This is a genomic window from Microvirga sp. ACRRW, from assembly GCF_022346925.1.
GTDB lineage: Bacteria > Pseudomonadota > Alphaproteobacteria > Rhizobiales > Beijerinckiaceae > Microvirga.
Genome location: NZ_JAKRNJ010000006.1, coordinates 1 through 230686, shown reverse-complemented (window position 1 = coordinate 230686; position 230686 = coordinate 1). Strand labels below are relative to the sequence as shown.

Sequence of the window (230686 nt, the reverse complement as noted above, 5' to 3'; positions counted from 1 at the left end):
TGTCGAGCTCGGCATGGGTGAAGGTCTCGCTAAGGTTGGGGTCGTCGAGACGGCGCATCACGTGCCCGTTTCCGGTGCTGGAGAGCGGGATGCGAGCGGTGCCGTCGATGGTGATGCGGTCGTACCGGGTGAAGCGGCGCGGCGCGATCACGCGCTCGATGGCGGTGTCAGAGGTGAGGGCGGGAAAAGAGGTAGCGTTCGTCATGGGAAACACTCCTGGGTTAAGGATCAGCGGGATGCGACGGCTTGGACGAGGCTGTCGCGGGTGAGGCAGGTGGTACCGGTGAGCTTGAGGATGCCGTCGTCGATCAGGTTCACCACGGCCATGAACCCGAGGGCGTCATTGCGGGTGGCGGAGAGCAGCGCCGAGATCGGAGCCGCTCCGGTAAGGGTTTCGGCGAGCGGGCGGATCGACGCGATAGCCGCCTCGTTACGCAGGCGGCGGGCCCGTAGGATCAGGCGGGCGGTAGCCACCCGGTCGGGCGTGACGCTGTCGCTGGAGATCAGCACGAAGCGGTGGGCAAGTGTGCCTCTGTGTTGGGCACGGATCTGGCCGAGCACCCAACGGATGCGGCTGCTCTCGACCTTGCTGGCGGGCTTGATCGTGACCGCGGTCCGGGTCTCGTCCTCGTGATCGATTATGTAGTCGAGGTAGTGCTTGTGCGGCACACCCTTCCCGTCGCGGTAGGTCACAAGCACCTGATCGTGGATCGCGCGGATGTCTTTCCTGAAGGCTTGCACAAGACACAGGACCTTTTCCTCGAGCAGGCTCTCGAAGCGGACCTGGCGGTTCGCCGCGGTATCGAGGACGGCACCGCGGAAGGAGGCGATCGACTTGAGAGGAATCTTGCGCTCGGATTTGCTGGGCTCAGGCGGAACCCAGAGCTTGCCAGCGCGCCGGGACCAAGTTGGCTCAGGCAGGATGTCTGGGCGGCGGAAGGACTGGGGAAGGCGGGGTAGATTGGGCTTGCTCATGGCAAAGTTCTCCTGTGCTCCGGAACGGTTGTCCGAAGGGATGATGGTGGGATGTGATGGGCGCGGACTGCGCGGCTGCGTCAGATCAGGCCGCTATTCGGCGGGGAGCGCGTCCGCGTGTCGGGACAGAAGCATCCGCAATGGCATCGGCATTTCGCATGCCTGTGCCTTGAGGATCAGGCGCACATCTGCGGCCCGGGTGCGGGTGATAGACCAGGCTATCCGTTGCAGTCCGTGTGATGGAGCCACAGTCTGCGGCCGTGGGAGCTTGAGTTGAACCGACAACGGTAGCTCGATCGGCAATCTGCCTGATCAATGCGCGCAGACGTGATCTGTGGTTTGTAGAAGGATGCAAGTTTGGTTTCATGGAGCACCTGTAAATTCGAAAGGGTTCAGGTGACCGGACATCCATGAGGCACGAAAATTCGCCGGCTGACTTGCGATCCGCAAGCACGTGTGGCAGAGTGCCTTCATTGGATTATCTGATCCAAATTTGTCGCCGCTCCTGCCTCCAAGCTAAAAGCGGCGATCGAGAATTAAGGCGCATTAGATCCTCGCGGATTTGGTGCGCCTTTTTTGTTTACGGCCAGTGCATGGCAATTCTCCTGACATTTGGAATCAATGGGATCCCCAAAGATTGATTCCTCGAAATCCCGATCGATACAAGTAGTGATTCGGTTGATAGGCGTCATATCTGGTTAATAAATCGTTAACATGCAGAGCTTGATCTGTTGATTTTCTCCGTTGTTATGGGATGTCGTCCACATTTGTTGAATTCTTGAATGAATTCTTTGCTACAAATACTCAATCCTTTGGCGCGATTATTGACAGTAAGGATTCAATATTATTGCGCAGACGAAGAAATCCTTATTGTACAAGGGTCGCAAAGGTCATTCGATTGCTTTTCGTGATGTTCGGGTGAATCCTTTGCGTGTCTGCATCACGAGGCACTTAATCGCCTGGCTTGAAAGAATTCGCTCAGCCAGGAGCCTGTCGGTGACCGCATCAAGTGCGTCACTATTTTCTCGAAGCAAAGTTCGTGCGCGCTGGAGGAGCTGCCGAAGTTCCTTCTCAATGACTCTGCGCAAGCTCGAATCGAGCAGCAGTGCGTGCTCGGCGTTTTCCGGCTTTCCGATTGGCGCGAGTGTCTCGCCGAGTCCAGCAGCGCCATGGACAAGGAATAACAACCGGGTCGCGGTGGAAAGATCAGTCGTTGATCCCGTACTCGCCGCAGAGAAGCAGAGCTCCTCGGCAGCATAGCCCGAGAGAAGCATCGTAACCGCATCCTCAATTGAGGCTCGCGTCATCAAGCTTCCATCCGTGAGGAGCATTCTCGTATGCCCGTCGGCGGACCCGAGTCGGGTCAAGGAGGCATGGCTCACCATGTCCGGCATGAGAATGGTTGCGACGACGGCATGCCCAGCTTCATGAACCGCAATCACGCGATCCAATTCGGCGGAACGGCCTGAGGATGTCGGCGCCAGCGCCTCGGTCAAATCGCTGAGCCGCAGAGGTCGATCCGCCATCCGGGCGAGTGCGCGCGCCTTTTTCACGAGGCCCATCAGCTCGGCACCCGTTGCGCCTACGGCGAGTTGCGCGATCGGGCCAAGGTCGTGTTCGGAAAGATCCGCGCCGAGGTGCTGGCGCAAGATGCCGGCGATAGACGGTATGTCCGGGTGGTCAATCCTGATGACACGATCAAGGCGACCGGGCCGGAGCAAAGCTGGATCGAGCGCCTCAGCGTGATTTGTTGCCGAAACGATAATGAGCTTCTCGTTCTCAGCAGAGACTGCGGAGTCTAGCAGGGTGAGCATGTGGGTGACAACAGGGAGCCAAAAACTCTTTCCACGCTCATTCAGCCTAGCTCTGCTTGGCAAAGCGTCGATTTCATCGAGGAAGAGGATGGCGGGAGCCTTCTCACGTGCCTCGGCGAAGACTTTGTCGATCGCCCGCAAGACGCCATCGAGATAGCCTGAGCTTGTCGTGAACCAACTGGCGACGGAGGAGGCGACGAGTGGCAGGTTGGCTGATCGTGCGAGACTGCGCACGAAGCTCGTCTTGCCGAGTCCGGGTTCCGAGGTCAGCACAACCCGTGCTGAGAGAGCGGTAAAGGGAAGGCGGCCCTCGCGGAACGCTGCAAGGTCGTCAAGCAGTTCCAAGCCCCATGTTTTAGCCTCACCATAGCCGTAGAGATCTTGAAGATGCGGTGTGGAAGGATCCTGCCCATGCTTCGTCCGCAACGGTTGCCCAACAGGGAGCTGCTTCGAAGCGCGAACGGCTTGCAGGCGTCGGACAATTTCCGCGGGCTTGAGGCCGGGCCGAAATATCATCGCGATTTCATTGAAATCGAGGTCTTTGCAAAGGTCGTCGGTGAGATTGGACGACACTCTGATCGGTTCAGATTCTGAACTCAATGACCTCATGAGCTTGCGTATCGTTTTGGACGATGGTGGCGCGAGGGTGATCTCGACATCTGCGATTGTCGCCAATGCGGCATTGAGATTTATCTTTGCATCATCGCATAAAATGACGAAACAACGTCCCTCCGCCAGAGCACTAGCTGCCTGCATCTTGAACCAACGCAGATCCCTACCTCGTGCATTTTCGCCATCGAGGACGATCGGCGGCCGCGAGAAGGGGAGACAGCCTTTGAAAGCGTCCTCAACCGCATCAGCCCATGTGTCATCGGGCAGGTGGACGAGAATGACGAGGGCTTCCCGTTCAAGACGGGTTTTGAAACCGCGAGGGAGGGAGGGCTCCAAGCATGTGAGAGCGATGACTGTGCGGCGAGACTTGGGTGAATCTTTTGCAAGCTGCATCGGCGCGATGTTGCCGAGTTCGTCTGTAAACATGCTCATGAGCGACCTCCTACGGGAATCCCGGGGAGGGCCAATCGATAGAAGCGCGAGTAGGTCCGTGCCCAGCCCGCGGAGGGATCGATGGCAAAAAGCCCCGACGTGACGATCTGTGTCGTGCCAAGGAGCGGATGGTCTATTCCGAAACCCTGAAGGCAGATCTGAGGACGACTGGTGAATGACCAGTGTGTGAGGATCGGTGCGGTTGCAAGTTCATCCTCGGTAGGGCCGTGCCCATTCTGAATGGCAGCGATATCCGCTTTCAGATTATTAAGTTTTTCGAGCAGTGCTGTGGCGTTGCCGCCGAAATAGCCAGTCTTCATTATCGTTCTCCAGGCAAAAAGGTATGGTTGGCGCGCTATGTGCGCCGACGGATTCCGAGGCCATGAAGGTTCGTGCGATTAGGTGATGCGCCTAATGCGGCGAACAACGCTTTCTGGCGTCACGGGCTGTGACGTATCCACCGCTAAGAGCCCCTCGCAGGCGAGTGCCAGGATCGCATCGATTGGGTCTTCCGGTCCCCGCACGACATTGCTGAGATCGATCAACGATAGGCCGTCGCACGATTTCGAGAGCGCATGAAGAATGCGGACTCGATTGCCCGGGGACACGAGGGTTTTCCGACAGGCCCATACCATTCGCGCAATGGAGCAGCGCGGTTCAGCCAAAACCTGTTCTCTGGCGATAAGTACGGTCGGCAAATCATCGAGCGGACTTGGAAAGGCGTCCGACGGCTCTGGCGGTGTGTCGATGAAACCCACGATCAAGCGAGTACCGTCTCGCCGTGCGATGACGGCCGACCGGACTATCTCGGGTAGATTTTGGATCGGGACGGGGAGGGGCTCGATGAGAGTGACGCTTGAATCGAGCGTCAACTGCACAAGTGCGTCTCTTATAAACCGAGCTGTGTAGAGAATGGGCCGGGTCGTCTTGAATGAGATGAAGCCCGTACAGCCGGGAAGGGGAAAGTTGGCGGTATTGATGCTGGTAGCGGGAGAGGCAAGTATGGACATGACGCATACACTGATCGGCCCCTCCCAGCCCAGAGTGCTACACGAAGACCGCTGGAGGTGGCGGCCTCGAAGGCGCCGCAGCGCCTATGGTGGCTTGCACGATTTCAGGGTTCATAGCTGTCTTGGTCGGGTGAGCCGTTCGCTAGCTCTGTACTCTATAGAGGTCATCTTTGGCGCCGTGAGTCAAGTGCCACGGCATATCCATAGTGAGTAGGAAGATATCCATCAGCAGTCGCGACGCTTACCTATCGGTCATCTGCACAGTAGCTTTGGTCGTCGAAATTCTGACAGCGAGCCGCGAGCGTGTCCCCTTGCACAAATGAAGGAATCGACGTTCATTTAAAGGATTGAATCCTCATTAGAGCGGAAGCTGTTGGCTCAATGGCCGATAATTCGAATGTCTCGCCTCACAGAGCGCTTCTCGGGAGAAACGTGAAGGCGTTACGAACCATGCGGGGCCTCGGACAGGAAAGCCTTGCCATGCAGCTAGGAATGAGCCGCGCGTACCTGTCTTCGATCGAACGAGGTGAAAAGGCAGCGACAATCGATACGATTGCAAGACTTGCAGAAGGTCTCGACGTGACGATCGCTCGTTTGTTGGAGGAGGTTCCGACCGATGAAAAGGGCAAGCGGAAAGGGAAGAATTGACTACGCTTCCAGGCGGTTCGGTGTCTTTGTCGCCGAGCGTAGTATTCCTAACTAGCAATGCATTGACGTCAGGTTATTAAACTCTAGGGGAATTTTGAACGGTGTCTCTCGTCCGGCGCTAACCACTTTTCGATAAAGTCCAACGGATCTACACCCTCCATCATCTCCCTAGCGAGCGTCAGACGCTCCTCTAGGCGCTGCCGACGCTCGTTATTCGTACTCTTCAGGCGCTCTTCTGCATCGGCGAAGAAGCGCTCGACGATAACTGCTCTTCCCCACCTCTCGATAATTTCCGCAAGCTGTTGACGGCTATCGGTAAGAGCTTGAGCCGTCTTGCGGGCGTCCTCCTGTCTTTCATAGCGCTCCCACTGTTCTTCCCACTCTTTTTTCCTCTTCACCTCCGCCGCATCCTCGGCGTCCATGAGGCGTCGCAGATTGTTCTTGGAGGCCCTCAACGTCTCGACAATTCTTGGGATCAACGTGCCAAGCAACTGCTGCTCCGTTTCCTGCCAGCTGACAGACCAATCAACGCCTTTTTTTGGGGAGTAGGCAACGATCCGGAAGCGCCCGCAGGGTATATCCTGCTCTGTTGTCCAGGAGTGCGTCAGCTGCCAAGCTCTGGCCGAACGTATGAGGGCGATGTCCTCCCGATGGTAATCACCGTTGAAGTATCGCATGGTCACTCGCTCGGTCATCTCCGTGAGAGCGAGGCCAATTGGTACCGTGCCGATATAGAAGACAGTCGGTCGGTCCGGGGCCCAGATGTGTCCTGAGCTGTATCGGCCGTATCTGCGATCTTTTCGCTCCACCTCTTGCTCCCTAACATGGATGCGATGCAGATTCTCGGCAGCCTGAGCGATGTGAACCCGATATCCTTGCTCGGCGAGCGCCAGGTATAGGTCGTTAGCGATTGAGAGTGCGCGCAGCAACGCTGTTTCTGATGAAATCAGATCCGGCAGGATTCTCTTGTAAGGCCTGAGGAATTCGCCGTTTTCAACGTCCCGTGTTTTTCGAAAATGTTCTTCGACACCAAAAAGCACCGGGTGACGTGCCGGACGATGGGCTTTCGCGATGGGCCTTGTCTTGCGCGAGAAGCCTTCTTCTGGCGTTCGCTTTTTTCGCGGCTTAGCGACTGATGGTATTACTTCAATGGCTTCATCAGGCCCCTCTGGCAGTGGAGGTAGCTCTGCCGGAAGTCCGAGGGACTTGCGGGTCCAGTACCCCGATCCGGGGTAAGGAACCTGATAGCGTTTGCAGATAGCCGCCAGCGCCGTACCGGAAACTCCGAGCTCCGGTGCGACTTTACTGAGAGGTTGGTGGCAAACCCGGTTATAAAGCTCAAGGCGTGTCATCTGCATAACGAAAGGTCTCACCTCAATCATGACCTATATTGCACTGCCGGACCGCTCGGGATTCCAAACTTCGATATCGGTACAATTTTGCCGCCAACGGCATCCGATGATGCAGCTCCCGAGTATAGGTACAAACGCCTCCACTGGGTAGTTCGTAACATATTGATCTTACAGGTTTATGGAGCAGATCGACACAATCCTTCGTGGGCAACTCATCGAGAATCTGGTCCTGAATTTCCCATCCTCGCGGGGTACGGCAATTCAAGGCAACAAATCACTGAGATTGAACCCTTATTTGTATGCTCGCGATCGCAGTGAGGTTACGCATCGCAGGGAGTAAGCGGACCTACATAGGCAGCAGCGAACTTCTGCTTATGACCGCAATCTGACCTTCGCTGGCTAAGATCTTGAAGCATCACGCCAGTACAGACCTCGTAGGTGAAAGGGCAGTTCAATGCTCTAAGTCGGCGCTTGCGGCGTTGATTTCGATGATGTTGCGATCGGGATCGAGAATGTAGATTTGCGGGTATCCAACACGTATAGAGACACTGATGCCCATCGGATCATCAGGACCCGTGTCCTCGCGATACCCCTTGGCTCGGAGCGCTTCCAGAGCCTGTGCATAGCTGGCAACCCGAATGGCAAAGTGGATGTCGTTTGTATCCATCCCTTTCGGGCTCCGGAATGTTGCCTTAGGATCACCCACAACGAGGTGTAATTCCTGGCGATTATCCACTTGGAACCACGCCCCGGCCACAGGCAAGCTAGGTCGCGATATCTCTGTCAATCCGAGGACCTCCACGTAGAAGCGACGGGAGCGCTCCAGGTCGGCACATGGGAGAGCCACATGATGAAGGCCGTCAATCTCCAGGATCCTCTCCTGGCTGCATCCCCTGAGTGCACATTGAGCAAGTGCTGGAACGTCACCAGGCCACTATGATGAGGCTGAGATCATCGTGGCAACCCGTCTTGGGAGGTAGCGGTCGAGTTCGCAGTTCAGCTTGGGCGGGCTCGTCCGGCCTCAGCCGACATTCGTGAAGAGAAGGGGCAGTGGCGACTGACCTGTTGCAAACCTTAGTGCCAGTCATGTGCTGAGGGCGTTTGGATGAATTACGAGAGTTAACGGCCGAAAGAAGCGTCCTCTACCCGGTAACGGAGCCGGGCCATACTGCCATCCGACGTTTCTCTGATGAGATGGCGATGCGACTGGCGTCCAGCCGGCCGCTTATCTGGCTGTCCCAAATACTTGAAAATGCGCGGCACCCCGGCCAGCCCATTGATGACCGGATACATGAGATTGCAGATCTTACCGAGCAGTCCGGCTTTCAAGAACGTGCCATTGTACCGCCGCCCTCGAGGCGGAATGTCTTACGCCGAAACTTGCTGCATGCGCTTCAATGGCGCCGTGTCGGTCATGTCCATCCGGACGCGCGAATAGGTAGGAGACGCTATAGTCACTCAACTCGGCCAGGGAGGCATCCGTCACCAACTCTCCAAGGATCGTTACGATGTAGTCGCCGGCGGCATCGTCCCTGCCGTAGCGGAGCCGGTCACGCGGGTCGAGGCGTAACCAACCAAAATCGCAGTGAATAAGATCTGGAATCGTGTTCTCTGTGCCTCCCACCTTGCCCAGGATCAAGATCGCGTAGTGGAGTCGAGAGCATGGATTTGCCGGAACGAACCGTGGAGACAGCACTGGTCGAGCAAGTTACATCCGATGGGACTAGGAACCTGCTCTATTCTCTTTCGGCCCGGAAACTGCTGTCGATGGCTCCCGATGAGTGGGGACACATTCGCGACAGAGCATCCGAGCACAGGCTTGACCCTGTGCGGGGTCTAAGCATCAGGTGTCTCCAGTGCGGCGAACCGCTATTCATCGGCACACGGCGGCGCGGGGCTCGCAACTTGCCGCTCTTTTCCCATCATGCGAACGCCAAGGCCCCCTGCCTCTGGAATACCGGACAGCGCCTGTCGCCCGATCAGCTGCGGGCGCTGCAATATGATGGGCATCAGGAATCCGAACTGCACGCCCGCCTGTGCCGTGTCCTCGAGAGCGCAGCAAAGGCCGATCCGCGCTACATCGGTAGTGCGATCAATAACTATCGGAAACCGGAAACACACGGGCGGGGCCGCTATCCCGACGTACTCGTCCAATGGTCTCACCGTTCCGAGACAGCCTTCGAGGTTCAGCTTTCACGAACCCAGCAGCCCGAAGTTGCGGGGCGAGAGATCCATTACGGTGCGGAAGGGGTCAGCTTGATCTGGGTGCTGCACGGGCTCGATCTCGATGCCGATCAGTTGCCACAATCCTTCGAGGACATCATCCGTCGCCACAGGGGCAATGCATTCGTCATGGATCAAGCCGCACTTGAGGCTTCGAACGAGCTGGGTACTATCGTGTTGTCGTGCCATCTCAGGCGGAACGACGGCGGGTTTGAACCACCCAAGCTGGTGACTTTGGACGGGTTGACATACCCCGAGCACGGTCTACCGTTCCTGGAGGATAGGATCTCAGCGCCGCTGCTAGAGCGCTCCAAGGCAGTACGGAGACGCTGGCACAAGGTGCTCAGCCGATTTCCAGACGGAGAGTGGCGCCGGATGAGGCGCGTTCCAGATGGACTGAAAGGGGAAGTCGAGGACTGGAAACAACGCTACGGTCCTATGTCGACCTCCCGGGACGACGAGAGCGAATTCTTCCTGTGCGTTCTCGTTGCTTTTGCGCTTTCTATTGCCGCGCATGCGGCAAACCCTGGCACCCGGGTGAGCTACGTCACCAAGCCGGTGCCGACGGCGCATCTCATCAACCTGATCATGCAGCGCGAGAATTTGGGCATGCACCAATACGCCCTGATTATTCGGTATCTCATCGACAATACGCGTCTGAGCCAAGTACTCCCGAAATCCGTCGACGAGCATCTAGAGCGTGCGTTTGCGGTGATGGAAGGAAACCTGTGCCTGGCACACGAAGCGGAGTGGGCTGTCCTCGCTGACGTCATACCGGAGGTCTTTGATATGAGGATCAGGGAACAGATGACGTATCTGGGGTGCCTGCCAGATTGGGTCCGGCCGCTTGCGGACGATCCCGAAGTCTCCGAATTGCAGCAGGAGACCCCATAGTTTGAATGGTTTAAGAACCGCTTGCATTGGCCGCCATCGCCTCCAGTAGGAAGCATAGCGACCAAGAAGCGATCATTCTCTCTGGCCTAGGTTGCCTAAGGCGCGTGCCAACTCATGGTGGGGCCAAAAATCCTTCACATCGCGGTATCTGTCGTGACCCGTACCGGTTCCGTTCTCTGGTCGGAGATTCCGCAACATGCGATGAATGATTCAACAGTTCGGTAAGACTGCCTAGCGGCTCAGCCGCCGGTCGCAGGAGTTGAGGGGCACATGACTAGCTTTCCGCGGGGTTCTGAATGGCGGCGCTGGGATCTTCACGTCCATACTCCTGGTACGGCCCTCAACGATCAATTCGGGCCTAGAGGATGGGAAGCCTACCTGGAAGCGATAGAAGGCCAGACCGAAGTCAGGGTGATTGGGGTCACAGACTACCTGACCGTTGGGAACTACTCCGTCATGCGGCGCTACAAGGAGCAGGGTAGGCTCCGGAACATCGAACTCCTCGTGCCCAACATAGAATTTCGGCTTGCTCCGCAGACCACGAGCGGGCAGTCCCTCAATGCGCATTTGTTGATATCACCCGAAGAACCTGATCATGAGGATCGGATCGAACGCGCATTCCGCGCTCTGAGATTCCAGTTCAACGGAGAAAACTATTCTTGCACGCCCGATGACCTGGAGCGGCTCGGACGCCACTTCAATCCCCAGCTTGCCGAACGTCACACGGCATTCAAGGAAGGTGTAAACCAGTTCAAAATCGACGCCAGCTTATTCTTCGGTTGGCTCGATGCTGAGGAGTGGCTTCGGTCGAACTCGCTTTTGGTCATGGCAGGAGGCCGCGATGGACTCAGCGGTCTCCCATACAATGGGGGATGGGCCGCTGCGCGGATGCAGATTTCCAGCCGATGCCACGCAATCTTCACATCGAATGCAGGCGACCGTTCGTTCTGGTTAGGCGGGACCGGGAATGAGATAGACCTTGAAACCATGAGAAGGTGCAACGGACCAAAACCGTGCCTTCATGGCTCCGACGCACATGCGCTTGTGACGCTATTCGAACCCGACGGCCGTCGCTATTGCTGGATCAAAGCGGATCCGACCTTTGAAGGATTGAGACAGGTCCTGCACGAGCCGGCGGAGCGGGTCGTCATCGACGCAGAACATCCCGCCAGGCACATCGATTCCCAGGTCATCGATAGCATCTCAATCGAGAGCGATGGCAGCGGGGGGTGGTTCGAGCCGGCCGTCTTGCCACTCAATGCTGGCCTTGTCGCAATTATCGGAGCCCGAGGATCGGGCAAATCTGCTCTGGCTGAACTCGTCGCGTGTGCAACGGGAAGCTGGCAGGGCGACGAGGGAAAGTCCTTCCTTGAGAGGGCTGGCAACTACTTGGACGGGGTTAGCGTTCGCCTTCGGTGGCGTAACGGTGAGGAGACGGTTGTCTCGCCGTCCGATCCCGGGGGAGACGAGCGTGCTCGTTATCTCTCGCAACGATTTGTAGAACGGCTGTGCTCAGAGGATTACGACGGTCGTGAGCTTGTTGGTGAAATCGAGAGGGTCATCTTCAATTTCACTCCGGTAGGAGATCGATTCGGCTCATCCTCGTTTTCCAGTCTACGAGATCGTCTCACGGCCTCCTTGCGCAATGAGCGAAGCCGGTTGCGTGGGGACATGGCGCGCCTCATTGACGAACTCGTACAACTCAAGGTGCGCCATGACACACTCCCCTCCAAGCGCGAGGAGCTTGCCGGCTGCCAAAAGCGGCGGGACGATTTGAGGGCGGAGGTGGTAAGCATCGCCACAGGCGATGCGGCCGCGTTCGCGGAGGATCTGGCCGCCCGGGAACAAGAGCTGTCGCAGCTTCAGGCTCAAGCGGCTGGCATTCGCGAAAAGCTTCTGACTGCCGATGATCTCATGGTCCGTATCGAAGCTTTCAAAGCCGACGCGGAGGGATTCTTCGGCGAGATCGAGTCGATGTTGGATACCCTTGGTATCCTTGGGCTCGAACGGGAGGCCTTCCGCCCGCGGTTTGGTCCCACAGTCGATGTAGCAATCGAACGGCATCGTGAGGCTCTTCAGACAGATTGGAATACAGTCCAGGGGGATGACTTCGCTTACCCAGGAACCATACGCGGTGCACAACGGCTGCTAGACGAGGTCAAGCGTCGTGCTTCCGAAGACCGCGTCCTGCGGGATAGGATCCAAGCGCTTCAAGCGCAGATCACGAGAGAAGAGGAGCACGCTGCACGCTTGGGAGACGAAATCGCTCACGTCGAGGGCCCGGAGGCGAACCGCCGTTCGGCGATCCGGTCCGAAATGAAGGCCGCTTACGTCGCCTTCTTCGACACGTTGACGAGAGAGCAAGCGATCCTGGAGGACTTGTACGCGCCAGTGAGGACGGAGTTCGAGGAACTTAATGCGGCAGAACGTCCGATCGATTTCTCGATCCGGTGGCATACCAGCATCGACGATTGGCTTGAGAATTTCCACGCTCTAATCGATGGACGCCGGCACTCCGCTCTGCCGGTCTCATTGGACGAACTGGAGAAGTTCGCCAAGACAGAATTAGCTCCAGCGTGGTCAGGAGGAAACAGAATCGCCGTCGAGGCAGCGTTCGATGCGCTCGCTTCGATGTTCGATGTTGAGTCGAAGTCACCGTCGTACTTGAGGCCGTCGGTACAGCCCACGATGTTGCTCGAGTGGATGTTCGAATTGGATCATACATCGCTGCGCTATGGTCTGAAATACAACGGCACAGACTTAGAAAAGCTCTCACCCGGGACAAAGGGAATTGTCCTGCTTATCCTTTATCTTGTTATGGACCGGGATGACCGCCGCCCCTTAATTGTGGACCAGCCAGAGGAAAATCTCGATAACGACTCGATTTACAAGCTCCTCGTCCCTCATTTTCGGCACGCCAAGCGTGACCGTCAGATAATTCTCGTTACGCATAATCCCAACCTGGTCGTTAACACTGACGCCGAGCAGGTTGTGGTTGCCGACTGTCAGAAGCAAGCTGGCTTGCCCCGGATAAGGTATAGCTCCGGTGCTCTTGAAGATAATGGTCCGCAAGGGATTCGGGATAGGGTGTGCGCAATTCTTGAGGGTGGTGCAAGAGCCTTCCGGCAAAGAGAACGGAGGTACGATATCTCCGAACAACTATCCCGGTAACAGCTAACTGCTGAGGAAGCACTGCGTCTGATCCATAGCGGATGGCCCGCCGCTCTGCATTGGGACGACTCGCTTTTCCGTTTGATGCGATACTATTGACATTGGCCAGTAACCGGGCATATTTGCCCGGTAAAGGATGGCCTGTCATGTTCACCTATAGACCTGAGAAATTTGCCTCGCTCTACGCGTCCGAGTTAGGCCAGCGCATCTGGGCATTTCTAACGCGGCTCGAGAATGTCGCCCGCCTCGAAACGGCATCTGAACTGGGAAAGCCTGCAGTTGAGGGCATTGAGGAGCAACTCCTTGCGGAATTCCGCGAGGACGTGCTAGCCGACCGCGTGAAGCAGATGGTCGGCCATATGGTGCGGCAGATCCTTGAGCAGCGTGATTGGGTACTCGACCAGATCGACGTGAAAGTTCAGTCCGTGCCCTTCACCAAAGCGGCGAGATATCGCCGGTCCGACTGGTTCACCTTCCATGCCTTTCGCAACACAAGTGACCCGCGCGACGTCGTCATTACTGACCGGCGGCAGAATCCGACATTGCCGGCTGGCACACGCTGGACCTTCTATGCAACCTTCGCCAGCCCGTTGAAGGCGGCGGTGGCATTTGGCGTCCACGACATCAGGCAACTCCGCCAGGAGGTCCATTTGCATGGCTATCATCGCGTGCGGATCGAACGGGGGCTACGCCGGGCATGAGACGAGAAGACGATGAGCGACCTCTTTGACATTGATGGCGCCAATCTCGATCCTGCGTTCGAGAACCTGAAGGCTGCCGAGTTTCAGATTGAGCAGGAGCTTCGCGCCATGCTGCAAGAGATGTGGATGCGGTATGAGCCCTATGCCGATCCCGATTTCCGGCAGGGCTTTGCGCGTGACGTCGATGGCCGATTCTGGGAGATGTATCTTGGTTGCACACTGCTTGAGGCGGGCCGTACCTTGCTTCCCGTGGTCGAGCGCCAACGGCAGGGCGGTCAGCCGGATCTTTGCGTTCTTGAGGACGGTTACCGAATATGGATCGAGGCTATTACTCCGGACGAAGGCGCTTCAGGCCCAGACCAGATTGTACGACCTATACCGATCAATGAAGGCGGCGGTTTTGTTGGTGCGCCTATACGGCAGGCGCAGCTTCGGACTTCCGGCGCATTCTGGACCAAGGCGCAGAAGATTAGCGGCTACATCGAACAAGGTGTGATCGCGCCGGAAGACACCCGCATCATCGCGATCAGTGCCAGCCGATTCGGCGTCTATGTCTCGGAACGGCCCTTGCCCCTCATTATGACGACATTGTTTCCTATCGGCGATGCCTACGTCACCATCGATCGGGACACCGGAGACATTCTTGAAGAAGGCTTTCACCCAGCGCCCTTCATTCAGCGCGAGCGCAGTCCAATTCCGCGCACCGCCTTCGTCGACGAGCGCTTCGCCAATATATCAGGTGTGATCTGGTCGCGAATTGGCATCGGCAATCTGTCGCGCCAAGCCCGGCCAATCACCTATGTCCACAATCCGTTAGCGCAGATCGCGCTACCCAGGAACTGGGGCATCTGGGATCGCGAGTTCGTAACGACTTGGCTTGGCAATGAATGGGAAGCTAGCGATATCCTGGCCCAGGCGGACGCATCGCCATGACGACGCGCCGCCGCCGAATGATTTGCCATCAGCAGGGCAGGGAGGCTGGGTATGGCTGCCGTTGATGTGCAGCGGCAGATCACACCGATCAGCCAGCGGCAATTCGAGCTCTACACGCTCTCTCTCGAACGCGGACCCAACTTCGATCCTGTGCAAATCTTCCGCACCTATCAAGCCGGACGCGGTAGCGCGAGCGGCTGCATCCTTCTCGACCCGGAGCGCGGTATTTTCACCACGTTGGCCCTACGTCGGCGTATCGATCATCGCTGGACCGTTGTAGATGAAGGTGGCCCCTATCCTACTTCGAAAGTGGCGCTTGAGAACCTCAAAATCAGCATGTGCGGCGGCGATGCGCCTGAGCCGTTGCGGCCCGGTGCTAGACGCCGTCCGCTTTTGATGAAGCCTGGGCCACGCGGGACATCCCGGGAGTTCGAGTTGCTGACGAACACGATCAGCCATCTGCCGGCTCTGATGGCGATCGGTGAATGCTATCTCGCGCTTCCCAACCCAGACGCCAACTTTGTCTCTGATTTTCAGACGAGGAACTTTGCGTCACGGCTGTTCGAACTCTACCTTCTCGCCTGCTTTCGCGAGCAGGGCGCGCTCGTCCGTCAAGACCATGTCTCGCCTGATTTCTGGATTGAGAAGAATGGTGCCGAGTGCTGGATTGAGGCCGTGACTGCCAACTCTGAGACCCCACGAGCCGACCGGTTCAGTGATTGGGTACATGCGCCGGAGGACCATAACGAGCGTCTGACCGGGAGCCCCGCCGAGCGCTTCGCTAAGACACTGCGCGGCAAGCTCCAGCGCAACTACCATGAGCTCGACCATGTGAAAGATCGATCTTTTGCCCTTGCTATCGCCGACTTCCATGCGCCCGGCTCAATGATCTGGAGCCGGGAGGCTTTGCCTACTTACCTCTATGGCATGCGCGCTGATGTCGAGGAAGATGGCGGGCACCGCCGCGCGATCGGGACGCCGATCGCCAATCTAACGGGTAAGCACGAAATCCCGGCGGGCCTCTTTCGTGATCCTAACTTCGCTCATTTGTCGGCGGTTATCTTCAGCAATGCAGCGACACTTGCTAAGTTCAACCGCATGGGCTTCCTTGCCGGGTGGCGTCCTCGTGGCTTGACGATGATCCGGAGCGGCATCCTCTACGACCGAACTCCCGGCGCACTGGAGCCAATCCCATTCAAGCTGTCGGTTGACAGCCCGGAATATGAGGCGCTCTGGCCGCGGGGCGAGGCTTGGTGTCAGGAGCTGGAAGTGTTCCATAATCCGCTGGCCGCATACCCCATCCCGTTTGATCTCATCCCAGGCGCCACGCACTGGTTCGAGCGTGACGGCGATATCGAGTGCAGCACCATCTGGGCGAACTCTGTGCTCTCATCGGTCACACTTCTGCTTATGGAGCACGAATCCAGTACGAGGGGCGGGTAGTGAGGCGAAGGCGGCTGTTCATGACCAGCGTACCGGTTACGTGCCGAGCGCGGTTCCTGGACGATCTTCTCGTCAGCGAAAGTTGCGCGACGCCACCTTGATGACAGCGTCCTGTTCGTACTCTGCATTGGCAGCGTCCGGCCGTTCGAGAATGCCCTTTGCTCCGTTGCGAAGCAAACCACGTGTGCCGGCCTTTGCCTCGTCTCCTCGCCCGCTACGCAGACGCAATTCGGTGCCGCGATCCGCCACCGAGCGTAGGAGATCGGACAGGTCGAGAAAATGCTCGGCGATCAGGTGGGTCACTCAGCCCTCGCGTTGAAGCTGGCCGCGGCAGCCGATCATGCCCGACGACAGGGTCAGCCGGCGAGGCTTCTCGAAGACGGCGGACCAGATCACGAGATTGGCGACGTCGGTCTCGTCCTCGATGGTCATGAAGGTCATGCCCTTGGCGGAACCGGGCTTCTGACGGACGAGGACAAGGCCCGCCACCGTCACCTGCTACTCATCCCGATCCGATGGGCATCGGCATAGGGCCGGATCCGTTGCTCACAGTTTATCGTGCGGGAAGTCTACGGGGCTGGGGCTGATCGCTCAGGCCCCAATGCCGGATTTCTAGCCGGTCGCTAGAAGGCCCTCTGAAATCGTACGCTATTCCACGTGAGTAATCGAGACCAGGGCGGGACACTCGCAACCGAAAGTTAAAATAGCGATCTGCCACTTGACTGTAGGTTGAGCGCGGGTTAGTTGCCAGCTAAATAGTATTACAGCTTTTGGGAGGTCTCCAAGAGCATGTTTGGGTATGGCAAGGCGGTCGTGATGAGCATCGGGTCAGGAAGCAAAATAGATTCCGTATTAGCTCGGCGGAAGACGATGGCTTCGCCGCTCTCTGTAGGATTGGCCGGATACGGTTTAGCGGGACAATATCTGCACGCGCCGCTAATCCGTGCCGCCGGCATGACTATTCGTGCTGTCGTGTCGTCGCGGCGTGAGCAAATCGCTCACGATCTGCCTACTGTAGATGTGACGACGGACTTCCAAGATCTTTTGGTTCGGAACGACATAGACTTGGTCGTTTTAGCAACGCCGAACGAGCTGCACTTCCCACAGGCTATGGCGGCTCTCGAAGCAGGCAAGCATGTTGTTATTGATAAGCCGTTTTGCGTAACGACAAGCGAGGCTGATCGCTTAATCGAAGCTGCGGATCGCCGCAATTTGAAGCTTTCCTGCTATCACAATCGGCGATGGGATAGCGATTATCTGACGGTTCGAAAGCAGATTGAATCTGGTTCTCTCGGTGAGATCTTCTCGTTCCACGCACGGTGGGACCGATTCCGCATCGAAGTGCGAGATCGATGGCGTGAACAGCCAGGTCACGGAGCTGGTCTGCTTTACGATCTGGGCCCGCATCTTCTCGATCAGGCTGTCCAATTATTTGGAAGACCTGAATGGATCCAAGCTGACGTATTCATTCAGAGATCCGGTGGCGTCGTAGACGATGGCTTCGAGATCTGGATGGGAAAAGGTCCACTCAGAATATCGCTAGCCGCCAATTCGATCGTGGCAGATGGCGGATACCGCTATCGTGTGAATGGTCGAAAAGGATCGTTTCTGAAGCCAGGTCTCGATGTTCAGGAAGTCCATATCCGTCGCTCGATGGATCCTTCCGCCGAAGGTTTCGGGATAGAGCCCGAGAGCGGGTGGGGAATCCGCATAGATCCAAATGGCGGACGGACTTCTGTAACACCAGAGGCTGGCTCATGGCGAACGTTCTATTTGATGATGGCAGACGCCATCACGAACGGTGGGCCGCTTCCTGTTGAGCCAAGTTCCGCAAGAGAAATCGTCGAACTCATTGAGGCCGCTGTTTTAAGCGCCCGGCAAAGCTGTCGAGTGAGCTTACAATAGCGCATGAATTCACAGAAAATGGAGGGAAAGATGCAAACTTTGAGTCGGGCAGAGTACACAGATCTACTCGTATTGGCTGAGCCGCTAGCGTGTGTCATTCACGCATATAAGAGGCTTCCGCCATTTTTGAACCCGAGAACCATAACCATCTTCGGCGGTGGACCGATCGGCGTTTTACATGTCATCCAGGTTCGAAGCCGCTTCTGGAACGCGAATATTCAGGTAGTTGAGCCGGATCCGGCGCGGCGTATCCTGCTTGAACGCCTGTTGCCGTTCGTATCGCTTCACAGCTCTTCACAAACAATAGCGACTTCTGATCTCGCAGTTGTCGCGACTAGCGATCCGGAAGCCTCGATGGTATCCATCGAGACAGCAGGGAATGCAGGTACAGTGATCCTTTTCTCGGGGATCAACCACAAGAGCCGAGATGAGCTTCCCAATTGTGAAGGTCACGACCTCGAGACAATCCACCGAAACGAAGAAGTACGAACCGTTTCAAGGAACATTCGCCTGGTCGGATCCTCTGGATATCACCCTGGAGAGATTGGAGAGGCGTTGGCGCTCCTTGCGGCAAATCCGAGAATTTACAAGATCGTCCAAACCGGAATTGTTGAAGGTATCGATGGCGCATTGATCGATTCTAGCAGTACTAGCGTACCTGCCATTGTTCAGATGATCAAAGATAGAGAACTCTATCAAAGCCACTTGAAGGTCGTCTTCCGGCTGGATCATCCAGCTCAATCTGACCGCCGCGTGATAGCCGGCGCGAGCCGCGGATCTATTGAACTGTCTGAGTTTGATCCGATCCCTGTGCCTGCTCCCGGAACAGCTCGCGTGCGCATGAAGCGGTTCAGCGTTTGTGAAACAGATCGGCGCGTTCTGCGCGGAACAAAAAGCGCGGACTTACGCCCAGGACTAGTGCTTGGCCATGAGGGAGTTGGAATTGTGGAGGCTGTTGGCCCCAATGTTTCTCCCTCTTTGCTCGGCTCAATGTGCATTATATTGCCGCATTATTTCGAAAATTCCGACGAAATGGAGCTGAGGGGCATTGGCTATCTGTCGCGCAAGATGCAGCATCTCGGTATCCACGTTGATGGCGTATTCACAACTCAGGCAGATCTGCCTGTCAGTTGCCTATATCAAGTGAATACATTCGCAACGATACTCGCAGCGGACGCCCCCGATTATACTCAGATTAATGATGCGGGACACCGACGCTGGGTAGGCGCTAGCGTCGCTTAACATGGTCTCGAACGATCCTCTAATTAGAGCTTAGGAATAGCAGATGTCGTCATCAGCAGGCGCGCCGATTAATGCCGAGGATATAAGCCCAATCCTTGCACACAGTCTTATGGCCTCGTGTGCGCTTGCGTTTTTCATTTTCGGGCTGACTTCATCTATCATTGGGCCAACCATTAGTGATGTAGCCGCTGTGATTGGGGTGTCAGCGGCAACGGCTGGCATCCTTCGGTCCGGTCGCCAATTAGGCCAGTTTGCCGGCTTCCTCGCGCTTGGAGGGGCTGCTGACAAGCATGATCTACGTATCCTTGCTTTTGTTGGCGGCCTAACCATGGCTATCGGGCTTTCGATGGTGACATTCAATGGCTTTACGCTCGCGATCTTTTCAGCGGTGGTGTGGGGCATAGGTCACAGCGCCTACAACCTTGCGCCGCAAGTTGTGATCGGTCGGGTATATGCAGGACGTGCGCCTGCCATCATGACAGTGCTGCAGGGTGTTTATGGCCTGGGGGGCATGGTTGGCCCTTGGTTCGTCGAGTTGCTTCGTGGTCAAGGAATCCACTTCATCTACTTCATCAGTGCTTGCATGGTGGTTGTTGCTGGCGCGCTTTACTCCCTCACTACAAAGGATTTAGTACAGAATCGGCAGGCGCCCCGAAAAGCTAATGAAGGCCACGCTTCGCGGGCACTCAGCCTAACATTACTTCCATTTTTATGTGGCATCATGTTGAACAGCGGCGCGGTATTTACGGCTGCTGACTGGCTCTATAGCCACACTCAGAAGCTCACCAACTCCAGTACCCAACAAGCTGCACTTGTTACGTCGGCGTTCTGGTTCGCGATGACCGGGGGACGGTTCTTTCTAGGATTTATAACGGCAAGGTGTGGTGAGCGAGCGGTCATCCGTGGTTCGATCGTCATCTCGACAGTAGGAGCTGCCGCAATGGTTTTGCCATTCTCCTCGATTGAATTGATTTTCGTAAGCGCAGTACTGCTCGGCCTGGGCCTAGCAGCCGTCTATCCGATCCTCATCGCGTCCGCTTCCAATCTCTTTGCCAATAACAGAGGATCCGTCACTGGATATATGGCGGCGGCTGGTGCTTTCGGAGCAATCATAATGCCGGCCTTGCAGGGGTGGATTACATCTACAACCGATCTCGGAATGGCAGTTTTGCTGTTCTGTACACTCGCGACTGCAGCGACCCTTTGGTCAATACCAATTTCAACGCCGTCTCGTTGAGACGGGAATGTCAGACGGTCTCAAGACTTTGCGAAAAGCCGATCAGGTAGAAGCGCGGAGACTGTGGTAGTTCGAATATTTAGATGCGGAGCACCCATGATATGCGTCGCAGTCTATAATAAATCCGGGGCAGGTAAGATAAATGATAATCAATACAACTCTACTGGATGTCGACGAACTTGACTTCGATTTTGCTCCACGTGCTTGGGACTTCGAGAGTAAGTTCGCGGGCGAAATAGACGCTCACTGGCAGGGATTGCTAGCTCGTAATCCTGCGCAGTTTAACGGGCGTGTGCTGCTATTGGATAAACATCAGATTGTTGCGGAATCCGGAGAGAAGCGTGTTCTTCGCGGCACGTTCCTTGAGACGGACTATAAGTCGTTCTCAGCCTGGCGTGACTTTGGGTGGCCGGATCCGTCAATCCGCAATTGCTTTGCAATGGCGGCTCTAATATCGGATGACGGTGCATTCTTGCTCGGCGAGATGAGTACCGGAACCTCTCTCCCGGGTCGCATTCAGTTTCCAGCTGGAACGCCGGATCTCGCGGATGTCATGGGCTTAAAGGTGGACTTGGAGGCAAGCGCCTTTCGTGAGCTCCACGAAGAGACGACCTTATCGTCAAATGACGTTGTTCCGGCAGCAGGCTGGACGCTTGTGCTCGATGGACCTCGAATCGCATGTATGAAGCCGATGCGAGCCAAAGGTACAGCCGAGGAAATTGTTGCGAAGGTGACACGCGGATTGGCCCAACAGAGAGATCCCGAGTTGGTGCGCCTCCATATCGTACGGGACCATAAAGACCTTGATGAAGCGCGGATACCTGCATTCATGCTGTCTTACTTGCGCTCAGCGTTTTCGCTGGAACCGGAAATGCGCAGAGGTACCTGATAATGGATTCTAACGCTATGGATGGAGAATCAATCGTGTACCCGCGAGTGCGACCCATCCTTCTCCCGAACAGTGCTGACTTTGAGAGCCTGCCCCTGGTGAAGCCGACGGGCTTTCGTGAATATGATGCACGGTGGTGGTTTGGTTGCCATGGCTCCTCAAATGCGCCGGAGCTTAACCTAATGGGCGCTCAGGCCGTTGGAATTGGGATCGGTACACTGGCGCGCCGCCGAGGGGTGCCAATGGAAATTGTTACCGGGCATGATTTCCGGGGGTACTCGTCTGCGGTCAAGATGGCGCTCGTCTCGGGTCTGATGGCCGCCGGAATGAGGGTGCATGATATTGGTCTAGCGCTCTCGCCGATGGCCTATTTCGCTCAATTCAAGCTCGATTGCGCCTGCGTCGCGATGGTGACCGCTTCCCACAACGAGAATGGATGGACTGGCATTAAGATGGGTTTTGAGAGGCCTGTCACCTTCGGACCGGACGAAATGTCAGCGCTTAAAGAGATTGTGCTCTCGGGCGATTTTGATTTGGCGGGCGGTGGATCATATTATTTCCACGAGGACTTCGCGAGATACTACATTGATGAGCTGACCAGGCGACCTAAGATCAATCGCAAGCTCAAGGTTGTGGTGGCTTGTGGAAACGGTACAGCTGGCGCTTTTGCACCAGCCATTCTTCAAGCCCTTGGCTGTGAGGTGATCCCACTCGACACCCAGCTTGACCATTCCTTTCCCCGCTACAACCCCAACCCCGAAGACATGGCTATGCTTCATGCGATGGGAGAGGCAGTAGGGACTCATCGTGCGGATATTGCTTTTGGCTTCGACGGTGACGGCGACCGCTGTGGCGTTGTCGATAACGTGGGTCGTGAGCTATTTGCGGATAAGGTTGGCGTATTGCTTGCAAGGGATCTCGCAAAGATACATGGTCCTTCGCTATTTGTGGTTGATGTGAAGTCGACGGGTCTGTTCTCCAGCGATCCTGCATTGAAGCAGCTCGGAGCGGAAGTTGACTATTGGAAAACTGGCCATTCCTACATCAAGCGTCGTGTGCGTGACTTGAAGGCATTGGCCGGCTTTGAGAAGTCTGGTCACTTCTTCTTCAATGCGCCCATAGGGCGTGGGTATGACGATGGCCTCGTCACCGCAATTGCTGTGATGGATATGCTCGACCGAAATCCCGGTAAGACATTGGCAGATCTATATGAGGAAATGCCTCAAACCTGGAGCTCCCCTACGATGGCTCCTTATTGCCGGGATGAGGTCAAGTATGATGTGGTCGAACGGATTATGCGGCGCTTTACGACAATGAAGGAAATCGGGGAGATGGTTGCGGGGCAGCCAATCAGTGAGCTTCTTACTGTCAACGGAGTTCGTGTAACAACTTCGGACGGTACTTGGGGCCTTGTCCGAGCCTCTTCAAATAAACCTGAGCTGGTCGTAGTCATTGAGAGTCCCGTATCAAAATTGCGGATGCACGAGATGTTCAGCGCAATTGACAGTGTCATTCGCCAGAACCCGGAAGTCGGCGCCTATAATCAATCGATCTGATAGGTCGACCGACTTTCAGAGCCCAGCTAATCGGTTCTGTAGTCCTTCACGCGACATTGCCACATGACATTCATGCCAGTCTCCAATTGCTAGTTTGAACACGACGCTTGAAGCTAGAGGCTACAAGCTGAAGCTGCGGTTGGAGCGGTCGAGAAGAGCAGATGTGCTATTTACTTACACGACAGAGTCGTAGGTATATGTGATGAGTATCCCAAAAGCTTATTGTGAGGAGGTTGATGCGGTTGTTGAGATCACCGATGCCCATTACATTTGGTTGGAGAGGGGCGGGGCAGGGGATCTGCATTTCCGCTGTCCTCACGATGAATGTCGCCAGAATGGAAATCCCCGAATTTTTGGTGTGAACTACAAGAGGATTATGGGGATTGATCCAATCCATCGCCGCCCCCACTTCCGGTTTAGCAAGGACCCGCACTGGGATGGATGCCCATGGGTGATCTTCGATCAGGCTGTCCAAGAGATCGATGCTGATGAGAGCCTTCCAAGAGTAAATGGGCTACAGCGTAGCGAACTTATATCAGTGTTCGACCCGACGGTAGACGGGGATGCGGCCGATCACGATTGGACGGGACTTGAGGGGGTTCTAAGAGGTACCGTCGCTCAGGAGCGCCGCCAAGCGCTTGTAAGATTCATTCGGGAACGGCTTCCTGAAACATGCAATCTTGAAAAGGTTGTCCGTTGCTTCGAAGCAATGAGCGACGAGGAGTTGCGCGACACAAGATTGCGCTTAGCGGGGCTCAGTTTGACTTACAGGAGCGCGTTTACTTTCGCGATGTTCTGTACACCTCATCATCGCTACAATAGAATATATTACGGTCGAGCAAACGTACGAGCCTTCAGGAACGGTTACGCAATTCGGTTCTTGGCTCGCCCAAAGCTGGCTGATGGCACCGAGTGCAGGTTGTCAACTTTCATCACCTACGAGGCACTCAATGCCGCCAAGCGATGGAAGCTCCTCTCACTTGCTCTGAAGGCTGCTGCCGATTCAAAACAGACCTTACATCAATGCTATGTTTACGGAGACGTTCGCTTTCGACAGGTGGATGGAGGTGATCCCAATCAAATTGAGATTGCTCCAGGAAGTCTTCATTCAGTCGTGGTCACGCTGACTGAGAATGGCGCGTAACAGTTAAGAACTTGAATAATCAGGTGGCGCAAGGCGCAGAGAGACAAATAAATCCCGTCGATCCTGATGACAAAGTCTGCCTCTTCGCTACTCCAATGAGTTAGCTTGCTCTGAAGATGGGAAAGGTCGCTGAAGTCACTCAAGATCACGAGGATTAATACCGTTCCTGATGAGGTTATGAGTCTGATCTCGGCGGGCTCCCAATGCATATTGCCTATGGCAGACGCATATCCGAAGTGTAAGGCTCCTCGTGGCATCCTGATGTCCACCTTCATGTGGTCTCGGACATCGATAGGCCCTAGCGCTGTTTCCATAGCATTGAACAAAGGCATCAAGTCTGTCTCAAATATCGCATTTTTGATTGGTGTAACGGACGTTAAGGATGGAAGAATTGGGAAAGTGCTCTGCATTTTATTCACTTCCTCAGTAATTCAATTGAGACCTGCACATACGATCGCAAACGGAATGTGTCTTACGCGTCAACGGTAAAAGCATTGCAGACATTTTCTACCGGCGAAAGGCCGGGCCAGCGCAGTTCTTCTCCCAAGCTGAGTTAAATTTCAATTTTACTCGATCTATAAGATGCCAGGATATCCTTATTGGCATTTCGTAAGCCGTGATGGCTCAGATTTGTGCAGATCAAATTATGAGGTTGGTTTGCCGGAACTCCGCGAGGCAAGTGAAGCCTGAGCTACGTGAACGTCTATATAGCACCTTTAGTGGCAGAATGTTCTCAGAAAGTGCCTTCTAGAGTTGTCAAGAATTGTCCGAAATCGTTGCAGCGAGCGTAATCCTAGTTGATCCCTCGTCAGCGAAAGTTGCGTGATGCAATCCTGATGACAGCGTCATGGTAGAGCTCGGCCTGGTGAGCGTCCGGTCGTTCAAGATCGTCACGAGGCCCGTTGCGAACCCAATCCCGTGTGCCGGCCTTTGCCTCGTCACCACGTCCGCTCCGCAAACGGAACTCGCTGTCACGGTCTGCTACCGAGCGCAGAAGATCCGACAGATCGATGAAGTGCTCGGCGATCAGGTGGGTCACGTCGCCCTCGCGCTGGAGCCGGCCGCGGCAGCCGATCATGCCGGATGACAGGATCAGCCGGCGGTGCTTCTCGAAAACGGCGGACCAGATCACGAGGTTAGCGACGTCGGTCTCGTCCTCGATCGTCATGAAGGTCACGCCCTTGGCGGAGCCGGGCTTCTGACGGACGAGAACCAGGCCCGCCGCCGTCACCCGCTGTCCGTCCCGGACGTGCTGAAGATCGGCGCAGGATCGGATCCGGCGCCCGGTCAGCTCCTGGCGCAGAAAGGACACGGGATGCCGGCGTAGCGACAAGCCGATGGAACGATAATCCTCCACGACCTCGCGCCCCTCCGTCATTGGCACGAGATCCACTGAGGGCTCGATGATCTCGGGCCGAGTGGCACGATCCCGTTCGTTTGCTGCCGCAAACAAGGGCAGGACGCCGTCTGCCAAGCCTTCGATAGTCCAAAGTGCCTTACGGCGATCGTCACGGAGAGATCCGAAGGCGTCGCTCTCAGCGAGACGTTTAAGCGCTACTGCCGGAAGCCCGGCACGCCACTGGAGATCTTCAATGGAGGTGTAGGGCTGCTCCACCCGGGCAATCGGGATCATGGCAGCATCCGCATTGGAAAGACCGTGCACCATCCTCAGTCCGAGCCGGACTGCGAAGCGTCCCGGATTCCGGGTTGGCTCCAGAGTACAGTCCCAGCGCGAGTGGTTGACGTTGACGGGGCGTACCTCGATGCCATGAGCCTGAGCATCCCGCACCAACTGGGCGGGCGCGTAAAAGCCCATGGGCTGCGCGTTCAGGATAGCGCAGCAGAACACGTCTGGATGGTGGCACTTCAGCCAGGATGAGGCATAGGCGATCTTAGCGAAGCTCGCCGCATGGCTCTCCGGAAAGCCATAAGAGCCGAAGCCTTCGAGTTGCTTGAAGGTGCGCTCGGCAAAGTCGGCATCGTAGCCGCGCGCGGTCATGCCGGAGATCAGCTTGTCGCGGAACTTGGAGACGCCGGCTGTCAGCTTGAACGTTGCCATGGCACGCCTGAGCTGATCGGCTTCCGACGGTGTGAAGCCGGCGCACTCGATGGCGACGCGCATGGCCTGCTCCTGGAACAGCGGCACTCCGAGCGTCTTCTTCAGGACGCGCTCGAGTTCGGGGCGTGGATATTCCGGCGCCTCACGACCTTCGCGGCGGCGCAGGTACGGATGCACCATGTCGCCCTGGATCGGGCCAGGACGGACGATCGCGACCTGGATGACGATGTCATAAAAGGTCTTCGGCTTCATGCGCGGCAGCATCGCCATCTGGGCGCGGCTCTCGATCTGGAACGTGCCAACCGTATCGGCCTTCCGGATCATGGCGTAAGTGGCCTTGTCCTCGCCCGGGATCGTGGCGATGTCCATGTCCACGCCCTTGTGGTCGCGCAGGAGATCAAAGGCGCGGCGCATGCAGCCGAGCATGCCGAGCCCCAGCACATCGACCTTCATGAACTTGAGGGTGTCGATGTCGTTCTTGTCCCACTCGATGATCTGACGGTTTTCCATGGCCGCCGGCTCGATCGGCACGAGATCGTCGAGACGATCCTGGGTGAGCACGAAGCCTCCTGGATGCTGCGAGAGATGACGCGGGGCGCCAATCAGCTCGGAGGCCAGCTCCAGCGTCATGCGCAGGCGCGGATCGTCGAGATTGAGATTGAGCTCTTTCGCCTCTTTCTCGGTCACTCCGTCATTGCCCCAGCCCCAGACGAGGCTGGAGAGCCCAGCTGTCACATCCTCGGGCACGCCGAGCGCCTTGCCGACCTCCCGGACGGCACCTCTGGCCCGGTAGGTCGACACGACAGCTGTCAGTGCCGCGCGATGGCGGCCATAGGTATCGTAGATCCACTGGATCACTTCCTCACGGCGCTCGTGCTCGAAATCGACATCGATATCCGGCGGCTCACGCCGTTCCTGGGAGACGAAGCGCTCGAACAGCAGATCATGCTCGGTGGGGTTGATCGAGGTGATGCCGAGCACGAAACAGACGGCGGAGTTAGCCGCCGAGCCGCGTCCCTGGCACAGGATGCCGCGTGACCTGGCGAAGCTCACGATGGCATGGACCGTGAGGAAGTACGGCGCGTATCCCAAGTCTTCGATCAGATGCAGCTCATGCCGACAGGTTGTCGCGACCACATCGGGGATGCCGTCCGGGTAGCGCTTCTTCGCGCCCTCCCAGGTGAGCCGCTCCAGCTTCTCCTGTGCCGTCTCGCCGGCCTCTGTTTCGGATGGGTACTGGTAGCGCAGCTCATCGAGCGAGAACGTGCAGCGGTCCAAGACCTCTCGAACGCGCCGGAAGGCTTCCGGATGGCGCTCGAACAGGCGCTGCATCTCGGTTGGATCCTTGAGATAGCGATCAGCATGGCGCTCCAACCGATACCCAGCCTCGTCGATGGTGCAGCCTTCGCGAATGCAGGAGACGACATCCTGCAAGCGGCGGCGCTCCGGATGGTGGTAGAGCACGTCGCCCATAGCGATGGTCGGCACTCTCGCAGCTTGTGCCACCTGTTCGATGGCATGCAGCCGTAGATGCTCGTTGGGGGCAAAGCGCCGGATCAGCGCCATGTAGGCGCGGTTGCCGAAGGTCTGTTTCAGACGAGCAAGGTTGTAGGCAAGTTCATCATCCGCTTCATCACTCAACAGAACGGCCAGAAGACCCTCGTTCCACGCGACCACATCGTCCCATGTGAGATGGCATTGTCCTTTGCCGCCGCGGCTCTTGCCGATGCTGAGCAGCCGGCACAGACGTGAATAGGCGGCACGATCCGTCGGATAGACGAGAAGCGATGTGCCATCGGTGAGATCAAGCCGGCAGCCGACAACGAGGCGGATGCCCGTTTCGCGCGAGGCTTCATAAGCGCGCACGATGCCGGCGAGCGAGTTGCGGTCGGTGATGCCGAGCGCCGTGATGCCGAGAAGCTTGGCCTGCTCGAACAATTCCTGCGGACTCGAGGCGCCGCGCAGGAACGAGAAATGGGTCGTGACCTGAAGTTCAGCATACATTGTCAAAACAACCTTCCATCATGAAAAAAGACCATGCATCCACCAGCGCCCACCCTCGGCGGTCGGCGCATCGCGAAAGATCCAGAAGCGTCCGCCTTGCTCGGTCTCGACGCGGTAATAGTCCCGGGCGCTTGAGCCTTTGTCGCCGTTCCACCATTCCGGCGTGATGCGCTCAGGGCCGTCGGCCTTGGCGACCATGTGACGGACCCTGCGCCAGACGAAGAAGCGGGGAGGGTGATCGGGAAGAAGCGCCGTCGCGACCACGGATTCAGGAGGATCAAGCAGGCGCGTCGGCCGTGGCAGGGTCTCTGGCCAGACAGAGCCCGTCGGCGGTGCCAAGGCCGAGATTTTGCGCGCCATGCGCTCCGGCACGAGGCTCTGCACGGGTGCGAGACGGTAGACCTTTCTCATGCCGATGCGGACACCGAGACGGTCGACGAGACGACCGATATCCGCTTCACCCGTGTCGTCCTCGCCAAGGCCTCGCACCTGGACTTGTTTGTCCTGCAGCGGCTCAACCTTGCCGGCGACAAGGATGATCTCCTCGATGCCGAAGCCGGGATCGATCGTTTGCAGGCGCTCGTCGAAGAGCTTGGCGAGATGGGCCGTATCCCGGTTGGCTTGAGCCGTTCCGACGCGCAGGCAGGCGCTCTTCTGATCGACGCGTTGCACCAGGAGGTCGAGACGGCGCACGCCTTCTCCCCGGCGTTCCAGCTGCCGGCACAGATCCTTCGCCAGATGCTGCACCACACTCTTGAGATCCTCGATCCGGCCGATGGGCTCCGCGAAGGCCCGCGATGCCGTCGCCGTCTCCTTGGGGATCAGCGGTGTGATCGGCTCAAACGCATGACCCAGCGCTTGATCAAGACGGAGCGCCACATCCCGGCCGAAGCGTCGAACCAATGGTGCGCGGGGCATGGCGGCCAGCTGGCCGATGCGCTCGATGCCGAGCCGATGTAGGGGACTGAGTTTCTCGGCAGAAATCCGCAAAGCCCGGATCGACAAGGTTGCAATGGCGTCGACGGCGCGGCCCGTCGGCACGACACCACCCGCGCCGTAACGCGCAACGGCCCAGGCCGCGCCCGGAATATCGGCGACCGCCGCTTTGGCGCCGATGCCCTGGCGTGTCAGGCGGCTGATCAGATCCCGGAGCAGTTCTTCCTCGCTGCCGAACAGATGCGCTGCGCCGGCAATGTCGATCCAGAGTCCGTCTGGTGGATCGGGCGATACCACGGGCGAGTAGTTGATGGCCCAGCGCGCCAGCTCCCGCAGCGAGGCTTCGTCTTCGTCCGGCGTGGCATCGACGACGTGCAGGTTGGGAACGAGCGCCTGTGCCTGCGCGAGCGCCATGCCGACATGCAGGCCAATCCCTTGCGCAGCCGCGCAAGCCGCGCGCACGACCCGGCGCGAGCCGACGGTGTGCACGGTCACCAGAGGCTCATCGCGCGGCGGCTCGCTGGTGCGCCGCCTGATCCGATCGGTCGGCCAGGTCGGCAGGTAGAGCGAGACGACCCTTCGCATCGCAGGCCTCCAGAATCCAGGTACGGGGTTCGGCGCCACGGCAGCGCAGGAGTTCGACTTGCCAGCGTTCCCGTCCAAGGCCGGGCGCCGGCATGAGTTCGGATGGGGCAGGGGCAACCCGCCAGCGGGTCGTGGCTGCGGTGGGAATGGCGACCAGATCCTTCTCGGCGACGGTCCACCAGCGACGGATGATCAGGGCCATCACGCCGGACGCCTCGGCGGCGAGTTGCAGCCGCCGCGATGCCGTCAGTCCCATGCGCGTGACTTCGCCGACGACGGCGGCAAGTCCCTTCTCATGGAGGCCTTCCTCGACGAGGGGTAGGATGTCCCGGTCACGGGAGGCCTCAGCATAGATGACCCGGTCAGGATGGAGACCCGCCCGCAGCAGACCAGGGGCGAACAGATCGCGACGGGTCAGGCACCACAACACAGGTCCCTTGAGGCGGGCCGCGATCCCGGCGGTGAACAGGGTGGTGCTTCCCGCGAACTCGGAAGCCATCCCCGCCTCGATCATCTCGTGCAGAGCTCCGCGAGGCAGCCCGCCCATGGGAAGGTGGGAGTCGAGTTCGGGAAGCCTGAAGGGGAGAGGCTTTCCCTTGCCGTGCCCGCTTTCCAATCGCGCAATCCGCAGCCGTAAATCGGCAAGCCTGTCCCGTTGCCCGGCATGCATGATCCGCGCCAATTCAAGTTCGTGTTGAGGATGTTCCTATTATGTTCTCATTTGTCGCTGAGTCAAATACACGCAGAAGTGCCTGTGAATTTCGGGGGAAAAGCACGGATTCGATGATCACACGAAGTGTCATTTGCAGCTCTAAGTGAGTTATGCAATTTTGTTTCTCAACCTGAGGGTTTGCTTTTTCTATTGAGAACCAATGAAGCCATTCGATCCCGAACAGCGAGAGCTTATTCGTTCTCCTCTCGACAACGAGAATATCCTGAGCGGCCACTTCTGGGGTGAGTTGCGCGTCTTTCTTGCTGTTGCAAAGGCGAAGTCCTTCAACCGGGCCGCAGAAATCCTCAACACGAGTCCGCCGACCGTTGGACGTCAGGTTCGGCGACTACAGGACCTGATGGGGTCTCAGCTCTTTGTCCCGACAAAGAATGGGGTCAAGCTCACTGCGAAAGGGCAGGCGCTTGCACAGGCTCTCACTACACTCGATCATTCCCTGTTCGCTCTTAGCAATGATCTGAGGGCCGAGAACAAGGATGCCGAAGGCATTGTTCGAATTAGTATCACGGATGGACTGAATACCTTCTTCGTCGCGCCGGCAGTCTCCGGATTTGCCGACGAGTATCCAAAGATCCAACTCCACCTGAAGAGCCCGGCTAATGTCGTAAGCCTAAGAGACAATCAAACCGATATGATGATCGGCTTCAGTCCGATCGAAGGATCGGATGTCTTCGTGCAGAAGCTGGGGCACCTTCACTTCATTCCAATCGTTGCGAAATCCTACACTCAGCACTACGGTGTCCCAACGCGCTCGAATTTGCAGAATCATCTGTTCCTGCAATCTGAATTTTATATGGCCAAATCAGGCCTATGGGATTCTTGGAACCGGGCTGTCTCGCAAGGCCAGATCGCGCATTTCTGCGACAACTCGATGGCTTACGGAATGCTTGTCAAAGCGGGTCTCGGCATTGGGCTCCTTGGCAGCTATACACTCCTTGAGCCCAATGCCTTCCCGCTAGAATTGGATGTTAAGATCTCCGTACCCCTATACGCAATCGCGCTTACGGAACGTCTAAACTCGCGTCCGGTGCGCCTTGTTTTTGACTGGCTGAGCGAGATGTTTGGCCCGACGAACCCTTGGTTTCATCCGACTCTTCGCCTTGATCCGCCGCAGAGCAGGTTCGACGCCGGCATCAAGCTGCTCTTCAATCTGTGACCAATTTCTCTGGACATGGAGTTTGCTAATGCTCTCGGAGAGCGAGATGTAGGTGTTGCCTGCATCGTCAAAGAGTTCAGCGAGTTCGAGCGGCACGCCTTCTCCTTCGAAAAGCAGCCGTTGGAACATGGCTGTGTGCAGGGTCACGACCTGCTGAAGATGGGAGCGAAAGTAGTCCACGACTGTATCCATATCGGCATGGTCCAAGTCAGGAGGATTGAGATGAAGACTGGTGCTCATGTTTCCACCATCTCGAACTCGGATTGAGCATCCCAGTAGCCTTCCACACGGAAGAGAGTGGCTACATCGGAAGCAGGCGTGATGGCGTTTTGGGACGGAGTGAGTTCTTTGACGAGCTCGATGTAAGGCTCGTCGTGTCCCTCAAACAGAAGAGGCTCCTTGCCAGGTGCGGGCTTGAACCCCAGCATCCGTTGCCAGAGCACCGAATAAGGCGGCTTGGCATGCGTGATGACGCAGTCATAGCCTTTGCGGCTGATATGCTCGAAAATAAACTCGGCGCCGCGCTTGATGATGCGAGGGTTCCGCCAGGCCTTCCGAAAGCTGGTGCGCTCCATCTTGGCGAAATCCTTGAACCAACGAATCCTTGCGGTCCCAATCGGCTCATCCCCGGCATAGACGATGATGTGGGTCGCCTGATAATCATTGCCGTCATAGGTCTGACGGGCACTGACGCCGTGCTCCTCCATGAAGCAAATGGCCCGGATTGCCTGGGCGTGAAGGAGCTGCTCAGGCGTCGTGACGACTTCAACCCGGATAAGATTGTCTTGCTGGCCGGCTTTTGGATTAACCTGTTCCATGAAGTTTCCCCCTACACAAACTGACGGGCAGGAAACACGGCACTCCATAGGCTTTGAAGGTGCTATTGTGAGGGGCGGTATTTCACCAGTGTTACACCGGAGGGGAGATGACCGAACGTAATAGTAATACAACAATCAGCTTGGCTGATTTATGCCGGGACGCAGTGGAACGCTTTGGTGCTGATTGGCCGCGTATCCAGGCATATGTGGCCGAACAGATTGCCCTTATGCCCGGAGAAGAGCGGAAGCGGTTGACGGATGACGTCGACCGGATCCTATCGTTTTTTGCCCCGTCTCGCCCGAGTGTCCTGCAATAAGCAGGTGCGGATTGGTTTAATGAAGAAGTCGACGACCGATATCGATAGGCAAATAGGCAATAAAATTCGAGCTAGACGAATTGCACTGAATATAAGTCAGGAAAAGCTTTCAGATTCCCTTGGTCTTACCTTTCAGCAGGTCCAGAAATACGAAAAGGGAACAAACCGCGTGAGCGCCTCCAGGCTCCTGGAGATCAGTCAGATCCTAAAGGTCGATATTGATTATTTCTTCGCTGGCCTCGTCAGCGATGCAAATTTCGATAGTGGCGAGGACAAGGAGTTAGGGAGAGTCATCTCGACAACGGAGGGCGTTCGCCTGATTAGGGCCTTTGCTCAAGTCGAAGACATTCAGATCCAGCGCAAGATCGTGGACTTGGTGGAGATGATCCTGAAGATTAAAGGACTAGCAGATACCCGATTGAATTGAATGCATGCGAATGCCGGCAGGGCTCCAGAGGGCCATCTCATTGTAGTGCTCGAATGGTCATAAGCTGCGTGCTGATTTGATTAACTTGCAGTTGCTGCACAAATTGCTCCGCTGCTGCATTGGTCGCGGATCTTCCGCTTGCGAACTGTCCTTGTAATTTGCGTGCTGCTAGCTGTTTCGAGTTGAGCGGCTTCTCCGCGATCGCAAATGCGTACGTAAGCTTATCGATGTTGACCTCTGAGGCTGAAGCAAGCGGACCGGGGCCAACGAAATGGGTCAACGCCCAAGTAGGGCCAACTCCGCTTAGATTTTTCGTGACTGTGAAGTTCACAGAGCCTCCGAAAGCTCCTTTGTCTGACATCTTCGCAGTCGTCCTTCCGTAGTTAACGCCAAGAGCCATATCGACCACTTGCCTGATGCCGAGATCGCCAGCGAGATTGGTCTCAATGTCTTTGGAGCAGTCAGTCATGAGCCTCGTCGCGCTTCCCTTGCGGAATGCCTTTTCTCGATCATCCAGCTCTTGCCGCAGATCGAGGAGCGAATAGTAGAGTTTCTGTGAAAAATACTGCTCTCTGGATTTTTCAAATTTGGCGTTAGCATTGAATATGAAGGGTGCGCCCGTGCTGATATACGCCAGAGAAGGCGAGAGACCACCGGTGTCATTGACCGTCAAGTCGAGTTGAACCGCCACTTCGTATTGCCCCGTGAGAAGATCTGTTTCGTTAGGTGCGCCCGGCGTGACGAGGTTGGCCAGTTCGCATGTCACTCGGTCTACGATCGATTTGACCGTTGGACTTTCGGTCGAGGGATCTGTCGGCACATCGAATGACGGAACAACCGTCGCGCAGCCACCAAGAGAAAAGGGAACGAGCAAAAAAGAGGTTTTTAGGATGACATTGGTTCGGGCTGTGAGTTGGATGGCTAGCGCAGCGGCTGACAATTTACGCACGGTCTATCTCCGTAGAAGTGGGCTACGGCATCCTCATGGTACTTCCACGCTAATGCTCGGCATTCTCTATCGTTGGACGGTTCCGTGCTGCATCTCACTCCAAGACCAGGAATCCTCATCACGCAGCATCTCTCTGCGCCCACGCCCGATGAATATGGCTCCAGTCCGATCATTGGATCTGGCGCACTGTATTCCTCCCGCCAGGATTTGAGCCTATCGGAGATCTCTTTTTCGGTAAGCGGTCGAAACCAGCGATAGATGGTCCAATAAGCCCATCGCATTCGAGCCATAAGACCGCTCGGTGGAGGAGGTGCCTCTACGATGGGTGGTTCGATCCCCTTTGGGACTTCGTTGCCGCCAGTCATCTCGACCTCGCCTGCAATTACAAGGTGAGTGTCAAACCGTCAGACCTTAGCTGCAAGACCGCTACTACTTTTGCACGTTTAACAAATTTACAAGGCGGGGGAGATCAAGAGCGCCATACGTTTCCCTCAAGATCCATGTTTGGAGGCACATGTACTGACCACATGAGCGCGTAAGCTTGTGGAAATGCTGTTGAAGAGCCTTGGATATGTTGCCCTAAGCACTATTCAATGTGGCGAGCCAACATACCAACAGTTCTTACGAGGGATCTTCAATGGCAAAGGCTGCAACCAAGAAAGCTCCGGCGCGCAAAGCCGCATCGAAGACAGCGACGAAAACTGCTGCAAAGGCGGCCAAGAAGCCTGCCAAAGCCACAGCATCCAAGACAGCTACGAAGGCAGCCGCCAAGGTGCCAAAGAAGGCAGTGAAAACCGCTGCAACATCGAATGGCATCCTGACGCTGCGCAACATCGCCGACATCCTGTCAGAGATCCATGAGTTGCCGAAGCGTCAGGCGAACGAGATGCTGACGCAGGTGGTCGAAATCATCGCCAAGAGCCTGAAGAAGGGCGACAAAATTCGGCTGTCGGGCCTCGGCATCCTACAGGTGCGCAAGCGAGCGGCGCGTATGGGACGCAACCCTCAGACGGGTGAGCCTGTGAAGATCAAGGCGTCGAAGAAAATCGCCTTCCGGCCTGCCAAGGACCTCAAAGAATCTATCTAATCTCGTAAGTGGCATGGCTTTGCATAAACAATGCCATGCCACCATCCAAATAGATCTTTAGGTCAGCCATCAGGTGCCGCGGCCTGCCGCATTCAAACAGTCGAAGTGTCGGCCATCTGGCTTGGAGAGCTGAATTAGAGCAGAGTGCCCGAATGAAGCTAAATATTGCCTGCCTCAGCTTACTTCTCCTCGTTTCGCCTGCCACTGCCCAAAGTCTCTCGGGCCGCGCCGAGGTCATCGATGGCGACACCATCGCCATTGAGGGACGGTCATCCCGCATCCGCCTGTATGGCGTCGATGCTCCAGAAAGCCAGCAGACCTGTGAGAATGCATACGGGAAACGTTACCTGTGCGGTTCAAAGGCCGCGGAAGCGCTGGCCTCGATCATTGGTCGTAATGGCCGAGTGTCCTGCCATGAAGAGGATCGGGACCGCTATGGGCGCATCGTGGCTGTCTGCCGTGCCAACGGCAAGGAGCTAAACGCAGAGCTGGTCCGGGAGGGTTGGGCGCTTCAGTACACGCAGTATTCTGATGGCCGATACACCAAGGATGAAGCTGGAGCGGAAGCGTCACATCGTGGCCTGTGGGCGGGAAAGTTCGTCAAGCCGTGGGAATGGCGCAAGGGAGAGCGCTTGTCGTCCGAAGCCTCAACGGGCGCGGAACGAAAATGCGCGATCAAGGGCAACATATCAGGATCAGGCAAGGTCTATCACCTGCCAGGCAGCAGAAACTACGCGAAGACAGTCATCAACGAAGCCGACGGGGAACGTTGGTTCTGCACTGAAGAAGAAGCAAAAGCCGCCGGGTGGCGTGCTCCAAGAGGCTAGGGGCCTATCATGAGAACGAGACGCGCTGTGGTTCTGACCGCAATGATAATGGCTGGCTCGGTTCAAGCGGCGGGAGGCCTGCTGAACGAGCCGGCCAAACCCACCGTCGAACGGGTTAAAGATTTCGTCGTGGCTCAGCGTCGAAGCTGCAAAGCCGCCAGCTCATGTGAGGAGGCCGTCGAGATGTGGTGCGGTGGATACAGCCGGGCAGATGCTGATGACGACGGCATTCCCTGTGAGAACGTGTGCCGATCGAGGTCCCAGGTCGATTCCATCAAGCAGCGGATAGGCTGCTGAGGCCGCAGTGCTCGCACCTCACCAGAAGTACGAGATGCTATAGGCAATGATGCCCACCACTGCGACAACTGCGGCAGTCTTCCAGTGCTTCTGTATGTGCTGATGAAGGGTCATTGCGAGCTCTCAGTGGAACTCGCTCAAGGTCGCGCACCAAAGTGTGGTGGTCAAGGTTTGCCTTTGGTCTGCCCGCGAGAGGTGTCTTTGCGGTAGATCGACATCCTCTATCTGCATTTCTTAGCCTGCCGGCATATCGGTTGTGGTGACTAGTCGAGCCGCCAAAAACCAATGTAATGATTGCTTGAGGTGAGAAATAGTTAAGGCAACGTCCGGAACCGTTCGAAGGCTGTCATTCGTTGAGTATATGGCTCAACATCCCGTCGATAGATTTCTTGCCGAAGAAACGCCAACTCTGCCGTGTGCGCTTCGTCGGGAATCTCAATGAACCAGGATTTGGGGCGACCATCCGTGCCATCGTTCCAGCGATAGCCGCGCTTCTTCAGTGCATCTTTCATATCAAACGGGCTACCTTCCGCCCAAATGCGGATGACGGATCGTTCTGCCGATGTGAGCAGATGTGCCAATGGCGATCTGCCTTCAGCAGTCACCGGGGTTGCGAGAACCTCGAGAAGAGCGTGGCAATCCTCGACAGCGCGATGGCCCTGATGAAACCAGCCGCAATGGCTGAGTAGGTATCCGAGCTTTGAGCCCTCGAAACCTAGGTCTGCCCACGGAATCTCAACGTGCGAGCATGCCCAGGCTTTGTGGGAAAATTCTTGGGTTAAGCGCTCGCAAAAGGGCCGATCAAAGCGGGCATTGTGAGCGATGACGAGGTGGGCCGGCGCGATGAACTCACGAACTTCGTCAGCGTCTAGAGAATGGCCGGCCACCATCTCTGTCGTGATACCTGTGATCCGGGTGATCTCAGGGCTTATAGCGATCGACGGTTCCCGCAGTTTACTGAAGGTGCCGATGATGTCCCCGATACAGCCTTTGTCATCATAGACGAATGCGACCATGCCCAACTCGATGATTTCATCTTTGGTGTGGTCCAAGCCTGTTGTCTCGGTATCGACGATGACACCAATTCGTTCGTTCTCATTGAGGAGACGGGGAGGGGCGAGCGGGCGTGGCTTCAATCTGCGGAGAACCCGATACTCGCCTGTCGTCTCAAGAATTTGTGCCGCAGCTTCGAAGTCGTCAGCCTTCAGGCGTAGCGCCTTGCGCCTTTCGCTATGAGACGTATCCCCCAGTGGCGGGATACGGATCGCCTCGGAGCTCTGATCTCCCAGAAAAAGGTCTGCCTGCTCCTGCACTCTTCGATCTCCAGGCCCTCAATTCATGAACCCTAAGGTTCTTGAGATCGATTTTACCCACCTGCTCATCGCCAACAGGTTAACCCGAGAAGACAGGATCGGAACAATCTGGGGGCGGCTTAAAAGCCTGAGTTTTTCATCAGAAAACCTAGTGTGGCTCCTACCACGCTAGCGAGGATAATGCTGGCTAGCGCGAGGTTCCTCTGCCTTCTATGACGAGCCATGACAGCTTCATATTTGGCGTCATAGCTGTGCACTGGATAATCGTAGTCGTAGTCTTCAGTAGACATTTTATCCTACCGGGTCCTCTTGGATAGAGGTCTATTCTTAGCCGATGCAGGAATAGCGAAGCGATATCCATAAGCGACTTGCCCACAACGTGCGGGCCACCCACGTTAATAACGAGAAGCGGTGCCATGGTGAGTGGTGAGCCTTATGGTAGCAGATGATGATTGCATTCCCGCGATGCTCGCATCCGCGAGGCGTATGACAGGTTGGAGCTGGGAACGGCTGGCCCGATGCCTTGAATGTTCTGTTCAGGATCTCCACGAATGGCGATCAGGTGCGGTGCCCGAACAGGCGGCGGTCGATAGGCTATCGAACCTCCACGAAGCGCTCGCGTACATAGACACCGGGAGTGCAGAGACCAATCGATCTCTTCTAGATCGCAAGATACAGGGTGGGACCTCTGCTTCCGGCCTCCTCGACCAAGGAAGGTTTGAGGAAGTGAAATCCCTCCTTGGAAAAGGGCAGGGGCGGCGGGACATAGGCCATCTCGTACGTCAGGCGAACGAGATCATTCGAGGCGATCAGGGCCATTGGTACGACAGGCTCCTCTCGACAGGGGGCATTGAAGTTGTTGTTGAGCCGAAGGCCCCCGTGCGAAAGCGACGTGTCGGGGTGCGTCGAAACTGATCGATCAAAATAGGGTCGAGGGGACATAGAACTGGCCCCGCCTATCGCCCCACTTATGCCGCCTCCCAGGCACTGTTCAAAATCTGAGCTGCCAATGCTGAGGAGAATTAGAAAGGCTAGCCAATGCGGCTTGCGACGCAGACAATTCGCTAAAAGAGCTCACCTCACTCCCACTCGTCGTGATCCTGCATAGAGGATGGGCCGAGAGGTCTTGAAGGAGCTAAAACCCGTACAGCCGGGCATCGGGTATGTGGCGGCACTGGTGCTGGTAGCGGGAGAGGCAAGTATGGACATGACGCATACACTGATCGGCCCCTCCCAGCCCGGAGTGCTACACGAAGGCCGCTGGAGGTGGCGGCCTCGAAGGCGCGGCAGCGCCCATGGTGGCTTGCACGATTTCAGGGTTCATAGCTGTCTTGGTCGCGTGAGCCGTTCGCTAGCTCTGTACTCTATAGGGGGCAACTTTGCCGCTGGGAGTCAAGCTCCTGAATTTCTCGGTCTCTTCTACGCGAAGACTGGGTGCTCTGGTCCCATATTCATTCCATCCCAAAGCTGCACGAGCGGTCGCTTGATCTCGCACGTCATTTGCCTGTCAGTGCTCGGTCATGTCCAGTCCAGGAAAGTTGGAGGAACCGGGAGCGGCTTTGTGACGATGCCACACCTTGTGCCGAGCTTGCCCCTTGCACAAATGGTGGAATCGACGTTCAGTTGAAGGATTGAATCCTCAGGTGCGTGAAAGCCGTCGATCCAGTGGCCGATCATTCGAATGTGCTTCCCCATAGGGCGCTTCTCGGGCGGAACGTGAAGGAGTTGCGCGTACAGCTCGGCATCAGGTAGGAAGAGCTTGCCGCTCAGCTCGGGATGAGCCGCGCCTATCTGTCCTCCATCGAGCGAGGGCAGAAGGCTGCAACGATCGATACCCCCGCAAAACTTGCAGAAGGTCTCAGGGTGCCCATTACGCGATTTTTGGAGGGCGATAAGGCAATCAGGAGGAAGAAGCCTGCGATACGCCCTCAAGCATGATGCACTTAAGCCCTATCTCGGACCACAGTTCCAGCTTATAGGCATCAGACCTTGAGCGGGGCGACTGACAGAATTAGACTATGCTTCCAGAGCGCGAGGCGCCGATGGTCAGACTCAAATGACAGTTCAAGGCCCCAAATAAGCAGGGTCGACAGTAACGAAGGGCATTGGTTGTGATCGACGATCACTTGTCGTGCATGGGCGAGGCGAGCTACGAAAAACGGCTTATCGCGTACTTCGACGTGCTCGGGTGGAAAGACAAGATTGAACGAGCCGCGAGCAATCCGCATCGTCTTGCTCAGTTGCGCCTGGTGACCATTGCCCTTGGGGTTACCAAAGGTGCATTCGAAGAACTGGGCGGACAGCTTTCGTCGTTCTCCGATAATGTCGTCATATCGATCCCTCATGACTCCCAAGTCATCCAAGACTTTCTGGAGACGCTGTCCCGAATTCAGGTAGCACTTGCATTGTGGGGCTTCTTCATCAGAGGGGCTTTAACAATCGGGGATGTCTACCACGATACAAAGTCTGTCTTCGGTCCAGGGCTCGTCCGGGCATATGAATTGGAGTCAAAGATAGCGATTTACCCCCGCTTGCTGCTTGATCCTGAGGTGCCGGAACTGAATGCGATCAATTTCCCGGTTATGCCGGACAGAGAACTCCGCTTCCTAGATCCTTTCTATGACGGCTTTCTCGACACGATGCGGTGGCAGGGCGATCCGGCGGAGTTCAGGCAATTCCTTTCAGAGTACGGCGGACGGCCCGAGAGCCTTCCGTTCGACGCGCGAATGTCGTCGCGGGAAATCCTGATTTGCGTCCTCCATCATCTTGCAGCCGAACTTCGGTCTCTCGATGATCCAAAGCACCGAATAAAGCTCGAATGGCTGTTCGACCGAATTGCTCCACGTGTCCCCATCAACGACCGTGGCCGAAATTACCATCCTACTTAGGGCTTGTCGGCGGTAAAACAGGTAATCTGATGTTCAGGGAAGAACCTTGCTAACTCTCGACCCCGTCAACGCCTTAGCCTTAGAGGCGACAGCCAATGCCCTCATCGTGAATGCCTTGAAGTATGGCGCGCCTGTATTCAGTACTCCACCGCTCAGCGAGGTGAAAGCTGCCCATGCAACGGTGATTGCAGGCGCCTCACAGGTCGCCACAGCATGGGCGCCGATCTTGGCACCGCTCAATATCGAAGTAGCGTCGAGAGCCATTCTGATCCACGGCAGCCCGATCGTCGACTTTATGGATGTGATCACCGGGAAGTCAGAGCGACGTGAGCTCGGAGACCTACTTATTGTTGTTGACCTCATTCAAGCCGGCAACGTGGTGGACCGACGGGCTACTCTTACGCAGGCGAAGTTGGTTACCAAGACGGGACACATTTCCCTCGACCCAAGCGGAAAGGCTCAACGCAACCTGTACCTTAGGTGGCCTGTGTTCACGCTGCCGATGGGATATAAACCGCACCCGCGAAACCTGAATGACCCGAGCTGCCCCGGCGTAATGGCAGATGGTTGCCGCTTTGGCGGCATCGATCTGCATGGAGCGCAGCGTAATTGGTTCCAGGTCCCGACGGCACAGAGAATGAATTCTCGCCGAAAGCCGAGCCTCGGTACTTCGTTGATGCGTATGGCTTGTGGAGCTGCGGGGCGCCCAGCTGCGGCCGGCGGTAGGGATCCCTGGTCTGAACTTGTCGACGAACTTATGGATGTAACATTTGGCGTTACTTATCCAGCCAAGCGCGGCCAGCAAAGATTTTGGGAGACGATGTCTTTCAGAGCTCTCAGTCCTTCAATCAACTCTCACTTATTGAGGTCTTTTGCCTTCTTCGAAGATCGAGGAGTGCCGCCCGGTGACGTGATAGGTGACGACGAGGCGTCTGAGCCGCTTGGGATCAGCATCATTCACATTGAACTAGTGAAGGATGCTGATGAAGGTGGGTGAAGACAGATGCCCAGGCTGGCGTGACAGCTTGGATTCCGCAGGTCCGGTTGCACGGCAGCGACCTGGCTGCTTCGAGACGCGACGTCCTCGTCCAGAACACCACGGTCGAGCAGGCTCTCCATCAGTTCGACCTTTTCCATGACGGGATAGTTTCGCCAGACTTCCCTTCATGGCCTCAGGCGAGCCGCCGCCATGAAGGGAAATCAAGCAATACCACCCAGCTTCATGCGAAACTGTCAGATCCTCGATGAAGCACGCGACTTCGGCCCGCTGCTCGGCGGAGATGTACGGTCGGTCACCCATCACTGAAGCCATCGACCCTTCGTCTCGGGATTGTGGTCCTCGTCAGAGCCGGGGAGGGCGCCGATCAGACTGCCGGAAACGCAGCGGACTCGCAAGATTCAAGTGTCCGAGGAGGGTGGTCCTTCATGGCCTGCCCAAGACTTCCATGGAGAAGATTCAGAAGAATGTCCTGCGCGAGGCGGTTCGGTGCGACGAGATCGGTGACCTCCGTATCTCATAGGCGAGGGGACGGAGGCCCGGGGAGACCGTGTTCTCGGATCCCCGTCCACGGTCGATTGACCTCGTTGAAGGTAAATGGGTGTATGGCTAGCTTCGTGACACAATAGCAGACTGAAGTTAGATTCCATGGAAGACGTGTTCATATCATTCCGTCGCGGTTTCCCATTCGATGAGGTCGCCGAAATCGGGAAGTCTATTGAAGATGCGAAGATCTTCGTTCCTGGGTACATTCCTCCAGAAGTAGGCCTCATGGATCTGCGCGGATTCATGTATACCCAGGAATACGAGCAGTATGACGTGGTGATCTTACCGGACCGAAATCTGGTCTCGCGCATGGCTCGGGCGCAGAGGGACGGCATGGGGGGCGCCCCTGACCAACCTATGAAGAATGCCGTCAATGTGCTGGCATTCGCGAAAGCCATGGACATGCTCATGGAACCATCGATTGCCTTTCATGAGCTCGCCCACCATGGCGGCAGTGATCTGGCGTATGAAGAGCTGGCCTGGTTCCGTACCGCCGACAACCACGACACCTGGGAATGGATCGAGGCTGCGTTGGGGCGCCGGAGCAGTTTTTCGGCGAGCCCACAACGACACCTTGGCGAAGACGCGAAAAGGGATCTGAGTTACCCGCTTAACCGCTGGAGACGAAATTACATCGTCGCTTTGAAAATCGCCGAGCTCGAACTCAAACCCCTTCCTCATATCGAGAAAGCCCTGCAACTGCTTCATTGGCTGTACCAGGACTTCTTACTGGCAGGACCTGCTGCGCTCTTCGCATCTCTATATTTCTCGCCAAACGGAAGCCGTAAAAGGCTCATAAAATACCTCCGTTCCCCCGACCGTGATCGCGCTATAGAGGGAGCCAAGAACGCAGCATGGGATATCACGTATCTGAGCGATTTCGCCGAGCGGGTCCTTAAAAGTGAGCAGGAACGGCGGCGATACATTTTCGCAACGTCCGATAAGAGCTTGGCGCGGGTTGCACCGCTTCTTGTCAACGATTTGTACGATCTCGACGGTGACGCCGGACTAGCCGCAGCTTTGGGGGCGTGGTGGCCGCAAGGCGAAGCCAAGCGCATCGTCTCCACTCTGATCGATTACATGAGTCGCTCCGATGCACCGGATCGTCACAATAACCAGCCTGCGCCCGCTGATTTCATCGACAGGTTGACTGAGTGTGGCGAGGAGTGCCTTCGGTCGTCGAAGTTGTAGCGGGCAGTCCTGGCATCTAACCAGCGAAGGGGCATTAGGCGCAACCCGTAGTTTCTACAATCTTTCCGTGTGTGCTCACGAGGGCAGCCAGTTCAACATCTCGCTGCCTTACCGAACTGCTATGATGCAAGAATTTCCTGAGACCTGCCCAAATAGTATTCATCGAACCTAAGACAGATCCATTCGGCGACGTAGTTCGGAAAGACGTGAGTCTAAAGCAGTTTCCGATGCTTGTGCCAACAGATCGAGAGCGCTCTCAATCTGGTATGGCCATGTTGATGCATCTTCACCTAAGACTGCCCATAATAGATCAAGCGTCGAAACTGGATGGCCTCTCGCTGGATGAATGTCAGACGCTTCACCTATATACTCAAATCGTAGTGGTGTGTTTCGAATTGGTACGAGCCTCGGGACGATCAATTCCACTACAGCTGGCATGAGATCTCCGACGGCAAGTGCGAAGTTCGCCAAGTGACCAGACATAAACGGGGTGCGAAGAGCTCGTTGCTTCGGCCATACGTGGCTAAAAAACGGAATAACTCTTTCCCGCCAAGAACTATCCGGCTCTACACACCATCGTTCCAGCTGCCACAGCAGCTGCTGGCGAAAGTCGTCATCCGTATGGATCAGGACTTCGCGCAGCTCAATGTCGGTAAGTAACTTTTCTCCTGTTGGTGCTTGGTTCGCCCAACCGAACAAGAGAAAACTAGCCAGATTTGTGTTCTCACTCCGGCGCTTAGTTTTCAGGGTCCGAGTGAGTAGTGCGTCCTTTAGAGCAGGATACAACGACCTCATAGGAGGCCGCCCTGCCCAAAGCATACCGTCCCAAATTGCGTCACCGTCTGGTCCGTTATCGCCGACATGCGCGAGCAACTGCCGCTCTGTCCAGTAAGGATCAATCGTGAATAGCCAATTGATCTGAAATCCGAGCATCACAAGCGCGTGTCGCCGCATGTCTCCGGGTAAAGCGAGGAGATCGTCAATTCGAGTGGTCCAATGAGAGGGGAACCCAGCACCGGGCCTGATCCCATCCTTTGCCGGATCTTTGAGTAGAAAATCGAAAAGTTTTCCGACTGGGGCATTGAGGGCATCGTCGGCCCATGATCGATTGACTCGGTGCCGATGCTCCGCTGGCGAGGATTTGAGCCCCGTCATCATTCGGTCCCATAAGGCAGGAAGCAAACCAGAAGCGTCGCTATATAAGCGGCCCGAGATAGCTTTCATCCATTCAGACACAGGATAGGCGATATTTCTTAGGGCTTCGGGGGGCAAGCGTTCCAAACGTCCTGCGATAGCCCGGATCATTCGTATTGGGTCCTTCGAACGGACCTCAGGCCGTAGAAACGCTGACCATGCCCACCGCGGAGCAGCTCCAGACTGGGCTTCGTGGCTTAGCGCTCGGAGCGCTAAAACTGGCTTCAGGTCCACCAACCCTCGGAATGGCTCACGCTCCGCTCTCGTGGAGAAGTCTAATCCTCCCACCTCTTCGGCGTGACGCAAGATATTCGCGGGCGGTGTCTCAAGAATGGGATCCGGTCTGGTATCCGTCGCGACAGAGAAGACTTCGGGAGCATTCGAGGCGGCCGCCTCATCACCTGCATTCGTGGTCCACCTCGGAGCATATGAACGCAACGTCTGCATTGTTTCATGCAGATCAAAGGTAAATTTCACGCCGTGGGTTGATAGCCAATGCAGTCGATCCAGGCGCTCGCGCGCGTTTTCCTCATCGTATCCGCCCGAAATCTCCACGTCCCAAGGGTATGATCCAGTCAGGATCCGCCGCTCTAATGCCTCTCTATCGTCCTGCGACAGATCGGCCCAGCGATCCCGCACTGCATATAAGAGGTCGCGCTTATGGACCGAGCCCCAAAAAACGCGATCCGAGAGCCCTAAAAAGACTTCGCCAGGAGGCAAGAGTCCGGCTCCGGTTGCCCAGATTCGCAGACGAGCAAAAACATGTTCGTCTTTTGAAGGCCAAGAGTGAGCTTGCTCCCGCGCTGCATTGATATCCAGCTTCATGAGGCGGGCCATTAGATTTTGAAAGTGGATGACAGGCCCGGTCAATCCGTAAGCAGTCTCTAAAAGCTCGGGACCGCCATCGATGGCGCGGCTCGTTTGCAGGTAGAGCCAGTCATTACCTGAGATCTCCTGTTCAAGAGTAATCGCTAGCTCTAGGTTTGTCCGGAAACACTGCACTCCATAGGCAACGAACTCATCTGGCAGTTCCACGCGCTGGTGCGGGTGCGGATAGTCGACATCCACATGGACAATATCATCAGGTCGATCCTTGTCCGTCCACGCAAGTGGATGCGGGATTCCGGACGATGGTTTGACGTTTAGCTTCGGACGGTAGAGGGCGGCGACCTCCCGGACGAGAGATGCAGTCCACCCCTCTTGACGTGCCATCTGTTCAATTCTGTACTTCCGCATACTTGGATCTTCTCGCTGGTCGGCCCAAGCAGACAGGAGTAGGCGCCATTGACGGAGAATGTGATCAGGGAAGCGTTGCGACTGATGCAGCAGTGCCCAGTCGATATCACGCGTGATCGAGGGGTGCAGTCCAGACTGGTGCGCTGCCCACCATAACGCCGTAGGCTCATGTGCGACTTGCCGGAGCCATATTCCGATTTGTACTAGGCGGGGTGATAACTCAGCGTGGTACTGGCTCTTTGGTCCATGAACCATCGCGTGGGGGGAATGCTCCCCGCGCCCATGGTCTAGGATGTTCGGCGCAAAGATATCGATTGCACCACTAGGGATCTCGCGCTTCCGGAAAACATCTTCGCGGTTAGTAGGCTCTGGTGGTGGATCACTGTCGAGGCTCAGTGCGTCAAAAGGTTCGAACGGAATGTCATCATTTGCTGAAGTATATAGCTTTGGTTCTGCGTACCGTTGGGCCGGATCAGCGACGAGGAGCCATTTGGATCCAAGCCGCTCAGGCCCCGCCGTGAGCTTCTTGGCGCCCTCGTTGGTCAGAAGAAGGTGGGCGACTTGACCACGTTCGTGCGGAGTGAGGAGTTCTGGGCTCATCGTTGCTCGGGACAAGACCCTTCCGTACCAAGCTCTATTATCTCGTGCGCGTTCTGCCCACGCCCGGAGACTGTCCCAAAGCGGCGAGAAACCATTGCTGCTATCGAAAGGGATCGCCTGAACGCCTCGATGCTCCCACAGAGCAATCGCGGAACGATGCTCGCCGTCTTGAAGAGCGTAAAGCCTGTTCTGAGTGCCAGCTTTTAGGTTCAGCCCCTCCAACAGATACTGCATGGGAGGATCATCAGCGGAGTATCCTATAAATAAAATCTGGAACCTTGAGAGAAGCCGTTGAATAAAGTGTGTGGCCCATCCTATTGATAAGTAGGCTCGGCCAAAGTCGGCACTGGAGACGACGAACTCGTCATCTTGTGCCCTCCGGTACTGGGCGTCAACACGGCCATGAAGGTGTACGACCCCGCGGAAATCACGGTCGCTGTGTGGATCAGGCAGATTTGGCGGCCCATAACTAGGTAAAGTCGGGTCACATGCCTCGAAGAGAAGATCGAAGTTGGTTGTCACCAAACGAGTGACACCGCGAGAGGTAGCGAGATCAAGCAACACGCGATGAGCATCAAGTTTGGCATCGGAGGCGGGCTCGATGGCTGCCGCTACTGCCGCACGGACGTCCGCGACCTCAAACTCTCGCTCGAGCAGCCCGAACACACGATCAGTCGCTACAAGGCCGCCAACCCCTGGCATTGGCTTAAGCTCAAGTGCTCTCTTTAGAAGAGCTCGGGCGCGACTGTCCTGCGCTGCTCCCAGAGCGTTGATAACCTTTTGCCCGAGATCGGCAAAATTCGGCAACTTTGCCTCGGCCTGGCTTATTCCTGCGCCGCAAAAAAGGATCACGTCCCCAGCGTCGCGAGCAAGGAGAAGTTCGTCAGGAATATTCGGACCGTTAGAGATGAACTTCATAGTCTGGGAAATCTAATCGGATGATCGCAAAACTACACGCCCAACTATAGTCACCCTACAGTTAGCTGGGTATAAAAATTGTATCAAAGCCAATGTAAGCCCTTATGGGTTAAGATAGCCCGACTCACAACATGTAGACGAAGAAACGTTACGGGACAGCATATAGGCGCTTCAGAAGCACTAGCGTAGATTGCCAGTGATTTGCCTCTTTCTGATCATTACGTGGAGCAGGATCCCAAGGTAAGATGCTGGTCTGCCACCTCGTTATTCCTACGTTGCCGGACCAGCAGGGTCTTTATTTCCCCTGTTCTTCCCTGATCATTTTCATAAGACTATTTTTGTCGAAGCCGACGGGTTTGCCCATTAGGAAGCGTGCGACCTGACTATCAATGAAGTCCTGGCTTGGACGAGCCATCTTTTTGATAATCCGGCGTCCCATTCTCCTGAAGTATCTAGTGTTAGGAATGCCCTCTTTGAAGGCGTTGGTGAGCATGTCCTCACGTGTCCTATCCCCAGCTTGGCCCACTAGGTCCGCCCATAGCTTGGCAATAGCAATCGCTAGGAGACGTTCACAGTGGAAGAGCGTAAGATCAGAGGAGAGGTACTTGCGATAAGCTTCTACTAAATTCCCGCCGTCGAACACCTCTTTATAGAACGCTGTCATCTTGTCGTCGATGAATCCGACGGAGACCTCTTTGTCAGACGCGACTAGGAGGAAGAAAGGAGCCGCAACCGGAGCTTCGATGCGGCGCGCAATTTGCATGCTGAAGCATGCCGAGGAGATGACACACAGATTGTTGCCGGTGACGATATTGATTGCCCGCAGTTTGTCGAAGACTGCATTCCATGAGACGTATTCGCCGGACCCAGCAATCAGAATCCCTTTATCATTAGATCCATGAGCATCGAGATGTAAAATGGGCTTGAGGCCGCCCCTTGCGGACTCGGCAATTGTGTCTAGAGCCAATAGGAAGTCACCAGCCGTGCTCACCTCGAAGGTGTTGAACGGTATACCAACCGAGGGTAGGTAATGGATGAGATCGTCATAGATGCGGTTCGTCGCACCCATATCCTCAGGTTTGAGGGCCGTGATCCAAAAGATGGAATTGACGTAAACGGTTGAGGAGAATTCGGTCATTGCCTGTATGGAAAGAAGGGGCAGAGTGTTCAAATAGGTCAAGAATTAAATAATCTACTGTAGGGTCTTATCCAGTGCCTTCGAAAGAGGTCTAGGTAGCGTCGGATGCTCGCCAATAGGTGAGCCGTGCGTTGTAAGTTACAGACGTAAGCCAGAAGCCCTGGAGCCAGCCTCCAAAGCAGGTAATCAACCGCTTTACACAAGGACTTTTCGGTATCCATTTCAAATGGGGTTTCAACGAATCGGACGTCCTACCCGCCAAGCGGTAGCGATTCAGATGGCTGGGCGCCCAGCCCTGATCAGGCGAAACAGCTCCGCTTGGTATCTCGCGTCTTGAAGAGCATCATGATTTGCTGATTGACGCGGCTTGAGCGTACGATCCATCTGACTTGATCTTGTATCGTACCAGCCACATCCAGTAGCACCCATATATAGGGCTTTGAGGTCGAGTGCGGTGAAGCCAAACGGATTCTCCCCCAGGTGCTTGTGGAAATAGTAATTAATGAATGACCAGTCGAATGGCGCATTGAGCCCCACGAATACCGAAATGGAGTCAGAGCCGGATACATCCTGAATCCAAACGCGAAAACGGTTCATAGCATCTTCTGGCGGTAATCCATCGCATTCCAACTCGCTTAGTGAGAGTCCTGTTGTTTCCATAGCCTCTGGAACGAAGTTCCTATTGATTGGCTTGAGCCGACAAGCGAAGGCCTGTTGATCGTCCTCGACCAAACAGGCTCCAATCGTTAAGAGGCTGTATTCACCTGGGATTGGCCCAGATGTTTCCACGTCTACTGATATGAAGACCTCTCTTCGACCACTCATGGGATCAGTGGCTCCGTTGGGACAATGTGTGGGCGGCTCTGAATGGCATCCCAATGCTCGCGGAAGGCGCGGCGGCGCTCCTCCACGGAGCCTGTTGTTTTCCAGTGCAGGGCTGAAAAGTTTGTAATGTCGAATGGATGACTTGTTCCCTCTTTAGCCATCAACATCGTTGGTAGGCCTCGGCCAAGCGCATATCCAAATTCGAGAAAGCAGTTTGCCCGTGACGCAGTAATGTCGGCGAGGACAACGCTACTCTTATGCAACTTCGTGAAAATGTCTTCGTCAATTCGGGCAGCCTTGTAGCGCTGCTTCCCATCTACAATGACCATTTTATATCCCAGCTCTCCCTCGACAATCGGCTCGACAACGGTGTCGAAGAAGTTCTGGACCTCCTGGAACTCCGAAAAGTCTGGATTAAGGAGCCGGACGACGAATGCCCTCGGTCGCGCTAATGCTTCAAGGAGATCAATCAGGTCGGCGACCCGTTCCCCTGTCATTTTGCGAGACGGAAAGTTGATTCGATTGATCCAACTATGAGGGTCTGTGGTCCCCTCTGTCTGGAAGAGCCGCTCAGTGTTGCTGCTAGTCAATCCAAAATTGAACAGCCGACGCGCACCTGTTCCCTCAGGACAGAGCTTAAGAGGCAGGGGAATAACTGGCTTGCCTGCATCGTGATAGAGATTTCCTAAGAATAGAACACCTTCACTGCCGCCGAGAGCAATGAGGATATCGCCCCACTGGGCTTGAGCCTCCATTCGCTTGCTGGCCATGTTCCAGTGAGCGGCATTCTCGATTTTCACTAAATCCGAGCCCCGGAGACTATCCCACAGCTCTGTGAATTGAGAGGGGATTTGCTCTTCGCTTTTGTGGTGTTGAACCGCAACGACGAGAGGGCTGGAAGCGGTTGCGGGACGCTTCGTCAAGTTCTTATGGATTGTTTCCCATATTAGCCAGTCGAAGCAGATAGGGTGTCCGTCAGCATCCCTAGTTTTCTCTGTATCGACGGGTACAACGAATGTGGCGCCTTTTTTGATAAGCTCCTTCACCAGCTGGGCTACTAACTCCCGGGCTTGAGCCACATCCTCAGAGGGGGCATTAGCGAGATCGCTAGCGATGCTGCCGGCAATATGGATCCGTCTACCTAAAAGGGGGGACTTGGACACTACTTGTCCTCCATGACAGGAGAAGGTCGCAACGACGCCGCTGCCTTTTTTAGGTGCTCAAAGCGTAATGGCTCGTTGGGGAAGGCCATCGCAAGAGCCGCAGGATAAAGGCGCGTTCGTATGTCGGAATAGGTCCAGCCAGGACTTCCACAGTTGGGCCCGGTGATCTCGACAAGATCCCTGGTTTGGCTATCCCAAAGCCCGAGGTCCTTGAGATCCATATTAAATAATTGGTGCCGCTCGTCACTGTTTGGGCGCTGGAATTCTTCGACAATAGCCGCTCTGCGTTGGATTGCGGCATCAAGGACGGAAAGCCGATTAGTGCATAGGAAAACGACCACCCTTCCACCAAATCGACGAAGATCGTCTATGCACTGTATAAGCGTGTTGACTGCTACCTTATCCTCATGATGGCTATGCTCTTGGGAGCGTCCGCTCGCCAAGGAGTCGCCTTCATCGATGATGAGAATTGCCCGGCGGGATTTCCCCGCCGATTGCGTCACCTTATGGAACGCTTCGGCTATAAGCGTCCCCATCTCACCCACCTTGCCGCTGCCGCGGACCCGGTTGCTGAGCTTGAATAGGATTGAGTCCTCGGACTTACCCTCGGCAACCAAACGGTTAGCGACGCATTCGGCCGTGGCAGTTTTACCGGTGCCGACGTCTCCATGAAACACGACAAGGGGATACTGCTCCGCCACAAGATTGCAGATCGCGAGCCTCTCGCCATGATGTTTCTTGCTCCAGGCCGCCAGCTCACCCAGGCTGAGTAGCAGGCGGAGTTGGTCACGGATGCGATTGTAGCGGGCTTCGAACCCCAGAAGGGTCTGCTCCCGAGAGAAGAGCTTTTCATCAGGGAGCGGGGTTTCGCTGTCGAAGATCGAGGGCTGGCTCATCGGCTGTAATCCTTGCGTTGGACGCCGAACCCGTTGCTGGCGTAGTCGCGCCCATGGCTCACCGTCAATTGAGAGTGGCTCGTGTCGGCGCTGCTCGGCGTCCACCCGATTTTAAGCTGATCACGCAGGCTGGCGCGGGCCTCGTCGGTATAAGCGGCCGTATAGCTGATCACGATGCGCAGTTCTGGATTGTTGACCTTCGGCCAGAGAACCCCGCCTGGGCGGCTCATGATGAGGTCTCCCGCCGCAGTATTCACTTCAAAGCGGGTGGCTTTGATCTCAGAGCCGTTGCTCAGCAGGGTCACGTCAACCCATTTGAGATAGCCCTTCTTGGCGAGGAGTTCGACGTCATGTGCATACTCGCGCGCCTTTGTCTCGGTCCATCCTCCGGTGCTGCTTGCAATCATCACGAGATCGGCAGTGACTCGCCTGATCACGTTCTCGACGTCGACTGTCGAATAGGTTTCGGTTACAGTGTTGGTGGAACTCATGGCCTCACTCCTCGATCCGGAAACGAGGTCCGAAGATTTCCTTCCAGACCGCGATGTCACCTTCGGCGGACGCAAAATTCGCTGTTTCCCAAGCCAGCTGAGCGGCCTCAACAATCTCGGCTCGCTCAGATTCTGTAATCCGACTGGCCACGTTGTTGGCGCTGCAAACGGGGTCGATGATGACGACCGGATCCGTGAAGTATCCCAGTGGGAGCCTATTCTCCGGGAATGAGATCGGCTCTTTCAGTCCCGTCTGCGCGATGTAAAGGAGAAATTTCCGGAACCGTTCCTCAATGGAACCGCTATTGCCGTCCCTATCAAGGATGTAGGCCATGACCAGTTCGATGGCGAATGACTTGAGCGGTTTGAGTTCAGCATGGTTTCTCCAACGCTTGGCCATACGAACTAATGTCCGGAAGTCGCCATCTTTATTTTTCCGATCACGAACAAACTTAATCTGGCACGGAGCGCAGGTCTGCATCTTCGAGCCATCTTGAATGTCATATTGCCACCCATAATCCGGGTTATTCGCATCCTCGATAACAGGAACGAGATCGACGCTCAGGCCTGAGCCAACGAAAGTGACAGTTGCTGCCTTACGCTGTATCTCGAAGTCGGCTACGGACTTTGTCGGGTATATTTTGATGAGGAGTTCGTGAAGCGTCTCACTAAGGCTCTCGATTGTCTCGGTATCAGCGCTTTTGCCACAGATATAAAATACGACATCAACATCCACCGGATCGGTGCTTGTCTTTCTGAGAATCGTGAACTTTGCGAAGGAGCCAGCCTTCACGACCTTAGTTATATTGATCTCGGTTTTTGAGCGAACATTTTTACTGAGCTCTTCGATCAGCCTATCGACCTGAGCATGATATTCCTTCCGCTTCTCAGCGGGCAAACGTAAGACGTTACTATCATAGTAACGTATCTGGGTGTCATTTAAAGGCATGCAAGTTTCTCGCTTTTGAAGTGTAAATTCCGATGTCGTTCGATCTTCGCGCATTCGCGGAGTTCAGTTTCGTTTTGCGGGGAGATTGGTTGTTCTCAACCAGCTAAAATCTGGGCGCTCCCAAGAACTTCGAAACGCCCATCGCGCGCTTAGAAAGCATTGGCGTGATAACGAGCGGCGAAGACATCTAACGATTTTTTCGGCTATTCGTCCTCCAGTGCGCAGAGTTGCGCAGATTGGTGGAGGTTTACGGAGATGTTTTCGAAGCTGACCGCATTATGAGGGGTGGGGTCGGCATTAGAGCCGACATCATCCTTGGGCTTTGATGCATACCAATCGCCAAAGATAATATAGTCCTCATTGGCCCTGACGCTTTTTAGGATCTTAGGAAGGCCATACAGGCGCGGGATCATAAGGGTTCTCGGCTCATCCTCAACGATTTCCCGACCACACTGGATATGTTCTGCCCGCCCGTTCGTTGAAGGGCAGAGTTTTGTGGGTCTAACTAGAACGGCGACAGGATATTTTGCATTCTGGTAGTCTTCACTTCTGAGTAGCTTTAAAAGTCTTGGGCTGCTGTCTTCCCCAAAAAAGAAATCTGCCCATTTGATCGTCCGGCCACGGTGCCGAATCGAAACTAGAGCACTTAGCTCAGCCTTCTCCTCGAGCAGCGCTGCAATTTTCGCGAGTCCTACTGCTGAACGGCAATATGGTTCCAGCGTACGTCCCGACCAAACTTGAACATGTCTCTGACGCACGACTTCGGGGGATGGCTTTCCTTCGAGGCGCGGTAGTGCGTCGAGCTCATCTTTTAGAATATTGAGTCGAAATACGTATTTCGACTCGTCCAAGGCCAATATTGGACGTCGGTGTTCTTCTAAGCTTTGTCCTAGTGCTGCTAATGTTTGTAACTGAGATGTGACGCTGTACTTGCATACCTCGGTATGATCGTGGAGGGGGCTGAGGCGGAGATAGGGAGAGACCTCAATACCGTCACCTCGCCGATATCCGTTGGTAAAGATTACGGGCGTGCCACAGCAGTTGCACCAAACGGGCTGTCCCTTTTGAAGCTCTGAGATTCTTAGGACATCCCCCGTCGCGCTTCTTGCGCGATACATGCGTAAACCCTTCGCCATAGATACCTCCGAGGCGGGATTTATGCACGCCTAAGCATCAAGTGCCAAGATGTCGTCAACTATAAGTATGGGGGCCATGTACTCTTCATCCACACCATTTGAATTACGCGAGATAATTCGTGCCAAACTTGATGATCGGAGGGTGCTGAAGAAGTGGTGGTGTTGACGACCGAGAGGAAGCCGGCCTGTTTCAAGCATCAGATCGACGTGAGTTTCCCCCTCTTTGTCAGTCAATAGTACGGAGCGAACGTGGGGCGATGCGAGAGATCGAGCAAGCAGGCAAATGCCAGCAACCTGTGGACCTGATGTAAATCCAAGGTACCCGTTAAAGCCGGAATCTTCAGGTAATGCTTCTAGCGCAATAGGAGGACCACTTTCACCCATCCAACAGTAACGCTCTAGCTTTGCTGGTTTGCACATGGTCGAACATCTCCGCACTTTCAGGATGTCTGTCGGCAGAAGGCAAGCCAGGCGTTTGTTCGTTGATTGAGCAGATAATTGAGCAGATATCAGTCGGTGTTGCCTGAATACATCAGGATTGTTCTGCGTTTTCTATGTTCCGTCAGTCGATAAACAAAACCCGTCGCATGCAACTGCGGCGGGCTGTTGTGTCAATCGAGTCAGGCTGAAGGGTGAATCCAGTCTAACTTTGGTTCCACTCTCAGACAGCTATTTAGCGCTTTTCGCTAGAGTCGGACCGACTGCTGTCGGCCCAATTGCCGTCATGCCATAACACGCGCCTGACTAGCCGCTTCTGGCACATCTGAGGCATTGCGGCTTGGACTGCTCCAGGCGCCAAATCTGACATGAAGAGGATTCAGGCTGACCCGGACGATTTCGAAGACGACTGAAACGGCTGGCGTCTGATCTTCACCACCTTCGAGGGCCGCGTGTGAGAGCCGAAGGGTGAATCCAGCCGAACTTAAGTTTCACTCTCACACTTCATACTTGCTGAATTGGAAAAGGCCGGAAATCCGGCCTTTTCGCTTATCAATTGGGGTGCGGCACCTTTCCGCTAACTTTGCGGACACACATTGGGTCAATTTGGCCAACCCTAAAGAGCGCCCACAATGGCTTCCGGGGTCCTTATTTTACGAGCACCCCGTCGTGCTGCCGCAAGTATCGCACTTCAGACACGTTCCGTTCCGCACCAGCGTGAAATTCGCGCATTCGGGGCAGGATTCACCGACATAGCCTTTCATCTTGGCCTCGGCGCGCTTGTCCGCGATGGACGGGGCGGCTGCCGGGGCGAAGGCGAGCTTGGACATCTCGGCTTCGCCGACGACCTGCTCCTGCGGGGCGGGCGATGCGAGTTCGCTCTTGAGAGCGTTCGCGCCAACGGTAGCCGGGCGCTGAGCGATGCCGCCAGTGCTGCCGGCGCCGCCGCCGGGGATCAGCATGAGGCGGTCCACGTTACCGCGGGTGAAGCCGCGGGAGACGATGGCGGTTGCGGGGGCTGCTTCCGGCGCCTTCGACTGGGCTTCGCCCGAGCCGATGGTGGTGGGGCCAGCTTCCGAGGGGTCCACGTGGGCGAGGTCGTTGCGGCTGAGATAGGACACGGCCAGCTCGCGGAACACGTAGTCGAGGATCGACGTCGCGGACTTGATGCGCTCGTTGCCCTGCACGAAGCCTGCGGGCTCGAAGCGCGTGAAGGTGAAGGCCTCCACGTATTCTTCCAGCGGCACGCCGTATTGCAGGCCGAGCGAGATCGCGATGGCGAAGTTGTTCATCATCGCACGGAAGGCGGCGCCTTCCTTGTGCATGTCGATGAAGATTTCGCCCAGTCGGCCGTCATCGTATTCGCCAGTACGCAGATACACTTTATGGCCACCGACGACGGCCTTCTGGGTGTAGCCTTTGCGGCGGTCGGGCATCTTCTCGCGCTCGCGCATCGCGACGATCCGCTCGACAACCTTCTCCACGATCTTTTCCGACACGTGGGCTGCCTTGGCGGCTGCGGGCATGGCGGCGATGGCCTCGGCTGCGTCCTCCGCATCCTCGTCCTCGTCGGAGATGAGGGCCGAGTTCAGCGGCTGCGAGAGCTTGGAGCCGTCGCGGTAGAGGGCGTTGGCCTTCAGCGCCAGCTGCCAGGAGAGCATGTAGGCGTTCTTGCAATCCTCGACGGTGGCGTCGTTGGGCATGTTGATGGTCTTGGAGATCGCGCCCGAGATGAAGGGCTGCGCCGCCGCCATCATGCGGATGTGGCTTTCGACCGAGAGATAACGCTTGCCGATCTTGCCGCACGGATTGGCGCAATCGAACACCGCGTAATGCTCCACCTTCAGGTGCGGGGCACCTTCAAGCGTCATCGCACCGCAGATGTGGATGTTCGCGGCCTCGATATCGGCCTTCGAGTAGCCGAGGAACGAGAGCAGGTCGAAGGACGGATCGTTGAGCTTCTCGGCCGGGACTTTGAGCGCGCCGGTGAGGAAGTCCTCGCCGAGCGTCCAGCGGTTGAAGACGAACTTGATGTCGAAGGCGGACTTGAGGCCCTTCTCGACGGCGTCGATCTTGTCCTGCGTGAAGCCCTTCGCGCCGAGCGAGCCCGGGTTGATGGCGGGCGCCTGCTTCATGGAACCGTGGCCGACCGCATAGGCCTCGATCTCGGCGATCTCGGATTCACGGTAGCCCAGCGCGCGAAGCGCATCCGGCACGGCGCGGTTGATGATCTTGAAGTAGCCGCCGCCGGCGAGCTTCTTGAACTTCACGAGAGCGAAGTCGGGCTCGATGCCGGTGGTGTCGCAATCCATCACGAGGCCGATCGTGCCGGTGGGCGCGATGACGGTGGACTGGGCGTTGCGGTAGCCGTTCTTCTCGCCGAGCTCGAGGGCCTGATCCCAGGCGCGCTTGGCGTGAGCGACGAGGTCCTGATCGGGGCAGGAAGCGTGATCGAGCGGAACCGGGTTGACCGAGAGACCTTCGTAACCCGTGGCTTCGCCATGGGCCGCGCGGCGGTGATTGCGGATCACGCGCAGCATCGACTTGGCATTGGCCTTGTAGTTCGGGAACGCGCCCAGCTCGCCCGCCATCTCGGCGGAGGTGGCATAGGACACGCCGGTCATGATGGCGGTGAGCGCGCCGCCGAGAGCACGGCCCGCATCGCTATCGTAGGGCAGGCCCATGGTCATGAGCAGGCCGCCGATATTGGCATAGCCGAGGCCGAGGGTGCGGTACTCGTAGGAGAGCTGCGCGATTTCCTTCGACGGGAACTGCGCCATCATCACCGAGATTTCGAGCACCACGGTCCAGAGGCGGCAGGCATGTTCGAACGAGTCCGCGTCGAACTTGTGCGCGGCGCGGTCGAAGAACTGCAGCAGGTTCGCAGAGGCAAGGTTGCACGCCGTGTCGTCCAGGAACATGTATTCCGAGCACGGGTTCGACGCCCGGATGCGGCCACCGGCGGGGCTGGTGTGCCAGTCGTTCATGGTGGTGTTGAAGTGCAGGCCGGGATCGGCGGAGGCCCAGGCGGCATGGCCGATCTGCTCCCACAGGTCGCGGGCCTTGAGGGTCTTGATGACCTTGCCGTCCTTACGCGCCGTGAGCTTCCAGTCGCCGTCGTTCTCGACAGCGCGCAGGAAGTCGTCCGTCACGGAGACGGAGTTGTTCGAGTTCTGGCCGGAGACCGTGAGATAGGCTTCCGAGTCCCAATCGGTGTCGTAGACCGGGAAGTCGATATCCGTGTAGCCCTGCTTCGCGAACTGGATGACGCGCTTGATGTAGTTGTCCGGGATCATGACCCGGCGCGCCATCTTGATCTCCTTCTTCAGAGCCGGGTTCTTCTCCGGATCGAAGCAGGCGTCGCCAGGAGCCTCGCAGTTCACGCAGGCCTTCATGATGGCCTTGAGGTGCTTGGAAGCGAGCTTGGAGCCGGCGACGAGGGCCGCGACCTTCTGCTCTTCCTTCACCTTCCAGTCGATGTAGCTCTCGATATCCGGGTGATCGACATCGACCACGACCATCTTCGCCGCGCGGCGGGTGGTGCCGCCCGACTTGATCGCGCCCGCAGCGCGGTCGCCGATCTTGAGGAAGGACATGAGGCCCGAGGAACGGCCGCCGCCGGAGAGCTTCTCGCCCTCGCCACGGAGGTTGGAGAAGTTTGAGCCGGTGCCCGAGCCGTACTTGAACAGGCGCGCCTCGCGGACCCACAGGTCCATGATGCCGCCTTCGTTCACCAGGTCGTCCTCGACGCCCTGGATGAAGCAGGCATGCGGCTGCGGATGCTCGTAGGACGACTTCGACTTCGTCAGCTTGCCGGTCTTGTAGTCCACGTAATAGTGGCCCTGGCCGGGGCCGTCGATGCCGTAGGCCCAGTGCAGGCCGGTGTTGAACCATTGCGGCGAGTTCGGCGCCACCATCTGGTTGGCGAGCATGAAGCGCAGCTCGTCATAGAAGGTCTGGGCGTCTTCCTCGGAGGAGAAATAGCCGCCCTTCCAGCCCCAATAGGTCCAGCAGCCGGCGAGACGGTCGAAGACCTGCTTGGAGGAGATCTCAGAGCCGAAGCGCTTGTCTTCCGGAAGCTTGGCGAGCTTGGCCTCGTCGGGCACGGAGCGCCACAGCCAGGAAGGAACGTCGTTCTCCTCGACCTTCTTCAGGTGAGCCGGAACGCCGGCCTTGCGGAAGTACTTCTGAGCGAGAACGTCCGAGGCCACCTGGCTCCAGGTTTCCGGCACTTCGATGTTCTCAAGCTTAAAGACGATCGACCCGTCCGGATTGCGGATCTCGCTCGTGGCGAGCCGGAAGGCGAGGGAGGAATAAGGCGACTGGCCAGACTTGGTATAGCGCCGCTCGATCCGCATCTTGTAAATCCTCAAGTTTGGGGACAAACGTCCCCGTCGCCACAAGTTGCCCCTGTGGCTTTCAGCCCCAAAAAGTTTTTCGATACCCCAACGATCCGTTTTGCGGATCGCCACACGCACCACGCCCGAGTTACGGTCTCCCTCCAGACGCCACAGCTCACGCGGCAAGCAACTTGCCACGGACTCTGGAACGCTCACTCGGGGGAGATTTCGACCTCCCTTTCGGGCCGGTCGCCGGTCTCGGATCGGAACCCCGGCAAGCTAGTCGTGATGCGAGCCTTACGTCAAGAACTTGTGCCGAACGTTTCTGTTCCGACTATATATAGTGGGCAAGTGTTAACAATGTGGAAAAGTGGCTAAGCCTCAGAGACTCCTCTCAGAATCCAAATTCGACTTTTCAAACGGTCAAACTTGGCCGGCTCAGATTTGCGTTTTTGCCACCCACAAGAGACCCCAAATGTTGTGCCGGCGCATCAATTTCCCATAGGGAAGGGAGGGGGGGTCAAAAAGCCGGCTCAAGCGGCAAAATCCCGTGAATCCGGGAAAAACCGCCTCAGAATCGCCCAAGAAGAATCAATCGAGAATCAGTTGCGGCTTTCGCAGCGGAAAAGCTGGACTTCGCGGCGCTCAAAAGTCATATTCCGCGCAACTTTGAGAACCCCCTCGGCGGTAGCGATGAAAACCTTTTTGGCTCAGTTCTTTACCTGGTGGAATGGACAGACCCTCGGCACGCGATTCTTTACCTGGCGCAAGGGCCAGTTCGTGGGCCAGGACGAGTTCGGCAACAAGTACTACCGCTACACTCAAGCGACCCCCATCGACTCGAATGTGGGGGCCGAGCGCCGCTGGGTCATCTATAACGGCGATGCCGATGCCTCCCGCGTGCCTCCCGGCTGGCGCGCCTGGCTTTGCCACAACGGCGACGTGGCCCCGAGCGAGGAGAGCTACACGGCCCGCTCCTGGGAGAAGACTCATCTCCCCAACATGACCGGCACGCCTTACGCCTATCGTCCGCAGGGCTCCCAGCTCTCGACAGGCCAGCGCCCAGCCGCCACTGGCGACTACGTTCCCTGGACACCCGGCGAGTAAGACCATCCCAAAGCTATAGCCAGCCATGCCCTCAGACAGCAACGTTACAGGCGAACAGCGTCTTCCTGTTCCGAGCGATGCGCAACTCGATGCGCTGAAGCGCATTGCCGACCGAGAGCAGGGCCGGGGCAATCACGGCATGGCCAATGCGCTTCGCGAAGCCCTGGGGCCGGCACGCTCGGGCGATACGAACGCGCAATGGGATATTGTCCGTATCCTGTTCATGCTTGAGGAATGGAAGGCTGCCTGGGACGCCTATGCATGGCGCTGGCACATTATGCCCAAGGCGCCGAAGCTGAGTTTCCAGCGCAACGGGCAAACCGTGGAGCTGCCTCGCTGGACCGGCGGCGAACTGCCTAAGAAGCTCGTCGTGCTCGATGAGCAGGGTGCCGGCGACACCATCATGTTCAGCCGGTTCCTGGCGGATCTCGTTGAGAGAGGCGTCGAGACCTACGCCTTTATCAGTGCCAAGCACGACGACAAGCCGGACATGGGTGCCTTGATCGGCACCATGGGCTTGCCGGTCAAGATCATATCGGATTTTCAGGCATCGCTTAAGGGCATTCAGGCTTGGACCGCCATGGCGGATCTGCCGGGTGCCCTGGACCTGCCGGCAGACCAATATGCCCGCCGCGTGCCCTATCTGAAGGCGGACCCCGCGCGCGTGGCGCGCTGGCGCGAACGGATCGGAACGCACGGGCGCCGCATCGGGATTGTTTGGCAGGGCAGCAGAATCAATCCGGGAGATGCCCATCGTTCCATGCCTCTGGAGCAGCTGGCGCCTCTCGCCGCCATCGACGGCGTACGCCTGATCAGCCTGCAGAAGGGCTTCGGCGGAGAGCAAATCGACACCTGCTCGTTCCGCGACAAGATCGAACGGCTCGGTCCGGATTTCGATGCCGGTCCGGACGCGTTCCTCGATTCCGCTGCGGTCATGGAGAGCCTCGACATGATCGTGGCGGTCGACACCTCCATCGCTCATTTGGCCGGTGCTCTCGGGCGGCCGGTAAAGCTTCTCTTGTCTCATTCATCCGCCGATTGGCGCTGGCTCGCGCCCTCCCGGCAAAATACGGTTTGGTATCCAAGCATGAATATTTATCGCCAATCTCAAGACGGCGACTGGTCTCAGCCGGTTGCGAAGGCTATCGAGGACATCAACAACGGTCCCAACCCGGACGATGCTGCACCCGTCACGCTGTCGGAGCCGACCTTCAACAGTCCGAATGCGGCGCAACTCGAAGAGCTGAAGCGTCTCGCCAAGCGTGAGCAGAAGAGAGGCAATTACGACGCGGCCAACGTGCTTTACAACTTCGTTCGCCTGTCGAACCCCGTCGACAAGAACGCGAAATGGGGTCTTCTGTACGGCCTGTTCATGCGCGAGCAATGGGACACAGCCTGGGAGGCTTATAGCTGGCGGCTGGACATGATGGACGACCCGCCCAAGGTGGCGTTCAACAGGGGCGGCGAAAGGATCGAGCTGCCGCGATGGCTCGGCGGTCCCGCGCCGAAGAAGCTCATCGTGCTCGACGAGCAGGGCGCAGGCGACACCATCCTGTTCTGCCGCTTCCTGGCCGATCTTGCGAAGCGCGGCATCGAGACCTGCGTTGTTCTGAACAACAAGCCGGCTCTTTGCGCTCTCATCCGCACCATGGGGCTGCCTATCGAGATCACGTCCGAGCCCAAGGGCGCGATGGATTATCTGGAGGCCTGGACCGCCATCGGAGATCTGCCGAGGGCGCTCGGCACGCCGCCGGAGGAATATGTCCGGTATGTGCCCTATCTGAAGGCGGACCCCGCGCGCGTGGCGCGCTGGCGTGAGCGGATCGGAACGCAGGGCTTCCGGATCGGTATTGCCTGGCAGGGCAACCCCGCTTACTCGGCCGACAACAAGCGCTCCATCCCTCTGGAACAGCTGGCGCCTCTCGCCGCCATCGACGGCGTGCGCCTGGTCAGCCTGCAAAAGGGCTTCGGCGAGGAGCAGATCGACACCTGTTCGTTCCGCGATAAGATCGAACGGCTCGGTCCGGATTTCGATGCCGGTCCGGACGCCTTCCTCGATTCCGCTGCGGTCATGGAGAATCTCGATCTGATCGTGTCGGTCGATACATCTCTTGCTCATCTGGCCGGCGCTCTCGGACGGCCGGTGAGCCTGCTTCTCTGGAATCCGGATGCGGATTGGCGCTGGCTTGCCCCGCCCCGGCAGGACAATGTCTGGTATCCCAACACGCGGCTTTATCGCCACGTGAAGGAAGGCGACTGGTCGGATGCCGTGATGCAATGCGCCCAGGATATCCGGAGCAGGCTCGGACAAAGCACCGTGAACGCGGAGCCGTTGATGGCGCCGGTTTCCGATGGCGAGCTGATCGACAAGATGACGATCCTCGGCATCAAGGAGGCGCGCATCGCCGATCCCGCCAAAGTGGCCAATGTCAAAAGGGAACTTGCTCTTCTGACGGAGATCCGCTCCAAGCGAGGCCTGAACGGTCCCTTCATCGACATGAAGATGAAGGAGCTGCGCCAGGTCAACGAAGCTCTCTGGGATGTCGAGGATCTGTTGCGCGAGCACGAGAAGCGCGGTGATTTCGGTGCGGAGTTCGTGTCGTTGGCTCGGAAGGTCTATGTGACCAACGACCGACGGGCCGCGCTCAAGAAGGAGATCGATCGCTCGACGGGCTCCACGATCACCGAAGAAAAGTCCTACAAGGGATAAGCATGCTCAACAGGCCGCAGAACCGCACCTGTGTCGAGTGTGGCCGTCCTTATGGCCACACCGATTTTGCGTATCACGCAGGCAAGATCGAGAACGGTCCGTCCTATTGGTCGGACCGCGGCCTTCTGTGCTCGGCCGCCTGCTCGACGGCGCATTACGAGAAGCGGGAGAAGGCGGGCGATGCCATGAAGGAGCCCGCGCCCGATCCGTTCGAGCGGGGCTGATCTTCCTATAGCCGCACGATTTTATCTGGCTTTGGCTTTCAGCCACTCGGCGATGATGCGTGCTACATTCGGATGCGTTTCGCCTTCCTCTTCCGCGCGGCGCATGCGGAAGCTCTCATCCTGATCCTTCATGCGGTAGAACGAGTGATCCATGTCGGGGATCTCCACATAGGTTGCTGCGCCCGGACGGACCGCGTTGATCGCGGATACGATCTCGTGATGCTCTTCGGCGCTGGTGATGAAATCCGCGCTTCCATAAATCACGAGAGTGTCGGGCTTCAGACGCGTCCAGAGGTCCGCGTAGTTGATGGCAGCGATCTGCTGCAGATAGGCGTCGGAGGAGGGGATCTTCATCTCTTCCGCGCAGGCGGGGCGCTTTTCCAGAATCTGCGCGCGCGGTGTTTTCTCGATCAGCAAGTGATGCATGCACCATTGCTTGAGCTGCATCTGCGCGCCGATCTTGGCAAGCGGCATGCCCTCCATCTTGAGCTGGCGGCGGCGGTTGATCAGCTCATACTCGAACCATGTGCTGCCGACGGTTTCTGCAACCGCAAGGCCGCGCACGGGGACCTTTTCCGCAACAAGCGGGCCGACGATGCCGCCGATGCTGTGGCCGAGGATGAACACCTTCTCGGGGTCGACGTAGGGCTTGCTTTTCAGGGCGTTAAGGCCTGCCACATAGCCTGCCACTTCCGTGTCGAGATCGGCCGTTGCACAGGCCTCGCCCATGCTGTCGCCCATGCCGGTCTTTTCCACCCGCATGGTGGCGAAGCCTTCGCGGGTCAGGTCCGCGAGGATCTGGCGATAGGGGGTCTTCTGATCGAAGGGATAATCGATGCTGTAGCAGCCGATGCCGCCCACGAACAGAACGGCGGGGCGTCGCTCCTCGCCCTTCGGCTTCGTGACGATGGCGCGGCGCAAGGCTCCTCCGGATTCGACGGCCTCGTAGAGGGTCTCGTAATCGGAGGACGATTCCGGCGGAAAACCGATGAGGGTGACCTGCTGTTCAAAAACCTTGCCGTCGCGGACGAGTGAGAGAGACACGCTGTCGCCCGCGCGCTTCCTGCGGACGGCGCCGATCACGTCGGCGGATGAGCGGACGGGAGCCTGGTCGAGCTTCAGAAGGATGTCCTTCGCTTGCAACCCGGCCTTTTCTGCCGTGGAGCCGGGAATCACGCGCTCGATCAGCAATCCTTCTCCTGTGGGAACAAGGCCCCCGGCACGCATGGCCTCCGGCACGGAAGCCATGCTGATTCCCACGAAGGCGCGGCGCGCCAGTTCCGCGCCCTGGGCCTGCAAGGGCAGGGCGAGCAGAAGGATCGTCAAAAGAGAGCGGTGAAGCGACGGCATGCGGAATCCTCGATGAGAGGTGTAATTTTATCCTATCGCCGCCCCAGCGGCCAAGCTTTCCTTCTCATCGCCCTTTTTCCAACACGGTTGGCATGTTAACGCGTGTCCGTATGAGAACGGCCGTGTCCGGCCGGGCAAGAAGGCGTGGATCAGGAATCATGAAGTTTGGATGGACGCGGGCCGCTCTGGTGCTTGCATCGATCATCGGCACGGCAGGCGCAGCCCAGGCGGACAGAATCAAGAATCCGACGGCGGTCTTCTCCGGGCTCGACAAGATCACCGGGCGCATCGTCTCGTTCGAGGTGAAGGTCGATGAGACGGTGCAGTTCGGTGCTCTTCAGATGACGCCGCGCGTCTGCTACACCAAGCCGCCCACAGAGGCCCCGAACACCACATCCTTCGTCGAGGTAGAGGAAACCGGCACGGATGGCGCCTCCCGCAAGGTGTTCTCCGGTTGGATGTTCGCGGCAAGCCCGGGCCTGCACGGCATTGAGCACCCGGTCTATGATATTTGGCTCGTGGACTGCAAAGGCGGCACGGAAGTGATCGCAGAGCCGAAGGAAGCCCCGGAAGAGCTGCCGCCCATCGAGCCGACCGCGCAGCGCACGCCTGCGGAGGCTGGACGGCCAGGCAATATCATGGAGCCCTCCGGCGCCGCACAACCTCTGCCGCCTGCGCCCCCGCTGAATGCGGCGCCTCAGCAGAGACCGGCCCAGCGGCCCAGCCGGGACTTCAACCGCAACGCGCCGCTTATCAATACCGATCGCTGAGGCGTACTAGATCGCGGCGAGAACGTCCTCGCCGCGTACGTTTTGGCCCCGTGGCCAGACATGCCAGTCGCCCTCATGCTCCAGGGCCGCGCGCAGGATCTGCTTGTAGCTGCGCCGGGGAACCTCGACGGCGCCGAATTGGGCGAGGTGAGGGGTCACGAACTGCGTGTCGAGAAGGGTGAAGCCCCCACGCTTGAGCCGGGCGACGAGGTGGACGAGAGCGATCTTCGAGGCGTCGCGCTCCGTATGGAACATGCTCTCGCCGAAGAACGCGCCTTTCAGCCGGACTCCGTAGAGGCCACCCACCAGCTGACCCTCGCGATAAACCTCGACCGTGTGGCAGAAGCCAGCATCGAACAGCTGGCCGTAGAGATCCCGGATGCGCCGGTTGATCCAGGTCTTTTCCCTGTCGGCGGCAGGCGCGGCGCAGCCGGCGATCACCGCATCGAAATCGTGGTCGACCCGAATCTCGAACTCGTCGGAGCGGATCGTGCGGGCCAGGCGCTTCGGCACATGAAAGCCGTCGAGGGGGATGATGCCCCGCTCGCGCGGCTCGACCCAGAAAATGGAGGGGTCGTCCGCATCCTCGGCCATGGGGAAGATGCCTGCGGCATAGGCCTTGAGCAGGATCTCGGGCGTAATAGTGATGGTATCGTCGGGAGACAGGGCCATGGACTCGTATAACCGACTGGGATCATGTCATAAATAGACACAACTGCGCCGGAAGTCAGACCGGGGAGATGCAGAATTTCGCAACCTGTTCGAGTTGCTCCTTGCTCAAGGCAGCCTTCGTTGCGACGCACCACAGCTCACGGGCCTCCTTCATTCTGTGGCAATAGACGCTGCGAAACTTGGAGGCCGCGCAGGCATCTCCGAGCGTCTTGGCTGTAAAGCCCGTGTGGTGAGCCATGTAGAGGTTGCCCTTCGCCATGGACGGACGGAAGCCATAGAGCATGTCGACGGCTGAGACGGGTCCCATGCTGCTGGCATAAAGGGGCTCGTCGATCTTGCCCGAGGCCAGGGCTTGGCCGATGGTCTGCAGATCGGGGCAGCGGATGATCGCAACGCCGGTGCTCTTCAGAACCCGGTGAAAGGCGTTAAGGGCGACAGGCACCTCGTGCGGGTACAGGTGTTCGATGCTGTGGCTCGAATAGACCGCGTCGAAGCTGTTCGACTCCACCTTGGCAAGATCCGGCAGCTTGTCGACGATGTCCGGCTTCACGCTCTTGTCGATATCGAGCGAGACTTCCTCCCATTCGGGGCTCTGAAAGGCGCGAATGGTTTGCGGCTTGCGATAGCGGCCGGAGCCGACATGTAAAAAACGAGGCATGTGCATCTGCCCCGCTTGCAATCATCGGCAGGGCCTCCCTTGCCGCGCAAGGTAAAGTCCTGCCGATGTTATAACAAGTTTATTCCACGTCCGCGAGGCCGCCCGTCTTCAGGAAGTTCTCGAGCCAGTGAATGTCGTACTGGCCGTTCTGAATGTCGGGGTTGCGCACGAGGGTGCGGAAGAGCGGCAGCGTCGTGTCCACGCCGTCGACCACGAACTCGTCGAGCGCACGGCGCAGGCGCATGAGGCACTCGTTGCGGGTGCGGCCATGCACGATGAGCTTGCCCACGAGGGAATCGTAATGCGGCGGGATGCGGTAGCCCTGATAGGCTGCCGAGTCGACGCGCACGCCGAGACCGCCCGGCGGGTGGAAGTAGCTGATCGTGCCCGGCGAGGGGCGGAAGGTCGAGGGATGCTCGGCATTCACGCGGCACTCGATGGCATGGCCTTCGATCTTGATGTCGGCCTGCGTCACCGAAAGCGGATGGCCTGCGGCGACACGGATCTGCTCGTTCACCAGGTCGATGCCGGTGATCATCTCCGTGACCGGGTGCTCCACCTGAATACGCGTATTCATCTCGATGAAGTAGAACTCACCGTCCTCGTAGAGGAACTCGATGGTGCCGGCGCCAGCGTATTTCAGCTCCTGCATGGCTTTCGCCACGACACCGCCGATGCGCTCGCGCATCTCGAGGTTGAGAGCCGGCGACGGGCCTTCCTCCCACACTTTCTGGTGACGGCGCTGGAGGGAGCAATCGCGCTCGCCAAGGTGAATGGCGTTGCCCTTGCCGTCGCCGAGAACCTGGATCTCGATGTGACGCGGCTTCTCGAGATATTTCTCGATATAGACGGCATCGTCTCCGAACGCGGCCTTCGCCTCGGTCTTGGCGGTGTGCAGCGCGTGAACGAGGTCTTCCTCGTTGCGCGCAACCTTCATGCCGCGACCGCCGCCGCCGGCGGCAGCCTTGATGATGACAGGATAGCCGATGCTTTTCGCGACCTTCTTGGCCTCGCCTTCATCGGAAATGCCGCCTTCCGAGCCTGGCACGCAAGGGATGCCGAGACGCTTTGCCGTGCGCTTCGCCTCGATCTTGTCGCCCATGATGCGGATGTGCTCCGCCTTGGGGCCGATGAAGGCGATGCGGTGGTGCTCCAGCACCTCGGCGAAGCGGGCATTCTCGGAGAGGAAGCCGTAGCCGGGATGGATGGCGTCCGCGCCGGTGATCTCGCAAGCCGCGATCAAGGCCGGGATGTTGAGATAGCTGTCACGGGCGGCCGGCGGGCCGATGCACACGCTCTCATCGGCGAGGCGCACATGCATGGCGTCTGCGTCGGCGGTGGAATGCACCGCGACGGTGGCAATCCCGAGCTCCTTCGCCGCGCGCAGGATGCGCAGGGCGATCTCGCCTCGGTTGGCAATGAGGATCTTATCGAACATGTCGCGCCTTACTCGATGACGAGGAGGGGTTCGCCGTATTCAACAGGGGTTCCGTCTTCGACATAGATGGCGGTCACGGTGCCGGCGCGGGGAGCGACGATCTCGTTGAAGGTCTTCATGGCCTCGACGAGCAGAACCTTGTCGCCGGCCTGGACCTTGGAACCGATTTCCACGAAGGACTTCGCATCGGGCGAAGGCTTGCGGTAGGCGGTGCCGACCATCGGCGAGAGGACGGCACCCGGATGGGGAGCGCCCGGCTTGGCAGCAGCCTCAGCTGCAGCAGCCGGCGGGGGCGCCACCACGGGAGCCGGAGCAAGAGCCGCGGGAGCCGACACCATCATGGGAGCCGCCTGCAGGGTGCGCGCCACGCGGATGCGAAGGTCGCCCTTCTCCACTTCGATCTCGCTGAGATTCGTATCGGCGATCAGGTTCGCCAGCTCCCGGACGAGATCGGGATCGAAAGGATTATCCTTGGCCATGGGGCTCACCTCTTGATTGTGAGGAACTAATGCTGGGAAGGTTTCGCGACCTTGGCCCGCTCGACCATGACACGGTGAACCGCTTCCACCCCGAGCAGATAGCTCATGGGACCGAAACCGCAGATCACGCCGACTGACACGGGTGCAATGAGCGAGCGATGGCGAAAGCCCTCGCGAGCATGAACATTGGAAAGATGGATCTCGACCGTCGGAGCGCCGCTGCCGGAGATGGCATCGCGCAAGGCGATCGAGGTGTGGGTGTAAGCGCCGGCATTGATGACGATGCCCGCGCCTTGCGCTCCTGCTTCCTGGATCCAGTCGACCAGATGTCCTTCATGGTTGGACTGGCGGAACGTGATCGCCGCTCCCAAGGTCTCAGCCTTCTCACGCACGAGCTTCTCAATGTCCGGAAGCGTGGTGCTGCCGTAAATCTGAGGCTCTCTGCGGCCGAGCAGGTTGAGGTTGGGTCCGTTGAGGACGTGGATGGTGATCATCGCAAAAGGAGCGTTCCGGAAAGCCCCGCCAGGCGGGGCCGAAACGCCCTCTTAGCCAAAAGGCGAGCATGGGGGAAGGGGAAAAGCGGGACTTTCCCAAGGCTTGAGCGGGTTTCCGTAGGGAAGAGGGGGCAAATAGGCGCCTTTACGGGCTCTGCTCCTTGCCATGGCCGAGCTTGTCCCGGCCATTTACGTCTCTGGTGCTCAGATCCTAAAGGCGTGGATCCCCAGAACAAGTCCGGGGATGACTGTGATGCCTTAGCCGCAATTCGCCTTGCCGCAGGAGCGGACGTTGTCGATGAGCTGCTTCAGGGGCTCGACGCCGACGGCACCGGGGATCACGGCTTCGCCGATGACGAAGGCGGGGGTGCCGGTCAGGTTCAGCTTGTCGCCCAGCGCCATGTTCTCTTGAAGGGCTTTACGCTGCTCGGGGCTCTCCATGTCCTTCTGCAGCTTGGCGATATCGACGCCCATCTCCTTGGCGACAGCCATGGCGCGCTCGCCGTTCACCCGGCCGCGGGTTTCCAGAACCTTCACGTGGTAGTCGAAGAGCTTCTGGCCCTGCAGCTGGTTCTTCACGGCCAGGGCCACGCGGCTCGCCTCGACGGAATCGGGTCCGAGAACGGGGAAGTCCTTCAGCACGACGCGCAGCTTCGGGTCGGCCTTCATGAGGGTCTGCACGTCGGCGAGGGCCTTTTTGCAGTAGCCGCAATTGTAGTCGAAGAACTCGACCAGGGTGATGTCGCCGGACGGGTTGCCCGTCACATAGGAATGCGGTGCATTGAGGAGCGTCTGCTTGGTTTCCTGCACAGCGCCGGCCTGGGCCACCTGCTGAGCTTCGGCCTGACGCTTTTCGAGCTCGCTGATGACCTCGGTCAGAACCTCGGGGTTCTTCAGGAGGTATTCCTTCACGACCTCGCCGATAGCCTGCTTCTGTTGCTCGCTGAAGACGGCGTTCTGCGCCTGAGCTGCCGGGGCGACGGCAAGCGTGCCGAGCAGGGCCAAGGCCTGGAAGGTTTTGAGAAGCGGGAAACGCATATCCGGTCCTTTGCGGAGCTTTCGATAAAATCTGGTGCGAGTTAGCGGCTTGAGGAGTGCGGCGTCAAATCACGCCTTCGTTCACCCTCGCGTGTCATCCCCGGCGAGCCGAAGGCGAGGGAAGGGGATCCATAGCGCAGAGCGTGATCGTGGATTCCCTTCCCCTTCGCTGCGCTCCGGCCGGGAATGACACTTGATGAAGCGTCTTGAGGCAGGCTTCCCGGCAAGCTACGAAGCTTATCCATGACAAAATTGCTCGCCGACTCGACCCAGCCCGTCATCGCCCGCCGCATGGAGCGTGTCTCGTCCTTCCTGGCCATGGATGTGTTGAGTGCCGCTGCGGCGAAAGAAAGGCGAGGGGACAGCGTGATCCACATGGAGGTGGGCCAGCCCTCCGCGCCCGCTCCCCGCGCCGCCCGCGAGGCGGCCAAGGCCGCGCTGGATCTCGGGCGAATCGGCTACACGGAAGCCCTCGGCATTTCGGCTCTCAGGGAGCGGATCGCGAGGCATTACCGGGATGCTTACGGCGTCTCCATCGCGCCCGAGCGTGTGGTCGTCACGACCGGTTCCTCTGCGGGTTTCGTGCTGGCTTTCCTGAGCCTCTTCGATGCGGGCCAGCGTGTCGCGATCACGGCGCCGGGCTATCCGGCGTACCGCAACATTCTCGAGGCGCTCGGCATCGAGCCGGTCACGATCCCGCTCGCCAAGGCGGATGGCTGGATCATGACGGCCAAGGCCATCGAGAAGGCGCATGCGGAAAAGCCGCTCCACGGCATTCTCGCCATGAGCCCGGCAAACCCCTCCGGTACCATGATCGGGCAAAAGGCGCTGGCCGAACTCGGCGAAACCTGCCGCCGCCTCGGCCTCTGGTTCGTCTCGGACGAGATCTATCACGGCCTGACCTACAGCGAGGCGGCTTCGACCGCGCTCTCCTCCGACGACGATGCCGTGGTCATCAACTCGTTCTCTAAATACTACTGCATGACCGGCTGGCGCATTGGCTGGATCGTTGTGCCCGAGCGGCTCGTGCGCCCCATCGAGCGGCTGGCGCAGAACCTCTATATCTCGCCGCCCTATCTCTCGCAGGTCGCGGCCTTGGCGGCCTTCGATGCGGCAGAGGAGCTGGAGGCCGTGAAGGTGGGCTATGCGCGTAACCGCGCCTATCTGCTGGAGGAACTGCCCAAAGCTGGCATCACCGACATGCATCCGGTGGACGGCGCGTTCTACATCTACGCCGATATCGCCCGTTACACGAACGACTCCATCGGCTTCTGCAAACGCATGCTGGAAGAGACGGGCGTTGCCGCGACCCCCGGCCTCGATTTCGACCCCATCGAGGGATCTCACTACATGCGGCTGTCTTTCGCGGGATCGGAGAACGATTGCCGCGAGACAGTGGAGCGGTTGAAGGGGTGGTTGAGGTAGACTTCTTGGATCAACAAAAAAGCCCGGCATTGCGCCGGGCTTTTTTGTTTTTGATTAGCCGCCCAGGACCGACTTGGCCTTGGACCACCAGCCAGCGCGCTTGGGGCGGTTCGGATCCTCCGGTGTGAGGACCACGGCAACCGGTTCCGGCTCGGGGATCACGGGGCGCGGTGCTTCCGCGACAGGCTCCTCGGCAGGCTGACGAGCAGGCTTCGTCTCGATGCGCTCTTCCGATGCGACAGGAACAGGTGCAGGAACGGGTTCGCTCGCAGGCTCGTCCAAGGTGCCGACGGCTTCCGCGACAGCCTCAGTGGCAGCCACAAAGCCTTCTTCCGTCGCAAAGGTCTCGGCGGCCTCGTCGCGGCCGCGACCGCGACCGCCACGGCGGCCCCGGCGACGGCGGCGGCGGTTGCGCTCTTCCGCCGATTCCGAACCGTCAGCGGCTTCGTTCTCATCGCCGGCTGCTTCAGCGCCTTCCTGCTCAGCGCCCTCGGATGCTTCATCCTCGGAGCCATCCTCGCCCTGTGCGGAATCTGCGGAGGCCTCACGGTCGCGCCCACGACGACGACGACGGCGGCGGCGGCGGCGGCCATTGCCTTCGCCATCCTCGCGGCCTTCCTCGGACGCGCCGGCTTCCTCTTCGGCCTCGTCCTCGGCCTCAGCTTCGATCTCGGGCTCGTCCTCTTCCACCACGTCGATCGGCGCGATGGCGTCGATCTGGATGCCGGTGGCGGCGGACTTATGCTCGAGGCGGAGAGCAGGCTCGCCCCGGTCGATGGCGTAGTTGGTGGTGCCGGTCAGCGTGTCATCCGCCACGACGGAGATCATCACGCCGAAGCGGTTTTCCAGCTCGCGCAGGTGAATGCGCTTCTGGTTGAGGATGTAGAAGGCCGCCTCCATCCGCGTGCGGATGATGAGGTTGTAGCCGGCATTCTTGATGAGGGTTTCCTCGATCGCGCGCAGCACGTGCAGCGCCACCGACGGCGTCGAGCGGACGACGCCTGTGCCGGCGCAGTGCGGGCAGGGGACGGAGGAGGATTCGAGCACGCCGGTGCGGATGCGCTGGCGCGACATTTCGAGAAGGCCGAAGGGCGAGATGCGGCCCACCTGGATGCGGGCGCGGTCGTTCTTCAGGCACTCGTTCAGCTTCTTCTCGACAGCGCGGTTGTTGCGCTTCTCTTCCATGTCGATGAAGTCGATGACCACGAGGCCGGCGAGGTCGCGCAGGCGCAGCTGCCGCGCGACTTCCTCGGCCGCTTCGAGGTTCGTGCGCAGCGCCGTGTCCTCGATGTTGTGCTCGCGGGTCGAGCGTCCCGAGTTCACGTCGATGGAGACCAGCGCTTCCGTCGGGTTGATGACGAGATAGCCACCGGATTTTAGCGTCACGACGTTGGAGAACATCGCGTCGAGCTGGGCTTCGACACCGTGCTTCGCAAAGAGCGGCTGCGGCTCGCGGTAGGGCTGGACGATCTTGCTATGGCTCGGCATGAGCATGCGCATGAAGTCCTTGGCCTCGCGATAGCCTTCCTCGCCGGAGACCATGATGTCGTCGATCTCCTTGTTGTAGAGATCGCGGATGGCGCGCTTGATGAGCGAGCCTTCCTCGTAGACGAGCGCGGGAGCGGCCGAGTTGAGGGTCAGCTCGCGCACGCTCTCCCAGAGGCGCATGAGATATTCGTAGTCGCGCTTGATTTCCGGCTTGGTGCGGGAAGCACCGGCCGTGCGCAGGATGATGCCCATTCCCTCGGGCACCTCCAACTCCTGGGCGATTTCCTTCAGGCGCTTGCGGTCGGCGGCGTTGGTGATCTTGCGCGAGATTCCACCGCCACGGCCCGTGTTGGGCATGAGCACCGAGTAGCGGCCAGCGAGCGACAGGTAGGTGGTGAGAGCGGCGCCCTTGTTGCCGCGCTCTTCCTTCACGACCTGGACCAGCAGGATCTGGCGGCGCTTGATGACTTCCTGGATCTTGTACTGCTTGCGCGGGGTGCGACGCGGGGGAAGATCTTCCAGCGCATCGCCGCCGCCGAGCTGCTCGACGTGGTCCTCGTCATCGCCCTCGGCGTGCTCGTCACCCTCTTCCTCGTCCTCATCGCCGTCCTCGGACTCGTCGTCCTCGGACGCTTCCTCCGAAGAGGAGGCGACGGCTTCCGACACGGTGGCATCGGCAGCCTCGGTCAGCTCTCCGGACGCGGCTTCGAAATCGCCGCCGGCGGCGATCAGGTCGATGGTCTCGTCGGTACCTTCCGCAGGAAGCTGGCCTTCCGACGCAGCCTGAGCCTCGGTGCCTTCTTCCGTGCCGGCTTCGGCCTCGGAGGAAACGACCGATTCATCGTTGCGCGCACGACGCTGCGAGGAGCGGCCACGGCGGCCGCGGCTGCGGCGACGCTCTTCCTCGCGCTCCTCCTCGGCCTGAGCCTCGGCTTCGGCTTCGAGCAGGGCCTGACGGTCGGCGACCGGGATCTGGTAGTAATCGGGATGGATTTCGCTGAAGGCGAGGAATCCGTGGCGATTTCCGCCGTACTCGACGAAGGCCGCCTGCAGCGACGGCTCTACGCGAGTGACTTTTGCGAGGTAGATATTCCCGCGCAGCTGCTTCCGGTTAGCGGATTCGAAGTCGAATTCTTCGACCTTCTGACCGCGTACCACCACAACCCGGGTTTCTTCCGGGTGGGAGGCATCGATGAGCATCTTGTTTGCCATGTTGAACTCTCGACATGGCGACCGAGGGCAGGACCTGAGGCAGTGGCCGCGTTGAAGGCGGAGGGGCACGCCGCAAGAGAAGGCGGCGGGCTGGAATTGCGTTCGGATTGCTGTCGATCGCCATCGTGCGCCTCAGAGGGGCGCATTCTGGGTTGAAACGAAACGGCTTTGAGCCGGATGAGGTTGGGTAAGGGCGTGCGCGAAAAGAAATGCGCGCTGCGAATGGTGCCGCGACGAGAGTCAGTGCTGACTTCGTGTATGCAACCATTCAAGACGGCCCTTTCTAGGAAACGGTGAGCCGGACAGGGTCCTGCCACCGGAAAAGTGCGGCGATCTGCATCGCCATGACCCCTTCCAGGCGCCTGTCGAGGGTGACGGGGTCCCCGGAGGATCGGTCAACACAACCGTCTCCTCGGGTCCGCCGTCAGATTCGGCCATGCCGGGCGGGGTCATTGATCATTACAGAGCGAAAGGGGCATTTGGCAAGATGCTGAAGTCTGTGTCGTTAATGCAACAGAGTCGCGATATCGAGCGTTTCAGGGAGAAGCTTCGTTAACCAAGGACCGAGTATTGGATAAGGAAGGAGGCCCGAAACTCCAGCTCCGCCATGAGAATCAAACCCTTCCTATGCCTGGTCTGCGCTGGCCTCCTGGCGATGTTCGTCGCCATCGGGGGAGGTTCCGCCTGGGCCAATGGGAATGACGGCAAGGTCGGCGCGGCGATTGTCGCGGCCGACGTCTCCGTGGAGGTGGACGGAGCCAAGACCCGGTTCAGAATCTCCCTTTCCAAGCCTGTGACGGCCCAGGCATCGCTCATGGAGCGGCCCGACCGGCTGATCATCGACCTGCCGGAGGTGGCATTCCACCTGCCGCCGGATTCCGGGCGCCAGAAGGCGGGTCTCATTTCTTCGTACCGCTATGGCCTGTTCGCTCCTGGCCGCTCCCGAGTCGTGATGGATCTGGCCCAGCCGGCAACCGTCACCGGGATGACGGTGGATGCCAATGCCGCCGGCGGCACGACTCTCCTGACTATCGAACTCACCCGCACGGAGCGCGACAGTTTCCACCGCGCCGCAGCCGACAGCGCGGCCAAGGCGGCCAAGAGTGCTGCCGTGGAGCCTGTCCCAGCCGCGAAGGACGCGCGTCCCGTCATCGTGATCGACCCCGGCCATGGCGGCATCGACCCCGGCGCCAACGCGATCAACGGAACCTTCGAGAAGGATCTCGTCCTTTCCTTCGCCCAGAAGCTGCAGAAGGCCCTGGAGGCGAGCGGGCGGTACAAGGTCGTGATGACCCGCGACAAGGACGTATTCATCTCCCTCGGAGACCGGGTCCGCGCCGCTCGAAGCGTCCAGGCCGACCTTTTCATCTCCATCCATGCGGATTCGATCTCCGGCGGGCAGGAGGTGCGGGGTCTGACGGTCTATACAGGGGCGGAGAGGGCCTCCGACGCCGATTCCGCCCGGCTCGCCGAGCGCGAGAACAAGGCTGACGCGGTAGCAGGCGTCGAGAGCACCGACATGCCGGATGACGTGTCCGATATCCTGGTGGACCTGACCTTGCGCGAGACCCGCAGCTTTTCCCACGGCTTTGCGACCCGCCTTGTGGGGCAGTTCGATTCGATCGCTCGCATGAACAAGAACCCACACCGCCAAGCCCGCTTCCAGGTGCTTCGGGCCCATGACGTGCCCTCCGTCCTGGTGGAGCTGGGCTACCTGTCCAGCAAGCAGGATCTCGACCTGCTGATGTCGGAAGAATGGCGTGGAAAGATGGTGACGGCCATGAGCGTGGCCGTGGACCGATTTTTCGCGCCGCGCCTCGCCCGGCAGGGGGCTGCCGCAGTTTTACCATAGATAGAGTGTGGATACCCGTAGCGGGGGCGCGATTCCTCGGTTAACAGAGCGGGGCACCTTGAGCCCTATCTCTGTTCCGGCAGGAGAGGGCGTTCGAGGTTTGCACAAACAGGTACCTTCGCGGTGCCGACAACGGAATGTCTTCGGATGCGTTTTGTCCTACGATTCTTCGGCTTCCTGTTCAGCATCGGTGCGATCTTCTTCCTGATCGGCGCCGTCGGGCTGGCCTATGGATTCTGGTTCTTCTCCAAGGACCTGCCGGATCACGCGCAGCTCGCCAATTACGAGCCGCCGGTGATGACCCGCGTCCACGCCTCGGACGGCAGCCTGATCGCGGAATATGCCCGCGAACGGCGCCTCTACGTGCCGATCCAGTCCATGCCGAACCTCGTGAAGGCCGCCTTCCTCTCCGCCGAGGACAAGAATTTCTATAAGCACCCCGGCATCGATCCCGAAGGCGTCATCCGCGCCATCGTCGTCAACATCAAGTCCGGCGGCAAGCGCGAGCAGGGCGCCTCGACGATCACCCAGCAGGTCGCCAAGAACTTCCTGGTCGGCAACGAGCGCAGCTATGAGCGCAAGATCCGCGAGGCCCTGATCGCACTGCGCATGGAAACCACCTTCTCGAAGGACAAGATCCTCGAGCTCTACCTCAACGAAATTTATCTCGGCCTCAGCAATTACGGCGTGGCCGCCTCGGCCCTGAACTATTTCGGCAAGTCGCTCCACGAGCTCAACATCGCCGAAGTCGCCTATCTCGCCGCTCTGCCGAAGGCCCCGAACAATTATCACCCGTTCCGCCAGCGCCAAGCCGCCATCGACCGCCGCAACTGGGTTATCGGCCGCATGGTCGAGAACGGCTACATCACGGCGGAGCAGGGCGATGCGGCCAAGAAGGAGCCGCTCAACGTCACGCCGCGCGTCGTGTCGCCCAACAGCATCGCGTCCGGCTATTTCGCCGAGGGTGTGCGCCGCGACATCGCGGAACGCTATGGCGAGGAAAAGCTCTATGAGGGCGGCCTCCTGATCCGCGCCACCCTCGATCCCAAGATGCAGGCCATGGCCCGCAAGTCGCTCGTGGACGGTCTTGTGCGCTTCGACGAGGCGCGCGGCTGGCGCGGCGCTCAATCCAAGCTCGACCTGACGGGCCGCGAATGGGGCCTGGCGCTCGCCGAAGTTCCCGCCATGGGCGACGTGCAGCCCTGGCGTTTGGCCGTCGTGCTCGAAGTGTCCGGCGGGCGCGCCCGTATCGGCCTTCAGCCGAAGAAAGAATCCTCCGGCCAGCTCTCGCGGGACCGTGAGACGGGCTTCATCACGGCGGATGGCGTGAAATGGACCCGCCGCGCGGTCGAGAAGGCCGTGGCGGTCGGCGACGTGGTTTATGTGGAGCCCCTCGACGGCAAGCAGGGACAGTACCGTATCCGTCAGGTGCCCGAGATTTCCGGCGCCATCGTCGCCATGGACCCCCAGACGGGCCGCGTCCATGCGATGGTCGGCGGCTTCTCCTTCGATCAGAGCGAGTTCAACCGTGCGACGCAGGCAATGCGTCAGCCCGGCTCCTCGTTCAAGCCGCTCGTCTACGCGACGGCGCTCGACAATGGTTATACGCCCTCGTCGCAGATCATGGACTCGCCCTTCGTGCTCGACATGGGGCCGGGGCAGGCCGCCTGGGCGCCGTCGAACTATGACGGCAAGGCTGCGGGCCTGCGCACGCTGCGCTACGGCATCGAGCATTCGAAGAACCTGATGACGGTGCGCCTCTCGAACGAGATCGGCATGCCTGTCGTGTCCGAATATGCCCGCCGCTTTGGCGTCTACGACGACATGCTGCCGCTGCTCTCCATGTCGCTCGGCGCGGGCGAGACGACGGTCATGCGCATGACGGCGGCCTATTCCATGTTCGTGAATGGCGGCCGCCGCATCAAGCCGACGCTGATCGACCAGATCCAGGACCGCTCCGGCCGCACGATCTACCGCCACGACGACCGCAAATGCACCACCTGCAATGCGGAGCAGTGGGATGGCGGCGCCGCGCCCAAGCTCACGGACAGCCGTGAGCAGGTGATCGATCCGCTGACCGCCTACCAGATCACCTCGATCCTGGAGGGCGTGGTCCAGCGCGGCACGGCGCAGTCGGTCAAGGCCGTCGGCAAGCCGCTTGCCGGCAAGACCGGCACCACCAACGACGCCAAGGACGTGTGGTTCGTGGGCTTCTCGCCCGACCTCGCCGTCGGCGTCTTCCTCGGCTACGACCAGCCGAAGTCGCTCGGCAACGCGGCCACTGCCGGCCAGTACGCCGCGCCCGTGTTCCGCGACTTCATGCAGATGGCGCTGAAGGACAAGCCCGCCACGCCGTTCCGCGTGCCCGCAGGCATCAAGCTGATCAGGGTGAACGCTTCCACCGGCACCAGAGCCGGTGGGGAAGGCGGCGGCACGATCCTCGAGGCCTTTAAACCAGGCCAGTCCCCCCCCGCCTATTTCGCGCCTACTGACGAGGAGGGCGTGCCCCAGGCGGAGTACGAGCCGGCCCCTCCCGAGACGATGCCCCGCAGGGCCGTGGGCGCGACGCCGAACGGATTGTATTGATCCAAACCCGTGCGGCTCCCATATGGGCCGCAACTCCAGAACGAAGAATCTGATGATCGCTGAGACACTTTCCGGTGCCGCAGCGATCATCGGTTTTTGAGGGCCGGGCTGCTTTACACCATGGAGCGCTCCCCTTAAGACCGCCCCAACAAACATCGGACTTGAAAAGCACGACAATGCGCGCCGAAATCGAACACCTCGTAGAAGAGACCAAGCAGTCTGTCGGGCTGCTGAGGAGGCATCTTTGACTGGGATAATGCCCAGCGCCGCCTCGCCGAACTGAACGCCAACGCCGAAGATCCCAACCTCTGGAACGATGCGGATGCCGCGCAGAAGATCATGCGCGAACGCACGTCCCTGGAAGACCAGATCACCTCCATCAAGCGCATGGAGCAGGAGCTCGAAGACGCCATCACGCTGATCGAGCTCGGCGAGATGGAAGAGGACGAAGGCACCATCAAGGAAGGCGAGGAAGCGATCCGCGCCCTTCAGGAAGAGGCTGCCCGCCGCCAGGTCGAGACGCTGCTCTCCGGCGAAGCCGACGCCAACGACACCTATATCGAAGTGCATTCGGGTGCGGGCGGCACCGAGAGCCAGGACTGGGCTTCCATGCTTCAGCGCATGTATGCCCGCTGGGCCGAGCGCCGGAAGTACAAGGTCGAGCTTCTCGAAATCACCGACGGCGAAGAGGCCGGCATCAAGAGCGCCACGCTCCTAATCAAGGGCCACAACGCCTATGGCTGGCTGAAGACCGAGTCGGGCGTGCACCGCCTCGTGCGCATCTCGCCCTACGATTCCAACGCGCGCCGCCATACGAGCTTTGCTTCGGTGTGGGTCTATCCGGTGGTGGATGACCGCATCAACATCGAGATCAAGGAATCCGACTGCCGCATTGATACGTTCCGCTCCTCCGGCGCGGGCGGTCAGCACGTGAACACCACGGACTCGGCGGTGCGCATCACGCACATCCCGAGCGGCATCGTCGTGGCATGTCAGCAGGAGCGTTCGCAGCACAAGAACCGCGCGACCGCCTGGAACATGCTGCGCGCCCGTCTCTACGAGGCGGAGCTGAAGAAGCGCGAGGAAAAGGCGAATGCGGAAGCGGCCGCCAAGACGGATATCGGCTGGGGCCACCAGATCCGTTCCTACGTATTGCAGCCCTATCAGCTCGTGAAGGACCTGCGCACGGGCACCCAGTCCCAGAGCCCGCAGGACGTGCTCGACGGCGATCTCGATCCCTTCATGGAAGCCTCGCTCGCCCAGCGCGTCTATGGCGGCGGTGAAGATGTCGAGGACATCGATTAAAAAGAAAAGGCCCACTCGATCGAGTGGGCCTTTTTAGTTTCAGCCGTCGTCGTTCAGACGACGAGAATATCGCTGTAGCTGACCGTCGCCCCTCCCAAGAGCTTCGCAAAAATCACAGCTGCCGTTGCGCCCGTCCCGTCCCGATCATAGGAGAGGGTACGCGCTTCCGTATCGAAGAGAATCCGGTCATCCGCATCCATCGCTGTTTTTGTGGCTGAGAACGCATTGGCGCTCAATGCGCCCTTGGGAAGAGAGCCGAAGTAGCTCGAAGACAGAACGATTTTGTCCTTACCCCCACTTTCGAAGTCCATGATCTGGTCGATATTGCCGACACCGGGGTGCCAATCGAAAACAAACTGATCGCTGCCGTCGCCGCCCCGCAGAGTGTCTGCGCCGTCGCCGCCACGTAACGTGTCTGCGCCATATCCGCCAATCAGGACATCGTTGTCATATCCGCCGACCAGGCTGTCATTGCCTTGACCGCCGTCCAGATTGTCGTCTCCGTGATAGCCGATCAGGCTGTCATTGCCGTCACCACCGTCCAGACTGTCGTTTCCTTGATCGCCGTCCAGGCTATCATTGCCGTGACCACCGTTCAGACTGTCGTTTCCGTTATCGCCGCGCAGGATATCGTCCTCGTAGCCGCCGAACAGAACGTCGTTTCCGTTACCGCCGTCCAGATTATCGTTTCCGTTACCGCCGTCCAGATTGTCGTCTCCCTCGCCGCCTTGCAGGGTATCGTTGCCGTCTCCGCCGCGCAGGATATCGTCGTCGTTGCCGCCGAACAGAACGTCGTTTCCGTCACCGCCGTCCAGACTGTCGTTTCCGTGTCCGCCGTAAAGGCTGTCGTTACCGTTACCGCCGTCCAAACTATCGTTCCCATCGGAGCCGCTGTCGTCGAAGTCACCCTGCAGAGTATCCGCGCCGTCACCGCCACGTAAGGTGTCTGCGCCGTCTCCGCCGATCAGAACATCATCGTCGTGCCCGCCGTCCAGGTTGTCGTTGCCGTCATCACCCGACAGGGTGTCGGCACCGTATCCGCCGCTCAAGGCATCATCGCCGTCACTGCCGTTCAAACTATCGTTGCCGTCGTCGCCTTGGAGCGTGTCGTTGCCAAGTTCTCCATGGAGAACGTCGTTGCCCGCGCCTCCGCGTAGGGTGTCGTCGCTATCTCCACCGTTCAAGCTGTCGTTTCCGTCGCTGCCTTGTAAGGCATCCTTGCCGGCCCCGCCCCACAGGATGTCATCGCCAGATCCGCCGATCAGGGCATCGTTGCCGTCACCGCCGTCCAATTTGTCGTTTCCGTCGCCGCCTTGCAGGGTATCGTTGCCGCCTCCGCCCTGCAGGACATCGTTGTTGGCGTCCCCGTACAGAACGTCATTGCCATACCAGCCGCTGAGGGTGTCGTTGCCTGCGCCCCCGTACAGCCTGTCGTTGTCGAAGCCACCTCTCAGGACATCATTGCCCTTGCCGCCGTAAAGGGTGTCGTTACCGTCGCTGCCGCTCAGGACATCATTGCCATCCTCGCCATAGAGGATGTCTTTGCCGTCGAAGCTGTAGATCTTGTCATTGCCGCGGCCGCCTTTGATGATGTCCCTCACGGCGACGCCATGAATGACGTCCGCTTTGCTCTTGCCGATCTGGGTGAGGGTTTGCTTGGCCTTGCTCCAACTCCACTTCGCAACCTGTTTTCCATCTTGCGAAGGGCTGCCATAGAGAGCCTGGATTGCTTGGATATCTAATGAGCCGAGACTGGCCGACTGCATATTGATGTCGCCGCCCGTGTAGCTCATCACGGTGTGATTCACGTGATCGAGATCCGACCTCAACAATTGCTTGTTGTGGTCCATCCTGTGAAACGGGTGTTTGAGGCCGAGGGCATGCCCGATCTCATGAAGCAAAATGTAAAGTTTAAACGCCTGATACTGTGAAAACTCGGTGCGATACCTGGAGTTCAGGTAGACATTGCCGCCACTGGACTCCCGAGCCAGCCCCTCATGGGTGTCCTTGGAGAGCTCCGGAAATTCCGCCCTGGCGCTGTAGGTTCCCCATCCCCATTCCCACTGGAACTTCAGCTCGGCATCTTCCCCTTTGACCTCGAGGAACCGGATGCCGCTGGCATCTCCCCACATCTGCAGGGCCTTGCGCGCCATGGCCTGGTCTGCGGCATCGAATTTCAGCGATCCCCACCACGCACTATTGAAGGTATACGTGAGAAATACCGGCTGCTGTTTGGGCTTGAGATTAGGCAGCGAATTCCAGTTTTGGCCGGAGAGGATGGCTTTATAATCGGACATGGAAGATCACAGTTTATAATGTTATAACCTGTGATATTTAAAACTTGTGGAAGTTTCAACCAAAAGTCGATGCTCGGCGCTCCTAGCCTTACAGCGCCTTCGCGGCCTCCAGAACTTCCTCCGCGTGGCCCTGCACCTTCACCTTGTTCCAGACCCTCGCGATCCTGCCGTCGCGGTCGATGAGCACGGTGGTGCGCTCGACGCCCATGTATCTGCGGCCCCACATGCTCTTTTCGACCCACACGCCATAGGCCTCCAGCATGGTCTTGGCCTCATCGGAGACGAGGGGGAATTCGAGGTCGTATTTCGTGCGGAACTTGTCGTGGCTCTTCATCGGGTCAGGAGAGACGCCGATGATGTCCGTATCCGCTGCCTCGAAATCATTCCGGAGAGCCTGGAAGTCTTTGGCCTCCAGGGTGCACCCGCTGGTGTCATCCTTGGGGTAGAAATACAGCACGACCTTTCGGCCCTTGAGGCTGTCGAGGGAAAGGTTTTTGCCGCCTGTGGCCGGGAGGGTGAAGGCAGGGGCGTTGTTTCCAGGGATTAGAGACATTATTCGCCTTCCTTTCGGCGGATTGTCCTGCTTGGAAGCCTCTTAGTGTGCACGACGGAAAACAGGCGGTCGCGGGAGGCTGCCGGGGCGGTTAAGGTCCCTCACTGATTCCCTCGTTGCCGCGAAAGCGCAAGAACTGGTTGCCCGACATCACAAGAATGAAGCGAACGTTTCGTACCACGTTGGGCCGGCAAGAACCGGCAAAGCGGAGCCTTTTGAGCCGGATCATCCGTGGTACGCTCTATGTCAAGCTCGGGCTGATCGTCTTCCTCGTTGTCGTTGCGGGCCTGTTCTACCTGCGCCTGTCGGCGGGTCCCATGAGCTTCGGCCGCCTGCCGGAGCGGGTGGCGGAGGCGCTCGCCTCCCGCATCGGGCCCGGCTGGAACGTGGCGCTGCGCAATACGGCCATCGAACTCCATGAGGGCACACCGGCCTTGCGGGCCAACGGGCTCGACATTCGTGGGCCGAGCGGTGAACTCGTCATTCGCGCGCCTTACGCGCTCGTCAGCGTCGATCTTCTGTCGCTGCTTTCGGCCAATCTCCAGCCGAAAGCCATCGAGGTGCGCGACCTGCAGATGCGGGTGCTCGTCAACCGCGACGGCTCACTGACATTTTCTCCGGTCCCGGCAACAGATGACGGGCAGGCCGGTCCCGCTCCCGCGCCGGAGCCCGCGCCGTCCAAGGAGGCCGCTGCCTCGCTCGCCGTCAGCGCCGACGGACCTTCCCAGGTTTCGGGGGCCGTAGGATCGCTTTTCGAGCTGATCGTCGGCCCAAGGAGCGTTCTTAACTCGCTCGGCAAGGCGCAGCTGACCAACGCCAAGCTCGTCTTCATCGATGCGGATCACCGCGAGCGGGCCCGGTTCGACCGGCTCGACGCCACCTTCGACTGGAACGAAGGCGGACGCCATTTCTCGGCGGTCGTGGAAGGACCGCAAGGCCCCTGGCAACTCAGCGGCGATGTCAAAGCGGTCGATCGGGGAGCTTATCGCGCAGCGGTGGTCGCCGACGATGCGCCGATCCAGGACATCATGCTGCTCGGCGGCATGTCGGACCTGCCTGCCGCCACCGATCTCGAATTCACGGGCCGCTTCGACGTAGCCTTTGCCGATGGCCGGGTGACGGAGCTGAAGACCCGCCTCGACAGCAATGCGGGCTACATCCAGATCGAGGACAAGGACACCTCGCCGCTGCCTGTGGAGCATGCCACCATCGTGGCGGACTGGAACGAGGCCGAGAAAACCCTCAACCTTCCGACCCTGGAGCTCAAAGGGGGCGATACGCGCGTCAAGCTTCAGGGCACGCTGGCGGCGCCGGATGCTCATGAGCCGTGGCGCCTTCTGCTTAGCGGCAAGGATATCGTTTGGGCGGGCGCTGCCCCCGGGGATGCGCCGCTCCAGGTGTCCCAGATGGAGGCGGACCTATCCGGCCCCGACGGCGTCGCGATCAACCGCGTCCGGCTGATCGGCCCCGATCTGAATGCAGAGATCAAGGGGGCTCTTGCTGCTTCAGCCGATCCTAAAGGGCTGAAGTTCGACGTCACGGCCTCGAAGAGCAATGTCCGCTCCGCCCTTCGAGTCTGGCCCGAGGGCGTCGCCCCGCCGGTCCGTCGCTTCCTGGTCGCGAACCTCAAGAGCGGCACGCTCGAGGACTTCAAGCTCAAGGTCGCCATGACGGGAGCCGACGTCGAGAAATCCATTTCCGGCGGTCCCATTCCGGATGGGTCCGTCAAGATCGACTTCCTTATTTCACAGGGCACCCTTCAGGCCGCAGAGGGCCTGCCGCCCGTGTCGAGGATGGATGTGACGGGCCGTGTAACCGGCACGAAGGTGAGTTTACGCGCGCCGGCGGGCCGCGTGGACATGGGCGATTATACCCTGAATGCCTCTGAGGGTACGTTCACCCTCGACAATTACTGGGACGACGCGGCCCTGGCCCGGATCGACTTCCGCCTCAACGGTGGAGCCGATGGTGTCGGCGCCATGCTGCAGCAGCCTCTCGTCAAACAGATCGCGGGGTTCGATGTCGATCCCGCGGCGATGAAGGGCAAAGCGGATCTGCGCGTCGGGATCGGGCTTGCCGTCAACGACATCCCGGCCTTCGCCGATCTGCCGCTCAAAGTCACGGGAGCGCTGAACGAGCTCACCGTCGACAAGGTCTTCGGCAAGGAGAAACTCGAAAACGCCAACCTCACCATTGCTTATGATCGCGGCGATCTGTCGATCAAAGGCGACGGCAAGATCGGCAGCGGCCCTGCCACCATCGACGTGCAGAAGACCCGTCAGGGCGGACAGGCGAATGTCTCATTCATTCTCGACGAGGCCGCTCGCAGCAAGCGCGGGCTCTCCTTCGGATCGCAACTGACGGGCAGCGTCGCGCTCAAGGCTGGAATGCCCCTAGGTCGACCCGATGCACCCGGCATCGTGGTCGAGGCGGATCTCGCGAAGGCCGGTGTGGATCAGCTCATTCCGGGCTGGGTCAAGCCTGTGGGCCGCCCCGGCAAGCTCACCTTCACGATGGTGGAAGGCGCTGAAACCGAGATCCGCGACCTGCAACTCGACAGCGGTGTCGTGCAGCTGCGTGGAACGGCGCTTCTGTCGAAGGACGGCGAACTCACGAAGGCGGACCTGTCGACATTCAAGCTCTCGGCGGGCGACGACATGCGCGCGCAGATCGAGCAGGCCGGCGGCGCCTACAAGGTCACTGTTCGCGGCAATGTGGGCGATGCGCGTCCCTTCATCAAAAGCATCAATTCGCAGTCGCCTGCGCGGAACGGGTCTTCTCAGAAGGATACGAAGGATTTCGACCTCGATCTGAATCTCAACATCCTGACCGGCTACAACAACGAGGCGATCACCAACGCCGTCATCAAGGCGTCGGTGCGGAAGGAGATTTTGCGCCAACTCGAAATGAAGGGCCGTCTCGGCGCGACGAATGTAGCCGCTCGCACGGATTCCCAGGGCCGCAACGGCTCCATCATCATCATTCAGTCGGAGGATGCAGGCGCGCTCCTGCGCTTCACGGATGTCTACAAGCGCATGGCAGGCGGCGACCTCATCATCAATCTGGCGACGGGCGACGGGGCTCAGCCCGGCATGCTGCTGCTGCGATCCTTCACCCTGGTCAACGAACCGGCCCTGCGCCGGATCATCCCGACCCAGACGCAGGTGATCGCAGGCCAAGACAGCGCCGGGAATCCGCAGATGACGCGTGTGGATGTGAACGAGATTTCCTTCACCCGGGCCCGCATGGAGTTCACGCGGACCTCCGGCCGACTCGATTTCAAGGATGCGGCGATCTACGGCAACCAGATCGGCTTCACGCTTGGCGGGTTCATCGATTATGCCCGCGACCGTATGGATATTTCAGGCACCTTCGTTCCCGCCTATGGGCTGAACAATGCCTTCGCCAAAGTACCCTTGTTCGGGCCTCTGCTCGGCGGCGGTCAATACGAGGGTCTGTTCGCCGTCAACTTCCGCACATCGGGGCAGATGAGTGCGCCAACCCTGACGGTCAACCCGCTCTCCGCCGTTGCGCCGGGCTTCCTGCGCAAGCTCTTCGGCGTGGGAATGGAACCTCAGACCGATGCGATACCTGAGGTTCCTGATCGGTAGGGGCTCTCGCAAATAGAGCCTCACCCTGAGGAGCGCAGCGTCTCGAAGGGCGAGGCGTCTCCAGCGTTCTCTGGAACCTCCTTCGAGACGGTCGCAACGCGACCTCCTCAGGATGAGGACAGAGGTCTCTTTTTATCAAACAGCCCGCAAAAGCACGTGCTTCTTCTTGCCGAAGGACAGCTTGATCACGCCTTCGCTCGTCAGGTCCGACAGGCCGAGGGATGCGCGCTCATCCGAGACAGTCTGGTCATTCACCTTCAGGCCGCCGCTCTTCACCTGACGGCGCGCCTCGCTCGATGACGGCACGAGCTTCGCGAAATCCGGGCCGAACGCGTTGAGAACGCCGAGGCCTTCCTTCAGCACGCTCGAAGGAACCTCGATGGTCGGCAGGCTTTCGGCCAGCGTGCCCTGCTCGAAGGTTTTCTGCGCCGTCTCGGCAGCCAGTTCCGCCGCCTCGCGGCCGTGGAGCAGGGCGGTGGCCTCGGTCGCCAGAATCTTCTTCGCCTCATTGATCTCGGCGCCCTGAAGAGCCGCGAGCTTGGCGATCTCATCCATCGGCAGAATCGTGAACAGCTTGAGGAAGCGCGGAACGTCCGCATCCTCGGTGTTGCGCCAGAACTGCCAGTAATCGTAGGGGCTCAGCATGTCGGCGTTGAGCCACACCGCGCCGGAGGCGGTCTTGCCCATCTTGGCGCCGGACGCCGTGGTGAGCAGCGGGCAGGTGACGGCGTAGAGCTGCGGCGTGCCGAGGCGGCGGCCGAGATCGATGCCGTTGACGATGTTGCCCCACTGGTCCGAGCCGCCCATCTGCAGCACGCAGCCGTAGCGCTTGTTCAGCTCCACGAAGTCGTAGGCCTGGAGGATCATGTAGTTGAATTCCAGGAACGACAGTTCGTGCTCGCGCTCGAGGCGCAGCTTCACGCTGTCGAAGGACAGCATGCGGTTGACCGAGAAGTGGCGGCCCACATCGCGCAGGAATTCGATGTAGTTGAGCTTGGTCAGCCACTCGGCATTGTCGACCATCATCGCGTCGGACTTGCCGTCACCGAACGAGATGAAGCGCGAAAACACCGTCCTGATGCTCTCCTTGTTAGCCTCGATCTGCTCGACGGTGAGGAGCTTGCGGCTCTCGTCCTTGCCGGACGGATCGCCTACGCGGGTCGTGCCGCCGCCCATGAGGGTGATCGGCTTGCCGGCTCCGGTTTTCTGGAGCCAGTGCAGCATCATGATCGACAGCAGATGGCCCACATGCAGGGACGGGCCCGTGCAGTCATAGCCCACATAGGTCGTCAGCCGATTCTCAATGGCGGCCGTATCCACGCCCTCGAAATCGGAGGTCTGGTGGATGAAGCCGCGCTCGGTGAGCACCTTCAGGAATTCGGATCGTGGCGCGTTCATCGCGGCTCTCGTCTGGCTGGAAAGGGATTTCAGGGCGCTCTTCTAGCAGGTTGTGCCCAGGATTCCACCTGGGAGCTCCTACTAGACCGTTCGGTCTATTGCCAAGGTTCTGCGAAAGTTTAATATGTTCTAACGTTTCACTGAAGGGGCCGACCATGTGCTATGCTTGTCTCAAGGATCTTAATGGGACTTCCTGGGCGAATTTTGCGAGCCATGGGAACTCTCCCCAGAACCCTGGAAGTATGTCGACCTTCTCTTCGGTCTCATACGACGATTGGTCTGGATCGGAAGATAGTCCCCGGTCTCCCGAGGATTTTTCGGCTTTTGTCGACTATTCCTATCCTTGGCTGAAGGACAGCGCTTACGCGACGTCGAGCTTCTCCGTGGACTTTGTCGTCGGTGATGCCCGCTTCTACGTGCCGGGCGATATCGATTCGAACATTCTTGCTCTCTTCTCCGGCTCCCAGTGGGCGGGCGAGACCGTTACCTACGGGTTCCCCATCTCGCGCGGAATCTACGAGTGGATCAATCCGAGCGCTGAAGGCTTCCGCCCGGCCTCGATCCAGACGCAGAACGCTTTCCACAGCATCTTCAAGGGAGCTTGGGGAGGAATGTCTCTGACCTCCCTGGAATCCTTTACGAACCTTTCCTTCTCTTATGCCGGGCGTGGTGAGGCCAATATCAAGTTGGCCGGCTTCCAGCCGAACAGCATCATCAATCGCAGCCATGGCTACTACCCTGGCACGCCGATTTATGGCGGAGACACCTGGATCGTCGACGCCGACAAGCCGGCAGCAACGCCGGGCACCTACCAGTACTACATCATGCTGCATGAGTTGGGTCACGCGCTCGGCTTGAAACACACGCATGAATACGGTCCCGGTACGCCGAAGATGGCTGCCCATCTCGACTCGACCGAATACACGGTCATGTCCTACAACGTTGTCGCAAATCCGCAGACATACATGATGTATGACATCGCTGCCCTGCAGGAGATGTATGGGGCCGATTTCACGGCCAACAGCAACCATACCGTCTACAAGTGGAATCCCACCACGGGTGAGACCTTCGTGAACGGCTCCAGCCAAGGGCGGGTAGAGGGCAACAAGATCTTCCTGACCATTTGGGATGGCGGCGGCAACGACACCTACGATCTGTCGGCCTATACCACCGGCGTGCGGGTCGATCTGAGCCCCGGCGGATATTCGCTCCTCTCCACGGACCAGCGTGCGGATGGCGTCAAAGGCAACGTCTATAACGCCCTGCAGCACCGCGGCGACATGCGCTCTCTCATCGAGAATGCAATCGGCGGCAGCGGGAACGATTGGCTCGGCGGCAATAGCGCCAACAATACGCTCACCGGAAACGCGGGCAACGATACGCTCGACGGCGCAGAAGGTAACGATTACCTGTACGGTGGTGCTGGTAACGATGTGCTTCGCGGTGGAATTGGCAACGACAATCTGCGAGGCGATGCTGGCGACGATTATCTCGATGGTGGGGCAGGCAATGACTACCTCGACGGTAGCCAGGGCAACGATACCATGGTCGGCGGAGCAGGAAACGACTCCATTTCCGATACGGCCGGTAACGATCTGATCGAGGGCGGCGACGGGAATGACTCAATCGGCGGCGGCGTCGGTGTCGATACCCTCATTGGCGGAAATGGCGACGATTACCTCTTCATCGAGGCTGGCTCGACCTATTACTCCCCAGATGTGCTCACCGGTGGTTCCGGCTTTGACACCTTCTATGTCGTCGGCAAGGGTTACGCAGGCGATATTTACAACACCGTCATCACTGACTTCCAGGGTGGTATCGGCGCTGGCGATCGCATCTTCATGATGCGCAACCTCTTCTCTGATTTCAATGCTGTGAAGGCGGCTGCCCGTCAGGTCGGAACCGATGTGGTCATCGACACGCTTCAGTTCAATTATACAGGTTCGACCGGAATGAAGCTGACGCTGCAGAACTTCCAGCTTTCCAAACTTGCAGCGGATGACTTCGCGTTCATCTGATGCGTTGAAAACAGATTTAAACAAAAGGCCGGTCAATCTGACCGGCCTTTTTTATTTGAACACCTTGAACTTCTTGATGTCGAGGAACTCAGACGGCTTCCTCGGTCGCGCCCAGGCGCTTGTCGAGGTATTCGTCCACGGCCACCATCAGCTCGTCGACCTTGCCGTCGAAGAAATGGTTGGCGCCTTCCACGACCGCGTGCTCGAGCTTCACGCCCTTCTGGGTCTTCACCTTTTCGATGACGCTGACCACGTCCTTCACCGGTGCCACGCGATCCTCGGAGCCATGCACGAACAGGCCGGAGGACGGGCAGGGGGCGAGGAACGAGAAGTCGTAGCGGTTCGCCATGGCGGCGATCGAGATGAAGCCCTCGATCTCCGGGCGGCGCATGAGGAGCTGCATGCCGATCCAGGCGCCGAAGGACACGCCTGCGATCCAGCAGGCGCGGGCATCCGGGTTCATGGCCTGGGCCCAGTCAAGGGCCGCCGCCGCATCCGAGAGCTCGCCTTGGCCGTGATCGAACGCGCCCTGGCTGCGGCCCACGCCGCGGAAGTTGAAGCGCAGCACCGAGAAGCCGCGCTTCACGAAGTCGTAGTACAGGTTGTAGACGATCTGGTTGTTCATCGTCCCGCCGAATTGCGGGTGCGGATGCAGGATGATGGCGATGGGAGCGCCCTTTTCCTTGGCAGGCTGATAACGGCCTTCGATACGGCCGGCCGGCCCCGTGAAGATGACTTCAGGCATATACGCGAACCTCTTGATCGCCTCTCCGTGAAGAGAGGGAAACCCCTGCGCGACCTTGACTCCAGGTCGCGGGTTCCCTTAAGAAGGAACCTATTAGAACTCTTCTAAAATGTTCCAATGTTTCATAAATTCCGACGGCTGGAGTCTCGGGGGAAACATGGGCACATGTGGTTGCGGTGCTTTAGCACGGCACCAGGGGTCAATTGCAAGAATTTCGTGAGGCTTGAGACGGAAGCCATGGCAATGGGCCAGCGCACATATCTCGACCACAACGCCACGTCGCCCGTGCGGCCGCAGGTGGCGGAGACGGTCCTGCGCGTGCTGCAGCTGCCGGGCAATGCCTCCTCCGTTCACAGCGAAGGTCGGGCCGCGCGGGGCGAGATGGAGGCGGCGCGCGTCTCCGTCGCCAGGCTGGTCGGCGCCAAGGCGAAGAACGTGATCTTCACGAGCGGCGGTACGGAGGCTGCGAATCTCGTTCTCGCGCCATCCTTCAAGCGGCTCGGGCAGGCCGGAGCGGCGAGGCTTCTGCTTGGGGCCACCGAGCATCCCTGCATTCTCAGCGGACATCGTTTCCCAGCTGAGAAGATCGCAATCATTCCCGTCGACGAGCATGGAGTGCTTGATCTCGCCTGGCTCAAAGCCCACCTCGAGCAGGCAGGCGAGGAGCGGGTTCTGGTCTCTGTCCAGCTCGCCAACAATGAGACGGGTGTCATCCAGCCCATCGCTCAGATTGCCAAGCTGGTTCATGACCATGGCGGCCTCCTCCATACGGATGCTGTGCAGGCGGCAGGACGGGTTCCGGTCGATCTTGCCGCGCTCGGCGCCGATGCGCTGACGCTTTCCGCCCACAAGCTCGGCGGGCCGAAGGGGGCAGGGGCTCTGGTGCTCGCCTCCGACCAATACGAGATCGGCGAGAAGCTGATCCGTGGCGGCGGGCAGGAGAAGAATTACCGCGCCGGCACGGAGAACGTGGCCGGCATCGCGGGCTTCGGCACAGCGGCCGCGCTTGCCCTCGATGGGCAGGAGCAGGAAGCCGCCCGTCTGAAGCTGCTGTGCGACGAGGCCGAGGCGCATGTGCGACGGGTCGCGCCGGACGCTCTTGTTGTGGGCGCTGGCGCCGAGCGGTTGCCTAATACGCTGGCCTTTGCCATACCCGGCCTCAAGGCCGAGACGGCATTGATCGCGTTCGATCTTGCGGGCATTGCCCTGTCCTCCGGTTCGGCCTGCTCGTCCGGAAAGGTCAAGCGTTCGCATGTGCTCGATGCCATGGGTGTCGAGCCCGCCCTCGCGGAGGGTGTTTTGCGTGTGAGTTTGGGGTGGTCGACCACGAAAGAATGCGTCATTCGCTTTGCGGAGGCGTGCGAAAAGGTGGTCGGCTCCTTATATAAGCGGAAGGCGAGCGCGGCTTAAAAGCCCCGCCAGTTTTCCATGTCATATCAACCCGCGGCCCTTGAAGCCGTGAGTGGTGGGAGAGACAAATGCCTGCAGTGCAGGAGACCATCGATCAGGTTCGTTTGATCGACGTCGATCAGTACAAGTACGGCTTCGAGACCGAAGTCGAGATGGAGAAGTCGCCCAAGGGCCTTTCCGAGGATGTGATCCGCTTCATCTCGGGCAAGAAAGGCGAGCCGGAGTGGATGCTCCAGTGGCGCCTCGATGCCTACAAGCGCTGGCTCACTATGACGGAGCCGAGCTGGGCGCGCGTGTCGTACGACAAGATCGACTACAACGACATTTATTACTACGCCGCTCCGAAGAAGAACCCGGCCCCGAAGTCCCTCGACGAGGTGGATCCTGAGATTCTCAAAACCTATGAGAAGCTCGGCATTCCGCTGCGCGAGCAGGAGATCCTGGCCGGTATCGAGCCGGAACGCCGCGTGGCCGTGGACGCCGTGTTCGACAGCGTATCGGTCGCCACGACCTTCAAGGAAGAGCTGAAGAAAGCCGGCGTGATCTTCATGCCGATCTCCGAGGCCATCCGCGAATATCCGGACCTCGTGAAGCAGTATCTCGGCACGGTCGTACCGGTGACGGACAACTTCTTCGCCACGCTGAACTCGGCTGTCTTCACGGACGGTTCGTTCGTCTACATCCCGCCGGGCGTCCGCTGCCCGATGGAGCTGTCGACCTACTTCCGCATCAACGAGAAGAATACCGGTCAGTTCGAGCGCACGCTCATCATCGCGGACAAGGGCTCCTACGTCTCGTATCTCGAAGGCTGCACGGCCCCGAAGCGCGACGAGAACCAGCTCCACGCCGCCGTGGTCGAGCTGATTGCGCTGGACGATGCCGAGATCAAGTATTCGACGGTGCAGAACTGGTACCCCGGCGACGCCGAGGGCCGTGGCGGCATCTACAACTTCGTGACCAAGCGCGGCGATTGCCGTGGTAAGAACTCGGTCATCACCTGGACCCAGGTGGAGACGGGTTCCGCGATCACGTGGAAGTATCCGTCCTGCATCCTGCGCGGCGACAACTCGCGCGGCGAGTTCTACTCGATTGCCGTGTCGAACGGCATGCAGCAGGTCGATTCCGGCACCAAGATGATCCATCTCGGCAAGAACACCACGAGCCGGATCATCTCGAAGGGCATCGCCGCAGGTAAGTCCGAGAACACTTATCGTGGCCTCGTGTCGGCTCACCGCAAGGCGACCGGCGCGCGCAACTTCACGAACTGCGACTCGCTACTCATCGGCAACCAGTGCGGCGCGCATACGGTGCCCTACATCGAGTCGAAGAACGCCTCCGCCGTGTTCGAGCACGAGGCGACGACATCGAAGATCTCCGAGGATCAGATGTTCTACTGCCAGCAGCGCGGCCTCTCGGAAGAAGAGGCGACCGCTCTCATCGTGAACGGCTTCGTGAAGGACGTGCTGCAGCAGCTCCCCATGGAGTTCGCGGTGGAGGCCCAGAAGCTGATCTCGATCTCGCTGGAAGGCTCGGTCGGTTAAGGAACAAGCGTCATCCCGGCCGCAGCGAAGCGAAGAGCCGGGATCGCGAAAACCAGTTCAATTCGGATAACGATCCCGGATCGGCTTTGAGCTGTCCGGGATGACGTGGATGGAATTCACCAATGCTCGAAATCAAGAACCTTGTTGTCCAGATCGAGGACAAGCGCATTCTCAACGGCCTCAACCTCACCGTGAACAAGGGCGAGGTCGCCGCTATCATGGGCCCGAACGGCTCGGGCAAGTCGACCCTGTCGTATGTGATCGCCGGCAAGGAGGACTACGAGGTCCTTGACGGCGAAATCCTGCTCAACGGCGAGAACATCCTGGAGATGGAAGCCGACCAGCGCGCGGCGGCTGGCGTATTCCTGGCCTTCCAGTATCCGCTCGAAATCCCCGGCGTCGGCTCGATGACCTTCCTGAAGGCCGCCATGAACGCCCAGCGCAAGGCGCGCGGCGAGGACGAGCTGTCCACGCCCGACTTCATCAAGCAGGTGAATGCGGCTGCCGCGAAGCTCGAAATTCCGAAGGACATGCTCAAGCGCGCCCTGAACGTCGGCTTCTCCGGCGGTGAGAAGAAGCGCATGGAGATTCTGCAGATGGCTCTGCTCCAGCCGTCCTTCTGCATCCTCGACGAGACGGATTCCGGCCTCGACATCGACGCGCTTCGCATCGTGTCCGAGGGCGTGAACGCGCTCCGTTCGCCGGATCGCGCCTTCCTCGTCATCACGCACTATCAGCGCCTGCTGAACCACATCGTGCCCGACACCGTGCACGTGATGCATGGCGGTCGTATCGTGAAGTCGGGCGGCAAGGAGCTTGCCCTCGAGCTCGAGGCCAACGGTTATGCCGATTACCGTGAAAGCGAGGCCGCTTAAGCCATGGCCGATGTGACTCTCATGAAGACACCGGCGGAAACCGCGCTGGTGCAGGCGTTCGAAAGCGCCAAGACGACGCTGCCCGGTCGCGCGGAATCGCGCGCCCAGGCTTTCGAGCAGTTTTCCACGCGCGGGCTTCCGCATCGCCGCGTGGAAGAGTTCAAGTACACCGATCTTCGCGCGCTGCTGCGTGAGATTGCGCCCTTCGCAGGTGTGCCCACTGCCGACGAGGCGAAGGCCGCGCTCAAGGGTTCGAAGGCATTCGCCGACGTGGCTGCGCTGCAGGTACCGTTCGTGAATGGCCACTTCGTGCGCGAGGCCGTGGACTTCGCCAAGCTGCCGGAAGGCGTCGAGATCGTGCCGCTGCGCGAGGCTCTCGCCAACGGCCACGAGTGGCTGGCAAAGCTCAGCCCTGTTCCGTGGGCGAGCGACAACCCGGTTTATCAGCTCAACACGTCCTTCATGGCCGATGGGGTGATGATCCGCGTTGTGGGCAATGTCGAGACGCCGGTTCATCTGCGCTTCGTCACCGCCGCCGGTTCGGCGGTTGCGACCGCGACCCGCGTGCTCGTGGTGGTGGAGGATGACGCTTCCTTCACGCTTTTTGAGACCCACGAGAGCACCGACGGCGCAAACCACCAGCCGAACGACGTGATCGAGATGATCGCGGGCGACCGCACCAACGTGCAGCATGTTCGCCTGAACGCCGAGGGCGACAAGACGCTTGCTTTGTCGACGCTCGCTCTGAAGGTCGGCTCTGATGCCAACTTCAACAGCATCAACGTCGTTGCGGGCTCCGCCACCTCGCGCCATCAGGTCTATGCCATTCTCAACGGCGAGAACACGAACCTGCGGGTCAACGGCGCGAGCATGCTGAAAGGCACGCAGCACGGCGATTCCACGCTCGTGGTCGAGCATAATGCTCTGCACTGCGAGAGCCGCGAGCTGTTCAAGACGGTCATCGACAACGAGGCGACCGGCGTTTTCCAGGGCAAGATCATCGTTCCGCATCACGCCCAGAAGACCGACGGCCGCATGATGTCGGCGGCGCTCCTCCTGGAGGAGGGCGGCTCGATGAACAACAAGCCGGAACTCGAAATCTTCGCAGACGACGTGCAGTGCGCCCACGGCGCCACCTGCGGCCAGCTCGACGAGGATCTCCTGTTCTACCTCATGGCCCGCGGCCTTCCGAAGAAGGAAGCCGAAAGCCTGCTGGTTCAGGCCTTCCTCGGTGAGTCCATCGAGTTCGTGGAGAACGAGGATGTCCGCGAGGCTCTCGTTGCGACGGTCGAGGGCTGGCTGAAGGCGCGAGCATAACTCACTACGTCATGCCCGGCCTTGTGCCGGGCATCCACGTCTTTGCTTCGCGCCGACGTGGGAAGGCGTGGATGGCCGGGTCAAGCCCGGCCATGACGGTGAAGAAACGGTCAGGCGATGAACATGCAAGTGAAGCCCTACGACATTGACGCGATCCGGACGCAGTTCCCGATCCTGTCGCAGCAGGTCTATGGCAAGCCGCTCGTCTATCTCGACAGCGCCGCATCGGCCCAGAAGCCGAAGGCGGTGATCGATGCCATGGTGAACGCCATGGAAACGGGCTACGCGAATGTGCATCGCGGCCTGCATTACATGGCCAATGTGGCGACAGAGGGCTTCGAGCGGGCACGCGAGACGGCACGCCAGTTCATCAATGCCGGCTCGATTGAAGAGATCATCTTCACCAAGTCGGCCACGGAAGCCTACAACCTCGTGGCGGATTCCTACGGGCGCATGAATATCGGGGAGGGGGACGAGATCATCCTCTCCATCATGGAGCACCATTCCAACATCGTGCCCTGGCACTTCCTGCGCGAGCGCAAGGGCGCGGTGATCAAGTGGGCGCCGGTGGACGACGACGGAAACTTCCTCGTCGAGGAATACGAAAAGCTCTTCTCACCGCGCACGAAGATCGTCGCCATGACGCACATGTCCAATGTGCTCGGCACCGTGACTCCGATGAAGGAGATCATCCGCATCGCGCATGCTCACGGCGTGCCGGTGCTTGTGGATGGCGCTCAAGGCGCGGTGCATCTCGACGTGGACGTGCGCGATCTCGACGCGGATTTCTACGTGTTCACCGGTCACAAGGTCTATGGACCGACCGGCATCGGCGTTCTCTACGGCAAGCGCGAATTCCTCGAGAAGATGCCGCCTTATCAGGGCGGCGGCGAGATGATCCGCGAGGTGCGCGAGGACGCGATCACCTACAACGACCCTCCGCACCGCTTCGAGGCGGGCACGCCCGCGATTCTTGAGGCCATCGGCCTCGATGCGGCGCTACGCTTCATGATGGAGCTTGGCCGCGAGAACATCCGCGCCCATGAGGAGGCCCTTTCGGCCTATGCCCATGAGCGCCTGCGGGCCATGAATTCCATCCGCATCATCGGCCAGGCCAAGGGCAAGGGCGCCATCATCGCCTTCGAGATGAACAACGCCCATGCCCATGACGTGGCCACCATCATCGACCGGCAGGGCGTGGCAGTTCGGGCAGGCACTCATTGCGCCATGCCGCTCTTGAACCGCTTCGGGGCAACCTCCACCTGCCGTGCATCATTCGGCCTCTACAACACCATGGAAGAAGTCGATAAGCTGGCGGACGCCTTGCAGAAGGCGGAAGCCCTGTTTGCCTGAAGGACAGACCTGTGAACGATCAGACACCCATCCAAGACGCGCCCAATGCGCCGCAGGTATCTCCCGGCTCAGGGATCCCGCCGGAAGAGCTTGACCGCATGACGGACGACATCATCGCGGCCCTCAAGACCGTCTACGATCCGGAAATCCCGGTCGACATCTACGAGCTCGGCCTGATCTACCGCGTCGACATCGACGACGACCGCAACGTCGCCATCGACATGACCCTGACCGCTCCGGGCTGCCCCGTGGCCGGCGAGATGCCAGGCTGGGTGGAGAACGCCGTGGGTTCGGTGCAGGGCGTCCAGAGCGTCAAGGCCGTCATCGTGTTCGACCCGCCGTGGGACCAGAGCCGCATGTCCGACGAGGCCCGCGTCGCACTCGACATGTGGTAGGCCTAGAGGCTTCCTGAACAGATTTCTCAATGGCCGGGCTCGTTCCGGCCATTGGTGTTTTAGATTGCCGGAAAATTCGAGGTATGAGCCATTTGCAGATCCATTCAGTGTTAAGCTCCCGCGCGGTTTCGCGGCAATCCGATGCCGCGCGGAGGCCAGACGATGGATGTGCCGAACGTCCCTGAAACCGTCCAAACCCGCTGCTGCATCGTCGGCGGCGGGCCTGCGGGGATGATGCTGGGCTTTCTCCTTGCGCGGCAGGGCGTCGATGTTGTCGTTCTCGAGAAGCACAGCGATTTCCTGCGCGATTTTCGCGGTGACACCATTCATCCCTCGACCCTCGAACTCATGCATGAGCTTGGGTTGCTGGACGCGTTTCTCGCCCGCCCGCATCAGGAGACACGAACCGTGAGCCTCGTCATTGGAGGCGAGACGTTGATGCTTGGCGACTTCACGCACCTGCCGACGACATGCAAGTTCATCGCCTTCATGCCGCAATGGGATTTTCTCGACTTCCTGGCGGATCACGCCCGCGCCAATCCCCATTTCCATTTGCGCATGCAGGCTGAGGCGACGGACGTGATCGCGGAAGCGGGCAGGGTCGTGGGGGTGCGGGTTTCGACGCCTCAAGGGCTGCTCGAAGTGCGGGCGGATCTCGTCGTGGCGGCGGATGGCCGCCGCTCCACGATACGGGAGCGGTCGGGTCTGGAGGTCATGAATATCGGTGCGCCGATGGATGTGCTCTGGATGCGACTTCCCAAGCTGCCGGGCGATCCCAGCCAGCTGCTCGGCCGTATCGAGGCGGGGCACATGCTGGTCATGATCGACCGGGGAGATTACTGGCAATGCGCTTATCTCATCGCCAAGGGATCGTTCGAGGCCCTTAAAGCACAAGGCCTCCCGGCTTTGCGGGCCAAGCTCGTGGACCTTGCTCCCTTCCTCTCGGGTCGCGTGGAAGAGCTTCGCACCTGGGAGGACATCAAGCTCCTCACCGTCGAGGTCGACCGCCTGAAAACATGGTCGAAGCCTGGGCTTCTCTGCATCGGCGATGCCGCCCATGCCATGTCGCCTGTGGGTGGGGTCGGGATCAATCTTGCCGTTCAGGATGCGGTCGCGACGTCCAACATCCTGGGGCCGCTGCTCAAGGATGGGCCGGTTGATCCGAAGCAGCTTGCTCTCGTGCAGCAGAGGCGGGAATGGCCGACGGAGATGACGCAGCGGCTCCAGGTCCTGCTTCAGAACCGGATGATCACGCCCCTGCTGAAGAGCAAGGGGCCGGTCTCAGCGCCCTGGTTCGTTCGCCTGCTCGCCCGTTGGCCTTACTTCCGCAGGCTCCCCGCCCGCGTGATCGGCATCGGTTTTCGGCCCGAGCACATCCGCTGACGGCTCTGCGGTCAGCTCCTCGTCCATGCCTTCCGCAGGCTGAACCGCCGACAGAACGGGCTCGCGCGGCGCGTCCGGCACGGCGGCCACCATGGCGCGGGCGATTTCCTGCTCGCCCATCACCACCTTGGTCGCGCCGTACTTCACCACATGCTCTTCCTGAGCGGAGGAATGAGCACGCACGACAATCTGAAGGTCGGGGTTGATGCGGTGGGCCTGATCGACCACCTGGCCGCTCTCGAAGGCGTCAGGGATGGCGATCAGCAGGCAGCGGGCTTCCTTGATGTTGGCGGCAGCGGCGACTTCCGGATCGGCGGCATTGCCGACGATCACCGGGATATCGCCCTTCTGCAGTTCGGCAATCTGGATCTTGTTCGTCTCGATGATCAGGAAGGGCGTGCCCGAAGCAATCAGCTTGCCGCTGATGAAACGGCCGACGCGTCCATGGCCGACGAGCACTACGTGATCGGTCAACGGCGTCATCAACAGAGGCTCGGGAGCAGGTGCCGCGATTTCCTTTTCTTTCGTGGCCGTTGCGCGTGGACTCTCGGCTGCGACCTCGGCTTTCGTGGGCTCTCGCTTGGCGAACCATCTGTCGAGCAGGGTGAACAGGAACGGGTTGACCATGATCGAGAGAATGGCGCCGGCCAGGATCAGGTCACGGCCCTGTTCGGGCAGAAGCTGCAGGTCCACGCCGAGACCGGCAAGAATGAAGGAGAATTCGCCGATCTGCGCGAGGCTCGCCGCGATGGTGAGCGCGGTTGTATCCGGATGGCGGAAAAGACGGACGATGGCATAGGCCGCGACCGACTTGCCGAACACGATGATCAGGAAGGTGGCGAGCACCGGCCCGAAATCGTTGATCAGGATCATCGGGTCGAACAGCATTCCGACCGAGATGAAGAACAGCACCGCGAAAGCGTCGCGGAGCGGGAGCGTCTCTGAGGCGGCCTGATGGCTCAGCTCGGATTCGCTGAGCACCATGCCTGCGAAGAAGGCGCCAAGCGCGAAGGAAACCCCGAAGAGTTCAGCGGCAGCGAATGCGGTGCCCAGCGCAATCGCCAGGACGGAGAGGCGGAACAGCTCGCGGGAGCCCGTATGGGCTACGTAATGCAAGATCCAGGGAATGACGCGGCGGCCCACGATCAGCATGATCGCCATGAACGCGATGACCTTGCCGAGGGTGAGGCCCAGCGAGATGACGACGCTCTCCATGTCCGCAGTGGCACTGGCGGTCGCATTGGCAAAGGCCGGCAGAAGCACCAGGGTCAGTACCATGGCGAGGTCTTCCACGATCAGCCAGCCGACGGCTATATGGCCGCGCTCCGTTTCCACGAGGCGGCGCTCCTGCAGGGCGCGCAGGAGCACGACCGTACTGGCGACCGAGAGCGCGAGACCGAAGACGAGCCCCGAGGCAACGCTCCAGCCCATGAACCAGGCCAAGCCCATGCCCAGCAGCGTGGCGCTGGCGATCTGCACCACGGCGCCCGGGATCGCGATGGCTTTGACCGAGAGCAGATCCTTCAAGGAAAAGTGAAGCCCGACGCCGAACATCAGCAGGATCACGCCGATTTCAGCGAGCTGGTTGGCGAGGCCCTGATCGGCCACATAACCGGGGGTAAAGGGCCCGACGAGAACGCCGGCAAGGAGATAGCCGACGAGGGGCGAAATACGGAGACGTTGCGCAATAGCGCCGAAAACAAATGCCAGAACAAGGCCGACGACGATGGTTGAGATCAGCGGCATGTGATGCGGCATCTGTTCTCCTTATACAGGTGAGCTATCCTCTGGGGTGACCCTTCCGATATGAGCTACCTGAGCCGTAGGCACAACCCTGTATGGCCTCGACGTTTGCGTTTTCATCTCTTATCTATGAACTCATGATACTCGTTCTGCCCGGGCCTTGAACCCGGCTGCCAGGAGAGAAGGCCAATGGCTCTACCCGGATTCAAGGTCGTCACCTTGACCGACGCGGCAGCGAACCGCGTCAAGGACATCATTGCCAAGGCGGACAAGCCCATCGTCGGCGTTCGCGTGGGCGTGAAGAACGGCGGCTGCGCCGGCATGTCCTACACCATGGAGTATGCGGACAGCATCAACCCCCTCGACGAAGTGGTCGAGGACAAGGGCGTGACCGTGCTCATCGACCCGAAAGCGGTGCTGTTCCTGCTCGGCACGGAGATGGATTTCCAGACGACGAAGATGTCGTCCCAGTTCGTGTTCAACAACCCGAACCAGACCTCGGCCTGCGGCTGCGGCGAATCCGTCGCGATCACGCCCGCCATGCCTCCCGCGCTCCACACCGCGGGCTAAAGCTCATGGATGCCGAGGCCATTCGCGAGATCTTCGAGACGTTCGGCCCGGTTCAGATCCGCCGCATGTTCGGCGGGCAGGGCGTCTATCGCGATGGGCTGATGTTTGCTCTGGAGGCTTCCGGAGAGCTTTACCTCAAAGCCGATACTGAGAGCGAAGGCACGTTCCGGGAGCTCGGCTCCCGGCCTTTCACTTACGCAGCGAAGGGCGGCAGAACCACGGCCATGAGCTATTGGCTCATGCCGGAATCGGCCCTGGACGATCAGGATGAAGCCGCGGATCTGGCACGTCTGGCTTTCCAGTCTGCGCTGCGTGCGAAAGCCGCCAAGCCCAAAGCCAAGAAGGCGAAGAACCCTTCGCCTATGCGAAAAGCTCGGAAGCCAGCCTCCGAGCCTGCTCTTTAAGAAGATTTCTTGATCGTGACCGGCCGCATCAGGAAGGCCGGCATGTGATCGCCCATTCCCTTGACCGACGGCTCGTTGTCATCCTCGCGGCGGGAACGGCGCTGGTCGCCTCTCGGCTGCGGCTGACGCTCAGGGCGCGACCTGCGAGGCTCCTGCTCCTGTTGAGGCGCAGGGGCTTCGTTGACTGGAGCAGCTTCCTCGCGTGCATCCTCGCCTCTGGAGCGCTGCCGGTCGCCGGAGCGGACCTTGACCTTGCGGCTGCGCGAGGAACGTTCTTCGCCCCGCTCGCCCCGTTCACTCCGCTCGCCTCGTCCGCCGCGACGGCGTGAGGATGAGCCCTCTGAGGGCGGAAGCTCGGCGAGGGTAGGGCCTTCCCATTCGATCGAGGTGCCGATCAGCTTCTCGATGGCGCCAAGGGACTTTTCGTCGCTCGGGCTCACCAGCGTGAAGGAATAGCCGGTTCGGCCTGCGCGGCCCGTGCGGCCGATGCGGTGGACGTAATCCTCCGCATGGTGCGGGACATCGTAGTTGAACACGTGGCTGACCGACGGAATATCGAGGCCGCGAGCCGCCACGTCGCTTGCCACCAGGATCGGCATCTCGCCGCTGCGGAAGCTGTCGAGGGCCGCCATGCGGGCATGCTGGTCCATGTCGCCGTGGAGAGCGACGGCACCAAACCCGTGCTTCTGCAGGGAGCGGTGAAGCACGGCTACGTCACGCTTACGGTTGCAGAACACGACGGCGTTCTTCAGATCCGTGGCAGCGTTGATCAGATTGCGCAGGGTCTCGCGCTTCTGCCAATCCTCACGGCCCGTCGCGACGAGACGCTGAGTGATCGTGGCGGCTGTCGAAGCGGCGCGCGCGACTTCGACCTTCACCGGATTGTGAAGGAAGGCATCCGCAAGGCGCTGAATTTCAGGCGGCATGGTGGCCGAGAAGAAGAGCGTCTGGCGCGTGAAGGGCACGAGCTTCACGATGCGCTCAATATCGGGAATGAAGCCCATGTCGAGCATGCGGTCGGCTTCGTCGATCACGAGAAGTTCGACGCCGGTGAGCAGCAGCTTGCCGCGCTCGAAATGGTCCAGCAGACGGCCTGGGGTCGCAATCAGCACATCCACGCCGCGGGTGATCTTCGCATCCTGATCCCCGAAGGACACGCCGCCGATCAGCAGGGCCACCGAGAGCTTGTGATTGACGCCGTACTTATCGAAGTTGTCCTGAACCTGAGCGGCCAGCTCGCGGGTCGGCTCAAGGATCAGCGTGCGGGGCATGCGGGCGCGGGCGCGGCCATGCTCGAGCATGGTGAGCATCGGCAGCGTGAAGGCCGCCGTCTTGCCCGTGCCTGTCTGGGCAATGCCGAGGACGTCCTTGCGGGCCAGCACATGGGGAATGGCCTGGGCCTGGATCGGCGTCGGCTCCGTGTAACCGGAGGCGGCAACAGCCTGCTGTACTTTTTCGCTAAGTCCGAGTTCGGCGAAGGACATGAATCTCTATAACCGTTGGGGCAGGGTGCGCTTTAAAATGTCGGCCGGGCTCTACGGCAACTAACAGGCGCGAGTCTGGTTTCACTTGAGGCTCTTGCCCAAGTTAAGGTGTGGCGGGACCATAGGACAAGCTATCAGCTTGTCAATACAAGCAAACTTGCGAAGGAAAGAGGATATGGCCGAAACGCTGGTTCTGGTCCCGGGTCTTGCCTGCACGGCGCGCCTGTACGAGGCGCAGATCGCCGCCTTGTCCGGAAGCAGGAAAATCGTCGTCGCCGATCATACAAAGGATGATTCGATTCCTGCCATGGCCTCGCGCCTTCTGAAGGATGCGCCGGAGCGCTTCGCCCTCGCAGGCCTCTCCATGGGCGGCTATGTAGCCCTGGAGGTCATGCGCCAAGCTCCCGAACGGGTTCAGCGCCTCGCCCTGCTCGACACGACTGCCCGGCCCGATACGCCGGAGGCAAGCCAGGACCGGGAGCGCCTCATTGCCCTAGCGCAGGCGGGGCGCTTCGAGGACATTCTTCCGAGAGCCTGGCCGCGGCTGGTGCATCCCGACAGGCAGTCGGACAAAGCCCTGCAGGAAGTGATCTATGGAATGATGCGGGAGACCGGGCCTGAGGCCTATGTCCGTCAGCAGCGCGCCATCATGGGCCGTGTCGATTCCCGTCCGCTTCTTTCCGGCATTGAGATCCCGACCCTGATCCTCGTAGGTGACGGCGATGTCATCACGCCGCCAGATGTCGCTCGAGAGATGGCTGAGATGATCGAATGGGCCTCTCTCGCGGTGATTCCCGACTCAGGCCATTCGTCCACCCTGGAGCAGCCCGAGCGTGTGACGCACGCCTTGAAGGCATGGCTTGAGGAGGGCTGAGGAACGCCTTGCCTGTTGGCATGGTCAATGAAGTCTTACCGTCGCGAAGGGGCTTCAAACAGGCGAATGACCAGCTTGTGCGGCGATATTTAGATAATGAATTCAATGGTTTGTGACGCTGATCCAGCTGCGTGGCCCAGCCGATTGGCGCTTTGGGGTTCTACCTGATCTGCCGCTTTTTATGCCTAGTCCGGAGTAACCCGGCTTCAGTTGTTAGCTGTTGCGCAAAAGTGACAGACGTTGCGGCAACCCTGGGTTAGAAGCTGCGCCATAGCCTTCTTCATGAATGGATAAACCAATGAAAAAGATTCTCCTCGCTTCGGTCGCCCTGCTGGGCTTCACCGCTGCCGCTTCGGCTGCTGACCTTCCGTCCCGCCGCGTTGCTCCCGTCGTCGCCGCTGTTCCGGTCTTCACCTGGACTGGCTTCTACGCTGGTGTGAACGCCGGTTTCGGCTTCAACAGCAACGACTCGATCGTTCTCTCGAACGGCGTCGTTGTGGATTCGATCGACGGCGATGACGATGCTGGCTTCATCGGCGGCGCTCAGATCGGTTTCAACTACCAGATGGGCTCCTTCGTGGTCGGCGTTGAAGGCGACCTGCAGTACGCTGACTTCGGCGATGCTCGCTACACCATCCCCGGCGTTGTCGGCACGTGGGAAGGCGAGTCGGACGATTGGTTCGGCACCGCTCGCGCTCGCGCCGGTGTGGCCTTCGACCGCGCTCTCATCTACGCAACCGGCGGTTTCGCCTTCGCTGACGACCGCACCGGCTGGGTTGTCGGCGGTGGTCTCGAGTACGCTTTCACGAACAACCTGACGGCTAAGATCGAAGGTCTGTACGTGAACCTCGAGGATCAGAACTACACGGTCAACAACGTGACCTTCTCCTCCGAGGAGCAGGAGTTCGGCGTGATCCGTGCTGGTCTGAACTACAAGTTCAGCTCCTACTAAGATCAATCGCTACGGCGATGGAAAAGGCCCGGGTTTTCCCGGGCCTTTTTCGTTGTGCGGTGGAGGTGCCGCGCATGATGGGTGGATTGAGCTGATCGCTCACCTGGCAACCAGATAAAAGATCATGATGGCCGCGACGAAGAGGTCGGAGGCCAGCGCCATGTTTTCGATGCCGGTGCGCTCGCTGTTGCGCAGGTGCTGCAGACCGGCGAGGCCATAGAAAACAGCGCCGGCAAAGGCAGCGGGCGTGAGCCATTCCGTCCGGTAGACGGAGACCAATGCTACGAGCGCAATTGCGATATTGCCGAAGCCCAGCTCCATGACGATCTTGCGCGCGTCCGGATCCTTGATCCTGAAAATCGTCTCGGACGTGAAGGCAGGCTTGAAGATCTGATGCAGCCCGGCAAGCAAAAGCCGAACGCCCACAGCCCAGAACACGAACCATTTCCCAACCAAGAAGACGAGATTGCCGCGCGGCGTGAGAGGATATTCGATGCCGATCGATAGCAGCGGGAGGACCGCCATGGTCAGGGTGATCATGCCGAGATACATGGGGCTCCCCTTGTCCGAATGCGCTTTGCGAGCGCGGACCCGAAGCCAGAGTGCGGTAGAAGGCGGGGCTGAGCAATCATCCCGATGGGCAATAAAAAAACCGGGGCTCGAAACGAGCCCCGGCGAAGGAAGGCTGCGGCGAACGCAGCCGGGAGGAAAGCCTCTTCCTGCTTAGCAGGAGTAGTACATCTGGAACTCGACCGGATGCGGGGTCATCTCGAAGCGAGCGACTTCGGTCATCTTCAGCTCGATGTAGCTGTCGATGAAGTCGTCGCTGAAGACGCCGCCGGCCTTGAGGAACGCGCGGTCCTTGTCGAGGCTGGCGAGAGCTTCGCGAAGGCTGCCGCAGACCGTCGGGATCTTCTTCAGCTCGCGCGGAGGCAGATCGTAGAGGTCCTTGTCCATGGCCTGACCAGGATCGATCTTGTTCAGGATGCCGTCGAGGCCCGCCATCATGATCGCCGTGAAAGCGAGATAAGGATTGGCGGTCGGATCGGGGAAGCGGATCTCAACGCGCTTGGCCTTCGGCGAGGTCGTCCACGGAATACGGCAGGAGGCCGAGCGGTTGCGAGCCGAGTAGGCCAGCAGAACCGGAGCTTCGTAGCCCGGAACGAGACGCTTGTAGGAGTTCGTCGACGGGTTGGTGAAGGCGTTGAGCGCCTTGGCGTGCTTGATGATGCCGCCGATGTACCACAGGCATTCCTGGGACAGGTCGGCATACTTGTTGCCGGCGAAGAGGGGTTTGCCGCCCTTCCAGAGCGACTGATGCACGTGCATGCCCGAGCCATTGTCGCCATAGACCGGCTTCGGCATGAAGGTGGCCGTCTTGCCGTAGGACTGGGCGACGTTGTGGATGCAGTACTTGTAGATCTGCATCTCGTCGGCGGTTTTCACCAGGGTGTTGAACTTCGTGCCGAGCTCGTGCTGAGCGGAAGCCACCTCGTGGTGGTGCTTCTCGACCGTCACGCCCATGGCCTTCATGGCGGCAAGCATTTCGCCACGCATGTCCTGAGCGGAGTCCAGCGGAGGAACCGGGAAGTAGCCGCCCTTGACGGGGATGCGGTGACCGAGGTTGCCGCCTTCGTAAGGCGTATCGCCGTTGATCGGCAGCTCGGAGGAGTCGAGCTTGAAGCCGGTGTTGTACGGGTCGGCCATGAACTTCACGTCGTCGAACACGAAGAACTCGGCCTCGGGACCCACATAGACCGTGTCGGCGACGCCCGTGGACTTCAGATAGGCTTCGGCCTTCTTGGCGATGCCGCGCGGGTCGCGGTTGTAGGGCTCGCCGGTGGCAGGCTCGAGGATGTCGCAGTTGATGATCATCGTGGACGCCGAGAAGAACGGGTCCATCTGAGCCGTCGTCGGGTCGGGCATGAGGGTCATGTCGGACTCGTTGATCGCCTTCCAGCCGGCGATGGACGAACCGTCGAACATGATGCCGTCGGCGAGCAGGTCCTCATCGACCATGTCGACGTCGAAGGTGACGTGCTGCCACTTGCCGCGCGGATCGGTGAAACGGAAGTCGACGTATTTCACGTCGTTATCTTTGATCGCCTTGAGCACATCCTTGGCGGTCTGCATGGTCATAAGTCCTCTTCTGCCCTTGATTGTCCTCGGCCTGGCCGGCCTTGGCTTGAGATGACGAGTTTAGATCGCGTCGGATCCGGTCTCGCCCGTACGGATGCGGACGGCCTCTTCGACCGTCGACACGAAAATCTTTCCGTCTCCGATGCGGCCCGTCTGGGCTGCCTTGCGGATGGCTTCGATGGCGCTTTCGGCCATGTCGTCGTTCAGGACGATCTCGAGCTTCACCTTGGGCAGAAAGTCGACGACGTATTCTGCACCGCGATATAGCTCGGTATGGCCCTTCTGACGGCCGAAGCCCTTGGCCTCGATGACGGTAATCCCCTGGAGGCCGACCTCCTGGAGGGCTTCTTTGACTTCATCGAGCTTGAAGGGCTTGATGATGGCTTCGATCTTCTTCATCGGATAACCGTTTCGGTTCGGGACTTGCCGCTTTTAGCACCAGCTCAGGGGTGCCTTCCATGGCCTCTACGATTCAAACCGGGCAGAATTGCACCGCTGAAAGGCACTCGCTGCTCAAAGTTTGTGCATGTGCGGATTTCGGCGGCAAAGCTCTCCTGAATGGTCATTTTGAGGCTCCGAATGCCCCCTGAGCTGATCCTCCGGCCCCAAGAAATGAAACAAGCGGACGCTTTGACCATCGCTTCGGGGCTTCCCGGCATCGAACTCATGCGCCGGGCAGGACGGTCCGTGGCTCAAGCTGCAACGGAAATGCTCACGAAAGAGGCGCGTGTCGTCATTGCTGCTGGTCCGGGGCAGAATGGCGGGGATGGCTTCGTCGCGGCGGCGCTTCTGGCTTGGCAAGGCCATCAGGTCTCTGTCGGGCTTCTCGGCGATGTCGGCAGGCTGTCGGGCGATGCGGCTTTGGCGGCGAAGGACTGGAAGGGAACTGTCGAGCCCATCGAGGATCTGTCCTTCGGTGATGCGGACCTGATCGTCGATGCCTTGTTCGGCACCGGCCTCGCGCGCGATCTGGAGGGAGCGGCCCGCAGTGCCGTCGAGCGCATGAATGCTTCCGGCAGGCCTGTCCTAGCCGTCGACCTACCGTCCGGCCTCGATGGCGAAACGGGCCGGGTGAGGGGTGCCGCGGTCAAGGCCGCGCGCACGGTCACCTTCGCCGCCCGAAAACCCTGCCATCTGCTGATGCCGGGGCGGGCCTTCTGCGGAGAGGTCGAGGTGGCGGATATCGGCATTGCAAGGGTGACGCTTGAAACGACGGGCGGGAAGCTTTTTGCCAATGCTCCTTCCTTGTGGCTAGACAAGCTGCCCAAGCCTGAACCGGCATCTCATAAATACGATCGCGGCCACACTCTCGTGCTCTCAGGAGGGGCGACGCGGACCGGCGCGGCAAGGCTCGCGGCGCGTGCAGCCTTGCGCATCGGATCGGGCCTCGTCACCGTGGCGTCTCCGCCGGAGGCGCTTGGCGTGAATGCAGCTCATCTGACCGCCATCATGTTGAGAGGCTGCGACGGTCCTGAAGGGCTTCATCATATTCTGCAGGATGCGCGGCTGAACGCCCTAGTGCTCGGCCCTGCGCTCGGCGTCCATTCCGGTACCCGGGCCATGGTGGCTGTCGCCGCCCTTGCCCGCCGCAACCTCGTGCTCGATGCAGACGCGCTGACCTCCTTCGAGGGCCTTGCCACCGAAATCCATCAGGCCTTCCGCCACGCGCCGACCGTGCTGACGCCTCACGACGGCGAGTTCAGGCGCATGTTCAAGGACCACCCGGATATCCTTGATCCTGAATCGAAAATCGAGTGCGCGCACCGCGCCGCAGCGTATACGGGCGCGGTCGTGGTGCTGAAGGGGCCGGATACGGTCATCGCCGCTCCCGATGGACGGGCCGCCGTCAACGAGAACGGCACGCCCTATCTCGGAACCGCAGGTTCGGGCGACACCCTTTGCGGAATCATCGCAGGCCTCATGGCGCAGGGGCTGCCTGCCTTCGAGGCGGCCTGCGCAGGCGTATGGATCCATGCGGAGGCTGGCGCCAGCTTCGGGCCGGGGCTGATCGCGGAAGACCTCGCCGAGATGATTCCGGGCGTTCTGCGCAAACTCCTTATGTGACCTCGATCCAGGTCCACAGCCCTGCATCGAAGCGCTCCATGACCGTCGAGGCGAGGAGCCATTTGCCGGGATTATCGGCCACGAAGGCAATGCGGATCGTTTTGTTCTCCGGCACTTGCACGGTATCGAGCCAATAGGGCTCCCAGCCATCGTCGAGGGCATGGAGCAGGCGGAAGGAGTGGCCGTGCAGGTGCATGGGCTGGAGAAGGCCAGTCTCGTTCTTCAATGTCAGCACCACGGGCGTGCCGCGCTTGACCTTCACCAGCGATGCCGAGGTGCTGCCTGCGGCGCCGTTGATCGCCCAGGGAGTGTTCGTCTGCGGATCGCCCTTGAGCACCACGTCCCTGCGGGTGGCGTTCTGGAGCTTGATCATCTCAGGCAGCCTGGGGTTGGGCGGCAGCGGAGCAATCTCGGGCAAGGCTTCGCGCTTGTCTCCTTCCGCTACGATTTCCACGAGCGGAAAACCATTGCCGATCATGGCCATGACCATACCCGCTGGGCCGGTTTCGGTCGGTAAGTCGACCAGCAGGTCATAGCGGTTGCCGGGCGCGAAGGGCAGGGTGGCTTTCAGCGGCTCGAAGGTGCTGGAGGGCTGTCCATCGACAGCGATCACATAGGCTTTCAGCCCGTCAAAGCGCAGGCGCATGTTGCGGGCGTTGCAAGCATTGGCGAGTCGAAGGCGGATACGTCCGCCCGGCCGAGCCTTGATCCGCTGGGACGTAGGCTTGCCGTTGAGCGTGAGGAAGCTGCCGAGGCGGCCCATAGGGGCAGGTTCGGTGAGGGCCAGGCTGCCGTCGTCGGCAAGAGCCCAATCGTCCACGAGGAGAGCGATGTCCTGGTCGACCTGTGGCGGGGCTGCCTCCTCAACGATCAGCATGCGGGTCAGCCCGCGCTCCGTGGGCTCGGCGCTTCCGCCGATCACGCAGGGGCGGATCAGGAAGGTGCCGGAATCGGGCGGGATGAAACGGTACTCATGCTCCTTGCCGGGAGCGACCGGCTCTTGAGTCAGGCCGCCGGCGCCATCCATGGCATTGGGGCCGCGAACACCATGACAATGGAGCGAGAGCGGGAGTGGGGTCTCGTTCTTCAGGTTGAAGGCAAGCTCCTGTCCGTGCTTCAGGCGGGTCACCTCGTCCAGCTTCCCGTTGAAGGCCCAGAGTTCAGTGTCCTTGGCTGCATCGGGCCGAAGCCGCTGAGGGGCAGGGCGGGCGGCAAGATTTGCTGTCAGCCCCTTGCCAAGGCCTGCCGCCAGCTCTTGAGGGGTTGGCTGAGCTGGGGCCGAAACCCGCCCGCTTAGGCCGATCAAGGTCGTGGCAAGGCCGGCGGTAGCGGCGCGGCGGGTGATCATGCGGGGATACTCGCGACAGGGTGTCAGAAAGGTCTATGGGCTACCTTCTTGAACGGGAAAGGCCAAGTTCGGTTGCCTGTTGCTTTCACACGAACTTTTTTGATGCATGCCGCGCCAAGCGTGGTATAGAGCCGCGTTCCGGAAGAGGGGTGCGTCTATCGTGCCGCTCCCAGGCGGGCGTGGCGGAACTGGTAGACGCACTGGATTTAGGTTCCAGCGACGCAAGTCGTGGGGGTTCGACTCCCTCCGCCCGCACCAATCGTCAGGATTGGGTCCGGAGGCTCCTGGCAAAAGGTTGACGGCGTCATGCCGCGCGGCCGGAGCCTAACATCGATTTTTTCTTAAGTGAACGAAGGCGAATAGAACAATGCAGGTGACGGAAACACTGTCCCAAGGCTTGAAGCGAGAGTTCAAGGTCGTGCTCCCGGCCACCGAGTTGGAGCAGCGCCTGAACGACGAGCTCAACAACATCAAGGATCGCGTGCGGCTGAACGGCTTCCGCCCCGGCAAGGTGCCGCCGGCGCACCTGCGCAAGGTCTATGGCCGCTCGGTCATGTCCGACGTTCTGCAGAACGCCGTGAACGAGGCGAACCGCAAGATCATCGAGGACAACAAGCTGAAGCTCGCTCACGAGCCGCAGGTTCAGTTCCCCGAGGACAAGGAGACCATCGAGAAGGCCATGGACGCCAAGGGCGATCTGGCTTTCACCGTTGCTCTCGAAGTCCTGCCCGAGTTCGAGCTGGTCGATCTCTCCGGCGTGAGCGTGAAGAAGCCGGTCGTTGAGGTGTCCGAGACGGAAGTCACGGAGTCCCTCGAGCGCATGGCCAAGCAGAATCGCGCTTTCGAGACCAAGAAGGGCAAGTCCGCCGATGGCGACCGCGTGGTCGTGGACTTCGTGGGCCGCATCGACGGCACCGAGTTCGAAGGCGGCGCGGGCCAGGACATCCGCGTGGAGCTGGGCTCCAACACCTTCATCCCGGGCTTCGAGGAGCAGCTCATCGGCCTGAAGGCCGGCGATACCAAGCTCGTGAAGGTTTCCTTCCCCGAGAACTACATGGCCGCTCACCTCGCCGGCAAGGCCGCCGAGTTCGACGTGACCGTGAAGGAAGTCGAAGCTCCCGGCGAGCTGAAGATCGACGACGAAATGGCCAAGAACTTCGGCATGGAGTCGCTCGACAAGCTCAAGGAAGCCATCCGCGACGCCATCAAGCGCGACTTCGATACGCAGTCCCGCCGCAAGGTGAAGAAGGATCTCCTGGACGCCCTCGATTCCAAGTACAGCTTCGAGCTGCCGCCGACCCTGGTCGAGCAGGAGTTCATGGCCGTATGGTCGCAGGTCGAGGCCGACATGAAGTCGAACGGCCGCACCTTCGCCGATGAAGACACCACCGAAGAGCAGGCCAAGGCGGATTATCGCAAGATCGCCGAGCGTCGCGTTCGTCTCGGCTTGGTCCTTGCGCAGATCGGCGAGAAGTCCGATATCAAGATCTCCGACGACGAGGTGACTCAGGCCCTCATCGAGCGGGTCCGCCAGTATCCCGGCCAGGAGCGGCAGGTTTGGGAGTTCTATCAGAAGAACCCGCAGGCTCTCGCCGAAATCCGCGCTCCTCTGTTCGAGGAGAAGGTCGTTGACCAGATCCTGTCCCAGGTGAAGGTCACGGAAGAAACGGTTTCCAAGGAAGCTCTCTTCAACGACGATGACGCCGAGACCGATTCCAAGCCGAAGGGTAAGGGCGGTAAGAAAGCCAGCAAGGGCGAGTAACGCTTTCTCAAGCATTCTCGCTGCTTGCATCAATCAGACGGCCGCGCATTTCGCGCGGCCGCTTTGGAGCAGTGAGACAATGAGAGATCCGGTAGCGCTCTATAACAACACGCTCGTTCCCATGGTGGTCGAGCAGTCGAACCGCGGTGAGCGCGCCTTCGACATCTACTCGCGCCTTCTGCGCGAGCGGATTATCTTCCTGACGGGTCCGGTCGAAGATTATTCGGCTTCGCTCATCGTGGCGCAGCTTCTGTTCCTCGAGGCCGAGAACCCGAAGAAGGAAATCTCCTTCTACATCAACTCTCCCGGCGGCGTCGTGACCTCGGGCCTGTCGATCTACGACACGATGCAGTTCATCCGCTGCCCGGTTTCGACCCTCTGCGTCGGCCAGGCGGCCTCGATGGGCTCGCTTCTCCTGACCGCAGGCGAGAAGGGCATGCGCTTTGCACTCCCGAACGCCCGAATCATGGTTCACCAGCCCTCCGGCGGTTACCAGGGTCAGGTCACGGACATCATGATCCACGCCCGCGAGAGCGAGGCCCTCAAGCGCCGCCTCAACGAGATCTATGTGGGCCATACGGGCCGCAGCTATGAAGAGATCGAGCGGGCTCTTGAGCGCGACAACTTCATGACGGCGGAAGCCGCACGGGAGTTCGGCCTCATCGATCAGGTGATCGAGAAGCGTCCTGAGCCGGCGGCTGCCCCGGCCTAATCCCTAAAACCTGGGGAAAAATTCGCCCCAGGTGCGTCTTTTTAACCGGTAACCCCGTTTCTATTGATCAGGCGCCTGCGCCGTGATTGCATGTGGATTCGGGGGCCGGGGCGATTTGGCCTGGTAAATTGTTGGTGTCGGAACCTTTCATTAGGCCCGGCACTCATAAAGTTTAAGGGTGCGGGGCCGGCACAGGGCCGTCCCGGCACGAATTGGAGATGTGATAATGACCAAGGCTGGCGGCAACGACTCCAAGAGCACGCTGTACTGCTCGTTCTGCGGCAAGAGCCAGCACGAGGTTCGCAAGCTGATCGCTGGCCCGACGGTTTTCATCTGCGATGAATGCGTCGAGCTCTGCATGGACATCATCCGCGAGGAATCGAAATCCTCCCTCGTGAAGTCCCGGGATGGCGTGCCCACCCCGAAGGAAATCAGCCGCGTTCTGGATGATTACGTGATCGGCCAAGAGCACGCCAAGAAGGTGCTCTCGGTGGCGGTCCACAACCACTACAAGCGCCTCGCCCACGCCACGAAGCACAACGATGTGGAATTGGCGAAGTCCAACATCCTGCTGATCGGTCCGACCGGCTCGGGTAAGACGCTGCTCGCGCAGACGCTCGCCCGCATCCTGGACGTGCCCTTCACCATGGCCGACGCCACGACCCTGACCGAAGCCGGTTATGTGGGCGAGGACGTCGAGAACATCATTCTCAAGCTGCTCCAGGCCTCCGACTATAATGTCGAGCGGGCGCAGCGCGGCATCGTCTATATCGACGAGATCGACAAGATCTCCCGCAAGTCCGACAACCCGTCCATCACGCGCGACGTATCGGGCGAGGGCGTACAGCAGGCTCTCCTGAAGATCATGGAAGGCACCGTCGCCTCCGTGCCTCCGCAGGGCGGCCGCAAGCACCCGCAGCAGGAATTCCTGCAGGTGGACACGACCAACATCCTGTTCATTTGCGGCGGCGCCTTCGCCGGCCTCGAGCGCATCATTGCCGGTCGCGGCAAGGGCACGTCCATCGGTTTCGGCGCCTCTGTCAGCTCGCCTGACGACCGCCGGACAGGTGAGATCTTCCGCGAAGTCGAGCCCGAGGATCTGCTGAAATTCGGCCTCATCCCCGAATTCGTCGGCCGTCTGCCGGTTCTGGCGACGCTGGAAGACCTCGACGTCGATGCTCTGAAGACCATTCTTCAGGAGCCGAAGAACGCCCTGGTCAAGCAGTACCAGCGTCTCTTCGAGATGGAGAACGTCTCTCTGACGTTCCAGGACGAGGCCCTGACCCTCATCGCCAAGAAGGCGATCGAGCGGAAGACCGGCGCCCGCGGCCTGCGCTCCATCATGGAGGGCATCCTCCTGGAGACCATGTACGACCTGCCCGGCCTCGATTCCGTCGAGCAGGTGGTCATCGGCCCCGAGGTGGTGGAAGGCAAGGCCAAGCCGCTCTTCATCCATGGCGACCGCAGCGAGCAGACTGCGAGCGCCAGCGCCTAAGACGATTTGGTGATCTTGATGATTGGGGGCGTTGCGGACACGGTTCTTGAAACAAGGGCTCCGCAACGCCACATAATTTCTTGCGCGGTGGTTGTCCGCTCATCCCCCGAGGGACGGCGCCGCGTACCGGATGCAGCCCATAAAAAAAGCCTGAGCATTCCGGTATTCCGTCCGAGAACCAGCTTATTCAAGGGGCCTCCCGGACGCAGACATAAGGATGTTGTCTCATGACACAGTCGAAGCCTCGTCAGCCTGTCATCCCGGGCTCGACCGGAACCTATGCGGTTCTGCCTCTGCGCGATATCGTCGTCTTCCCGCACATGATCGTGCCGCTCTTCGTCGGCCGCGAAAAGTCGATCCGCGCGCTTGAGGAGGTGGTGAAGAACGACCGTCACATCCTGCTGGCAACGCAGATCGATGCGACGGACGATGATCCGGCCGCCGAAGCGATCTACAAGGTCGGCACGCTAGCCAACGTGCTGCAGCTTCTGAAGCTGCCCGACGGCACGGTGAAGGTGCTGGTCGAAGGCGCAAGCCGCGCCGAGGTGAAGAACTACACCCGCACGGACGAATATTACGAGGCCGAAGCCGAGGCGCTTCCGGACTCGCTTGGCGACCAGATCGAGGCCGAGGCGCTTGCCCGCTCGGTGGTGGCCGAATTCGAAAACTACGTGAAGCTCAACAAGAAGGTCTCGCCGGAAGTCGTTTCCGCCGTGACCCAGATCGACGAGCCTGCAAAGCTCGCCGACACGATTGCTTCGCATCTTGCGATCAAGATTGCCGACAAGCAGGCGATCCTTGAGACGCCGACCGTTGCGCAGCGCCTCGAGAAGGTGCTCGGCATGATGGAGAGCGAAATCTCCGTTCTGCAGGTCGAGAAGCGCATTCGTACCCGCGTGAAGCGTCAGATGGAGAAGACGCAGCGTGAGTATTATCTCAACGAGCAGATGAAGGCGATCCAGAAGGAACTTGGCGACGACGAAGGTCGCGACGAGTTGGCCGAGCTCGAAGAGAAGATCGAAAAGACCAAGTTCACGAAGGAAGCCCGCGAAAAGGCTCTCGGCGAGCTGAAGAAGCTGCGCCAGATGTCGCCCATGTCTGCGGAAGCGACCGTCGTGCGCAACTATCTCGACTGGCTGCTCGGCATTCCGTGGGGCCGCCGCTCGAAGATGAAGAAAGACCTCAAGGCCGCGCAGGATCTGCTCGATTCAGATCACTACGGTCTCGACAAGGTCAAGGAACGCATCGTCGAGTATCTTGCCGTGCAGCAGCGCGCCAACAAGCTCACGGGCCCGATCCTCTGCCTCGTCGGTCCTCCCGGCGTCGGTAAGACCTCGCTCGGCAAGTCGATTGCCAAGGCGACCGGTCGCGAGTTCGTGCGCATGTCGCTCGGCGGCGTTCGCGACGAGTCCGAGATCCGCGGTCACCGCCGCACCTATATCGGCTCGATGCCCGGCAAGATCATTCAGTCGATGCGCAAGGCCAAGACGTCGAACCCGCTCATCCTGCTCGACGAGATCGACAAGATGGGCATGGACTTCCGCGGCGATCCGTCGGCGGCTCTGCTGGAGGTTCTCGACCCTGAGCAGAACAACACGTTCAACGATCATTACCTGGAGGTCGACTACGATCTCTCCAACGTGATGTTCGTGACGACGGCGAATACGCTCAACATTCCCGGTCCGCTTCTCGACCGTATGGAAGTGATCCGCATCGCGGGTTACACCGAGGAAGAGAAGGCCGAGATTGCCCGCACGCACCTGATCCCGTCGTCCATGCAGAAGCATGGCCTGCAGGAGAAGGAGTGGAAGATCAACGATGAGGCTCTCCTCATGCTGGTCCGCCGCTACACCCGCGAGGCAGGCGTGCGTAACCTGGAGCGCGAGATCAACAACCTCATGCGCAAAGCGGTGAAGGAGATCCTCATCTCCAAGGTGCCGTCGGTCGAAGTCACCACGGACAACCTGCCCGAATTCCTCGGTCCCCCGCGCTATCGCTACGGCGAAGCCGAGACGGAGGATTCGGTCGGCACGGTCACCGGTCTTGCCTGGACCGAGGTGGGCGGCGAGCTGCTCACCATCGAAGGCATCGCCATGCCGGGCAAGGGCAAGATGACCGTCACGGGCAACCTGCGTGACGTGATGAAGGAATCGATTTCGGCTGCGGCGTCCTATGTCCGCTCCCGTGCGGTTGCCTTCGGCGTCGAGCCGCCGCTGTTCGACCGCCGCGACATCCACGTGCACGTGCCGGAGGGTGCTACGCCCAAGGATGGTCCGTCGGCCGGTATCGCCATGGCAACCGCCATCGTCTCCGTCATCACGGGGATCCCGGTTCGCCGCGATATCGCCATGACGGGCGAGGTCACGCTGCGGGGCAGGGTGCTGCCCATCGGCGGGTTGAAGGAGAAGCTCCTGGCGGCCCTTCGCGGCGGCATCAAGAAGGTCTTGATCCCTGAGGAGAACGCCAAGGATCTGGTCGACATCCCGGCGAGCGTGAAGAACGGTCTCGAAATCGTGCCGGTCTCCACCATGGATCAGGTGCTCCAGCACGCCCTCGTACGCATGCCCGAGCCCATCGAATGGGACGAGGCTTCGGTTCTCAAGGGACCCAAGCCCGCCGTCGAGGACGACTCGGCTGGAGTCGTTGCTCACTAAGCGGTTGACGCCTTCTTAGGAATAAATAGGCCCTCGGATGTGAAATCCGAGGGCTTTTTTAGTGTGAAACGGCATAAAATGGCTTGTTTCCAGTGCTTTGGGGCTTGCTTACGGACAAGCTTTACGCCACACGAATGCTTCCTGAAACGGTGATACATAATTCTCATCACCGTGATCATTGGAGGATATAGAAATGAACAAAGGCGAGCTCGTTGCTGCCGTTGCCGACAAGGTCGGCCTTTCCCGTGGCCAGGCTGGCGAGGCGGTTGACGCCGCCATCGAGGCGATCACCGGCGCTCTGAAGAAGGGCGACGAAGTGAAGATCGTCGGCTTCGGCACGTTCGTGGTCACCAACCGCGCTGCCGGTGAAGCCCGCAACCCGCGCACCGGCGAGAAGGTGAAGGTTCCGGCTTCGAAGACCCCGAAGTTCCGCGCCGGCGCGGGCCTGAAGGACGCCGTCAACGCGAAGTAAGCGCTTTTCAGCAGCATTCGCATTGAATAGAAGGCCAACACCGCTTGCGTTGTTGGCCTTCTCTTTTTATGTCAGACGCATCGGGGCTGGAAACATCCGCAGCATCTGATATACGCACGCTTCCTTCGGCAGATTCCGAAGGTCACGCGAGTAGGGCGGTTAGCTCAGCTGGTAGAGCATCGGTTTTACACACCGCAGGTCGGGGGTTCGATCCCCTCACCGCCCACCATTTTCTCCCATGATCTCTGTGCGTATCTCTCGTGCCCGACAGTAAGGCGCACATTGCCGGCTGCCTGTTCAAGGCTGCTGGCTAAACATCGGCGCATTGTTACCCGTGACAAAATTCCCTCAGCGGGGATGAATTGCTTTTACAGCCTTCCGGCTTGCTTGACGGGCTCTGTTGGCAGGGTGAAAAGCATGGAAGGGTGAAGTATCGTCCTGTCCTGCTGACGGGCAACGACAGTACAACAATAACAATGTCGCATAATGCTGTTTAATTCGTTCGCTTTCCTGCTGGCGTTTCTTCCCACGGCACTGATCCTGCACTGGCTCGCGGAGCGGTTCTGGCCGTCCATCCGCCTGCCGTTGCTGCTGATCCTGTCCATTATCTTTTACGGATACTGGGATGTGCGCTTCGTGCCGCTGCTGGCAGGCTCGATCATCGTCAATTGGCTTGTCGCTCAGGCCTTTCTGAAAAGCCGCAGCCAATTTCTGATCCCGGCAGCCATTGTCGTGAATCTCGCGCTGCTCGGGCTCTTCAAGTATTTCAACTTCTTCGCCGATCTCATCAATCTTATCCCGGGGGCGGGAATTGCGAAGTGGGATCTCGCGCTGCCGCTTGGCATCTCGTTCTTCACTTTCCACCACATCATGTACCTTACGGACCTGAAGGCGGGCAGGGCGCCTCGCTACGACCTCGTCCGGTACGGTCTCTACATCGCATTCTTCCCCCAGGTTCTCGCGGGCCCGCTCGTGCGGTGGAGCGAGATCATGCACCAGTTCGATGAGCGCCCCTATCAGCGTCCGGACGCCGCGCAGCGTTTTGCGCGCGGCCTCATGCTGCTCACGCTGGGTCTCGTGAAGAAGGTCTTCATCAGCGATCCTCTCGCTGCTTATGTGGATCCGGTTTTCGCCAGTGCCGCAGCGGGCAAGGCGATTTCGTTCTTCGAGGCATGGCAGGCGACGCTCGGCTTCACGTTCCAGATCTATTTCGATTTCTCCGGCTACACCGACATGGCGCTCGGCATGGCGTTGATGCTCGGAATCGTGCTGCCGCCGAATTTCGACAAGCCCTATGCGTCAACCTCGCTGCAGGAATTCTGGCGGCGCTGGCACATGACGCTCTCCCGCTTTTTGCGTGACTATCTCTACATCCCGCTCGGCGGCAGCCGGAATGGGTTGAGCATTCAGCTCGCAGCGCTCGTCGCGACGATGACATTGGGCGGGCTCTGGCATGGCGCAGGCCTGACGTTCATCGTCTGGGGTCTCGCGCATGGGCTGGCGCTCGGCGTCGGCGTGCTCTGGCGCAAGGCCGAATTGTCCATGCCGAAACCGGCAGGCTGGGCGCTGACGTTCCTGTTCGTGGCGTTGACCTGGGTGTTCTTCCGCGCGACGAGCTTCGAGGCTGCGCAGAACATTTTCGAAGGCCTCTTCGGCATCACGACGCTCGGCGAGCATTTCAGATGGAGGAGCATCGCCATCGCGGCTGCTGTCGCATGCCTTGGCCCAACCACCTGGCTCGCGATTCAGTATTTGCCTCCTCGGCGCTGGATTGCGGTGGGCTTTGCCGCCATTGGCGCAGCCGTGCTCCTGCAGATCGGAGACGCGGTCAATTACGAATTCATCTACTTCCAGTTCTAGGCGGGCGCACCATGGTGAGCGAACAACCAGATCACGTATGGCGCCGATTTGCTGTGTGGAGCACAGGGCTGACGATTGGCCTCTTCGCCCTCGTCGTTGCCGCGCTTTATCTCATCGATCCTTATGACACCGGCCGCTCTCCCTTGGCGCGGGAACCGTGGCTCAAGGGGCAGCGGCCCGGCGATGCGACGGCGAGCGTCGGACGCAATCCCAAGTTCACCGGAGCCATCATCGGAAATTCCACGATTGCCCTAATCAGGCCCGCCAGGTTGATCGAGCAGACGGGAATCCCGTTCGCGCAGCTCTCGATGCCCGCGGCCCCGGTTCGCGGTCAGTTGACGATGCTCGACTGGTTCGTCCGGCACCATCCCGGCAAGACCGATGCCATCGTGATGACCATTGATCGTGGGACCTGGTGCACGCGCGATCCGAAGCTGCCGACCGAGAAACCGTTTCCATTCTGGCTCTACAGCCGGTCGACACTGGAATATCTGCAAGGGCTCGTTCGCCTCAGCAGTCTCGAGCAGGTTGCCCGGAGCTTCCAGACAAGCCGGAGCACCAAGGTCACCGGCGAAGATGGGTTCTGGGATTATGAGCCCATGTACGAACCGCTTATGAGAAACCCGGTGCGGAAAAAGGAAGTGCTCTTCGCCAAGGCCAATGACCAGCATGGCAACACGGTAGAGCCGTTTCCCGGCGCGGATGCCCTGGAAGCTCAGCTGAAGTCCCTGCCTGCCGAGACGGTCCTGGTCCTGGCGATGCCGCCGGTGTTCTCTGCCATGCAGCCCGCCCCCAAAACGCCTCGGCACGCATCCTATCAGGCATGCAGGAAACGTTTTTACGATCTCGCGGCAAGGCGCCCAGGAGCGATGCTTGTCGATTGGTGGGATGACCGCCCCGAGTTCAAGAACGCCGATCTGTTCATCGATCAAGTGCACATTCGCCGTGCACTCGCCGACCGCTTCGAGGATGCCATCATCGCAACCCTGCAGCGCGTCAAGACAAGCCAGAGCAATGTGACGCCATCGCTGGGTAATCGCTCAGCCAGCGCCAATTGATGGGCCTTGGCAAAGATATTGTTCCATAGCGCGCACGATGCCTTCTCGTGAGCGACATCGTTGCGGCTTCCTGATCCCAGCTGATGAAATTCGGGGCCGAAATGACGCATGCCTGCAACAAGAGGGAAGGTCGATAGTTTAGGACAAGCTCCTCCCGAGACTCCTCTGCGACTAGCCCGTTCCACCACACGTGGGGCGGGCCTTTTCATGTCTGCGCGGAAGGCTCATGACATCGCGAGAATTGCGCATGGCGAAAGACAAGCCCAGCGATTGTCCAAGACTGTCAATCCGCTGTCCGGTTCGATCAAGCAGGTCGGCGGCGAAGATCTACTGTGAGCGATGCTGTTGAATGGCCGATTGTTGCGAAGAGGCTGTCTCATGTTCGAGCCGACCAGATTTCTGATCACCGTCCTGTTGCTGGGGATGGCGCTTCTGATGCCAAGCATCGCTAGGGCGGAGCCTTGCGGCCCCGAGATCGACCGGCTCCAGGCGGAGGTCGATGCCCGCATCGACACCACTGCGGGAACCGGGCGCATGGGAGATGAAAGCAGTGCTGCCACCGAGCACCATCAGCCAACTCCCGGCTCGATTGCCCGTGCCGAGGGGCGCCTTGGCGAAGGTTCCGATTACACGCAGATTCTCGCGGCTCTTGCCCAGGCACGTGAAGCGGACCAGGCGGGGAACGCGGCCTCTTGTGAACAGGCCCTCGCGGCAGCCCGTGCGGCGCTCGGGCGCTAGCAGGCGGTAAGAGAGGTCCGGGGAAGCCCCGGACCCTGGCCCGCCTGCTGTTATCGGACGTTGACTCTGTAGCTGAGCACGGAGGTGCCAGGCTTCTGATCGATGCTCTGCCCTTGCGCCGTGATCGCGAAGCTGTCGGAGCCCTTGTAGCCCGGAGCGGGCTCATAGGTCCACGTATCCTTGTCGACCATCTTGAGGGTGCCGTGCTGCGGCCGCTGGCTGATTTCCGAGCTGCTGAGCGTGCCTTGGGGACGAATGTCTGACATGCATCCTTGCCCGGCCTGGACATCGAAGGCAGCGCTCATGTTCGCTCCCATGATGGCCGGATCGCCCGCGATGACGCACATGCTCTGGGCGAGAGCCGGGCCGGCGGACAGAAGCGCCAACGGGAGCGCGACGGCCAGTATCGGTGATTTCATGGCGGTCTCCTCTCAATGATCATTGCTGGAATCCGGACGGGCTTGGCTTCTCACGGCCAATGTCGGGCTAGCGGTGCCGACCCAATTTCAAGGCAGGATGAAGCAGGCGAACCGTTCGGGATACGCATCGTCTGCGCCTCTCACGGCAGACGAAGGCGCGGTAAGTATCCTACGTGAACCGGACGACCTTGCTTGACCAAGTAAGCCATTGGCTTAACAGATCAGGACAGCTTTGCTGCCGCAGGTTTGCTGCCGGCCCACGCGCTGAAAACCTTAAGGGCAATGATTTTCCGTGCCGGCAATACTGCATCTTGCGTGCAAGAGATCTGCTGCAAACTCAGGGTTTTCGGAAATCGGCTCGGATCATCATACCTCCGAAGCCGTATTCAGCGCTGACCGTTATAGTTCTGCTCGCCGGTGCGAAGATCGTCCCGCCCCATTCTGAACAGCTTGCAAAGCATTTGCCCTGATAGGCGGCAGAGTTCATCTCAGAGGCGCCTTTGCGGCTAATCCTGCCGCCAGTGAAGCCATGAAAAGGGTTCAGCTTATCGCCAGCTGGAATCGTTCGCGGATTTTGAACATAGCCGTCGGCACGGGGGCGACAGCATGCTTTCGGGGGAGGCCTGCCGGGAGCCGATACGTTCTAAGGCTTTGAAAGAATGGTCGGAGCGAGAGGATTTGAACCTCCGACCCCTAGTCCCCCAGACTAGTGCGCTAACCGGGCTGCGCTACGCTCCGACGCCTTGAACGGCTTGTGTCAATTAGCTTCGGATGGGCTGGTTCGCAACCCCTGAAATGCACATTCACAGCGAAACAGGGCTGAAATGCACATCAGGCGATAGAGCTTGCCATTGTTCAGCTTGAGCATGGCGCGTTTCCCGCGGAATGAGCCGTTCCTGCAAGTTTCCGGCAAGCGTGAGGTTTCAATCTTCCTTGCGACCGGCGGAATCGCCGGGTGAGTGAAGAGGGAGCTTTTTTATGGCAGCTTTTCTGACCTGCGCGGTCGTCGCCTCGCTGGCTGGCCTGATCATGCCGCCTGTCTTGAGGATCTTGAGCCTCGGCCGTACGCAGAGGATGGAGCTGAAATCGTTCCGGTCAGCTTTCGCACCCGAGTGAACGACGCCGCATTCAAGGCGGCTCAGTCGACATCCACGCTGATGAAGTCCCGATTCCAATTCCAGGCGGTATAGAGAGCGCCATTCCGGTCGAGAATATAGACCGCAGGAGATGCGGATTCGCCGTTTCGATAGGCTGAGGTGACGGCGAACTTCAGCGCATTGGTGCGGAAGTAAAACGCACCGATATCCCGGCCTCGATGAAGAACAGACCAGCGCTTATCGCGATACGCAACGCAGTAAGCTTCGTGGGGCATTCCGGCTCCTCCGAAGTGGTTGGTGTCGAAATCGTGTGGGCTTTGCTAATGGCGGCCGAGGCCTTGCGCAACCCGTCAATCGTCTTTTTTGTGCCCTGCGCGGGTTAAAAATCGGTGGATTTCAAAGGAAATACAGGCGCGAGAGCGCGCCCTTTACACGTGCACGACGTTTAAGGCCAGGCTCAGGAAGCCGATGCCGACGACCAACATGAGGAAGTCGCAAACTTTTGCGAGGGCATCATTGCCGGGGTGTCTGTTCGGTTCGGTCATAACGTCGCATTAACCATCTTACGCAACGTCAAGCAATCATCCTAAAGATGAATAAGCCGTCTCACGCCTCCGCCGGAGGCTCCTGGCAGACATCCACCCAATCCGCGCCCACGAGGGCCGCCATCCGCTGCGGGTCGATCCGCACGGCCGTATGAATGGAACCTGCAGCCGGCACGACCTCGTCGAAGGTCTTGAGCGAAATGTCGCAATAGACGGGCAGGGGTGTTGCGAGCCCGAAGGGGCATACGCCCCCGACCGGATGGCCGGTCAGCGAGTGAACCTGCTCCGCATCCAGCATCGAGGCCTTTCCGCCGAAAGCCGCCTTCACCTTGCGATTGTCGAGACGGGCGTCGCCTCTGGTGACGACCAGAAAACTGCGCTGGCCCACACGCAGCGACAGGGTCTTGGCGATCCGACCCGGCTCGACGCCATGAGCCTCAGCGGCCTGCGTGACCGTCGCCGTGCTCGTCTTCATCTCGATGATCTCGATGTCCGGTGCTTTCTGGGAGAAAAAGGCGCGAACGGATTCAAGGCTCATCGGAAGCAAACTCCTTATCGGGCAGGGAGCACAGGAATATACTAGATGCCGGCCCTAGGGAAAGATGACGCGCGGGCTGTCAGGTTTATTGAAGAGTGTCACTGGCGCTTCTGAACGGCGAAGCGGCCTTCCTCTGCCTTGTGGAAATATTGGCTCGCCACCAGCATGCCCTTGAACGGTCGGATCGTCGGGATGCAGCTCAGCAGCATGAACGGCAGCGTCGTGAGCAGATGCACCCATAGGCTTGGCTCATAGGCCATTTCGATCCACACCCCGAACGCCGTTGCCGGAATGGCCATCGTCATCATGACGAAGAAGGCGGGGCCGTCCGCCGGATCGGCGAAGGAGAAATCGAGGCCGCATGCCTCGCAGCGCGGCGCCAGGGTGAGGAAACCGTTGAAGAGTCGGCCTTTCCCGCATTTCGGGCATCGGCACTTGAGACCGTATTTGAGGATGGATTCCATTGCCGTGGGAGTCGCCGTCATGTCGTGTCCTCCAAAAGGCTCAGTGCAATTGTATGGATTGACGATCCATACAATAACTTGTAAATTCGCTAGAAAAGAGGGCCTCTGACGGGCTTTGTGCGAAGTTGCGGCCTGTAATTGCCCGATATATTTCGTAAGTGATCCATACAATTACAAGACAAGAAGGTCAAGGAAACGTGTTGTCCTGGATGCCGCAGATCGAGGCTGAGCGAGGTCCGAAATATCTGGCCATTGCAGAGGCCCTTCTGGCCGATGTGCGGTCCGGCCGTCTCAAGCCAGGGCACCGCCTGCCGCCGCAACGCATGCTGGCGAAGGAGCTTGGTGTAGACCTCACCACTGTGACGCGTGCCTTCAACGAGGCGCGCCGGATGGGATTGATCGAAGCCAATGCGGGGCGGGGGAGTTTCGTCAGCGGGAAATCTCGGGAGGGGGAGGTTGCCCCATCGTCCGGGGCTCCCATCGTCGATCTGAGCATGAACATGCCTCCGCAGCCTGTGGAGGCGAGGTTGCGGGAGCGCATTCAGGATGGAATCGCGGGCGTGCTCTCATCGCCTCAAGGCCTTCTGTGCCTGCATTACCAGGAGAGCGTCGGCGCGAAGCCGGATCGCATCGCGGCCACCCAATGGCTGGAGCCGCGCTTGGGCGTGATCCCCGTTGACCGCGTCGTGGTAGCCGCAGGAGCTCAGACGGCGCTCTACGCCATCGTGCGGGTTCTGACGCAAGCAGGCGATGCGATCTGCGTTCCCGATCTCACCTATCCAGGCCTGAAGGCGATTGCCGACCAACTCAAGGTGAAGCTGATACCGGCGGCGATGGATGGCGAAGGGCTCGTGCCGGAAGCCCTTGAGGAGCTGTGCAGGCGCGAGCGGCTGAAAGCGGTCTATTGCGTTCCGACCATTCACAATCCCGCGACCGTGACCATGTCGCACGAGCGGCGCGAGATGATTGCCGAGGTCGCTCGGCGCAACGGTATCGCGATTGTCGAGGACGACGCCTATGGCGCGCTGCCCACACATGCGCCGAAGCCGATCGCGGCGCTTGCCCCCGAGATCACCTGGCATATCGCCACCCTGTCGAAATGTGTGACTCCCGCTCTGCGCACGGCCTATGTGGTCACGCCGGGCCTGCCCGACACCTTGCGCCTTGCGGCGGAGATCAGGGCCATGACTCTCATGATGCCGCCGCTCATGTCGGCCCTGGCATCGCAATGGATTCTGGACGGCACGATGAATGCCATCACATCCGCCATCCGGAAGGAAAGCGCTGCGCGACAGGCGATTGCGCACCGTGTGCTGAAGGGACTTGAGTTTCAGGCGCATCCGGAAGGCCATCATCTCTGGCTGACTTTGCCCGAGCGTTGGCGCAAGTCCGAACTCAGCATTCATGCGCGGCAATCGGGACTTGCTCTCGTTCCGAGCGAGGCTTTCGCCGTCGGGCCGGCGCCGGATGCGATCCGCGTTTCGCTTGGCGCTGCCCAGAGCCAGATCGTGCTGGAACGCGGCCTCAAGCTGCTGGCGACAGTTCTCTCCCAAGGCCCCAACACTCTGTCTTCGATTGTTTAGTCATGACATTTCTGAAAGCGATCATCTTCGATCTCGACGGGACTCTCGTCGACAGCGCGTGCGATCTTCAGGACGCGACGAACACTCTCCTGAAAGAGGAGGGCTTGCGACAGATCACGCTCGATGAGACCAAATCCATGGTCGGCGATGGGGCAGCGAAGCTGGTCGAGCGCGCCATCGTCGCCACGAGCGGAGACGTGTCACGCCTGCCAACGCTCGTTGCGCGCTTCCTGGCGATTTATGAGTCCAACGCGTCTCATCACACGCAAGCCTATCCCGGCGTGCGTGAGACATTGGAGAGCCTGAAAAGCCTCGGGCTCTCATTGGCCGTCGTGACCAACAAGCCTTACGCGGCGACCATCGATATTCTCGAAGCACTCGATCTGCAGAGGTTCTTCGATGCTGTCGTCGGAGGCGATACCCTTGCCGAACGCAAGCCGCATCCCGCGCCCGTCCATCTGGCGCTGAAGCGCCTCGGAAGCGAGCCGGAGGCGGCTTTGATGGTAGGCGACAATTATCACGACGTGCAGGCTGCGAAAGCCGCAGGCCTGCGCGCTTTCGCGGTGACTTACGGCTACAGCCACAAGCCGCATGCGGAACTGGGTGCCGACGGCCTGATCGACACGATGCCCGACCTTTTGCCCATTGTCCGCGCGGTCGTGGCCGCAGGCATTTCCCGCTGAAATTGCTGCGGCTTTTCTTCATTTTCGGCGCGTCACGAGCCGGTGATTTGACAAAAGCAGCGTTCTGGACGAGCATCGAAGCATCATGTTGAGCTTCGTATCATATCCTCGCGGTCTGCACCGCTCCGGTAACCTCATCGCGGGCAAGTAGCCCCGAGCTCAACGCGCGTATCGCGCCCCGAGCTCGGGGCGCTCCAAGATACCTGAACATCGGACATCTTGTGAGGCCGGGTGCTGACGCGCCCGAGCAGCGATATGCTTCAACAATTTCTCGAATTCGTACTCCGCAAGGCGGAGCGTAAGCCCATCCATCCGGCAATCTCAAGGCGTGAGTCGCTGAGGGAGACCGTGCGGTCTGAAGGAACGCCGCTCTCATCCGCTTTTCTGGCGCAGATCCTGAGATCGGCTCTTGCTCACAAACATGCCCAAGGCGGAGGAGGCGGTTCCATGCACCATTCTTCAGATGAGCTCTCGCCGAAACCTGCATCGCAGGATGCGGAGCAGGCCGATGACAATGTGATCCGGTTTGTTCCGCGCTCCCGTCCGGTGCCGGAGAAGCCTCATGAACCGCCCCAGCCCGATAACGACGATCCCGGCCCGAGCGCGGCGTGATCGGTACAACATCCTGTCAAGGAGATTTGAAATGACCAAGAAAAGCACAACCAACCGCAAGCCTGCGATCACGCTCACGGCGACGGATCATGAGAAGCTGTCCGTGCTTGCCGATGCCGCCTCGCACAGCATGCCGGAAGTCGCGGCTGAACTTGCAGAGGAAATCGACCGCGCGCGGGTCCTGACCAAAGGCAAACACCCTGCCGACACGGTCTGCATGGGCTGCGAGGTCGAATTTCGCGATGACATGACGGGGCGCGTGCAGAATGTGACCCTCGTCTATCCCAACGAGGCCGATATCGCGAAAGGGCGAATTTCGATCCTCACTCCCATCGGCACCGCACTGATCGGCTTGCCCGTCGGAAAGTCTATCGACTGGACGACACGCAATGGCGAGACGAAGCGGCTGACCGTGCTGCAGGTGCGCGAGCCAGCCGTTGTCGCGGCGTGATCCTATAAGGGAAGCGACGGGCTGCTATCCAGGATTTCTCGCTTCCTGATCCAGGAGCGGTGCTGGGGTCGCGTTCCGGCGGGAGCAAGGTGTGTATCGGCGGGCTGCATGAGCACGTCGAACGATTCCGAAAGGGTGCCGCCCGGCGTTTCCAGCTTCTGCATCCAGTGCCGGTGCTGCAAACGCGTGTCGTCTGTCGCGAATGCGGAACTGGTCGTGGTGATGCCCATCAATGCGAGTGAAAAATATGCGATGACGCGCTGCAACGGCGCCCCCTCTGTTCAAAGCCAACAATGATTCCTATGAAGGCTTTGGAAATAGAGCGGCTTCTGTCCGCGTCCAAGCGACTGGTGCACAATTGTATGTGATAGCCGCCGAGTGAGGCAAATGCCGTCTCACTCGAAAAGCGGCAGCATGCGGCCAGGGCGTGCTCCCGTCGGCGCGCCATCGCGGACGATAGCCTCACCATTGACCCAGACATAGGTGATGCCGGAGGGTAGGAGGGTCGATTCATCGAAGGTGGCGCGGTCGGTCACACCTTCCTCGAAGAGCACGAGATCAGCCATCATATCCGGTCTCACCAATCCGCGATCCTGAAGAGAGAAGCGTTGCGCGGCAATCGACGTCATGCGCCGCACGGCATCCTCGATGGAGAACCAGCCCTTGTCCCGGCGTAGGGGGCCGACGATGCGCGGGAAGGTGCCGAAGGCGCGCGGATGCGGCTTCGTGCCGGGGCGTGGCAGTCCGTCCGATCCCACCATGTGCAGCCGATGGCAGCAGGCAGCGTGCAGGTCGTTCTCGTCGAGCTGGAAGAGAATGACGCCAGTCTGTCCTTCGTCCTCCTCCACGAGGCGGATAAGGAGATCGTAGGGCTCGATCCGCTCGCGCTCGGCGGCCTGGCGCATGTCCAAACCTTCCAGGGTCTTCAGCGCCGGATTGTTGACGCCGGAAATGCGCACGTTCTCCCAACCGATCAGGGAGAGCTTGCTCTGCCCGTGGAAGGCAGGCCCACCGTTTTCCACCCAGCGGCGCAGCACCGGGCCGATTTCGGGATCGCGCAGGCGCTTCTTCAGCTGATCGAGGCCGCCTTCGAGGGAGGCGGGCGGCAGAAGCTGCAGGAGATAGGTGCTGCCTGCGGGGTAGGGATACATATCGAAGCTGATGTCGATCCCTTCCTGCCGCGCCGTTTCGAGCACTTCGATGGCGCGGGGAATCTGCCCCCAGTTCGGACGCCCCGCCGATTGAAGATGCGACAGGAGGCCTGCGGCATTGGATTGGCGGAGGATTTCGATGAACTCCTCGATGGACGGAATAAGCCCGTCCTCATAGCTGCGCACATGCGCGGTCATCAGCCGTCCATGCGCTTTCACAACCCTCGCCAGCGCCACCATCTCGTCGAGAGAAGCGAAGGCGCTGGGAGGATAGACCAAGCCGAGCGACAGGCCGATGGCGCCTTGCGCGAGCTGCTTGTCGAGAAGGGCCTCCATGGCGGCGATCTCGTCCGCTGTCGCGGCGCGGCGCTCATAGCCCATGACCGCGAGGCGCAGAGCCGCATGGCCCACCAGCGAGACGACGTTGATCGCAACGCCTTGGTGCAGGCGCTCGCGGTAATCCGCGAAGTCGTCGAAGATTTCCTCCGGTGCGGTCTGGCCGAGCAGGCCCGAGAAATGCTTGCGCAGATCCTCGCGGGATTGCCCGCGCGCCGGATAGAGCGAGAAGCTGCAATTGCCGACGACGACGGTGGTGACGCCCTGCAAAGCCTTCTCAGGCCGATCCGGATCGCGCAGGCAGATCAGGTCGTCGTGGCAATGGGCGTCGATGAAACCGGGCGCGAGATAACGATCCTGCGCATCGACGATTGTCGCATTCGCTTCCGCTTTCAGGTTCGCGCCGACATGGGCGATCCGCCCGTCGATTACCTGCACATCGCCCCGGAACCAGGGGGCTCCGGTGCCATCGATGATCCGGGGGTTTCTGATCAGCCAGTTCTTCGTCATCGCTTTCCTCGGATCAGCCCCGGGCTTTGCCCATCGGGAACGGCATGTAGCCGACGAAGCCCGTGATTTTCCAGCGCCCATCGAGGCGGGCGCAGAAATAGAGGGTCTGCCAGCTCAACACATCGACGCCGCCGTCCTTGAGCGCAATCGTGCCGTCGAACTTCTTGTGGCAGACGGCGGTATCGCCTCTCAGGTCGATGTCGCGCATGTTGGTTGCGCGAAACAGGGCGTCGCGGACGGGCTCGGCATATTCGACGGCCTGCGCGGCCTTCGCCTGCCGCAGCCATTCGTCGCGATAGGTCTCAAGGTTCGGGAAATCGAGGCGCCAGCTGTCGGGCAGTTCCGACTTGTGGGCGTGCAAGCCCAGAAATCCTTCACGGCGGAAATCGGAATCCACCATCGACCAATCTGCTGCGAGAAAAGCGTCGATGTCGCGCTCGACGAGCATGGTCCAGATCGCGCGGCGGTCCGGATCGGTCTCGGAGAAGGGGTTTTGCGTATGGGATATCACGATGGGATCTCCAGAGAAGAAGCGCTTCAGGCCACCTTGCCGCGGGCGGCGACCGGGATTGTCTCGACTACGTCGTCACCGCGCACGAACGTCACCTCGTCGAAAAGGTTCGAGACGGGGCAGACGTGGTTGGGAATGATGCGGACCATCTCGCCGACTTTCGGCTTTGCCTTCGAGTTCGTGAGATCGACTACGCCATGCTCCTCGCTCAAGGAGACGAGGGCCGCATCGGGATACTCGACGATACGGCCGAAGCCTTGAAGGCCGAGCGTGTCGCTGGTGAGCGATTTCGAGCCGGTGTCGAGGACCGCGCGGTTATCGGTCGGCCGCGAGACGATTGTTGCAAGCACGGTGAGCGCACAATCCTCGAAACTGCCGACGCCTTCCTGCACCTGGAAGCGGTCGAGATAGATATAGGTGCCGGGGCGGTATTCCGTGGCGGCGCGGTTCTCACCGCTGTGCCAGATATCCGGCGTGCCACCCGTGGAGACGATCTCCGGCGAGAGGCCTGCGTCTTTCAGCAGGCCGGTCGCCCGCTCCAGCCAGGCATTCGCCTTCGCAACCGTGCCTTTCGCGGGATAGGTCATCAGGCCTGCAAACCGTAAGCCTTCAGAGCTGGCGATGTGCTTGGCGAGTGTCAGCGCTTCTTCAGGCGTCTGCACGCCGACGCGCCCGCCGCCCGTATCGCATTCCACGAGAACGGGAAGGGTGACGCCGGAGCCGGAAAACGCCTTGGAATAGCCGTCAATCGTCGTGGCACTGTCGGCGATGACTTTGATGGAGGTACGCTTGGCGAGCGCCAGTAGGCGCTTCAGCTTCGGCTCCCCGAGAATGTTGTAGGGAAGGAAGATGTCGGTGATCCCGGCATCCGCCATCACCTCAGCCTCGCCGATCTTCTGGCAGGTGATGCCGATGGCGCCGAGTTCCATCTGGCGCTTGGCGAGCTGAGGAAGCTTATGCGTCTTGATGTGGGGGCGCAGCTTCACGCCGTGGGCATCCGCATAATCCTGCGCGCGCTTGAGATTGGCTTCGACGCGGTCGATGTCGATCAGAACGACGGGAGTATCGAGTTCGTGAATCTTGGTCATTGTCAGGTCTAAATTTCCAGTTGCCAAGGAATAAGCCGGGATCGTTAACGTTCACCGCTGCTTTAAAGACGCATGCCGGTCGATGGGTCGAAAAGATGGATCTTCGCCGGATCGACGGACAATTGAAGCGTTTCCCCTGGGCTGACGGAAATTCGCTCCCGGAAGACCGCGCGCACTTCCGAGCCCTCGACATGCCCGTAGATGTGGCTTTCCGAGCCCGTGGGTTCGATGACATCGACCGTGAGCCGGATCGGCCCAGCAGGGTCGAGTTGATAATGCTCGGGGCGAATGCCCAGCATGACCTGAGCCCCATCCGGTACGGACGTCTCCGCAATCGGCACTGTGGCTCCGCCCGGGAGACGAATGGAAGTGGCCGGGCCAGACTTCGACACCGTGCCGTCGATGAAGCTCATGGCAGGCGAGCCGAGAAAGCCTGCGACGAAGAGATTGGCCGGGCGGTCGTAAAGCTCCAGAGGGGTGCCGACCTGCTCGATGCGCCCGCCATTCATGACGACGATGCGGTCGGCCATGGTCATGGCCTCTATCTGGTCGTGCGTCACATAGACGATGGTGCTCTCGAACTTGTGGTGCAGCGCCTTGATCTCTGTGCGCATCTGCACCCGCAGTTTCGCATCGAGGTTCGAGAGCGGCTCGTCGAACAGGAAGAGATCCGGATTGCGGACGATGGAGCGCCCCATCGCCACGCGCTGGCGCTGGCCGCCGGAGAGCTGGCCGGGCCGCCGGTCGAGATAGGCACCGAGATTCAGGATCGAAGCCGCGCGCTGAAGCTTTTCTTCCGTCTCCTGCGCGTTCTCGCGGCGGATGCGGGGCCCGAAGGTGATGTTGTCCTTCACCGTCATGTGCGGGAACAGCGCGTAGGACTGGAATACCATCGAGATGTTGCGCTTCTGCGGTGGCACCTCGTTGGCGCGGCGTCCGCCGATACGGATTTCGCCGTCGGAGACCGTCTCCAATCCGGCGATCATGCGCAGGAGCGTGGACTTTCCGCAGCCGGATGGGCCGACGAGCACGACGAACTCGCCGTCTTCAACAGCAAGATCGATGCCGTGAAGAATATCGAGGGCGCCGTAGCGCTTCTTGACATTGTCGAGCTGCAGATCGGCCATTGCAGGCTCCTCTCAACGGATCGCGTCGATGAAGGGAAGGTTGCCGGCGGTGAGGCCGCCATCCACGGGAAGGGCGACCCCCGTGATGCCTGCCGACAGGGGCGAAGCGAGAAAGACGGCGGCATTCGCCACGTCGATGGGCGTGACCATGTGGCCGAGCGGATAAAGGCGCGAGACTTTCTCGAGGATCTGCGGGTCCTTCTCGATCCGGTGATCCCAGGCATGGGTGCGCACCGAGCCGGGGCAGATCGCGTTCGAACGGATGCCGTGAACGCCGCATTCGGTCGCGATGGCGCGTGCATAGGCGACGAGACCTGCCTTGGCCGCGGCATAGGCCGGATTGCCGAAATGGGCGAGGGCATTCACGGACGAGATGAACACGAAGACGCCGGAGCCTCTCGCCTTCATGGGCTCGAGGAAAGGTGCGGTGAAGTTGCGTGCGCCGTTGAGATTGACGTCGATCTCGAAATTCCATGCACGGTCATCGACCTGTTCGAGCGTTTCGGCTCGCGTATATCCGGCGTTGCTGACGATGATGTCCGGCAGGCCGACCGACGATTGAATGCGCTCGCAGGCTTTGCGGCATGCGTCAGGATCGCCGAGGTCGAAGAATTCCTTATGCGCTACGTCCAAAGATCCGAGAGCCTTTTCCGAGACATCGCAGGCAATGACCTTTGCTCCGGCCTCCTGAAAGCGCTGAACCATCGTGACACCAATGCCGCCGCCCGCACCTGTGATCACAGCCAGCTGGCCCTTCAAGCTGTTTGCCAACGACTTGCTCCGAACTACTTCTAACTCTTGTATTCGTTCAGGTTGGAGCGATTTGTGAAGTTTGGCAACATAAGTGATAGGAATATACGCAAAAATTCCCTTGCGTAAGTAATTTTCCTTCACAACAATGCTGCTCGCCGGGCTGCTTTCTAAGGTGTGCGGCCCTTAAGCCAGAGGGAACATGCAAGTGAAAACACTCCATAAGAACACCTTCTTCAGCCTCAAGGGACTTGCGCTCGCAGGCCTCGGTGCCATGGCCCTGTCGGCCAGCGCCCAGGCGGGCACCGTCCGCGTCACCGTCGCGGAATATTCGGCCAAGACCGGCCCTTATTTCGAGCAGGTGGCGAAGGATTTCGAAGCGGCCAATCCAGGCATCAAGATTCAGTTCGAGGTGGTGCCGTGGGACAACCTGCTCCAGAAGCTAACTACCGACATTTCGGCCAACGCCAATGCCGATCTGTCGATCATCGGCACGCGCTGGCTAGTGGATTTCGTGCAGCAGGGCATCGCCGAGCCGCTGGACAGCCACATGACGCCGGAGATCAAGGGGCGCTTCATCGAGACCTTCCTCACGCCCTCCGTGATGAACGGCAAGACATATGGTCTGCCCATCGCCGCTTCCGCTCGCGCGATGTACTACAACAAGGACCTGTTCGCGAAGGCGGGCCTCTCCGAGCCGCCGAAGACCTGGGCGGAGCTTGAGGACTACGCCAAGAAGATTTCTGCGCTGGGCAACGGCGTCTACGGCTTCGGCCTTCAGGGCAAGGAAGTCGAGACAGACGTCTATTTCTATTACGGCATGTGGTCCTTCGGCGGCGACATCGTGAAGGACGGCAAGTCGGGCCTCGACTCCAAGGCCGCCATCGATGCCGCGTCCCTCTACAAGCGCCTGATCGACCAGGGCGCCACGCAGCCGGGTGTTACGTCCTATGCCCGTGAGGACGTGCAGAACCTGTTCAAGCAGGGCAAGGTCGGCATGATGATTACCGCGCCGTTCCTAGCCAACCAGATCCGGGATGAGGCACCGAAACTGCAATATGGCGTGGCCGCGATTCCGAAAGGGCCGGGAGGCGACCAGGGCACTTACGGCGTGACCGACTCCGTCATCATGTTCCAGAACTCCAAGAACAAGGCCGAGGCGTTTAAATTCCTCGACTTCCTGTTCCAGCCGAAGCAGCGCATCAAGTTCACGGTCGATGAGGGCTTCCTGCCGGTGACCAAGGCCGAGGCCGAGGACAAGTATTTCACCGACAACGCCAATCTCAAGGTGTTCACGAGCCTTCTGCCGACTGCCCGCTTCGCGCCGGTGATCGCGGGCTGGGAGGAGATCGCGGATACGACCTCCTCGGCGCTGCAGAAGATCTATCTCGGCCAGGGACAGATAGAGCCGACGCTGAAGGAGGCTGCTTCCAAGGCCAATTCGATCCTGAAGAAGTAAGTCACGATTATAGAGGCCGCGCCCAACGAGGTGCGGCCTCATTCTGTTTGCTCAGTCAACGGAACGCTTAATGACCTCGAAGCGGGTGGTTGCGCCCTACGTTCTCGTTCTTCCCAGCTTCGTGCTGGCAGCTCTCATCGTCATCTGGCCCGTCAACGAATTGGCGCAGATCGCGAGCCACAGCGTGAACCGTTTCGGGCAGTTGCGCGACTTCGTCGGCATGGCGAATTTCCGGGCGCTGCTCGACGACCCGAACTTCATCGCCTCGCTGTGGCGCACGGGCATCTGGACCATCGGCGTGGTCGGCGGGGCCATCATCTGCTCTGTGCCAGTCGCCCTGGTGCTGAACGAGGACTTTTACGGCCGCGATCTGGCGCGCGTGATCGTCATGCTGCCCTGGGCCGTGTCTCTCACCATGACCGCCATCGTGTGGCGCTGGGCGCTCTCGGGCGAGAGCGGCATGCTGAACTCGGCCCTGCTCGAACTTGGCATCATCGACCAGAACGTCCAATGGCTTGCCGAGGCGAGCACGGCGTTTCCGATGCAGATCCTCATCGGCATTCTCGTCACCATCCCTTTCACGGTCACCATCATCCTCGGCGGTTTCTCGTCCATTCCCGACGATCTCTATGAGGCGGCGGCCCTCGAAGGGGCAGGGCGGTGGGAGCAGTTCCGGCACATCACCCTGCCGCTCATCGCGCCATTCCTGAACATCGCGCTCGTGTTGAACACAATCTACGTGTTCAACTCCTTCCCGATCATCTGGGCGATGACGCAAGGCGGACCGGCAAATTCCACCGACATCCTCGTGACCTATCTCTACAAGGTCGGCTTCCGGCTCGGGAAACTGGGCGAGGCCTCCGCCGTCTCCCTGGTGATGTTCGGGATTCTGCTCGTCTTCACCCTGATCTACGTGCGGCTCACCACGGCGAAAGGAGCAAGGGCATGAACTCCTCCAAGCTCCGCCGATCCATCATCTGCTGGCTTGTCCTGTCGCCCATCGTGGTTGCCGCGATCTTTCCCTTCGCCGTCATGCTGATCACGGCCCTTAAACCCAGTACCGAGGTGCTGACGCCGACCTGGTGGCCTTCCCGGATCGCCTGGGAAAACTTCCAGACCATGTGGTCGGCCACGAATTTCGGAAACGCCCTCAAGAACTCGCTCTATGTGTCGGTACTCGCGACGCTGGGCTCGCTCATCGTCTCCATCCCGGCGGCCTATGCCCTGACGCGGTTCGATTTCAAAGGCCGCGAATTCTACAGGCAATTCCTGCTGGTCACGCAGATGCTGTCGCCCATCGTTCTTGTGGTCGGGCTGTTCCGCCTGATGGTGGCGCTCGGGATGATCGACAACATCAATGCGGTGACGGTGGTCTATGCGGCCTTCAACATCGCCTTCTCGGTCTGGATGCTGCAGAGCTACTTCGCCACTATCCCGCTCGATCTCGAGGAGGCTGCCTGGATGGAAGGGGCAGGGCGGGCGCGAACCCTGGTGAAGGTCTTTCTGCCGCTCGCCGTGCCCGCCATCGTAGTGACGGCGATCTTCACCTTCATCAATGCCTGGAACGAGTTCGTCATCGCGCTGACCCTGCTGCGCTCACAGGACAGCTACACACTCCCGATCCAGATTTTCTCGCTCGTGTCCGGCCGCTATACCGTGGAATGGCATCATGTGATGGCAGCGACATTCGCCGCGACCATCCCCGTCGCCATAGCCTTTGCGTGGCTGCAGCGCTATCTGGTGCGCGGCCTCGCGCTCGGCGCGGTGAAGTAAATTCAAAAGAAGGAAGACGTGATGAAGCAGACTTTCGGGTCGTCCCATGTTCCCCTTTCGCCTGCGGTGCGGGCGGGGGATTTCATCTTCATTTCCGGACAGGTTCCGGTTGGAGCGAATGGAGAATATGTCGGCGGCACCATCGAGGCGCAGACCCGTCAGGTTCTGGAAAACGTGAAGGCTGCTCTCGCCTTGGCGGGCGCCGAGATGTCCGATGTGGTCAAGACGACGGTCTGGCTCGAAGATGCGCGCGATTTCGGCGGGTTCAACAAGGTTTACGCGACGTATTTCCCGACCAATCCGCCAGCCCGAACCACGGCCGAGGGGCGGCTGATGGTGGACATCAAGGTCGAGATCGAGGCGATCGCCTATAAGCCTCTGAAGCCGGCTGCCTAAGTTCGATTTCGGACCGTTATTTCCTGTCGTTTACCTTATGTCTTAAGCCTTTGGCGACTTCGATCCGCTAGCCTGAAAGCGGGTCGAAGAAATCCCAAAAATCAGGAATAAGACAATGGCTTTGACGGGGCGTTTCAATCTCCGGAAATCGTTTTCCGGACGTATCATTTTGCAGGTCGAGGAAGAAGTGAAGAGCGCCTGGGGCCTCTTCTCGCGGACGCCGAAGCTCCGCAGGCGCTGGCGCGATGCCACGTCGATGGATCTGCCGGCAACCGAGCTGCGCTCGCTCATGGACTTGCGCAACCGTCCCCGCTTCATCGCGCAGGCCTTCGAGCCCACCCAGGTCATCAGGCCGACGCAGGCTCTGGCCGAGCCGTCGCTTGCCGGTGCCGGCATGTCGGAGGATGTGCGTTCCACCGCGACGCACTAATGCGCGAAACCATTCCGCATCGTGAACCGAGGCCCGATACAGGCGGCCTCGGCTTGCGCGCGTTTGCGGCGCTTCAGTCGTTCGGAAAATCGTTGCAGGGCGAGTCCATCAATTCCCAATTCGCGTAGAGGTCGATGGTGGTGTGTCCCGGCATGTCCTTGCCGAGATAGAGCAGTACCTCGACCCAGGGGCGGCCATAGGGGCGGGGCGTGACCTGCGTGACCTGGCCGAAGAACCCTGTCAGCGGGCAGCGGACGAACTCGCCGATCTCGGGCCAGCGGGACTGCTCGTAGCGCAGCCGTTCTTCAGCTTCCTGAAGCAGGTTCCGGAGACGCTCCACTTTTGCCTGAAGCTCGGCGATCCGCTTCGTGCAGTGGCTCTCCTGAAGATCATGCAGCGTCGGGCCGGGCGGCGTGCCCTCGCCGTAATCGATTGACGGTAACGACATCAAACTCATCACGCGCCCTTTCACGCCCATAGAAACAATGCAGTCGCGGCCCGAGAGGTCGCGGCGACCGTGAAAAAAAGCTGGTGCGGTACGGGATGACAGCAAGGCATCCAAAAGGATGAATGGAACGCAAGTCGGCCAAGCTTGGTTGATGGAGCATGGCAAGGCTCGCTGACAGATTCTCTGAATGGAGTGGACGGCGTATCCCCCTTTTGCTCCTTGGGATGACGATAGGGCTCCCGGGATATGGATTTGCTCAACCCTCCACGCCGCCCTTGCCGCCGCCAAGGCCCGACAGGGTCGAACAGCCTGCGCAAGACCAAAAGCCGCCTCCTGCGGCGGAAGCCGATAAGCCGCGAAGCCCCGAACAGATCGAAGCTGATTTGGCCTGCATCGAGAATCTCGGCAAGCTCGGAATACGCTTCGAGAAACGCCCGCCGGTCCAGGACAATGCCTGCAAGATCGACAACCCCGTTTCCGTTTCCGGCTTCGCCAACGGGGTGGAGGTTTCTCCGGCGTCCCTGATGGAATGTCGCTATGCGGAGGGCCTTTCCCGATGGATCGGTGATGTCGTCGTGCCCCGGGCCAACGAACACCTTCAGAGCGCGCCGAAAAAGCTTCTGATCGGTACGTCGTATCAATGCCGGGACCAGCGCTCCGGCACGAAGCTGAGCGAGCACGCTTTCGGCAACGGCGTCGATGTCATGGGCTTCGAGTTCGACAAGCGCCCGCCGCTGACGATCAAGTTTCAGGCGGAGGGCTCGCCGGAGGCCGCTTTTCAATCCGCGATCCAGAAGGACGCCTGCACGATCTTCTCGACCGTGCTAGGTCCCGGTGCTGATGCCGACCATGGGGATCATCTTCACCTCGATATGCGTGCGCGCAAGGGCGATTATCGCATCTGCCAATGAGCGCAGGGAACAGCCGGGGGCTTTCGCCTTTGACATGTCTCCCTGGCGTGAATGGTGGAGTTGATAATGAGAATAATGTTGGCTGCCGCGTTCGGCATGGTTTTTATGACGGGGGCTTTCGCTGCGGCTTCCGAGCCGTTGAGTCTGGAGGCGGTGAATGCTTCGGACTTCTCCACCAAGCCTGAGAAAGATGTCAGCCCGGTTCTGATCAAGGCGCAGGTTCTGCTCGACCGCGCACGGTTTTCGCCTGGGGTGGTGGACGGACGCAACGGCGAGAACATGCAGAATGCGGTGAAGGCGTTCGAGCAGGCGAAGGGGCTCGAACCCGACGGCAAGCTCGATGACGAACTATGGACGAAGCTGAACGAGACCTCAGGCGATCCCGCGCTTATCGAATACACAATCACGGACGATGACGTGAAAGGGCCGTTTATCACCATCCCCGACAAGATGGAGGAACAGGCGGGCCTCGAGCGCCTGGCCTATTCCAGCCCGCAAGAACTCCTGGCCGAGAAATTTCATATGGATGCCGACCTCTTGAAGGCGCTGAACCCGGACAGGCGCTTCGACAAGGCAGGCGAGGCCATCATCGTTGCGAATGTTTCGCCGAAGGCTGGTGAAGAGAAGCCTGCCGAGGTCGAAAAGGTCGAGGTAATCAAAAGCGAACGCGTCGTGCGGGTGCTCGGCAAGGATGGCAAGGTGATCGCCGTCTATCCAGCCTCCATCGGCAGCGAGGAGAAGCCCGCGCCAAGCGGCACCCACAGCGTGCGCGCCATCGCGCGCAATCCAACTTACACCTACAACCCGGACTATGCCTTCAAGGGAGTGAAGGCGAAGGAGAAGTTCGAGATCAAGCCCGGTCCCAACAATCCTGTCGGCTCGGTTTGGATCGATCTCTCTGTCGAGACATACGGCATCCACGGTACGCCCGAACCTGAGAAAGTCGGCAAACGCTATTCCAACGGTTGCGTGCGGCTCACGAATTGGGACGTGGAGGAGCTGGCGGGAATGGTCAAGAAAGGAACGCCGGTCGTCTTTCGCGATTGAGGTCCTGCGAGGGGCTCAATCGTCATTAGCGGAGTTCAGCTGGTCCGGCTTCATGCCTTCGTCGACCTCTGTGTCGTGCATTTTGACGAGCCATTCGAGCTGCTCCTGCACGAAGCTCGGATCGCTGTGAAAGCGCATGGCGCAGGCAACGAGGAAGATCGCGATCTCGGGCAGGTCTTCGTCGCCCATGTCCGGCAGAACCAGCTCCAGCTCCGTCATGTTGCTGGCGGTCACGATGGCTGCCTCCATGGGAGGAATGACGGTGCCGCTGCTTTCGGGAGGAAGAGCCATGAACGTATCCTTCATTGGGTTTGGGACGCGCGGTCAGTTCTAAGGCGCCGGCCCTGAACGTAAAGTCTCGGGCCGAAAGGCGGCCTTCGATCGCGCAGACGAAAAACCCACCGCTCGAGGGCGGTGGGCCGATGGCTCGAAGGCGTGTCTGCTTAGTAGGTGCAGACGTAGCGCATGCCGTTGGTGGAAAGGAACGTGCCTGACGCCGGATCGTAGGAGCGGTACTTGCGGGCGCAATAGGCTGCGAGCTGCGGGTCCACCGTGCCGGGGGGCGGGGGAGGCGCCGCCTGAGCCTGGCTGGCGATTGCGCTGCCGATCAGGGCGCCGGCCGCGAGGCCGACAGCGCCAGCTGCCAGTGCGGAGCCGCCATCGTAACGACGATAATGGCGATGGCCGTAATAAGGGCGATAACCGCGCCGATAGTACTGCGTGTAACCCTCGTTCGGATAAGCCCGCTCGATATTGGGAAGGGACGGCTTGCCGGCCGGTTCGGCCTGGGCTGAGACGCCAAAGCCGATAAGCGTAGCGGCGATCACGCCAGCGCCTGCGAGGGTTGCTGTGAGTTTGCGCATTGAGAGCTCCCGAATTGCAATTATGCAGCATCAAAGTTGCGGTTCAGTGATTAGATTTACACCGCAGCCTGTCCAGCTTGCAAATTGAGTACTTCCTCTTGGCCTTTGACGACCTGCGCTTGGCTGCCAAGGGCCATGGATTCACGCTTCAGATGAGAGGGAAGTAAACTGCAAGTGATAGTTATATAATAACATATATCAATAGATGCATTGTATAGGATGTCTCCGAAATTTCACGTGGAAGTTGATCAAAATGCCTTCATCTGTCGCAAAAACTCCTGAAAAGTCCTGGATTTTTGCCGTGAAATCATTCAAAAGGCATATGTTCTAACGTAATCTCTCACATGGGGCGCAAATGCGTTACGTCATGCTGCTCGGAATGCTGGCGACTTTGATGTTTGGGCCTGCCTTTGCCCAAGCCGCAGAGCCTTTGCCACGCCCGAAGGGGCCCGTGCTGCTGACGATCTCGGGCAAAATTGAGCAGACGAATGCACCGGGTCAGGCGCAATTCGACCGTGAGATGCTGGAGGCCCTGGGAAAGGCCTCGTTCACGACAGGCTCCGTTCTGACGGATAAGAAGCAGCTTTACGAGGGCGTGCCGCTTCGTGCCGTGCTCGATCGGGTCGGGGCCAAGGGAAAGACCCTGCTGGCTACCGCCCACAACAACTACAAGATCGATATTCCCTCGGATGACGTGAAGTACGACCCCATCATCGCGATGCGTGTCGATGGCGAAGTGTTGAAGCTGCGCGACAAGGGGCCTTTATGGATCGTCTATCCTCGCGACGCTCATGCAGCGTTGCAATCGCAGCTCTATGATTCACGCTGGATCTGGCAGTTGAACAAGCTGCACATCGAATAGTCATGAAGCTCAATTTGACGAACCACAAAGCGGGACTGGTGACGCTTCTGGCTATGGCGATCCTCGCCATATGCCTCAGCTTCGCTGTCGTGCGGTTGTTCAATATTGAGCGTGATCTTCGCAGCGAGGATACTCACACCAACCTCTGGATGATTTCCCAGTCTCAGTTTGAAGCCGCGCTCATGGGCGAAAGCTTGGCTCGCTATGCCGGTGGCGAGAACGTCACAGAGTATGAGCAGACGCCGGAGTTTCGCCTGGCGATCCTGATCAGCCGTGTCAGCGTGCTGCTGGAGGGCCCACAGGCCGAGATTGTGAACAAGATTGGCCTGCTTGGAGACATCAAGTCGGCCTATCTTCAGCTGACTCTCGCCGAGCCCTTGATCGAGCGAAAGATGAGCCCGGAGGAGGCCCGGCAGTTGCGCGCCCAGGTTCACGACCTGGGTTATATTCTGCAGAATGCCGCCAACGAGGTCATGCTGCTCAACCGGGCTGAAGCGTCTTCCAAGAGAGCCATGTATTTGCAGGTCGTGCTCGAGAGCTTCGCTTTCCTGACCGGCATCGTGCTCAGCGCGGCCTTCCTGCTCCTTCGTTTGTTCCGGGGTGTCCAGGAGGCGAGCAGGGCCAAGCAGCTTCTGCAGCAGGAACAGGAGCTCTCCGACCTCGTCATCAACAACGTGAGCAACCAGGGCATCGTCATGTTCGACGAGAACCTGGAATGCCTGCTCTGGAATCCGGGCATGGAAGGCGTGCTGAACGTCAAGCCGGACCTGGCAGTCGGGCGGCTCATGCAGGACCTCGATCCGCTTTTCGCGAAAGGAGACGTCATCCGTTCCCTCAACCTTGCGGTCGAGGGGACGAGTTCGGTCTTCGAGGATGAACTGGCCGGGGAGGAGGGGCAGCAGCGTTGCCTTGAAATCAACTGCTTCCCGGTCTCCATGGCCCAGCGCAAGCTCGGCATCGCCTTCGTGCGCGACGTGACTGAGCAATGGCTCGCCCGCAAGCAGGCGGAACGCCAGAACTTCGATCTGGAGATCAAGATCCTCCAGCGGACGGCGGCCTTGCGGCAGGCTGAACGGCGCCTGATCGCAGCCATCGAGTCCGCCTCGGAAGGCTTTGCCGCTTTTGATTGGACGGGCAAGCTCCTCTTTGCGAACGAGCAGATCTGGGCGGCGGCTCCCGTCGCTCTCTGGTGCCGGGAGGAAATGAGCCTTCCGGTCTTCCTGCGCTGCTTCGCCATGTGCGAAGGGGCCGATAAGCGCCTTCTGGTTGCGCAACCTCCTTTCGAGGAAATCGAGATCGACCTGCTCATCAAGAAGGATGTTTGGGCTCGCCTGTCCGTCACGAAGGCGGACGGCGCGACGATCTTCGTGCGCTTGACCGATATTTCCGGGTACAAGCAGGTGGCGAACGCCCTGCAATCGGCCCTTGACCGCGAGCGCGAGACGACGAATGCCTACCGCAATTTCGTCTCCATGGTGTCCCACCAGTTCCGCACGCCGCTGGCGATCCTCGATTCGAGCGCCCAGCGCATTCTCAGGCGCGGGCCGAACCTGACCGCGGACGAGCTGTCCACCCGCATCCAGAAGATCAGGAATGCGGGTACGCGCCTGACGCGTCTCGTGGAAAGCGTGCTGAACGCGGCGAAGCTCGATGCGGGCCGAATCGAGCTGAACCCCGAGCCTTGCGACCTCGTCCATCTCGTCATGGATATCTGCGAGCGTCAGAGCGAGCTGAATTCGCATGCCGATATTCGGTTCCAGGTGCCCGATCTCCCCGTCCAGGTCTATTGCGACACCATGCTGATCGAGCAGGTCGTCATCAATCTTCTGTCGAATGCCGTCAAATATTCAGGCGAGAGCCCGGTTGTGGAGATCAATGTCTGGACGGAAGGCGCGCGTGCCTTCTGCTCGGTCCGCGACTGGGGTATCGGCATCCCTGCGGATGAGTTGCCTAAAATCTTCGACAGGTTCTATCGTGCCAGGACAGCCTCTGGTATCGCAGGGACTGGCATTGGGTTGAATTTTGCGCAAAGAATCATGCACTTGCATGGGGGGGAGATCCAGGTGGAAAGCTACGAGGCCGGAGGATCCTTGTTTACGTTCGACTTGCCGTTATCGAATGCCGATCAGGCGCAACAGGCTGCATGAGTGACCAAAGCCAATGAATGCTCAGAAAACGATCCTTTGCGTTGAAGACGAAGACGATTTGAGAACCGACCTCGCTGAGGAACTGGAGGCCGCCAACTACCGCGTGCTCCAGGCCTCGAACGGCGGCGAAGCCCTCAGCCTGCTCGAGAGCGAGCGTCCCGATCTCGTGCTCTGCGACATCACCATGCCGGGTCTCGGCGGCTACGACGTGCTCAAGTCCATTCGCGAGCAGGGCGACAAGGCGGATGTTCCCTTCATCTTCCTGACGGCCCTGGCCGAACGGAATGACGTGCTCGTCGGCAAGCAGGCCGGTGCGGACGATTATCTCGTCAAGCCGATCGATTACGAGATCCTGCTCGCCACCATCGAGGCGCGCCTCAATCAGGTCGCGCGCGTTCAATCGAGCGCCGTCAGCCGTGCCGAAGAGGCTTGGCAGGAAATTCTCAGATCGTCGCGTGGCCGTACCGTCGAAGCTCTCTACAAAGCGACATTCGCCTTCGACCGCTTCCTCGTAGGCGTTGTGATCGTCGACGAGAAGGGCGCTGTCCGGCTGATGAACAAGGAGGCCGAGCGCATCGCTGCCGAGAACGACGGTCTTGGCGTCACGGGCGGCATACTCAGGGGAGCCGCGGCGAAGCAGAACACCAAGCTGCATCAGGCGATTGAGAAGGCTTTCGAGGAAGAAGAACTCGACGAGATCGTATCCTTCCCACGCAATTCGGGCGGGCGTCCTTATCTGGTGCTCGTGCCGGGGCAGCGCTTCTCCGCGAATGAGCGTCCCGATGCGGTGGTGCTCCTCGTGATCGATACCGAGCAGCGCACCAAGGTGTCCGGCGATACGCTTGTGCGGCTCTACAACCTGACACCCTCGGAAACGCGCGTGGCGCTGATGCTCATCGACGGCAAGCGTCTCGATCAGATCGCTGAAGAGCTTGAGGTCGCACAGACCACAGTCGTCTTCCACCTGAAGAATCTGTTCAGGAAGACGGAGACGAACCGTCAGGCGGATCTGGTGCGCGTGCTGCTCTCGGTGCCGCTGCGGACGACGGGCGATTGAACGGATGGTGAGCTAAAAGTCGCGTTAAGATTTTGCTCACCATTCGCCATGAAACAAGGTTCAGCCCAGGCTTTGCCACAATCCGTTCAGCTTCCAGTGAGGTTTGCAAGGCTATCGTCATAGCCAAGAAAGGGAGAGCGGAATCTCCCTGCTCCTTGTAGGTGACGATCCATGAAGCTCTTCAAATTCATATCCGGTGCTGCCGCCGCTCTGGCGCTGGTTGCTGGTCTTGCCGCTACCGAGCCTGCCGCTGCCCGCGATCGCGGCATGTCCCCGGGTGCTGCGGCTGCCGTTGGCGCCCTTGGCGGCCTTGCGGTCGGCACCATCGTCGGCGCGACGGTTGCTCAGCAGCCTGCTTATGCCGCTCCCGCTCCGGTCTACGTTGCTCCCCCGCCGCCCCCGCCGGCCCGCGTCTATGTTGAAGAGGAGCCGGCTCCGGTCGTGTACCGCGAGCGCCCGCGCCGCGTTTACGTGGAGCGCTGCTCCACCGAGCGTTACCGCGAATGGGTTCCTGGCTGGGGCTGGGAGTACCGCAGCCGCCAAGTCTGCAACTGATCTCATCCCTATCGGACTAGAAATGGCCCGCCCTCGAGCGGGCCTTTTCTTTTGGGCGCAGCGAGAAACCTCGATTCCAGTATCGCGTTGAACGGGGGAGCCATCACGCGAGGCCTGCCATGAGCGACACACCGCGCAATCAAGCCGCTTCCGACCAGCCGAAACTGAACCCCGGGGATCAGGCCGAACCCGGGACGCCCGGCGCAGGCGAAAACATCTGTCCCGAATGCAAAGGCAGCGGACGCATCGGCGTGACCTCCTGCCCGAATTGCGGCGGGACAGGCAAGATCATCGAGGGGATCGGCGGCGCTTAAGGCTGCTTATCGGGCTTAGCCATCCAACGGATGAGTGGCATGAGAGGCACGACCCAGATCAGGCCGAGCACGATATAGCCCAAGGTCTGGACGAGCTTGGGCGCTTCGGTGATCCGGCCCTCAGCCACCACCATGGCGAACAGCGCGTAGGTGATGATGAAGATCAGCATCACAACCGTTCCGATTAATTTGCGTGCGCGCATGCCCATGGCAAACCCTTCTCGAACTCACCGCACCTGGCGGTGCGTCACCGGCATTGATTGCCTCGGCGAGGCTCAGCCTCTATGTGACAGGCCATATCCTGGGTTCAAGCCCTAAATGATCGGTGAGAAGAGCATGGCTGTCACAGCCTCTACTGAGGGCGTGCCGCTGGCGCGCCTGCCCGAAACCCAATCACGCTCCATGACCACGGTGAGAATCTGGATCTACATTCTCGCCGCCCTGGTCGTGCTGATGGTCGCGGTCGGCGGTGCTACGCGCCTGACCGGGTCAGGCCTCTCCATCACCGAATGGAAGCCCGTCACCGGCGCGATTCCGCCGCTTACCGAGCAGGCCTGGCAGGCCGAATTCGAGAAATACCGGCAGATTTCGCAATATGAGCTCGTCAACAAGGGCATGACCCTGTCCGAGTTTAAATTCATCTATGGCTGGGAGTGGGGGCACCGCCAGCTCGGCCGCCTCATCGGCCTCGTCTTCTTTCTGCCCCTGGTCTGGTTCTGGGCGCGCGGCACCATCAAGGGCAGGCTGGCCCTGACGCTCCTCGGCATCGGCGCTCTCGGTGGATTGCAGGGCGCCATTGGCTGGATCATGGTGGCATCGGGTCTCGAGCCCGGCATGACGGCCGTCGCTCCCATCAAGCTCGCCCTGCATCTGACCGTCGCCAGCGTGATTCTCGCCTGTCTGGTCTGGGTGGCGGCAGGCCTGAAGGATCGCGGCGATCTACCCGCCGAAGAGCCTGCGGGTTTAGCGCCGCGCATCCTGATGGGGCTGATCCTGGCGCAGATCGCCCTGGGCGGTCTCGTTGCGGGTTCGAAGGCCGGATACACCTACAACACTTGGCCGCTCATGGATGGGGCTTTCCTCCCGCCGTCGGAAGCCTTGTTCGTGGTGAAGCCCTGGATCGAGAATTTCGTCGACAATGTCGTGCTGGTTCAGTTCAACCACCGCATGCTTGCCTATGGGCTTGTCGCTTTCGCCCTTTGGCATGCTTGGAGCATGCGCCGTAAAGGGCCGGACTCTGGCGCTGCGCGTCGTGCAACCGGCATTGCGGGTCTTACCCTGGCTCAGATGGTGCTCGGCATCGTCACGCTGTTGCTCGTCGTGCCGCTCTGGGCGGGCTTGGCCCATCAGGTCTTCGCCATGGCTGTGCTTGCCATGGCTACGGTCCATGCTCGCGTCAGTATTACCTGAATAGAAGAAGGGCGGCCCTGAGGCCGCCCTGACTGTATAATCTCACTTAAAGATTAGCGGATGACCTGGACGATGCGGCGGGTGCCGGGCTCGACCAGAACCGGGGTGTCGTTGACCACGGTGTAGCGATAGTTCTTCACACCGTACTCAGCGGGAACCTCATAATACTGCACGCCGGAAGCCGGGAGCGTGGCGCCCACGCGGACCTCTTCAGTATAGCGGTACGAAGGCACGTTCTGGGTCACGACATACTGGCGGAAGCGGGGCTGAGCCTCGCCGGCGAGGCCGCCGACAATCGCGCCCGTCACGCCGCCGACGGCCGCGCCAATCGGGCCGCCGACGATCGCGCCGCCAACGGCGCCCGTGGCAGCGCCAGCGGCCGCACCGCCTGCAGCCGGATCCTGAGCGAAAGCAACAGCCGGGGTGAGAGCCGCGAGAACGGCACCTGCAATCAGAATTTTCTTGGTCATAGTCAGCTCCTTCATTGGTGAAGTCGGGAGCTTAACGACCAGGCTTGAGGGTGGTTCCGAGATTGATAGACAGTTGCAAGAAGCCTGGAATTCAAAGGAAATAATCCTGTAGTCCGTCGAATGGTGGGATCCAAAACCTGCCCTGTTCCATTGAGTTGTGGGAGAGCCTTCTTTCGATTCCTCGGGGAAGCCCGCAAGCCGCTCATTTCTCTTAAGGGTGCGATGAGTTGCCTTCCCACAGTCCTTACGGAGCCCGATTTTTACGCAAAAACGCACTCAACGCTTGGGGATATGCACAGAGGGATCGAAGGTCGAGTTAGGAAATCAGGTCTGGTTCTGGTACAGATGAACAATATTAAGCTCGCGTTAACGAAGGGCGGCGGGCTTTGGGAAACGGCTTATGAGGAGTCAGGCATGAATGTGCTGGTCTTTGCTTCGCGGAAAGGTGGCTCGGGTAAGAGCACGCTCGCTGCACATCTCGCGAGCTATATCGCCAATCCGTCCCGCAAGACGCTGCTGATCGACAACGATCCGCAAGGGTCCCTTTCTCTTTGGCACAAGATCCGCGATCAGGAGCATCTCGGCCTCCGGCACAATGTGCGCAACCTTGGCGATGCCCTGCGGGACGCCAAGCGCGACGGTTACGAGTGGGTGCTCATCGACACGCCGCCGAACAAGTCGCCCATCGTCGCCGAGGCCATCAAGCACGCGACCCTGGTCATCATTCCGGCGCGCGCGAGCCTCTTCGACATCGCTGCCCTGCAGGATACGGTCGCGTTCGCCCGCGAGATGCGCAAGCCCTACGCTGCTGTGATCAACGCAGCACCGGCCAAGCATGGCGACAAGGAAGATCCGGTGGTGGCCGACGCCCGCGGTGCTCTGAATGCGCTGCAGGTTCCGGTTTGGGCCGGTCAGATCACACATCGTCCCGAGCTCACCCTGTCGCTCGCGACGGGCGAGGGCGCTGGGGAATACAAGCCGAACTCCCAGGGCGCCGAGGAAATCGGCCGTCTCTGGACGGCTCTCGAGCGCTCGCTCAATGCCATCCACAACACCTACAAGAAGGCCGGCGGCTCCTCGCGCGCTGCGTGACGGACTGACGCGTACTTCTCATGAGAAAGGCGGCTCCGAGCCGCCTTTTTTGTTGCCTGGTTTTCTATGCCCGCTTCGTTATCATCGGCGTTTGTCCCGATGATCTCGTGAGGTCGAGTAAAACGAAAATGCCCGGCGCTAGGCCAGGCATTTCGTGTCAATGTTGAGCAATCTTACGCCGCATCGAGCGCTTGGTTGAGATCCTCGATCAGGTCTTCCGTGTCCTCGAGACCGATGGAGAGACGCACCACCTCGGGGCCGGCGCCGGCCTGCGTCTTTTGCTCATCCGTGAGCTGGCGGTGCGTGGTTGAGGCGGGGTGAATCACCAGCGAGCGCGTGTCGCCGATATTGGCAAGGTGCGAAAACAGCTTCAGGTTCGAGACCAGCGCCACGCCTGCTTCGTATCCGCCCTTCAGGCCGAAGGTGAACACGGCGCCTGCGCCTTTCGGGCAATATTGCTTGGCGAGGTTGTGATAGCGGTCTGAGCGCAAGCCCGGATAGCTGACCCAGGACACCTTGCTGTGATTGGCGAGATGCTCGGCAACGGCCAGCGCATTGTCCGAATGGCGCTGCATGCGCAGCGGCAGCGTCTCGATGCCGTTGATGATCAGGAAGGCATTGAACGGCGAGAGCGCGGGGCCGAGATCGCGCAGGCCGAGCACGCGCGCGGCGATGGCGAAGCCGAAATTGCCGAAGGTCTCGCCCAGCACCATGCCGCCATATTCGGGGCGCGGCTTGGAGAGCATCGGATAGCGGTCGTCGCCCGCGAAATTGAACGAACCGCCATCCACGATCAGGCCGCCGACGGAGTTGCCGTGGCCGCCGAGAAACTTGGTGGCCGAGTGCACGACGATGTCGGCGCCATGCTCGAACGGGCGGATCAGGTAAGGCGAGGCCATCGTGTTGTCGACGATGAACGGGATGCGATGCTTCTTGGCGATGGCCGCAATCGCTTGAAGGTCAACGATCACGCCGCCCGGATTGGCGATGGATTCGACGAAGATCGCCTTGGTGCGCGGCGTGATGGCGGCCTCGAACGACGACGGATCGTCGGAATCCGCCCACACCACGTTCCAGCCGAAGTTCTTGTAGGCGTGGTTGAACTGGTTGATCGAGCCGCCATAGAGCTTGCGGGCCGCGATGAACTCATCGCCCGGCTGAAGCAGCGTGTGGAAGGTCAGGAACTCCGCCGCATGGCCCGAGGCGACCGCGAGCGCCGCCGTGCCGCCTTCAAGCGCCGCGACGCGCTCTTCCAGAACGGAGCAGGTCGGGTTGCCGATGCGCGAATAGATGTTGCCGAAGGCCTGTAGGCCGAAAAGAGAGGCTGCATGATCGACATCGTCGAACACGAAGGAAGTTGTCTGATAGATCGGCGTCGCGCGGGCGCCGGTCGCGGCATCGGGGGCGGCCCCCGCGTGAATGGCAAGCGTGTTGAAGCCCGGCAGACGATCAGACATGGAGAGCCCTTCTTCCTTTTGAACGGGAACGTTGTGTTCTCTTTAAAGAACGAAACGTTCGTCCGGTCAAGGTGGCTGTCGGAGCTCTGCTTTAAGACTTATGGGCGATTGAGGCCGAGCTTCTGGAAGCCTTTGCCGGAGAGAACCGGCTTTTTGGAGCTGAGCATCCGCGAGTTCACGCCCTGCCAGGAGATCTCGCCGGAGAGGCGTCCGAACTCGATCTTGGGGCAGCGATCCATCACCACCTTGAGGCCCTTGGCCTCCGCCTTGGCGGCAGCCTCCTCGTTGCGGACTGAGAGCTGCATCCAGATTACCTTGGGCAAGGGATCGAGGGCGAGCGCCTCGTCGGTGATCGGGCCGGCGGCTTCCGAGTTGCGGAAGATCTCGACCATGTCGATGGGACCAGGGATCTCGGCGAGGGAGGCATACACCTTCTTCCCGAGAAGCTCGCCGCCCGCCAGTCCCGGATTGACCGGTATCACTTCGTAGCCGCGCTCCAGCAGGTACTTGGTGACGATCCAGCTCGGGCGGGCAGGATTGGCCGAGGCTCCCACAAGCGCGATGGTCTTTGCGCTGTTGAGAATGCCGCGGATGTAATCGTTCGGGTAATTGCTGTGATCCATGGCGAGAACGTATGGGATAGGGCAGGGCAGTTCAACGGGCATTCGACGCATGGCACCTCATCACCCGATCATGACCAAGGACGAGCTGATTGCGTTTCTGGATCGGGAGTTCCCCCAGCTGCATATCGGCGGGCAGACATACTTTATCGAGGAGGTCGGGCCGCTCTCCGCGCGCATGCGCATGGCCTATCACGAGCGGCACCTGCGCCCCGGCGGCACCATCTCCGGCCCCTCGATGATGGCGCTCGCCGATCTCGTCATTTATGCCGCGATCCTCGCCCATATCGGCCCCGTGGCGCTCGCCGTCACCACGAATCTCAGCTTTAACTTTCTCAGAAAGCCCGAGCCGCGCGGCCTGATCGCGGATTGCAAGTTGCTGAAACTCGGCAAGCGCCTAGCCGTGGGCGAGGTGTCTATCTTTTCCGAGGGCAGTTCCGAGGTCGTCTGCCATGCGACCGGGACCTATTCGATCCCGGATCGCCGCTAGGCCGATTTAACCCTCGGCCTTTTTCTGTGCCGCCACCAACGCATCGTCAATTTCCCGCGCGCGGAGTGCCGCCGGGCGTGAGGCGATGCGCTGCCAATAGGCCTCGAAGGCCGGGCGCTTTTCGAGGGTGCCGAACATCATGCCCCAGCCGATCTGCGCGCCGACATAGACATCCGCCGCGCTGAAACGGTCGCCGGCGATATATTCGGATTGGGTGACGGCGTATTCGAGAGCGCTCACCACATCCTCGACGGAGCCGTAGCCGACCATGCCGCGTCGCTCGTCAGGCACCTTGAAACCGAGGGCCGTGTTGCTGAGAGCAGCTTCTACGGGACCAGCGGCAAAGAACATCCAGCGATAGTACGGGCCTCGACGCGGATCCCCATGCGGCGGGGCAAGGCCTGCTTCGGGAAAGACATCGGCCAGATAGGCACAGATGGCTGCGGCCTCCGTGACCACCGTGCCCTTGTGGATGATCGTCGGCACCTTACCCATGGGGTTGAAGACCTTATAATCCGGGCTTTTCATGGTGGTGCCGAATTCCAGGATCTCGGTCTTGTACGGCTTGCCGACTTCTTCGAGCATCCAACGGACGATCCGTCCGCGCGACATGGGATTGGTGTAGAAGATAAGATCGTCGGCCATCGGTGGTCCTCTTGAAGGAAAGCGGGCGAGGGGATGACGATAGCCTTGGCCGCAGGAGACAGCAAATTGATGTGGTTTTATGATACCGCATATGTGGTATAAAAATACCGCAGTCACCTAAGGCGCTGTTTTGTATAGTTTTTTCGTTATACCAATTTGGTATGAATATCGTTGACTTGCGTAGTTAAAATCACTACACACCCTCTCACTCGCCGCCGCATCTCGCGGCGGTTTGTCGTTTTTCAGAACCTGAGCCCGATGGGGCTCTCAACGGGAACCAGCGCGATGAAGACTACTACTTCGCTGAAGCCCGCCGAGGTCGAGAAGAAGTGGGTTGTGATCGACGCAACGGGCCTCGTGGTAGGCCGCCTTGCTTCGGTCGTGGCGATGCGCCTTCGTGGCAAGCATAAGCCGAGCTACACACCCCACGTCGACTGCGGCGACAATGTTATCGTCATCAACGCCGACAAGGTGGTGTTCACCGGCCGCAAGCGCGAGCAGAAGGTGTACTATCACCACACCGGCTATCCGGGCGGCATCAAGGAGCGCACCGCGCGCTTCATTCTCGAAGGCCGCTTCCCTGAGCGCGTCGTCGAGAAGGCTGTGGAGCGCATGCTCCCCCGCGGTCCGCTTTTCCGCCAGATCCTGGGCAACCTGCGCGTCTACGGCGGCGCTGAGCATCCGCATACCGCTCAGCAGCCGGAAGTCCTGGACGTCGGTTCCCTCAATGCCAAGAACGTGAGGGCCTAATCCATGGCGACCCTTCAGTCTCTCGCCGATCTGGGCACCAACGCTCAGAATGCAGCTCCGGAAGCTCCGAAGCACGTCCAGAAGCTCGACTCCCTCGGTCGCGCTTACGCCACCGGCAAGCGTAAGGACGCTGTCGCTCGCGTGTGGATCAAGCCCGGTTCCGGCAAGATCATCATCAACGACCGTGCCGTCGAAGTTTACTTCGCTCGTCCGGTTCTCCGCCTGATCCTGTCGCAGCCGCTGCAGATCGCTCAGCGCGAAGGCCAGTACGACGTTGTCGTGAACGTCAACGGCGGCGGCCTCTCCGGCCAAGCCGGTGCGGTCCGTCACGGCCTCGCCAAGGCGCTGACCTACTATGAGCCGGAGCTTCGCGGCCCGCTCAAGAAGGAAGGCTTCCTGACCCGCGATTCGCGCGTCGTCGAGCGTAAGAAGTACGGTAAGGCCAAGGCTCGCCGTAGCTTCCAGTTCTCGAAGCGCTAATCGCTTCCAGGCTTTGTATTTCGAAAAGGGCGGCTCTCGGGCCGCCCTTTTTATTTGGCTCATTGTCACGCTTATTGACAGGACAGGTCTGCAACCTCATACAAATCCTATGAGCCAGAGCCTTGTCATCATCCGACGCCGAATGACCGCCGCCCCGGCGCGCGTGCGATGACGGCTGTCTGAATGCCTGACCCGCAAGCCGCGCCGATGCGCGGCTTTTTTGTTTCTCCAGAACCATATCGGCGTTATTGGCTTTAGCTTCACGGCGGCCACAGGTGGATCGGATCGACCCATGACAACCATGACCCAGAATTCCTCGGCTCTCAGCCAGCAGACGAAAACCGTCTTCATCGACGGCGAAGCGGGCACGACAGGCCTCGGCATCCGCGAACGGCTGCAGGACGTGAAGAATGTTGCCATCCGCAGCATCGATCCCGCGCGCCGGAAGGACCCGGAAGCGAAGCGCGAAATCCTGGCGGACGTCGATCTGGTGGTGCTGTGCCTGCATGACGATGCCGCGCGCGAGACGGTTTCTCTTGTCGACTCTCTAAGCAGCAAAAAGCCGAAAATTCTCGATGCCAGCACCGCGCATCGCGTGGCATCAGGCTGGGCTTATGGTTTTGCGGAACTCGCCCCCGAGCAGAAGAAAGCTGTCGTCACGGCGGATCGCGTCGCCAATCCCGGCTGCTATCCGACGGGAGCCATTGCGCTGCTGCGGCCTCTCATCGATGCGGGCCTGATCCCGGCCGACTATCCAATCAGCGTGAATGCGGTGAGTGGCTACAGTGGCGGCGGACGCTCGATGATCGAGGCCTACGAGGCCGGCACCGCGCCTTCCTTCGAGCTTTACGGTCTCGGCTTCGAGCACAAGCACGTGCCGGAGCTGCAGAAATATACAGGCCTGACCCGGCGTCCGATCTTCATTCCGTCCGTCGGCAATTTCCGACAGGGCATGCTGGTGAGCATTCCGCTGCACCTCGACCTGCTGCCCGGCAAGCCGAAGGCCGTTGATCTGGAGAAGGCGCTCATGGAGCGTTATCAGGGAGGCGGCTTGGTGAGCGTCGTGCCGACGATCTCCGAGGGCAAGAAGATCGAGCGGATCGAGCCCGAGGCGTTAAACGACACGGATCGCCTGGAGATCTTCGTCTTCCAGCATGCCAGCTACAATCACGCCGTGTTGGTCGCGCGCCTCGACAATCTCGGCAAAGGTGCGTCGGGCGCCGCGGTACAGAACATCCAGCTCATGTTGGGATTGGCATAAGTAAAAAGGCCTCCTGAGCGGAGGCCTTTTTCGTTAGTGGCCGTGTCGGCCCTTGCTCGTATCCGGCGGGCTCTCTTCGAATGCCACGAAGCGCTGGCGCTGTTCGCCGAGGCCTTCGATGCCGAGGCTCACTTCGTCGCCCGACTTCAGATAGCGCGGCGGCTTCATGGCCATGCCGACACCGGGAGGAGTGCCGGTGGTGATCACGTCGCCGGGTTCCAGGATCATGAAGTGCGAAAGATACGAGACGATCTTTGCCACATTGAAGATCATGGTCTTGGTAGAGCCGGTCTGCATGCGCTCGCCGTTCACGTCGAGCCACATGGAGAGATTCTGCGGATCGGGGATCTCGTCCTTCGTGACGAGCCAAGGGCCGAGAGGGCCGAAGGTCGGGCAGCCCTTGCCCTTGGTCCATGTGCCGCCGCGCTCCAATTGGTATTCGCGCTCCGAGACGTCGTTGCAGATGCAATAGCCCGCCACGAAATCCATGGCCTCGTTCGCGCCGACATAGGAGGCGCGCGAGCCGATCACGATGGCAAGCTCGACCTCCCAATCGGTCTTCTGTGAACCGCGTGGGATGATGACATTGTCGTTCGGTCCGACGATGCAGGAGGGCGCCTTGTTGAAGACAATAGGCTCGGCCGGGATCGGCGCACCCGTCTCGGCGGCGTGATCCGCATAATTCAGGCCGATGGCGATGAAATTGCGCACTTGGCCCACGCAGGAGCCCAGGCGCTGTCCTGAAGGGGCTAGGGGGAGCGTGCTGGGGTCGAGATTCCGGATACGTGAGAGGCTCTCCGGCGACAGGGCCGCGCCGGTCAGATCCGGGAGCACGTTCGACAGATCGCGGATCTGCCCTTGGTCGTCGATGATTCCCGGCTTCTCTTGTCCGTCTTCCCCAAATCTCACCAGCTTCATCAGGCGCTCCTCTCGTAACGGCACATTGGTATTTGGCGCGTAGGCGCATGCCTACAATGCACTTTCCTGGCCCAAATATGTTGCTGTTTTGCCACGAAGCCTGACAAAGCGCGAGCTTTCCCCCAACAGCTGGAATGCATCAAAATTGCACTTCTATGGTTTCAATACATTGGTTTACATATGAACCAATCGTAATGGAATGTATATCTGCAGAATTAACTTTGTTAATGGCCAGTATAGACCTAGAGTTGTCGGCAGTATTTAGACTTGTTTAAGGAGTGCGGGGCCTCTGACAAGGATATTGCGGTCAAAATAAAGCATTGGCACAGTGCGAGCCAATGCGGGATTCTCCGCAACAAAATAGAACAAGGGCAGGAAGCTTCCATGAGCCGTTTCAATCGTTCTTTGTCCCTCGCCGCCGTCTCCTTTGCAGCTCTCATGACCGCCCAGGCCGCACAGGCCGGTGGTTTTGCGATCCGTGAGCAGAGCGCCACCGCGCAGGGCTATTCCTTCGCCGGTGCAGCGTCCGGTTCGGGTTATCTCTCCTCGATGTTCTGGAACCCCGCCGTCATCACCATGATGCCGGGCTGGATGGCTGAGACGCATCTTTCGCTGATCATTCCGCGCGTCGACATCGAGCCGACTCCGCTCCTGACGCCGACGGCCATCTTTGGCGCTTCCGGCGATATCGGTCAGGATGCCCTCGTGCCGGCTGGCTACGGCTCCTACCAGATCAACGACAAGCTCTGGGTCGGTCTGTCCAGCACTTCTCCCTACGGTCTCGTGACCGATCCCCGCGAGAACTGGTCCGGTCAGGCCTATTCCCGCTCGTCGCGGATTTTCTCGCTGAACGTCAACCCGGTCATCGGCTTCAAGGTCAATGAATGGCTCTCAGTCGCCGCCGGTCCGTCGCTCCAGTATTTCGACATCCGCCTGAAGAGCGCGGTGCCGACGCCCCTCACGGCGCCTGCGACCGTCGTGCGTCCTGGCCAGCCGAGCGCCATTCTGGAAGGTGACGATGTCGGCTTCGGCTTCACGGCTGGTCTGACCCTCACTCCGGTTGCCGGAACCACCATCGGTCTCGGCTATCGCTCGTCCATCTCGCACAGCCTTGATGGCACCTTCACGCTGCCCCCGGGCGCTGTCGCTCCCATCGCGATCCAGACTCCGATCGAGGCGTCTCTCCGCACCCCCGATCAGGTCACGGTCGGCCTTTCGCAGGTGATTACGCCCGCCATGACCGTCCATCTCGGCTTCGAATGGACGAACTGGAGCGTGCTCAAGACCCCGCTCGTCACGAACGCGAATACGGGCGCTCTCGTCCGTGAGTTGCCGCTCAACTACGAGGATGGCTTCTTCTACTCGCTCGGTATGGACTACAAGCTGAACAACCAGTGGACTGTCCGCGCCGGTCTGGCCTACGAGCAGTCGCCGATCGACACGGAAATCCGTTCGACCCGTCTGCCGGACAACGACCGCATCTGGGCTTCGCTCGGTCTCGGCTACCAGTGGAACGACAAGCTGTCGTTCGACATCTCCTACACTCACATCTTCGCGGCTGAGACGGATATCCGCATCCTTCCCGGTCACCAGGATTACGCAGGACTGCCCTTCGTGGCCGATGTCGACGCCAGCGTCGACATCGTGTCGGTTGGCCTGCGCTACCGTTGGGACGATCCGAAGGTCGCCATCCCGGCAGCCCCGATCGTTCGCAAGTACTGAGAGCCGAAAGGTTCACGAGAAAAAGGCCGGCGTCACCGCCGGCCTTTTTCTTTTGTTTCGCTTGGTTGATGCGGTTGGGTTCAGGCTCTCGCCAGTACATAAGTGCCCGGCGCATCGCCGAGCGGTTCGAGCTTTCCGCTGCCGGGCTCCCGCGCCGGCACCTTCTTGGGCGCCTGCTTTTCGATCCAGGAGAACCAATAAGGCCACCAGGAGCCTGGAGTCTCGGTGGCCTTCGCGGTCCAATCCTCCAGCTCGCCTTCGGCAGGCCCGCCGGTCCAGAATTGATATTTCGGCTTGTTCGCTGAGTTCACGACACCTGCGATATGGCCTGATCCCGCAAGCACGAAATCGACCGGCCCTCCGAACATCTGCGAGCCCAGGAACACTGAGCGGGCAGGGGCAATGTGATCTTCCTTGGCGGCGAGGTTGAAGATCGGCGCTTTGATCTTCTTCAGATCGAGCTTCACGCCGTCGATCTTCATTTCACCTTTGGCGAGTGTGTTGTCGAGATAGCAGTTGCGCAGATAGAAGGCGTGGTTCGCCGCAGGCATGCGCGTGGAATCGGAATTCCAGTAGAGCAGGTCGAAAGCACTCGGCGCCTGCCCCTTCATGTAGACATTCACCACGTTCGACCAGATCAGATCCGTCGGCCGCAGCATGTTGAAGGCGTTGGCCATGCGCGAGCCTTCGAGGTAGCCGCGCTTCTTCATGTCCGCCTCGATGGCGCGGATCTGCTCTTCGTCAGCGAACACCTTGAGATCGCCCGCATGAGTGAAGTCCACCTGCGCGGTGAAGAAGGTCGCGCTGTCGATGCGCTTGTCGCGCTTGGCCGCCATATAGGCCATGGTGACGGCAAGCAGGGTGCCGCCGACGCAATAGCCGATGGCCGTCACCTTCTTTTCGCCCGTCGCCTGCTCGATGGCGTCGAGCGCGGCGAAGATGCCTTCGCGCATGTAATGCTCGAACCCCTTCTCCGCATGCTGCTCTTTCGGGTTGACCCACGAGATGCAGAAGACCGTGAGCCCCTGCGCGACAGCCCAGCGGATGAAGCTCTTCTCCGGGTTGAGATCGAGGATGTAATACTTGTTGATCCAGGGCGGCACGATCAGCAGAGGACGCTTCAGCACCTGCTTGGTAGAGGGCGCGTACTGGATCAGCTCGATCAGATCGTTGCGAAAGACGACCTTGCCCGGGGTCGTGGCGATGTTCTCGCCGACCTTGAAGTTGCCGGGATCGGTCTGGCGGATCTTGAGTTCGCCGCTGCCGGCCTGAATGTCCTCTGCGAGCATCGCCATGCCGCGCGCAAGGTTCGCGCCGTTTTCCTTGATCGTCTCGCGGATCAGCTCGGGGTTCGTCAGCAGGAAGTTCGATGGTGAGAGGGCACTGGAAATCTGCTTGACGTAGAATTGCGCCTTGTGCCGGGTCCGCTCGTCGAGGCCGTCTGCTTCCTCCACCATGTCTTCCGCCCAGCGGGAGGAAATCAGGTAAGCCTGTTTCAGAAAGTCGAAGACGGGATTCTCGGACCATTCCGGATCCTTGAAGCGGCCGTCCTTGGATTCGGGCTCCGCGACAGGCTCTGCGGACTCACCCTGGGCTTTTCTTAATGTTGTAGCCCAGAGATCGAGGAACTGGGAGCCGAGGCGCGTCTGTGCTTCGAGGGCCTTCTGAGGATCGCTCATCCACGATTCCGCCACACGGCCCAGCGTGCGGATCGCCTCCGAGGCGTCGTTCGCCATCTCAGGAGGAGAACCGCGCTCTTCCAGCGGCTTGAGATAAGCCGCCGTCGCCTTGGTTGCCCCCTCAAGAAAGCGCGCCATGTTGCGGGAGAGCTCCTCGAAGTCCGGAGCCGAAGACTTGGTCTTCTGGTCACCGTATGGCTTGTCCATAAGGCGATCTCCCTCTATTCGCGTCATTGCCCAGGGTGCGCATTTCGAGCATCTTAGCGCTCGATCCACGATCTGTGCAGTTATTCTCTTAGGTTAGCGACAATGCGTATCCGGTTTCCAAAGGCTTCCCGCACTCCGTCCCTTCTTCTGGCGGTGCTGGTTGCTGCTAACGTCACGGCCTGTGCAGGCGGTTCCAATCCCGTCCGCGATATTGCGGGCGCGGTGGGGGCAGGCCCCCAGGTTGCCGCGACCCCGGATTTCGTGGCCAGCTCCCGTCCGCAGAACCTGGACTACATGCCGATCGGCACGCCGGTAGAGGGCCGTCCGACCCCGGCGCGGAGCCCGGACGAGATCAAGGCGGCGGAATCCGAGCTCGACGCCCTTCGCAACCGCAACGAGGCTGCCGGCGCCGCTGCGGCCAAGTTGGGCGGTACGCCGCCGCCGGAGCCGATCACGCTGCCGGTCAACACGCCGCAGAACCCCCGCAAGAAGACGAATTCCAAACCCAAACGCTAGACTCTATACCGGTTTGATCCGATTCCGCTCGAGGACAGCACAATGTCTAATTTCTACCGCATCAAGCGCCTTCCGCCTTATGTCTTCGAGCAGGTCAACCGTATTAAAGCCGCCGCCCGCGCCAATGGAGCGGACATCATCGATCTCGGCATGGGCAACCCTGACCTCCAGGCTCCGCAGCACGTGATCGACAAGCTGGTAGAGACGGTCGGCAAGCCGCGCACGGACCGTTATTCGGCCTCCAAGGGCATCGGTGGCCTGCGCCGCGCCCAAGCCGGTTATTACGAGCGCCGCTTCGGCGTGAAGCTCAACCCCGACACGCAGGTGGTCGCGACCCTGGGCTCCAAGGAAGGCTTCGCCAACATGGCGCAGGCCATCACCGAGCCGGGCGACGTGATCCTGGTGCCCAATCCCAGCTACCCGATCCACGCCTTCGGCTTCCTCATGGCGGGCGGCGTGATCCGCTCGGTCCCCGCTGAGCCGACCCCCGAGTTCTTCGTGGCCGCCGAGAAGGCGATGATGCACTCGATCCCGAAGCCCGTGGCGATGGTGGTCTGCTATCCGTCGAACCCCACGGCCTATGTGGCTTCCCTCGACTTCTACCGGGATCTCGTGGCCTTCGCGAAGAAGCACGAGCTGATCCTGCTGTCAGACCTCGCCTATTCGGAAGTCTATTTCGACGAGAAGAACCCGCCGCCCTCGATCCTCCAGGTTCCGGGCGCCATCGACGTGGCGGTGGAGTTCACCTCCATGTCGAAGACCTTCTCCATGGCGGGCTGGCGCATCGGCTTCGCGGTCGGCAACGAGCGTCTGCTCGCGGCGCTCGCCCGCGTGAAATCCTATCTCGATTACGGTGCCTTCACCCCGGTTCAGGTGGCTGCGACCGCGGCCCTCAATGGCCCCGACGACTGCATTCGCGAGATGCGCGCGACCTACAAGAAGCGCCGTGACGTGATGATCGAGTCCTTCGAGAAGGCTGGCTGGTCCATTCCGGCACCGAGCGCCTCCATGTTCGCCTGGGTCCAGATTCCAGAGAAGTTCCGGAGCATGGGCAGTCTGGAATTCTCCAAGCTTCTGGTGGAGAAGGCTGACGTTGCGGTGGCTCCCGGCATCGGCTTCGGCGAGCACGGCGACGATTATGTCCGCATCGCCCTTGTGGAAAATGAGCAGCGCATCCGTCAGGCAGCCCGCAATATCCGCAAGTTCTTCGATACCGCCGACCAGACCCTCCACAACGTGGTGCCGCTGGCGCGCAGGGGCTGAGCCCCCAAAGGGCAGCCGAACCTGTATATCAGTCCAAGTTTCCGTCTCCGCATGGACATGGGAGCTTGGCAGTCGTAAAGAGCAACCCGGTTTTACAGGGAGCTTTTGTCCGTGACACGTCCTCTCAAGGTGGGCATCGCCGGCCTCGGTACCGTTGGCGCTTCGGTTATTCGAATTCTCGAACGCCGGAACGTGACTGTGGCCCAGAGGGGTGGGCGGCCTGTCGAGGTCGTGGCCGTCTCTGCCCGCGACAAGACCAAGGACCGGGGCGTCGATCTCTCCCGCTTTACCTGGTTCGACAATCCCGTGGACCTTGCCCGCTCAGCGGATGTGGAATGTGTCGTCGAGCTGGTCGGCGGTGCCGAAGGGGCGGCCCTCGAGGTGGTGCAGACAGCCCTGTCCCAGGGCAAGCATGTGGTGACCGCCAACAAGGCGCTGCTCGCCAAGCACGGTCTGGCGCTGGCGAAGCTCGCCGAGAGCAACGGCGTCTCGATCGCCTTCGAAGCATCGGTCGCCGGCGGCATTCCGATCATCAAGACCCTGCGGGAAGCGCTTCCCGGCAACCAGGTGTCGCGCCTCTACGGCATTCTCAACGGCACCTGCAATTACATTCTCTCCCGCATGGAACTTGAGGGGCTGACCTTCCGGGAGTGCCTGAAGGATGCCCAGCGCCTCGGCTATGCGGAGGCCGATCCGACCTTCGACGTGGAAGGCTTCGACACGGCCCATAAGCTCGCGATCCTCACGAGCCTTGCCTTCGGCACCGAGATCGACGCCGAGGCGATCTATGTGGAGGGCATCTCCTCCATTACGCCGCTCGATCTCGCCATGGCGAAGGAGCTTGGTTTCCGCATCAAGCTGCTCGGCGTCGCCGAGCGCACGGAAACCGGCATCGAGCAGCGCGTTCACCCGACCATGGTGCCGCGCACCTCGTCCATCGCGCAGGTCATGGGCGTGACGAACGCCGTGACCATCGACGCTGATGCCGTGCGCGAGCTGACGCTGATCGGCCCCGGAGCTGGCGGCGATGCCACCGCATCCGCCGTCGTAGCGGACATCGCCGATGTGGCCGTGGGCGCTGCGCAGCCGCTCTTCGGCAAGCCTGTCGCTCAGCTCGACAAGGCGCCCCGCGCGCCCATGCAGCGCCACGAGGGCGGTTATTACATCCGCCTGACGGTTCATGACCGTCCGGGTGTCGCGGCAGGGGTCGCGACCCGCATGGCGGAAGAGGACATCTCGCTGGAAAGCATCCTGCAGAAGCGCTCGGAGATCGCAGCGACGCAGGACCCGCACGGCCGCTCGGGCGCGCCGGTCTCCCTCGTTCTCATCACCTATGCGGCGACGGAAGCTTCCATCCGTTCCGCAGTGGAGAAGATCTCGAGGGATGGTCTTATCGCCGAACCGCCCCAAGTCATTCGCATCGAACGCGATTAATCATCAGGCGGGCGAGAAACGCCCGTCGAGTACCTTCAAAAGGGAGACGACACGTCCATGTCGCAAGGCATTACCGTCCAACCGGGGCAACTCATCGAGCGCATCCTGACTCTGGAGCTCGTCCGCGTCACTGAACGTGCGGCCGTGGCCTCCGCCAGACTGCGCGGGCGCGGCAACGAGAAGGCGGCCGACCAGGCTGCCGTGGATGCCATGCGCCGCGAACTCAACAAGCTCCCCATCGACGGCACCGTGGTGATCGGCGAGGGCGAGCGCGATGAGGCGCCCATGCTCTTCATCGGCGAGAAGGTCGGCAACAAGAACGGCCCGAAGGTCGACATCGCCGTCGATCCGCTGGAGGGCACCACGCTCTGCGCCAAGGACATGCCGGGCTCCATCGCCGTGATGGCCATGGCCGAGTCCGGAACGCTGCTGGCCGCTCCTGACGTCTACATGCACAAGATCGCCATCGGCCCGGGCTATCCGAAAGGTGTCGTCGATCTCGATGCTTCGCCCGAGGACAACATTCACGCGCTTGCCAAGGCAAAGGGCGTGAAGCCGAACGAGATCAACTGCCTCGTGCTCGACCGTCCGCGCCACGCCGAGCTCATCGCCGCGATCCGCAAGACGGGTGCCGGCGTTCGCCTGATCTCTGATGGCGACGTGGCTGGTGTGATCTTCACGACGAAGCCTGCCGACACGGGCATCGACATGTATCTCGGCATCGGCGCAGCGCCCGAGGGCGTGCTCGCAGCCGGCGCATTGCGCTGCATCGGCGGCCAGATGCAGGGTCGTCTCATTCTCGACTCGGAAGAGAAGCGCTCCCGCGCTCTCCAGATGGGCGTGACTGATCCCAACAAGAAATACGACATGACGGATCTCGCCCGCGGCGACGTGATCGTGGCCGCCACCGGCGTGACCGACGGCGGGCTCCTCAAGGGCGTTCACTTCGGCAAGGAGGTGATCACCACCGAGACGGTCGTGTATCGCTCCGCCACCGGCACCGTACGCCGCATCTATGGCGAGCACCGTGAGCTGTCGAAATTCCACCTCGACTAAGCGGCTGCGCAAAGATTACTTCTCGTCATGGCCGGGCTCGTCCCGGCCATCCACGTTTGAGGGCCTCAGCATGCTTCAAATCCGCGCCTTTACCCCTGATGACCGCGAGGCTTGGGAGCCGCTCTGGCAGGGCTACCTGACTTTCTACAAGTCGTCTCTCCCTGCGGAGGTGACAGAGGCCACATGGCAGCGCCTCAACGATCCCGCTGAACCCATGCACGGCCTCGTCGCCCTTCTCGACGGCAAGATCGTCGGCATCGTGCATTATCTCTATCACCGCTCCACCTGGACGACGGCCGATTACTGCTACCTCCAGGATCTGTTCACGGCGGAGGAGGCGCGGGGGCGCGGTGTTGGGCGAGCGTTGATCGAGGCGGTTTACGAGCGGGCCAAGGCCGATGGTGCCGCCCGCGTGTATTGGCTGACGCACGAGACCAATACGGACGCCCAGGCGCTCTACGACAAGGTGGCCTCCCGCAGCGGCTTCATCCAATACCGCCAAGTGTTTTAACTGCCAGGTGTTTTGACCACATTTCGCGGTTAATACTGCTTCCGTGACCGAATCATCTCCCATCTCTCTGCCGAAGCCTTTCCTGGGCGTGACGCAGTCCGCCCTGGGCCGTCTCTGGGTCGAGCGCTGTAGCGCCGCCCAGAGCGCCATTGCGCTCGCCATCGCCCAGACCCATGGGGTGCCGGACATCCTGGCCCGTGTGCTCGCCGGGCGCGGGGTCGGCATTCACGAGACGGAGGGATTTCTCAACCCGCGCCTGCGGGATCTGATGCCCGACCCGCATGGGCTCACTGACATGGAAGCCGCCGCCAACCGGATCGCGGATTCGGTAGTGCGCTCCGAGAAGGTGGCAATCTTCGGCGATTACGACGTGGACGGCGCCTGCAGCGCGGCGCTGCTCGCCGAATACCTGCGCGCCTGCGGCGTTACCTATGCCATCCATATTCCGGACCGGATCACTGAAGGCTATGGCCCGAACGTAGATGCCATCCGCGCTCTGAAAGAGCAGGGAGCCGATCTTCTGGTGACGGTCGATTGCGGCACGGCGAGCATCGAGCCGCTGGCCGAAGCGAAGCGTCTGGGCCTGGACCCGGTCGTTCTCGACCACCATCAGGCCCCTGAGCAATTGCCCGAGGCGCTGGCCATCGTGAACCCGAACCGGCAGGACGATCTTTCCGGTCTCGGGCATCTCTGCGCCGCGGGCGTGGTGTTTCTCACCCTCGTCGCCCTCAACCGCACCTTGAGGACGCGCGGTTTCTTCCAAGGGCGCCCCGAGCCGGACCTGATGGCCAGCCTCGATCTCGTGGCGCTGGCTACCGTGGCTGACGTGGTGCCGCTGATCGGCCTCAACCGTGCCTTCGTGCGCCAGGGCCTTGCCATCATGAAGAGCCGCCGTCGCGTGGGCTTGGCGACGCTTCTCGACACGGCGGGTCTGGCGGGCGCTCCCGAGGCCTGGCATCTCGGCTATCTCGTTGGGCCTCGCATCAATGCGGGCGGGCGGATCGGCGATGCGGCATTAGGCTCCCGGCTTCTGCTGACGGAAGATCCTGTTCATGCCGGCCAGATCGCAGCCGAACTCGACCGGCTGAACCGGGAGCGTCAGGCCATCGAGGTGGTTGCCGTTCAGGAGGCCGAGGCGCAGGCGATGCTGGCTCTTGAGAAGGAGCCTGAGCAGCCTGTGCTTGTCACCGCATCGGCCGAGTGGCATCCCGGTGTCGTGGGGCTTATTTCCGCGCGCACGAAAGAGCGGTTCCGCCGTCCGGCCTTTGCGTTCACCCTCAATCCCGACGGCACCGCGACCGGATCGGGACGATCTGTGCCCGGCGTCGATCTCGGCGCGGCTGTCCGCGCGGCTGTGGAGGCGGGAATCGCCATCAAGGGCGGCGGCCATACTATGGCGGCCGGCGTAACGATCAGGGCGACGGAGCTTGAGCGTTTCCTCTCCTTCGTCACCGGCAAGCTCAACGAGCCGGTGAATACCATGCGCCTTAACGATCAGTTCGCCATCGATGCCACGCTGACGGCAGCAGGCGCACAGCCGGGGCTCGTAACGGCGCTGGAGCGGGCAGGGCCCTTCGGTTCAGGCCAGCCGGAGCCGGTCTTCGTGTTTCCCCAGCATCGCGTCATCGAGGCGCGGGAGGTCGGCAGCGGCGGGCATATGCGCGTGAAGCTTCGCGGTGGCGACGGCAGTTTCATCGGGGGAATCGCCTTCCGCGCGGCGGGTCAGCCGCTTGGAAATGCCTTGTCCGATTCCATCGGAAATCCGCTCCATGTGGCAGGAACATTGTCCATCGACCGGTGGGGCGGCCAGGAAAAAGCCGAGCTTCGCATCGTAGATGCGGCAAAGCCTGAATAATTCAAATCTGACGCTTGCGGTGTGCCGCGATCCCGTCTATACGTCCGCCCACTTCGACGGCAACGCCTCGAAGTCAGCGCGCCCTTCGTCTATCGGTTAGGACATCTGCCTTTCACGCAGGAAAGAGGGGTTCGATTCCCCTAGGGCGCGCCACTTCCCTTCTTCCCCACATTGATGGCCTGTCTTTCTGGCGACGTACCCTCGCTTCACGCTCGCTGTTGGCCGCGCATCATTGCGAGAGCGGCTTCCCGCTCGTCCACAACAGGGCCAGGGCAGCGTCTCATGCACTCGCTTATCGTGCGGCCTTATCAATGAGAAACCACTTCACCAGCATCCCGACCTGATTGCTCGATCCAGAAAGGCCGCTGCCGGCCAATACGGATGGATGGAGAGTTCGAAACTGAACCTGTAGATTTCCATCACTGGCGACGGCCTGGGGAATGGTGAGTTCCGCTTCGCCTGATTGTCTTGTTGGGAGTGTCCACGTGGTAAGTACCGTGCCGTTCACGGACACTTCGATCTCTTGGTTGTTTCGTTCTCCTGCGAAACCGAGAATTCCGAGTTTCATTATCAGATCTCCTTCCGGAGGCCTGAGGCTCATATAAATCTTGCTGTAGGACTTCTCGGTCCACGTGCCCTCTTCATTCGCTTTCGACCAATTGCACGCGAGATAATTTCGAGCGGAGGGATCGGCAGCCGAAGTCAATGAAACCGTCGTTCCGAGCTTGTAGGATCGTCCTCTGCGCAAGGGAGGGCAGGGGGCAGTATGCGTGATGTAATATGCCCTGTATTCCTCGCTGACCTGGGGGTAACGGGTCAGGGCGAGGATAAACAGTTCAAACGCGATGAATGCCAGCGCCATAGCGTAGAGAAGGATGCCGCTTTTGATGCTGCGTGGAGTTTTGTTTTCCATCTCTTTTACGCCAGTCCTACGGCTTTGGACTGCCAAAGCACGAGAAGCGGTATGTTAGAGAGAATGAGAGCTGGCAAAGAAATTCTCATCGAAAGCTTGTGCGAGGCTATGAGTTGGCTTGCTATGATGAGCAATGGTGCGAGGCCGATCGCATACCGAGGCATCGACATGATATGAGTGGAAAGCGGTATGATAATAGCAAGAAATGAAAATACCGCCTCTGGGAAACGGCGCAGTATTACAAGATACCCTGTCAGGATGAGAGCAAGCGTTGCCCACAAAGCGCTCCAACGGGCGGAGAACGCGCCATCTCTGAGAAAAAGTCCCAAATCTCCTGTGCTGAGCGCCTCAAGCAAAATTTTTAAAGGGAAGCCGGGTTGGCGAAACCAAGCCCATTGCACGTGAGAGAACGCCAAGGCATCTCCGAGATGGAGGTAAAGATAGCCCATATAGACAAAGAGTCCGAGAGGAGCTGTCGCGAGGGCGAAAAAGATCTGAGGGTTCTGCAGAACTGCACGTGGGAACGACTGAATGGAGCGCCCTTCCTTCAGGTGATCCTGAAGTGCCGCAATCAAAATCGCGACAGTCATCATTACCCCAACCGCGCGCGTTGCGGAGAGCAAAGCGGCCAGTAGGCCAACGGCAACATACCGGCGCTTTGAAAGGACATGAAAGCACGCCAGGGTGAGGAGCACGAACAAGGATTCCGTATATCCTGTCGCGAAGTAAAAAGAGAGCGGCCCAAAATAAAGAAGTACGCAGAAGGCGATGAGCGCATCTCTGTTGCGCAGGATTTTGGCGGCAACAAAACCAGTCGCCAGCGCTGCAGCGTTGGACGCGACCGTCAATGCGGTGAGTGCGGACAAGGAAAAAGCGGATCTTATTATCCCAGCGATGAGGGGGTATAGAGGAAAGAACGCCCAGTTGGCTTGCCCATTGATAGCGTTGGGCATCACCTGATAACCGCCGCCAGTCATCCCCAGATACCATACACAATCCCAGCGGCAGAGGTTCGTTATGAAAGAATGAGAGCTGAAATCGTTCGCCTGGATGCCCAGTACGGCATACATGAAGATGCGGCTGAGGATGAAAAGCGGAAGAACGATCAATGCGGCATTGATCGTGTGATGTGAGAAATCGGAGGGGCGTTGTGAGGGGCCGGGTAAGCGCCCTTGGATGAGAAGGATATCTCTGATGGCGCGCAGGGGAGGCGCGAAAAGAACCGGTCTATCTTTTTTGAAATAGAACCTCTGAACTCTGTTCTTGATGTCTGTTGATGCCATCTGCCGCTCTGATGCCTGCCATGCACGCCTTGACCAATGTGAGCTGTAGCGGAGTTTCCCTATTAAATGGAATAGGATTTTGAAAAGGCCGAGAAATCGTCTGCCGTCACCCTGTCTATGCTTTAGACGCGTTCATGGAAGACCATTTTATATTCAGCTTGGATGGTTTGGGAGTATCGGAGGTGGGGTATAGGGGCTGGAGAAAGCCTTGCGCTGCCTTGCTTTAGCCACGAGACGCGATGGGAAGCTATGGCAATCCGCTCAAATCGGGTTACCCTTGATCTTCGTGACCATTTCCCAGTTGTCGCCGGCTGCGATCAGGCAGGCTTTGCCGTCCGGCATGGTCATGACCATGGTCCAGGATCCGCCTTGCGAGGCGAAAACCTCGAGAACTTGACCCGGCTGGGCGAGGCCGATGCCGACGGGGTCTTCCTTGTATTGTTCGGCAAGGAGCCTCACGAGCTGTTCGCGAGGGCCGCAGGAAGCCTGGGCCGATGCCGGGGATTGGCCGACGAGGAGAGCGCTGCCAAGGATCGACAGCAGGGCGAGAGGGCGATGAACCATGACGCGTCCTATAGCGGTTGATCCGCATGAACCCTTGGCGTCTCCATCAACGCATGAGGTTTACAAAAGGCTCCGTGCTAGCAACTGCAGCAAGTTATGCTGCATAACTGGGCAATCTTCCGAAATTCGGATGTCCAATGGACATGGCCGCCGCTACAGTGAACTTGACGAACTCAAAGGCGTTTTCTCGCCAACTCTTCTTGCCGAGCGTTCAATCATGCCTCGCTTCTATTTCAATATCCGAGACGGTTACGATGTCGATGAGGACGATGAAGGCGTCGAGCTCCCCGATCTCGAAGCGGCGAAGGCGGAAGCCCTCGCGACCGTCGAGGAATTGCGGGAAGAACTCTCTGACGCCGGAAATATCGAGCTCGAAATCGTGGATGAGACGGGACGGCGGCTCATGACGGTCCCGTTCTTCCGTGGAGGGCGGGGCGGCAAGCGGCGCTGACGCCGGAAATGAAAAAGCCCGGCTTGAGCCGGGCTTTTCGCTGAGGCCGGTGAGGGATCAGCACTCGGTCGTCTTCTTTGTGGTGGTATCGCCGAATTCGTCGGTCTTCTGCTTTGTCTCGGTAGAGCAACCGAGAGCCGACGAGCCGGTCGTGACAGTCGTGGAGGATGTGGTGCTCGGCTCGCGCTTCTGTTCGATGGTCGTCTTGCTGCCGAGAAGGCCTTCCTCCTTCTTGATCGTGGTCGTGGTGTCCTGAGCAAAAGCCGCCGTGCTTAAGACCGAAGCGGCCAGGACGAAAGCAAGTTTCTTCATATCCAAAAACTCCTCAATTTCGCGCCTTTGCCGTGAGAACGCCCGTCACGCGGAGCGGTTCCTGCAAACGCTTAAGGAGTCTCAGCTTGACCGAAGAGCCTTCCACGCGCTTGCGAAGGCGCGAGCGTTGCTTCCGACCTCCTCAACAGACATGGCGGGAGTAAAAAGAGCTGAGCCGAGGCCGAAGCCGTTGGCCCCCGCATCAACATAGGGCTTCATATTGTCGGGCTTGATGCCGCCGACGGGCAAGACGATGGTGTCCTTAGGCAGGACGGCCCGCCACGCTTTCACCACATGCGGAGGAATGCTCTCTGCCGGGAAGATCTTGATCGCGTCCGCGCCTGCTTTGAGCGCCGCGAAAGCCTCAGTCGGCGTCGCCACGCCCGGCGTGCAGAGCATGCGGTTCTCCTTGGCGCGGCGGATCACATCTGTATCCCCATGGGGCATGACGATGAGCTTGCCGCCGACATCCTTGACGCCGTCGACCTGCTCGACATCAAGCACGGTGCCCGCGCCGATGAGAACGTCTCCAGGCATGGTCCTGGCCAAGGTCTCGATGCTGCGGAACGGTTCCGGCGAGTTCAGAGGAACCTCGATGATGCGAAAGCCTGCCTCGACCAGGGCAAAGCCAACGGCTTCGGCGGCCTCGGGCCGCAATCCGCGAAGGATCGCGACCAGAGGAAGATCGGTCATGTAGCCCGACAGCAAGACAGCACCTCTCGGAAAAAGATTGTGTCGATGTCCGGAGCTTAACGCGAAAGCCGCCGGATTTCTCCAGCGACTTTTATGCTTTGTATTGCTCAGTTCACAGCCGTTGAGAGCTTTGCCTGGGCCAGTTGCACGAGCTTCACCCGCTGCAGCTTGCCGCTGGTGGTCTTTTGCAAGGTATGCGGCGGCACGTCGAGCACATGGTCGACCGCGATGCTAAGCTTCTGGCTCAGGCGGTCGCGGATGGCTTGGCGCATTGCCTCGACCGTGTCCGATGCTTTCTGCGTGGTCTCGAAGAACACCACGAGGTTTTCCGTGCCCTTCATAGGATCGGTGACGCCGATGGCGCCCACAGCTCCCGAACGTACGCCCTCGATTTCGCCCGCGATCTGCTCGATCTCATAAGGCGAGATATTGGCGCCGGCGCGGATGATTAGATCCTTGATGCGGCCGGTTATGTAGAGATCGCCGTTGTCGAGATAGCCGAGATCGCCTGTCACCAGCCATCCGTTACGAATGTTGCTCGGCGTGGCTTCCTTGTAATAGCCATGCACGACGCTGGGGCCGCGGAGGTAAATCTGTCCTTGCCTGCGGTCGGGCAGGGGAGCGCCGTCGTTGTCGACGATCATGACCTCGTGTTCCTTGAGCACCGGCCCCACGCAGGCGATCGGCCAGGCATCGGACGAGGTGGCCTCGATGGGAGTGGCTACTCCTTGCGTCATGAATTGCCGCCGCGAGATCGTCTGGAACCGAACGGATTCCGATGGGCGCGAGAAGGACACCGCGACGGTGCACTCCGCCAGGCCATAGGCCGCGAATAGAGCCTCCCGTTTCAATCCATGCGAAGCAAAGCGGTCGAAGAAATGTTCGACGGTCTTTTTCTGGATGAACTCCGCCGCGTTGAAGGCACAGCGCAGGGACGAGAGGTCGAGACCGCGCGTGCGGTGCTCTGGGGCATGGGTTGCCACAAACTGGTAGGCGAAGTTCGGTGCGGAGGTGACCGTGCCCCTGAAGCTGTGAATGGCCCACAGCCAGCGGGCTGGGTTCATCGTGAACATATTGGAGGGCATCAGCACGACTGACATGCCGGTCACGAAGCCGCACATGGTGAGCGCAACGAGGCCCATGTCGTGATAGAGCGGCAGCCAGCTCACGACCGTGTCCCGATGCGACCAGTCCGCCGCCAGCGCGAGGCCGCGCACGTTGCTTAAGAGCGTTCTGTTATCGATCAGAAGAGCCTTGGGCTGAGACGTAGTGCCGGAGGTAAACTGCAGGAAGACGGGCGTGTCTGCGGTTGGTGCGGGAAAGCGGGCCTCCTGAGGCGTCGGCAGCCCTTCGATGGTGATGGCGTCGCATCCCGTCTCTTTGAGCAAATCGCAGCAATCCTGGGGAGCCAGGATCAGGCGTGCTCCGGCATATTTCGCGCGCACCGCAAGGCGCTCCGCCCAGCTCGCGCCATGGACGCCGAGGCTCGGGGCCTCGACGATGCAGGGCAGGAAACCGCCGAGCTGACAGGCGAAGAAGGCCGTGACAAGACAAGGTGAGGTCTCGAAGGCGAGAAGCACGATGTCGCCAGCCGTCACCCCATGCGCCGCGAGGCGATGCGCAAGGAGCGTTGCCTCCTGCAGGAGTGCATCGTTCGAAATCTCCGTGACCGTGTTCTGCGCTCCGATGACGTAGAAGGCCGTTTGATCGGGAGCAATCGCAGCGCGGTACTTCAAAACCTCCGGAATGGTTCCGATGCCTTGAGGCAAAGGCAGGCACGCCTTGTTCGAAAGGTCGAAGGCGTGCTGCGCCTGCCCGAGCGGGAAGGTGTGGACCTTGTACATGAGAGATTTCCTCCGAACCGTTAGAACCGCAGGAGGGCGCCTTCGAGGGTCAGGCCGGGGCCGAAGGCCAGCATGACGCCGATCTCGCCGGGCTTCGGCTGATCGTTCCTCACCAGATGCTCAAGAACGAGCAGCACGGTCGCAGACGCGCAATTGCCGTACTCGCTCAGAATGTGCCACGTCGATTCAAGCTGGCGCTCGGTGATGTTCATCTTCTGCGCAACGAGATCGACGATCTTCGGGCCGCCGGGGTGGATCGCCCAGTGCTTGATCTGCGCAGGATCGACTTCTGCCGATGCGCAGAGGTCCGCAATGAACTGCTCGATGAGGCTTGCAATTACGAAGGGCACGTAAGGCGACAGCGTCATGCGCACGCCGTCATCCATGACGGAGAGCGTCATCATGTCGGACGTCTCGAAGGATTGCAGCGTGTGCGTCGCCAGGATCTGCGGCCCATGTCCCGGCTCGCGCATCGCCATGGTGAAGGCGCCGACAGCATCGCCGAAGAGATTGTGGACGATGGCCTGTTCGCGGGTGGCTTCCGGGCGGAAATGCAGGCTGCTGAATTCGGCGCAGAGCCCGATCGTGTATTCGTCCGGGCGCGCAACGACAGAATCCATCGCCGTCTTGATGACGTTGAAGGCCGCAAAGCAGCCCATGTGGCCGATATGCGTGCGGCGGATATTGGGCTTGAGCCCGAAACGCTTGGCGAGGAAATAGTCCGGTGTGGGGCCATAATAGCCGGTGCTGCTTGCCATCACGATGCTGCCGACATCGGCGCGATCCATGGGGCGTAGAAGATCCTCGAATGCCTCTCCGGCGACTTCGTCGACGATCTCCACATAAGCCTTCATGCGGTCGCCGATGCCGCGCGTCTCGGGGCCGATATCCGTTGCGGGATTCCAGGCCAGGTGGCGACGGTTCACGCGGGTGACGCTGCCGAGATCGCGGGCATTGGGAAGCTCCGCGTACCATTGATCGAAAATTCCATCCCAAAGCGTTTCCTGGTCGTAGATCTGCTTGGGAGCCGCAGAGGCAAGATTGACGAAGGTGGGGAGGGCGGTTGCGCTGCGCATGGCCATGAGGCTTACTCCGCCGCCGCGCGAGGCAGCGCATCGGCAACAAAGCGCACTACGCTGCCGACCGTATCGCGCCCGCAGGAGCTGTGCGCGATAAACCAATCCTCAAGAGCAATGCCGGCATAAAGATCTTCGATTCCGGCGAAGAACTGCATGAGCTTCATGGAATCGAAGCTCAAGTCGCGGGTGAGCGACATATTCATGTCGATGTGGGTGATGCTGCCTTCGCTGATCCACTTGCACAGGTCCGCAACCTGGCGAGCGATGTTCGCCTCTATAAAAGTAGTCATATTGTGCCCCTAAAGCGACTTACGTTGAGTCACTATGGGCAAGCTACTTTGTATTGTTACGTTACGATATAATTTTTGCTTTGATTTAATGCAATCTTCCCTTTGGGAAAATGCAAATAAATAAAGGTTCAGTAAGAGGGCTGTATAGTCACAACACTTGATTGATCTTGTTAGATTTATTCAATCAAAAGTATTTGCGAGTTGTGCTGTCTATGATCTGCGCGGCAAAGGAGCCTTATGAGGGTGCCCGACGCAGACATTGCTGCGCGGTTCGCGAAATCTGCGTCTGGTCCTCTGCCGTTGTCTCCCCGCGAAGCACCTTCTGCCACAGATCGCTTTGGCGCAGCGTGTCGACCGTGCAGGAGCATACGGCGTTGCAGGTCGCTGGTTGCGCGTTCATCAGGCAGGTCGACACGCATTCATTCATAAAGGGCTGGGCCTCGGCTTTGAGGTTGGGGCCGGTGATCTGTAGCACTCCAAAGAGAAGCCCGAGCAGCACGAGTTGATGGACGAGGTAGATCGGCAGGCTCTTTCGCCCGGCCCAGACCAGAGTGCGTGACAGAACGTCCCGTGCCTGCCAGCGCGCCAAGCGCATGGTGCCGGTGCGGAGCAGAAGGGCCTTGCCGGCGACGATCCCAAACAGAACCATCCCGAACCACGGGAACAGCGGCACGTAATCGTTCGTCCTCGGATCCGTCGCGCCGAGGCCGAGCCAGTCGAGAGCGGGTGAATCGAGGGCAGGGCTCGTGAAGAGCGCAGGACCGCTCAAGAAGACTATCGCGACGACCAAAGTCAGTGCCGGAGGAGTTCGCAGGAAAGGCAGCGCCAGCACACTCGATACCGCGATGCAATGGAGAATGCCGAAGAAGATGTAGCTGTCGGGAAAAGCGAAGAACGTGACGAGCGTCACCGCAAGAGCAGCCCCTCCCACCTTCATGAGGCGCTTCAGAAAGGCAATTCGTCGAAAACCCTGCGCATGTGCGAGAGCAAGGCCGATTCCGGCCAGAAACAGGAATGACCCCGCAATGCCCCGCGCGAACCAGCGCCATGCGGGAACCTGGAGAATGTTCGTCTCGATCAGCTTCAGGAAGCTCAGGTCCCAGCTGAAGTGATAGACGATCATGGCTGCGATCGCGAGACCACGCGCGACATCGATGGCGTCCCACCGTTGCGATGCGACGGATCGCGGCTGCGCAGCGGTTCGGGCGCATTCTTGATTTGCCCTGGCTCGGGCGGCATCTTCGTTCACAGGGTGCTGGTCCTACGGTTCTTATCGCGGCAACGCGGTCTATATGGGTGACATGACAGAGAACCTTGCCGCGTCAATCGCCACATTGCAGGAAATGGTTCAAGAAGCCCGCATCGTTGCCGGTTTTACGGGGGCGGGCATCTCGACGGAGAGCGGCGTTCCGGATTTTCGCTCTCCGGACAGTCCCTGGATGCGCAACAAGCCGATTCCCTTCGAGCAGTTTCTTCATAGTGCAGAGGCGCGGCGCGAGGCATGGAGGCGCAAGTTCACGATGGACGATCTCTACCGTGATGCAAGGCCCAGCCAGGGGCATCTCGGCATCGCCTCACTCATCGCCTCGGGGCGTATGCCGGCGGTCATCACGCAGAATATCGACGGTCTTCACCAGGCATCCGGCCTTGAGGAGAAGCAGGTCGTCGAGCTGCACGGCAACGGCACTTATGCCAAGTGCCTTTCCTGCGGACGCAGGCATGAGCTCGATTGGGTCAGGCGGCATTTCGAGGCGAGCGGCGATCCCCCCGAATGCGTGAATTGCGGCGGCATTCTGAAATCCGCGACCATCTCCTTCGGCCAGACAATGCCCGAAGGGCCCATGCGCCGGGCCCAGAAGCTCATGGCGGGCTGCGACCTCTGCCTGGTCGTGGGCTCATCCCTGGTGGTGTATCCAGCCGCCGCCTTTCCGGCCTTCGCCAAGGAGAACGGGGCGAGGCTCGTGATCGTGAACCGGGAGCCGACACCGCTCGATGAAATGGCAGATCTGGTCATTCATGAAGAAATTGGGGCTGTGCTGTCCGTATTTGTCCCGTAATTTCAATGCTCTCGCCGGATGGTGAAAATTTCATCGCATTTTAAGGGTTTTTACCGGCTTCCCCTGATTCAGGACGATGTTATCTTCTTTTTAAGAATCGGGTTTTTGATTCGAGTTCGGGTGTATTCATGACTAGCGATTTCGGCTCTAACTCCTTCAATCTTCGAGAGGAAAATTCCTCTTTCGATCAAGGTCGCCGCGAGGTCGCCCCGGCGCCTGCTGAGGAAAACTCCCTCGAACTCGTCCAGGTGAGCGGCCGGATCAAGTGGTTCGATGTCGCCAAGGGCTTCGGCTTCATCGTGCCCGACAATGGCATGTCCGACGTGCTGTTGCATGTGACCTGCCTTCGCCGGGACGGCTATCAGGCCGCCAATGAGGGCGCTCGCATCGTGGTCGAGGCCGTTCAGCGCCCCCGCGGCCTCCAGGCCTTCCGCATCCTTTCGTTGGATGAGTCGACGGCCCTGCATCCCTCCGAGCTGCCGCTGCCCCGCACACATGTCCAGGTTGTGCCGACCAGCGGATTGGAGCCGGCGGTCGTGAAGTGGTTCAACCGCCTGCGCGGTTTCGGCTTCCTGACCCAAGGCGAGGGCAAGCCGGACATCTTCGTCCATATGGAGACCTTGCGCCGCTACGGCATTGCCGAGTTGAAGCCCGGCGAGCGGGTCTTCGTGCGCTTCGGCGACGGATCGAAGGGTCTCATGGCCGCTGAGGTTCGCCTCGCTGACATGAACCTGCCGCACTCTCACTGACAGGCTGCGTTCGTGTTCCAGCGTCTTCGCCCGGTTCTCCCGGCCCTTGGCCTTATGGTCGCCCTGGCCGGGGTGGCCTATGCCCAGGCTCTTGAGACTCTTTCCATCGTAACCCAGGGCGGCCAGCGCCAAGGCTTCCAGGTCGAGGTTGCGCGGAACGATGCCGATCGGGCGCAGGGTCTGATGTACCGTCGCTCCATGGCGCCCGAGCGGGGCATGCTGTTCGATTTCGGCCGGGTCGAGCCGGTCTCCATGTGGATGCAGAACACCTATCTGTCCCTGGATATGCTCTTCATCCGTCCTGACGGCACCATCGCCCGCATCGCCGCCAACACGGAACCTTTATCGACCCGCACCATTCCCTCCGGCGAGCCTGTCCTTGCCGTTCTGGAGCTGAATGCCGGCACAGCCGCCAAGCTCGGCATCAAGCCGGGCGACCGGGTCGACCACTCAATTTTCAAGCGGTAACATTCAGGCGCTTGCTGAATCTAGGCTGGTCGTGATAGCGAACAGCCTGACCGGTGCTGAAAGGCGGGGTGTAGCGCAGTCTGGTAGCGCATCTGCTTTGGGAGCAGAGGGTCGCGGGTTCAAATCCTGCCGCCCCGACCATCTCGGCATCGGGTAAGTCTTAGAGAGAGTGCGAAAGACCAATGCCCGCTCGGATTTATAAGCCCGCCAAATCCGCAATGCAGTCCGGCATGGCTCGGACGAAGCAATGGCTTCTCGTTTTCGAGCAGGACAAGCCCCGCGAGATCGAGCCCCTGATGGGCTGGACCAGCTCGGGCGATACCCGCCAGCAGCTCCGCCTGTGGTTCGATACCAAGGAAGAGGCCATGGCCTATGCCGAGCGCGAAGGCATCGCCTACAGGGTTGAGGAGCCGCAGGAGATCAAGCGGCGCACCATGTCTTATTCGGACAATTTCAAGTTCAATCGCGTCGGCCCCTGGACGCATTAAGTCCAAGCCTTAGCGGCTCGACGGCCCCTTAGCTCAGCTGGATAGAGCAACTGCCTTCTAAGCAGTAGGTCGCAGGTTCGAGCCCTGCAGGGGTCGCCATTGCTTTCAAGGGTTTAGGCGATGTTTGGACTGCTCATTCAGGCAAATTCCCTGTAGTCCATTGAGACTTCTTTGGTCTATGTCGATAAATCAAATTTTTTCAAATACTTAATGCAGGTCTAGCCTTTCTACTTAGATCGGCCGCTGTTGCGGTGGTAATCCTTTGTAGGTATTTTTTAATGGCCTGCCGGATCGGTTCGACCATTGCGTGCGTAGATAAGGTGTAAACATCTCGGCGCAGGCAACGTTGTCACAAGTTCATATTTCAGGCAGGCAAGCTCCCATATCATGAAAATCGTTCGTATCGTTCTGGGAGCGCTCCTGCTTCTTGGGGGACTCTACATCATTGTTGGCGAGTATCTCTCGGGAACCAGCGCGGACGCGACCATCAATGCCCGTACGTCGGTTCTTCGCGCTCCCATCGAGGGAATGGCCGAATTCTCCGTCCGTAATATCGGAGCGCGGGTTTCGCCTGAGGAGACGGTTGCGCGCATTACCGACAGCCGCTTCGATGACGCCCGCCTGATCGATCTCGAACGCAGCCGCTCCACGCTGGAAGCCGATCTCGTTCGCCTCAAGGCACAGGTCGCTTCAGTGGAGGAGGCCCGGAAGGTCCTGCAGGGTCAGGCGCAGTCCTATCAGGATGGGCGCGTGCGCCAGCTCTGGTCACGCATTGCCGAGGCACAGGCTGCCTTGAGTTCGGCGGAGGCGAGATTCCGCGAGGCGCAGAGCGCCCTCGACCGGACAAAGGAGCTGAGTTCACGCGGTGTCCAGACCGCCATCACCCTCGACCGCGCCCAAGCGCAATACGATGTCGCGAAGCAGGATATCGCCAGTACACGCGAGCGCGTCAGCTCCCTCTCGACGGAACTGTCCTCGGCCCAGAACGGCGTGTTCATTAGCGATTCCTACAACGACGCCCCGTTCTCGATCCAACGGATCCGCGAGTTCGACCTCAAGCTGTCTGAACTCAAGGCGGAAACGGTGAATGCCGAACGCCGCCTGAAGCTGACCACAGATCAGATCACGGCCGAGCGCGTCCGCGTCAACCGCCTGACCTCCGCTGATCTCTCGGTGGAAAGCCCGGGCATCGTCTGGAATTTCCTGGCGAGCGGCGGCGAGCACGTCAATCGCGGCCAGGATCTCGTCAGGCTCGTGGATTGCTCCGCCGTGATGGTGACGGCCAGCGTCAGCGAGCGGGTCTATTCCGACCTGCGCGTCGGGATGCCGGCACGCTTCAGGCTCAATGGCGACAGCCGGGTCTTCAATGCCACCATCACCCGTCTCGGCGGCTCCGGCGCAGCCAGTCTGTACGAGACCCTCGCCATCGGTCCGAGCCCAGAGCATCTGACGCGGTTCGACGTAGCCTTGAACGTTCCCGAGCTGGCCCAGGATTCCGACTTGGCTTGCTCGGTCGGGCGGACGGGCAGGGTGGTTTTCACGGGCGGTCCTCTGTCGGGCGTTCGTGAGGCGCTCTCCGACTTCGGCCTGTGATGCTCGTTCTCGATCAATATACGTCGAGCTTTGCAGGCTTGGCCGTTGTGATCGGTCTTGCCCTGTTGCTGTTGCCGCTCGCCTCCCCGAAGAATGCCTGGGTCCGCATCCTGCTGCTCGGCCTGACCGCGTTCCTGGGCTGGCGCTACATGTTCTGGCGGATCACGGAGACGGTTCCGTCCCTCGATAAGTCGGGCATGATCGATGTCATCGCGGGCTCGATCTTCGTCGCGATCGAGGCGCTGTCCCTCGTGTCCTCGACATCGGCCTATTTGTTTCTCACCCGCCGCAAAGACCGCCACGAAGAAGCGGACAGGAACCTGGCATGGTGGGGAAGCAACCCGCCAAGGGTCGATCTCTATATCGCCACGTATAATGAAGAAATCGAGGTTCTGGAGCGAACCCTCGCAGGCGCCCAGGCTCTCGATTATCCAAACGTGCGCGTGTTCGTGCTCGACGACGGGCGGCGCGAGTGGCTCGCTGAGGTATGCAGGCGCTACGGCGCCGAGCATCGGACCCGACCGCACAACAACCATGCAAAAGCGGGCAACATCAACTACACCCTGTTGCAGCGCCTGAAGGACGAGGATGCGCCGGATTTCGTCGCCGTTCTCGACGCCGATTTCGTGCCTCACCGCAATTTCGTGCGCCGCGCGGTGGCGCTGTTCCATGATCCCGGTGTGGGGCTCGTCCAGACCCCGCAGCATTTCTTCAATCCGGACCCGATTCAGCACAATCTTCATATCGCCGCTGCTTATCCCGATGAGCAGCGCTTCTTCTTCGATCATCTGGAACCGGCGCGCGATGCGTGGGGCATTGCCGTTTGCTGCGGCACGTCTTCGATGGTCCGCGTGTCCGCTCTCAAGGAGATTGGCGGTCTGCCGACGGAAAGCGTCACGGAAGACTTCCTGCTGACCATTCGCCTGGATAGCCACGGCTACCGCACGATCTACCTCAACGAAGCTCTCACCGAGGGGCTCGCTCCCGAGGGGTTGCATGAGTATGTCGTGCAGCGCGGGCGCTGGTGCCTTGGCATGATGGAGATCGTGCGCAAGGTCTATAATCCGCTCACGTCCCCCAAACTTCGCTTCATGCAGCGGCTGAGCCTGCTCGATTCATTTCTCTTCTGGACGACGACCTTCCCGTTCCGCCTGATCAGCCTCGTCTGTCCGTTGCTCTACTGGTTCTTCGGCATCATTGTCGTCGAGGCATCGGTGTCGGACATCGCCGCGTATTACCTGCCGTATTATGCCGCCGTCCTGATCACTCTGAACTGGATCTCGGGCGGCTTGATCTGGCCAGTGCTCAACGACGTGTCGCAGCTCATCGCGGCCTGGCCGATCACGCGGGCGGTGGCGATGGGACTTTTCGTCAAAGGGCCGCACAAATTCCGTGTGACGGCCAAGGGCGGCGACCGCACGAAGACCGTCGTTCAATGGCCGCTCATGAAGCCGTTTGCGATTTTCTTCGCTCTCACCGTTCTAGGACTCGTGCTGCCGCTCATGAGCGACACCGCCTTCACCCACGTGTCGCGAGCGGGTGACGGAATCCGGGTCATCTTGTTCTGGACGATCTACAATCTGCTCGTTCTCGCCATCACGATGCTGGTCTGCGTCGAACGTCCTCGCGTCAACAGGCCCCAGCGCGAGAGCGTGGAGATGGCGATGATGTCGGTCGGCATGCAGAGATTCCATTCCTGGGTTCTCGAATTGGGCGTGGACCATGCCCGTGTCCGTGGCCTGTCCGGACTTGCCGCCGGTGCGCTGGGAACGATTACCATCAATGATGTCGGAGATATTGCCGTTCGCGTGCTTGAGGAAACAAACGACGGCTATCGCCTTGCTTTGCGCCCAACCTCCGAGCAGCGGAATGCTATTCTTCGCAAGCTCCATACAGCTGATATGCGCCCGGGTGCGGGGAAGGGCGATTTGACCGGCATGGTCAGGGGATGGATGCGCAATCTTGCGTCGCGATAAGCGCAAGCGATTGAATTGAAAAGGGCGTGGCAATGCGCATTGGTTTGAAGACGATCATTTTCGTGGGCGGCGGCCTGCTGTTGCTCGCACCCGCAGTCGTGGCCGGCACCATTTTCTCGAGTGCCATGCAGCGCCGGGCTGAGGCTGCGAACGGCGCGCGCCTGCGGGTTCTCGGAGAGATCGCGGCCGATCAGCTCGGACGCAGCATGCATCAGCTGTGGCAGAACGTGGAGGGAATGGGTCGCATCGTCAGCATGGACGATCCCCAGGAGGCTCGCCGCCAGTTTGACCTGCTGGGCCAGGTCGACCGTCGCTACACCTGGGTTGGCATGGCCGATGTGGAAGGAAAGGTCGTCGCTGCCTCTCAAGGCATGCTCGAAGGCCAGAGCGTTGCCGAGCGTCCTTGGTTCCGTCGTGGCCTGAACGGTCCTGCCGCGACGGATGTGCATGCCGCCGTGCTGCTCGAAAAGCTCCTCCCGGCAACGCAGGAGCCGCGCCGTTTCGTCGATTTCTCGGCTCCGGTGAAGAATGCCGAGGGAGCGGTGACTGGCGTGATCGGAGCGCATTTCGACTGGAGCTTCGTGCAGGACAGCCTTCAGGCCATGAGAGGGCCTGGAATGGAAATGCTGCTCATCTCCCGCGAGCGGACGGTTCTCTCCGGTCCGGAAGGTCTGCGGGGGACGACTCTCTCCGTCGGGTCGGCGATTGCCGCAGGGCAGGCGGCATCGGTTTCGCTCCGCGAGCGGTGGCCAGATGGAAAGGATTACATCACGGTCGTTATTCCATCGGTCAAATACGCTGACATGCCCAGCTTCGGCTGGAGCGTCATTGTGCGTGCGGATACCAATTCGGTACTCGATCCGACCAGGACGATCACGCGCACATTCTGGACCATTCTCGGGGCCGGAATGCTGGTGGCGCTCGGACTGCTCTATCTCTTGGCAACATGGGTTGCCACACCTCTGCGCCGCTTGGCCGGGACAGCCGAATATCTCGCCAGCGGGCGGTCCGATGCGCCGCCCTACGACGAGACGCGCTACGATGAGGCTTCACGGCTGAGCGCCGCCCTCGTGCGTCTGCAGTCTCAGTCGGTGCGGCCTTATCAGCCTGCCGGGAATGTTCCTAAGACGCCTTGAACCAGGAAGGTAATCACTAACCTTCAGACTGTGAACTCACCGTTCCCATTTGTTCCGGAGGCGCCGATGGTGTTGCCGGAGACGGGGTTTTCTTCAGCGTCCGCTCGCGTGAGAAGATGAACAATCCTGCGCCGACGACGATCACGATTCCGAAGAGCGCGATGGTGTCCGGCCATTCATCGAAGAAGAGCGCTCCGATCATCAGGGCCCAGAGGATCTGGCTGTATTGTGTGGCTCCCAAGCGATCGGCGGGGGCATAGGTCGTGGCGACGACGAAGAGAGCCTGCGCCACGAGAGCCGTGGCGGCGAAAGCGAGCAGCAGCCACCATTGAGTGGATGTCGGCCACGTGAAGCCGGGGATCATAAGGATGCCGGCAATGACGGTGGTGCCCAAGAAGACGCTTCCGATGAGGGTGTAGCGCGTCTCGGACGTGCCGATCATGCGCCCCGTGATAACGCCGCCTGCGGCGCAAAGAGCGCCTGCAATGGCGATCACGTGTCCGGGCATGATTTCCCTAAAACCGGGACGCACGATGACGAGCACGCCGATGAACGCCGCGCAGACTGCAAGCCCGCGCCGCCATCTGACCGTTTCCTTCAGCACCAGAACGGACAGCACCGTCACGAGGCTCGGCATGAGGAAGAGCAGGGCGAAGGCTTCCGCGAAGGGAAGGCTCGTGAAGGCCATGACACTCAAGGGCGTCGTGACGGAGATGAAGAAAACCCTGAGCGCCATGAGCCAGGGGCTCTTCCAGCGCACGATGTCGGTGAGCTTGTCGCCGGGTTTCATGAAAACCGGCGAGAGCAACAGGGGAATGAGATAGCCGAAGAAGGTCACCTCGAAGGGATCGAGATCGTGACCGATGGCCTTCACCACCGCATCGCCCCAGGCGAAGACGGCAAAGGCAAGGAACGCAAGAATGATGCCTTTGACCATGCGGAGTAAACTTTTAAACTAGGAAACTATTCGCGCAAGCCGCAGTAGCTCATTGCGCGTCGATATGGAAACTCTATCGAGCTGCCAAACGCGGACGGCGGCGCTCGACGACGACAACCTTGGCGCCTTCGCCGCGATCCAAGATCCGGTCCGCGACCGCGGAGCGTTGCGGCTGACGGGATTGCGCCGAGAGCGTGAGCACGACGGGCCGAACCTCGTCTTCGGGCATGCCCATAAGCTGCGAGGCGATCTCCACTTGGCTGTCGATGTCTTCGGTCAGGCCCTGCGCGGCGGCAATCGCTTCCTCGAGGGACGGGGGCTCTACCCGAGTGACCCGCTGACCAAAGCGGTTCGATGATTTTTTCGTTCCAAGCATTCCGCTTCTCCTGCGCTTCCCCTTAACGTATCGACCTCAAGTTTGCACAATGCGCATGCGTGGCAGCAGGGATGCACCTGACGCAGGTTTCCCACCCGGAGGAGGTTCGGGCTGGAAAGAGATCCTGAATCGTGTTTCCAAAGAACGCACACGGGCGGCCAGTGTTTCGCTCTCAAACCCAATGAAAGGTCACGACTGTGTTCACTGCGAAAATCCTCCTTCTCGGATCGGGCGAACTCGGCAAGGAATTCGTGATCTCGGCCAAGCGCTATGGCTGTCAGGTGATCGCCTGCGATTCCTACGTCGATGCGCCCGCCATGCAGGTCGCGGACGCGTTCGAGGTGTTCTCCATGCTCGATGCGGATGCCCTGAGACAGGCTATTGAGAAGCACAAGCCCGACTTCATCGTGCCGGAGGTCGAGGCGATCCGCACGGAGGTTCTGCAGGAATTCGAGGACAAAGGCTTCACTGTGGTGCCTTCCGCCCGCGCGGCGTCGCTCACCATGAATCGGGATCGCATCCGGGACGTAGCCGCCACCGAGCTTGGCCTTCGCACCTCGAAGTACCGCTATGCGGAAAGCCTTGAGGAGGTGAGGGCAGCCGTGGAACATTCGGGGCTTCCCTGCGTGATCAAGCCGGTTATGTCCTCCTCCGGCAAGGGCCAGAGCACCGTTCGCTCGCACGCGGAGCTTGAACAGGCTTGGACTTATGCGGTCGCCAACATGCGTGGCGACCGTAAGAAAGTGATCGTCGAGGAATTTATTGCCTTCGAGTACGAGATCACTCTGCTCACGATCCGCTCGCGGGAGGGCGTATCCTATTGCGAACCTATCGGACACCGGCAGGAGCGGGGAGATTATCAGGAATCCTGGCAACCCACGCCGATGACGGAGAAGCTTCTCGCGGACGCGCAGGAGATGGCGCGCAAGGTGGTCGACAACCTGGGTGGTTACGGGATTTTCGGCGTTGAATTCTTCGTCACCAAGGATGAAGTGATCTTCTCCGAGCTTTCGCCGAGGCCGCACGATACCGGACTTGTGACGCTGCTCTCGCAAAACCTCTCCGAATTCGATCTGCACGCCCGCGCCGTGCTCGGCCTGCCGATCCCGAACATTCGCCTGAACGGACCCACCGCATCCGCCGTGATCCTCGCCGATCGGGACTCCGAGGACTTTTCCATCGAGGGGCTAAAGGATGCATTGGCTCTTGCCTCCGCTGGGAGCGATGTCGAGGTGCGCATTTTCGGCAAGCCGACGACACGGCCTTATCGGCGCATGGGGGTCGCGCTGGCCTCCGGCTCCAATGTCGAGGAAGCGCGCGAGCAGGCGCGTCAGGCCGCAGCGCGGATCAAGATCAAATACCGAGGATAATAAACCTTGCGAAGGGTAAGACTCCTTTTCGGGAACTCTATACTGAAGCACGGGAAGGGTTGTCGCCCAAGGGGCATTTCACTCTCAAAAAGATCCCCTTCTTCCTCCGCGAGACGGTCCTTAGAATTGGACGCTTCCGGAACTGGCATCTGATTGGAAGCGTCCTAAATAAGGCATAGCTACAAAGGCGAACTTCTGAGGGGGAGCTGGCTTGCCGTCCAGCTTAAGGCGTTGAAATCAATAAATTTTGAGGCGCTGTTTAATGCATCGCCCAATCCCTATGTGCTGGTTAATCCGTCCCTGGTCATCATGGGGATGAACGAGGCCTACCTGCGCGCCACCATGAGCAAGCGGGAAGATCTCGTGGGTAAGCCCATGTTCGAGGCTTTTCCGAGTGATCCGGATTCCGAGAGCTACCGCCAGCTGAGCGGGTCCTTCGAGCGCGTGATCCGCGAGAAGGTGACGGATCACCTGCCCCTGATCGAATATGCCATTCCCTTGCCCGACGGCCAGGGGTTTGAGGAGCGGTTCTGGAGCGCCACGCACACGCCCATGTTCGATGAGGCCGGAGAGGTCGTCGCCATTCTCCAGCATACAGTGGACGTGACGGAGCTGCAGCAACTCCGGAATTTTGCGAAGACCTCGGCTCTCCTGTCCGGCCCTGCCGCCTTGATCGAGACGGATATGTTCCGCCGTGCCCAAGCCGTTCAGGAGGTGAACCAGGCGCTCTCGAAGGAGCGCCAGCACCTGCACGACCTATTCGAGCAGGCGCCGGGCTTCATCGCGGCCTTGAGCGGTCCGGATCATGTATTCACCATGGCCAACGCAGCCTATCGCCATGTGGTCGGCCGCTCGGACCTGATCGGAAAAACGGTGGGAGAGGCACTGCCCGAAGTGGTGGGGCAAGGCTTTATCGATCTTCTGGATCGGGTCCACCAGACTGGTGAGCCTTTCGTTGGGCGCAGCGTGCGGATTCTCTTGAACCAGGGTCTGGATGAGGCTGCGGAGGAGCGCTTCCTCGATTTCGTCTATCAGCCCATCTTCAATCGTGAGGGGAGCGTTTCCGGTATTTTCGTTCAGGGCCACGACGTGACGGACCACAGGCGAGCCGAGGAAGCGCTGCGCGAGAGCGAGCAGCGTTTCCGCCTCGTCGCGGAGAGCGCCCCTGTCATGCTTTGGATGGGGGACCTGGAAGGGAAGTGCGTTTATCTCAATCGGGCCCAGCGGAAGTTCTGGGGGCTTGATGAAGACGCCATCTCCGGTTTTCAGTGGGGTGATACGCTTCACCCTGAGGACCAGGAGGCGCTTTTTGCTCCATTCTCTCAGGGTATGCGGGAGCATGCGCCGTTCACGGCGGAGGCACGCTTCAAGCGAGCGGATGGCGAATACCGCATTTTTCAAACCAACGCCCAGCCCCGTTTCGATGCGAGCGGCGCATTCCTTGGCATGATCGGTGTCAATGTGGACATCACGGAGACGCGCCGGGCTGAGAATGCCTTGCGCGAGAGCGAGCAGCGTTTCCGCGCCATCGCGGATTCCATCGACCAGCTCATTTGGGCAACGCGGCCCGACGGCTTTCACGATTACTATAATCAGCGCTGGTACGAGTACACGGGCGTGCCGGAGGGCACCACGGACGGGGCTTCCTGGAACGGCATGTTCCATCCCGAGGACCGGGAGCGCGCGTGGAAGATCTGGCGGCATTCGCTTGAAACCGGTGAGCCGTACCACATCGAATACCGGCTGCGGCATCGCTCCGGCGAATATCGCTGGGTGCTGGGTCGCGCTCAGCCCGTCTTCAACGAGGAGGGGCAGATCACGCGCTGGTACGGTACCTGCACGGACATTCACGACTTCAAGCAGGCTCAGGAAGAACTGCGGGCAAGCCGTGAGAAGGCCATCCAGTCCGAGGAAGAGACGCGGCGCCTGGCCGCGATTCTGTCGGAACGGGTGTCGGAACTCGATGCCGCCAACGAGGAAATTCAGCGGTTCGCCTATATCGTCAGCCACGATCTGCGGGCGCCCCTTGTCAACATCATGGGCTTCACGAGCGAGCTTGAGAACGCCCAGGAAGAGATCGAGAAGTTCTATCGGAAGATCTCCGAAGCTCAGCCGGGCCTCGTCACGCAAAATGCAAGCGATGCCATCGAGGGTGATCTCGCCGAGGCCATCGGCTTCATCAGGTCGTCCACCGTCAAGATGGATAAGCTGATCAACGCCATCCTCCGGCTGTCCCGTGAAGGGCGCAGGGTCCTGGCTCCGGAATCGGTCGACATGCGCCAGCTCCTGGAGGCACAGCATCACAGCTTGGCACATCAGCTGAGTGAGCGCGGAGCCGAGCTGGTTATCGAAGATGTTCCGGATCTCGTCAGCGACCGTCTGGCCATCGAGCAGGTTTTCGGAAACCTGATGGACAATGCCGTGAAGTACCTGGATCTGGCACGGCCCGGCCGGATTGTCATCAGGGGGCGCGACAGCGGCCTGAGCGTGCGCTACGAGATCGAGGATAACGGGCGCGGCATCGACGAGAAGGATTACGAGCGGATCTTCGACCTATTCCGTCGCTCTGGCACCCAAGACCAGCAGGGCGAGGGGATTGGGCTTGCGCATGTGCGCGCCCTTGTGCGAAGGCTGGGGGGCACGATCTCAGTGAAGTCGAGATTGGGTGAAGGCACAACCTTCACCGTAACCCTGCCCAAATATATCAGCGTGAGTTCGGAGGCCGCGTAGCATGCCCCAGCAGAATCCTGTCACCATCATCATGATCGAAGATGACGAGGGTCACGCCCGTCTGATTGAGAAGAACATCAGGCGCGCCGGGGTTTGCAACGAAATCCGCACATTTCCGAACGGAACGGCCGCGCTTGCGCATCTCTTCAGCGAAGATGTGCGCAATGCAGGCCCGTTCCTGGTCCTTCTGGACCTCAACCTTCCGGATATGAACGGAGTTGACATCCTGGCGAAGCTGAAAGGCGACGAGAACCTCAAGCGCGCTCCCGTGGTCGTTCTGACCACCACGGACGATCAGCGCGAGGTCCAGCGCTGCTACGACCTGGGCGCCAACGTTTATATCACCAAGCCGGTCGAGTATGAGTCGTTCTCCCAGGCCATTCGCCAGCTCGGTCTTTTCCTTTCCGTCATTCAGGTTCCCGAAACGCTGTGAGCGAAACCCAGCCTATCCGCCTTCTCTACATCGATGACGATCCGGGTCTCGGGCGTTTGGTCGAGCGTTCACTGGCCCGCCACGGCTTCGAGGTTACCCATGCCCTGAGCGGCGACGAAGGGTTGCAGCACCTCGCCGCAAAGTCCTTCGATGTGATCGCCCTCGATCACTTCATGCCCGGCAAGCAAGGGCTGGAGGTCCTGGCTGAGATGAAGACGCTCTCCGATCCGCCGCCCGTCGTCTATGTGACCGGCGCGGACGAGGGGCGCATCGCGGTTGCCGCGATCAAGGCCGGCGCGTCCGATTATGTCATCAAGGATGTCGGGGGCGTCTTTCTCGACTTGCTTCGTTCCGCGGCGGAGCAGGCCCTCGAGGCGGCCCGCCTGCGGCGGGAAAAGGCTGCGGCAGAGCGTGAAATGCGCGAGGCGCGCGAGCGGGCCGAGATGCTCCTGCGTGAGGTGAACCATCGCGTCGCCAACTCTCTGCAGCTCGTCGCATCCCTCGTCGCCATGCAGCAGCGGGCGGCAACCGGAAACGCGATGGCGCAGGATACGCTCGCGGAAACCCAAAGCCGCATCACGGCCATCGCCCAGATCCATCGGCGCCTCTATACCTCCAACGATGTGCGCTTCGTTGAGATGGATACCTACCTGGAAGGCCTGGTCGAGGAGCTGGAAGGAGCCATGCGCGCCGCAGGCCGGGAGCATACGATCTCGCTCAAGGCCGCGCCTGTTCCGATCCCGACGGACAAGGCCGTGTCGGTTGGCGTCATCGTGACCGAGCTCGTCACAAACGCCTTCAAATATGCTTATCCGGAGGGCGCCAACGGGGACATTCGCGTCATTCTGTCCAGCGAGGGACAGAAGGTGCTTCTCTCTGTCGAGGATGACGGTGTCGGGTGGAAGGGAACCGGTCAGGTTCAAGGCAGCGGCCTCGGCACCAAGATCGTGCGAGCCATGGCATCGAATCTGCAATCGGCCATCGAGTTCGACCCTCATCATGCCGGCACGAGGGCTGTCCTGTCGTTCTCGATCTAAGCAGCTTTGCAGTGGGTCTTGGTGGATTTGGCGTGCCAGGGACGAAGGGGAAGTTTAATCTTAGATGCTGCAAAAGAAATAAAGTTGCATATGCGGACCGCTGCGATATGCACGGCGTACTAAGCCTTTGAGACTATCCGTTATTCCTGCTCCTCCTTTTTATAGGAAGCGGATGAAATCCTGGTTCGCACAGCGCTGGCGATCAGGCTTAACTCCCGCTGAAGTCGATTGAGGCGGGAGAGAAGCTCTCCGTCTTCCATGTTCGGGAGGTTCTGAAGGCGTTGCTCGACGGGGGCCTCGTTAATGAACCGGCGGATCTCTTCCAATGTGGTGGGGCCGATATTGGGGACAGTCAGCCATTGTGCGTCTGATATGCTAGCGACCTCGCGGACCGTCGGGCAGCGTCCCTGAAATTCTGCGAGAACGGCACCGCGGACGCGCCCCGAGCACTTCTCAATCGGAAATGGATCGTCCCAACCCATCTCGTGTCCTCGCATCCCAACAGGTGATGTGCCGCCCAGTAGTACTGTATTCATTCCTGTACTCGGCATTATAGGCCTCCATGCGTATCTGTTGCTCCGGGAAAAGAGCAGAGTTCCTTAAGTCGATACAAGGCATGCGTATGGAGTAGCCAAATCGGCACATGTGGCAAGCATATGGCAAGTGGGCTCATCGGTGGCGTGAGAATGTGCATAAAGCTCTCTCAAACGGCATCCTGTGGGGATCTAGCTAGCCTTTTGCGCAGGTTATTCGCTCTACCGCCGCTCAGGACGCGAAGGGCCTTGAGGATTCTTCGAACAGGAGAGCGCGCGCGGGCTGATTGTTCAAAAAACCTCTTCAAATAAGCAATATCAACCAGCGGCAATGAGAAAGAATGCGCTCACCGCGGCGGGTTCAATGTGGCTACATGAGGGCGAATGCACCTAGTCGATGCCCGCGCCATGTCCATCATAGTCGCTTGAATGATCATTGGTATGCCATGCGAGAATTTCATTCGCGGCCCATGACTGATGGCGAAGCGTTGAATCTGCGCGCCCGGGCAAAGGCGCTGAATAACTCGTAACTACTCTGTTGAATGCATCTTTCATCTGCATCGCCTGATGCAAATCAATTGCAATTGGGCCGCCTGATATGAGGCGCCGCTCACGTCCTGAATCAGGAGCGATACGCTCCAAGTTTGTAAGAATTAAAAACTAGAGGGCTTGTGAGTCTCCAAGAATGAGATTTCGAAGACTTGCGCGCAACGAAGCCAATGCCGAATGCGGCATCGGCTGGCAAACGAGGGCGGCTATGCGCTTCGATGGCCTCTTCCATGAACAACCATCCGCCTGAATGCCTCATCTCTCTTCTTGAAAGGGGCTGAAGAATCCTGCAAGCGCACTATTATTAGCCGGCAACTTATTGTCGTCCCGGGCCAACGGGACTAAGCATAGGGCTTGACCGACGCCCGCCGAACGCTGGGGAATCCATGTCTGCGACCGCCATCCTAATCCACCTGCTCGGTGAGGTTGCCCTGCTGCTCTGGGGAATCAACATGGTCAACAGCGGGGTTCAACGGGCCTTCGGCAGCGACTTGCGATGGATCCTCGGCATTGGCCTGCGCACCCGACTGCGCGCCTTCCTGGCCGGTGTCGGCGTGACGACGGTCCTGCAGAGCAGCACGGCCACGGCGCTCATGGTGGCATCATTCACGGCGGGCGGCGCCGTCGATATCGTTCCGGCGCTGGCCGTCATGCTGGGCGCGAATGTGGGCACGACCCTGATCGTACAGGTGCTGTCCTTCGACGTGACTCTGATCTTCCCGCTGCTCATCTTCTTCGGCTTCATGGCCTACAAGCGGGGAGCTTCGAGCCGGATCAAGGACCTGGGACGTGTCGCCATCGGCCTTGGCCTGATGTTGCTATCGCTGCACCTGCTGACCGAGACGATTCATCCCATCGAATCCTCCGAGGTGCTCAAGAACGTGCTAGCGGTCATCGCGCCCGACCCGCTGATCCTGGTCTTCCTGTCAGGGCTCTTTGCCTGGATGGCTCATTCCAGCGTTGCTGCGATGCTCTTCATCATGTCGCTGTCGACGGCTGGCGTCATCGATACCCATGCCGCCCTGGTGATGGTGCTCGGTGCCAATCTGGGGAGTTCCGTCAACCCCATGCTGGAGGGGCTGGGTGGCGACCCGGCCAAGTTTCGTGTGCCGTTCGGCAACCTCGTTATGCGCGTGATCGGGTGTTTGGTGGCTCTGCCGCTGATCGACATCGCCATGAAGTACATGTCGCTGCTCGATCCGAATCCGGCACGCTTGGCAGCCAACTTCCATACGCTTTTCAATGTGGCGGTTGCTGCCATTTTCATCCTGCCGCTGCCGTGGATCGCCAAGCTTCTCACTAGAGCTTTTCCGGAAAAGCTGCGTGCCTCCGATCCCGGCACGCCGCAATATCTCGACAAGGATGCTCTCGATACGCCTTCCGTCGCCTTGTCCAATGCGGCCCGCGAGGTGCTGCGCATGGCCGACACAGTGGAGATCATGCTGCGCAGCTCGCAGGATCTTTTTCGTGAGGACGACATTGGCCGCGTGGCCGAGGTGAGCCGCACGGACGATGTGGTGGACCGTCTCTACAGCGCCATTCGCCGCTATCTCAGCGCCATCAACCACGAGTCCCTGAGCGAGATGGAGGCGAGGCGGCTCTCGGACATTCTCGCCTTCGCTATCAACCTGGAGCATGTGGGCGACATCATCGACAAGAACCTGATGGAGTTGGCGGCCAAGCGCATCAAGAACCATCTGCGCCTGCCTAAGGAAAGTCTCGACGACATCACCAGCATGCACAACAAGCTGCTGGAGCACCTGCAGCTCGCGGCTTCCGTGCTCATGTTCCAGGACATCGGATCGGCTCGCCGTCTCGTGTCGGAGAAGGAGCGGTTCCGCGACCTTGAGCGCGCCGTCACCCAGAAACAGCTGGAGCAAATTCGCTCCGGCCGCACGATGGGCGATACAAGCGCGCTCCAGCTCGACATCGTGCGCGATTTGAAGCGTATAGAAGCGCATATCGCGGCGACGGGGCATTCCTTGCTGGAGCAAAGCGGCGAGCTGAAGCCGAGCCGCCTGACGTCGTGATGCCTCGGAGCCGGGTTTGGCTTTTGGGGCGTCATTTCTTGGAGCGAAACGGCTCCCCATCCAGGTAGCGGGCGGTCTCGTGCAGGCCGATATCGCGCCTCTCGTGGTCCGACAGGTGGCTTAACTCCGCTATCGGTTCATGGCTCAGCAGGGAGCCAGGGCCCAGCCAGAGCTTCACACGCAGCCAAACGCTCTCGACGCCGCGCAGGCGGCGGGCATCTTCGTACCTCATGATGATCACCATTGATGTTTTGAAGGCGCCTCAACGCCTCGTTCATGCAGTAAGAAGATGCTCCTGTTCGGAGGCCTTGACAAAATGAAAGCCAAGGGGCTGGCATAAGGCACCCTTATGGATTGATCATGCCGAAATCATCCTCCAAGCTTCCTCCCATGAGCGCGGTGCGCGTCTTCGAAGCTGCCGCTCGGCATCAGAGCTTTACCCGCGCAGCCGAAGAACTCGGCATGACGCAGGCGGCTGTGAGCTATCAGATCAAGATGCTGGAGGATCGGGTCGGCGCGCCGTTATTCGTGCGCATGCCCCGGCAAGTGATGCTGACAGCCCGAGGACAGCAGCTTGCTCCAGCCGTGACGGAGGCATTCGATGCCTTGAGAGCGGCCTTCGCCAGTGTGGAGGAGATGGTGCAATCGGTGCTCTCGATCACCACGCTCAGCACCTTTGCCTCGAACTGGCTCATTCCGCGACTGGGACGCTTTCAGCAGATTTTTCCCAACATCGCCGTGCAAATCTCAGTCGCGCAGAATGTGGTGGATCTCGGCCAGAGCGAATTCGATTTAGGGATTCGCAGCGGGGATGGAGAATGGCCTGGGCTTGAGGCCTATCCTCTCTTTCCCAATCATTTTACTCCTGTCTGCAGCCCCGATCTCATTCGGGATGTCGAGCTCAAAGAGCCTGCAGACATTCTGAAATTTCCCATCATTTCACCGAGCGATCCCTGGTGGAAGGATTGGTTCACGGCTGCAGGGATGCCGGATGTCGATCTGTCCCGACGCCTCGACAACTCGCTCGGGGTTCAGCAATTCGAGGGGATGGCAGCGATGGCGGGGCAGGGCTTTGCCTTGATCAATCCATTCTTCTTCCCTGCCGACCTTGCGGCAGGCCGCTTGGTGCAGCCTTTCGATGTCATGGGAACGACCAGCCGAGGTTATTGGCTGGTTTATCCGAAGAAGCGCAAACGCTCTCCAAAAATTGAGGCGTTTCGTGACTGGATTCTCAGCGAGGTTGCTGGAGATGCCGAAAAGGGAACCATCGCAGCTCACATAAAAACCGGGACCTGAGCCCCGGTTTCAAGATTGCTATTCCGCAGCCTGAGCGTCCGTCGACTTGTCCTTCAAGTGCACGAGCATGTTGAGCAATGCACGGTCGTGCAGCACCACCATGCGTTCCTTCGGATGCAGCCAAGCAAGCGCATCGTCGATCGTTTCCGAGTCCACCAGTTTGGCCTCCGCCAAGGCGCGTTCGGTTTCGATGACACCGCGCTTGCGCGTCGTGGCGGGCGGCAGCATTTCGATATGCCGTTCCCTCAAAGCAGCATCCGCGTAAATGGCCCGCAGGCTGTCCGCATCGTCGAAGCCGAAGGTTGCATTGCGAATCTGCAGCTCGTTCGCGCGCGTGGCGATGGCGGGCGGCTGGTGCTCTTCCGGCGTCATGAGAAGGCCTAGCCGCTTGAGCGCAAGGCCCGCACCCAGCTGACCGCTGAGCCAGGAGAGCGGGATGGCGAGCAGCAGGCCGATGATCGTGGGCGACATCCACAGGAAGAGGGATGTCGCGATCATGAAGGCGGAGATGCCGGCTAGCGCACCGAGAACCGTATGAGCCCTGTGCCGGCGCACGATATCCTTGAACGGGATCGAGCCATCGTCGCGGCGTTGCGGCTGCCACCCGGTGTCGCGCCCAAGGAGAATTTGGAATACCGAGCCGGACTGGATCAGCATGAGGATCGGTGCCACAAGCGCGGAAAGGATGATCTCCAGAACCGACGAGATGATCAGGCGAATCCCGCCGCCGGAGGCCCGGCGATCATTGCCGCGTATCAGCATCAGGATCAGACCGAAGAGCTTGGGCGCAAGCAGGATGCCCATGGTCAGGGCAAACAGTGCCAGGGCTCGCTCGGGGTCGAAACGCGGCCAGATCGGGTAGAGGCGGAAATCGCGCGAGAAATACTCGGGCCGGATATATGTGGTCTGCAGGACGAGGGCGATACCGACGATCAGCTGGAACAGCCAGAAGGGCGATGCCAGATAGGACATGATGCCGGTGGCGAAGTGCTGACGCGTCGGCAGCTTCAGGCCTTTCGCGGTAATCACGCGCATGTGCTGCAGGTTGCCCTGGCACCAGCGGCGGTCACGGGCCGATAGGTCGATGAGGGAAGGCGGGCTTTCCTCGTATGAGCCCCCGAGATCCGGCAGCATGTAGACGTCCCAGCCGGCGCGGCGCAGCAGGGCCGCTTCCACGAAGTCGTGGCTCAGGATGTGTCCGCCGAAGGGCGGCTTGCCCTTCAGGTCCGGTAGGCCGCCGTGAGCAGCGAAGGCTTTGGTGCGGATGATCGCGTTGTGGCCCCAATAATTGCCGTCGCGGCCCATCCAGACCGACAGGCCCATGGCGATGACCGGCCCCGTGACGCGGGCCGCATATTGTTGCAGTCGCGCGAAAAGAGTGTTGCGGTTGATGATGAGGGGCAGGGACTGGATGATGCCCGCATCAGGGTCCGCTTCCATCGCCGCTGCAAGGCGTACGATGCAATCGCCGGTCATGAGGCTGTCCGCATCGAGCACGAGCATCTGCTCGTAATGCCCACCCCAGCGGCTCACGAAATCCGCGATGTTGCCGGCCTTGCGATGATGGTTCTTCGCGCGGTGGCGGTAATAGAATCGGGCTTTCGGCCCCAAGCGCTCGCGAAGCGCGAGGAACGCGCGCTCCTCCGCGATCCAGGCATCCGCGTTCGTCGTGTCGGAGAGGATGAAATAGTCGAAGCTGTCGCCGAGACCCGTAGCTTCGATGGATTCGTAAATCGCCTCCAGAGCCGCGTAGGTCCGGTCCGTCTGTTCATTGTAGACGGGCATGACGACGGCCGTGCGCACCTCCAGCGCAGACGGCAGCGGGGCAGGGCGAGGCCGGCGCAGAAGAGCGAAGAAGCCGAGCAGGGCACTCGTGAAGGCTACCGCGATCCAGGAGAAGTTGACGGTGAACAACGCCACCAGCACCCACTGGAGCGCCGTGGTCCGGCTCACCGACACTACCTGGTACATTTCATACGTACCGTAAGCCGTCAGTAGGAGGCCGCCGCCGAACACGAATAGGCGAGCGAGCCACATCCCGAGCTTAGGGTTTTGCCGAACGCGCTTACGCTCCTGGTCGTCCGACCAGCGTCTCAAGTGCTGGGTCGGCATGTCCAGGTGCTTTTCCGGGGGCATGACGGAGTCGTGCCGCCCGAGGGCAGCGATGTTCTTGTTCGAGTCGGAACTTAAGGTGTCCAACGATACAGCCATGTCTCGCTTATCGGTTTCCCGCCTGCTTCGAGGAGAAGACGCATCTCACACGCGTTTTCGTTGCCCGGGTCAAGCTCGAATGCAACGCGTACCGTCTTTCTCTCCGGATAGGGCAAAAGTTTGAGGTTGTGGAACGTTCCCGGACCAACTGTCAGCACCGACTTAAGATCCTTGGGCCAATTGTCACCAAGCGCCTCCACCGAAAAGTCCACGGTGAATCGGCGGCGGCGCCCGGTGCTGCCGCGACCGGACCGTGTTGCAATCACCGTCGCGAGCGGCGGGCGTTCCGGCGAGTTCCAGCCCCAATATTGCCGATAGGCGAAGGGCACTTCCGATCCCGCAGCCATCTGGGCGCGCGGGCGCCAATAGGCGAGAATGTTGTCGTTGATCTCCGCATCCGTGGGAATTTCAAGGAGCTGCACGCTGCCCTGAGCCCAATCTCCCAGAGGTTCGATCCAGAGGCTGGGGCGTCTCTCGAAGCGCTGATCATCGTCCTGGAAGGATTCGTAGGCGCGCTCCCGCTGGAGCAGGCCGAACCCGCGCGGGGAGTTGTCGACGAAGGCCGAAATCTGGAGAGTTTCCGGGTTGTGCAGAGGGCGCCAGAGCCATTCGCTCTGGCCGTTCAGCATCTGCAGGCCGGAGGATTCGTACACGGCGGGGCGAATATCGTCCGCCGTCCGGCGATCGTTCGGGCCGTAGAAATAGGTCGTGGCCATGCCGCCCAATCCTACGTGATCCAGGTTCACGCGGGGGAAGAGGGTCGTTTCCACATCGACGATGGTCATGTCGCCGGGACGGAACGTCATCCGGACCGAACCGGTGGTCGATTCCGAATCGAGCACGCCGTGAATCGTGATGCTGTTGCTGCCGACGCTTGGACGCTCGATCCAGAAAGCGCGGAAGATCGGGAATTCCTCCCCCTTCGCCTCGGCGGGCTTCAGGGTCAGTGCGCGGGCGATGACGCCGTAATTCTGGCCACGGGCCAAGGCGCGGAAGAAGGTGGCCCCCTGAACGATGGCGAAGTCGTAAGGCTGGCCCTCGGCCGGCTGCGCGATGAGGCGAAAGCCAGAATATCCAATATCTTTCAGATCATTAGGAATGTTTATTCCATTGAAACTAAATTGCTTCGGATCGTAACCGAGCCGCCGGATGGCACCATCCTCCACGAGGAAGAGGTCAACCGCATTGTTGAAGACGAAGCCGCGATGGAGCGGCTCCAGGGCGATGCCGCGTCCTTCCGTGCTCCAAATCGGCTGTTGCAGGGACTTGATGGAGACATACTGGTCGTATTCCAGGCTCGAAAACGCATCCGGCAGATCGTTCGGCGGCTGCACGAACGGTTTCTTGGAAAGCTGGCGGGCGATGTCGATGACCGTCGCGGGGTCGAAGCGCTGACTGTCTCCCATGCGTGCGGCGATTGTGGCCGGGGGCGTCTGAGCCCGGGCAGCGGCAGGCGCAAGGGTAAGCGCGGCAACGGAAGCGCTGAGGTAAGCCAGCACATCGCGTCGCCGAGGATGAGAAGGGCGCGAAGCCCCCAGCGAAAACGACACAGTGATACTCTTGTGTGAACTTGGCTCTTCGGCCAGACAATCAGGAAGTCTCATGATTTATCATCGAACATGAGTATGAAGTAAACGAGGCAGTTCGTTTTCCCGGTCTTTGCCCATGAAAAGATTGCCGAATTACCCCTTCTGATCTAGCTGCACTGTTAACGCCACGGATAGAAGCCCGATGAACCTGAATGTTTCCCGTACGACCTCGACCACCCGGACCTGCCTGGCCGTCGTTCTGGCCGCCGGGGAGGGTACCCGGATGAAATCCGCGAAGCCCAAGGTTCTGCACCATGTGGCGAACCGCTCCCTGCTCGGGCACGTTCTGGCCACTCTGACGGAAGCCGGCGCAACCCGGTACGCCGTGGTGGTCGGTCCCGACAGGGCGGATGTGGAGAAAGAGACGCACCGGATTCTGCCGGATGCGAGCATCTTCGTGCAGCGGGAGCGGCTCGGAACCGGCCATGCGGTCCTGAGCGCCAGGGAGGCCCTGGCCCAGAAACCCGATGACGTGATCGTGGCCTACGCGGATACACCGCTCGTCACCAAGGAGACTTTCGCCAAGCTGCGGGCCCCTCTCGCAGAGGGAGCCGCCGTGGTGGTGATGGCTTTCGAGGCGGCCGACCCGACCGGATATGGACGCTTGATCACGTCCGGTGATCAACTGCTCGCGATTCGGGAACACAAGGATGCCACGGAGGCGGAGAGGACAATCACTCTCTGCAACGGCGGACTCATGGCGATCCGAGGCGATGTGGCTCTGATGCTGCTCGACAAGGTCGGCAACGACAACGCCAAGAACGAATATTATCTGACCGATATCGTCGAGATCGCCCACACGGCCGGGCTGCGTGCGGTCGTCACGGTCGTGCCGGAAGAAGAAGTGCACGGGGTCAACGACCGTGCGCAGCTCGCCACTGCCGAGCGCATGATTCAGAGCCGCTTGCGCGAGGCCACCATGGCGGCAGGTACCACTCTCGTCGCTCCCGAGACGATCTTCCTCAGCTACGACACGAAGCTCGGAACCGATGTGATCGTTGAGCCGCATGTGGTGTTCGGCCCGGGAGTCACCGTCGAGACGGGCGTGACCATTCATAGCTTCAGCTATCTGGAAGGAACGCACGTTTCCGCCGGTGCCGGCATCGGGCCCTTTGCCCGCCTGCGCCCGGGCGCTGCCATTGGAGCCAAGGCGAAAGTCGGCAACTTCGTGGAGATCAAGAACACGGATCTCGGGGCCGGGGCCAAGGTCAGCCACCTGACCTATCTCGGCGATGCCAAGGTCGGAGCCGAGACGAATATCGGCGCGGGAACGATCACCTGCAATTACGATGGCTACAACAAACACCTGACCCAGATCGGCGAGGGGGCCTTCATCGGCTCCAATTCATCGCTCGTCGCGCCTGTCACCATCGGCGACGGGGCTTTTGTCGGCTCCGGCTCAGTGATCACCGACAGCGTGCCGCCCGATGCCCTTGCGCTGGGGCGTGGACGTCAAGTCACGAAAGAGGATTGGGCTGTTGCATTTCGGGCTAAGGCCAAGGCAGCAAAAGGAAAATAGGGATCAGCTGTCATAATTTGTCATGCAAGTTGATTCCAGCGAGACACGCTTGCCCTATATGGAAGCGGAGAGCTTAGCTTAACGTCTCGAGGGGAAGTCTCAGGGCATGTGCGGAATCGTTGGAATCGTCGGCAACACGGCTGTCGCACCGCAGATCGTCGAAGCGCTGAAGCGCCTTGAATACCGAGGCTATGATTCCGCCGGCGTCGCGACGCTTGAATACGGGCATCTCGAACGCCGCCGGGCGGAAGGCAAGCTGCGCAATCTTGAAACGAAGCTTTCCCAATCGCCCCTCTCCGGCGTGATCGGCATCGGCCATACTCGCTGGGCCACGCACGGCAAGCCGAACGAAACCAACGCTCATCCCCATGCGACCGACAAGTTGGCGGTCGTCCATAACGGCATCATCGAGAACTTCCGCGAGCTGAAGGAAGGCCTCGAAGTCAAAGGCGTGCGGTTCGAAACGGAAACCGACACCGAGGTCGTGGCGCAACTCGTGACTTATGAAATGCGCCAGGGGCGAGGCCCTGTGGAGGCCGTCGCCGTCACCCTTCCGCGTTTGCGGGGAGCTTTCGCGCTCGCATTCCTGTTCAATGGCGAGGACGATCTGCTGATCGGCGCGCGCCACGGCGCGCCGCTTGCCATCGGCTATGGCGAAGACGAGATGTATCTGGGCTCGGATGCCTTGGCTCTCGCGCCGTTCACGGACGAGATTACCTATCTCGAAGAGGGCGATTGGGCGATCCTGCGCCGCAAGGGCGCGAACATTCACGATGCGTCTGGAGAGATCGTGCAGCGTCCGCGCCACAAGATCCTCACCAGCTCATACATGGCCGACAAGGGCAATCACCGTCACTTCATGGCCAAGGAAATTCACGAGCAGCCGGAAGTCGTAGGACGTACGCTCGCGCACTACGTGAATTTCACTGCAGGGCAGGTCGAACTTCCTGTCGAATTGCCCTTCGATTTCAAGAACCTGAAGCGGATTTCCATCTCGGCCTGCGGCACGGCTTATTTGGCAGGGCTGATCTCGAAATACTGGTTCGAGCGCCTGGCGCGCATTCCGGTCGAGATCGATGTCGCCTCCGAATTCCGCTACCGTGAGGCTCCCATGGAGCCCGGTGAGCTTGCGCTTTTCGTCTCTCAGTCCGGCGAGACGGCGGATACGCTGGCCTCGCTCCGTTATGCCACCTCCGAAAAGCAGCACACGCTTTCGGTCGTGAACGTTCCCACATCCACCATGGCGCGCGAAAGCGCCGTCGTGGCGCAGACGCTTGCAGGCGTCGAGGTGGGCGTGGCCTCCACCAAGGCCTTCACCTGCCAGCTTACCGTTCTTCTCTCTCTGGCCATCGCAGCAGGCCGTGCTCGCGGTGCGTTGAGCGCCGACGAGGAGAAGGAGCTGGTGGATGCGCTCATCGCCGTTCCCGGCCAGATGAGCGAAGCCATGAAGCGCGAGCATCAGATCGAGATTCTGGCGCGCGAGCTCTCGAAGGCGAAGGACGTGCTCTATCTCGGGCGCGGGACTTCCTACCCGCTGGCCATGGAAGGTGCGCTCAAACTCAAGGAAATTTCCTACATTCACGCCGAGGGCTATGCGGCGGGCGAACTGAAGCACGGACCTATCGCCCTGATCGACGAGACCATGCCGGTCATCGTCATTGCGCCCTATGACAACATCTTCGAGAAGACCGTTTCCAACATGCAGGAAGTGGCCGCGCGCGGCGGGCGCATCATCCTCATCACGGATGAAAAGGGCGCATTGGAAACCGGCCTCGACACGATGGCGACCATCGTGATGCCGTCCGTCCACCCGATCGTCGCGCCCATCGTGAACTCGATCCCGATCCAGCTTCTGGCCTATCACACCGCCGTCTTCATGGGCAAAGACGTGGACCAACCGCGCAATCTCGCGAAATCGGTGACGGTAGAATAGTTTTCCTGCTGCCTTGCAGGCAGCAGGAAGACAGCCAAGCAACGGGCTGCGGAAGATCCAGGATGTTGCAAATCCAGGTTACGCAATGTTATTCGAAAGCATTGCAAGATGGGGTCGGATGGAGGCCTCAATAGCCGGATTGAGATGAATTCATGAAACCTGGATCGCAGCAGTCGCAGATGCCTCTTCAGCAGGCTTTGGCATCTCATCAGGCCGGCAAGATCGAACAGGCCAAGAGCCTCTACAAGAAAATCCTCTTAACGCAGCCTCGGCAAGCTGAGGTGCTCCGCCTTCTGGGGACTGCCGAATATCAACTCGGCAACCTTGAAGACTGCGTCAAATATCTCAGCAAATCCGTTTCCATCCTGCCGGCTCAGCCTGAGACCCAATTCAATCTTGGTGCAGCCCTCGATAAGCTCGGACGCTTTGAAGAGGCGATCACTCACTATAACCGGGCGATCGCTCTCAAGCCGGGTTATGCCGAAGCCTACTACAACCGCGGAAATGTTTTGAATGAACTCGGCCGGACGCAGGATGCCGCCGAGAGCTTCGAGAAAGCCACGACTTTCAAGCCGAATTACGCGAAGGCCTATTACAACCTCGGCATTGCTTTGCGAAAATTGGAACGCGCGGAAGAGGCGCTCGAAAAGTATAACAAAGCGATTGCCGTCAAACCTGATTATGCAGACGCTTACTATAATAAAGGCAATGCTCTCATCGATCTGTACAGGCTTCAGGAAGCGCTCGAGAGTTTTTCAAAAGCCATCGAGCTTAAGCCTGATTACGTCGATGCCTATTTCAACAGAGGAAGCACGCTGCTGGAAATGCGCCGCCTTGATGAGGCGCTGACAACCTATGATAAGGTTTTGGAGCTGAAGCCGGATCATGCGGAAGCTCATTACAACAGAGCCAGCATATACATGCTTCTCAAGCGACTGCCTGATGCCTTCAGCGCCTATGAAAGAGCCTGGGCTTTAGATCCGGATGCCGATGGCCTGCTCGGAGACTTTCTCTATGCACAGCGCCAACTGGCGAAGTGGGACGGAGCTGGAGATCAGGCCGCGGAGCAGATGGAGCTGATTGCCTGCAATCCCAAAGTGTCCGGCCCCTTTACGATCTTGTCCATGCTGGATGATCCGGAGCTTCATAGGAAAGTATCCGAGCATCATACCACGACGAGATATCCGGCCTCCAGCATCGCGCCGCCGATTACGCCTTACCCCAGGCGCGACAAGATCAGGGTCGGTTACTTTTCCTCGGATTTCGGCAATCATCCGGTGACGCATCTGCTCGCGGGTGTCTTGGAGCATCACGACAAATCTCGCTTTGAGATCTCTGCTTTCGCATTCGGGTCCGAGCGTCAGGACCCTTGGCGCAAGAGAGTGGTCGATGCGGCCGATCGGTTCTTGAACCTTGGAAACATGCCGATGGACGAGATCGCGAAGCAGGCTCGCGACCTTGAAATTGACATTGCCATCGACCTGAACGGCTACACGACCGAGGCGCGCACGAGAATATTCGCTCAAAGGGCGGCGCCGATCCAGGCGAGTTACATCGGCTTTATCGGTACGATGGGAGCGCCCTATATCGATTACCTCATCGCGGATCGGATCGGCATTCCTGAAAGCCATCGGCGCTTCTACTCGGAGAAGGTCGTTTATCTGGATACGTTCCAATCCAATGACGACAAGCAACAGGTCTCAACCCGTGCTTTCACTCGAAATGAGGCCGGGCTTCCGGAGAACGCCTTTGTCTTCTGCTCGTTCAACAATGCCTATAAGATCACCCCGCAGGTATACGACACCTGGATGCGCATTCTGAAGCGCGTACCGGACAGTGTCCTGTGGCTGTATGCCGCCAACCCATTGACCATCGATAATTTGAAGCGAGAAGCGGAGAAGCGCGGCATCCCCGGCAGCCGTCTCGTGTTTGCCGAGCGCCTTCCATTGGAGGAGCATCTGGCGCGGCAAAAGATGGCCGATCTTTTCCTCGACACCAGCCCGTACAATGCGGGCGCGACGGCCAGCAACGCGCTGAGAGTGGGGCTGCCCGTTCTCACGCGCAAAGGAGAAGCCTTCGTGGCGAGAATGGGGGCAAGCCTTCTTCATGCCGTCGGCATGCCTGAGCTGGTTGCGGAAAGCGAGGAGGAATATGAGAGCCTCGCGGTCGAGCTCGCGACGAACCCCGGCAAGCACGAGGCACTCAAGGCGAAGCTCGCCGGGAACCTCCCGGCCAGCAAGCTCTTCGACACGCAGCGCTTCACCCGTAACCTCGAGGCTGCGTATGTGACCATGTACGAGCGCAGCCAGAACGGCTTAAGCCCGGACCATATCGACGTGTCCGGAGTTTGGTGAAGGCTAACCCGCCCGCAACAGCTTGATCGCGGAATCCCGCTCGAACAGGTAGAGCATGGTCCGCAGGGCCTGGCCGCGCTCGCTCAGAAGCTCCGGATCCTTGTCGACGATCAGGCGCGCATCGTCGCGCGCGGCTGCGAGTAGATCGCCGTCCACCTCAAGGCGGGCGAGCTTGAAGCCGGGCGTGCCCGATTGGCGGGTGCCCAGCACTTCGCCTTCACCGCGCAGACGTAAGTCCTCCTCGGCGATGCGGAAACCGTCTTCCGTCTGGCGCATCATTTCGAGGCGCGCCTGTGCCACCTGTCCGAGCGGTCCCTTGTAGACGAGAAGACAAGTAGAGGATTTCGAGCCGCGCCCGATGCGGCCGCGCAGCTGATGAAGTTGCGCGAGGCCGAAGCGCTCCGCGTGTTCGATCACCATGACCGTGGCATTGGGTACGTCCACGCCCACTTCGATCACGGTGGTGGAGACGAGGATCTTGGTTTCGCCGCTGGAGAAGCGCTCCATGGCGGCATCCTTGTCCTTGCCGGCCATCTTGCCGTGAACGAGGCCGACCTGATCGCCGAAGAAGCTCTTGAGCGTCTCGAAACGCTCCTCGGCAGCGGCGAGATCGATGGATTCGGATTCGCCCACGAGCGGACAGACCCAGTAAACCTGATCGCCATTGGCGATGGCGCGGCCCATGCCGCCGATCACTTCGTCGAGCCGGTCGATGGAGATGAGTTTCGTGGCGATAGGCTTGCGGCCAGCAGGTTTCTCGCTCAGCACCGACACGTCCATGTCGCCGAAATAAGTGAGCGCCAGGGTGCGCGGAATGGGCGTTGCGGTCATGACGAGAATATCGACGGCCTCGCCCTTCGAGCCCAGCGCGAGGCGCTGATGGACGCCGAAGCGGTGCTGCTCGTCGACGACGGCGACACCGAGATCATGGAACGCGACACCTTCTTGAAATAGGGCGTGGGTACCGACAGCAATCTGAATGCTGCCGTCGGCAAGGCCTTCCAGCACGGTTCTGCGGGCAACGCCTTTTTCACGGCCCGTGAGGAGCGCGATGGTCAGTCCGGCCTCTTCGGCCATGGGTGCGAGACGCTCGTAATGCTGGCGGGCCAGAATTTCCGTCGGCGCCATCATCGCAGCCTGACGGCCAGCCTCGATGGCGCTCGCCATGGTGAGCAGGCCAACGACGGTCTTGCCCGAGCCCACATCGCCCTGGAGGAGCCGCAGCATCTTCTTGTCGGAGACAAGATCCTGCCGAATGTCCTCGACGGCCTTGGCCTGGGACGCGGTGAGGCCGAAGGGCAGGGCGTTCTTAAGTTTCTCGACGAGGTGTCCGTCACCCGCATTCACCCGGCCCGGCAGGCGGCGCATGCGGCTTCTCACGAGCGCAAGGGCGAGTTGGGAAGCGAGCAACTCGTCATAGGCCAAGCGGCGGCGAGGAGCCGACTTGGCAATCGCCTCCTCGGACAACTGCGAAGCGTTGTCCGGCCTGTGCAAGGCGAACAGCGCCCTTTGAAAATCGGGCAGGCCATTCCGGTCTAGCCAGGCGGCATCCTGCCACTCGGCGAGGTTGGGCACGCGCTCAAGGGCCGTACCGATAAACTTTCCCACCATGCGTGAGGAGAGCCCCTCGGTCAGGCCATAGACAGCCTCGACAGCGGGCAGGCTCTCGATGCCTTTCTCGTCCAGGATCCGGTCAGGGTGGACCATCTGGCGCCGGCCATCCCAGAGCTCGATCTTGCCAGAGACGTAGCGCCGCTCGCCCACGGGCAGCAGCTTCTCGAGACGGGCCTTGTGCCCGTTGAAGAAGACCAGGGAGACGTCGCCGGTCTCATCCTCCACCAGGATGCGATAGGGCGCGCGACGGCCGGGCTGGGGCGGGCGATGGGCCGCGACCGTCACCGAGAGAGTCACCGGCTCGCCCACGGGCGCATCGGCGATGGAGCCTTTCATTTCCCTGGAAATGCCGCTGCTGGGCAGGTGAAACAGCAGGTCCGCCACGCGCGCAGGCTTTCCCGGCTCGCCCAGGAGGCGGTCCAGCAGGGGGGCGATCTTCGGTCCGACGCCGGGCAGAGTAGCTGCCGGGGCGAACAAGGGATCGAGAATGGAAGGGCGCAAGGGCATCTAACGGGTGTCAAGTCGAAGGGAGATGGTTATATAGCGGCCAAGCCGCTTCGAAGCGACGTTATCTTTGATCAACCGGAGCATTTTTCATGAGCGGGACGACACGTACAAGCGCCGACCTCGATGTCCGCCGCAGGCAGATCCTTTACCGGTCCTGGCACCGGGGTATGCGCGAGATGGACCTGATCATGGGCCGCTTCGCGGATGCCGAGATCGGGGAGCTTTCCGACGAGGATCTGGCCGAGTTCGAGCGCCTGATCGAGGTGACGGACCGGGACCTGCTCGGCTGGATCACCGGAGAGATCGAGACGCCCTCGAACTACGACACCCCCTTGTTTCGGCGGTTGAAGGCGTTCCACACGCATACGTCGCCGATTCATAACTGACGCGATGTCATCCCCGGCGGTCCGCAGGACCGGGAAGGGGATCCACGTTCAAGTGCGGCGCTATGGATTCCCTTCCCTCGCTTCGCTCGCCGGGAATGACACTGTAAGAACCATTCACTCGAACCGGGCCGAGAGGCCCGCGTTCTCCTCCATTGTGACCTGACACGCTGCCATGAAGTCTGCTCTGACCCGTGCTCTCGATGCCCTCAAGAAAGGCCAAGGCCTGACGCTTGCCAGCGTTCCGGAGGGCTTCGATGCGCTCGCCGTGGCTGATCTGGCACGCGGCCTGTCGGGAAGCATCGAAGGCCCGGCCGTTCTGGTCCATGTATCGCGGGACGGGCAGAGGCAGCAGAATTTCGCCAACAGTCTCGGTTTCATCGCCCCGGAAATCGAAATTCTCACGTTCCCGGCCTGGGATTGCCAGCCTTACGACCGGGTGTCGCCCAATTCGGCGATCACTGCGCAGCGCATGACGACACTGGCTCGTTTGACGCGTTCCAAAACCTCGGAGGAGAAGCCGCGCATTCTCTCCACCACGGTGAATGCTCTCGTGCAGCGGGTGCCGCCCAGAAACCGCATCGCGGCGGAAACATTCTCCGCCGCGCCGGGCAACGTGGTGGACACGACGCTCCTCATCAACTGGCTCGAATCCAACGGCTTCATGCGCACGGGCACGGTGCGCGACACCGGCGAATATGCCGTGCGCGGCGGCATCATCGATCTTTATCCTGCAGGACTGCCGAACCCGGTGCGTCTCGACTTCTTCGGCGATGCGCTGGAATCGATCCGCGCCTTCGATCCGGAAAATCAACGTACTGTCGGAACTCTGCGCTCCCTCGATCTCGTACCCATGAGCGAGGTGCAGCTCACCACCGAGAGCATCAAGCGGTTCCGCCAATCCTATGTGGCTGCCTTTGGCGCGCCCACCCGCGACGACCGGCTCTATGAGGCGATCAGCGAGGGGCGGCGCTATCCTGGTCTCGAGCATTGGCTGCCGTTGTTCCACGACCATCTCGACACACTGCTCGATTACGTGCCCGATATTCCGGTCGTGTTCGATGCGCTGGCCGACGATGCAGCGGCTGAGCGCTTGTCGCAGGTGAAGGATTATTACGACGCACGTCGCGAGAATATGGGCCAGAACCAGCCTGGCGTTGCGCCCTATCGTCCGCTGCCTCCCGATCAGCTCTACTTCAAGCCTGACGAATGGGCGGAGCGAACCTCCTCGCTGCCGCTGGCGAAGCTCACGCCGTTCGCCATGCCGGAATCCGGTGCGCCTAAAATCGTCGTGGATTGCGAAGCGCGCCAGGGACGCAACTTCATCGCGGAACGTGCGGACGAGAGCGCGAATGTATTCGAGGCGGTGGTCGCCCACATTCGCGACCAGCAGAAGCAAGGCCGCCGCGTGATCCTCGGTGCATGGACGGATGGTTCGCGCGAGCGCCTCTGTCATGTCCTGCAAGACCATGATTTGCGACAGACGAAGCCGATTGGCCGGTTCTCCGAGGCGATGGCTTATCCGCGCAACGAGATCCCGGTCGGGGTCTGGCCGCTGGAGCACGGTTTCGAGACGGGCGATCTCACCGTCATCAGCGAGCAGGACATCCTCGGCGACCGTCTCGTGCGCCAGAAACGCAAGTCGAAGCGTCCGCAGGACTTCCTGACCGAAGTTGCTGCGCTCACGCCCGGCGATCTCGTGGTGCACGTGGATCATGGTATTGGTCGGTTCGAGGGCCTGAAGACCATCGAGGCTGCTGGCGCGCCGCACGATTGCCTCGAGCTGCATTATGCCGGCGGCGACCGCCTGTTCCTGCCGGTGGAGAATATCGAGCTTCTGACCCGCTACGGATCGGAAGAGACGGAAGTTCAGCTCGACAAGCTCGGTGGCGGCGCCTGGCAGGCCCGCAAGGCGCGCATGAAGCAGCGCATCCGCGAGATGGCGGGCGCACTCATGAAGATCGCTGCTGCACGCATCCTCAAGGACGCGCCGCGTATGGTGCCGCCGGAAGGCCTCTACGACGAGTTCGCCGCGCGCTTCCCCTATGACGAGACCGAGGATCAGCTCAACGCCATCGAGGCGGTGCTGGACGACATGGCCTCGGGCCGCCCCATGGATCGCCTCGTCTGCGGCGATGTGGGTTTTGGCAAGACGGAGGTGGCCCTTCGCGCCGCTTTTGTCGCAGCCATGAGCGGCAAGCAGGTGGCCGTGGTAGTGCCGACCACGCTGCTGTCGCGCCAGCATTACAAGACCTTCTGCGACCGTTTCCGAGGCCTGCCGCTCAACATCGCGCAGGCCTCCCGCTTCGTGCCCTCAGCCGAGCTGAAGAAGACGAAGGAAGGTTTGACGGACGGCTCGGTCGATATCGTCGTCGGCACCCATGCGGTGCTCGGAAAGTCGATCAAGTTCAAGGATATCGGCCTTATCATCATCGACGAGGAACAGCATTTCGGCGTGACCCATAAGGAGCGCCTGAAGGAGCTGCGCGCCGAGGTGCATGTGCTGACGCTCTCCGCGACGCCGATCCCGCGCACCCTGCAACTTGCGCTCACCGGCGTGCGGGAACTCTCGCTCATCACCACGCCGCCGGTAGACCGTCTGGCGGTGCGAACCTTCATCACGCCTTTCGATCCGCTTCTCATCCGCGAGGCTCTGCTGCGTGAGCGTTATAGAGGCGGGCAGGCGTTCTACGTGGTGCCGCGCCTAGACGATCTCGGCGAGGTGAAGGCCTTCCTCGACAAGGAAGTGCCGGAAGCGAAAGTGGCCGTCGCGCACGGGCAGATGGCTGCTGGGCAATTGGAAGACGTCATGACGGCCTTCTACGAGGGCAAGTACGATATCCTGCTCTCTACCACTATCGTGGAATCCGGCCTCGACATTCCGACCGCCAATACGCTCATCGTGCATCGCGCCGATATGTTCGGTCTGTCCCAGCTCTATCAGCTGCGCGGACGCGTTGGCCGCTCGAAGACACGTGCCTATGCCCTCTTCTCAGTGCCGGCCAACAAGAATCTGACGGCGCAGGCCGAACGCCGCCTGAAAGTGTTGCAGACGCTCGATACGCTCGGCGCAGGCTTCCAGCTCGCTTCGCACGATCTCGACATTCGTGGCGCAGGCAATCTGCTCGGCGAGGAACAGTCCGGCCACATCAAGGAAGTGGGCTACGAGCTTTATCAGCAAATGCTGGAAGAGGCTGTCGCTCAGTTGAAGGCAGGCATCGAGGAGCCGGCGGAAGATCAGTGGTCGCCCACCATCGCGGTTGGCGCACCGGTGATGATCCCCGAAAGTTACATCGCCGATCTGCAACTGCGCCTCGGCCTCTATCGCCGCCTCTCGACCTTCGAGTCTGCTACGGAAATCGACGGCTTCCGCGCGGAGCTCGTCGATCGCTTCGGTCCGGTGCCGTCAGAGGTCGATCAGCTTCTTAAGATCATGGCGATCAAAGTGCTTTGCCGCCGTGCCAATGTGGAGAAGGTGGATGGCGGCCCGAAGGGCATCATCATCTCCTTCCGCGACAATTCCTTCGCCAATCCAACAGGCCTCATCTCCTACGTGACGGAGCAGGCCTCCTTCGCGAAAGTGCGTCCCGACATGAAGATCGTGTTCGTGCGCGATATCGAAACGCCGGATGAGCGCATCAAGGCATCCACCATCATCTTGCGCGATCTGGTGCGGATTGCCGAGAAGAAGGCGGCTTGATGTGAGTGTCGAGTCATGGGCCGTCGTGGAGGACGGAGCGGTCATAGAGGCGCATGGCGCGGACCGCTTGGTGCCGTGGTGGAGTTTCAGCAAGACTGTTTTGGCTTCAGCCGCACTCGTTCTCGTTGAAAAGGGCTTGCTTCACCTGGATGAACCCCTGAACGGCAAGCCGTATACGCTGCGAAATCTTCTCCAGCACCGCTCCGGCCTGCCGGACTACGGGTGGTTCCGTTCGTACCATGATGCAGTAGCGCGAGGCGACGAGCCTTGGTCCGTTTCGTTCCTGCTCGAAGAGACCGACGCGGAACGTCTTCGCTACGTGCCGGAGGAAGGGTGGGATTATTCGAACATCGGCTATCTTTTCGTCCGGCAGATCATTGAGAATGCGACAGGCCAAGGGCTCGGTTCAGCCTTGCGCGATTTGGTATTCGATCCACTCGATATCAGAAGTGCGAAGGTCGCGATGGAAACGCGCGATCTCAACGATATCGCCATGGGAACTGCCCAGGGCTATCACCCGGGCTGGGTTTATCATGGACTGCTCGTGGGCAGCATTGCCGATACTGCGCTGCTCCTTCACCGTCTCATGAGCGACACATTGCTGAAGAGCGAAACTCTCCAACAGATGCAATCGGCTCATGCTCTCGGGGGACCTATAGAAGGACGCTCCTGGCATGTGCCGGGTTATGGACTGGGAATGATGAAGGGCGAAACGACAACCGGAAAATCGGTTGCCGGACATACAGGTGGCGGGCCGGGGAGTACGGTGGCTATCTACCATTCCCTCAGCGCTAAGCGCACAAGCGCCGTATTCGCAACGAGCGAAGATGCCGCGAACACAGAAAGGAAGGCTTTCGATCTTCTTTGATCAAAGATCGGCAGCAGCTACAGGCAGAGAGCTCAAGTGGTTCTGAAGCATCGTGGCAGCGCCATTCACCGCGCCCGTGACGATGACGGGGGTATGCGTCTCCGCCAAAGTCTTGCGCAGGCGGGTGGCGAGTTCCAGGAACCGGCGGCGCTCGGACCAATCGGCATGCTGAGGCATCTGCAGCACTACGGCGGCAGGGCTGGGGATCAGAGCGAGCACATCGTCAGCGGCTTCAAAGGGGGCCGTGACGCTCGCATATCCCATGCCCGCGAGTTCTGCTGAAAGAGCGCTGTCAGGAGCGCGCTCGCCGCTATCGACGACGAGTACCTTCTGCATGCCATTCATTGCAACACCCTTGCGTTGGAACCGCGCTCGTTGAGCCGGAGACGTGCTCCTCAACGAGCCAAGCCTAGGTTTAGTTGCATTCCCTACATGAATGGAAGCTCAACAATAAATGCAGCCCTGTTTCAGCGACTGGTCAGTTCGGCGCTCTCCACCAAGTGTCGACTGAAGCGCCGAAAAGAGGCGTGCGATCCGGCCTCTTCAGACTGCTGTCATAGGCAAGCCATTGATCGCCCACGTAAAAGAGCGGGATCACGTAAAAGCCCGACAGCAGCACACGGTCGAGGGCACGAACGGAAGAGACGAAGTCCTCTTTCGTTTTCGCCTCCAGCAGGGCGTCGATCATGCGATCGATGGCAGGAGAGGTAGCTCCGGCGTAGTTGAAGGAACCATCCTTCTGAGCAGCCTCCGAGCCCCAGCGATTGCGCTGTTCGTTGCCGGGTGAGGCCGAAGCCGGCCAAACCCATTGGATCATGTCGTATTCGAATCGGGAGATGCGCCGCCAGTATTGGACGTCATCCACCAAGCGAACCCTAACGCCGATCCCGATCCGTTCAAGTGCTTGCGCATAATTTAGGGCTAGGCGCTCCTGGTATCGCGAATTCACAAGCATCTCGAAGCGGAAAGGCTCTCCGGTTTTCCGGTTTCGAAGGACATTGTTCTTGAGATCCCAGCCTGCCTCGGAGAGTAGCGTCAAGGCGTGGCGCGCCATATCCCGGTCTCGGCCCGTTCCGTCAGGCGAGGGGGGCGACCAGCGACCTTCAAGAATGTCCTCGCGAACCGCATCCGGAAACGGGTTGAGGAGTTGCCGCTCGCGTTCGGAGGCGGGTCTTCCGGTCGAGGCGAGTTCGGAGCCGGCGAAGAAGCTGTCCGACCGCTTGAGATAACCATAGAAAAGGTTGCGGTTCAGCCAGTCGAAATCGAACATGTAGCCAAGCGCTTCTCTCACTCTGACATCGGCGAAGAGGGGGCGGCGGGTATTGAACACGAAGCCGCTCATGCCCTTGGGCAGTTGGATCGGGAGTGTTTCACGCTTGATCCTGCCGTCCCTGGCGCTGGGAAAGTCGTATCCGGTGGCCCACCGGGTCGGGTCGCCTTCCAGCCTGTAATCATAAAGGCCCGCCTTGAACGCCTCGAACATGGTGTTGGCGTCGCGATAGAGGTCAAAGCGGATCTCGTCGAAGTTATAAAGCCCGCGCAGAACCGGCAGATCGTCTGCCCAGAAGTCCTTGCGGCGCTTCAGGACCACGCGCTCGCCGGGCCGCACCTCGCTGATGGTGTAGGGGCCTGAGCCGATGGGAGGGGTGAGGGTGGTCCGGTCGAAGGTGTCGGGATTGGTCGCATGGGCGGCGAAAATCGGCATCATCGCAATCAGCAGCGGCAGTTCTCGGTCATTGCTGCCTGAGAGGTCGAAGCGGATGCGGTAGGCATCCTGGACATCGACCTTTTTTACCTGCCCGAAGCTCGTCCGATAGAAAGGCTTCCCGTGCTTCCTGAGCACGTCGAAGGTAAAGCGCACATCCTCCGCCGTCAGGGCGTGGCCGTCCGAAAAGCGGGCCTTGGGATTGAGGTGGAAGGTCACGAAGCTCCGATCATCCGGAAGCTCGACCGATTCGGCGACCAGGCCGTAGAGGGTGAACGGCTCGTCCTGGGAGCGGATCATCAGGCTCTGGACGACGTAAGCGGGAATGGCGGGCGGAGCGACACCCAGAACGATGAAGGGATTGAGGCTGTCGAAGGTACCCTGAATCGCCAGCGTGATTCGTCCGCCCTTCGGTGCGTCAGGCTTGGCATAGGGCAAGTGAGGGAAGCCTACGGAAAGCGCGGGCTCCCCGTGCATGGCAATGGCATGCCGCAGAGTTTCCGCCTCGGCTGCGACCATAGGCCCGCAAATCGCCACGGCCATGGCGGCAAAAAAGCCTAAAATCCTCGTAAATCTGCAGTTCATGGAGTTCCGGATACGTATCGGTGCTTCCCGGGCAATATTGTACAGAAAGTTGCCGGAAGTGACTGGAAACCTAGCACATGAAAGGTTAAAGGAGCGCCACAGGTCATGTCTTCGCCGCAATCGGCAAAGATTCACCGTCCCATTGCAGGTTTAAGAACGCCGATTTCCAGCGGTCCATTCAAGAGCCGAACCTTTCGACTGAAGAGGAAGTAACGACATGTCTTTCGCGACACGCATCGCGAGCTTGGGGGGCACCCGCGGCCTGGCTACTGCCCTGGCCCTTCTCGCCAGCGCACCCGCTTTCGCTCAGGCTCAGCAGCCGCGACCTGCGGCTCCCGCCGCCCAGCCTGCGCGCCCCGCTGCTCCTGCCCCTGGCCAAGCTGCTCAGCCGCAGCAGGCTGCCGGCCCTACGGTCGTCCAGGTGAAGGCTGAGCCTTCCCAGCCGGAATGGACCAAGGTTTGCGGCAAGGACCAGAACACCAACACCGAGATCTGCTACACCACCCGCGACTTCGTCTCGGATCAGAACCAGCCGGTTCTCGCTCTCGCCGTCTACGACGTGAAGGGCCAGCAGGCCCAGAAGGTCGTGCGCTTCGTGATGCCGCTCGGCCTGCTCCTGAAGCCCGGCCTGCGCTTCGCCGTGGACCAGGGCCAGCCGATTCCCGGCAGCTTCGTGATGTGCCTGCCCAACGGCTGCTTCGCCGAGGCTCCGGTGAAGGACGACTTCATCGCGTCGCTCAAGAAGGGCGCTAACCTGAACGTCAGCGTTCAGAACCAGGTTGGTCGCGAGATCACCTTCGCCGTTCCGGCTGCCGGTTTCGGCAAGTCCTTCGACGGTCCTCCGATCGATCCGAAGGTGCTTGAAGAGCAGCAGAAGAAGCTTCAGGAAGAGCTTCAGAAGAAGAGCGAAGAGATGCGCCAGAAGATGCTTCAGAGCCAGGGCCAGGGTGGCGCTGCCGCTCCGAGCGCTCAGGCTGCTCCGAAGCCCTAATTTCTGGAAGTCCATACAAAAAGAAACGCCGGGCTTATCGCCCGGCGTTTTCGTTTACGCGGCTGAATTAATTGGCGAGCATGGGTTTGGCCCGGTAGCCCCCATTCGGCTCTCGCACGAACATTTCCTCGATCATGGGATTGCGCAGGGGCTCGTCCGAATGGTCCGGCATCAGGTTCTGCTCGGACACATAGGCGATGTATTCGGTTTCGGCGTTCTCGGCGAAGAGGTGATAGAAGGGCTGGTCCTTGCGGGGCCGCACGTCCTCGGGAATGGACAGCCACCACTCTTCCGTGTTGTCGAATTCCGGGTCCACATCGAAGATGAGGCCCCTGAAGTCGAACAGGCGATGCCTGACCACCTGGCCGATCGCGAATCTCGCTGAACTCGCTTTCATGGGCATTGGTCTAACTCCTTGACCTTGCATATAGCCACCTGGGCGGGAATCTTCAAATCGGCGGCCGTCACAATTCAGAGAGGCCCATCAACGGCTTACCTTCCTGGCACGCATAGGCAGCGTGCCTTTTCTCGGCGGAAGCACCTGCGAGCATTGCATTTTTGGTCTGGTGGCCTTCGCAGGATGGGATTGCTGCAGGGTTAGAACCTTGCGAGAAGAATGATCTCCTCAGTCTCGCTTCTCATCCTTGCATCGGGAGCCCGCGATGTCCGACCTGATCGGGCTTTTCAACCTGCTTGCCCCATTCTTCGGCCTGATCGGACTGGGCTTCTTCTGCGGCAAGATCGTCAAGCAGCCGGAGAGCGGCCTCGCTTGGATGCAGTTCTTCCTGATCTACGTGGCGCTGCCGTGCCTGTTCTTCCGACTGATCGCGGATAAGCCCCTGGACCAGCTCGCCAATTGGGCGTTCATCGCGGCAACGACCTTCTCGACGGCTTTTGCCTTCGTTCTGTCTTTCGCGGCAGGCTGGCGCCATACGAAAGATCTGCCGCAATCGGTCATGCAGGGCGTCGCCGGGTCCTATTCCAATATCGGTTATATGGGGCCGCCCCTGATCCTGGCGGCCATAGGACCGGCGGCCAGCGCTCCGGTCGTGCTCATCTTCGTGTTCGACAACCTGTTCCTGTTCTCTGTGGTGCCGCTGCTCATGTCGGTGGCAGGCCTGGAGAGGCTGGACCTGACGGCTACGATCCGTCGCATCGTCTGGCGGGTGGTGACCCATCCCTTCAACGTGGCGACGGCTCTCGGCATCGCGGCGAGCTATCTTCACCTCGAAGTGCCCGGGCCCATCAACCAGATGATCACATGGCTTTCCGGCTCCGCCGCGCCCTGCGCCCTGTTCCTGCTCGGCGTCACCGTTGCCCTGCGGCCTCTGGGGCGTATCCCTGGCGAAGTGCCGGCGCTCGTCTTCATCAAGCTGATCCTGCACCCGCTGCTGGTCTGGGTGGCTTTGTCGGCCATCGGGGATTTCGGGCAGACCTGGACCTATGCGGCGATGATAATGGCGGCGCTGCCGCCAGCCCTGAACATCTTCGTCATATCCACCCAATACAACGTGGGCGTAGAGCGAGCCTCCGCCTGCGTGCTCATCGGCACGCTGGTGTCGATCTTCACGCTGACGGCGGTTCTCTACCTCACCACCAAGACCGGCACGCTGCCTTACGACCTCTTCCCTTAAGCAGCCGATGCATCCTGCATCATGCGCGGTGCTCCCATGTGGGGCAGCACGCCTTCGCGCATGACGGCACGGCGCAGGAAGCCGATCTTGCTGAGAGCCAGAAGGCCAGCGCCTCGCAGGAGATCCGCCGGAAGCAGGCCGGTCAGGAGAGTTCGATTGAGGCCGTCCACTGCGGCGGTACGCAGGCGGACATCTAGATCGCGGCTGCGCTGGTACTGGCGGAGGGTTTCAGGCGATCCGGGCTCGCGCCCATTGTCGAACGCATCCACCACCGCATCCCGCAATGAGGCCACATCTCGGAAACCGAGATTGAGCCCTTGCGCACCGATTGGAGGGAAGACATGCGCCGCTTCTCCGACGAGAGCCAGACGCGGTGCCCCATAGCGGTTGACCGACAGACCGCTCATCGGAACCAATCCGCGCGGACCGTCGATGCGCATGGCGCCGAGATGCGACTGGGCCTGATGCTCGATGGCGAGTGCCAAGGCTTGATCGTCAAGTTTGGAGAGCTGTTCGGCCTGCTTCTGGCTGGTCACCCAGACGAGGCTCGAGCGTTTGCCTGGCAGGGGGACGAGCGTGAAGGGGCCGTGGCGGGTATGGAACTCGGTTGAGGCCTCCCGGTGCTCCCGGTCATGGGCCAGGATCGCCGTAAGGGCGGTCTGCGGGTAGGACCAGGTCTGAGCCTCGATCCCGGCGGTCTGGCGAAGCCTGGAATTCCGGCCGTCCGCTGCGACCACGAGATTTACCTCGACCTCGGAGCCATCGGCCAGGGTGAGGATGGCCCGGTCCGCCTCGGCGCGGAAATCGGTTGCCTGTTGGGGCAAAATGGTCAGGTTTTCATAGGTCTTTGCGGATTCCGCCAGCTCCTCCACGAGGGTGGCATTCTCGATGTTCCAGCCGAAGGCATCGAGGTCGATTTCGCTGGCGGAGAAGGAAACTGGGGGCGGGCGGAAGAGGCTGCCCGTATCGTCGATAATCCGCATGGTCCCTAAGGGAGCCGCCTCCGGGATGAGGGATGGCCAAACGCCCAAGGCCTCCAGAAAACGGATGGAGCCGTTGAGGAGGGCGACAGTGCGCCCGTCGCGCCGGGTATCCAAGCCGCCGATCAGAACCGTCTCGAACCCATCGCGGGCAAATGCCAGAGCGGCACTCAAGCCTGCGGCTCCGGCCCCAACGATAGCAATGCTATAGCTTTTCCTGCTCAAGAACTTTCCCCGGCATCTGATGGCAAGCGGCTTGCCGACTCACAATAAACCATGGATTCGCCATTGCCGACCTGTGTGGCGCGTCCCTATGATTGTTATCCCTGGTTCTTGTCGGACCGTCTTCCATTTTAAGTCAGAGTCGCTTGCGTGAAGGCAGACGTATCATCATCTGGGCCACCCCTTGTCGAGTTACATGGGATCAGCAAGCGTTATGGCGACCTTCTCGCCAATGACGGCATCGATCTGTCCATCGAAGCGGGCGAAATTCATGCGCTGCTGGGCGAGAACGGGGCCGGCAAGTCGACCCTGGTCAAGATCCTCTATGGGGTGATCGAGCCTAGCGCGGGCGAAATCCGCTGGGAGGGGAAGCCCGTCATCATCGGCTCTCCCGTCGAGGCTCGAACCCTCGGTCTAGGCATGGTGTTCCAGCACTTCTCCCTCTTCGATGAGATGACGGTTGCCGAAAACATTGCCGTCGCGCTGTCGGGCGAATGGAACCTCGCCACGGTCCGCAGCCGCCTGACCGAGATCAGCAGCACTTATGGCCTTGCGCTCGATGCGGACCGGGCCGTCTGGACTTTGTCAGCAGGCGAGCGCCAGCGTATCGAGATCGTGCGCTGCCTGTTGCAGAACCCGCGCCTTCTGATCCTCGACGAGCCGACCTCCGTTTTGACGCCGCAGGAAGCCGAGCATCTGTTCGTCACTTTGGACAAGCTCTCGACCGAAGGCTGCTCGATCCTCTACATCTCCCACAAACTGGAAGAAGTGCGCCGTCTTTGCCGCCGTGCCACGATCCTGAGGGCAGGGCGCGTGGTAGCGACCATCGATCCGCGCGCGAGCACCGCACGTGAAATCGCGGCGCTGATGGTCGGTAACGAGGTAGGTGAAATCCGCACCGATGCGCCGCACGTGCCTCAGGGCGAGGTCTTGCGCGTCGATCATCTCGATATGCCGCCCGCAGGGCTCCATGGGCAGGCGCTGAGAGACATCAATCTCGTCGTTCGCGCAGGCGAAGTTGTCGGCATCGCGGGCGTTGCAGGCAACGGCCAGAGCGAGTTGTTCGCGGCGTTGTCCGGCGAGCGATTGGCAGATCGGGCTGAGGCGGTCACCATCGCTGGCAAGGCCTGCGGCATGCTGGGGATCGAGGGCCGACGCCGTCTCTCCGCTGCTTTCGTTCCCGAGGAACGTCTCGGCCATGCGGCTGCTCCGACCCATCGGCTGAGCGAGAACACGTTGATCTCCCATGCATCGACCGAGGTCCGCTCCGGCTTCATTCTTCTCAGTGCTGCCAAAAGATTGGCTCGTACGATCATCAAGAGTTTCGATGTGCGCACGCCGGAAGGCGATCCGCAGGCGCGTAAGCTCTCTGGCGGAAACCTGCAAAAATTCGTGATCGGCCGCGAGATCATCCGTAAACCGAAACTGCTCATCGTCGATCAGCCCACATGGGGCGTGGATGCAGGCGCTGCGCGCCTCATTCGGCAATCCCTCGTGGATCTGGCGCGCGATGGCAGCGCCGTCGTGGTGGTGAGCCAGGATCTCGACGAATTGTTCGAGGTGGCCGACCAGATGGCGGTGATCCATCAGGGAATGCTGAGCCCGCAAAAGCCTATCGGCGAATGGACCAAGGAGGCGGTCGGCCTTGAAATGCTAGGTGTGGCTCAAGCTCAGGGAGGCGCACATGCGGTTTGAGCTGACGCCTCGCACCTCCGTCTCTCCCGTCGCGCGTGCGCTCGCGCCGGTTGTCGCTTTCATCACCGCATTCCTCATCGCAGGCTTCGTGATCTGGCTCATGGGCCGTTCGCCGATTGCGGCCTTCGAGGTCTATGTGCTCCATCCGCTGAGCGATCCGTGGTCGCTGCAGGAACTGCTCGTCAAGGCGACACCGCTCGCCTTGATCGCCATCGGCCTGTCCTATTGCTTTCGCGCCAGCCTCTGGAACATCGGCGCCGAAGGCCAATACGTCATGGGCGCGATCTTCGGCAGCTGGCTCGCCCTGAAAACACACGGCACGGATGCCGGATTCTGGGTGCTGCCGCTCATGATGATCCTCGGCATCATCGGCGGTGCGCTTTACGGCTTGATCCCGGCGTTTCTGAAAACACGCTTCGGCGTCAACGAGATCCTGACCAGCCTCATGCTGGTCTATGTGGCGCAGCTCACTCTCGATTATCTGGCGCGCGGCCCCTGGCGCGATCCGAAGGGCTTTAACTTTCCGCAATCGGTAACTTTCGATCCGTCAGCGACCTTGCCTTCCATCATGGAATCTGGCCGCGTTCATTACGGCTTCGTGTTCGCGTTGATCGCCATCGCCATCACGGCGGTGATCTTGGGCAGAACCCTCTTCGGTTATCGCCTGAAGCTAACGGGCGATGCGCCGCGCGCCGCGCGGTTCGCCGGTTTTAGCTCCAAGGCAACAGTCATGGCCGTGTTCGCGATTTCGGGCGGTCTCGCGGGACTGGCCGGGATCACGGAAGTCTCCGGACAGATCGGGCAGATCCAGCCTTCGATCTCGCCGGGCTACGGCTTCACGGCCATCACGGTCGCATTCTTAGGGCGGCTCAATCCCATCGGCATTCTCGTTGCTGCCCTCGTGGTGGCGCTCACATTCATCGGCGGTGAGAGCGCACAGATCATGCTGAAACTGCCGCTCGATCTCACGCAAGCGTTCCAAGGCATCCTGCTGCTCTGCGTGCTGTCAGCCGATGCCATGGTGAGCTATCGCGTACGTCTCGTCACACGGGGAGGGGCCAAATGAGCATTCTCGAGGCCATTCTCCTGACCATCGTCACCGCTTCGACCCCGCTTCTGATCGCGGCCTTGGGCGAGCTTATCACGGAACGCTCGGGTGTTCTGAACCTCGGCGTCGAAGGCATGATGGCCATGGGCGCGGCATGCAGCTTCGCCGCTGCCGTGAGCTTCGACTCCACAATTCTTGGCGTCCTTGCCGGAATGCTGGCCGGTGCATTGATGGCAGCGCTCTTCGCGCTGGTCGTGCTGGGCTTTGCCGCCAACCAAGTCGGCTCAGGACTGGCGCTGACCATTTTCGGCTTGGGATTGTCGGGATTGATCGGCGCTCCGTTCGTCGGCGCGCGGCGCGATCCCATTCCGCATGTCGATGTTCCGGTCCTGAGCGATATCCCCTTTATCGGGCGCCTCTTTTTTGAACAGGATCTTTTCGTCTACGCCTCTTTCTCGCTCACGATCCTGATCGCGATCTATCTCATGAGAACCCGCTCGGGTCTGACGCTGCGCTCCATCGGGGAGAACCATACTTCGGCGAATGCCCTCGGGCTTCCCGTGCTGCGAACGCGGTTGCTGGCAATCTTATTCGGCGGTGCCTGCGCTGGATTGGCTGGCGCCTATCTCGCTCTCGTCTATACCCGGTTCTGGTCGCCGGGAATGACGAACGGCCGCGGCTGGATCGCTCTGGCACTGGTGGTTTTCGCGGCTTGGAGGCCGGGATGGCTGTTGGTCGGGGCCTATATCTTTGGCGCTGCCACGGTGCTGCAGTTGCATGCTCAAGCCGCTCAATTCGGGGTCCCGTCCCAAGTGCTTTCCGCCGTGCCTTACCTTGCGACAATCATCGCGCTTCTGCTGCTTTCCATCCGGCACGGCAGGGCCATTGGAGCTCCCGGTTCCTTGGGTGCTCCGTTCGTGCCTGACCGATAGGCAAAGTGATGATATTGTAGGCAAAGGAATTCTTGCCAGAAGTCGCCAGACCTGCAAGGGATGGCTGGAAATCTAACCTCGAGGGAACGAGCATGTTTTCACGCAAACTCTTCGGAGCCATGGCAGGCGTCGCGGTTGCCGCCCTGTCGGCAACCGGCGCCATGGCGCAGGCGAAGGACAAGATCAAAGTCGGTTTCATCTATGTGGGCCCGGTGGGCGACCACGGCTGGAGCTATCAGCATGATCAGGGCCGTCAGGCCATCGAGAAGGCCTTCCCCGGCAAGGTCACGACCACCTTCGTGGAGAGCGTGCCGGAGGCCGATTCCGAACGTGCCATCGAGCAGCTCGCCCGCACGGGCCACGATCTGATCTTCACGACCTCGTTCGGCTTCATGGAGCCGACCCTGAAGGTCGCGAAGAAGTACCCGAACATCAAGTTCGAGCATGCCACCGGCTTCAAGCGCAACCCGAACCTGTCGACCTATGCGGCGAAGTTCCATGAGGGCCGCTACATCATCGGCCAGATCGCCGGCAAGATGACCAAGTCGAACACCATCGGCTATGTGGGCGCCTTCCCGATTCCGGAAGTGATCGCTGGCATCAACGCCTTCTATCTCGGCGCGCAGTCGGTGAACCCGAACGTCAAGATCAAGATCGTGTTCGCCAACACCTGGTACGATCCTGCGAAGGAAGGCGATGCCGCCAAGGCTCTGCTCGACCAGGGCGTGGACATGCTGGCACAGCACACGGACAGCCCGGCTCCGATCCAGGCTGCCGAGGCGCGCGGCAAGTTCGGCTTCGGCCAGGCCTCCGACATGGAGCGCTTCGCTCCGAAGGCTCAGCTCACCGCCATCGTCGACAACTGGAACGACTATTACGTCGCCCGCACCAAGGCCGTTCTCGACGGCACCTGGAAGTCGGAAGACACCTGGGGCGGCATCAACTCTCACATGGTCGTCATGACGCCTTACAAGAACATGCCCGACGACGTGAAGAAGCTCGCTCAGGACACGGAAGCCGCCATCAAGTCAGGCCAGCTCAACCCCTTCAAGTGCCCGATCATCGGGCAGGACGGCAAGGAGATCGAGTGCAAAGGCGGCTCGGCCCTCTCCGATGAGCAAGTCCTCGGCATGAACTTCTACGTGAAGGGCATCGAAGACAAGATCCCGCAATAAGTGGCGATAGCTGATTTCGTGATGAAAGGCAGCCGGGCAATCGGCTGCCTTTTTTGTTTGAGCACATTAGGTCCGTGTAGAATGAGGAGAGCGCACAATGAGCGTGCAAGGAAAGATTGCACCGAGCGACACCGACGTTCTAATCGTCGTGGATGTGCAGCACGATTTTCTGCCCGGCGGAGCGCTTGCGGTGCCGGATGGGGATGCGGTGATCGCGCCTATCAACCGGCTCGCGAAAGCCTTCCAGCATGTGGTGCTGACGCAGGATTGGCATCCGCAGGGGCATGCCTCCTTCGCTTCGGCCCATGTGGACAAGCAGCCCTTCGACACGACCGAGCTGCATTATGGATCGCAGGTGCTCTGGCCGGATCATTGCGTGCAGGGAACGAAGGGTGCTGAAATTTCGCGCGATCTCAATATCCCGCACGCGCAGCTTGTCATCCGCAAAGGCTACAATTCAGGCATCGACAGCTATTCGGGTTTCAAGGAGGCCGACCGGAAAACCTCGACGGGGCTGGAGGGCTATCTCAAGGAGCGCGGCTTCAGGCGTGTGTTCTGCGCCGGTCTCGCCACGGATTTTTGCGTAGCCTGGACCGCGCTCGATGCTGCTGCGGCAGGGTTCGAGACGTATCTGATCGAAGATGCGTCTCGGGCCATCGATACGAATGGCTCCCTGGCCAAGGCTAAAAACGATTTGAGCGCCGCCGGTGTTCGCATGATCGGCAGCGCTCAGATTTTAGAAGGCTAAGAGGAGCGCTTAAACAACCGTTCCGTGCAGGTCGTATTCGTCCGAAGACTCGATCTTCACGTTGACGATCTCGCCCGGCTTCAGAGGCGTCTTCGAGGCCACGTAAACAACGCCGTCGATTTCAGGCGCGTCGTACTTGGTGCGGCCCGTAGCCACCGTCGCGCCTTGCTCGTCGATGATGACGGGCAGCGTCTTGCCGACGCGGCCCTTCAGTAAGTTGGCGCTGACTTTCTGCTGCGTCTGCATGAAACGGTGCCAGCGCTCTTCCTTCACCTCGTCGGGCACGGCGCCGGCGATGTCGTTGGCGGGAGCGCCCTGAACAGGCTCGTACTGGAAGCAGCCGGCGCGATCGATCTTCGCCTCTTCCAGCCATTGCATCAGCAGGTCTACATCGGCTTCAGTCTCGCCGGGGAAGCCGACGATGAAGGTGGAGCGGATAGCGAGGTCTGGGCAGATTTCACGCCACTTCTTGATGCGTTCCAGGGTCTTCTCCTGGTTGCCGGGGCGGCGCATGGACTTGAGCACGGAAGGCGAGGCGTGCTGGAACGGAATGTCGAGATAGGGAAGGATCTTGCCCTCCGCCATCAACGGAATGACATCGTCCACATGCGGGTAGGGATAGACGTAGTGCATGCGCACCCACATCCCGAGCTCGCCCAGCTCCTTGCCGAGTTCGTAGAACCGCGTGCGAACCTCGCGGTCCTTCCACATGCTGGGCTGGTACTTGATGTCGAGTCCGTAGGCGCTGGTGTCCTGCGAGATCACGAGGACTTCCTTCACGCCCGCCTTGGCGAGCTTCTCGGCCTCGCGCAGCACATCGCCGATGGGACGACTGACAAGGTCGCCGCGCAGCTTGGGGATGATGCAGAAGGTGCAGCGGTTGTTGCAGCCCTCCGATATCTTCAGATAGGCGTAGTGGCGCGGCGTCAGCTTCACGCCCTGCGGCGGCACGAGATCCACGAAGGGATCGTGGGCGGGCGGGACAGCCTGATGAACGGCGGACACGACGGATTCATAGGCCTGAGGGCCCGTGATCGCGAGCACGTTCGGGAACTTGTCGCGGATCTGCTCGGGCTCGGCGCCCATGCAGCCGGTCACGATGACCTTGCCGTTTTCGGCCATGGCCTCGCCGATGGCCTCCAGGGACTCGGCCTTGGCGCTGTCAAGGAAGCCGCAGGTATTGACGATGACCACGTCGGCCCCGTCATGCTCCTTGGTCAGCTGATAACCTTGAGCGCGAAGCTGCGTGATGATGCGTTCGGAATCGACCAGGGCCTTCGGGCAGCCCAGGGACACGAACGAGACTTTGGGTGCGGGAGCATTCATCCGCGAAATTCCAATTCTAGAGGCCATACGGACATCGGGAGGCGCCCACTTAAAGAGGCCTTGGTGCGAAATCAGGGCAGGGAGCCTGTGATCGGAAGCGCGGCGCAAGCTGTGGCGCGCTGCGAGCCCGGTGACTTCGCAGCCGAAAAGGGCTGCCTTCTCAAGTCGATGCCACGCTTCGCGCAGGCGCTCTTAGGAGCGCGCGACTGAAGCGCGGGAATGCCTTACAACAGAGCACCCGTTTTTACAACACTGGGCGGCCCGGGGTTCCGGGCCTACAGGAGGATAAGCCCTTGAACCGCTTAGGTTGTTGTGGAGCTCAGCGGTCCAGAATCGGGATACGGCCAAGCCGAACGAGGGTAGGGCGCTACATCCCCATGACCTGCCCCAGCCCTGAGGAGTGAGTCTTGCGGATTACTGTCTTCAGCACAAAGCCCTATGACCGCCACTTCCTGAATGCCGCCAGTGACGGGGCAGGCCATCGCCTGACCTATCTCGAGGCGCGCCTTTCCCCCGAGACCTGTGATCTCGCTGCTGGCTCCGATGCGGTCTGCGCCTTCGTCAACGACGACATCGACGCGGACGTGCTCGAAAGGCTGGCCGCCAAAGGGATCAGACTCTTGGTGCTGCGCGCGGCCGGGTTCAACAATGTAGACCTAGAAGCCGCCAAGCGTTCGGGGATCACGATTGGCCGCGTGCCTGCCTATTCTCCTCATGCCGTTGCAGAGCATGCGGTCGCTCTCATCCTGACGCTCAACCGTAAAACTCACCGCGCCTACAACCGTGTGCGAGAGGGCAACTTTTCTCTCGACGGCCTCCTCGGTTTCGATCTTGCGGGAAAGACGGTTGGGGTCGTGGGCACCGGCAAGATCGGTGAGGTCATGTGCCGGATCATGAGTGGGTTCGGATGCAGGGTGATCGCTTATGACGTTCAGGAGAACCCCAATTGCCTTGCCATGGGCGTGACCTACGTGCCGGTCGAGGAATTGCTGTCATCCTCCGACATCATTTCCCTGCATTGTCCTCTCACGCCCGCCACGCAACATCTCATCAACGAGGCGTCTCTTCAGCGCATGAAGCGGGGCGTGATGCTGATCAATACGAGCCGTGGCGCCGTAATCGATACACAAGCCGTGCTGATGGGACTGAAGGATGGCATCATCGGCAGTCTCGGTCTCGATGTTTATGAGGAAGAGGACGATCTGTTCTTCGAGGATCTGTCAGGCCGATTCATCGACGATGATGTGTTCGCACGGCTGCTCACATTTCCCAATGTCCTGATCACCGGACATCAGGCCTTCTTCACGCATGAGGCGATGACGAACATCGCGGAGACGACGATTGCCAACGTCACCTCCTTCGAGCAGACGGGCCAAGTGGTGCACGAGGTCTCCACTGAGAAGATCGCGCGTTAGGGGGTGTCTCTAAGAGGGGCGTGTCTCTTCTAGACGTTGCATTGCCAAGCTTCAGGGAAGGCTAGATGATGAGATGGCTTTTGAAGAAGCTCGATTGACGGAGGGCGGGATGCTCGGTTGGGTCGTGCGGATCTTCATGATCGTGTCAGGCGTGGTGGCAGGATTGTTCATAGCCAAGGACGCACCGCTTTTCGGGATGGTCCAGGTTATGGTCATGCTTCTTCTTCTCGCACTGATCGTCGCCGTACTGGCGTTCTGGCCGGAACGACAGGTGTCCAAGCGCGACAGAGCGCGATGATGCATCACAAACGAAAATGGCGCAGCAAGTTCTGCCGCGCCATTTTCCGTGATCCGGGAATTTTATGGGTCTATCGACCCCACCGAAGCACCATCGGGTCGAGCCGTCGGGCGATCTCGATGAGGCCTTTTCGGGTTTCCGGGTGCAGCGGCTGCAGCGGGTGACGGACGGCTTCGGACCTGATCACGCCACCTTCTTTCATGAGCGCCTTGGCGGCTGAGAGGCCGCATTGGCGGTTCTCGTAGTTGATGAGGGGTAGCCAGCGCTCATAGGCGGCGGCTGCTTCCTCGGTGTTTCCGGCGAAATAGGGATCGATGATCTTGCGGATGCCGTCCGGATAAGCGCCGCCCGTCATGGCGCCCGTGGCGCCTGCATCGAGATCGGCCATCAAAGTGATTGCCTCTTCGCCATCCCACGGACCTTCAATGGCATCGCCGCCGAGCGCGATGATTTCGCGCAGCTTGCCCGCCGTGCCCGCCACCTCGATCTTGAAATAGGAGACATTGGCGATCTCCTTCGCCATGCGCGCCAGGAACGACGGTGACAGGGAGGTGCCTGCCATCGGCGCGTCCTGGATCATGATCGGGATGGTAATGGCGTCCGATACCCGGCGGAAGAAATCATAGATGCCGGGTTCGGACACGCGCAGCGTTGCGCCGAAGAAGGGCGGCATGATCATCACCATCGCGGCACCGGCTGCCTCTGCACGTCTAGAACGGTCGGCGCAGATATCGGTCGAGAAATGGCTCGTCGTGACGATCACCGGAACCCGTCCGGCCACATGGTCGAGCACCCCATGCATCACCGCATCGCGTTCGGCGTCGGTGAGCAGGAATTGCTCGGAGAAATTGGCCAGGATGCAGATCCCGTCCGAGCCTGCCTCGATCATGAAGTCGATGGCGCGCTTCTGCCCTTCGAGATCGAGTTGGCCATCGTCGCTGAAGATGGTCGGTGCGACCGGATAGACGCCGCGATAGGGGCGGACCGAAGACCTGCCGAGCGAAGACATGTTCTCTCCCTTAAATCCTGCTTCTTGAATCTTGCCGTTAGTGGTTGTCGCGGGCGACAGGCGCGCCGGATTTCCCGACCAGGAAGTCGAGATCTGCGCCTTTGTCCGCCTGCATCACGTGATCGAGATACATTTTCAGGTAGCCGCGCGTGGCGTGCGGCTGCGGTGGTGTCCAGTCAGCGCGGCGACGCTTCAACTCCTCGGCTTCCACGTGAAGGTGAAGGCTGCGGGCCGCCACATCCAGGGTGATAAGATCTCCGTTCTGGACGAATGCCAGCGGACCGCCGGCGGTAGCCTCTGGGGCGACGTGCAGGACGACGGTGCCGTAAGCCGTGCCGGACATGCGCGCATCCGAGATGCGGATCATGTCGCGCACGCCCTTCTTCAAAAGCTTCTGAGGCAAGGGCATGTTGCCGACCTCGGCCATGCCTGGGTAACCCTTCGGGCCGCAATTTTTCAGCACCATGATGCAGGTCTCATCGATGTCGAGCGTGTCATCGTCGATGCGATGATGCAGTTCCTCGATGCTCTCGAACACCACGGCGCGGCCCGTGTGCTTCATCAGTTCGGGCGAGGCTGCCGACGGCTTGATGACCGCGCCGTTGGGCGCAAGGTTACCGCGCAGGATCGCGATCCCGGCTTCAGGCTTGAAGGGTTCCTCGAAGGTGGTGATGACCTCGCGATTCCAGCAGGGCGCGTCCTTCACGTTGTCCCAGATCGGCTTGCCGTTGACGGTCAGAGCATCCCTATGAAGCAGGCCGCGCTCACCCAGCGCGCGCAGAACGACCGGCAGGCCGCCCGCATAATAGAAATCCTCCATGAGGAAGCGGCCGGACGGCATGAGATCGACGAGGCAATGAACGTCACGACCGAGGCGGTCGAAATCGTCGAGCGTCAACTCGATGCCGCAGCGTCCCGCCATGGCAAGCAGATGCACGACGGCGTTCGTGGAGCCGCCGATGGCCGCAAGCGTGCGGATGGCGTTTTCGAAAGCCTGACGCGTCATGACTTTCGAGAGAACGAGATCCTCGTTGACCATCTCGACGATGCGGCGGCCAGCCATGCGCGCGAGATGATTGCGGCGGGCATCGGCTGCTGGAATGGCGGCGTTCTCGGGCAGGCCGACGCCGAGCGCTTCCACCATGGAGGCCATGGTGGAGCCGGTGCCCATGGTCATGCAATGACCCGCCGAGCGGTTCATCGCGCCTTCGGCCTCGTGGAATTCCTGCAAGGTGACTTCACCGGCGCGCAGTTGCTCGCTCATGGAAATGATGTTCGTGCCGGAACCGATAATCTTGCCGCGATAGACGCCGCGCAGCTGTGGGCCGCCCGAGACGCCGATGGTCGGCAGATCCGCGGAGGCCGCGCCCATCAACAAGGCAGGGGTGGTCTTGTCGCAGCCCATGAGGAGGACGACACCGTCCAGAGGGTGCGCGCGGATAGCCTCTTCCACGTCCATGGAGGCGAGGTTGCGAAAGAGCATGGCGGTCGGGCGCATAGTGACCTCGCCAAGCGAGGAAACAGGGAACTCCAGCGGGAAACCGCCGGCATCAAGGACACCGTACTTCACATGCTCCGCAATTGTTCGGAAATGGGCGTTACAGGGTGTCAGTTCGGACCAGGTATTACAGATGCCGATAACCGGACGGCCCTCGAATTGATCCTGAGGGAAGCCGCTGTTTTTTAGAAAGGAGCGGTAATAGAAGCCCATCTTGTCCTGGCGGCCGAACCACGCCTGGCTTCGCAATTGGCGTTTCTTGTCTTCGCTCATCTTTTGTCGCCCTAAAATTTGCGGCAGCGCTCAAGGAAATATTGAGGACTACGACTAACGTCGGATGGTTGCCATTCTTTCTGTATATAATATGATAAATAGGCAGCTGTTAAGGCTGCTAAAGTCTAAAATCAAAGAAAGCAGTGGGAGAAAACGCATGAAGGCTCGTCATCTTCTGACGACTATCGGTATGGCTGCACTGATGCTGTCGTCTGGCGCGGCTTACGCTCAGAAAAAAATGACCGTGGGCTTCTCGCAGGTCGGATCGGAATCCGGCTGGCGCGCTGCGGAGACCAAGGTTTCCAAGATCGAAGCCGACAAGCGCGGCATCGACCTGAAGATCTCGGATGCCCAGCAGAAGCAGGAAAACCAGATACGCGCCGTCCGCTCGTTCATCGCTCAGGGAGTCGATGCGATCCTCCTTGCCCCGGTCGTGGCGACCGGCTGGGACGCGGTGCTCAAAGAAGCCAAGGAAGCGAAGATCCCCGTGGTCCTGCTCGACCGCTCCATCGAGACGAAGGACGAGTCTCTTTATCTCACAGCGGTGACCTCCGACACGGTCTATGAGGGCAAGGTGGCAGGCGAGTGGCTCGCCAAGGAAACCGGCGGCAAGTGCAATGTGGTCGAACTGCAGGGCACCGTCGGATCGAGCCCAGCGATCAACCGCAAGAAGGGCTTCGATCAGGTCGTTGCCGCCAATCCCGGCATGAAGATCGTCCGCACCCAGTCTGGCGACTTCACCCGCACCAAGGGCAAGGAAGTGATGGAGAGCTTCATCAAGGCCGAAGGCGGCGGCAAGAACATCTGCGCCGTGTACGCCCACAATGACGACATGGCCATTGGCGCCATTCAGGCCATCAAGGAAGCGGGCCTGAAGCCGGGCAAGGACATCAAGATCGTGTCCATCGACGGCGTGCCGGACATCTTCAAGGCCATGGGCGACGGCGAAGCCAATGTGACCGTGGAACTGACCCCCAACATGGCGGGCCCTGCGCTCGACGCTCTCGCTGCCTATAAGAAAGACGGCACCATGCCGAAGAAATGGATTCAGACGGAATCCAAGGTCTTCACGCCTGAGACCGCCAAGGCAGAGTACGAGAAGCGCAAGGAACTCTACTGATCGCTCAACCCAGTGGCGGCGGGCGATATTTCGCCTGCCGCTGTCCATGTTCCGCCTCGGGCGGTTCATCATCGAATGGGGAGAGGCTGATGCCGCTGTTGGACGAGCGATCCGATCTGCTCGAAATCAAGGAGCTCACGAAGGGCTTCCCGGGCGTTCAGGCGCTGGATCATGTGGATTTCACGCTCTGTGCGGGTGAGATCCATGGCCTGTTGGGCGAGAACGGCGCCGGCAAATCCACCTTGATCAAGGTGCTGACGGGCGTATTCAGGCGCGATGGCGGAACCATTCGCCTCGACGGTCTGGATATCGAGGCGCGCGATCCTGCGGATGCGCTCTCGCTCGGCATCGGCACCGTCTATCAGGAGGTCAATCTCCTTTCCAATCTGTCCGTGGCCGAGAACCTCTTCATCGGCCGCCAGCCCCATCGTTTCGGTCTCGTGCGCACGGGCGAGATGCGCCGTCGCGCATCGGAGATCCTGTCGGCCTACGGCCTCGACATCAATGTCGCCGATCCGCTTGGCAGTTTCTCCGTGGCGGTTCAGCAAATCGTCGCCATCGCGCGCGCCGTCGACCTTTCCGCCAAGGTGCTGATCCTCGACGAGCCGACCGCCAGCCTCGATGCGCAGGAGGTGGAAACGCTCTTCCGCATCCTGAGGGACCTGAAGGCGCGCGGCATCGGCATCATCTTCGTCACGCATTTCCTCGATCAGGTTTACGCCGTCTGCGACCGCATCACGGTCCTGCGCAACGGGCGTCTGATCGGTTCCCGCCCGACATCCTCCCTGCCGCGCATCGAGCTGGTCTCGATGATGCTCGGGCGTGAACTGGCGGCGGAAGCTCTCCATCGCAACCAGCGCCCGGCCGTCACGGGCGATCCTCTCGTCGCCTTCAAGGATTACGGCAAGCGCCGTCTCATGGAGCCGTTCTATCTTGATGTTCGGCCCGGCGAAGTGGTGGGCCTTGCGGGACTTCTCGGCTCGGGGCGTACGGAAACAGCCAAGCTGGTTTTCGGCATCGAACATGCAGACAGTGGCAAGGCCTTCGTCGATGGCAAGCCGGTGCGCATCGCGTCGCCTCGGGATGCTTCCCGGCTGCGGTTCGGATTCACGCCGGAGGATCGCAAGACGGAAGGGATCGTCGCCGAGTTGTCGATCCGGGAAAACATCATCCTCGCCCTGCAGGCGCAGCGCGGATGGCTGCATCAAATTCCAAGGCGCAAGCAGGAAGAGATCGCCAATCGCTTCATCAAGCTCCTCGACATCCGCACGCCTGATGCGGAAAAGCCCATCGGGCTTCTCTCGGGTGGCAACCAGCAAAAGGCGCTTTTGGCCCGCTGGCTCGCGACGGAACCGCGCTTCCTCATTCTCGATGAGCCGACGCGCGGCATCGACGTGGGCGCGCATGCGGAGATCATCAGACTGATCGAACGTCTCTGCGAGGACGGCCTCGCGCTGCTCGTCATATCCTCGGAGCTTGAGGAAATCGCCTCCTACAGCGACCGGGTCGTGGTGCTGCGCGACCGGAAGCATGTGCGGGAATTGACCGGAGCTGAAGTCAATGCGGATACCATCATGACGACAATCGCGAGCCATCAATGAGCAGCGCCGTGCAGGTCAGCGTTTCCCGTATACTTCCCAAGGGTCTGCCGCAGGTTGTGGCGCTCCTGGTCGTTCTCCTCGTCAATTGGCTGGTGTTTCGCGACTTCTTCGCCATTCGTCTCCAGGACGGTCGCCTTTTTGGCAGCCTGATCGACGTGCTCAACCGTGGCGCTCCGGTTGCTATCCTGGCGCTTGGCATGACCCTCGTCATCGCCACACGCGGCATCGACCTTTCCGTCGGCGCGGTGATGGCCATTGCCGGCGCCATGGCCGCCAGCATGACGGCGCAGGGCTATCCGCTTCCCGTCGCGCTCGCTGCGGCTGCAGGTATCGGCCTTGCCTGCGGTTTGTGGAACGGCATTCTCGTCGCCGTTCTCGAAATCCAGCCTTTCGTCGCCACGCTCATTCTCATGGTCGCAGGACGCGGCTTCGCGCAGCTCATCACGGAAGGCCAGATCATTACCTTCGTCAGCGAAGGCTTCGCCGCCATCGGCAGCGGCTCGTTTCTGATGCTGCCCATGCCGGTGGTGATCGCTCTCGTGATGTTGATCATCACGCATCTCGTGGTCCGCCACACGGCGTTAGGATTGTTCATCGAAGCCATCGGCGCCAATGTGCGCTCCAGCGCCTATGCGGGTATCGGTACTAAGGCCGTCACCATTGCCGTCTATATGTGGTGCAGCCTGTGCGCAGCCATTGCCGGCCTCATCGTCACGGCTGACATTCGCGGCGCGGACGCCAACAATGCGGGGCTGTGGCTCGAACTCGATGCCATTCTGGCGGTGGTCATCGGCGGCACGTCGCTGTTCGGTGGGCGCTTCAGCCTCGGCCTCTCCGTCGTGGGTGCGCTGATCATTCAGGCCATGAACACCGGCATTCTGCTCAGCGGCTATCCGCCTGAGTACAACCTGATCGTGAAGGCCATCGTCGTGCTGGCCGTGCTTCTGGCGCAGTCGCCCGTCCTGTCGGGTCTTGGCGCTGTGTGGAAGAGGAGCAAGACCTGATGCGCCGTCACCTGCCTGTCCTGATTACCCTTGCCGTCTTCATCGCGGGTTACCTGATCTGCCTCGCGCAGTTTCCGAGCTTCGCCTCGACGCGCGTCATCGGCAATCTTCTCACCGACAATGCCTTTCTCGGCATTGTCGCGGTGGGAATGACCTTCGTCATTCTCTCCGGCGGGATCGATCTGTCGGTCGGCTCCGTCATCGCCTTTACCGGCGTGTTCCTTGCCGTCGTGATCGAGCGTTACGGCGTCAATCCCTATCTCGCCTTCGTGTTGATCCTCGGGATCGCGGCCTTGTTTGGAGCAGGCATGGGACTTCTGATCCATGCCTTCCAGATCCCGGCCTTCATCGTGACGCTTGCGGGCATGTTCCTGGCGCGGGGCATGTGCTTCGTGCTCACTACGGATTCCATCCCTATTAATGCTCCGGCCTATGGCAACATAACGGATATCGCTTTCCCGCTTCCGGGAGGAGGGCGCCTGACCTTCATCGCAATCACCATGCTCCTGGTCTTCGCTGTTGGTATCGTGCTGGCGCATTTCACGCGCTTCGGCGCCAATGTCTATGCGCTGGGCGGCAACAGGACATCGGCTCAGCTGATGGGCGTTCCGGTGGGGAAAACCACGATCAGGATCTACATGCTGTCGAGTTTTCTGGCGGCCTTGGCCGGAATCGTCTTTTCTTTCTATACCTCCGCAGGTTATTCCCTTGCAGCGACCGGGGTTGAGCTCGACACGATTGCGGCTGTCGTCATCGGCGGCACGCTTCTGACGGGCGGCTCCGGAACGATCATCGGCACGCTGGTCGGCGTGCTTATTCAGGGGTTGATCCAAACCTACATCACCTTCGAGGGAACCTTGAGTTCCTGGTGGACCAAGATCGCGATCGGAGCTCTGCTCTTCGCCTTCATCGTTCTTCAGAGGGGGCTGTAGGC

Annotated in this window: 200 protein-coding genes, 6 tRNA genes and 1 pseudogene (1 of these 207 cut by a window edge); 119 read left to right on the top strand and 88 right to left on the bottom strand. The window is 60.0% G+C overall.

Annotated features, from left to right (window positions below; genetic code table 11):
* The 5 genes from MHY87_RS15295 to MHY87_RS15275 form a co-directional block, all read right to left on the bottom strand.
* Positions 1-205: the 5' portion of a Mu transposase C-terminal domain-containing protein gene (locus MHY87_RS15295; protein WP_239353190.1), read on the bottom strand. Its footprint begins 1988 nt before the window's first position; 205 of the gene's 2193 nt are visible here — the first part of the coding sequence; the start codon lies at positions 203-205; its stop codon lies beyond the left edge, outside the window.
* Positions 206-228: 23 nt separating this feature from the next.
* A complete protein-coding gene (locus tag MHY87_RS15290) occupies positions 229-975 on the bottom strand; it encodes a hypothetical protein (RefSeq protein WP_239353188.1) in 747 nt (248 codons plus the stop codon).
* Positions 976-1865: 890 nt separating this feature from the next.
* The gene (locus MHY87_RS15285) at positions 1866-3833 is read right to left on the bottom strand and encodes an AAA family ATPase (protein WP_239353186.1); all 1968 of its coding nucleotides are present in this window, start codon (positions 3831-3833) and stop codon (positions 1866-1868) included.
* Complete coding sequence (locus MHY87_RS15280) at positions 3830-4153, bottom strand: DUF6634 family protein (protein ID WP_239353184.1); 324 nt, start codon at positions 4151-4153, stop codon at positions 3830-3832. The genes MHY87_RS15285 and MHY87_RS15280 overlap by 4 nt, the downstream gene beginning before the upstream one ends.
* 78 nt (positions 4154-4231) lie before the next feature.
* A complete protein-coding gene (locus MHY87_RS15275; protein ID WP_239353182.1) occupies positions 4232-4711 on the bottom strand; it encodes a hypothetical protein in 480 nt (159 codons plus the stop codon).
* A 513-nt stretch (positions 4712-5224) separates the two neighbouring features.
* Here MHY87_RS15275 and MHY87_RS15270 point away from each other — a divergent pair.
* Positions 5225-5491, top strand: coding sequence for a helix-turn-helix domain-containing protein (locus tag MHY87_RS15270; protein ID WP_239353180.1), 267 nt, complete (start codon positions 5225-5227; stop codon positions 5489-5491).
* A gap of 83 nt (positions 5492-5574) precedes the next feature.
* On the opposite strand, the gene MHY87_RS15265 is transcribed toward MHY87_RS15270, so the two are convergent.
* Both MHY87_RS15265 and MHY87_RS15260 read right to left on the bottom strand, forming a co-directional pair.
* Positions 5575-6849, bottom strand: coding sequence for a hypothetical protein (locus MHY87_RS15265; protein ID WP_239353178.1), 1275 nt, complete (start codon positions 6847-6849; stop codon positions 5575-5577).
* A 445-nt stretch (positions 6850-7294) separates the two neighbouring features.
* Positions 7295-7690 carry a VOC family protein gene (locus MHY87_RS15260; RefSeq protein ID WP_370644950.1) on the bottom strand — a complete coding sequence of 132 codons (396 nt, stop codon included), beginning with the start codon at positions 7688-7690 and terminating at the stop codon, positions 7295-7297.
* 815 nt (positions 7691-8505) lie between these two features.
* Here MHY87_RS15260 and MHY87_RS15255 point away from each other — a divergent pair.
* The 5 genes from MHY87_RS15255 to MHY87_RS15235 all read left to right on the top strand — a co-directional run bounded on the left by MHY87_RS15255 (position 8506) and on the right by MHY87_RS15235 (position 16208).
* Positions 8506-9960 (top strand): hypothetical protein, encoded by a 1455-nt coding sequence (locus MHY87_RS15255; RefSeq protein ID WP_239353175.1) that lies wholly within the window; start codon positions 8506-8508, stop codon positions 9958-9960.
* A 270-nt stretch (positions 9961-10230) separates the two neighbouring features.
* Positions 10231-13131, top strand: coding sequence for a TrlF family AAA-like ATPase (locus tag MHY87_RS15250; RefSeq protein WP_239353173.1), 2901 nt, complete (start codon positions 10231-10233; stop codon positions 13129-13131).
* A gap of 146 nt (positions 13132-13277) precedes the next feature.
* Entirely contained in the window at positions 13278-13832 is a 555-nt protein-coding gene (locus MHY87_RS15245; protein ID WP_239353163.1) for a hypothetical protein, read from the top strand.
* A gap of 12 nt (positions 13833-13844) precedes the next feature.
* A complete protein-coding gene (locus MHY87_RS15240; protein WP_239353162.1) occupies positions 13845-14765 on the top strand; it encodes a hypothetical protein in 921 nt (306 codons plus the stop codon).
* Between the two features lie 51 nt (positions 14766-14816).
* On the top strand, positions 14817-16208 hold the full coding sequence (locus MHY87_RS15235) for a hypothetical protein (protein ID WP_239353161.1): 1392 nt from the start codon (positions 14817-14819) through the stop codon (positions 16206-16208).
* A 72-nt stretch (positions 16209-16280) separates the two neighbouring features.
* Here MHY87_RS15235 and MHY87_RS18990 read toward each other — a convergent pair whose 3' ends face one another.
* Positions 16281-16511 carry a hypothetical protein gene (locus MHY87_RS18990; protein WP_370644949.1) on the bottom strand — a complete coding sequence of 77 codons (231 nt, stop codon included), beginning with the start codon at positions 16509-16511 and terminating at the stop codon, positions 16281-16283.
* On the bottom strand, positions 16512-16697 hold the full coding sequence (locus tag MHY87_RS15230; protein ID WP_370644948.1) for a hypothetical protein: 186 nt from the start codon (positions 16695-16697) through the stop codon (positions 16512-16514).
* A gap of 381 nt (positions 16698-17078) precedes the next feature.
* Here MHY87_RS15230 and MHY87_RS15225 point away from each other — a divergent pair, with 381 nt between their 5' ends.
* From MHY87_RS15225 to MHY87_RS15200, 6 genes are all read left to right on the top strand, one after another.
* Entirely contained in the window at positions 17079-18113 is a 1035-nt protein-coding gene (locus MHY87_RS15225; protein ID WP_239353160.1) for a Gfo/Idh/MocA family oxidoreductase, read from the top strand.
* Positions 18114-18143: 30 nt separating this feature from the next.
* A complete protein-coding gene (locus tag MHY87_RS15220; protein ID WP_239353159.1) occupies positions 18144-19355 on the top strand; it encodes an alcohol dehydrogenase catalytic domain-containing protein in 1212 nt (403 codons plus the stop codon).
* 43 nt (positions 19356-19398) lie between these two features.
* Positions 19399-20592: a sugar MFS transporter gene (locus MHY87_RS15215; protein ID WP_239353158.1), complete on the top strand. Its 1194-nt coding sequence runs from the start codon at positions 19399-19401 to the stop codon at positions 20590-20592.
* Between the two features lie 142 nt (positions 20593-20734).
* Complete coding sequence (locus MHY87_RS15210) at positions 20735-21481, top strand: NUDIX hydrolase (protein ID WP_239353157.1); 747 nt, start codon at positions 20735-20737, stop codon at positions 21479-21481.
* Between the two features lie 35 nt (positions 21482-21516).
* Positions 21517-23037 (top strand): phosphomannomutase/phosphoglucomutase, encoded by a 1521-nt coding sequence (locus tag MHY87_RS15205; protein WP_239353156.1) that lies wholly within the window; start codon positions 21517-21519, stop codon positions 23035-23037.
* 202 nt (positions 23038-23239) lie between these two features.
* Positions 23240-24181, top strand: a complete 942-nt coding sequence (locus MHY87_RS15200) for a hypothetical protein (RefSeq protein WP_239353155.1) — start codon at positions 23240-23242, stop codon at positions 24179-24181.
* 808 nt (positions 24182-24989) lie between these two features.
* Here MHY87_RS15200 and MHY87_RS15195 read toward each other — a convergent pair.
* The 3 genes from MHY87_RS15195 to MHY87_RS15185 are packed head-to-tail and all read right to left on the bottom strand — an operon-like array spanning position 24990 to position 30435.
* On the bottom strand, positions 24990-28244 hold the full coding sequence (locus MHY87_RS15195) for an error-prone DNA polymerase (RefSeq protein ID WP_239353153.1): 3255 nt from the start codon (positions 28242-28244) through the stop codon (positions 24990-24992).
* Positions 28245-28262: 18 nt separating this feature from the next.
* The gene (locus tag MHY87_RS15190) at positions 28263-29765 is read right to left on the bottom strand and encodes a DNA polymerase Y family protein (RefSeq protein WP_239353152.1); all 1503 of its coding nucleotides are present in this window, start codon (positions 29763-29765) and stop codon (positions 28263-28265) included.
* A complete protein-coding gene (locus MHY87_RS15185; protein WP_239353150.1) occupies positions 29683-30435 on the bottom strand; it encodes an ImuA family protein in 753 nt (250 codons plus the stop codon). Before MHY87_RS15185 ends, MHY87_RS15190 begins: the two co-directional genes overlap by 83 nt.
* Before the next feature lie 202 nt (positions 30436-30637).
* On the opposite strand from MHY87_RS15185, the gene MHY87_RS15180 reads away from it, so the two are divergent.
* Entirely contained in the window at positions 30638-31651 is a 1014-nt protein-coding gene (locus tag MHY87_RS15180) for a LysR family transcriptional regulator (protein ID WP_239353148.1), read from the top strand.
* Positions 31652-31887: 236 nt separating this feature from the next.
* Here MHY87_RS15180 and MHY87_RS15175 read toward each other — a convergent pair whose 3' ends face one another.
* Positions 31888-32517, bottom strand: coding sequence for a hypothetical protein (locus MHY87_RS15175; RefSeq protein WP_239353146.1), 630 nt, complete (start codon positions 32515-32517; stop codon positions 31888-31890).
* A 288-nt stretch (positions 32518-32805) separates the two neighbouring features.
* On the opposite strand from MHY87_RS15175, the gene MHY87_RS15170 reads away from it, so the two are divergent.
* A complete protein-coding gene (locus MHY87_RS15170) occupies positions 32806-33213 on the top strand; it encodes a helix-turn-helix domain-containing protein (RefSeq protein WP_239353144.1) in 408 nt (135 codons plus the stop codon).
* A 37-nt stretch (positions 33214-33250) separates the two neighbouring features.
* Here the strand turns inward: MHY87_RS15170 and MHY87_RS15165 are convergent, their stop codons facing one another.
* Positions 33251-34162 (bottom strand): hypothetical protein, encoded by a 912-nt coding sequence (locus MHY87_RS15165; protein ID WP_239353142.1) that lies wholly within the window; start codon positions 34160-34162, stop codon positions 33251-33253.
* 637 nt (positions 34163-34799) lie between these two features.
* Here MHY87_RS15165 and MHY87_RS15160 point away from each other — a divergent pair.
* From MHY87_RS15160 to MHY87_RS18760, 3 genes are all read left to right on the top strand, one after another.
* Positions 34800-35249, top strand: a complete 450-nt coding sequence (locus MHY87_RS15160) for an HU family DNA-binding protein (protein WP_239353140.1) — start codon at positions 34800-34802, stop codon at positions 35247-35249.
* A 152-nt stretch (positions 35250-35401) separates the two neighbouring features.
* Positions 35402-36076: a thermonuclease family protein gene (locus MHY87_RS15155; protein WP_239353138.1), complete on the top strand. Its 675-nt coding sequence runs from the start codon at positions 35402-35404 to the stop codon at positions 36074-36076.
* A 9-nt stretch (positions 36077-36085) separates the two neighbouring features.
* On the top strand, positions 36086-36373 hold the full coding sequence (locus tag MHY87_RS18760; RefSeq protein ID WP_370644947.1) for an excalibur calcium-binding domain-containing protein: 288 nt from the start codon (positions 36086-36088) through the stop codon (positions 36371-36373).
* 314 nt (positions 36374-36687) lie between these two features.
* Here MHY87_RS18760 and MHY87_RS15145 read toward each other — a convergent pair whose 3' ends face one another.
* Both MHY87_RS15145 and MHY87_RS15140 read right to left on the bottom strand, forming a co-directional pair.
* Positions 36688-37686, bottom strand: a complete 999-nt coding sequence (locus tag MHY87_RS15145) for a 3'-5' exonuclease (protein WP_239353136.1) — start codon at positions 37684-37686, stop codon at positions 36688-36690.
* 660 nt (positions 37687-38346) lie between these two features.
* Positions 38347-38505 carry a hypothetical protein gene (locus MHY87_RS15140; protein ID WP_239353134.1) on the bottom strand — a complete coding sequence of 53 codons (159 nt, stop codon included), beginning with the start codon at positions 38503-38505 and terminating at the stop codon, positions 38347-38349.
* A 945-nt stretch (positions 38506-39450) separates the two neighbouring features.
* Here MHY87_RS15140 and MHY87_RS18985 point away from each other — a divergent pair.
* From MHY87_RS18985 to MHY87_RS15130, 3 genes and pseudogenes are all read left to right on the top strand, one after another.
* Positions 39451-39624 (top strand): annotated as a pseudogene (locus MHY87_RS18985) (helix-turn-helix domain-containing protein); the annotation flags it as partial.
* 173 nt (positions 39625-39797) lie between these two features.
* The gene (locus MHY87_RS15135) at positions 39798-40574 is read left to right on the top strand and encodes a hypothetical protein (protein ID WP_239353131.1); all 777 of its coding nucleotides are present in this window, start codon (positions 39798-39800) and stop codon (positions 40572-40574) included.
* 46 nt (positions 40575-40620) lie between these two features.
* Positions 40621-41571, top strand: coding sequence for a hypothetical protein (locus tag MHY87_RS15130; protein WP_239353128.1), 951 nt, complete (start codon positions 40621-40623; stop codon positions 41569-41571).
* On the opposite strand, the gene MHY87_RS15125 is transcribed toward MHY87_RS15130, so the two are convergent.
* Positions 41542-41874, bottom strand: a complete 333-nt coding sequence (locus MHY87_RS15125) for a 4-hydroxyphenylacetate 3-hydroxylase C-terminal domain-containing protein (RefSeq protein WP_239353125.1) — start codon at positions 41872-41874, stop codon at positions 41542-41544. The two genes, MHY87_RS15130 and MHY87_RS15125, sit on opposite strands and share 30 nt — an antisense overlap.
* 345 nt (positions 41875-42219) lie before the next feature.
* Here MHY87_RS15125 and MHY87_RS15120 point away from each other — a divergent pair, with 345 nt between their 5' ends.
* Positions 42220-43308 carry a hypothetical protein gene (locus MHY87_RS15120; protein WP_239353122.1) on the top strand — a complete coding sequence of 363 codons (1089 nt, stop codon included), beginning with the start codon at positions 42220-42222 and terminating at the stop codon, positions 43306-43308.
* 168 nt (positions 43309-43476) lie between these two features.
* On the opposite strand, the gene MHY87_RS15115 is transcribed toward MHY87_RS15120, so the two are convergent.
* The 9 genes from MHY87_RS15115 to MHY87_RS15075 form a co-directional block, all read right to left on the bottom strand.
* The gene (locus MHY87_RS15115; RefSeq protein ID WP_239353119.1) at positions 43477-47256 is read right to left on the bottom strand and encodes an SIR2 family protein; all 3780 of its coding nucleotides are present in this window, start codon (positions 47254-47256) and stop codon (positions 43477-43479) included.
* Between the two features lie 295 nt (positions 47257-47551).
* Positions 47552-48394: a hypothetical protein gene (locus MHY87_RS15110; RefSeq protein WP_239353116.1), complete on the bottom strand. Its 843-nt coding sequence runs from the start codon at positions 48392-48394 to the stop codon at positions 47552-47554.
* 273 nt (positions 48395-48667) lie between these two features.
* The gene (locus tag MHY87_RS15105; protein WP_239353114.1) at positions 48668-49219 is read right to left on the bottom strand and encodes a 3'-5' exonuclease; all 552 of its coding nucleotides are present in this window, start codon (positions 49217-49219) and stop codon (positions 48668-48670) included.
* Positions 49216-50382 (bottom strand): hypothetical protein, encoded by a 1167-nt coding sequence (locus MHY87_RS15100; RefSeq protein WP_239353111.1) that lies wholly within the window; start codon positions 50380-50382, stop codon positions 49216-49218. Before MHY87_RS15100 ends, MHY87_RS15105 begins: the two co-directional genes overlap by 4 nt.
* Entirely contained in the window at positions 50382-51278 is an 897-nt protein-coding gene (locus MHY87_RS15095) for an ATP-binding protein (protein ID WP_239353108.1), read from the bottom strand. Before MHY87_RS15095 ends, MHY87_RS15100 begins: the two co-directional genes overlap by 1 nt.
* Positions 51275-51769, bottom strand: a complete 495-nt coding sequence (locus MHY87_RS15090) for a hypothetical protein (protein ID WP_239353106.1) — start codon at positions 51767-51769, stop codon at positions 51275-51277. Before MHY87_RS15090 ends, MHY87_RS15095 begins: the two co-directional genes overlap by 4 nt.
* A gap of 4 nt (positions 51770-51773) precedes the next feature.
* Positions 51774-52772 (bottom strand): CBASS oligonucleotide cyclase, encoded by a 999-nt coding sequence (locus MHY87_RS15085; protein WP_239353105.1) that lies wholly within the window; start codon positions 52770-52772, stop codon positions 51774-51776.
* Between the two features lie 149 nt (positions 52773-52921).
* Positions 52922-53569 carry a hypothetical protein gene (locus tag MHY87_RS15080; RefSeq protein WP_239353103.1) on the bottom strand — a complete coding sequence of 216 codons (648 nt, stop codon included), beginning with the start codon at positions 53567-53569 and terminating at the stop codon, positions 52922-52924.
* Between the two features lie 1376 nt (positions 53570-54945).
* Complete coding sequence (locus MHY87_RS15075) at positions 54946-58650, bottom strand: vitamin B12-dependent ribonucleotide reductase (RefSeq protein WP_239353102.1); 3705 nt, start codon at positions 58648-58650, stop codon at positions 54946-54948.
* A 675-nt stretch (positions 58651-59325) separates the two neighbouring features.
* Between MHY87_RS15075 and MHY87_RS15070 the strand changes: the two genes are divergently transcribed.
* Genes MHY87_RS15070 through MHY87_RS15060 form a run of 3 tightly spaced genes read left to right on the top strand, consistent with a single transcriptional unit; the run spans position 59326 to position 62673 of the window.
* On the top strand, positions 59326-59739 hold the full coding sequence (locus MHY87_RS15070) for an NADH:ubiquinone oxidoreductase subunit NDUFA12 (protein ID WP_239353099.1): 414 nt from the start codon (positions 59326-59328) through the stop codon (positions 59737-59739).
* A 25-nt stretch (positions 59740-59764) separates the two neighbouring features.
* Complete coding sequence (locus MHY87_RS15065) at positions 59765-62449, top strand: DUF6165 family protein (RefSeq protein ID WP_239353096.1); 2685 nt, start codon at positions 59765-59767, stop codon at positions 62447-62449.
* 2 nt (positions 62450-62451) lie between these two features.
* Positions 62452-62673: a hypothetical protein gene (locus MHY87_RS15060; protein ID WP_239353094.1), complete on the top strand. Its 222-nt coding sequence runs from the start codon at positions 62452-62454 to the stop codon at positions 62671-62673.
* A gap of 21 nt (positions 62674-62694) precedes the next feature.
* Here the strand turns inward: MHY87_RS15060 and MHY87_RS15055 are convergent, their stop codons facing one another.
* Positions 62695-64023 carry an alpha/beta fold hydrolase gene (locus MHY87_RS15055; RefSeq protein ID WP_239353091.1) on the bottom strand — a complete coding sequence of 443 codons (1329 nt, stop codon included), beginning with the start codon at positions 64021-64023 and terminating at the stop codon, positions 62695-62697.
* 158 nt (positions 64024-64181) lie between these two features.
* On the opposite strand from MHY87_RS15055, the gene MHY87_RS15050 reads away from it, so the two are divergent.
* Positions 64182-64793 (top strand): DUF2155 domain-containing protein, encoded by a 612-nt coding sequence (locus MHY87_RS15050; protein ID WP_239353088.1) that lies wholly within the window; start codon positions 64182-64184, stop codon positions 64791-64793.
* A gap of 6 nt (positions 64794-64799) precedes the next feature.
* Here MHY87_RS15050 and aat read toward each other — a convergent pair whose 3' ends face one another.
* The 6 genes from aat to MHY87_RS15020 all read right to left on the bottom strand — a co-directional run bounded on the left by aat (position 64800) and on the right by MHY87_RS15020 (position 69572).
* Positions 64800-65465, bottom strand: a complete 666-nt coding sequence (gene aat / locus MHY87_RS15045; protein WP_239353086.1) for a leucyl/phenylalanyl-tRNA--protein transferase — start codon at positions 65463-65465, stop codon at positions 64800-64802.
* A gap of 55 nt (positions 65466-65520) precedes the next feature.
* Entirely contained in the window at positions 65521-66123 is a 603-nt protein-coding gene (locus MHY87_RS15040) for a methyltransferase domain-containing protein (protein WP_239353084.1), read from the bottom strand.
* Positions 66124-66202: 79 nt separating this feature from the next.
* On the bottom strand, positions 66203-67561 hold the full coding sequence (gene accC, locus MHY87_RS15035; protein WP_239353082.1) for an acetyl-CoA carboxylase biotin carboxylase subunit: 1359 nt from the start codon (positions 67559-67561) through the stop codon (positions 66203-66205).
* Positions 67562-67569: 8 nt separating this feature from the next.
* On the bottom strand, positions 67570-68040 hold the full coding sequence (gene accB, locus MHY87_RS15030) for an acetyl-CoA carboxylase biotin carboxyl carrier protein (RefSeq protein WP_239353080.1): 471 nt from the start codon (positions 68038-68040) through the stop codon (positions 67570-67572).
* Between the two features lie 26 nt (positions 68041-68066).
* On the bottom strand, positions 68067-68534 hold the full coding sequence (aroQ, locus tag MHY87_RS15025; RefSeq protein WP_239353078.1) for a type II 3-dehydroquinate dehydratase: 468 nt from the start codon (positions 68532-68534) through the stop codon (positions 68067-68069).
* 258 nt (positions 68535-68792) lie between these two features.
* Positions 68793-69572, bottom strand: coding sequence for a DsbA family protein (locus MHY87_RS15020; protein WP_239353076.1), 780 nt, complete (start codon positions 69570-69572; stop codon positions 68793-68795).
* Between the two features lie 243 nt (positions 69573-69815).
* On the opposite strand from MHY87_RS15020, the gene MHY87_RS15015 reads away from it, so the two are divergent.
* Entirely contained in the window at positions 69816-70997 is a 1182-nt protein-coding gene (locus tag MHY87_RS15015) for a pyridoxal phosphate-dependent aminotransferase (protein WP_239353074.1), read from the top strand.
* Positions 70998-71051: 54 nt separating this feature from the next.
* Here MHY87_RS15015 and MHY87_RS15010 read toward each other — a convergent pair whose 3' ends face one another.
* On the bottom strand, positions 71052-73697 hold the full coding sequence (locus MHY87_RS15010) for a ribonuclease E/G (protein ID WP_239353072.1): 2646 nt from the start codon (positions 73695-73697) through the stop codon (positions 71052-71054).
* 607 nt (positions 73698-74304) lie between these two features.
* Between MHY87_RS15010 and MHY87_RS15005 the strand changes: the two genes are divergently transcribed.
* From MHY87_RS15005 to prfB, 3 genes are all read left to right on the top strand, one after another.
* Positions 74305-75549 carry an N-acetylmuramoyl-L-alanine amidase gene (locus MHY87_RS15005; RefSeq protein WP_239353068.1) on the top strand — a complete coding sequence of 415 codons (1245 nt, stop codon included), beginning with the start codon at positions 74305-74307 and terminating at the stop codon, positions 75547-75549.
* Positions 75550-75696: 147 nt separating this feature from the next.
* Positions 75697-78135, top strand: a complete 2439-nt coding sequence (locus MHY87_RS15000; RefSeq protein ID WP_239353066.1) for a penicillin-binding protein 1A — start codon at positions 75697-75699, stop codon at positions 78133-78135.
* A 176-nt stretch (positions 78136-78311) separates the two neighbouring features.
* Positions 78312-79440 (top strand): peptide chain release factor 2 gene (prfB, locus tag MHY87_RS14995; RefSeq protein WP_239353064.1). Its coding sequence is split into 2 segments (ribosomal slippage): positions 78312-78380 and positions 78382-79440, totalling 1128 coding nucleotides; the frame shifts between segments, so codons are not numbered across the junction.
* A 53-nt stretch (positions 79441-79493) separates the two neighbouring features.
* On the opposite strand, the gene MHY87_RS14990 is transcribed toward prfB, so the two are convergent.
* Both MHY87_RS14990 and MHY87_RS14985 read right to left on the bottom strand, forming a co-directional pair.
* Complete coding sequence (locus tag MHY87_RS14990; RefSeq protein ID WP_239353062.1) at positions 79494-81737, bottom strand: matrixin family metalloprotease; 2244 nt, start codon at positions 81735-81737, stop codon at positions 79494-79496.
* Positions 81738-81825: 88 nt separating this feature from the next.
* Positions 81826-82290 (bottom strand): peroxiredoxin, encoded by a 465-nt coding sequence (locus MHY87_RS14985; RefSeq protein ID WP_239353060.1) that lies wholly within the window; start codon positions 82288-82290, stop codon positions 81826-81828.
* A 215-nt stretch (positions 82291-82505) separates the two neighbouring features.
* Between MHY87_RS14985 and MHY87_RS14980 the strand changes: the two genes are divergently transcribed.
* A complete protein-coding gene (locus MHY87_RS14980; RefSeq protein ID WP_239353058.1) occupies positions 82506-85901 on the top strand; it encodes a DUF3971 domain-containing protein in 3396 nt (1131 codons plus the stop codon).
* A gap of 135 nt (positions 85902-86036) precedes the next feature.
* Here the strand turns inward: MHY87_RS14980 and tyrS are convergent, their stop codons facing one another.
* Positions 86037-87299 carry a tyrosine--tRNA ligase gene (gene tyrS / locus MHY87_RS14975; RefSeq protein WP_239353056.1) on the bottom strand — a complete coding sequence of 421 codons (1263 nt, stop codon included), beginning with the start codon at positions 87297-87299 and terminating at the stop codon, positions 86037-86039.
* A 242-nt stretch (positions 87300-87541) separates the two neighbouring features.
* On the opposite strand from tyrS, the gene MHY87_RS14970 reads away from it, so the two are divergent.
* Positions 87542-89317: a M10 family metallopeptidase C-terminal domain-containing protein gene (locus MHY87_RS14970; RefSeq protein ID WP_239353054.1), complete on the top strand. Its 1776-nt coding sequence runs from the start codon at positions 87542-87544 to the stop codon at positions 89315-89317.
* A gap of 88 nt (positions 89318-89405) precedes the next feature.
* Here MHY87_RS14970 and MHY87_RS14965 read toward each other — a convergent pair whose 3' ends face one another.
* Complete coding sequence (locus MHY87_RS14965; RefSeq protein WP_239353052.1) at positions 89406-90062, bottom strand: alpha/beta hydrolase; 657 nt, start codon at positions 90060-90062, stop codon at positions 89406-89408.
* A gap of 237 nt (positions 90063-90299) precedes the next feature.
* On the opposite strand from MHY87_RS14965, the gene MHY87_RS14960 reads away from it, so the two are divergent.
* From MHY87_RS14960 to MHY87_RS14930, 7 genes are all read left to right on the top strand, one after another.
* Complete coding sequence (locus MHY87_RS14960; protein ID WP_239353050.1) at positions 90300-91472, top strand: cysteine desulfurase family protein; 1173 nt, start codon at positions 90300-90302, stop codon at positions 91470-91472.
* 68 nt (positions 91473-91540) lie between these two features.
* The gene (gene sufB, locus MHY87_RS14955) at positions 91541-93013 is read left to right on the top strand and encodes a Fe-S cluster assembly protein SufB (RefSeq protein WP_239353048.1); all 1473 of its coding nucleotides are present in this window, start codon (positions 91541-91543) and stop codon (positions 93011-93013) included.
* A gap of 122 nt (positions 93014-93135) precedes the next feature.
* Positions 93136-93888 (top strand): Fe-S cluster assembly ATPase SufC, encoded by a 753-nt coding sequence (sufC, locus tag MHY87_RS14950; protein ID WP_239353041.1) that lies wholly within the window; start codon positions 93136-93138, stop codon positions 93886-93888.
* A 3-nt stretch (positions 93889-93891) separates the two neighbouring features.
* On the top strand, positions 93892-95205 hold the full coding sequence (gene sufD / locus MHY87_RS14945) for a Fe-S cluster assembly protein SufD (protein WP_239353039.1): 1314 nt from the start codon (positions 93892-93894) through the stop codon (positions 95203-95205).
* A 117-nt stretch (positions 95206-95322) separates the two neighbouring features.
* Positions 95323-96558, top strand: coding sequence for a cysteine desulfurase (locus MHY87_RS14940; protein ID WP_239353037.1), 1236 nt, complete (start codon positions 95323-95325; stop codon positions 96556-96558).
* Between the two features lie 98 nt (positions 96559-96656).
* On the top strand, positions 96657-96953 hold the full coding sequence (locus MHY87_RS14935) for an SUF system Fe-S cluster assembly protein (protein WP_370644953.1): 297 nt from the start codon (positions 96657-96659) through the stop codon (positions 96951-96953).
* A 162-nt stretch (positions 96954-97115) separates the two neighbouring features.
* Positions 97116-98336, top strand: a complete 1221-nt coding sequence (locus MHY87_RS14930) for an FAD-dependent oxidoreductase (RefSeq protein WP_239353035.1) — start codon at positions 97116-97118, stop codon at positions 98334-98336.
* On the opposite strand, the gene ybaL is transcribed toward MHY87_RS14930, so the two are convergent.
* Positions 98235-100094 (bottom strand): YbaL family putative K(+) efflux transporter, encoded by a 1860-nt coding sequence (ybaL, locus tag MHY87_RS14925; protein ID WP_239353032.1) that lies wholly within the window; start codon positions 100092-100094, stop codon positions 98235-98237. The two genes, MHY87_RS14930 and ybaL, sit on opposite strands and share 102 nt — an antisense overlap.
* 174 nt (positions 100095-100268) lie before the next feature.
* Here ybaL and MHY87_RS14920 point away from each other — a divergent pair, with 174 nt between their 5' ends.
* Positions 100269-100649 carry an iron-sulfur cluster assembly accessory protein gene (locus MHY87_RS14920; RefSeq protein ID WP_239353029.1) on the top strand — a complete coding sequence of 127 codons (381 nt, stop codon included), beginning with the start codon at positions 100269-100271 and terminating at the stop codon, positions 100647-100649.
* A 5-nt stretch (positions 100650-100654) separates the two neighbouring features.
* Positions 100655-101053: a TfoX/Sxy family protein gene (locus tag MHY87_RS14915; protein WP_239353027.1), complete on the top strand. Its 399-nt coding sequence runs from the start codon at positions 100655-100657 to the stop codon at positions 101051-101053.
* On the opposite strand, the gene MHY87_RS14910 is transcribed toward MHY87_RS14915, so the two are convergent.
* On the bottom strand, positions 101050-102537 hold the full coding sequence (locus tag MHY87_RS14910; RefSeq protein WP_239353025.1) for a DEAD/DEAH box helicase: 1488 nt from the start codon (positions 102535-102537) through the stop codon (positions 101050-101052). The two genes, MHY87_RS14915 and MHY87_RS14910, sit on opposite strands and share 4 nt — an antisense overlap.
* A gap of 175 nt (positions 102538-102712) precedes the next feature.
* Here MHY87_RS14910 and MHY87_RS14905 point away from each other — a divergent pair, with 175 nt between their 5' ends.
* On the top strand, positions 102713-103411 hold the full coding sequence (locus MHY87_RS14905) for an alpha/beta fold hydrolase (protein WP_239353023.1): 699 nt from the start codon (positions 102713-102715) through the stop codon (positions 103409-103411).
* Positions 103412-103709: 298 nt separating this feature from the next.
* The gene (locus tag MHY87_RS14900) at positions 103710-104363 is read left to right on the top strand and encodes an outer membrane protein (RefSeq protein ID WP_239353021.1); all 654 of its coding nucleotides are present in this window, start codon (positions 103710-103712) and stop codon (positions 104361-104363) included.
* 99 nt (positions 104364-104462) lie between these two features.
* Here MHY87_RS14900 and MHY87_RS14895 read toward each other — a convergent pair whose 3' ends face one another.
* The 3 genes from MHY87_RS14895 to MHY87_RS14885 all read right to left on the bottom strand — a co-directional run bounded on the left by MHY87_RS14895 (position 104463) and on the right by MHY87_RS14885 (position 106901).
* The gene (locus MHY87_RS14895; RefSeq protein ID WP_239353019.1) at positions 104463-104915 is read right to left on the bottom strand and encodes a DUF6790 family protein; all 453 of its coding nucleotides are present in this window, start codon (positions 104913-104915) and stop codon (positions 104463-104465) included.
* 171 nt (positions 104916-105086) lie between these two features.
* Positions 105087-106496, bottom strand: coding sequence for a type I glutamate--ammonia ligase (gene glnA, locus MHY87_RS14890; RefSeq protein WP_239353300.1), 1410 nt, complete (start codon positions 106494-106496; stop codon positions 105087-105089).
* Positions 106497-106562: 66 nt separating this feature from the next.
* Complete coding sequence (locus MHY87_RS14885; protein WP_009490961.1) at positions 106563-106901, bottom strand: P-II family nitrogen regulator; 339 nt, start codon at positions 106899-106901, stop codon at positions 106563-106565.
* 180 nt (positions 106902-107081) lie between these two features.
* Between MHY87_RS14885 and MHY87_RS14880 the strand changes: the two genes are divergently transcribed.
* On the top strand, positions 107082-108566 hold the full coding sequence (locus MHY87_RS14880) for an NAD(P)H-hydrate dehydratase (protein ID WP_239353017.1): 1485 nt from the start codon (positions 107082-107084) through the stop codon (positions 108564-108566).
* Here the strand turns inward: MHY87_RS14880 and MHY87_RS14875 are convergent.
* Positions 108559-109914, bottom strand: a complete 1356-nt coding sequence (locus MHY87_RS14875; RefSeq protein ID WP_239353015.1) for a multicopper oxidase family protein — start codon at positions 109912-109914, stop codon at positions 108559-108561. The genes MHY87_RS14880 and MHY87_RS14875 overlap by 8 nt on opposite strands.
* A 173-nt stretch (positions 109915-110087) precedes the next feature.
* Between MHY87_RS14875 and MHY87_RS14870 the strand changes: the two genes are divergently transcribed.
* From MHY87_RS14870 to MHY87_RS14825, 10 genes are all read left to right on the top strand, one after another.
* A tRNA-Leu gene (locus MHY87_RS14870) sits at positions 110088-110172 on the top strand.
* Between the two features lie 109 nt (positions 110173-110281).
* Positions 110282-111676, top strand: a complete 1395-nt coding sequence (gene tig / locus MHY87_RS14865; protein ID WP_239353012.1) for a trigger factor — start codon at positions 110282-110284, stop codon at positions 111674-111676.
* 79 nt (positions 111677-111755) lie between these two features.
* Positions 111756-112388 (top strand): ATP-dependent Clp protease proteolytic subunit, encoded by a 633-nt coding sequence (locus MHY87_RS14860; protein WP_239353010.1) that lies wholly within the window; start codon positions 111756-111758, stop codon positions 112386-112388.
* A gap of 226 nt (positions 112389-112614) precedes the next feature.
* Positions 112615-113883, top strand: coding sequence for an ATP-dependent Clp protease ATP-binding subunit ClpX (clpX, locus tag MHY87_RS14855; protein ID WP_091134484.1), 1269 nt, complete (start codon positions 112615-112617; stop codon positions 113881-113883).
* A 227-nt stretch (positions 113884-114110) separates the two neighbouring features.
* The gene (gene lon / locus MHY87_RS14850) at positions 114111-116537 is read left to right on the top strand and encodes an endopeptidase La (RefSeq protein WP_239353007.1); all 2427 of its coding nucleotides are present in this window, start codon (positions 114111-114113) and stop codon (positions 116535-116537) included.
* 193 nt (positions 116538-116730) lie between these two features.
* Positions 116731-117009: an HU family DNA-binding protein gene (locus tag MHY87_RS14845; protein ID WP_099508052.1), complete on the top strand. Its 279-nt coding sequence runs from the start codon at positions 116731-116733 to the stop codon at positions 117007-117009.
* A gap of 153 nt (positions 117010-117162) precedes the next feature.
* Positions 117163-117238 (top strand) — tRNA-Val (locus MHY87_RS14840).
* 257 nt (positions 117239-117495) lie between these two features.
* Complete coding sequence (locus MHY87_RS14835) at positions 117496-118869, top strand: MBOAT family protein (RefSeq protein WP_239353004.1); 1374 nt, start codon at positions 117496-117498, stop codon at positions 118867-118869.
* Positions 118870-118880: 11 nt separating this feature from the next.
* On the top strand, positions 118881-119927 hold the full coding sequence (locus MHY87_RS14830; RefSeq protein WP_239353001.1) for a hypothetical protein: 1047 nt from the start codon (positions 118881-118883) through the stop codon (positions 119925-119927).
* A 378-nt stretch (positions 119928-120305) separates the two neighbouring features.
* Positions 120306-120665 carry a hypothetical protein gene (locus MHY87_RS14825; RefSeq protein WP_239352999.1) on the top strand — a complete coding sequence of 120 codons (360 nt, stop codon included), beginning with the start codon at positions 120306-120308 and terminating at the stop codon, positions 120663-120665.
* A 50-nt stretch (positions 120666-120715) separates the two neighbouring features.
* Here MHY87_RS14825 and MHY87_RS14820 read toward each other — a convergent pair whose 3' ends face one another.
* Positions 120716-121084, bottom strand: coding sequence for an Ig-like domain-containing protein (locus MHY87_RS14820; RefSeq protein ID WP_239352997.1), 369 nt, complete (start codon positions 121082-121084; stop codon positions 120716-120718).
* A 660-nt stretch (positions 121085-121744) separates the two neighbouring features.
* Positions 121745-121822, bottom strand: a tRNA-Pro gene (locus MHY87_RS14815).
* Between the two features lie 240 nt (positions 121823-122062).
* Here MHY87_RS14815 and MHY87_RS14810 point away from each other — a divergent pair.
* Positions 122063-122200: a hypothetical protein gene (locus tag MHY87_RS14810; protein ID WP_239352994.1), complete on the top strand. Its 138-nt coding sequence runs from the start codon at positions 122063-122065 to the stop codon at positions 122198-122200.
* Positions 122201-122222: 22 nt separating this feature from the next.
* On the opposite strand, the gene MHY87_RS14805 is transcribed toward MHY87_RS14810, so the two are convergent.
* From MHY87_RS14805 to MHY87_RS14795, 3 genes are all read right to left on the bottom strand, one after another.
* Positions 122223-122456, bottom strand: a complete 234-nt coding sequence (locus tag MHY87_RS14805; RefSeq protein ID WP_239352992.1) for a hypothetical protein — start codon at positions 122454-122456, stop codon at positions 122223-122225.
* Positions 122457-122787: 331 nt separating this feature from the next.
* Entirely contained in the window at positions 122788-123264 is a 477-nt protein-coding gene (locus MHY87_RS14800; protein ID WP_239352989.1) for a YbaK/EbsC family protein, read from the bottom strand.
* 98 nt (positions 123265-123362) lie between these two features.
* Positions 123363-123749, bottom strand: a complete 387-nt coding sequence (locus MHY87_RS14795) for a DUF983 domain-containing protein (protein WP_239352986.1) — start codon at positions 123747-123749, stop codon at positions 123363-123365.
* 188 nt (positions 123750-123937) lie between these two features.
* On the opposite strand from MHY87_RS14795, the gene MHY87_RS14790 reads away from it, so the two are divergent.
* The 4 genes from MHY87_RS14790 (at position 123938) to rnk (ending at position 127057) form a co-directional block, all read left to right on the top strand.
* Positions 123938-125311: a PLP-dependent aminotransferase family protein gene (locus MHY87_RS14790; RefSeq protein WP_239353298.1), complete on the top strand. Its 1374-nt coding sequence runs from the start codon at positions 123938-123940 to the stop codon at positions 125309-125311.
* 2 nt (positions 125312-125313) lie between these two features.
* On the top strand, positions 125314-125994 hold the full coding sequence (gene gph / locus MHY87_RS14785; protein ID WP_239352975.1) for a phosphoglycolate phosphatase: 681 nt from the start codon (positions 125314-125316) through the stop codon (positions 125992-125994).
* A gap of 447 nt (positions 125995-126441) precedes the next feature.
* On the top strand, positions 126442-126606 hold the full coding sequence (locus tag MHY87_RS14780; RefSeq protein WP_239352973.1) for a hypothetical protein: 165 nt from the start codon (positions 126442-126444) through the stop codon (positions 126604-126606).
* 31 nt (positions 126607-126637) lie between these two features.
* Positions 126638-127057 (top strand): nucleoside diphosphate kinase regulator, encoded by a 420-nt coding sequence (gene rnk / locus MHY87_RS14775; protein WP_239352970.1) that lies wholly within the window; start codon positions 126638-126640, stop codon positions 127055-127057.
* A gap of 2 nt (positions 127058-127059) precedes the next feature.
* Here rnk and MHY87_RS14770 read toward each other — a convergent pair whose 3' ends face one another.
* The 6 genes from MHY87_RS14770 to MHY87_RS14745 all read right to left on the bottom strand — a co-directional run bounded on the left by MHY87_RS14770 (position 127060) and on the right by MHY87_RS14745 (position 132551).
* Positions 127060-127323 (bottom strand): hypothetical protein, encoded by a 264-nt coding sequence (locus MHY87_RS14770; protein ID WP_239352967.1) that lies wholly within the window; start codon positions 127321-127323, stop codon positions 127060-127062.
* Positions 127324-127452: 129 nt separating this feature from the next.
* On the bottom strand, positions 127453-129054 hold the full coding sequence (locus MHY87_RS14765; protein ID WP_239352965.1) for an amidohydrolase family protein: 1602 nt from the start codon (positions 129052-129054) through the stop codon (positions 127453-127455).
* A gap of 13 nt (positions 129055-129067) precedes the next feature.
* Positions 129068-129562 carry a hypothetical protein gene (locus MHY87_RS14760; RefSeq protein WP_239353296.1) on the bottom strand — a complete coding sequence of 165 codons (495 nt, stop codon included), beginning with the start codon at positions 129560-129562 and terminating at the stop codon, positions 129068-129070.
* Between the two features lie 29 nt (positions 129563-129591).
* On the bottom strand, positions 129592-130653 hold the full coding sequence (locus MHY87_RS14755; protein ID WP_239352963.1) for a D-TA family PLP-dependent enzyme: 1062 nt from the start codon (positions 130651-130653) through the stop codon (positions 129592-129594).
* 62 nt (positions 130654-130715) lie between these two features.
* On the bottom strand, positions 130716-131780 hold the full coding sequence (locus MHY87_RS14750) for an ABC transporter ATP-binding protein (protein WP_239352952.1): 1065 nt from the start codon (positions 131778-131780) through the stop codon (positions 130716-130718).
* 12 nt (positions 131781-131792) lie between these two features.
* Positions 131793-132551 carry an SDR family oxidoreductase gene (locus MHY87_RS14745; protein WP_255726629.1) on the bottom strand — a complete coding sequence of 253 codons (759 nt, stop codon included), beginning with the start codon at positions 132549-132551 and terminating at the stop codon, positions 131793-131795.
* Positions 132552-132804: 253 nt separating this feature from the next.
* On the opposite strand from MHY87_RS14745, the gene MHY87_RS14740 reads away from it, so the two are divergent.
* The 5 genes from MHY87_RS14740 to MHY87_RS14720 all read left to right on the top strand — a co-directional run bounded on the left by MHY87_RS14740 (position 132805) and on the right by MHY87_RS14720 (position 136588).
* A complete protein-coding gene (locus MHY87_RS14740) occupies positions 132805-133989 on the top strand; it encodes a sugar ABC transporter substrate-binding protein (protein ID WP_239353285.1) in 1185 nt (394 codons plus the stop codon).
* Positions 133990-134059: 70 nt separating this feature from the next.
* Entirely contained in the window at positions 134060-134938 is an 879-nt protein-coding gene (locus MHY87_RS14735) for a carbohydrate ABC transporter permease (protein ID WP_239352950.1), read from the top strand.
* Positions 134935-135762: a carbohydrate ABC transporter permease gene (locus MHY87_RS14730; protein WP_239352947.1), complete on the top strand. Its 828-nt coding sequence runs from the start codon at positions 134935-134937 to the stop codon at positions 135760-135762. Before MHY87_RS14735 ends, MHY87_RS14730 begins: the two co-directional genes overlap by 4 nt.
* A gap of 21 nt (positions 135763-135783) precedes the next feature.
* On the top strand, positions 135784-136158 hold the full coding sequence (locus MHY87_RS14725; protein WP_239352945.1) for a RidA family protein: 375 nt from the start codon (positions 135784-135786) through the stop codon (positions 136156-136158).
* A gap of 115 nt (positions 136159-136273) precedes the next feature.
* Positions 136274-136588 (top strand): hypothetical protein, encoded by a 315-nt coding sequence (locus tag MHY87_RS14720; protein ID WP_239352942.1) that lies wholly within the window; start codon positions 136274-136276, stop codon positions 136586-136588.
* 73 nt (positions 136589-136661) lie between these two features.
* Here MHY87_RS14720 and MHY87_RS14715 read toward each other — a convergent pair whose 3' ends face one another.
* Positions 136662-137036: a hypothetical protein gene (locus tag MHY87_RS14715; protein WP_239352939.1), complete on the bottom strand. Its 375-nt coding sequence runs from the start codon at positions 137034-137036 to the stop codon at positions 136662-136664.
* 383 nt (positions 137037-137419) lie between these two features.
* On the opposite strand from MHY87_RS14715, the gene MHY87_RS14710 reads away from it, so the two are divergent.
* Positions 137420-137947, top strand: a complete 528-nt coding sequence (locus MHY87_RS14710; protein ID WP_239352937.1) for an extensin family protein — start codon at positions 137420-137422, stop codon at positions 137945-137947.
* A gap of 66 nt (positions 137948-138013) precedes the next feature.
* Positions 138014-138994 (top strand): L,D-transpeptidase, encoded by a 981-nt coding sequence (locus MHY87_RS14705; protein WP_239352934.1) that lies wholly within the window; start codon positions 138014-138016, stop codon positions 138992-138994.
* A 15-nt stretch (positions 138995-139009) separates the two neighbouring features.
* Here the strand turns inward: MHY87_RS14705 and MHY87_RS14700 are convergent, their stop codons facing one another.
* Together MHY87_RS14700 and MHY87_RS14695 are read right to left on the bottom strand one after the other, a co-directional pair.
* Positions 139010-139285: a hypothetical protein gene (locus MHY87_RS14700; RefSeq protein ID WP_239352932.1), complete on the bottom strand. Its 276-nt coding sequence runs from the start codon at positions 139283-139285 to the stop codon at positions 139010-139012.
* A gap of 152 nt (positions 139286-139437) precedes the next feature.
* A complete protein-coding gene (locus MHY87_RS14695) occupies positions 139438-139857 on the bottom strand; it encodes a BA14K family protein (protein ID WP_239352930.1) in 420 nt (139 codons plus the stop codon).
* A 355-nt stretch (positions 139858-140212) separates the two neighbouring features.
* Here MHY87_RS14695 and MHY87_RS14690 point away from each other — a divergent pair, with 355 nt between their 5' ends.
* From MHY87_RS14690 to MHY87_RS14670, 5 genes are all read left to right on the top strand, one after another.
* On the top strand, positions 140213-140719 hold the full coding sequence (locus MHY87_RS14690) for a molybdopterin-dependent oxidoreductase (RefSeq protein ID WP_239352927.1): 507 nt from the start codon (positions 140213-140215) through the stop codon (positions 140717-140719).
* A 14-nt stretch (positions 140720-140733) separates the two neighbouring features.
* Positions 140734-142866, top strand: a complete 2133-nt coding sequence (locus MHY87_RS14685) for an ATP-binding protein (protein WP_239352925.1) — start codon at positions 140734-140736, stop codon at positions 142864-142866.
* Between the two features lie 13 nt (positions 142867-142879).
* On the top strand, positions 142880-143923 hold the full coding sequence (locus MHY87_RS14680; RefSeq protein WP_239352919.1) for a response regulator: 1044 nt from the start codon (positions 142880-142882) through the stop codon (positions 143921-143923).
* A gap of 171 nt (positions 143924-144094) precedes the next feature.
* A complete protein-coding gene (locus tag MHY87_RS14675) occupies positions 144095-144478 on the top strand; it encodes a hypothetical protein (RefSeq protein WP_239352916.1) in 384 nt (127 codons plus the stop codon).
* A gap of 119 nt (positions 144479-144597) precedes the next feature.
* Positions 144598-144792 (top strand): hypothetical protein, encoded by a 195-nt coding sequence (locus tag MHY87_RS14670; protein WP_239352914.1) that lies wholly within the window; start codon positions 144598-144600, stop codon positions 144790-144792.
* Here MHY87_RS14670 and MHY87_RS14665 read toward each other — a convergent pair.
* The gene (locus MHY87_RS14665) at positions 144789-145001 is read right to left on the bottom strand and encodes a DUF2842 domain-containing protein (protein WP_239352911.1); all 213 of its coding nucleotides are present in this window, start codon (positions 144999-145001) and stop codon (positions 144789-144791) included. The two genes, MHY87_RS14670 and MHY87_RS14665, sit on opposite strands and share 4 nt — an antisense overlap.
* Positions 145002-145128: 127 nt before the next feature.
* Between MHY87_RS14665 and MHY87_RS14660 the strand changes: the two genes are divergently transcribed.
* On the top strand, positions 145129-146202 hold the full coding sequence (locus MHY87_RS14660) for a COX15/CtaA family protein (protein ID WP_370644944.1): 1074 nt from the start codon (positions 145129-145131) through the stop codon (positions 146200-146202).
* Positions 146203-146255: 53 nt separating this feature from the next.
* Here the strand turns inward: MHY87_RS14660 and MHY87_RS14655 are convergent, their stop codons facing one another.
* The gene (locus MHY87_RS14655) at positions 146256-146672 is read right to left on the bottom strand and encodes a DUF1236 domain-containing protein (RefSeq protein WP_239352908.1); all 417 of its coding nucleotides are present in this window, start codon (positions 146670-146672) and stop codon (positions 146256-146258) included.
* A 414-nt stretch (positions 146673-147086) separates the two neighbouring features.
* Here MHY87_RS14655 and MHY87_RS14650 point away from each other — a divergent pair, with 414 nt between their 5' ends.
* Positions 147087-147764 (top strand): ParA family protein, encoded by a 678-nt coding sequence (locus MHY87_RS14650; RefSeq protein ID WP_239352905.1) that lies wholly within the window; start codon positions 147087-147089, stop codon positions 147762-147764.
* Between the two features lie 173 nt (positions 147765-147937).
* On the opposite strand, the gene MHY87_RS14645 is transcribed toward MHY87_RS14650, so the two are convergent.
* On the bottom strand, positions 147938-149221 hold the full coding sequence (locus MHY87_RS14645) for an O-acetylhomoserine aminocarboxypropyltransferase (RefSeq protein WP_239352902.1): 1284 nt from the start codon (positions 149219-149221) through the stop codon (positions 147938-147940).
* A 98-nt stretch (positions 149222-149319) separates the two neighbouring features.
* Positions 149320-149844, bottom strand: coding sequence for a CoA-binding protein (locus MHY87_RS14640; protein WP_304611133.1), 525 nt, complete (start codon positions 149842-149844; stop codon positions 149320-149322).
* Positions 149845-149893: 49 nt separating this feature from the next.
* On the opposite strand from MHY87_RS14640, the gene MHY87_RS14635 reads away from it, so the two are divergent.
* Positions 149894-150331 (top strand): PaaI family thioesterase, encoded by a 438-nt coding sequence (locus tag MHY87_RS14635; RefSeq protein ID WP_239352900.1) that lies wholly within the window; start codon positions 149894-149896, stop codon positions 150329-150331.
* A 6-nt stretch (positions 150332-150337) separates the two neighbouring features.
* On the opposite strand, the gene MHY87_RS14630 is transcribed toward MHY87_RS14635, so the two are convergent.
* On the bottom strand, positions 150338-150976 hold the full coding sequence (locus MHY87_RS14630) for a glutathione S-transferase family protein (protein WP_239352898.1): 639 nt from the start codon (positions 150974-150976) through the stop codon (positions 150338-150340).
* Between the two features lie 285 nt (positions 150977-151261).
* On the opposite strand from MHY87_RS14630, the gene rplM reads away from it, so the two are divergent.
* The 3 genes from rplM (at position 151262) to argC (ending at position 153467) form a co-directional block, all read left to right on the top strand.
* The gene (gene rplM / locus MHY87_RS14625) at positions 151262-151726 is read left to right on the top strand and encodes a 50S ribosomal protein L13 (RefSeq protein WP_239352895.1); all 465 of its coding nucleotides are present in this window, start codon (positions 151262-151264) and stop codon (positions 151724-151726) included.
* A gap of 3 nt (positions 151727-151729) precedes the next feature.
* A complete protein-coding gene (gene rpsI / locus MHY87_RS14620; protein WP_239352893.1) occupies positions 151730-152206 on the top strand; it encodes a 30S ribosomal protein S9 in 477 nt (158 codons plus the stop codon).
* A 301-nt stretch (positions 152207-152507) separates the two neighbouring features.
* Positions 152508-153467, top strand: a complete 960-nt coding sequence (gene argC / locus MHY87_RS14615; RefSeq protein WP_239353275.1) for an N-acetyl-gamma-glutamyl-phosphate reductase — start codon at positions 152508-152510, stop codon at positions 153465-153467.
* Between the two features lie 33 nt (positions 153468-153500).
* Here argC and MHY87_RS14610 read toward each other — a convergent pair whose 3' ends face one another.
* The gene (locus MHY87_RS14610; RefSeq protein ID WP_239352890.1) at positions 153501-154385 is read right to left on the bottom strand and encodes a fumarylacetoacetate hydrolase family protein; all 885 of its coding nucleotides are present in this window, start codon (positions 154383-154385) and stop codon (positions 153501-153503) included.
* Positions 154386-154769: 384 nt separating this feature from the next.
* Between MHY87_RS14610 and MHY87_RS14605 the strand changes: the two genes are divergently transcribed.
* A complete protein-coding gene (locus MHY87_RS14605; RefSeq protein ID WP_239352887.1) occupies positions 154770-156107 on the top strand; it encodes an OmpP1/FadL family transporter in 1338 nt (445 codons plus the stop codon).
* An 80-nt stretch (positions 156108-156187) separates the two neighbouring features.
* On the opposite strand, the gene MHY87_RS14600 is transcribed toward MHY87_RS14605, so the two are convergent.
* Positions 156188-157993, bottom strand: a complete 1806-nt coding sequence (locus tag MHY87_RS14600) for an alpha/beta hydrolase (RefSeq protein WP_239352885.1) — start codon at positions 157991-157993, stop codon at positions 156188-156190.
* Positions 157994-158095: 102 nt separating this feature from the next.
* Between MHY87_RS14600 and MHY87_RS14595 the strand changes: the two genes are divergently transcribed.
* From MHY87_RS14595 to MHY87_RS14565, 7 genes are all read left to right on the top strand, one after another.
* A complete protein-coding gene (locus MHY87_RS14595) occupies positions 158096-158509 on the top strand; it encodes a hypothetical protein (RefSeq protein WP_239352882.1) in 414 nt (137 codons plus the stop codon).
* A gap of 42 nt (positions 158510-158551) precedes the next feature.
* Positions 158552-159772, top strand: a complete 1221-nt coding sequence (locus MHY87_RS14590; protein WP_239352879.1) for an LL-diaminopimelate aminotransferase — start codon at positions 158552-158554, stop codon at positions 159770-159772.
* Positions 159773-159883: 111 nt separating this feature from the next.
* Positions 159884-161206: a homoserine dehydrogenase gene (locus tag MHY87_RS14585; protein WP_239352876.1), complete on the top strand. Its 1323-nt coding sequence runs from the start codon at positions 159884-159886 to the stop codon at positions 161204-161206.
* Positions 161207-161263: 57 nt separating this feature from the next.
* Positions 161264-162262: a class II fructose-bisphosphatase gene (gene glpX / locus MHY87_RS14580; protein ID WP_239352875.1), complete on the top strand. Its 999-nt coding sequence runs from the start codon at positions 161264-161266 to the stop codon at positions 162260-162262.
* Between the two features lie 70 nt (positions 162263-162332).
* On the top strand, positions 162333-162773 hold the full coding sequence (locus MHY87_RS14575) for a GNAT family N-acetyltransferase (RefSeq protein ID WP_239352872.1): 441 nt from the start codon (positions 162333-162335) through the stop codon (positions 162771-162773).
* Positions 162774-162816: 43 nt separating this feature from the next.
* Positions 162817-164628, top strand: coding sequence for a single-stranded-DNA-specific exonuclease RecJ (gene recJ, locus MHY87_RS14570; protein WP_239352869.1), 1812 nt, complete (start codon positions 162817-162819; stop codon positions 164626-164628).
* A 78-nt stretch (positions 164629-164706) separates the two neighbouring features.
* Positions 164707-164781, top strand: a tRNA-Glu gene (locus tag MHY87_RS14565).
* Positions 164782-164920: 139 nt separating this feature from the next.
* Here the strand turns inward: MHY87_RS14565 and MHY87_RS14560 are convergent.
* From MHY87_RS14560 to MHY87_RS14550, 3 genes are all read right to left on the bottom strand, one after another.
* Positions 164921-165541 carry a hypothetical protein gene (locus tag MHY87_RS14560; protein WP_239352867.1) on the bottom strand — a complete coding sequence of 207 codons (621 nt, stop codon included), beginning with the start codon at positions 165539-165541 and terminating at the stop codon, positions 164921-164923.
* Between the two features lie 5 nt (positions 165542-165546).
* Positions 165547-166824: a mannosyltransferase family protein gene (locus tag MHY87_RS14555; RefSeq protein ID WP_239352864.1), complete on the bottom strand. Its 1278-nt coding sequence runs from the start codon at positions 166822-166824 to the stop codon at positions 165547-165549.
* A gap of 261 nt (positions 166825-167085) precedes the next feature.
* On the bottom strand, positions 167086-167388 hold the full coding sequence (locus tag MHY87_RS14550; RefSeq protein WP_239352862.1) for a hypothetical protein: 303 nt from the start codon (positions 167386-167388) through the stop codon (positions 167086-167088).
* Between the two features lie 130 nt (positions 167389-167518).
* Between MHY87_RS14550 and MHY87_RS14545 the strand changes: the two genes are divergently transcribed.
* Positions 167519-167839, top strand: coding sequence for a hypothetical protein (locus tag MHY87_RS14545; RefSeq protein WP_239352857.1), 321 nt, complete (start codon positions 167519-167521; stop codon positions 167837-167839).
* 57 nt (positions 167840-167896) lie between these two features.
* Here the strand turns inward: MHY87_RS14545 and MHY87_RS14540 are convergent, their stop codons facing one another.
* The 6 genes from MHY87_RS14540 to MHY87_RS14515 form a co-directional block, all read right to left on the bottom strand.
* Positions 167897-168151, bottom strand: coding sequence for a hypothetical protein (locus tag MHY87_RS14540; RefSeq protein ID WP_239352854.1), 255 nt, complete (start codon positions 168149-168151; stop codon positions 167897-167899).
* Between the two features lie 81 nt (positions 168152-168232).
* Positions 168233-168844, bottom strand: coding sequence for a 2-dehydro-3-deoxy-6-phosphogalactonate aldolase (locus MHY87_RS14535; protein ID WP_239352852.1), 612 nt, complete (start codon positions 168842-168844; stop codon positions 168233-168235).
* A 107-nt stretch (positions 168845-168951) separates the two neighbouring features.
* Complete coding sequence (locus tag MHY87_RS14530) at positions 168952-170688, bottom strand: AMP-binding protein (RefSeq protein WP_239352850.1); 1737 nt, start codon at positions 170686-170688, stop codon at positions 168952-168954.
* A gap of 20 nt (positions 170689-170708) precedes the next feature.
* Positions 170709-171770: a type III polyketide synthase gene (locus MHY87_RS14525; RefSeq protein WP_239352847.1), complete on the bottom strand. Its 1062-nt coding sequence runs from the start codon at positions 171768-171770 to the stop codon at positions 170709-170711.
* Between the two features lie 5 nt (positions 171771-171775).
* Entirely contained in the window at positions 171776-172057 is a 282-nt protein-coding gene (locus MHY87_RS14520; RefSeq protein WP_239352844.1) for a hypothetical protein, read from the bottom strand.
* A gap of 235 nt (positions 172058-172292) precedes the next feature.
* Positions 172293-173306 carry a heparan-alpha-glucosaminide N-acetyltransferase gene (locus tag MHY87_RS14515; RefSeq protein ID WP_239352841.1) on the bottom strand — a complete coding sequence of 338 codons (1014 nt, stop codon included), beginning with the start codon at positions 173304-173306 and terminating at the stop codon, positions 172293-172295.
* 52 nt (positions 173307-173358) lie between these two features.
* Here MHY87_RS14515 and MHY87_RS14510 point away from each other — a divergent pair, with 52 nt between their 5' ends.
* The 9 genes from MHY87_RS14510 to MHY87_RS14470 all read left to right on the top strand — a co-directional run bounded on the left by MHY87_RS14510 (position 173359) and on the right by MHY87_RS14470 (position 180524).
* Positions 173359-174114 (top strand): Sir2 family NAD-dependent protein deacetylase, encoded by a 756-nt coding sequence (locus MHY87_RS14510; RefSeq protein WP_239353274.1) that lies wholly within the window; start codon positions 173359-173361, stop codon positions 174112-174114.
* A 128-nt stretch (positions 174115-174242) separates the two neighbouring features.
* Positions 174243-174863: a cold-shock protein gene (locus MHY87_RS14505; RefSeq protein ID WP_239352838.1), complete on the top strand. Its 621-nt coding sequence runs from the start codon at positions 174243-174245 to the stop codon at positions 174861-174863.
* A 54-nt stretch (positions 174864-174917) separates the two neighbouring features.
* On the top strand, positions 174918-175331 hold the full coding sequence (locus MHY87_RS14500) for a DUF192 domain-containing protein (RefSeq protein ID WP_239353273.1): 414 nt from the start codon (positions 174918-174920) through the stop codon (positions 175329-175331).
* 64 nt (positions 175332-175395) lie between these two features.
* A tRNA-Pro gene (locus tag MHY87_RS14495) sits at positions 175396-175472 on the top strand.
* 41 nt (positions 175473-175513) lie between these two features.
* A complete protein-coding gene (locus tag MHY87_RS14490) occupies positions 175514-175819 on the top strand; it encodes an ETC complex I subunit (RefSeq protein ID WP_239352836.1) in 306 nt (101 codons plus the stop codon).
* 22 nt (positions 175820-175841) lie between these two features.
* Positions 175842-175918: transfer RNA gene (locus MHY87_RS14485), tRNA-Arg, on the top strand.
* Between the two features lie 288 nt (positions 175919-176206).
* Complete coding sequence (locus MHY87_RS14480) at positions 176207-177412, top strand: HlyD family secretion protein (RefSeq protein ID WP_239352833.1); 1206 nt, start codon at positions 176207-176209, stop codon at positions 177410-177412.
* On the top strand, positions 177412-179388 hold the full coding sequence (locus MHY87_RS14475) for a glycosyltransferase (RefSeq protein ID WP_239352831.1): 1977 nt from the start codon (positions 177412-177414) through the stop codon (positions 179386-179388). Before MHY87_RS14480 ends, MHY87_RS14475 begins: the two co-directional genes overlap by 1 nt.
* 32 nt (positions 179389-179420) lie before the next feature.
* On the top strand, positions 179421-180524 hold the full coding sequence (locus MHY87_RS14470) for a cache domain-containing protein (protein ID WP_239352828.1): 1104 nt from the start codon (positions 179421-179423) through the stop codon (positions 180522-180524).
* 16 nt (positions 180525-180540) lie between these two features.
* Here the strand turns inward: MHY87_RS14470 and MHY87_RS14465 are convergent, their stop codons facing one another.
* On the bottom strand, positions 180541-181461 hold the full coding sequence (locus MHY87_RS14465; RefSeq protein WP_239352825.1) for a DMT family transporter: 921 nt from the start codon (positions 181459-181461) through the stop codon (positions 180541-180543).
* Positions 181462-181534: 73 nt separating this feature from the next.
* Positions 181535-181837, bottom strand: coding sequence for a hypothetical protein (locus tag MHY87_RS14460; protein WP_239352819.1), 303 nt, complete (start codon positions 181835-181837; stop codon positions 181535-181537).
* Positions 181838-182034: 197 nt separating this feature from the next.
* On the opposite strand from MHY87_RS14460, the gene purT reads away from it, so the two are divergent.
* The 4 genes from purT to MHY87_RS14440 all read left to right on the top strand — a co-directional run bounded on the left by purT (position 182035) and on the right by MHY87_RS14440 (position 187407).
* Positions 182035-183207 carry a formate-dependent phosphoribosylglycinamide formyltransferase gene (gene purT / locus MHY87_RS14455; RefSeq protein WP_239352817.1) on the top strand — a complete coding sequence of 391 codons (1173 nt, stop codon included), beginning with the start codon at positions 182035-182037 and terminating at the stop codon, positions 183205-183207.
* A gap of 231 nt (positions 183208-183438) precedes the next feature.
* Positions 183439-185937, top strand: a complete 2499-nt coding sequence (locus tag MHY87_RS14450) for a PAS domain S-box protein (protein WP_255726626.1) — start codon at positions 183439-183441, stop codon at positions 185935-185937.
* A 1-nt stretch (position 185938) separates the two neighbouring features.
* Positions 185939-186370, top strand: coding sequence for a response regulator (locus MHY87_RS14445; protein ID WP_239352816.1), 432 nt, complete (start codon positions 185939-185941; stop codon positions 186368-186370).
* Complete coding sequence (locus tag MHY87_RS14440) at positions 186367-187407, top strand: histidine kinase dimerization/phosphoacceptor domain -containing protein (RefSeq protein ID WP_239352815.1); 1041 nt, start codon at positions 186367-186369, stop codon at positions 187405-187407. The genes MHY87_RS14445 and MHY87_RS14440 overlap by 4 nt, the downstream gene beginning before the upstream one ends.
* Before the next feature lie 140 nt (positions 187408-187547).
* Here the strand turns inward: MHY87_RS14440 and MHY87_RS14435 are convergent, their stop codons facing one another.
* Positions 187548-187958 (bottom strand): hypothetical protein, encoded by a 411-nt coding sequence (locus MHY87_RS14435; RefSeq protein WP_239352814.1) that lies wholly within the window; start codon positions 187956-187958, stop codon positions 187548-187550.
* Between the two features lie 917 nt (positions 187959-188875).
* Between MHY87_RS14435 and MHY87_RS14430 the strand changes: the two genes are divergently transcribed.
* A complete protein-coding gene (locus tag MHY87_RS14430) occupies positions 188876-190519 on the top strand; it encodes a Na/Pi cotransporter family protein (protein WP_239352813.1) in 1644 nt (547 codons plus the stop codon).
* A gap of 31 nt (positions 190520-190550) precedes the next feature.
* Here MHY87_RS14430 and MHY87_RS14425 read toward each other — a convergent pair whose 3' ends face one another.
* Positions 190551-190751 carry a DUF1127 domain-containing protein gene (locus MHY87_RS14425; protein ID WP_239352812.1) on the bottom strand — a complete coding sequence of 67 codons (201 nt, stop codon included), beginning with the start codon at positions 190749-190751 and terminating at the stop codon, positions 190551-190553.
* A gap of 128 nt (positions 190752-190879) precedes the next feature.
* Between MHY87_RS14425 and gcvA the strand changes: the two genes are divergently transcribed.
* Positions 190880-191815 (top strand): transcriptional regulator GcvA, encoded by a 936-nt coding sequence (gcvA, locus tag MHY87_RS14420; protein WP_239352811.1) that lies wholly within the window; start codon positions 190880-190882, stop codon positions 191813-191815.
* An 18-nt stretch (positions 191816-191833) separates the two neighbouring features.
* Here the strand turns inward: gcvA and mdoH are convergent, their stop codons facing one another.
* Positions 191834-194026 (bottom strand): glucans biosynthesis glucosyltransferase MdoH, encoded by a 2193-nt coding sequence (gene mdoH, locus MHY87_RS14415; protein WP_255726625.1) that lies wholly within the window; start codon positions 194024-194026, stop codon positions 191834-191836.
* On the bottom strand, positions 194002-195525 hold the full coding sequence (locus MHY87_RS14410) for a glucan biosynthesis protein (RefSeq protein ID WP_239352809.1): 1524 nt from the start codon (positions 195523-195525) through the stop codon (positions 194002-194004). The genes mdoH and MHY87_RS14410 overlap by 25 nt, the downstream gene beginning before the upstream one ends.
* A 232-nt stretch (positions 195526-195757) precedes the next feature.
* Here MHY87_RS14410 and glmU point away from each other — a divergent pair, with 232 nt between their 5' ends.
* The 3 genes from glmU to MHY87_RS14395 all read left to right on the top strand — a co-directional run bounded on the left by glmU (position 195758) and on the right by MHY87_RS14395 (position 201421).
* Positions 195758-197134, top strand: coding sequence for a bifunctional UDP-N-acetylglucosamine diphosphorylase/glucosamine-1-phosphate N-acetyltransferase GlmU (glmU, locus tag MHY87_RS14405; RefSeq protein WP_239352806.1), 1377 nt, complete (start codon positions 195758-195760; stop codon positions 197132-197134).
* A gap of 106 nt (positions 197135-197240) precedes the next feature.
* The gene (gene glmS, locus MHY87_RS14400) at positions 197241-199067 is read left to right on the top strand and encodes a glutamine--fructose-6-phosphate transaminase (isomerizing) (protein WP_239352804.1); all 1827 of its coding nucleotides are present in this window, start codon (positions 197241-197243) and stop codon (positions 199065-199067) included.
* 152 nt (positions 199068-199219) lie between these two features.
* On the top strand, positions 199220-201421 hold the full coding sequence (locus tag MHY87_RS14395; protein WP_239352802.1) for a tetratricopeptide repeat protein: 2202 nt from the start codon (positions 199220-199222) through the stop codon (positions 201419-201421).
* A gap of 3 nt (positions 201422-201424) precedes the next feature.
* Here MHY87_RS14395 and recG read toward each other — a convergent pair whose 3' ends face one another.
* On the bottom strand, positions 201425-203542 hold the full coding sequence (recG, locus tag MHY87_RS14390) for an ATP-dependent DNA helicase RecG (RefSeq protein ID WP_239352800.1): 2118 nt from the start codon (positions 203540-203542) through the stop codon (positions 201425-201427).
* Between the two features lie 89 nt (positions 203543-203631).
* On the opposite strand from recG, the gene MHY87_RS14385 reads away from it, so the two are divergent.
* The 3 genes from MHY87_RS14385 to MHY87_RS14375 all read left to right on the top strand — a co-directional run bounded on the left by MHY87_RS14385 (position 203632) and on the right by MHY87_RS14375 (position 208493).
* Positions 203632-203928 carry a succinate dehydrogenase assembly factor 2 gene (locus MHY87_RS14385; RefSeq protein ID WP_239352798.1) on the top strand — a complete coding sequence of 99 codons (297 nt, stop codon included), beginning with the start codon at positions 203632-203634 and terminating at the stop codon, positions 203926-203928.
* A gap of 172 nt (positions 203929-204100) precedes the next feature.
* Positions 204101-207625, top strand: coding sequence for a transcription-repair coupling factor (mfd, locus tag MHY87_RS14380; protein WP_239352796.1), 3525 nt, complete (start codon positions 204101-204103; stop codon positions 207623-207625).
* A gap of 1 nt (position 207626) precedes the next feature.
* Entirely contained in the window at positions 207627-208493 is an 867-nt protein-coding gene (locus MHY87_RS14375) for a serine hydrolase domain-containing protein (RefSeq protein ID WP_239352794.1), read from the top strand.
* Here MHY87_RS14375 and MHY87_RS14370 read toward each other — a convergent pair whose 3' ends face one another.
* Positions 208494-208829, bottom strand: a complete 336-nt coding sequence (locus tag MHY87_RS14370; RefSeq protein ID WP_370644941.1) for a hypothetical protein — start codon at positions 208827-208829, stop codon at positions 208494-208496. It lies immediately after the preceding gene.
* Positions 208830-208971: 142 nt separating this feature from the next.
* The gene (locus tag MHY87_RS14365; protein WP_239352790.1) at positions 208972-210741 is read right to left on the bottom strand and encodes an extracellular solute-binding protein; all 1770 of its coding nucleotides are present in this window, start codon (positions 210739-210741) and stop codon (positions 208972-208974) included.
* Between the two features lie 259 nt (positions 210742-211000).
* Between MHY87_RS14365 and MHY87_RS14360 the strand changes: the two genes are divergently transcribed.
* Positions 211001-211774, top strand: coding sequence for an invasion associated locus B family protein (locus MHY87_RS14360; RefSeq protein ID WP_239352788.1), 774 nt, complete (start codon positions 211001-211003; stop codon positions 211772-211774).
* 67 nt (positions 211775-211841) lie between these two features.
* Here the strand turns inward: MHY87_RS14360 and hspQ are convergent, their stop codons facing one another.
* A complete protein-coding gene (hspQ, locus tag MHY87_RS14355; RefSeq protein ID WP_239353263.1) occupies positions 211842-212171 on the bottom strand; it encodes a heat shock protein HspQ in 330 nt (109 codons plus the stop codon).
* A gap of 265 nt (positions 212172-212436) precedes the next feature.
* Here hspQ and MHY87_RS14350 point away from each other — a divergent pair, with 265 nt between their 5' ends.
* Positions 212437-213408 carry an AEC family transporter gene (locus tag MHY87_RS14350; RefSeq protein WP_239352786.1) on the top strand — a complete coding sequence of 324 codons (972 nt, stop codon included), beginning with the start codon at positions 212437-212439 and terminating at the stop codon, positions 213406-213408.
* On the opposite strand, the gene MHY87_RS14345 is transcribed toward MHY87_RS14350, so the two are convergent.
* Complete coding sequence (locus MHY87_RS14345; protein WP_239352784.1) at positions 213405-214562, bottom strand: UbiH/UbiF family hydroxylase; 1158 nt, start codon at positions 214560-214562, stop codon at positions 213405-213407. The genes MHY87_RS14350 and MHY87_RS14345 overlap by 4 nt on opposite strands.
* Before the next feature lie 198 nt (positions 214563-214760).
* On the opposite strand from MHY87_RS14345, the gene MHY87_RS14340 reads away from it, so the two are divergent.
* The 5 genes from MHY87_RS14340 (at position 214761) to pncA (ending at position 220208) form a co-directional block, all read left to right on the top strand.
* Positions 214761-216305, top strand: coding sequence for an ABC transporter ATP-binding protein (locus MHY87_RS14340; protein WP_239352781.1), 1545 nt, complete (start codon positions 214761-214763; stop codon positions 216303-216305).
* Positions 216295-217371, top strand: coding sequence for an ABC transporter permease (locus MHY87_RS14335; RefSeq protein WP_239352778.1), 1077 nt, complete (start codon positions 216295-216297; stop codon positions 217369-217371). The genes MHY87_RS14340 and MHY87_RS14335 overlap by 11 nt, the downstream gene beginning before the upstream one ends.
* The gene (locus MHY87_RS14330) at positions 217368-218285 is read left to right on the top strand and encodes an ABC transporter permease (RefSeq protein WP_239352774.1); all 918 of its coding nucleotides are present in this window, start codon (positions 217368-217370) and stop codon (positions 218283-218285) included. Before MHY87_RS14335 ends, MHY87_RS14330 begins: the two co-directional genes overlap by 4 nt.
* A gap of 92 nt (positions 218286-218377) precedes the next feature.
* Entirely contained in the window at positions 218378-219460 is a 1083-nt protein-coding gene (locus tag MHY87_RS14325; RefSeq protein ID WP_239352772.1) for a BMP family ABC transporter substrate-binding protein, read from the top strand.
* Positions 219461-219557: 97 nt separating this feature from the next.
* Positions 219558-220208: a bifunctional nicotinamidase/pyrazinamidase gene (gene pncA, locus MHY87_RS14320; protein WP_239352770.1), complete on the top strand. Its 651-nt coding sequence runs from the start codon at positions 219558-219560 to the stop codon at positions 220206-220208.
* 9 nt (positions 220209-220217) lie between these two features.
* Here the strand turns inward: pncA and rimO are convergent, their stop codons facing one another.
* Positions 220218-221534 carry a 30S ribosomal protein S12 methylthiotransferase RimO gene (gene rimO / locus MHY87_RS14315; RefSeq protein WP_239352767.1) on the bottom strand — a complete coding sequence of 439 codons (1317 nt, stop codon included), beginning with the start codon at positions 221532-221534 and terminating at the stop codon, positions 220218-220220.
* 407 nt (positions 221535-221941) lie between these two features.
* On the opposite strand from rimO, the gene MHY87_RS14310 reads away from it, so the two are divergent.
* Positions 221942-222949: a 2-hydroxyacid dehydrogenase gene (locus tag MHY87_RS14310; RefSeq protein WP_239352765.1), complete on the top strand. Its 1008-nt coding sequence runs from the start codon at positions 221942-221944 to the stop codon at positions 222947-222949.
* Positions 222950-223058: 109 nt separating this feature from the next.
* Complete coding sequence (locus MHY87_RS14305) at positions 223059-223247, top strand: hypothetical protein (RefSeq protein ID WP_239352763.1); 189 nt, start codon at positions 223059-223061, stop codon at positions 223245-223247.
* A gap of 70 nt (positions 223248-223317) precedes the next feature.
* Here MHY87_RS14305 and MHY87_RS14300 read toward each other — a convergent pair whose 3' ends face one another.
* Together MHY87_RS14300 and MHY87_RS14295 are read right to left on the bottom strand one after the other, a co-directional pair.
* Entirely contained in the window at positions 223318-224256 is a 939-nt protein-coding gene (locus tag MHY87_RS14300) for a dihydrodipicolinate synthase family protein (RefSeq protein WP_239352761.1), read from the bottom strand.
* A 37-nt stretch (positions 224257-224293) separates the two neighbouring features.
* A complete protein-coding gene (locus tag MHY87_RS14295; protein WP_239352759.1) occupies positions 224294-226027 on the bottom strand; it encodes an IlvD/Edd family dehydratase in 1734 nt (577 codons plus the stop codon).
* A 157-nt stretch (positions 226028-226184) separates the two neighbouring features.
* Between MHY87_RS14295 and ytfQ the strand changes: the two genes are divergently transcribed.
* The 4 genes from ytfQ to yjfF all read left to right on the top strand — a co-directional run bounded on the left by ytfQ (position 226185) and on the right by yjfF (position 230684).
* A complete protein-coding gene (gene ytfQ, locus MHY87_RS14290; RefSeq protein WP_304611128.1) occupies positions 226185-227147 on the top strand; it encodes a galactofuranose ABC transporter, galactofuranose-binding protein YtfQ in 963 nt (320 codons plus the stop codon).
* Between the two features lie 89 nt (positions 227148-227236).
* Positions 227237-228748 carry a galactofuranose ABC transporter, ATP-binding protein YtfR gene (gene ytfR, locus MHY87_RS14285; RefSeq protein ID WP_239352757.1) on the top strand — a complete coding sequence of 504 codons (1512 nt, stop codon included), beginning with the start codon at positions 227237-227239 and terminating at the stop codon, positions 228746-228748.
* Positions 228745-229752 (top strand): galactofuranose ABC transporter, ATP-binding protein YtfT, encoded by a 1008-nt coding sequence (gene ytfT / locus MHY87_RS14280; RefSeq protein WP_239352755.1) that lies wholly within the window; start codon positions 228745-228747, stop codon positions 229750-229752. Before ytfR ends, ytfT begins: the two co-directional genes overlap by 4 nt.
* The gene (gene yjfF / locus MHY87_RS14275; protein ID WP_239352752.1) at positions 229752-230684 is read left to right on the top strand and encodes a galactofuranose ABC transporter, permease protein YjfF; all 933 of its coding nucleotides are present in this window, start codon (positions 229752-229754) and stop codon (positions 230682-230684) included. The genes ytfT and yjfF overlap by 1 nt, the downstream gene beginning before the upstream one ends.
* Positions 230685-230686 lie beyond the last annotated feature (2 nt).

Excerpts from the sequence above, each read along its gene's own strand:
- glmS (WP_239352804.1), top strand. The coding sequence starts at position 197,241 with ATGTGCGGAATCGTTGGAATCGTCGGCAACACGGCTGTCGCACCGCAG.
- MHY87_RS14960 (WP_239353050.1), top strand. The coding sequence starts at position 90,300 with ATGGCAATGGGCCAGCGCACATATCTCGACCACAACGCCACGTCGCCC.
- MHY87_RS15000 (WP_239353066.1), top strand. The coding sequence starts at position 75,697 with ATGCGTTTTGTCCTACGATTCTTCGGCTTCCTGTTCAGCATCGGTGCG.
- MHY87_RS14660 (WP_370644944.1), top strand. The coding sequence starts at position 145,129 with ATGGCTGTCACAGCCTCTACTGAGGGCGTGCCGCTGGCGCGCCTGCCC.
- MHY87_RS15020 (WP_239353076.1), bottom strand. The coding sequence starts at position 69,572 with ATGCGTTTCCCGCTTCTCAAAACCTTCCAGGCCTTGGCCCTGCTCGGC.
- MHY87_RS14490 (WP_239352836.1), top strand. The coding sequence starts at position 175,514 with ATGCCCGCTCGGATTTATAAGCCCGCCAAATCCGCAATGCAGTCCGGC.
- MHY87_RS14655 (WP_239352908.1), bottom strand. The coding sequence starts at position 146,672 with ATGACCAAGAAAATTCTGATTGCAGGTGCCGTTCTCGCGGCTCTCACC.
- MHY87_RS14715 (WP_239352939.1), bottom strand. The coding sequence starts at position 137,036 with ATGTCGTTACCGTCAATCGATTACGGCGAGGGCACGCCGCCCGGCCCG.
- MHY87_RS14740 (WP_239353285.1), top strand. The coding sequence starts at position 132,805 with ATGGCCCTGTCGGCCAGCGCCCAGGCGGGCACCGTCCGCGTCACCGTC.
- MHY87_RS14825 (WP_239352999.1), top strand. The coding sequence starts at position 120,306 with ATGTTCGAGCCGACCAGATTTCTGATCACCGTCCTGTTGCTGGGGATG.
- gph (WP_239352975.1), top strand. The coding sequence starts at position 125,314 with ATGACATTTCTGAAAGCGATCATCTTCGATCTCGACGGGACTCTCGTC.
- yjfF (WP_239352752.1), top strand. The coding sequence starts at position 229,752 with ATGCGCCGTCACCTGCCTGTCCTGATTACCCTTGCCGTCTTCATCGCG.
- sufB (WP_239353048.1), top strand. The coding sequence starts at position 91,541 with ATGCCTGCAGTGCAGGAGACCATCGATCAGGTTCGTTTGATCGACGTC.
- MHY87_RS14860 (WP_239353010.1), top strand. The coding sequence starts at position 111,756 with ATGAGAGATCCGGTAGCGCTCTATAACAACACGCTCGTTCCCATGGTG.
- MHY87_RS14630 (WP_239352898.1), bottom strand. The coding sequence starts at position 150,976 with ATGGCCGACGATCTTATCTTCTACACCAATCCCATGTCGCGCGGACGG.
- MHY87_RS14365 (WP_239352790.1), bottom strand. The coding sequence starts at position 210,741 with ATGGCCGTGGCGATTTGCGGGCCTATGGTCGCAGCCGAGGCGGAAACT.
- MHY87_RS14845 (WP_099508052.1), top strand. The coding sequence starts at position 116,731 with ATGAACAAAGGCGAGCTCGTTGCTGCCGTTGCCGACAAGGTCGGCCTT.
- rnk (WP_239352970.1), top strand. The coding sequence starts at position 126,638 with ATGACCAAGAAAAGCACAACCAACCGCAAGCCTGCGATCACGCTCACG.
- MHY87_RS15210 (WP_239353157.1), top strand. The coding sequence starts at position 20,735 with ATGATAATCAATACAACTCTACTGGATGTCGACGAACTTGACTTCGAT.
- MHY87_RS14295 (WP_239352759.1), bottom strand. The coding sequence starts at position 226,027 with ATGAGCGAAGACAAGAAACGCCAATTGCGAAGCCAGGCGTGGTTCGGC.
- MHY87_RS15010 (WP_239353072.1), bottom strand. The coding sequence starts at position 73,697 with ATGGCAAACAAGATGCTCATCGATGCCTCCCACCCGGAAGAAACCCGG.
- MHY87_RS15185 (WP_239353150.1), bottom strand. The coding sequence starts at position 30,435 with ATGCATGCCGGGCAACGGGACAGGCTTGCCGATTTACGGCTGCGGATT.
- MHY87_RS15160 (WP_239353140.1), top strand. The coding sequence starts at position 34,800 with ATGGCAAAGGCTGCAACCAAGAAAGCTCCGGCGCGCAAAGCCGCATCG.
- MHY87_RS14875 (WP_239353015.1), bottom strand. The coding sequence starts at position 109,914 with ATGATCACCCGCCGCGCCGCTACCGCCGGCCTTGCCACGACCTTGATC.
- MHY87_RS14555 (WP_239352864.1), bottom strand. The coding sequence starts at position 166,824 with ATGGCATCAACAGACATCAAGAACAGAGTTCAGAGGTTCTATTTCAAA.
- MHY87_RS15220 (WP_239353159.1), top strand. The coding sequence starts at position 18,144 with ATGCAAACTTTGAGTCGGGCAGAGTACACAGATCTACTCGTATTGGCT.
- MHY87_RS14550 (WP_239352862.1), bottom strand. The coding sequence starts at position 167,388 with ATGGTTCATCGCCCTCTCGCCCTGCTGTCGATCCTTGGCAGCGCTCTC.
- accC (WP_239353082.1), bottom strand. The coding sequence starts at position 67,561 with ATGTTCGATAAGATCCTCATTGCCAACCGAGGCGAGATCGCCCTGCGC.
- MHY87_RS14790 (WP_239353298.1), top strand. The coding sequence starts at position 123,938 with ATGCCGCAGATCGAGGCTGAGCGAGGTCCGAAATATCTGGCCATTGCA.
- hspQ (WP_239353263.1), bottom strand. The coding sequence starts at position 212,171 with ATGAAAGCGAGTTCAGCGAGATTCGCGATCGGCCAGGTGGTCAGGCAT.
- MHY87_RS15225 (WP_239353160.1), top strand. The coding sequence starts at position 17,079 with ATGGCTTCGCCGCTCTCTGTAGGATTGGCCGGATACGGTTTAGCGGGA.
- MHY87_RS14435 (WP_239352814.1), bottom strand. The coding sequence starts at position 187,958 with ATGCCGAGTACAGGAATGAATACAGTACTACTGGGCGGCACATCACCT.
- ytfR (WP_239352757.1), top strand. The coding sequence starts at position 227,237 with ATGCCGCTGTTGGACGAGCGATCCGATCTGCTCGAAATCAAGGAGCTC.
- MHY87_RS14445 (WP_239352816.1), top strand. The coding sequence starts at position 185,939 with ATGCCCCAGCAGAATCCTGTCACCATCATCATGATCGAAGATGACGAG.
- MHY87_RS15290 (WP_239353188.1), bottom strand. The coding sequence starts at position 975 with ATGAGCAAGCCCAATCTACCCCGCCTTCCCCAGTCCTTCCGCCGCCCA.
- MHY87_RS14300 (WP_239352761.1), bottom strand. The coding sequence starts at position 224,256 with ATGTCTTCGCTCGGCAGGTCTTCGGTCCGCCCCTATCGCGGCGTCTAT.
- MHY87_RS14610 (WP_239352890.1), bottom strand. The coding sequence starts at position 154,385 with ATGAAGCTGGTGAGATTTGGGGAAGACGGACAAGAGAAGCCGGGAATC.
- MHY87_RS15215 (WP_239353158.1), top strand. The coding sequence starts at position 19,399 with ATGTCGTCATCAGCAGGCGCGCCGATTAATGCCGAGGATATAAGCCCA.
- MHY87_RS14725 (WP_239352945.1), top strand. The coding sequence starts at position 135,784 with ATGAAGCAGACTTTCGGGTCGTCCCATGTTCCCCTTTCGCCTGCGGTG.
- mdoH (WP_255726625.1), bottom strand. The coding sequence starts at position 194,026 with ATGGCTGTATCGTTGGACACCTTAAGTTCCGACTCGAACAAGAACATC.
- MHY87_RS15245 (WP_239353163.1), top strand. The coding sequence starts at position 13,278 with ATGTTCACCTATAGACCTGAGAAATTTGCCTCGCTCTACGCGTCCGAG.
- MHY87_RS14670 (WP_239352914.1), top strand. The coding sequence starts at position 144,598 with ATGAGCGACACACCGCGCAATCAAGCCGCTTCCGACCAGCCGAAACTG.
- MHY87_RS14305 (WP_239352763.1), top strand. The coding sequence starts at position 223,059 with ATGCTCGGTTGGGTCGTGCGGATCTTCATGATCGTGTCAGGCGTGGTG.
- MHY87_RS14755 (WP_239352963.1), bottom strand. The coding sequence starts at position 130,653 with ATGACCAAGATTCACGAACTCGATACTCCCGTCGTTCTGATCGACATC.
- MHY87_RS14795 (WP_239352986.1), bottom strand. The coding sequence starts at position 123,749 with ATGACGGCGACTCCCACGGCAATGGAATCCATCCTCAAATACGGTCTC.
- MHY87_RS15265 (WP_239353178.1), bottom strand. The coding sequence starts at position 6,849 with ATGCAGATGACACGCCTTGAGCTTTATAACCGGGTTTGCCACCAACCT.
- clpX (WP_091134484.1), top strand. The coding sequence starts at position 112,615 with ATGACCAAGGCTGGCGGCAACGACTCCAAGAGCACGCTGTACTGCTCG.
- sufD (WP_239353039.1), top strand. The coding sequence starts at position 93,892 with ATGGCCGATGTGACTCTCATGAAGACACCGGCGGAAACCGCGCTGGTG.
- MHY87_RS15255 (WP_239353175.1), top strand. The coding sequence starts at position 8,506 with ATGGATTTGCCGGAACGAACCGTGGAGACAGCACTGGTCGAGCAAGTT.
- MHY87_RS14330 (WP_239352774.1), top strand. The coding sequence starts at position 217,368 with ATGAGCATTCTCGAGGCCATTCTCCTGACCATCGTCACCGCTTCGACC.
- MHY87_RS14905 (WP_239353023.1), top strand. The coding sequence starts at position 102,713 with ATGGCCGAAACGCTGGTTCTGGTCCCGGGTCTTGCCTGCACGGCGCGC.
- MHY87_RS14370 (WP_370644941.1), bottom strand. The coding sequence starts at position 208,829 with ATGCAGAAGGTACTCGTCGTCGATAGCGGCGAGCGCGCTCCTGACAGC.
- MHY87_RS15125 (WP_239353125.1), bottom strand. The coding sequence starts at position 41,874 with ATGGGTGACCGACCGTACATCTCCGCCGAGCAGCGGGCCGAAGTCGCG.
- MHY87_RS14765 (WP_239352965.1), bottom strand. The coding sequence starts at position 129,054 with ATGACGAAGAACTGGCTGATCAGAAACCCCCGGATCATCGATGGCACC.
- MHY87_RS14675 (WP_239352916.1), top strand. The coding sequence starts at position 144,095 with ATGAAGCTCTTCAAATTCATATCCGGTGCTGCCGCCGCTCTGGCGCTG.
- MHY87_RS14880 (WP_239353017.1), top strand. The coding sequence starts at position 107,082 with ATGCCCCCTGAGCTGATCCTCCGGCCCCAAGAAATGAAACAAGCGGAC.
- MHY87_RS14665 (WP_239352911.1), bottom strand. The coding sequence starts at position 145,001 with ATGGGCATGCGCGCACGCAAATTAATCGGAACGGTTGTGATGCTGATC.
- glnA (WP_239353300.1), bottom strand. The coding sequence starts at position 106,496 with ATGCAGACCGCCAAGGATGTGCTCAAGGCGATCAAAGATAACGACGTG.
- MHY87_RS14470 (WP_239352828.1), top strand. The coding sequence starts at position 179,421 with ATGCGCATTGGTTTGAAGACGATCATTTTCGTGGGCGGCGGCCTGCTG.
- aroQ (WP_239353078.1), bottom strand. The coding sequence starts at position 68,534 with ATGATCACCATCCACGTCCTCAACGGACCCAACCTCAACCTGCTCGGC.
- MHY87_RS14475 (WP_239352831.1), top strand. The coding sequence starts at position 177,412 with ATGCTCGTTCTCGATCAATATACGTCGAGCTTTGCAGGCTTGGCCGTT.
- ytfQ (WP_304611128.1), top strand. The coding sequence starts at position 226,185 with ATGAAGGCTCGTCATCTTCTGACGACTATCGGTATGGCTGCACTGATG.
- MHY87_RS15110 (WP_239353116.1), bottom strand. The coding sequence starts at position 48,394 with ATGACCGAATTCTCCTCAACCGTTTACGTCAATTCCATCTTTTGGATC.
- MHY87_RS15015 (WP_239353074.1), top strand. The coding sequence starts at position 69,816 with ATGACAAAATTGCTCGCCGACTCGACCCAGCCCGTCATCGCCCGCCGC.
- MHY87_RS14425 (WP_239352812.1), bottom strand. The coding sequence starts at position 190,751 with ATGAGGTACGAAGATGCCCGCCGCCTGCGCGGCGTCGAGAGCGTTTGG.
- MHY87_RS14505 (WP_239352838.1), top strand. The coding sequence starts at position 174,243 with ATGACTAGCGATTTCGGCTCTAACTCCTTCAATCTTCGAGAGGAAAAT.
- glpX (WP_239352875.1), top strand. The coding sequence starts at position 161,264 with ATGTCGCAAGGCATTACCGTCCAACCGGGGCAACTCATCGAGCGCATC.
- MHY87_RS14395 (WP_239352802.1), top strand. The coding sequence starts at position 199,220 with ATGAAACCTGGATCGCAGCAGTCGCAGATGCCTCTTCAGCAGGCTTTG.
- MHY87_RS14360 (WP_239352788.1), top strand. The coding sequence starts at position 211,001 with ATGTCTTTCGCGACACGCATCGCGAGCTTGGGGGGCACCCGCGGCCTG.
- MHY87_RS14575 (WP_239352872.1), top strand. The coding sequence starts at position 162,333 with ATGCTTCAAATCCGCGCCTTTACCCCTGATGACCGCGAGGCTTGGGAG.
- MHY87_RS14835 (WP_239353004.1), top strand. The coding sequence starts at position 117,496 with ATGCTGTTTAATTCGTTCGCTTTCCTGCTGGCGTTTCTTCCCACGGCA.
- MHY87_RS15190 (WP_239353152.1), bottom strand. The coding sequence starts at position 29,765 with ATGCGAAGGGTCGTCTCGCTCTACCTGCCGACCTGGCCGACCGATCGG.
- MHY87_RS14460 (WP_239352819.1), bottom strand. The coding sequence starts at position 181,837 with ATGCTTGGAACGAAAAAATCATCGAACCGCTTTGGTCAGCGGGTCACT.
- MHY87_RS14680 (WP_239352919.1), top strand. The coding sequence starts at position 142,880 with ATGAATGCTCAGAAAACGATCCTTTGCGTTGAAGACGAAGACGATTTG.
- glmU (WP_239352806.1), top strand. The coding sequence starts at position 195,758 with ATGAACCTGAATGTTTCCCGTACGACCTCGACCACCCGGACCTGCCTG.
- MHY87_RS14990 (WP_239353062.1), bottom strand. The coding sequence starts at position 81,737 with ATGTCCGATTATAAAGCCATCCTCTCCGGCCAAAACTGGAATTCGCTG.
- MHY87_RS15060 (WP_239353094.1), top strand. The coding sequence starts at position 62,452 with ATGCTCAACAGGCCGCAGAACCGCACCTGTGTCGAGTGTGGCCGTCCT.
- sufC (WP_239353041.1), top strand. The coding sequence starts at position 93,136 with ATGCTCGAAATCAAGAACCTTGTTGTCCAGATCGAGGACAAGCGCATT.
- MHY87_RS14695 (WP_239352930.1), bottom strand. The coding sequence starts at position 139,857 with ATGCGCAAACTCACAGCAACCCTCGCAGGCGCTGGCGTGATCGCCGCT.
- MHY87_RS14600 (WP_239352885.1), bottom strand. The coding sequence starts at position 157,993 with ATGGACAAGCCATACGGTGACCAGAAGACCAAGTCTTCGGCTCCGGAC.
- MHY87_RS14525 (WP_239352847.1), bottom strand. The coding sequence starts at position 171,770 with ATGGCCATGCGCAGCGCAACCGCCCTCCCCACCTTCGTCAATCTTGCC.
- MHY87_RS15175 (WP_239353146.1), bottom strand. The coding sequence starts at position 32,517 with ATGGAGTGCCGTGTTTCCTGCCCGTCAGTTTGTGTAGGGGGAAACTTC.
- MHY87_RS15095 (WP_239353108.1), bottom strand. The coding sequence starts at position 51,278 with ATGAGCCAGCCCTCGATCTTCGACAGCGAAACCCCGCTCCCTGATGAA.
- lon (WP_239353007.1), top strand. The coding sequence starts at position 114,111 with ATGACACAGTCGAAGCCTCGTCAGCCTGTCATCCCGGGCTCGACCGGA.
- MHY87_RS14335 (WP_239352778.1), top strand. The coding sequence starts at position 216,295 with ATGCGGTTTGAGCTGACGCCTCGCACCTCCGTCTCTCCCGTCGCGCGT.
- rimO (WP_239352767.1), bottom strand. The coding sequence starts at position 221,534 with ATGAATGCTCCCGCACCCAAAGTCTCGTTCGTGTCCCTGGGCTGCCCG.
- MHY87_RS14645 (WP_239352902.1), bottom strand. The coding sequence starts at position 149,221 with ATGTCTGATCGTCTGCCGGGCTTCAACACGCTTGCCATTCACGCGGGG.
- MHY87_RS14640 (WP_304611133.1), bottom strand. The coding sequence starts at position 149,844 with ATGGATCACAGCAATTACCCGAACGATTACATCCGCGGCATTCTCAAC.
- MHY87_RS14805 (WP_239352992.1), bottom strand. The coding sequence starts at position 122,456 with ATGCCCCACGAAGCTTACTGCGTTGCGTATCGCGATAAGCGCTGGTCT.
- pncA (WP_239352770.1), top strand. The coding sequence starts at position 219,558 with ATGAGCGTGCAAGGAAAGATTGCACCGAGCGACACCGACGTTCTAATC.
- MHY87_RS15050 (WP_239353088.1), top strand. The coding sequence starts at position 64,182 with ATGAAGTTTGGATGGACGCGGGCCGCTCTGGTGCTTGCATCGATCATC.
- MHY87_RS14700 (WP_239352932.1), bottom strand. The coding sequence starts at position 139,285 with ATGGCTCTTCCTCCCGAAAGCAGCGGCACCGTCATTCCTCCCATGGAG.
- MHY87_RS14595 (WP_239352882.1), top strand. The coding sequence starts at position 158,096 with ATGCGTATCCGGTTTCCAAAGGCTTCCCGCACTCCGTCCCTTCTTCTG.
- MHY87_RS15195 (WP_239353153.1), bottom strand. The coding sequence starts at position 28,244 with ATGTATGCTGAACTTCAGGTCACGACCCATTTCTCGTTCCTGCGCGGC.
- MHY87_RS14940 (WP_239353037.1), top strand. The coding sequence starts at position 95,323 with ATGAACATGCAAGTGAAGCCCTACGACATTGACGCGATCCGGACGCAG.
- gcvA (WP_239352811.1), top strand. The coding sequence starts at position 190,880 with ATGCCGAAATCATCCTCCAAGCTTCCTCCCATGAGCGCGGTGCGCGTC.
- MHY87_RS14635 (WP_239352900.1), top strand. The coding sequence starts at position 149,894 with ATGGCACCTCATCACCCGATCATGACCAAGGACGAGCTGATTGCGTTT.
- MHY87_RS14895 (WP_239353019.1), bottom strand. The coding sequence starts at position 104,915 with ATGTATCTCGGCATGATCACCCTGACCATGGCGGTCCTCCCGCTGCTA.
- MHY87_RS18760 (WP_370644947.1), top strand. The coding sequence starts at position 36,086 with ATGAGAACGAGACGCGCTGTGGTTCTGACCGCAATGATAATGGCTGGC.
- MHY87_RS15040 (WP_239353084.1), bottom strand. The coding sequence starts at position 66,123 with ATGCCTCGTTTTTTACATGTCGGCTCCGGCCGCTATCGCAAGCCGCAA.
- MHY87_RS15105 (WP_239353114.1), bottom strand. The coding sequence starts at position 49,219 with ATGAGTGGTCGAAGAGAGGTCTTCATATCAGTAGACGTGGAAACATCT.
- MHY87_RS15270 (WP_239353180.1), top strand. The coding sequence starts at position 5,225 with ATGGCCGATAATTCGAATGTCTCGCCTCACAGAGCGCTTCTCGGGAGA.
- MHY87_RS14350 (WP_239352786.1), top strand. The coding sequence starts at position 212,437 with ATGTCCGACCTGATCGGGCTTTTCAACCTGCTTGCCCCATTCTTCGGC.
- MHY87_RS14965 (WP_239353052.1), bottom strand. The coding sequence starts at position 90,062 with ATGCCTGAAGTCATCTTCACGGGGCCGGCCGGCCGTATCGAAGGCCGT.
- MHY87_RS14535 (WP_239352852.1), bottom strand. The coding sequence starts at position 168,844 with ATGACCGATCTTCCTCTGGTCGCGATCCTTCGCGGATTGCGGCCCGAG.
- MHY87_RS14800 (WP_239352989.1), bottom strand. The coding sequence starts at position 123,264 with ATGAGCCTTGAATCCGTTCGCGCCTTTTTCTCCCAGAAAGCACCGGAC.
- MHY87_RS14530 (WP_239352850.1), bottom strand. The coding sequence starts at position 170,688 with ATGTACAAGGTCCACACCTTCCCGCTCGGGCAGGCGCAGCACGCCTTC.
- MHY87_RS14510 (WP_239353274.1), top strand. The coding sequence starts at position 173,359 with ATGACAGAGAACCTTGCCGCGTCAATCGCCACATTGCAGGAAATGGTT.
- MHY87_RS14735 (WP_239352950.1), top strand. The coding sequence starts at position 134,060 with ATGACCTCGAAGCGGGTGGTTGCGCCCTACGTTCTCGTTCTTCCCAGC.
- MHY87_RS14780 (WP_239352973.1), top strand. The coding sequence starts at position 126,442 with ATGCACCATTCTTCAGATGAGCTCTCGCCGAAACCTGCATCGCAGGAT.
- MHY87_RS14910 (WP_239353025.1), bottom strand. The coding sequence starts at position 102,537 with ATGTCCTTCGCCGAACTCGGACTTAGCGAAAAAGTACAGCAGGCTGTT.
- MHY87_RS15120 (WP_239353122.1), top strand. The coding sequence starts at position 42,220 with ATGGAAGACGTGTTCATATCATTCCGTCGCGGTTTCCCATTCGATGAG.
- MHY87_RS14900 (WP_239353021.1), top strand. The coding sequence starts at position 103,710 with ATGAAAAAGATTCTCCTCGCTTCGGTCGCCCTGCTGGGCTTCACCGCT.
- MHY87_RS14500 (WP_239353273.1), top strand. The coding sequence starts at position 174,918 with ATGGTCGCCCTGGCCGGGGTGGCCTATGCCCAGGCTCTTGAGACTCTT.
- MHY87_RS15235 (WP_239353161.1), top strand. The coding sequence starts at position 14,817 with ATGGCTGCCGTTGATGTGCAGCGGCAGATCACACCGATCAGCCAGCGG.
- MHY87_RS15005 (WP_239353068.1), top strand. The coding sequence starts at position 74,305 with ATGAGAATCAAACCCTTCCTATGCCTGGTCTGCGCTGGCCTCCTGGCG.
- MHY87_RS15250 (WP_239353173.1), top strand. The coding sequence starts at position 10,231 with ATGACTAGCTTTCCGCGGGGTTCTGAATGGCGGCGCTGGGATCTTCAC.
- MHY87_RS15070 (WP_239353099.1), top strand. The coding sequence starts at position 59,326 with ATGAAAACCTTTTTGGCTCAGTTCTTTACCTGGTGGAATGGACAGACC.
- MHY87_RS14720 (WP_239352942.1), top strand. The coding sequence starts at position 136,274 with ATGGCTTTGACGGGGCGTTTCAATCTCCGGAAATCGTTTTCCGGACGT.
- MHY87_RS15075 (WP_239353102.1), bottom strand. The coding sequence starts at position 58,650 with ATGCGGATCGAGCGGCGCTATACCAAGTCTGGCCAGTCGCCTTATTCC.
- tyrS (WP_239353056.1), bottom strand. The coding sequence starts at position 87,299 with ATGAACGCGCCACGATCCGAATTCCTGAAGGTGCTCACCGAGCGCGGC.
- mfd (WP_239352796.1), top strand. The coding sequence starts at position 204,101 with ATGAAGTCTGCTCTGACCCGTGCTCTCGATGCCCTCAAGAAAGGCCAA.
- ytfT (WP_239352755.1), top strand. The coding sequence starts at position 228,745 with ATGAGCAGCGCCGTGCAGGTCAGCGTTTCCCGTATACTTCCCAAGGGT.
- aat (WP_239353086.1), bottom strand. The coding sequence starts at position 65,465 with ATGGCCCTGTCTCCCGACGATACCATCACTATTACGCCCGAGATCCTG.
- MHY87_RS14480 (WP_239352833.1), top strand. The coding sequence starts at position 176,207 with ATGAAAATCGTTCGTATCGTTCTGGGAGCGCTCCTGCTTCTTGGGGGA.
- MHY87_RS15065 (WP_239353096.1), top strand. The coding sequence starts at position 59,765 with ATGCCCTCAGACAGCAACGTTACAGGCGAACAGCGTCTTCCTGTTCCG.
- MHY87_RS14605 (WP_239352887.1), top strand. The coding sequence starts at position 154,770 with ATGAGCCGTTTCAATCGTTCTTTGTCCCTCGCCGCCGTCTCCTTTGCA.
- MHY87_RS14430 (WP_239352813.1), top strand. The coding sequence starts at position 188,876 with ATGTCTGCGACCGCCATCCTAATCCACCTGCTCGGTGAGGTTGCCCTG.
- MHY87_RS14920 (WP_239353029.1), top strand. The coding sequence starts at position 100,269 with ATGGCTCTACCCGGATTCAAGGTCGTCACCTTGACCGACGCGGCAGCG.
- rplM (WP_239352895.1), top strand. The coding sequence starts at position 151,262 with ATGAAGACTACTACTTCGCTGAAGCCCGCCGAGGTCGAGAAGAAGTGG.
- MHY87_RS14705 (WP_239352934.1), top strand. The coding sequence starts at position 138,014 with ATGAGAATAATGTTGGCTGCCGCGTTCGGCATGGTTTTTATGACGGGG.
- MHY87_RS14465 (WP_239352825.1), bottom strand. The coding sequence starts at position 181,461 with ATGGTCAAAGGCATCATTCTTGCGTTCCTTGCCTTTGCCGTCTTCGCC.
- MHY87_RS15155 (WP_239353138.1), top strand. The coding sequence starts at position 35,402 with ATGAAGCTAAATATTGCCTGCCTCAGCTTACTTCTCCTCGTTTCGCCT.
- MHY87_RS14930 (WP_239353035.1), top strand. The coding sequence starts at position 97,116 with ATGGATGTGCCGAACGTCCCTGAAACCGTCCAAACCCGCTGCTGCATC.
- MHY87_RS15115 (WP_239353119.1), bottom strand. The coding sequence starts at position 47,256 with ATGAAGTTCATCTCTAACGGTCCGAATATTCCTGACGAACTTCTCCTT.
- MHY87_RS14650 (WP_239352905.1), top strand. The coding sequence starts at position 147,087 with ATGAATGTGCTGGTCTTTGCTTCGCGGAAAGGTGGCTCGGGTAAGAGC.
- MHY87_RS15200 (WP_239353155.1), top strand. The coding sequence starts at position 23,240 with ATGAGTATCCCAAAAGCTTATTGTGAGGAGGTTGATGCGGTTGTTGAG.
- MHY87_RS15240 (WP_239353162.1), top strand. The coding sequence starts at position 13,845 with ATGAGCGACCTCTTTGACATTGATGGCGCCAATCTCGATCCTGCGTTC.
- MHY87_RS14750 (WP_239352952.1), bottom strand. The coding sequence starts at position 131,780 with ATGGCCGATCTGCAGCTCGACAATGTCAAGAAGCGCTACGGCGCCCTC.
- recG (WP_239352800.1), bottom strand. The coding sequence starts at position 203,542 with ATGCCCTTGCGCCCTTCCATTCTCGATCCCTTGTTCGCCCCGGCAGCT.
- MHY87_RS14730 (WP_239352947.1), top strand. The coding sequence starts at position 134,935 with ATGAACTCCTCCAAGCTCCGCCGATCCATCATCTGCTGGCTTGTCCTG.
- MHY87_RS14590 (WP_239352879.1), top strand. The coding sequence starts at position 158,552 with ATGTCTAATTTCTACCGCATCAAGCGCCTTCCGCCTTATGTCTTCGAG.
- MHY87_RS15085 (WP_239353105.1), bottom strand. The coding sequence starts at position 52,772 with ATGCGCGAAGATCGAACGACATCGGAATTTACACTTCAAAAGCGAGAA.
- MHY87_RS14830 (WP_239353001.1), top strand. The coding sequence starts at position 118,881 with ATGGTGAGCGAACAACCAGATCACGTATGGCGCCGATTTGCTGTGTGG.
- MHY87_RS14325 (WP_239352772.1), top strand. The coding sequence starts at position 218,378 with ATGTTTTCACGCAAACTCTTCGGAGCCATGGCAGGCGTCGCGGTTGCC.
- MHY87_RS15280 (WP_239353184.1), bottom strand. The coding sequence starts at position 4,153 with ATGAAGACTGGCTATTTCGGCGGCAACGCCACAGCACTGCTCGAAAAA.
- accB (WP_239353080.1), bottom strand. The coding sequence starts at position 68,040 with ATGGCCAAGGATAATCCTTTCGATCCCGATCTCGTCCGGGAGCTGGCG.
- MHY87_RS14970 (WP_239353054.1), top strand. The coding sequence starts at position 87,542 with ATGTCGACCTTCTCTTCGGTCTCATACGACGATTGGTCTGGATCGGAA.
- MHY87_RS15180 (WP_239353148.1), top strand. The coding sequence starts at position 30,638 with ATGAAGCCATTCGATCCCGAACAGCGAGAGCTTATTCGTTCTCCTCTC.
- MHY87_RS14560 (WP_239352867.1), bottom strand. The coding sequence starts at position 165,541 with ATGGAAAACAAAACTCCACGCAGCATCAAAAGCGGCATCCTTCTCTAC.
- argC (WP_239353275.1), top strand. The coding sequence starts at position 152,508 with ATGACCCAGAATTCCTCGGCTCTCAGCCAGCAGACGAAAACCGTCTTC.
- MHY87_RS14885 (WP_009490961.1), bottom strand. The coding sequence starts at position 106,901 with ATGAAGAAGATCGAAGCCATCATCAAGCCCTTCAAGCTCGATGAAGTC.
- ybaL (WP_239353032.1), bottom strand. The coding sequence starts at position 100,094 with ATGCCGCATCACATGCCGCTGATCTCAACCATCGTCGTCGGCCTTGTT.
- MHY87_RS14820 (WP_239352997.1), bottom strand. The coding sequence starts at position 121,084 with ATGAAATCACCGATACTGGCCGTCGCGCTCCCGTTGGCGCTTCTGTCC.
- MHY87_RS14915 (WP_239353027.1), top strand. The coding sequence starts at position 100,655 with ATGGATGCCGAGGCCATTCGCGAGATCTTCGAGACGTTCGGCCCGGTT.
- MHY87_RS15090 (WP_239353106.1), bottom strand. The coding sequence starts at position 51,769 with ATGAGTTCCACCAACACTGTAACCGAAACCTATTCGACAGTCGACGTC.
- MHY87_RS14690 (WP_239352927.1), top strand. The coding sequence starts at position 140,213 with ATGCGTTACGTCATGCTGCTCGGAATGCTGGCGACTTTGATGTTTGGG.
- MHY87_RS14985 (WP_239353060.1), bottom strand. The coding sequence starts at position 82,290 with ATGTCTCTAATCCCTGGAAACAACGCCCCTGCCTTCACCCTCCCGGCC.
- MHY87_RS14520 (WP_239352844.1), bottom strand. The coding sequence starts at position 172,057 with ATGACTACTTTTATAGAGGCGAACATCGCTCGCCAGGTTGCGGACCTG.
- MHY87_RS14810 (WP_239352994.1), top strand. The coding sequence starts at position 122,063 with ATGGCAGCTTTTCTGACCTGCGCGGTCGTCGCCTCGCTGGCTGGCCTG.
- MHY87_RS15140 (WP_239353134.1), bottom strand. The coding sequence starts at position 38,505 with ATGGCCCTGATCGCCTCGAATGATCTCGTTCGCCTGACGTACGAGATG.
- rpsI (WP_239352893.1), top strand. The coding sequence starts at position 151,730 with ATGGCGACCCTTCAGTCTCTCGCCGATCTGGGCACCAACGCTCAGAAT.
- MHY87_RS14385 (WP_239352798.1), top strand. The coding sequence starts at position 203,632 with ATGAGCGGGACGACACGTACAAGCGCCGACCTCGATGTCCGCCGCAGG.
- MHY87_RS15285 (WP_239353186.1), bottom strand. The coding sequence starts at position 3,833 with ATGAGCATGTTTACAGACGAACTCGGCAACATCGCGCCGATGCAGCTT.
- tig (WP_239353012.1), top strand. The coding sequence starts at position 110,282 with ATGCAGGTGACGGAAACACTGTCCCAAGGCTTGAAGCGAGAGTTCAAG.
- MHY87_RS14935 (WP_370644953.1), top strand. The coding sequence starts at position 96,657 with ATGACGGACGACATCATCGCGGCCCTCAAGACCGTCTACGATCCGGAA.
- MHY87_RS15170 (WP_239353144.1), top strand. The coding sequence starts at position 32,806 with ATGAAGAAGTCGACGACCGATATCGATAGGCAAATAGGCAATAAAATT.
- MHY87_RS15055 (WP_239353091.1), bottom strand. The coding sequence starts at position 64,023 with ATGCCGTCGCTTCACCGCTCTCTTTTGACGATCCTTCTGCTCGCCCTG.
- MHY87_RS14540 (WP_239352854.1), bottom strand. The coding sequence starts at position 168,151 with ATGAAGAAACTTGCTTTCGTCCTGGCCGCTTCGGTCTTAAGCACGGCG.
- MHY87_RS14545 (WP_239352857.1), top strand. The coding sequence starts at position 167,519 with ATGTCCAATGGACATGGCCGCCGCTACAGTGAACTTGACGAACTCAAA.